Consider the following 229,926-nt stretch of genomic DNA (forward strand, 5'->3'; position numbering starts at 1 on the left):
CGTCCAGCTTCCTGGACAAGACCGTCTCAGAAGGGATCCCTATTCGGACACTTTTAGGTGCGGATTGTGGGGGTGGTGGAGGGGTGGTGGAGGGAGAGGACTTCGGTGAATCCGTCGGCCAGGCAACGGGTGAACAGGTCGGGCTGGGTGATGGAGGCTGCGTCGAGGTTGGCCCCGACGCAGCCGGTGTCTCCGTGGGTTACGAGCATGATCATCGCCGCGCAGCCGGGCAGTGGCGCGAAGGGGTATACGCGTTCGATGTGGGCGCCCGCCAGGTACAGATCGCCGCGCGGGCCGGGTACGAACGTGGCTTGAAGGTCGTTGCCTTTAGTTTGCGAGCCGGCGATGGCCGCGATCACCGGGCCCGGCAGCCGGGCCAGCGCGGGTGACATCAGGCCGATGGTGTCGATTGCCGGTTCGGATCTGGCGGACAGGATGAGTGCTCGAATCTGCTGGATGCGTGTTCGGGGGTCGGTGGTGGCGACCGGGCCGGAGAACCGGGCGCCGGCGATCCGGTTTCCTCCGCCGGGTTCGCCGGGGCGTCGGACCGGGATGGGGATGGCCATCGGGATGGCTTCTACCGGCGCGCCGAGGGCCTGGTGATAGCGCCGATATCCGCCCAGCAGTGCCGCGAGGTAGGCGTCGTTGATCGTGGCGCCGGCGGCTTTCGCAGTGGCGTCCACCAAGGTGGTGTGCGACCGGCCCGGTGACGGGCGTGTCGAGGTGTAGGGCGGCCACCGCGTGATCTTCTGGAGACCTCTCACAGCACTCCAGAAAGCGACTCACACGATGGCCGCACCCTCGATTATCGACCCTGCCCAGTTCCTGCACGAGCACCTGGCCTCCGCCTCGCCGGACTTGCTGCGCTCGCTGCTGACCACGTTCATCAACACCCTCATGTCCGCCGAGGCCGACGCGGTCTGCGGCGCCCCCTACGGCCAACCGTCGCCGGAGCGGACCAACGTGCGCAACGGCTATCGGCACCGCGACTTCGACACCCGCGCCGGCACCCTGGACGTCGCCATCCCCAAGCTGCGCGAGGGCTCCTACTTCCCGGACTGGCTGCTCGAGCGTCGCCGCCGCGCCGAGCGCGCACTCACCACGGTCGTGGCGACCTGCTACCTGCTCGGGGTCTCGACCCGACGGATGGAGAAGCTCGTCGAGACGTTGGGCATCACCCGGCTGTCGAAGTCGCAGGTCAGCGTGATGGCCGCCGAGCTCGACACTGTCGTCGAGCAGTTCCGGACGCGGCCCCTCGACGCCGGCCCGTACGTTCCTGGCCGCCGACGCTCTCGTGCTCAAGGTCCGCGAGGGCGGCCGGGTGGTGAACGTGCACGCCCTGCTCGCGGTCGGGGTGAACGCCGACGGGCACCGGGAGATCCTCGGGCTACAGGTGTCCTCCGCGGAGGACGGCGCCGGCTGGCTGGGGTTCTTTCGCGATCTCACCGCGCGCGGCCTGACCGGGGTCAAGCTCGTGACCAGCGATGCTCACAACGGGCTGGTGGCCGCGATCGGGGCGACCCTGCCCGGTGCCAGCTGGCAGCGGTGCCGCACGCACTACGCGGCGAACCTGATGTCCGCGACCCCGAAGTCGAGTTGGCCGTGGGTGCGGGCGTTGTTGCACTCGGTCTACGACCAGCCCGACGGCGTCTCGGTGCACGCCCAGTTCGACCGGGTCCTCGACGCCCTGACCGAGAAACTGCCCACGGTCGCCGCGCACCTCGACACCGCGCGCGCGGATGTGCTCGCGTTCACCGGATTCCCCAAGGAGATCTGGCGCCAGATCTGGTCGAACAACCCCCAGGAGCGGCTCAATCGCGAGATCCGCCGCCGCACCGACGTCGTCGGGATCTTCCCCGACCGCAACTCCCTGATCCGCCTCGTCGGCGCGGTGCTAGCCGAGCAGCACGACGAATGGACCGAAGGACGGCGCTACCTCGGCCTCGACGTCCTAGCCCGGGCCCGCATCACCACCGTCCCCGACCAGCCCGCCAACACCACCGAGGAGGTGCCCACCAGCGACATTCCAGCGCTCAGCGCCTGACAACAACCAGAAGATCACGCGTCAACCGCGAAACACCACGACCGGGGACTTGACCGCTTTCGCGGCTGCGCGCAGATCCCGTAGCGGTACATCCAACGCGGCGAAGCGCCACTGCGAGCCGCGATGGGCAAGCAGCGGCGACGCCGCGGCGTGCGGTGGTGTCAGGACGCGGCGCAGCGAGTTCCCGTAGCGCAGGGCGGTGCGGACCGACCCGACCGGGTCACTCAGGGCGGCGAGGGTGCGCGACCCCGCGCCGCCCAGTAGTCCTGGCACGGCGGCGGCGTCGTGGCATAGTTGATGTCTTAGCACTCCCAGCGGGCTGGTCTGCTCGCCCCCTCGTGGCGTGGGCTGGGGCTTGTCGGCTCTGGGGTTGCGCTGTCGGGAGTGCAGCTGAGCCAGTAGTTGGCCCAGACCGAGTCCGTCGGTGGCGGAGTGGTGCATCTTCAGCAGGTAGGCCGCTTTCCCCTCCGGGAGCCCGTGGAACAGCACCGCCTCCCAGGGGGGCCTGGCGCGGTCGAACGGGGCCATGGCCAGTTGAGCGGAAGCCTCCAGCAACGCCGGCCAACCGCCCCCATCGGGCAGCCAGGACAGCGACACGTGAGCTTCGAGGTCGAAATTCGGATCGTGGCTCCAATGGGGGGTGCCTAGTCCCCACGGTGCCTCGACCACCCGCTGGCGGCCACGCGGCACCATTCGCACGGCCCATTCGTGCGCGGCCATGAACCGCTCCCAGTCCGGGACGGTGTCGAGCACCTGCAGGGCAAGCACCGGCGAGTGCATGGTCGGCTCGGCTCGCCACATCGTGGCTTCGAACGCGTTCATCTCGGGGCTGGAGCCCCACTCCAGACCTGCGTTGAGCTCCGCGGTCACGCACATAGCGGGTCGATTCGTGAGGTCGGGTCGTGCCTGGTCGAGTGGCATAATGCTGTCCCCCGCCCAGTCGATCACTGTCGTCATGTGCCGGCAGGTAGGAACTCGGTGGTCGCCGGTCTGAGGCGGATCGCAATCCCGAACGTACCGCGCGCTGTTCCCCTGGTCACGCCTCGCCGGGCACCCTTCACCAGAAGGAAACAAGTCCCCTAAACAAGGCCCGCGGTGGGCCGGCAGTCCAGCACACGCCACATACGTCCCTGATGAGTCGAGATGACGATCGGCGGAGCCGCTATCGGGCAGCGCCGGCGCCATCGCAGCCAAGAACTCGCAGTTGATCATCGTGTGCGGAACCTAATCGTTCGGGTACTCCCGACCAACTACGAAGGCCGAGCGGCCGTGACGCCCGGCGGCGGCGCGCTTCCCCCTGCGATACAGCGAGAAGCAACGGGACGTAGATCAACTGTCCGTCGGTTTGCTCGTCTGGCTCTGTCGCGCAGTCTCTGGGAGCGTTGTTCGTTTCGGCCCCAACGGAGATCACCATGCTTGGACCTGGCCGCGCCGGCGTCGTGGGCCCACCGTGGTGGTACTGGCGCCACAAGTTGACTCAAGCGGCGGGGGCGAACGTGACAACCGCTAACGCCACGCAGATCAATGGCTAGATTAGCCATCGACTGAGGCAGGTCCGCCCGCGAGCCGCGGATTCCCACCGATGCTGAATGATCCGAACAGACAATCTAAAGTCGCAGAGTCACCGGAATCACAAAACCCGTCTCCCCTACCCGCCAGGGAGATTGAAAACGCCTGGTCAGACCAGTCGAACGGCACCGAGATCCGACTCGAGTGCCAGCGAATTCAGAACCCGGGCACCCTCTACTCGTCACCGGCGGGTGCTTCCATGAGCCATGCTTGTCTAGTGCCTGAGAAAGCACCACCCCATATGACCGTCGAGATCGGCTACCGGGACAACCACTACACCGATGCCTGCCTGACCTACGGCGGAGGACACCAGCTGCTGGACAAATGGCAGGCTCTCGGCGATCTGCTAGCCCACAGAGCAGGCTGGCATTTCGACATCGTCCGAGGTGAAGCCGTCTGGAGCCTCGGCGCCTTCGGCGAGTCGAGGCTCAATATCCGAGTATTACCCGCCGGCACCTACCGTTGCTTCGACGACGAGTCTTGCCTGGCCGCGACGATGATCATTGATCAAATAGAGGAGTGGCTACAGGAACGTGAGGAAGCCGCGCGACGGATCGCCCCGTCGCTTCGCGATCTGATCGCTGACTCGGACTGGCAGCGGCTCCGTACCTACACCTACGAGGTTCGAGTCAGCTGGTCAGACGGTTGGTACTGCGCGGTCGTGCGAGGACTTCCGCAGGAAGCCTGCTTCGAGCGGACTCTCGACGAGGTCCTCCGCGGCGCCCGCACGATGCTCATCGACAGTGCCGGGGCGCCGCACGAGTTGGCTGACGAACTGTCCGTGCGGGTGAAGCTCGACGTAGCAGCGACCAAGCAGTTCATCGACGGCTGACTCCCGGTGGGGCTACCGCCGGGCGGCCCTCGAACCTACATGATCTTCGGCTGAGAGCTTTCCGCAAGTCGAGCGGTCTCGCAAGCTAGTGCGAGACCCGTTGTCTCGATAGCTCGCCGGCGGCTTCAGCGGCGCAGCGATGCAAGCCATCGCCGCGCGGCATTCCAGGCGGGCCTCGCCCTCAACTCAGCGCACAGCGGGGGCGGCAACTGACCTGGCTGACCCGGTCAGCGTCATGCCAAAAATCCGAGAGCCCTAGCAGACCGGTGGCCCCTTCGAGTGATGGCAGGTTGCCGAGGCAAAGGGTAATGTGACCGCGATCACTACCGAGCTGTCTGGTGGCTACTCGCGGGATGCTGGCAATCCGCCGCTCGGCTAGTGAACGGGCGGGGGCGGGGACTACGCGATGATGATCATCTGCAGGGAGCAGTTAGATCATGCGTTGGCCGGCATGCCGTGGCCGGCGCGGCGTTGGCAGACCGCCGCCTGGGCCGACTTCAATTGCGCGAGCGGCCAGGTGCGGGAGGCTCTTCGGCACCTGCCCGACAAGATATACACCAACCTTGGCGACCTCATAGACACGATCGCGGCGATTGAGCAGCGCGCAGAGGCGTTTAACGTCCCATCCGTAGACAACTGATCTACCTCCGCACGTAGTGGGCCAACGACACGGGCGCCGGCGACCCACTTAACACTTAAGCACTTTCGACGGCCTCTCACAGTTCCTCCGCGCGATCCGCCGCGATCCCACGTTGGCGACCCTGCCGAGCCTCACGCCCTCGGTCGGGTGAGGAAGAGCACCTCGGTGCAGACTGGCCGGAAGCCACTGGACATGCCGATGCGTAAGAGCCGTGGATCGTGCAGCGGCGCAGACCCGAACAGCAGCCCGCGATCCGGCACGACCGTCTTTGCCGCGGTCAAGAGCTCGTGCGCGGCCCCACTCCCGGAGCCGTCGGATTCATCCGGAAATGGACATCCCAGCGCCCGCCTGGACCTCGCCCGATGGCGATCACTCCAGATGTTGCCGCGCCGCGGTAACGATGGCACTGGACCTCGGTGTGGTAGGCCGCCCATCTGGGATCGGCCTCCCCGCCTGGTTCCAGGGTGCCGTGCAGGTATTCCGCGCGGTACGGAGACACCGTGAGCAGGCTGGCGGAGATAGGCGGATCGCCCAATCGTTCGGCTAACGCGGCGAGGAAGACCGCGAATCCGGTGGACGAATCCTCCGGCGGCCGGCTCAACTGCTGGGAGGCGAAGTGCTCCAGGACCCAGCTCTCGATGACATCGGCCGCGACCACGACGTGGTCGGCAAAAAGGGCCACCGAGTCGCACGAGCCAGGTACTGGGCCGCCGACCACGACGGGGCGGTCCGGCTTCGGGAACCGTCCAGCAGCCTGCCTCCTGGCGGCACTGTGGCCGGACTCGGTGTCCGGGCTGGTGACGGTCGACGGCTACAACGTCCAGGACATCCCGCACGCGAGCACCCCGGCACCGCCGGAACGCGCGGCCTCCGGCCGGTCCCCGCGACTCCGGGCTGCCAGAGGCGAGCGCCCGCACGGCGGATTGATCCGCAAGGCGCGAGCGCTCGCCGAGCTGTGGCCTGATCCCGGCGAGGCCCGGACCCTTCTCGACGATGTCCAGTGGCTGGCTGCGCGCCGCAACTCGTTCGCGCATCGCCTCCTGGACGAGGGCGGCCCGTGAGACGACGACCCGGACGCAACTGCATACGACTTCGGCCGCGAGGAGGTCAAGGAAGCGTTTCACCGGTCCGGAGCGCTCGCTTGCATCCTCGACAAAGGGTACGAACAGTTCGCGCGACGACACGACGCGCGTTAGTCCAGCTCGCAGGTCGAGCCGGATTCGTTCTGCCGCCACGTCCGATCGGGGCGGCACGCGCGGTGCGTGGGCGTCCAGGAGGCAACTACGTTTTCCGCCCCGTCGATGCCCAAGTCGGCGTGTTCGGTTCTAGCGCGGTGGATTCGCTGTCCGGGAACATCTAGGTCCAGCTCCCCAAAGGGGCGGGCGCCTCCCCGGGCGTCCCCCAGAACGACGCGGAGCGGGAGCAAGACGGGCGACCCCCCGGCCCGGCCTGGTTCCCGCTTCGCGGCGTCACTGTTTTCCGGCGGTGTGACCCGCCGCCAGCCGCCGCCGGCGGCCCGATCAGGAAACCGAAGGTGGACCATGTGCCAGCACCAGCCGCCGTGTCCCTCGGCGAACACACCCGATCACCGAGCCGCGCGGATCGAGGCCGAGCACTGGGAGCAGGGCTGGTGTCGACTCTGCAACGGTGTGGTCATCTTCGATGATGGCGGCGAGTTCCTGCCGGACGGCCACGTCGTCCCGGCCCCACACCACTGTCGGGCGGCGGCCTAGCCCGCCCGACGAAGTGATCGCCGGGCCCGGTTGAGCACGCACACCCGCCCTCGGTGACCGCCTCCGCGACAGGCCTCGAGCCACTGTCATTTTCGTGGCGCGGACCCACTGTCGATCTACCATCGCATCACACGACCACAGCTGTGGAGCGCGACGAAAACTGATGTGGGACGGTCGCTTCGGCCCTGGACAGCGCGCCCAATTCCGGATGAGGTAGCGCGATGAATTCGGATGGGTCGATGCGGAACGTGGGATGGCCGAATTCGGTCTCCCCGGGCATCGGCGCATTCCGGATCGATGTGCCAGCCGAGTGGACGGCGATCGAGCCGGCGGCCGGCCTGATTGCCTTCCTGGCCCCACCGAGCGACAACTTCCGGGTCAACCTGGTGGTCTTCGGCGAGCGGCTGCCCCCGGACAAGGAGCTCGTGGCGCTGGCCGAGGAGGCGCTGCTCGGCGCCGGCGCCACCGACATCGAGGCGCTCGGTCCCGACGGCGGGCAGAGCGAAGAGCATCTGCCCAGTGCGATTCGCCGGGCGGATCTGCTGGTGGAGGGCCGGATGGTGCGCCACCTGATGGTCACCACCGAGGGGGCGGACCGGTCGGTCACCGGAGTGCACAGCGTGTACGCGCTGGTGGGCAGTTGTCTGACCGAGCGCGCCGAGATCGACGAGCCCGTCCTCACCGAGATGATCTCCTCGTTCACCGTCACCGCCGCGCCATCACCGCCGCGCTAGGCAGGAGGCGGCACCGCCATTCGCCGCTCGCGCTCCGCCGTCCACCGGCCCCAGCGCGGGGTGTCGCCCGATATGGGAAGACCGCCGCCGATCCCTGCCCGCCAACGAGGGGGTGTGGCGGAAGGTCTACCGCGGCGGTCTCGCTGGCGGTTTTGGGTCCGCCGGCGCCGAGATATCCAACACCCGAGGGGAACCCTGTGCTGGATACCGACCCACCGCCGAGCGTAGCCGGCCGAATCCGGGCGGGGGTAGCCGACCAGAAGGCCGGCCTAGTTGATCAGTCGGTGAGGCCCATCAGCTCACAGGCTGAACGCCGCTAGAGCGCTCCGGTTGGAGGAAATCACGATGATTCACGATCGTCGGCGAGGTCCGCGCGGATCTCGCGGGCCAGCGTCTCGTCAGTGAGTAGTCGCCTGACGAGCGCCCGGAGCACGTCCTGCGCGCCGCCTGATCCTCGGCTCGCACGCCCTGCTGTCGCTGCATGTGCGTGCCGTCAGCGCCGTTGCTGTGGGTGGTCATGCCTTCACCGCCTTCGAGAGATCTAGCAGCGGAATCAGAGCATCTCCGAGCGCGGTGCTGATCGCATGTCGAGCCATGTGCCCGGATCAACCCCGGAACACCAGATCGAGTGGCCTCCCCGTGGCCGCTCATGAGGTGGGTGGTTGACGGTTGGCGACCGCGACCGCTTCGAGCTGGGAGTTGACTTCAAGCTTGGCCAGGATCGCGCCGATTTGGGTGCGCACGGTGGCCAACGAGACCACGAAGCGTTCCGCGATCGCCGAGCCTCGGTAGCCCCCGGCGAGGAGGTCAAGTACTTCTCGTTCACGGGGGCTGAGCCGGCCCAGGCGTTGGGTGAGTTGGCGTTGCCAAGCGGTATGCGCGTGGTGGCGTTGCACCCAGTCACGGCGTACATCGTCGGTCATGACCTGCTCGCCGCCGACGGCGGCGAACACGGTGTCAAGCAGGGTTTGAAACGTCGAGGACTTGGCGAGGGTGCCGATGGCGCCGGCGGCGATGGATGCGGCGACGCGCGCCTCGTCGCGGCAGTGACTGACCACCAGTACCGCCCAGCCGCATGTGCACAGCGGGTTGACAAGCTCAACACCGTCGACGCATTGGCCGTGCTCGTCGTGTCCCAGGTGCAGATCGAGTAGGGCGAGCCCGGCCGGGAGATGGCGTATCTGGGCCAGGATCGCCGCGGTGCCGCCGGTGATGGCGAGTTGGCGGGCATCGAACTCGTAGGAGCGCAGCGCGAGGGTGAGCGCGGTACTGAACATCTCGTCACCGTCGATGACCAAGATCGGTGGGTTCACCGGCCGCCCTGGGACTGGTGCGCGAGCGCGCGCTGTGTGTCATCCGGCCTCTGTTGCATGGGCCAACCCCCCGCTGGCGATGGGCATGGGTGAGGTGATCCCGCTCGGCACGAGGCGCATCTCGAGCGGGTGTGCGAGTCCGAGGACCGCCTCTCAGCGCCGTCGGTGAGCGTCGGTCGTTGGGCCGGGGCCGCCGGCGTGACCCGCTCGGCGGCCCCGGCCGGATACCACTCACTGGCTCCCCAGCGACAAGTGGCAAGTCATCGGCCTCGGCGATGGGCGGCCCCTGGCGTGCAACCAGCGCCGTGGTCAGCGCCGTGGTGAGTGCGCTGCTCGCTGAGGTGGGCGCGCAGCCGCCCGATCGCCTCCCCAGCGACCCTCAGCTCGGCCTCGCTATGACAGGCCTGGCGCAGCTGCCGCAGGTAGACGGTCGCACCGCCTGTCCTTTGTCCGGGGCCGTTCTGCCAGCGCAGGAACCGTTCGACCTCACGGTGCAGCGCACGGCGCCGCCCCACCGGCAGCCGGCGACCGGCCAACCAGACAATGAACCCGGCCAACACCTCGTTGCTCGCGGCGGTGGCCGGCACGCCATTACCCGATCCGGGCGTCGCGGTGATCGACACTGGTGGTACCGACATGACCACGGTCCTCTCCGGTGGTGGGCGGTGTCACGGCGCGGGGCTCATGCGGCCCGGGTGAGTTGAGTCAGCAGGTACTCAGCGCGGCCGGTGCGGTAGCGAAACTGCAGGGGGTAGTCCGCTATTGCCAGCCCGGGAACGGCGGCGCTGGTGACGGCGGCGGTGATGAATTGGGCGGCGAGTGTCGGGGCGGGCACGAGGCACAGGTGCAGGTACCGGCGAGCGCTGCCCGGTTGATCGGGTTGGTCGCGGCGGGTGGACCAGCCGGTTTCCTCGTTCCAGCTGGCCACAACCAAAGCCGCGCGAGCTTTGCTGGGCGCGGGCGATGCGGTGAGGGTCGCGGCGAGGTGTTCATCGGGTAAGGCCAGGGTCGGGCCGCTCACCCAGTGCCCGGCGCGCCGCAGGCGTTCAGCCACAGCCCCGAGATAGCGGGCGAGCGCCTCACGGACCACCACATCGCTGGTGAAGGCGCGCGGTGACGACTTCAGTGCAGGCTCGCGGACTCTCCCGGCAGCGGTCATGATCCTCACCTTTTGGTTGTCGGTGTGTCACAGGTGCCGGTGGGGTCGGGAGTGTGGCCGCGCGCGAGGTAGCCGATGCCGAACCAGGACTGGGTGACATGCAGGTCGGGGGCATGCTCGCCCAGCAGTCGCCAGGGTTGGTCAAAGCCGGTGAATTCGGCCACGTAAGGGCCGGTCAGTGCGGTGACGGCGGCGCGCAATGGCCACAGCCAGGGGCCGGGCCATTTCCAGCCGCCGGCGGCAACCGCCGCACCGGGGCGTAGCTGAGCGCACAGGTTGACCAACGCTGTCGGGGATGCCAACACGTCCGGCGCGGCGGCAAACAGCGCGGCATCGGCGGTCACCGAGAGCGTCGCCGTCTCGGCGGGGGCGTTGATCAGCTCCACGTTGTCCCAGCCTTGTCGGGCGACCTGGCGGGCGGCGACGGTGAGTAGTTGGGGTGATTCGTCGATCGCGATGATCGTCCCGTCCGGGCCCACCGCGGCGTGCAGGGCGGCGAGGTTCAGCCCGGTGCCGCAGCCGACATCGATCACCGTGTCGCCGCGGCGCGGGCCCAGCCGGTCCACGAGCAGCTCGCGCCAGCCCGCGAACAGCTCGGTGCGCCGCCGGTAGTCCGCCGCCAACGCCAGCTCCGCCTCCGACAGCGGCTCCCACCGGGGCTCCCACCTCGGCTCCCACCGGGGCTCGGACGGTGAAACCGCGGCCGACGCAGCGACCGGCCCGGCGTCCGGCCTCGTCGATGTGCTCATCCTCAGCCTTACCCCTGTGCTGAATGCGGTGGTGACCGCGTCGGGCCCGAACCCCTTGAGGCGGGCCCGACGCGGCAAGGGGGTGGTGGCACCGGCATCCCGCACAGGCTGGGAGGCCACACGCGCGCGTCGGGGGTCCCGATGCCACCGTGCTAGCTAAGACTCCTGGCGTTGTCGGGCGGGGCACCACGGCCGGGATCCGGCGGTGTGATTCCCAGCCCTGCCCCCACGCACGTCGGTCCATCGGGCGGTGGGGTGGTGCTCGTTCGCGGCCTGGTGCACGTGTGGCCCGTCCTCCGCGCGGGCCGGCGTGTCTACAGTCAGCGGTATGGAATGGGTGGCCGCCGGGGTCTGGACGGAAACTCCCCGCGAAAGTACCGTGCGGTATGTGGGGTGTCACACAGGTTCACACCAATGCCCGCGGCGCGGACCTACCGCCCGATCGCGGAAACCAACCGCATGGCGGCGGCGACGCTCTCGCTCGGCAACGAGGACACGCTCTGGCCTAGTCTCGGTGACCCTGCGGAGCGGCCCATAGGTTGCCGGCGGCGGACAGATCCCTGGGCCACCCGACGGGATCTCAGGACACAGCGAAGCTTGACGACGAATCGGGACCAGAGATGGACGCCAGCGGCCGCGGCACCGCATCGGTCGACCTAGGGGCCACCATCCCCCCGGGTGACCACACCTCGATTAAACGGGCCTCGGTTGACCGGGCCTCCGTTGACCGGGCCTCGGGCGACCGGGCCTCGGGCGACCGGGCCTCGGGCGACCAGACGCTGGCCCGGGCCCGCGCGACGCGGCAAGCCCTGCTGATCGCCGCCGCCGAGCAGTTCTACACCGCCGGATACCACGCAGGGTCACTGCGCGAGATCGTCACCAACGCTGGCGTCACCAAAGGTGCGCTGTATTTCCACTTTCCGCACAAACGCGCCCTCGCCGACGCGGTCATCACCGAAATGAACGCCATCTGGACCGAAATGGTCGCCGACGTCACCGCACACGGCCTGGACCCGCTCGCCGCGTTGCTGGCCCTGTCCGACCAGGTCGTGGCACATCTGGTCGGTGACCCGATCGTGCGGGGCGGCACCCGGCTGCTGCACGACCCGCTGCTGCGCTCCGGGCACACCGCGGCCGCCGCCGCCCATCAGTACGAGTACGGCGAGGCCGCCGTCGCCATCCAACTCGCCGCCGCCGCGGCGGCCGGGCTGTTGGTCCCCTGCCTCGCCGACCCCCAACGCGCCCAGCTGGCCCAATCGGTCATCGCGACCATCACCGGGCACCACATGATCTGCGATCTCACCGGCGCCGATACCGAACTCTGGGACCGAGTCACCGCGATGTGGCAAGACCTGCTGCCCATGATCGCCACCGACCCGTGGCTCGAACACTGGCGCACAAGCAACTGGGCACACCGACCCCACCCACGCATGGTGCGTCCCTAAAGCTGTGCCAGCGCCGCCGCGGGCGGGGGAAACCGCGTCATGTCTCGCAAGTATCTCGGGGCTTCGCCGCAGTGGGTAGCAATCTCAGGATCGCTCCCCAGCGACCCGGCGCGACCGTCGCCCGGCCAGGCGCCGCTGGGTTAGGGGCCGGGGCCGCCGTCCCCCGAGGCACCGACCCCGGCCGGTAGCCACCTCGTCCGCTCCCCAGCGACGTGTGGCAGGTCGAGGAATACGGCGCGAAGTGTGGCCCCATCGGCTGCTGTCTCAAACGTCCCACGGGTGAAATCACTCGGATGCCCGCAGGTCGTCGCCCGTCCGTCGTAATTGGACCGAGGCCGGGCGCTGACCTGCGGCTATGGCGGTTCTGGCGGGCGCGGATCCGCGGTTGATATCGCACGGCGGCGGCGGGCGTGTCCGCGTTGGTCCTCGACAACCACGGGTTGTTTTCCGTGGGCACGCGCCGAGCGCCGGCGGGCCTCGACTCACTCGGCGGTCAGGCGTGGCGGTCGGTGCTGGTCGGGGTGTGCTGGTCCGGGGTGTGGCGGTCGCCGTGGTGTCGGGGAGTGGTCAGGAGGTGGTGGTATGGAGCCGAGGCTGGGTGCCTCGTCGGGCCAGATCAGCAGGACCGCGCACGGGGCGTGATCGACGACGAATCGGGTGTGGTGGCCGAGGCTGTGCGGGCCGAGGCGGGAGTGGTCGCCGTCGCGGGCGCAGACCAGCAGGGTGGCGCCCTCGCATGCGGCGACCACCTCGCGTTCCACTCGGTCGACCCGCACGGTGCGGGTGGCGGGTCGGCCCAGGCGGGTGGCGGCGGCGGCCAGCAGCCCGGCCGAGGCCTGCTCGGCCAGCGCGGCGGCGGCACCGGCCGGGTCGCGGATGCGGGCGCCCCGGCCGAGCAGACCGAAGTAGGCGCCGTGCAACGCCTCGGTGATCTCGGCGTCCACCACGTAGCTCGACCTCGACAACCTCGCTCGGGCCGGTCGCGGCGATCTGGGCGGCGGCGTCCACGGTCGCCTCCCAGGTGCCCTCGAGAAGCCACACGAGGATCCGGCGCGCGGTCATGGCAACAATGCTGGCCCTAGGGTCAAGCCCAGCCACAGCGCAAGCACCGCGACGGCCAGGCTGGCCGGCACCGTGAGCACGCCGAGCCGGCTGAACTCGCGCAATGTCGGGGCGGCCTCGCTACCGCCCAACAAGCGGCGCCACAGCAGGGTGGCCAGCGAGCCGACGTAGGTCAGGTTGGGGCCGATGTTCACCCCCAGCAGCACCGCCAGCACGAGGCCCGGGTGCGGCGCGGCGCCGAGCGCGGCGAGCATGACCAGGGTGGCCGGCAGGTTGTTGACCACGTTGGCGAGCGCGGCGGCCAGGCCGGCCACCGCGAGCAACCCGAGCAGGCTCGGGGTGGTGGGGCCCCCGACGGGGATCAACGCGGCCAGGGCGGCGCCGAGCCCGTGGGCGGTGACCGCGGTGACGACGATCCCGAGCGCGAGCACGAACAGACAAAACAGCGGGGACGCCTCGCGCAGCAGCCGACCGAGGCCGACCTCGCGGCGGGAAAGCGCCCATATCGCCAGCACCGCCGCGCCAAGCACCGCCACCCACACCGGTGCCACCCCGACAAACCCCGAGCAGCCGAACCCGAGCAGGGTCGCCCCGAGCACCGCGAACGCGAACCGGGGGGCCGGCGTGGCGGCCGGCTCGAGCCGCTGCGCCGCGACCGCTAGATCGGTCCGGAAGAACCGGCCGAACACCAGGTACTCCACCGCGATGGCGCCCAGCCAGGGCAAGCCCATCAACGCGGCGAAGGTGAGGAAGGACAGCCCGGAGGTGCTGAACGCGAGCAGGTTCGTCAGGTTGGACACCGGCAGCAGGGTGGACGCTGAGTTCACCAGGTGGGTGCAGGCGTAGACGTGCGGCTTGGGGCGCAGTCGTAGCCGCGCTGCGGTGCCGAACACCACCGGGGTCAACAAGACCACGGTGGCGTCCAGGCTCAGCACCGCGGTGGTCAGTGCGGCGGCGGCGAACACCAGACCGAGCAGCCGCTGTGTCCGCCCGCCCGAGGCCTGCGCCAGGCACTCGCCCAGCCAGCGAAACACACCCTCGGCGTCGGCCAGGTGCGCGAGCACCAGGATCGCGGCCAGGAAACCGACAGTGGGACCCAGGGCGCGGACCTCGCCCAGCGCCGCCACCGGGCTGACCAGCCCGAGCCCGACCGCCACCGCGGCGGCCGGTACGGCCACCGTCACCTCGGGCAGCCCGCGCGGCTGGGCCATCGCGAAGGCGAGCACCGTGGCGAGCAACGCCAGCGCGACGACGTCAGCCAGTACGCCGCTCATGTGCATGCCGACATGATCCGCGCGAGTCAAAATGCTGGACGAACCCGCAGGCGGTGGGCCTTACCGACCGGCAGCTCCCGCATCCCGAGGACCCTGAAGTCAGTGGCATCGCGTACCGATTCCGCTGGTCGGAGACGGTACGTCGTCGTCCTCCTGATCGGGCTGGTGGCTACCAGGACGGTAGGGGTCTTGCCGCAGGGTGAAGGTTCCTTCAAACCCGCGGGGCTCCCACCACGCGCAGCCCGAAGGAACCTCCACCTCGTCATGCTCACACGGTGGCGAGATGTAGACCTACATCGCTACTCCGGCGCGTCTGGCATCCCTGTCGGGTTCCAGAAGTCGGCCTGAGCTCGTGACCTGCGGTGATCGCAGTTCTCTAGCGGCAGGGCATGATCGTGAATGTGTCGTTTCGCCTCCTCTACCTGATCCTCGATCGGCTTCTCGGCTGGCTGGTGCTGCTCGGCCGCACACCGGCTTCCAAAGATGTCGAGCTGCTCGTGCTTGCGCCACGAGGTCGCTGTACTCCGCAGAGCCAGCCCGAAGCCCCGCCTGGACTGGGCCGACCGAGCCTTGTTCGCGGCGCTGATCCGACGGCTACCCAGGATGCTGCGCGGTCACCGCCTGGTCACTCCGGCCACCGTCTTGCGGTGGCACCACCGCCTGATCGCCAAGAAGTGGACCTACCCGAACCGAGCCGGCCGCCCACCCGTCGACGACACGATCGCCACGCTGATCGAACGGATGGCGGGCGAGAACCACACCTGGGGCTACAAGCGAAGCCCAGGGCGAACTGCTCAAACTCGGCCATCACGTCGCAGCATCCACGATCCGCAGGATCCTCAACCTGCGACGGATACCCCCGGCACCGTCCCGGCCACCGATACGACCTGGCGACAGCTCCCGCGGGCGCAGGCCTCGACCATGCTGGCCGTGGACTTCTTCCACATCGACTGCGCGGTAACCCTGAAACGGATCTACGTCTTCTTCGTCCTGCAAGTCGGCAGCCGCCATCCGCACATCCTTGCGGCCACGAGCCGTCCGACCAGAGCCTGGACCACGCAGCAGGCCCGGAACCTACTGATGGACCTCGACAACCAGGCCGCAACATTCAGGTTCCTCGTCCGTGACCGGGCCGGTCAGTTCACCACATCGTCCGACGCCGTCCTGGCCAAGGCGGGCATCGACACCGTGAAGATCCCGCCTCGATGTCCGAGAGCAAACCGCTTCGCCCAACGATTCGTACTGACAGCCAGAACCGAACTCACCGACCGCATCCTGATCTTCGGCGAGCGGCAACCTGGGGACCGTACTTGCCGAGTACGGCACCCATTACAACGGTCGGCGACCACACCGCGCGCAACGACTTCTCCCGCCACGCCCCGATCATCCCGCCCCGGACCTCAACCAGCAGCGGATCAAACGTCGACCGATCCTGGGAGGCCTGATCAACGAGTACGAACGTGCAGCCTAAACCCGCAGGTCAACCCCGGCAGCCGAGTTCTGGAACCCGACAAGGCCGACAACGCTGGTGTCCCTACTGTTCTACGGGCTTTCGTGCCTGGTCGCGGTGGCGGGACTAGAGAGCCGGCGCGAACCCAATTTTGGGGATATTTGGCCACGCCCATAGCGCCCGGGCCGCCACTCCTCCACGACGACACTTCGCATAGGCAACGATCTTCACTCGCTTGCTCGTGAGGGATCAGCCAGATGGCCCCTTTCGTGCCAAGGTCCCAAGCTGCACAGTTGCCCCGCCTCGGAACACAATAGGCGGGAAACAAGTCGGATGATCCTCAACCCATTTAGACACCAAGGTATCTGAAGAAATACGGTGCGATGATCCGAATGTGGCGCGGCGCGTGGAACGAATTCGTGCCGTTCCTGGACTACGACATGGAGATCAGGAAAGTGCTCTGTTCGACCAACGCGATCGAATCACTGAACGCACGATACCGCCGGGCCGTGCGAGCACGCGGACACTTTCCCAGCGAACAGGCCGCGCTCAAATGCCTGTACCTTGTGACCCGCAGCCTGGACCCCACCGGCACAGGCCGCGCACGATGGACGATGCGCTGGCAACCCGTGATCAACGCCTTCGCCATCACCTTCAGTGACCGCTGGCCGGCCGCTGAAACCTACTAACCAAATCGCCGGAAACACCGATCATGGGATAGACCCTCCTCACGCCGGCGACGGTCGTCGTCGTCACCGCGACGGCGCCAGTCATCGTCCCGGACCCAACCCCATCTGCTGCTTCCCATTCTTTCCTCCGTCTTTGTGCGTCTCTGTGAAGGACGCCATGCGGCGCTCCCACGAGGGGTATAGCGAGCCACTCCTCGCATCGGTTACGGCAAATCCCGCTGGACCACTCAAATAGACCAACATAAGTTCGATCACCGAAGCAAGCATTGATCTAGAATGTGAATTTACTATGATAATCCTGAGTAACCTGAGGTATCTCAGCAATCTAGTCCGAAATCCTCAAATGTGAGACAAATCAGTTTCTCATAATGTGAAAAAGATTTGAAAGAGTCGCGGGTATGGGGCGGACGAGTGCGTGTACGTGCTGGACGGGCGCCTCGAGGTCGAGTTCGACGGACCGGACCCTGATCGCCGAACCTGGCGCGTTCGTGCTGCTCCCGGCGAGGGTGCCGCACGCGCTGCGCGGCGCCTCACGGCCGCCGCCACGGGTCCTGCAGATCTCCACCCCCGGCGGGTGGGAGTGCTACTTGGAGGACCTGGTCGAGGCCGGCCTGTCCGTGCTGACCGACGGCGAGCTGGACCCGACCAAGATCAATCCCATCGCCTCCCGCCACGGCATCCACTACGACATACCCGCCGCCAGTGAAACGGGCACCGCGCACATTCCCCAGGAGCCGGCATGCACACCGCCCACCTCGTCGTGACCGTCGTCGCCGTCCTCGCTACGGGCTTCTCGGGCGTCGCGCCCCTCGCACGATTGCCGGCGATCGTGCCGGCCATGACCCGGGCCGGGGTGCCGCTGCCCTGGTTGACCTTCCCCATCGGCACTCTCAAGACCGCCGGGTCCGCCGGCATGCTCCTGGGCCTGCTCGGCGTGCCCGGGGTCGGGACCGCCGCGGCCGGCGGGCTCGTCCTCTTCTTCGCCTGCGCGGTCCACACCCACCTGCTAGCCGGTGACCGCTCGCCGCCAGTCCCCCGCAAGAACAGCCCTCCGTTTCGACGTTCGGGCTCGGCCGAGCTGGTGCGTCTCCAGACCGCGAAGTCCTACTGTGATCTCAAGTCGCGCCAAGCCGCGCCAGGGCCTCGATCACCCCACCGACGGTGACCCCCCGGAGTGCGCCGCCCCGTGGTCGCGAAGGCGCGTTCTGACGTAGAGATGCCGAGCTCGCGGAGGCGACCGCGAGAACATCGCACTTGGTTGATGGGTGAGCAGGCCGGCCAACCCCCGCGGGCGGTTTGAGTGGTCGTCCGCTTCAGCGGGAGCCAGTTCGGCGTTGAACGCGGCGCGCCGACCAGTCGAATCCCATTTGCTGCGAATCACGTGCGGTCGCTGTGATGCCGCGTGGGCAGGCGCGGACCGCGCGCACTGCGCGGTGTGCCACCGCACGTTCGACGACGCCACGGTGTGGGACGGCCACCGCCTCGATGGGACGTATGCGCACCCGCGCCAGCTCGGCCTGATCGCCACCAAGAACGGCATCTGGCTGGAACTACTGGCACGGACAACCGTTGAGATTGCCTCCGCACTTCAGGGCGTCGTCGTCGACCTAATCTAAGGTTATCGGTGGACTCTCAGTAATCCTGTCGGAGATTACCCCCTTTCCAATGACGTAAGTAACCATTTCGGAGATTCTCAGGCACACTGCGTCGGTGACTGCGCCGCCGCCCGAGGCCGCTCGTGACCGCGCCCGGCGACTGCAGGAGCGGGGGGACCTCAGGGGAGCCCTCGCGGCGTACCTGGAGGCCATCGAATCCGGCGACCCGCAGCACGCCCCGGCGGCGGCCCGGGACCTCGGCCAGCTGTTGCATAGCCGCAGGGATCTGGAGGGTGCCCGGGCCGCCTACCGCCTGCTCGGCCCCGCGAACTCGGCGTACGCCGAGGGTGGGATGCGCCTGCTGCGCGGCCGGCTGAATCCCGCCCTTGAGCAATCGGACGGGCTAATCGCGAACGGGCCAGACATTCCCGCTGTCTTCGACCTCGCCCCGGATCCCGAGCTTGATCACGCCCTTCCCGCGGAGGCGTTCTTCAACTCTCCGATCATCAGCCGGCGGGTCGCCGATGTGTCGGTCCTCATCGGCAGTGGTGAGCTCACGGCAGCGGAATCCGTATTGGTCGGGTGGTGCGCCGAGGAGGAGAGTTCGAGGTCGCGGCACTCCTGGGTGCAGTGGCCGTTCACCGCCCTGTTCCGAATCTACGAAGCCCGTGGTGATCTCTCTGCGGCCGCCGCCGTCCTGAGCCGGTACCGGGCCTGCGACCGTTTCGCAGCCGACGACGTCCTGGTGGGGTTACTGGAGGAAGGGCTGGCGCAGGCACACGCCCCGGCGGAGCGCCGCGGACCGATATTCCCCTGGTCTGGCGACCACGATGTGCTCTCCGATGCGCTCTGGAACGGCGACCAGTTCCATGACGCGGGCACATTCTTCCGACCTCTATCACGCCCGGCCGCCGGCGGCGCCAGGTTCGTCCTGGTCGGCGGACCGATGTGTTACATCGATCGCCGGGGCGAACATTCTTGCATCACCGGTGATCCAGTCGAGGGACCGGAGGCGGTGAGGTTGGCCGAGGACACCGGCCGAGTGTTCGCGCTCACGGAGAGTCCGACCTGGACGGCCGCGGTGGTGGGGTTGGGCCATCGGCTGCTGCCCCCTGGTCGCTGTTCGTTTCCGCGCCAGTCCCAGAGCCGGGAAGTCGCTCAGGTCCGTTGTCCTCGACGCGGACTGTCCGCGAACGGCTCGGCGCTCATCGCTACTCCGATCAGCGAGGTCTGGGCTTTTCGGAATCGTGAGCGTTCGCGCTGACGGTGAAGCGGGTACCCGCCAACCGTGGGCGAGTGCGCCCAGCGGTGCGGTGCCCGCAGTGAGCGGAATAGATTCCGTAACACCGCCCGATGATCGCCGCCGGGTCCTACCTTGACAGGATATTCAGAAGTCAGTATACGAGTCAGATGAATTCTGATAACCTTCAATCCCTTCGAGGTCCGTCCACCCCGAAAGGGCTGACCTCTGTGCCGTTGTCTCTCACACCGCGACATCCGTGCGTTGACCTCGCCAAAAGAGATGGTCGCGCCATCAACTCGCCCCATACGACCCTCTACATCGGTGCCCCTCCGGACACTGGAGGGCGGATCACCAGGAGTTTTCGTTGAGTTCAGAGGCAGATATCAGTGAACGACTCCGCCGTCTCGCCGATCAGATTAGCCACTCACCGCGCGAGGTAGCTGCTCACCCCGACGAGCTCATGGTCATTCACGACGAACTACTCGAGATCATCGGTGAGCTCAGCCGACAAATCGCGGAATATGAGTGCCCCTGAAACCCGCAAGCCTCACCAACCACACTGGTCACTGCGTCATTTCGGCGGTCACGCTCGTCGAGTCACCGTCGAACGCAATGAGTCGACCACCCGCCGCAGAGATCGATTTCCATGCCCGCGGGTTGCTCGATCCAGTGGGGTACACAACAAACCCACACGACAATCACATGTATCGAATTGTATGAGGGGTGGGCTCCGATGTGCTCTCAACGCCCACCGCCGGACCAGTCGGAGAGCCCCGATCAAATGCTCAGGACCGCGAGCAGGGCGCGGCTGAGTCGTGCGTTAGTCGATGACCTCCTCGACGGCGAAACCGACGCGGTGTCCCCGGAGGAACTCGTCCGTCGGGCGGCCGTGTTGGGCCACGACCCACACCGTTCGTACCGGGTCCTTGCCCTGCGGTGGAGCGGGCGTGCGTTCGACGACAGCATCTTGTCGATGGCCTGGTTGACCTTGTCGGGGTGCTTACCCAACAGCTGCAGTGCCTTGTCGTTGAGCGTCGTGAAGTCCGTAGGATCCTCCGTTGTTGTTGTGAGTGATGGCAGACAGCTGCACCGGCGGCGGCTGTGCCGCGTCGGCGCTGTGCCCGTTGCCGGGGTCCGTCTCCGAGATCTGAAGACCGTGCAGATGCGTCTTCGCGAACTCGTATTCAGTCCTGGCCTCGGCCATCCGCGAAGTTGCCCGCCCCACCGCTTCCTGGGCGTGACGCAGCTGCTTCGCCGGTGGGGGCGCTGGGCGCAGCATTTCCTCGACTGCCATGTCCAGGACCGCCGCCAGCGCCCTCGCCTCATTCAGCCCGATCGGGGATTGGCCGCTCTCCAGTAGCGCCAACTCACCGGGGGTCATCGCTGCGCCGGTGGTCGCCTGCACCGCGGCGGCCAGCGATTCCAGCGGGATCCCGATCTCCACGCGCAGCGCTCTGACCCGGGCACCGAACACCGCGTCAGGGGAACGATCGCTGTGTCGCATAGATCACACGCTACGACTCTAACCTCGGCACCACCAGGTGAACCACGGCAACCAACACGAGTGGTACGTGGTCAACCGAGGGGGTTGGAAGCGCTGGACACTCGGCTTGCGGTGATGGCTGTGCCCGACATGGTCCCTGCGACGTGGGCTATGTCCCCGACCCTGAATTGGTCCTTGGTGGCGGGATCAGTCTTGGTGCCGAACGCGGTCGCGTTGGTGATGATGACGGTGTAGGTCTGGCCGGTTGCCGTTAACACGGTCCAGGTTGATCCGTTCTCGGCTGTGATCGGGCCCGCTACGCGCGGGTGCCTGACAACCCCGGCGGCCGACGAGGTGGTAGGGGCGGGCGCGTTCGAGGAGGATGAACAGCCGGACAGTGCCAGTACAAGCGTCACCAGCGCGACCGCTGTCCTAGCGGTGAGTCGGGGATTCGCTCGGGGCAGCGCTGGGCGGTGGGAGGGGACCACTCGAGGCCTCCGTTGGTCGTGCAGCGACAAACTTGCTATCGGTACGGATAACGAGCACGGCTCGGTCCCGATGTGTACTGCCGCAGCCCGCAGGTCTCGTGGGCCGGCCGCCTTGCCCGTCCGTGCAGGTGGCGCGTCGAGGCGATCTTCCGGTGACCAAGTCTGGCCACTTCTATCCGCTCGGTCTGGTCCGTGACGCTGACCTGGATGTTTTCTGGGCTACGCAGCGACGAGATCGCCCTGCTGCGGGTCGGCTGTGTCCGCTGGCGACGCGATCGGCGGCGACTCCGGCCAGATCTTGGCGCGCGACGTGGTCTGCCTGCTCGACACACTACGAACAAGACCGGCACGGCGTTCGCCAAGCCGACAGATCCGATCCTCGGGCAGGCCCTCGACACTTGGCAGGCGACCCGGCCGACTCAGCAGCGGACGCTCGATGGGCGCACCTGGCGCGGGCCTGCTACTGCACCTACACGTTCTTTGAGCAGTGTCCGCACCGGATGGCTTGCGCTCGTTGCGTCTTCGTACACCCCTAAGGCGTCCAGCAAAGGCTAGCTACTCGAGGCCAAGGACAATCTTCAGCGCATACTGGCCCGCGATCCCTCTCAGCGATGAGGAGCGGGCAGCCGTCGAGGAGGACAGACGGCCCTCGACCAGCTTCTGGAGCGGCTGATCGACATTCCCATACCCGCCGGGCCACTCCACGCGAGCTCGGCGTCCCGGCGACCGCGACCCTGCTGCCGATCACCTCGGCCAACCAGGGCAAACAGAGCTGATCTTGACAAATCAGATTCCACGTAATGATCTTGATGACGGTGCCTTCGACTCGGCCGTTGGATGGTGATGCTCGCACGATCCGACACCGGGCGCCCACAACGCCTGCCAGGAACGGCAATCGGAGACTCACGTTCTGGCAATCCCGAACGTCTGGCGAACGAAACTGGGTGCTGCTGCCTTCGGCCGCCGGCGCCGGGTTCGCCAGGATCACTTCGTTAAGGCCGCGGGTTTGTTCGGCGAGTCCCACCGGCCACCTCGGCCAGCCGCCGACGGTTGTTGCGTACGTAGCTGCGTAGCTGGCCGAATGCATGGTACATAAGCACTCCGGAGTGTTGGGCGAGCACTCCTTGGCTTGCTCGATGATGACCCGGCTGCTCAGCGCGGCCTTCAACTGCGCGTTGAGGACCTCGCTACGGCGGATCGTGTCATTGACACTTGGACTCAGCCTCAGACCCGGATCACCGTTGTGAGCGGGGTCGGCTCACCAGTTCGGTCGAGGCCGCCGCTAGCGGTGTCCTCGGGCCGGGTGGCACGGGCACAGGTCGGCGGGCCGCGTCAGACACCCTGAGCATCTACCTCGCTCACGGCGGCGCGGTGATGGGCCCACCCGCCCAAGTCATCACCGCCGACACCCTCACCATGCTCTACGGCACCCCCATCGACGTGCTGCGCGACCGGGAAGGCCGCCTCGTCGTCGTCGGCCAACCCGACCACCCACCCGAGCACCCCCGATGAGCACCACACGGACTCGCACTGCCTCGGGTTGTTTGCCGCCCTGGGGGGAGCGCGATTCATGAGCGTGGGGTGGAGTTGGAATCTCATCGACGACGTCGCGCAGATGTTGAGTTTCCATTTCATGCTCAACGCACTACGCGCCGGCACCCTCGTCGCGGTGGTGGCCGGCGCGATCGGCTATCTGATGGTGCTGCGCCGGCAAAGCTTCGCCGGGCACACCCTGGCGGTGATCGGGTTCCCCGGTGCCGCCGGCGCCACCTTGGTGGGCATCAACGCCGGGTACGGCTACTTCGGGTTCTGCATCGCCGGGGCGCTGATGATCGCCGCGCTGCCCGGCGGCGGCCGCACTGGCGGCGGGGTGGGCGGGTTCGGCGAAGAATCAGCCGGTATCGGCACCGTGCAAGCGTTGGCGTTGGCGTGCGGGTTCCTGTTCGTCAGCCTCTACAAAGGGTTCCTGTCCGGGCTGAACAACCTGCTGTTCGGCAGCATCACCGGCATCTCCGATCCCCAGATCACCACCTTGGCCCTCGCCGGCGCCGGCTGTCTCTTCGCGCTGGTCGCGCTCGGGCGGCCGCTGCTGTTCGCGAGCATCGACCCGGCCGTCGCCGCCGCCCGCGGGGTGCCGGTGCGGTGGTTGGGCGCGGCGTTCCTGGTTCTGCTCGGCCTGGCCGCCGCCGGCACCAGCCAAGTCACCGGCAGCCTGCTGGTCTTCGCGCTGCTGGTCACCCCGGCCGCGACCGCCGCCCGGTTGACCGCGCGGCCCGCCACCGGGATCGCCCTGTCCGTCGGGATCGCCCTGGCGGTGACCTGGATCGGGGAAACGATCGCGTTCTTCTCCCCCTACCCGATCGGTTTCTGGGTCACCAGCCTGGCGTTCGCCGCGTTCTTGCTCGCCGTCGCCTACCGTGGCGCGACCGACCGGTACCGGCGCCGCACCCGCGGTGGACAACCCACCACACCCACCCGCGCTCTGGTCGGACGCATCTCATGATCACCGTCTTGCCTCAGGTCACGGCCCTGCCCGGTGTCACCGCGAACCCGCTGACCGGTGTGGTGAACATGTTGTCGCTGTCGTTCATCCAGTACGCCCTGATCGCCGGCACGGCGGTGGCGTTGTTGTCCGGGCTCGTCGGCTATTTCGTGGTGCTGCGGGGGCAGGTGTTTGCCGGGGACGCCCTGTCGCACGTCGCGTATGCCGGGGCGTTGGCCGCGCTGGCCGCTGGAATCGACCTACGTCTCGGGTTGTTCGCCGCGACCATCGCCATCGGTGTGGCGCTCGGGGTACTGGGCGGGCGCGGCGCCGCCGACGACGTGATCATCGGAACTACGTTCGCGTGGGTCCTCGGGCTGGGCGTGTTCTTTCTCGCGATCTACACCACCCGCGCCGCCACCTCCAACAGCGCCGCGAACGTGAACGTGCTGTTCGGGTCGATCTTCGGGATCAGCCCGGCGGCGGCGACGACCGCGGCCTGGGTCGCCCTCGGGCTGATCATGGTGTTGCTGGTGATCGCGCGCCCGCTGCTGTTCGCCAGCCTCGACCCGGCCGTCGCGGCCGCTCGGGGGGTTCCGGTCCGGTTGCTCGGACCGCTGTTCCTGGCCATCGTCGGGGCCACCGCCGCGGAAGCCAGCCAGATCGTGGGCGCGCTGCTGCTGTTCGGGCTGATGGCCGCCCCCGCCGCCGCCGCGCAACGCCTCACCGACCGGCCCTGGAGGGCGCTGGGGTTGTCCGCGGCGCTGACCGTGGCCGCTATGTGGGCCGGGATCGCCCTGTCCTATGCCGCACCCGCGCTGCCACCCAGCTTCACCATCCTGGCCATCGCCGCCGCCGAATACGCCCTCGCCGCCCTGGCCAGCCGCCGCGGCTCATCCAGAAACCACCCACACCTCAGTCCGGCAACCGCGGCACACACGATCTGACACTGGCGCGGCGTCACCAACGGACAGGTCGACAGCGGCCCCTGACCAGCCGAGCCCTTATCCGGCGCTGATCGCTTGTAGATCTCCTACAACTCGCTCCTGGAACTTTGTCTTACGCCGTCGCCCGGCCGGCCACACGAGCCGTGTACCGACCATCGACCTCGATGCCGCCGCTGGCACGCGCCAGCCCCGGCAGGGTGCCTCGCGTCGTCGGCCGCCCCTCCGCAACTTCGGATCAGGCGTGGTGCCTCACCCCCCGCAGGCCTTGCGCACAGTGTGATCGTGGTCCCGCGTCGCTGGCCGTGCTCGTGCTAGCAAGCGACTGGACCTCTAGGGGGCACCCGGCGCGAGCGTCGCGGATGAGCGCCCGAGGTGATGTTCCCCCGCCGCTGAAGTGGGCCCGCTCGACCTGACTCCCCGTCATCGTGGCCGCGACTACCAACCAACTATCGACCTGGGACCAGAGGCCGCCCCCAAGCCCGACACGATGAGTGGCCCTGGACAGACGTCAACTGGGTGCCGGAGGGAACTCCCGCGTATTACGCTGGGCGCCGCCTTCCGCAGGGGGAAACTACACATGACTCAGACGACCGAAACCCACTAATCAGCCACGATCTAGCGGTAGAGACTCTGCGTCATGCCGGCGTGGACGCTGAGACCATCAGTGAGGCACTCCGCGATTTTGCTTTCCCCGCCCCTCTCTCGAAAGTCCTGCAGCACCTGGCACACCACGGCATCACCCGCCAATCGCTGATCGAACGGATGGGCGACAGCCCGTAAATAACTTCAGGACGGCTGCGGTAGAGCGACGCTGCATGCTCGAACATCGCGAACATGGGCGTTCGCCCTTGCCCGAGGATCTCGCGCTGCGCGATTGGCTCTGTCCCCTCTCGGTGATCCAGTCTCAGCGAGCCTTGCTCAGCTCGCCGTGCACGTACGCCCCCGAGTCCGCAACACCGCCGAGCGGGAAGTGCGTGACCTTCTGGACGGTGAACTCGACATGCCGGTGCGTGGTGTCAAGGAATACCGACTCGCCGACACGTGGCATGACAGCCGGTAGAGATCCCCAATCTCCAGTTTCGCGTACAGCTAGAACATTAGTTCGAGTACGACAGTTTCTTCAGTGGGGATCGTTCAACGAGAGGTCGCGCATCAACGCCACCTGCAGGTACTCGTGGATGACCCGCCGAGGCGATCTCGCCGCGGATGCCGGTTGCGCTTCCAGGGCTTCTTCAGGCGCGTGCGACGCTCCTGACGAGTTGGTCTGTCAGTGCCTGCTGAAATTCGGGGTCTTGTGTGGCGCGGCCGTCTTCCCAGCGGGTGAGTGTGGCGATCAGTGCGGCTCCGAGGATGGCGTTGGCGGCGTCGCGGGAGTCGTTGATTGTGAAATGGTGGGTGGCGGCACCCTGGTCGAGGAGCTTTCGAAGTGGCTCGGTGAGGTTCGCGTCTTTCGCGGCCATCAGGGTTCCTAGTCGTCCGGTGGCTCCGGCGAAGGAGAGCATGCCGGCGCATACTCCGGGCTGCCCCCCGAGGAACCCTACGAGCGCGGTGATCGCTGAGCGTAGCTGCGCGGCTGGTGACTGGGTGGTTGTGACGGCGAGCGCGATTGTGTTGGCGGCGACGCGCAGGTGCTCTTCCAGGAGGAACGCGACCAGGTCGTCGCGGCCGGAGAAGTGGTAGTAGAGCGTCGCGCGAGCTGAGCCGATCAGTGCGGCGATGTCCTCCAACCGAAGTGCCTGGTCTGGGCGAAGTATCTCCTCGCTCGCACTGAGCAGTCGCTGGACCAGGTTGCGCGGTGGCCTCCTCATGCCGCGGATTATAGCCCCCGATCTCGACCAGAATTGAGACTCCAGTCTGGACTGCAATCCGAACTTGGATTACAGTCTGGACTGAAATCCAAGTCTCGATGGTCTCGGTATCCGCTGAGGCGAGGGTGATCGACCGATCTGGAGGTTGCGCGTGCGTGTTTTCGTCACTGGGGCGTCCGGCTGGCTCGGCTCCGCGGTTGTTCCTGAGCTCATCGGCGCGGGTCATGAGGTCACCGGCCTCGCCCGTTCGGCCGCCTCGGCCGCTGCCCTCGCCGAGGCCGGGGTCCGGGTACATCGCGGCGATCTTTACGATCTCGACGGTCTGCGTGCCGCGGCCGGGGCGTCGGATGGTGTGATCCACCTGGCGTTCGACGTCGAATCCGCTTTCTCGGGCAACTTTCAGGGCGCGGTCGAGGCGGACCGGCACGCTGTCGAGGCGTTGGGCGAGGCGCTCACCGGTTCTGATCGGCCGCTGGTCATCGCCTCGGTGACACTCGTGCTAGCGCCGGGGCGGCTGGGAACCGAACAGGACGCGCCTGGCCTTGACCCGGCCGCGGCCGGCGGACCGCGGGCCCGGTTGGCCACCGAGCTAGTCGCGCTCTCGTTCGCCTGGCAAGGCGTCCGCTCGTCGGTTGTGCGACTTCCGCCGACCTGTCACGGCGACGGGGACCACGGATTCCTCGCGGCCCTGGTCGGTATCGCCCGTGCCAAGGCAGTCTCCGGCTACATCGGCGACGGCTCCAACCGTTGGCCCGCCGTGCACCGCCGCGACGCCGCGCACCTGTTTCGGTTGGCCCTGGAGAAGGCCCCGGCGGGAGCCAAGCTGCACGTGGTCGCGGACGAGGGCGTACCGATCCGCACCATCGCCGAGGTGATCGGGCGACATCTCGACCTCCCCGTGGTCTCCGTCCCCGCCGAGCGGGCGAGCGAGCACTTCGGCCGGCTGGCGGGTTTCCTCGCCGCCGACAACCCAGCCTCGAGCACGCGCACCCGCGAGCTACTGGGCTGGGACCCGACACATCCCGGGCTCCTCGAGGACCTCGACAAGGGCCACTACTTCCACAGCTGATCCGCATGATCAGCCGAGCCGGTGCATCACCACGGAGGAACATCATGAAACTGGGCGTGACGCTGTCCACCTTCGCCGCCACGGAGACCACCAACGTCGTCGACCGCGCCGTCGAGCTCGGCACCGAGGCCGAGCGGCTCGGCCTGGACTCGATGTGGTTCGCGCAGATGGCCAGCTACGACGCGATCGCGCTGGCCTCCGCGGTGGGTCGAGCCGTTCCCCGGATCTTCGTCGGCACCGCGGTGGTGCCGATCTATCCTCGGCACCCGCAGATACTCGCGTCCGCGGCTAAGACCGCGCAGGCGGCCACCGGTGGCCGGTTCCAACTGGGCATCGGGCTCGGCGCCAAGAATCTGCTCGAACCCGCCTACGGCCTGCCCTACCCGCCCCCGATTACCCACCTGCGCGAGTATCTCGGCGCGCTACGGCCGCTGCTCGACGGGAAGGACACCGGCTACGACGGCGCCACCGTGACCTCGCACCCGGTCGCTGCCACTGCGGTGGCCGGCGCCGAACAGACCATCCCGGTGCTGGTCGCCGCGATGGGACCACAGGCGCTGCGGATCACCGGCCAATTCGCCGACGGCACGATTCCATTCCTGGCCGGGCCGAAGGCGCTGGAGCAACACATCGTCCCCGCGCTCACCAAAGCGGCAGCCAGCGCTGGCCGACCGGCGCCTCGGATCATCATCACCGTGCCCGCGGTGGTCACTGACAAAGCCGCCGAGGTGATCGCCTCGGCGACCGAGCAGTTGGCCTTCTACGAGCACATCCCCTCCCACCAGCGGGTGTTCGACTGGGACGGGGTGGACAGAGCCGGGGAGCTGATGCTGGCGGGCGACGAGGACACGGTGGCCGCCGGGCTACGCCGCTACCTCGACGCCGGTGCCACCGAGATCACGCTGACCTACACCGACGTGGCGGGGGACGCGGACCGGGCACGCACCTGGCGCCTCGCCGGTGAACTGGCCAGCTCCTGACCAGCCGCTCTCGGTCGACGCACCTGATGGCCAGTCGTAGGCGAGCGCGGTCGCGCACCGCGGATAAGCGCTTGTCCCGGAGGGTGCCGAACGCTTGGCGCGCCGGAGTTCAGCCCGGAACTTGATGATACGTAAGGAGCAGAATGAGTATGTCAGCGCAACTGCATGACGTTGCCGGCGCCTCGCTCGCGGGTCGGCGTGCGCTGGTCACCGGGGGATCTCGGGGGATCGGCGCCAGTATTGTCCGGCGGCTTGCGGCCGAGGGTGCCGCCGTGGCGTTCACCTACCGGGAGGCAAACGGGGCCGCGAGCAGCCTCGAGCGGGAGGTGATCAGTTCCGGTGGCCTGGCTTGGGCGGTCCAGGCCGACGGTGAGGATCCTGTGGCGCTCCGCACGGCGATCTCGGCGGCCGTCGAGCGGTTCGGCGGGCTCGATGTCCTGGTGAACAACGCGGGCATCTCTCATGTGGCCCCGATGGCGGAGTTCCCGTTGGCCGAATATGACCGGCTTCTGGCCGTCAACGTCCGGGCGATCTTCGTGGCGATCCAGGCTGCCTTGCCGCATCTCGGCGCGGATGGGCGGATCATCAGCATCGGCAGCGTCCTAGCAGAGCGGGCCCCAATCAGCGGTTTCAGCGTTTACTCGCTCACGAAGGCAGCGATCGCCGGACTGTCTCGCTCCCTTTTGCCCGTGAACTCGGACCTCGTGGCATCACGGTCAACACCGTCCAGCCGGGTCCGGTGGAGACCGACATGAATCCTGCCTCCGGGCAGTTCGCCGATGCCATGCGAGCGTTGTCCGCGGTTGGCCGCTACGCCCAACCCCACGACATCGCCGATGTCGTGGCGTTTCTCGCGCGAGCCGAGGCGCGGTTCGTGACCGGCGCGACCTGGAACGTCGACGGCGGCTACGCCCTCTGAGCCTCCTCTACGACGGCTCGCTACACGAGTGGACCAGCAACCCCGAGCTCCCCCTCGAAATAGGCTAACTGGCCGTGCGGCCGGCCCAGTTGATCGGCGGCAACGCTTACACCAGTTCTCAAGCGGCGTTGGGATCGCACACGCTGAACCTTGGCCGCGGAACTCGCGGGTACGGGACTCACGCTCAACGCATTCCGCCCGGGCATTGTCGATACGGCGATCCACGCATGGATCACGAGTCAGCAGCCGGAGCTGATCAGGGTGGGCGTCCACGATCGCTTCATCGGTTTCCGCGAACAGGGCGTGCTTATCACGCCAGGCGATCGGCAGGGTTGTCGGCCACTCGCGATCGGGTGGAGGCCGCGTGGTCGTCGGTCGGCTTCGTCGTCGTCGAGTGGCAGCTCGACCGCCGGCCTGTCAACAAGAGACCAGCGGTTTGTTATCTCAGGCAAGAAACCGTCGCAATGCCGGACTGATCCGAACCACGGAGGAGAGCCATGACAGAGAAGTGGACAGAGCGCGCCGTCCCCGAGCAGCAGGACCGGGTGGCGGTCATCACCGGCGCCAATTCCGGCTTGGGATTCGAGACCGCCCGGGTCCTCGCGGCCCGCGGTGCGTCGGTGGTGCTGGCCGTGCGGGATGTCGAGAAGGGCAAGCGGGCGGCCGCCCGTCTCGCCGAGACCGCGCCGGGCGCCGACCTCACCGTCCAACCGCTCGACCTGACCTCGCTGACGTCCGTCCGCGCGGCCGCGGCGGAGTTGCGGGACCGGCACCCGAAGATCGATCTTTTGGTCAACAACGCCGGGGTGATGAACCCACCCCGGCAGGTCACGCGCGACGGGTTCGAACTGCAGTTCGGTACCAACCACCTCGGGCACTTCGCGCTCACCGGGCTGCTGCTGGATCGGCTGCTGACCGTGCCGGGTTCGAGGGTCGTGACGGTCAGCAGCGTGGCCCACCGGATTCGGGCACACATCCACTTCGACGACCCGCAGTGGGAGCGGTCCTACGACCGGGTGGCGGCCTACGGGCAGTCCAAGCTGGCCAACCTGATGTTCACTTACGAGCTGCAGCGCCGGCTGACCGCACGCGGCGCCAGCACCATCGCCGTCGCCGCGCACCCCGGATTCGCCGACACCAAACTCCTGCGCAACTCACCCGCCGCCATCCGCCTGATCGAGCCCGTCATCGCGCCCCTGCTCACCCAGAACGCGGCCATGGGCGCACTGCCCACGCTACGGGCCGCCACCGACCCCGCAGTGCTCGGCGGCCAGTACTACGGCCCCGACGGCCTCGGCCAGCGAGCCGGACACCCCCGCCTGATCATCTCCAGCGCACAGTCCTACGACCTGGCCATCCAGCGGCACCTGTGGACCCTCTCCGAGGAGCTCACCCGGGTGACCTTCCAGCTCCGACAATGAGGACGGAGCCAGCGCCGCATTCTCGACACCCGGAAACGTGCTGAGTTCTAGGGACCTGCATCGGGGCGCCCACACCGCCGAACGAGAACCCGCCCGCCCGCACGCCGGGCTCCGGCCTGCCGGTCACTTGGCCCATGGTCCTCGCGCGCCTCGATGCTGTTGGTCAGCTCGGTGCAGACGCGGTCGGAGCGCGGGCGTCATTCCTCGGTGAGCAGGTAGTGCAGGAACCGGTCCGGACTCGCCCACACACTTGCGACGGCCGGTGTCGACCTCACAAGTGCAAACCGCTCGGCTCGTCCAGCATCCGACAGATCCACTTCATCCTGAGCGGCGCCTACAAGAAAGCGGTCCGCTGGCGCTGGGTAGCTATTAGCCCCATTGCGCAGGCAGAGCCACCGGCCGCGAGGAAACCAAATCCCTCACCCCCCAGCACTGCTGACGCGGCGCGCATCATCACGGAAGCCTGGAAGGACCCCGATTGGGGCACACTGGTTTGGCTGACGATGGTGACCGGCGCACGCCGAGGGGAACAGTGCGGCCTCCGCTGGAAGCACATCGACCTTGAGCAGGCCGTCCTGACCTACGAACGATCCATCGGGCAAGACGAAGATGGCACCTGGGAGAAGGACACCAAGCAGCATCAGCAAAGTGGGCCGCCCCGCGTTTTCCGGATAGATCCTATTCGTGTTGTTAAGCCGCTGACCGCTGATTCTGGTACTCGGTCCGAGCTTCCTGTGGTGTTCGGTAGCCCAGCGCCGAGTGGAGACGTTTCGTATTATAGTGGAACTCAATGTAGCGCGCGACATCCTTGCGGGCATGTTCACGCGTTGGGTACACAGTTCGATTGACCCGCTCAACCTTCAGAGTTGCGTTGAACGATTCCGCCTGGGCATTATCGAAACATGAGCCTACCCGTCCGACCGAATGGCGCAGGTCGAGCTGGTCAACCACCTCGGCGAACGCACGACTAAGATACTGGGAGCCGTGATCGGTGTGAAATATTGCCTCCGGTTCCAGGTGGTGGTTGCGCGCCGCCATACGCAATGCGTCGATAACCAACTCGGTGCGCATGTGCTCGGCGATTGCGTACCCGACGCATTCCTTGGTACAGCAGTCAATAACGGTCGCCAAGTAAGCGAATCCGTCCCAAGTCGGCAAATAGGTGATGTCTCCGACCATTTTCGTGCCCGGGGCGTCCGCGCTGAAGTCGCGGGCCACCAGGTCTGGCAGCGCCTCGGCACCCTCCCCGGCCTCAGTGGTGGTCGGCCGCCAGGGACGCGGCTGGCACGCGACCAGGTCCAGCTCACGCATGATGTCACGGACGAGCTCGGCGCAGCACTGGTCGCCCTGACGGACCAGGGCGGCATGGACCCGGCGGTACCCGTAGGTGCCGTCGGACTCGTCGAAGATCACCTGGATGAGCGCGGCTAAGTGCTTGCGACGCCGGGCAGTAGCCGACGGCGGACGGTCCACCCACTCGTAATAGCCCGAAGTGGACACGGCAAGCCAAACGCACGCTCTTACCACCGGATACTGTGCCTTCTCCGCATCGATGAACGCATACTTCTCGCTCACCGATACTCCTGCGCGAAGAAGGCCGCCGCTTTCCCCAAGAACTCGGTTTTCATCCGCAACTCGCGGACCTCGCGCTCAAGTTCGCGGAGCCGTGCGCGTTCCGATAGACTCAACGGAGGTTCGTCACCAGCATGCTCGGCCCTGTACTTGCTCACCCACGACCCGAGAGTCCCTTCGTGGACGCTTATCTCCCGAGCTACCTCAGCAATGGGGCGCATTGACTCGACGACCAACCGCGCCGCCTCGGCCTTGAACTCAGGACTGTATTTACGGCGTTTTTCTTGCACCTTCCGCCCTCCATTCCGGACGAGACCTTATTGGGTCCCCTATCCGGAATCGAGGAGGCTCGCCAAAGGCGGAACGCGCTCGACCCCGACACCGTCACGGTGCTAGCCGAACACCGGACCCGTTGTGAGGAACGAGCAGCCGCCCTTGGGGTCGTCCTCACGGGCGACGAGTGGGTGCTCAGGGCCTGCCGGAGCAGACCGGTCCAGGGTGCGTGAGCGGACAGGTGCAGCGCGGTGCTGCGCCAGGATCGGGCGAGTCGGCCGGCGATGGAGAACAGGCGTAGCCTTAGGCGCTTGGGTTCCCACCGTCTGGCGGGGTGGGTGGGCAGGGTGAGCATCTGCGTCCAGGCGGTGAGTTCGCCGGCCAGCTAGACGATGGCACACCAGATCCGGTTCTGGTTCATCTCGTGCAGGGGCAGATTCGTCAGGCCGGTGTCTTTCGCGGTCCGGTCCTCGGGGTCGCGCTCGGCGTCCGTGTCGGTCAGCCGACTAACTGCTCGGACACCTCCCAGAGTCGAGCAGCGTTAGCGGGGTCGAGTGCGTAGCGGGCCACGCCGGCGAGTGTGCCGCTGGGGCTGTCGAGGGTTTCGGTCTCGTTGCAGTCCACGAAGTAGTGCCCGCCGATTCCCTGTAGCCGCGGCGAGGTCGCCAGCAGCACCGACGTCGCCGCGCCCTGCTGGGTCGTCTTGAACTGCTCGGCCGGGAGAGCTGCACCGCTGTCCGTACCCCCGACGTGGCGCTGCAGGTTGGTGTAGATCATGCCGGGCATCAGCGCGTTGGCGGTGATCCCCTCCTCGGCCCAGCGCCGGGTCGCTTCAACCGCGAACAGTACGTTCGCGGTCTTGGACTGCCCGTAGGCCAGCCAGGGGTCATAGGGACGGAAGGCGAAATGCAGGTCGTCGAAGATGACCGGGGAGAGCTGGTGTCCGCTGGAGCTGACCGACACGATGCGTACCTCGCCGACCGAGGATGCCCCAGCGGCCAGTGCCCCACGCAAACCGGTGGCCAGCGCGAAGTGCCCGAGATGGTTGGTCGCGAACTGCAGCTCCCAGCCTTCAGGGGTGTAGGTCTGTGGGCAGGCCATCACGCCCGCGTTGTTCACCAGTAGATGCAGCGGACCGACCCAGTCAGCGGCGAAGGCGGCGACAGAAGATCGGTCGGCCAGGTCCAGCCCGACGACTCGCACAGTGGCGTTGTCCGTGGACTCGGTGATCTCGGCCGCCACCCGCGCGCCGGCCCGGGTATCGCGGACCGCGAGGGTGACCTCGGCTCCGGTGCCGGCCAGTGCGCGCGCCGTCTCTACGCCGATGCCCGATGCCCCGCCTGTCACGATAGCCCGCCGCCCGGTCAGATCGATGCCCTTGGCCACTTCGGCGGCGGTGGAGGAGAAGCCGAACCCAGTGGTGATGAGTGTCATTGCGGGCTCCAACAACGAGGCCAGACGTTCACGGCGTCTGTGCGGGCGTGGTGGTCTTCGTGTGGTCGGCCCGCCACGGCGGGACACGACAGTCGTGTGGTCATGGATCAGGCGTCCGTTCCGGTAGTCCCTTTTCCAACCGGCACTCCCGTGCCGAGTGCGTCGAGGACGGCCAGCGGGTCCATGTAGTCCCGCCAGTGCGTCACCTTGCGGTCTCGGATCGTGACCACAGAGATGAAGCGGTTGGTGTAGGGGTGTCCGGTACCGACGGCCCGGCCGTGGACCGTGTATTCGAGGACAACGACCGACGACTCGCGGTCTCGGTAGACGGCCAGATCGCTACAGCGGTCCAGCATTATCATGTCCCCCTCCCCCCGATACAACTCGGCGAGGTTGTCGCGACCCTCAACCCGCCGCGGGTAGCCGGGAACGGTGACCACGAATTCGGTGATCGCGTCCTCGGCGAACAGGTCGAAGAAGTGTCCGCCGTCGACCAACCCGGCGAGCCCCTTCTCGATGATCCGGAAGAACGGCTCCAAGGCCTTGAAGTCCTGAAGGTTCGTCACCGTCATCTCATTTCCTCATTTCGTCGTGGCCAGCCGTCGAGCAGCGTCAACCTGCCCGCCGCGTGGTGCGAGCGGTCGGATTGATGCGCGGGCGGGCCCGGGTGCTTGGTGCCCGCGGTCCCCACGCTACGACGAGACCAGGACAGCTTCTGTCCTGGTTACGACTTATGCTGCCCGATGTGATGAGCACGTCTGGGCGGCTGCTGCGGCTGCTCTCGCTGCTCTCGACGCGTCCGTCGTGGAGCAACGGCGAGCTGGCCGAGCGGATGGAGGTCACCGAGCGCACAGTGCGACGCGACGTCGCGAAGTTGCGCGACCTCGGCTACGGCATCCAGTCCGACGCCGGGCCAGGGGGCGGCTACCGGCTCAGCCGCGGTACCAAGGTGCCACCGTTGAGCCTCGACGACGAGGAGGCGTTCGCCGTCGCGGTGGCCCTGCGCGAAGCCGCGCTCAACGGAGTCCTGGGCAGCGATCAAGCCGCGCTGTCAGCGCTGTTGAAGCTGCGGAAATTGCTGCCCTCGCGCATCGCGGACCGGCTCGGCGAACTCGATGACGCATTCGTGCACACCCCCAGATCCGACGAACGCGACGTTTCCGCCGCCGTGCTGCTGGAACTGGCCACAGCCTGCCGCCGGGGCGAACGCACCCAGCTGTCCTACCGCGACCGGCTGGCCCGGGCCACTGTCCGCAACGTCGACCCCTACCGCCTGGTGCGCACCGGTCACCGGTGGTACCTGGTCGCCCTCGACACCACGCGGGGACAGTGGCGCACGTTTCGGGCCGACCGGGTGACGCAAGCACGCCCGACCGGTCACCTGGTGCACCTCGTCGACCCGCCCGACGCCGCACTGCTCGTCTCCCGCATGCTCACCAGCAACTATCCGCTCTACACAACAGTCCGCCTACCCCTGCCCCTGGATCAGGCAATGCGACTCGTCCCGCCGAACCTCGGCACCCACCATCCCGACGGTCCCGACGCCACCATCACCACGATCGGCGGCTCCGACCCGGACGGGCTCGCCGCCTACCTGCTCCGCCTCGGCACCCCGCTGCGCGTGCTGTCCCCCGATGACGTCCGCGACGCACTGCGCCGCCGCATCCGAGACCTACTCAACGACCAAGAAGGCTGAGCCCAGAGACACCCAACGCCGCGGACTAACCCGCTGCCCGACCGGTTGCGCGCCATGCCCGGCTCGCCGTGGCAGCCGAGGTAGCAGAACATCTACTGCTCCGCCTTGGTGACGGTGCGCCGCCAGGGCCCACGCCGCCGATATTGCAGCGTGATTCTGGACGACCCGCGCACGGACCGTCCACCGGGCGACTCACCGGGAGCATTGAGAGGGCCGCGTGTCCGCGGCTAGGCGCTCGCGGTGATCTCGCCGGAGGACTCGGACGCAATGGCAGAAACGGCCGAGGTGCTGCGCGCACCCCCGACGCGCTGCCAAGGCGATCGCCGAAGGGATGACTGAGCTGCATACCGGCAGCAGATCAATGGCCGGCGAGCACTCCACGCTCGTTAATCGGCATGTGTTTTTACTGACCGATTCAGGCAGCTACTGGATGTCCAGCCGGGATGCCGCGGTGATGGATTCCAGGCCGTCGGTTTCGTCGATGTCGACGTCCAGCACCGTGAGGAACCGGGCGAGCGACCAGTAGAACCCGGCAACCCGGATCAGCTCGACTATCTCGCGGCGGCTGAATACCTGGCGGACTTCGGCGAAGACGTCGTCATGAACTCGAGGTTTGTCCACGATCTCCCGGACGAATGTGATAATCAGGCGGTCCCGTGCGGTGAGCGTATCCGCCTCGAAATCCTTCGACCGGATAGACTGGCGCGCGGATGGGCTGATGCCCACGGATTCCGACAACTCGACGTGCTGAATCCATTCGTACTCGCACTCAGCCAGCGTCGAGACCGTCAGGATGACGATCTCCCGATCCCGATCCGGCAGCTCAAGCGCGGTGAACTGGTCCTTTACAGTCTGCATGAATGACACAGCAAGCGCCGGCGAGTAGGCGATCATGCAGGTCACCCCCACTTTTCGTGGCATCTGGTCCAGGACCGCGCGGACCTTACCCGACAACGACCCCACGTCGGGATAGGGAATTCGGGCCATGTTGGTCGTTCCTTCCTCCGGTTGTCACGTGTGCTGGCCGGCCTTCAGCTCGGCGAGGTAGCGGGGGGCGGTCTAGGTGACGCCCGGGACCACCGCGATGGTCGCCTCGGTGAGCCGGTGCGATGACATGACCGGGCCTCCGGGCGGTCAGGCGGTCTCGGCCCATGTTGGGGCCGGGGTCGTCACAGCGCCTGTCCGCGCGGCTTGTTCGGCGGCGCGTCGCCGCGCGCGGGCGTGCGCCATGCGCGATCGGCAGCAGCATGCAGGACCCATGGATAATGCGACCCGTCCACGATCGAGGTCATGATGAGGCAATTCTTGGTGATGTGCGTAGCCACGAGTTCGGCGCATTTAGCCCCGTCCCGATCGAGCGCGGCCCGCAGGATCGCATGATGTTCGATGGCTGCGAGTTGGGCGACTGCCTGCAGATTGGCGCTGCTCCCGATCATCAGCTGCCGATAGCGCTCACCGGACTGCCAGAGTTCCTCAGCCAGTCGCCGAACCCGGTCACCGGCACGACTAAGCAGCAACGAATGGAATTGCAGATGTGCGGTCCGGGCCGCTTCAAAGTCAGGGATATCCTGGAGCCGGGCCGTCGCGGCCTCGGCGTTAGCGATCTCCGCCAAGTCGGTATCGGTCAAGTACGGCACGGACAGCTGCACGGCCATCGGCTCGACGGCCAGCCGTAACGCGCACAGCTGCTCGAAATCGTCGAGTTCGAGCGGCGCGACACGCATTTGACGATTGTGTTCAGCCTGGACCAGACCTTCGTTCTGCAGCATCCGGAGTGCCTCACGAAGAGTCGGACGACCGACCCCTAGAGACGCCGCCAACTGAACCTGCGAGACCTTCGCGCCTGGCTCCAGCCTGCCATTGAGGATGTCCGCCCGGACCTGCCGGTAGATCCACATCGCGCTACCACGGACCTCCACGTCACCAGCGGGACGCTCCTCCGCTTGCTCTTCACCCACATCGTCCGACATGCGTCAAATGTAAGCAGCACAGGCCTCGACCGCAAGTCATGCCAGCTCACCATGCTGCAAGACAAGACTTGTGGGAGCAAACTGCTTACAGGTACGGTGCGAGGGCGGGGGCCGAACGCGTACAGCGAGACCTCGCCCGTCCGGGAACGTGGCGATCACCAGGTTGGCTACCCCAGACCAGCAGGAGGCCGGCAATGACGCAGGTACAGGAAGTGCCCGAAGTGCACCCGACGACGCGGCCGCCGATCCGGCTGCATCACAACGCGTTCCTGACCAGGGATCAGGAGAAGACCCGCGTCTTCTATGAAGAGATCATTGGCATGCCACTGGTTGCCACCTGGACCGAAGTCGCGGAAATGGACGACGTCGAGTACATATATTGTCACACGTTCTACGCGCTCGCGGACGGGAGCGCGCTCGCCTTCTTCCAGTTCGCGGACCAGGCGGATCAGGACCGGTTCGGCCCGGATCTGCCGCCATCGCCATTTCGACACATCGCACTGGCAACCGACGCGATGACTCAATCCGGCATCCGCGAGCGAATCGCCGCGGCGGGCATTGTCGAGCCACGGACTTTCGTGATGGATCACGGGTACTGCATCTCGCTCTATATCACTGATCCGAACGGGCTGATCCTGGAGTTCACGGTGGACTCCCCTGACGCCGACGCGATCAACAAGGTCCGCCAGGAATCGGCACGCGCCGACCTGGCACGCTGGCTGGGCGGCGACCACACGCCGAACAACGATTTCCGGCATTGATCTTCCAGGAACCGGCAGTAAAGCTCACAGCATAACTCCGAACCAACGTGAGCCGACGCGACCTCGAAGGCGCAGCCGTACACGAACTGCCCGCCCCACAGGAGCGAGACCGATTTCAATCAAATTCGAGAGTTCCACTCGGTCGGCGCGCCATTTGACATAAATGATGGACGCGGCGGTCGGTCGATCGACTGCAGTCCGCGAGGCCTGGCCTTAGTACTGTGATGACAGCTCATGACCAGGGTGAATGCGAGAAGTTCCGCCTGGACTCGTTGTCAGTGACACCCATTACTGCAGCGTCCCAGATGATATCGAGGACGGCCACAGTGACTATGGGGAGGATGTTATGCCGGTACCATGACTGATATGACTTGATGTTCATTGAGTCAGGGTTCGTCTTTAGCGGTCAGGACCAATTCCTCGTTCGCGCACCGACTGTCAGCCACGCGCATCAAATCGGCCGAGCGGTCTCGGCTGACCCAGAGCAGATTTCATAGGCAATTGTCCTCGCTGTCGGTGATCTAGGGCCGCGCCCAGCCAGTGTCCCCGTCCCGGTACCTGCCACGGTCGGACATTGACAACGAGCCAGTTGTGCAACCGCCAGCCTTGCGCCCCGTTCCCACAGCTCAGGCCGCGTCCACTCGCTTCTCGCTCAACTCGGCAATCACCGCGTGCGTGCGACGTTGCCGCAACTCCGTCGAGATCACGACCTGCGACTTCAGCACGGCTAACACGTAAGTCAGACCCAGGCCGGATGGCCACTCCGACACCATGTGCACACATATGATCGGGGTAGCCGTCGGACCTCGCTGCCCTGGGACCTGGCGAGCGGGCGGTCGACGTGGCTCTGGACTGGCCACTCTACAAGCTTGGCTGGGCTCTACTGGCTCTGATTCTCGGAGTGCTCAGCGCGACGGCGATGCTCCTGGCAGTACGCCGATCGGCCGCCGCGGCATGGAACGACCACGAGACCGACAGCTTGACGCCGCGCTGCTCTCTAGCCGGCACAAGGTCCCCAACGTGTGCAAAGGAGCACAGCGATGCAATTTAGGGAAGAATTCCTTGTTGCCATTCACTGTATGCGCGTAGGTCGACTCCGCACTGCTCTGACCATGCTCGGAATAGTGATCAGCGTGTCACTGGTGATAGTGATGGTCGGACTAGGTAACGGCCTGGAAGGCACCTACCGATTGGCCTTCAACTCAGTTGTACAAGGTATCGGGATATCGCCGACGGCCCCTAATGTCACAGGGGGTAACGCCCCTAGAAGTCTCCATGATTCCGATATCGCCGCATTGCGCCGAGAAACTAATCCGTCGGCCGTTGCTGAAGTAATGCCGATCGTGGGCGGTCAAACTATGATGCGCCGCGGCTCCGAACAATATGGCGCTGCAGTGGTGGGCTCAACGGCAAGCTATCTACGGATGGAGAGCATCGCGGTGGTGGCAGGTGTAACATTCACTGACGGTCAGTATCGTGGCGGTGCGCGAGTCGTTTTAATAGGAATGACACTTGTGAACGAGCTGTTCGACGGAAACATCAATGCGGCGATCGGATCAAAAGTTATCATGGGCCGCCAGAATTTCGAGGTCATTGGGGTACTCGGTCCTGATGACCCCGGAAATAATACGGCCCTGATGCCAGCGACCACAGCTCGGGAGCGTTTATTCGGCGGTATGCACACCGTACAGGGTATCGGCGTAATCGCGGCCGACATGCTCCAGGTATCTGCGGCGGTAAAGGATATAAAGAACGTGATGGATCGCCAGCACTACATTAAAGAACCTGGTCAACGCGACTTTGGTATCACCTACGCGGGGGACGAGAGATCGGCGGACATGGCTGATATCTTCAACATGCTGCGATGGTTCGCTAGCGGCGTAACCGGGATCGCACTCTTCATCGGCGCGCTTGGGCTCGCCAATATCATGCTCGTCACGGTTACCGAGCGAACAAACGAGATCGGGGTACGTCGCGCTCTCGGCGCGCGGAGGGGGACCATCCTGCGCCAATTCCTAACCGAATCGGTAATAATCGCGGGCCTCGGAGGGCTATTCGGAGTCGCATGTGGCATTGGTGCTATATTGGCCAGCCGCCAGATCCTGCCAAAGATCGCTCCACTCTTGGGCAAGTCCGACATATCGATAGACGCTGTCCTGCTCGCCTTTGGCATCAGTCTCGCCGTGGGATTTCTCGCTGGCGGCTATCCCGCCGTGCGCGCGGCTCGCTTGTGCCCATGGGATGCGATCCGCTACTAGATTTCAAGTGAAATGCAAGGGAATGCACACCATGATCCGGACACAACCGGCCACGAGCCGCTGCCCGCTGACGGTCTCGATCCCCGCGGCAACCGCCGTCCGGGCAGGGGACGTCCAGGCCAACTCTCGTACGCGCTGTGAACACCGGGACCTCCGCAAATGTAGGCAACACCGGCCACAGGCCCAGCCCGACCGGCACCCACGACAACCTGCGTGAGGTCCGAGCCCTCAGACGGCAACGACCCGCCTGACCGGCATATCGTCCAAGGGCCGCACAGGTCGAAGGGGTGCGGTGGATGAGCGAGGACACCGCGATCGCTGAGCACGGACATCCGCTCGAAGTTGTCGGTCTCGTCCACGAGCTCGGTCGATCGGGGTGTTCGCCCCGGGTAGGACGTTCCGAGCCGGTGAGCCGGTCAGTGGTGGGTCTCGGTGGCCCGCTCCAACCAGCCCCGGCGCAGGTGCTCCGGTTGCTCCAGGTAGGCGCCCATGCGCTCGCGGGCGGCGTCGGACTGCATCGTCTCCAGGAAGTACCCGCTCTCGATAGCCAGCCCGGAGGTCAGGTTCGTGTCCAGGCCCCGGTACATCGCGGCCTTGATACTGGCGACCGAGGTCCCCGGCAGGGCGGCGATTTCGGTGGCGATCCGCACGGCGCGGGCGACCGAGTCGTCGGCGACCTCGTGAACCAGTCCGAGGCTCAGCGCTTCGTCGGGAGTGACCATCCGGGCGCGCAGCACGAACTCCAGCGCCCGCGCGGGCCCGATCAGCCGGGGCAGCCGCTGGGTGCCGCCGCCGCCGGGCATGATGCCGAGCCGGGCCTCGGGCAGCCCATAGCGGTGGTCGCCGGACTGGCCGACCCGGATGTCGCAGGCCAGTGACAGCTCGAAACCGCCGCCCATCGTGTCGCCGTTCATCGCTACGACCACGGCCTGCGGCAGCTCAGTCAGCCGGTCGAGCAGCGCGTGGAAACCCCGGCTTGGCGCCGCACCGCTTCGCGTCGACTCCGGCGTCGACGCGCGCTCGGCCAGTGTCTCCACGCTGAAATGGGTGATGAACCCGGTCGACCGGCCGTCGCCGCGCAGCACGACCGCGCGAAGTGACGGGTCAGCGTGCCAGGCCTTGATCAGCTCGTCCAGCTCGCCGACTGCCTCGAGGGTGAAGTAGTTCATCGGGGGGTTCGAGTAGGACGCGACGACCACGGGCGCGTTCGAGACCGTGGACAGGGACCAGAGCGCCATGGTGGCTGTCTTCCTCTCCGGCACGATGAATGGACCACCTCGACTGAGGGGCCAGTGGTTCAGTACTCCGCACGACCGACGACGAGGCTGACCGCGGTGCTGCAGCTCCCGCCGATGTTGAGAGTGGCCGCCAGCTGTGCTCCGTCGACCTGATATCCGCCGGCGGAACCCGTCACCTGCTTGTGGACGTCGAGAAGCATCCGCACCCCTGTGGCCCCGACCGGGTGGCCCGCGCCCAGCAGACCCCCCGACGGGTTCACCGGGATCGCCCCATCCATCTCGATCCGTCCGTCCTCAACTGCCTTCCACGCCTCGCCCGGACCGGTTATGCCGAGATGCTCGAGCGCGACGTACTCGTTGATAGCGAAGCAGTCGTGTGTCTCAATCACGTCGAGGTCCTGCACGCTGACCTCTGCTCGCCGGTACGCGTCGGTGATTGTCGCCCGGACGTTGGGGAAGAGGTAGGGCTGGTCCTCGCTGAGCGCGAACTTCGCGGACAGAGACAGTGGCGCCGAGTGGTGCCCCCAGCCTCGGAGCACGCTCGCTCGGCCGCCTGAGGTGCGCCGGCGCCGGGACCAGCCCTCCACAAACTGATCACTGGCCAGTATCACGGCGGCGGCTCCGTCGGTGATCAGGCCGCATTCGATCCGGCGGGTATCGCCGATGACGACCGGGTTCGCGGCGTTGTCAGCGGCGATCATCTCTGGCGTCAGCTCCCAGGAGCGCGACTGAGCCAGGGGGTTGTTCTTCGCGTTGTTACGGTTGAGCTCGGCAATCCGCGTCAGGTGCCCGCGGTCGAGGCCATAACGCTGCTTCACCGTCGCCCCGATGCGATCGAAGAGATCTGGCCAGGGAAGCGCTTTGTCGAACGGCTCCCCAGCCGTCCAGGCTGCCGCACCCAGCAGCTGTGAGGCATCGACGTCACCGAGATCGCGCATCAGCTCGACGCCCACGACTAGCGCAACGTCGTAGCGACCTGCCTCGAGTTCCGCGGCTGCGGCTAGGACGGCGACGCTGCCGGACGCGCACGCGGCCTCGTGCCGGCTGGTTGGGAGTGCGGACCACGCAGGATCTAACATCGGCAGCATCGCTCCGAGGTGGGACTGGTGGACGGCGCTTTCGGCGATGAAGTTTGCTACATGGGCGGTCTGCACTTCGCTGGGGCGGACGTCGGCATTCTCTAGAGCACCGTGGGACGCCGCCCCTAGCAGAGCCAGCAGCGGATGTTCGGCGGCCCGCGCCCACTTCGTCGAGAAGTCGGTTTGGCTACCTCCGAGCACATAGACGGTCACGAGCTTCTCCCCTTGGCGTTGTTGTCGTGCGACGAATGTTGTTGTGGTCCGGCGAGAGCTCGACTCAGATGTCCTCACGACGACACGCCTGTCCTCACGACGACGCGCCGCGGGCATGGCTGTGGAGCGCGACACGCAGACTTGTAGCCCGCCTTTGTCGATCTTTCCCGTGGCAGATACCGGGAGCGCCTCGATGATGCAGATCTCCGCCGGCACCGTGGCCTTCGCAAGGTCCCTGTCCAGAGGAACGCGCGGGAGCACTGCGGCGACCGCGCGGGGAGCATGTGGACGTGCGCGAAGGAACCCGAGGACTCACCAGCGAAATGCTTGCCGGGGCTCAGCGAGATCGTTCCCGTTATATGAGACTGCCTCAAGAGCCTCTGATCGAGTCCATGTGCGTTGACTCCGAGATCGTCAGCGCGAGCAGCTCGCTGGCCATGCGGCTGTCAGCGTTGGTATCGTCCGGCAGGCCTGCCGCGCCTTCCCGACTCAGACGCCGGTGAGATGGAAGGCGTCCCCAGTCAGGCTCTGATCGAGTTGATCGATGTAGCTCTTCAGACCACCGAAATACAATAAGGTGCGCGGCGCTTCGCCCGCGTGCGCGGCATTTCCGCCCGTAATCCACGAACGCACCTTGGGAAATAGAGTCTGCTGAGCGACGTCCTCGCACCTCGCGGCCCACTCGGCCCCCGCCCGCTCAGTCGACTCGATGGTCTCGGCGCCTGAATCTCGCACGTGCTGGATGGCATCGCCGATCCAGTCGACCTGGACCTCGATGGTGGGCGGGATGTTGCTAAAGCCCGTGAGCGGGCCGCCGATCATGAACCAATTCGGGAAGTTGGACGTGGTCAGGCCCAGGAAGGACGCCGGCTTAGGTGACCACGACTCCTGCAACGTCACCCCGCCACGGCCCACGTGCTCGATCTTGAAGAAGTTGCCAGTCACCGCGTCGAACCCGGTCGCGAAGATGAGAACATCCAGCTCGTGCAGGCGAGTTTCGGTGCGTACGCCTTCCGGAACGATTTCGATAATAGGATCCCCGGACAGATCCACTAGCTCGACGTTCGAGCGGTTGTACGTTTCATAGTAACCGTCGCAGCAGATCGGACGCCGGGCGAAGATATCTCGTGGCGTCAGCTTCTTGGCAGTCGCTGGATCCTCCACCGCCTCGTTGATCTTATTCTTGATGAAAGCTGCGGCCGATGCGTTGACCGCCGGGTCGATCACGACATCATTGAAGATTCCCAGCTGGAAACGGATCGCGCCGCCGCGCTGCCAGCCGGCCTCGAAGCTGGCCTCGCGCTCCTCATCTGACACGCTCAGCCCCGAGATCTCTGGCTCGTCCCACCCGTTGCCCAGACTCGTCGAACGTACACTGGCCCAGAAGCCTTCGTAATCGTTCTCGATCCCCTTAATCAGGTCGGGATCGATCGGGCCGTGCTGGGCTGGCACGACGTACTGCGGTGTGCGTTGGAACACCGACAGGCTCGACACGACCGGTGCGATCTCGGTGATGACCTGGGACCCGCTGCACCCAGTGCCGACGATAGCGACGCGCTTGCCCTTCAGGTCGGGGTCGGTCTGGGGCCAGCGCGCGGTGAAGTACTTTTTTCCCCGCGAACGAGTCCAGCCCGGGAATCGCCGGATAGTTTACCGACGAAAGTAGACCGATGCCCTCGATGAGGAACTGTGCCGACCACAGTTCGCCGTCAGAAGTCCCGACGATCCAGCGATTTGTCTCCTCGTTGAAGTGCGCGCTGCGGACCGTGGTATCGAACTGGATACTGCGGCGCAGGTCGAACCGGTCAGCCACATGTTCTAGGTACGCCAACAGCTCCGGCTGGTGTGGGTAGCGCTCGGACCACTTCCAGTCCCGGTACAGGTCCTTGTCGAAAGAGAAGCAGTACGCGTGCACCTCGACATCCGATCGAGCGCCCGGATAACGGTTCCAGTACCACACCCCACCAACCCCGCCCGCGCTGTCAAAGGCCTGGACGTCGAGCCCCCGTTCGTTCCGCAAGTGGTGGATCGCGTACAGGCCCGCAAACCCGGCACCGATGACGATGACCTCGACGTCCTGCGTTAACTGTGCTGACTGGTTCACTGTTCCATCCACGTTCTTGACCATGCTTGCTCCAATGTGATGAAGGCCGTCGCCCGTCTCGCTCCTGTGGGGCGGGCAGTTCGTGTACGGCTGCGCCTTCGAGGTCGCGTCGGCTCACGTTGGTTCGGAGTTATGCTGTGAGCTTTACTGCCGGTTCCTGGAAGATCAATGCCGGAAATCGTTGTTCGGCGTGTGGTCGCCGCCCAGCCAGCGTGCCAGGTCGGCGCGTGCCGATTCCTGGCGGACCTTGTTGATCGCGTCGGCGTCAGGGGAGTCCACCGTGAACTCCAGGATCAGCCCGTTCGGATCAGTGATATAGAGCGAGATGCAGTACCCGTGATCCATCACGAAAGTCCGTGGCTCGACAATGCCCGCCGCGGCGATTCGCTCGCGGATGCCGGATTGAGTCATCGCGTCGGTTGCCAGTGCGATGTGTCGAAATGGCGATGGCGGCAGATCCGGGCCGAACCGGTCCTGATCCGCCTGGTCCGCGAACTGGAAGAAGGCGAGCGCGCTCCCGTCCGCGAGCGCGTAGAACGTGTGACAATATATGTACTCGACGTCGTCCATTTCCGCGACTTCGGTCCAGGTGGCAACCAGTGGCATGCCAATGATCTCTTCATAGAAGACGCGGGTCTTCTCCTGATCCCTGGTCAGGAACGCGTTGTGATGCAGCCGGATCGGCGGCCGCGTCGTCGGGTGCACTTCGGGCACTTCCTGTACCTGCGTCATTGCCGGCCTCCTGCTGGTCTGGGGTAGCCAACCTGGTGATCGCCACGTTCCCGGACGGGCGAGGTCTCGCTGTACGCGTTCGGCCCCCGCCCTCGCACCGTACCTGTAAGCAGTTTGCTCCCACAAGTCTTGTCTTGCAGCATGGTGAGCTGGCATGACTTGCGGTCGAGGCCTGTGCTGCTTACATTTGACGCATGTCGGACGATGTGGGTGAAGAGCAAGCGGAGGAGCGTCCCGCTGGTGACGTGGAGGTCCGTGGTAGCGCGCTGTGGATCTACCGGCAGGTCCGGGCGGACATCCTCAATGGCAGGCTGGAGCCAGGCGCGAAGGTCTCGCAGGTTCAGTTGGCGGCGTCTCTAGGGGTCGGTCGTCCGACTCTTCGTGAGGCACTCCGGATGCTGCAGAACGAAGGTCTGGTCCAGGCTGAACACAATCGTCAAATGCGTGTCGCGCCGCTCGAACTCGACGATTTCGAGCAGCTGTGCGCGTTACGGCTGACCGTCGAGCCGATGGCCGTGCAGCTGTCCGTGCCGTACTTGACCGATACCGAATCTGCAATTCCATTCGTTGCTGCTTAGTCGTGCCGGTGACCGGGTTCGGCGGCTGGTCCAGGAACTCTGGCAGTCCGGTGAACCGTCGGCAGATGGGCGCACAGGAGGCCGCGGAGCTCATTGTCGTAATGCCATCGGGGGTGCTGGATCCCGCGCACCGGGGAACGAATCACCTCGACGGTGGGGTGGGACGGTTCGGCGGTCGGGGTGGCTGAGGCGGCAGTAGCCCGGTATTCGATCGTCGGCTGAGGGCGCACCTGGGCGGGCAGCACCGACCACGAGCACCCCCCATTGTTCTGACAAGTCGAATCATCGGTGGACACGAGCGCGGGGATGGTCGAGTACTTCGCGGCACACACCCGCCGGATCGAGAGGAAGAGGTAATCATGCGTGTGGGCAACTTGGCAGGCCGTGCGACCCTGTTCACCGGCGATGGTGCGGTCGACATCGAGAAGGCCAGCGAAGGCCGGTTCTCGGCGGATCCACAGGAGGTGTGGTCGCGCTGGACAGAATTCAGGGCGTGGGCGAACACGGACGCGGTGGCTGGCGCCGGCGTCGAGCAGTTCGACCCGGATGAGCTCGGGGCGCCGGTGCCGCGCCCGCCGCAGGTGTTCGCTTTCGCGCTCAACTATGACGATCACGTCGCTGAGGCTGGCATCGAGCGTCCGGGCGCGCCCTCCGTGTTCACGAAATTCCCGTCATCGCTCACCGGGCCCTACGGTGAGATCGCCCTGGTCTCCGACAGTGTTGATTGGGAGGTCGAACTCGTTGTGGTGGTGGGCCACGGCGGCCACCGGATTCCCGTTGCCGAAGCCGCCGAGCACATCGCCGGGATCACTGCGGGCCAGGACATCACTGAGCGAGTCATGCAGGTCGCCGGGACTTTTCCGCAGTTCGGAATGGCGAAGTCCCATCCGGGGTTCAGCCCCGTGGGCCCATGGGTGGTCACTCTCGACGAATTCGATCACCCCTTCGACCTCGAGCTGGGTTGTGCCGTCGATGACGACGCCGTCCAAGAAGGACGCACTCGGGATCTGATCTTCGGAGTTCCGGAGCTGATCGCGCACCTGTCATCTGTGGTGACATTGTTTCCCGGGGATCTGATATTCACCGGTACGCCCGCGGGAGTCGGCGCGGCCCGCACACCCCCCAGGTTTCTCCGCCCTGGTCAAGTGCTGCGGACCTGGATCAGCGGTATCGGGGAGATGCGCCACCGGCTCGTGTGACATACCCAATGTAGGAGGAAACCATGAAAAGCGGTACCGGCATTGTGGACAGGATCTGCCCGGCCACCAGGGCGGGGGCAGGTTGGTGACTGTCACGCCCGCCCGACGGTTGACCTTGTCCCTCGACAACGGCCCGCATCCGGAATTGACGCCGCGAGTCCTCGATGTCCTGGCCGCGCACTCGGCCCGGGCTGTGTTCTTCATGATAGGTGCCGAACTGGCGACGTCCTCGCGTCGTGAAATCGCGCGACGTGTGGTCGACGCGGGCCACCGGATTGGGAACCACACGATGACCCACGGCGCGCCGTTGGGGGGACGCCCCGATGCGGACGCGGTCGCCGAGATTCGCCTTGCGGACGAGGTCCTCGCCGAATTCGCCGGCGATATTCCCCTCTTCCGGCCGAATGGAGACGGCTGTCTCGGGCCACACGTATTCTCGCCAGCCGCGGTAGATTACCTCCAGGCGCACAAGCACACCGTGGTCACCTGGAACTGCGTTCCCCGGGACTGGGAAGACCCGGCTGGATCGTGGGTGCCCCGCGCCGTGGAAGCAATCGAGAACCAGCAACACACCATGCTCGTCCTTCACGATGTGCTGGCCGCGACAGTGGACCGGCTCGGCTCCTTCCTCGATATCTTGGGGGACCGCGGCGTCGAATTGACCGACGAGTTCCCGGCGGACTGTGTGGTGATCTCCGGCGGGCGTCGCCTGCCAGCGCTCGACGGGCTAGTCGGCAGTGACAGTGAGGAAACGGGGGCCAGTCGTGAATAAGGCCGAGATCCGGGCCGCTGAGCAGGACTGCGCCCGGCTGATCACCGGCTACTGCCAGGCGGCTGACTGCGACGACGTCGAGGCGTTCGTCGCGCTATTCACCACGGACGCAAAGTGGAGCAGTCCAACCGGGAGCACCGTGCACGGACATGACGAGATGCGGGAGTATTTCGCGGCCCGCCCCGGGAATGTCGTGTCCGCGCACATCTGCAGCAACATCCTGGTCGAGGTGACCGGGGCAAACTCGGCGGCAGGACGCTCTCTGTCCACTGTGTACCGGAACGCCGCGGTGGACGGCGCCCCCGCCGTGCTGGCTCCCCCGCTCGCCATCGCGGAGAACTGGGACGAGTTCGCGCTCACCGAGCAAGGCTGGCGGATTCGCCACCGCCGATCCCGGATCCTCTTCGCAAGCCGGTGACCTTCGACGCTCCCGGGCGTGACCCACCCGCGTTGGCGATCTGACGACCGACGGTGACCTCCGGAGTGATCCGCCCGGCGGTCGCGAAGGCGCGTTCTGACGTAGATATGCCGAGCTCGCGGTGGCGGCGCGAGAACGTCGCGCTTGGTTGATGGGTGAGCAGGCCGGCTAGTACTGCAACGGCAGTTAGGTGAGTGCGTAGCCTCGTTTTCGGTAGTGGCTGACGCGGGCTTGGTATTGGCGTTGTCGACGCCAGCGGGACCAGTGCCAGATGTGGTCGACGGCGTGTGCGTGTTGGAGCGCGAGGTGGACGAGCAGGCGGCGGATTTCCGGTAGCGTGAAGCTGATCATGTGTTGTTCGCTGGTGTTGGTTCCCCCTTTGTGAGCTGGCTTTTCACCGCGACCAGCCAGGCCAGGGCGAGCATGGACAAGGTGATGTGGGCATACCACGCTCGCCAGCTGCGCACTTGGTAGTGATCAAGTCCGGCCTCGTTCTTGGCCTGTTGGAAGCATTCTTCGATCCGCCAGCGTGACCCGGCGGTCCAGGCCAGATCGACCAAGGTTGATCGGCGGGGCCCGAAACAGACGTAGTAGGCGATCTCACCGGGCGCCTGGCCGGGCTCAGTGATCTTGCGGCGGGCCAGCAGCCAGTGCCCGCGCCCGGGCGCCCAACTGATGCGGATCGGGACCCGTGCCCAATCATAGTCGCGGGGCCCGTGCGCGCCGGCGCCGACCGACAGTCGCCGCCACGCCCGCGCCGGCAGGGCGGCGATCAACTCGTCCGCGCGGCGCTGCGCAGCGTCGGTGGTGATCAGGGTGTCGTTGCACTTGGTGGCCAGCACGTAGGGCGCATCATGCTGTTCTAGCCACACCCGCAGGTACTTGACCTGGCCATAGGCTTCGTCGGCGGTGACCCATGAGAACGCCACGCCGGCGTCGATGGCACGCCCCAGCATCGCCATCGCGTGGCGGGGTTTGGTGGCGAACTCCACCTCGTCGGGTATGCCCGCGCCCTGGCAGCGTGCCCGATCGGCGGTCCACGACTCAGGCACATACAACTCGCGGTCAATCAACGCATGCCCTCGAGGCGAGGCATAGGCCAAGAAGGTGCCGATCTGACAGTTCTCCACCCGCCCCGCGGTCCCGGAATACTGCCGCTGGACCCCGGCCGACCGCGTGCCCTTCTTGAGGAACCCGGTGTCATCCAGGATCAACACCCCACCCGGATCCCCGAGGCACTCGACCACGTACTCACGCACATCATCACGGACCCCATCGATGTCCCAGTCGGCCCACCGCAGCAGCCGCTGCATCCCATCCGGAGACGCCTCACCAGCGCGTTCGGCCAGCGTCCACCCGTTTTTACGCTCCAAACCGGCAACGAGCCCGGCCACATACTCCCGCATCCGAGCCCTCGGCTCGGCCCGCGCGAACCGGCCCGCTACCCGCGCATGCAACCGATCCAACTCCACCGCCGCAACATCAACCACCACACCAGCAATGATCTACCATTAGTCAAGCAACTGCCGTTGCAGTACTAAGTCACGGCAACCCAGCGGGCGCCAGCGAACTCGCGCAACGTCTGTTCCAGATCAGCACAACGTCGAACACACCGAGGGCATCACTCGGCGTCGCCGAGACCTGCCCGGTTGTCCTGATCGGGGAGTCTAGATGTCGGCAAGACGGCCGTGGTGGAAGAGCTCGTGCCCAGCGTCGTCGCCAGGCGGTGCCCGGAATGCCGAAGGACAACCAGATCTACAGGCGGCGCGTTCTTCCTGAACAGCGCCCGTCCCCTCCACATCCACGCCCGATCCTGCCGAGCCCAGTTCCACCCGCGCCGGACCGTATCCGAGCACCGCGTCACAAAAGACTCAGTCGAGTGTCCCCTGTTCGAGTACCCCTCGCGTGGGTGGTCTGGAGTTCGCGGTGCGTGCTGGCACGATGAGCGCGCCCTCGTCCCGATCCGCGCTCACCCCCTGAGGTGCCCGATGGCTTCTCACCCGAACGCCCTAGACGCCGACACCGCCGATCTCGCCAAGGTCGATCTCACCGATCTTGATCTGTTCACCGATGGCCCGCCTCATGCGCTTTTCGCGCGCATGCGGGACGAGGCCCCCGTCCGGTGGAATCCCTCAGCGCATGGCGCGGAGTTCTGGTCGCTGACCCGGAGCGAGGACATCATTAATGTCAGCAAGGACCCGGCGACGTTTTCCAGCGCGAGAGGGGGAATTTTCTTACGCCCCGGGACGCTTCCCCATCTCGATTTCCTTCGCAATTTTGTGATCTTCAAAGATCCGCCTGACCACACGAAGTACCGTGATATTGTGGCCAAGGCTTTCCTGCCTCGCACACTGATCCTGATTGACGATCTGATTCGGGAAATCGTGACTGGAACGCTGGACCAGGTCGCCGAGCACGGCGAGTGCGATCTCGTCCGGGATGTTGCCGCGCCAATTCCTGTCAAAGTAATCACCCGTCTGTTGGGCGCACCTGATGAGGACCTGACCCAACTGCTTGCCTGGACCGAGGCCCTTGAGCAGGGGATAACGAACAGCGCCGACGTCGCGGAGACCCTCTCGCAGATGTCCGCCCATTTCCTTGAACTTGTGGACAGCCAAGTCGTGCGGGGTGTCGACTCGCTCGCCAAGGGCATCGCCGAAGCCGAAGTCGACGGTGAACGTCTCACCGACGAGGAGATCGCCGCCTACTTCTGCGTTTTATTGTTCGTCGGCAGCAACCCCACGCGCAGCGCGATCTCCAGTGGAATGCTGGCGCTCATGGAGCATCCGGACCAACTCGAGTTGCTGCGCAAGGAGCCGACCAGACTTCGATGCACACGGTCCGGTCTCGCCTCGGCGGCGATTGACGAGATTCTGCGCTGGTCAACCCCGTTGAACTGCTTGGCGCGTACCGCCACGAAGGACACCACCATCCAAGGCGTGGACATCAAAGCCGACTCCCGAATAATCCTGTGGTATGCCTCCGCCAGCCGTGACCCGATGGCCGTCGCGGGCGCCGACAAGTTCGATGTCACCCGGGAAGCCCGCGACCTTACCCACCATGCGTACGGGGGCGGCGGCCCCCATTTTTGCCAGGGAGCCAATCTGGCGAACAGGGTACTGTCCATCGCGCTCCAGGAAATCCTTCGGAGGCTGCCGAACATCGAGCGTTCCGGCCCGACCGGCCGAGTGCGGTCCACCTTCATGAACTCGCTAGCCACCCTCCCGGTCACATTCGAGCCGGCACACTGAGACCCTGGCGGGCAACACGACGCGGCCGACACAGTCGACCTCAGCCACCGTCCAACAGTTCGTGGACCGGCCTCAGCCCGCGGTGTGTGCGGCGACACCGACGCCCACGGGCTGGAAGTTCGCAACGGCTACCAGGAGCAGCGGGAGGCCATGACCGCAGCCGGAGCGGTGCCGGTACGGACACCGCGCGTCAGCGACAAGCGCGTCCATGCCGAGACCGGAGAACGCAAGCGGTTCTCCCCGGTCTCGATCGTGCCGGCCTGATCACGCAAGTCACCGAGGGTGGCCGAGGGGCTGCCGCTGTTGCACCTGCACGGGCTGTCGACAAGCGACTTGGGCCGGCGTTGGAGCAGCGGGCACCTCTCGCATCCAGCCGGGAGCTTCGGGGCCATACACCGCGCGCAGCAGCGTCATCGCATCGACGCCGTAGGAATCGGCCAACTGCTTGCGCTTGACCCGAAGGTGGGCAGCCGCCAGGAATCGACCCGAACGCCATAGCGCCGCGGCGGTATCTCACGGATGCCGCGCTGCCACTCCTTGTAGAGGGAGGATCCGGCGAACGGTCGTTCTGCGGGTTGTGGAGTTTTGTGTGGGTAAAGTGTGATCCCGATCTTGATCGGGACCACGCGCAACGGCCTGACCAGCGGTTATGTGGGGCGGGTGGGGCTCGAACCCACGACCTGACGGATTATGAGTCCACTCGAGGGCCTGCCGAGGACTGCCGTTCATCGTCACGGAGTGTTATCTAGGCTGGTCCGACTACCAATGCCGTGTCGCGTCGTGTCGCAAGCTGGTGGGACATCCCAGTCTTGCCGTTGTCACACTGTTAGCACACTGCCAACCATCCACATTAGACTGCACTGTAATGCTCCCATTGCCCAACGGACCGAACCCACGCCGAACCTCACACCGCCATGGCAAGGTCGGATAGATACGCGGCGGGTTCGACCTCGGCCAACCGGCGCGCGCGCCCGACCTACCGCTTTCAGCTGCACTGCCGGTCGTTCCGAACTGTTCCGTGGCTGTGCTCACGACAGAGAGACTCCTCAGTCACGGTGTGTGACCGTCGGTGGGCATGGACAGACCGTGCGCCAACCGCGCCAACGCCAGTCTCGAGGACGGCGACATCATGGCTATCTCCAGCGCATCCACGTCCGAGGCCAGGCCGAACCCTGTGTTGATCTGGTCGACCGGGCGGTCAACCCGCGGTATCGCCGCCGACAGCGACGAGCAGTACCGCACCCTTTACCAGCAGTGGAACGCCGCACTGTCAGCTCAGCTCGATTACGCGATCGAGTTCGCCGGTTCACAACCGATGCGCCAGGTCGTCGCTCACACATGGTCGCGGCTCGCGCGGGAGTATGCCGACATGCGCGCTGTAGCTGGGACCGGCTCGTCGAGCTGACGGTGATGTCATGATCTACTTCGCCCGCGCACCCCGCGAACGGGACTTACGTGTTCCGTGCGGTGTTCCCGGGCTACTGAGCCCGTCCGTGGCTCGCCGCCGGCGCCAGTCGGGGCGGTGCCCCTGAGGTCTAGCTCATTTACGCTTTTTGGCCGGGTTGATGTTGAGTCTGCGTTTCTGGTGCTCGTGGCGTCACTCGATGGTGTGTCATCGTGGCGTCGCGCTACCGCGTCGACCCCCCCGGGCGCGGATGCGTCGGTGACCGGCTCGGCCGCAACCCCCCGGCGGCCTGGCCGGCCACCAGCAAACCGCGCACGTCTTACGCACTGCACGTCTTACGCAGTGCGTAAGACGTGCGGAGTCGAACGGCGCTCGTGCCCAGCCGGTCACCCATCCATCCCTATCCGGTCGGGCATGGGAGCCCACTCGGAACTGGAGACGTCATGAAGTACGTAGTCCTGGCCATCGCCTCGGACGCCGAGGCACAGCGCCTCGTCGAAGACCTTATTGAGCACGCCGGTGAGCCGCTGCGCACCCCGCGCTGGGGCAACGCCGTGCACGCGGCGCTGATCACCAGCTCACCCGGCGCCGAGCACGCTCCCCTTTCCGCTCTCCAGGATGGGCTTGTCGCATGAAGGCGCACCCCGCAATGAACCACCACGAACGAATGCGCCTTCGGGCCGCCGCGCTGCGCGCCACGCAGCTCTACCCCGGGCCAGTCGGCGAGCTGTTGTCGCGCGAGCTGCTCTCCTGGGAGGAGTTCGGTTACCGACTCGGGTCCCGAAAAATGATCGCGGGGATCGTGGACGCGGTGCTCAACGCGCCGACACAGCGGGCCGAGGCGGCTTGATCTGGTCCCCAGGTCACTGCGCCGCGCCGGCCCTGCTTGTCCGTGGGTGACCGGCGATGATTGTCGGTGTCTGGCCAACAAGGCGATCAGTCGGGCATGATTTTTAATCCCGGAGTGTTTAGAACGCCCGCCAGTGGGTAGGAAAAGGAGTTGAGGCAATCGCCGGTGCACCGCCCGTGTGCCTCGCGCGGTGCCAGTGCGAGGGTCGCACGGGTACTGTCGAATAGCTGGACGGGTCTGAGAGTTGATGGGCAGGGAACTGCGATTACCTGATCCACCCACAGGGTGTGTGCCGAGTGGGCGGTTATGGACCCTGGTCCCCGCCACAGCCTCAGCAATCGCCGTGACCCGGCGCGGGTTGGCCGATTGGCTCGGTGAGCTGAACTGGCCCCATCCGCGCAGCGATGACATTGTGCTGGCGGTGTACGAGGCGTTGGCCAATGTTGTCGTTCACGCCTATACCCGCCAGCCCGGCGGTGCGAGGGTCGGCGAGGCCGAGTTGCTCGCTAGGGAGGTCACCGAGGACAACCGGCGGTGCCTCAGGGCCGTGGTCACTGACTATGGCTGCTGGAGGCCCGGCGCCGTCGAGCAGTGCTGCCGGGGCTGGGGGTTGGCGATGATGGCGGCGTGCATGGACAGTGTGCGGATCGACCCCAGCCCCCGGGGTACCACCGTGATCATGACCAGCGGGCCGGTCGGGATTCCGGCGCACCGTAGTGAACAGCACACATCACCGCCATCCTGGTTTACCTCGATCATCGTTAGCCGGTGAGTGTTGTGTGCGCTTGGTCCGTGTCTGATCTCCGCGTTGTTTGGTTGTCCTGTCTGGTCCTGCCCCTTGATCGTGGACACCCTGGTCGTTGGATCATGAAGATTGATCCATAGAACGGGAGTTCCTGTTGGGGACGTCGAAGTACTCGCCTGAGTTCCGGGCCGACGCTGTCGCGTTGTACCGCGCCACCGGATCGGAGCACCGGACGCCGTTCAGGTTGCCGATCGCTGGCACCTGCTACACAACCTCTCCGACGCCGTCGATCGAGTCGCTCGGACCCACCGCGGATGTCTGCACCGACAGCCCGAACACCCCAGCGCCCAACCAGCGGCAGCCACGCCCCGCCCGACATCGGCCGGCGCCAAGGCCCCGGTGCCGGCGCCGGTCTCGGGGCGCCGGTCTCGGGGCGCCGGTCGTAGGTCACCCGCCAACGCCATGGCGAAGTCCACGCTTTGCTTAATCGGGGCATGAGCCTGAACGCGGTCAGCAAGGAGCTGCAGCAACGCAACACCGTGCGCCGCTACGCACGAGCTACCTCCGCCGAGGAACTGCTGACTCAGACACCGAAGCGCGGCAGCCAGCTCGACCCCCACACCCGCTACCTGGCGATGCGCTGGCAACAAGACTGCACCAACGCCGTTGCGCTCACCGCCGAGATCCGTAGTCGCGGCTACACAGGCAGCGAACCCTCGGTGCGGGATCTGGTGAGCACCTGGCGCACAAGCCCGACCGCCCCCAGCCCGACTCCCATGCGGTCGCTGACGTCTTGGACTGTTCCCGATTTCATTGACACTGGTTTAGGCTGCCAGTTCGGTAAGTTTTCTGAACCCTAGCTCGTATTCGATGGGTGTCAAGTAGGCGAGTGTGGAGTGTCGCCTGCGGCGGTTGTAGTAGCTTTCGATCCAGAGGAATGTCTGTTGTTGTACTTCGGTCGCACCGCTCCATGGCCGGGTGTGGATGAGTTCTTTCTTGTAGGTTGCGAAGAATGATTCGGCGACCGCGTTGTCGAAACAAGTAGCGCGCCGACCCATTGAGCGCTGTACGCCGTTCTCGGTGCAGAAGTTAGCGAATTCTCGGGACGTATATTGACAGCCTCGGTCGCTGTGGAATATGACCCCGGCCAGGGGTTTACGGGTGACCAGTGCCGCGGCGAGGGCCTCGACGATGAGGCTGGTGCGCAGGTGATCGGCGACGGCGTAGCCCACCACTTTGCGGGAGTGCAGGTCGATCACAGTCGCGGTGTAGACCCAGCCGTCGACTGTCTGGACGTAGGTAATGTCGCCACACCAGCGGGTGTCGGGTGCGTCGGCAGTGAAGTCCTGGCCGATCAGGTCTGGGGCGTCGATAGGGCGTAGACCTGCGACGGTGGTCTTCTTCCAGGCTCGGGGGTGGCGTCCTTGCAGGCCGGCGGCACGCATCAGGCGCCAGACCCGCTTGGGAGCGGTCCGCACGCCGCGCACGACCAGCTCAGCCCAGACCCGGCGCACCCCGGGGTGGCCGTGCAGGTCTTGGTGGATCTCGCGGATGGTCTCGGTGAGCTCGGCGTCGGTGCGTTCGCGCTGGCACGGCCCTGAGGTCAGCCATCGGTAGTAGCCCTGCCGGATCACTCCGAGCTGGTCGCACATGAACGTAACCGAAAACTGCTCATCGGTTGCCCAGTCCGCGATCGCCGCGTATTTCACGGCTGTTCCTTCGCGAACCAGGTGGCAACTTTTTTTGCGAAGTCCCGCTCCATCTTCACAATGGCGATCTCTTTACGTAGCCGTATCAGTTCGGCACGTTCAGACTCGGACAAGTCCTTGTCAGGAGTGCGACCGGACTCTCTTGCTGACTTCACCCATTTACCCAACGTCATCTCGTGGACGCCGATACTTTTCGCTACCTCAGCGATAGTGCGGCCGGAATTGAGCACGAGGCTAACGGCCTGGTCCTTGTACTCCTGGGTGAAGTGTCGGCGTGTCGCCACGCGAGTACCTCCGCTGCGATCAGCGGCAGTCTACGACCGGCTGTCTACAAGATCGGGAACGGTCCATCTCGCCAGGTGACCACGTTGATGATGCACCGCAGACACAAGCTGACCACGGACGAACACGCACAGCTGCGAGACGTACTCGACCGATGCGAGGCCTTGCGCACGGTCAACGACCTGGTCAGCGACTTCGCCGGCATGGCTCGTGAGCGCCAAGGCCATCACCTCAATGCCTGGATCGCGGCAGCCCAAGCCAGCGGCATTCCACCGCTGCGCCGATTCGCCACCGGTCCTCGCCGACTACGACGCCGTCCGCGCCGGACTCACCCTGCGCTGGAGCAGCGGCGCAGTCGAAGGAAACGTCACCAGAATCAAAGCGATCAAGAGACAAATGTACGGACGAGCCAACTTCGACCTGCTCCGCCGCCGCGTCCTACTCGCACACTGACAAACCCGACCATCACGGAATGTGTGCCAGAGCCAGTATTGAGTTGCCGTCGACAATGGGGTCGGCGTTGCGCTACCCACAAGAACGGCAACTCTGATCGCCGAGTGCGGCGGGCGCGAGATCGCATCGTGAACGGCACTCAATCGCTGAAGAAACGCTCGCCCCGCCCGGAGTAGACGTCGAGTAACCCCGCCACGACGCAGAATAACCCGAGGATCACGCAACTCACCGCCACCACCCGGGCCGTGGAGCCTGGCTCCGGGAACAGGAAGAAGTAGCTCGTCGCCGCTGCCAGAAATATGACCCCGGCGCCCGCCACGACGGCAGCTGCGCCCCGAGCAGTGATCTCCGCGCAACCAGCAAAGGGCGGGATGCTACCCGAATACCAGTGGTCCTGATCGCCCATGACCGACCCCGGAGGCTCGCGGACGCGTCCGATCACGGCCGCCACGTGAGTGTGCACCCGACGGGTCGGTGTTCTCCACCTCATCCAGCCCGACATCCCCCACATAGCCCATCAATTCGTGATTGATCGCATGCGGATCGGAACGTCGCCGCGAAGGAGGCCGCATAGCCGTAGGCCTCGGCCACCGAGACCAGGTCGTGGTGCTGCGCCGGCAGGTCGACCGGCTCCGGCTCTCGTGGTCTGACCCAGCGATCCTGTCCGCGCTGGCCCGGGTCTGCCCCGCAGGATCCGCAGTCGCCGGCTGGTCACGCCGGCCACGCTGTTGGCCTGGCTATGCTATGCGATTGGATTTGACCCCGGACGACATGCGGTGAACCGTTCGGCCTCTACACGCGTGTGGAAGGCGTCAGCCTCGGGACGGCCAATGAGTTGTGCATCGGGAGGCAAGTAGTGACATGACAACGAAGGCTGAGGGGCCCGGCTCGCGTGATCCGGCCACGGCGGGCGCCGCTGGCCATGGCGGGCAGCGCACCCCGATTGTCTGGCAAGTGCTCAGCGCCCTCTTGCTCCTGGCGATGGGCGGCATCCATCTCGCCCTCATCTTCCAATGGGCAAGCGGCCTGCTCGGGGTTCTATTTGGACTGAACGCGATCGGCGGGCTCGTCCTGGCGATCGCGATGCTCGCTGCCCGGCGACGCCTACTACGCCTGGCAAGCTCGTTGAGCCTGTTATTTATGGCAGGCACGTTGCTCGCGCTGGTGCTCGCGCTAACCGCCGGACCCTTCGGGATCACCGAGCGGCTGAGCACCCCGCTGGTCGTGCCGACGCTTGTCGTGGAATCGATTGGCACGGTCGTGCTCGCGATCACCACCGCCCTGATGTTCCGGATGCGGCGCGAGGACTGAGGCAGGTCGCGGTACCGGATGCTCCGGCCCTCGATGGTGCTCAACCAAGATCGGGCCGTTCCCAGGCCGCGAGACAACGACGAGGCCCGTAGTGCGCCGAGACCCTCCAGCCGGTACGTGACCTGGGGTTTTGTGCGCCTTTCAGGCGACTCGTCGGTCCGCTCACCCCCGCACCAGCTGTGGCCAACCGGACCAGGCCTGCGAGCACCGACGCCTGAGCCGCAGAGAGTTAGGCGACGGCTCCGCGACGGCACCACGTCGAAGCTCAGCGGCTCATCCGGCTGTCACAGCGGCGACAGTGGGTCAGCGGGTGGAGCACAAGCAAGAGCACGTACCGGGCCGTCACGGCGCCGAAGCAGCGCGAGCAGCGTCGTGAGCGCGCGCGAGGACGCCGCCGGCGCCAGATACTGGGAGAATACCGGGAGACGATCTTGAAATCGAGCGATGGCAAGGCATACCCAGACCAACAGAAGCCAACGCCCTGACCTGCGCTCATTGTCTGCGCCGCAGGTAGGAGAGCGAACCGTACCTAATTCGCGCCGAAGTAGCGAAAGAAGGTGCTGCTCGACGAGCTGGCCGCGCGGGCGATGTCTTCCACGGTGGTGGCGTCGCAGCCCTGCTCACGGAACAGCCGCACCGCGGCCGTGGCCATGGCGACACGGGTGCGGGCCTTGTTGCGTTCCCAGCCGCTTGAACCCACTCGCGCAGGCTACCGCCGACATGGTTGGGACAATCCATCATATTGTTGATAGAGACTCTCAACTTCTGCCGACGGACACGCGAAGATCCGGATGGGCGGACAGCTGGCTCCGGATGGGCGGACGTGAGATCTCCGGGTCCGCGGACATGACTTCTCCGGGACACGCCTGAACAGCATGCGAGGCGGGGTCCCTCCTGCCGGGTTGGCTCTGGTTGTCGATCACAGCCAGCCCCGATCTGGAGGGACCCCTTGACCAAGTCTGGCAGGGAAGTCATGGAGATCTTGCAAGCGTTCGATTTGACGCGTTGTCCACATTCAGCCGCGGCGTTGGCCGGGGTGGATGAGAAGACCGTGGCCCGTTTTGTCGCGATCCGCGACTCCGGGCGCGACCCGTTTACCCCGGCGCGACGGCCGCGAGCGATTGACCCGTTCTTGGACAAGATCGAGGAGTTAGTCGAGGCATCGAAGGGGCGAGTTCGTGCCGATGTGGTGCACGCGCGGCTGGTCGCGATGGGGTTTACCGGCACCGATCGCAGCACGCGGCGCGCGGTGGCCGAGGTCAAGGCTGATTGGAATGCGGGGCACCGACGGAAGTACCGGCCATGGGTGGCTGAGCCGGGGATGTGGTTGCAGCACGACTGGGGCGAAGGTCCCCGTGTCGGTGGCAGGCGCACGCAGCTGTTCTGCGCGTGGCTGTCCTGGTCACGGTTTCGGGTGGTGCTCCCGGCCTGGGACCAGACGCTGGGCACCCTGGTGGGGTGTGTGGATGCCACGCTGCGGCGGATCGGTGGGGCGCCCACCTATTTACTGACTGATAACCCGAAGACGGTGACGATCGACCGGGTCGCCGGCGTGCCGGTGCGCCATCCTGACATCGTCGCCGCGGGCCGCCATTACGGCTGCAAGGTGGAAACGTGTGAGCCCTTCGATCCGGAGTCGAAAGGCGGCGCTGAGCACACGGTGAAGATCGCCAAAGCGGATCTGGTCCCGACCACGGCGAACCTGCTGCCCGCCTACGCCTCGTTCGCCGAGCTCGCCGACGCGTGCTTCGAGTGGTGCGAGCGGGTCAACGCCCGCCCGCACCGGGAGACCGGGGCCGCTCCTGTTGAGCGGTTGCGCATCGAGCGCCAGCACCTGCATGTTCTGCCGGGCGCGCCGCATGCGATCGCGCTGGGCGAGGAACGGCTGGTTGATGATGATCAGACGATCCGGTGGGGCTCAGTGCGTTATTCCACCCCGGACGGGCACCAGGGCCAGAAGGTGTGGTGCCGGGTGGTGGGCGAGGAATTGGCCATCACCGGGTCCACCGCGGTGGGGATCAGCGAGATCGCCCGTCACGAGCTATCCACCCCGGGGCATCCGCGCATCGTCGATGCGCACTACCCGCACCACCCAGGCGGGAATCTGCCGCGGGTTCCCAAGGTGCGTGCCCGCACCCCGGAAGAGGTCGCGTTCTTGGACCTGGGCGAGGGGGCACGCCGGTGGCTGATCGAGGCCGCCGCGACCGGGGTGGCGCGGATCCGGGCCAAGATGGCCCGGGCGGTCGCGCTGGGCGCGGTCCTGGGTGGCGACCGGGTCGATGAGGCCCTCGGGCTGGCCGCGATCGCGGGCCGGTTCGCCGAGGACGACCTGGTCTCGATCCTGGATCACCTCGGCGCCGCCGGGCCACCCGATGACGTCGTGCACGTCGACGAGGCGCACTCCGCGCAGCCCGGCACCGGGTCGTGGGACAGGTTCGGCGCATGAACACCCCCGACCCGACCCAGCCCGCGTCGTTGCCGGGCCTGCCGCCCTCGCCCTGGGTACTGATCGACCGCACCACCCTCGAGCAGACCACCACCGTTCTGGATCTGCTCGAGCAGTGGCTGGCCGGCGGCGACCCTGGGCCGACCGAGGCGTGCGCTCGGGCCTGCTCGGGTGGGCAGAGTGACGCGTTCGAGGTCGCGGCCTGGGTGGGCACCCTCGCCGCCCGGCTGCAGCAGCGCATCGAGGCGGTGGACTCATGGTCGTGAGCCACCCGCAAGCGCCGGCGCTGCCCGATGAGTTGGACAAGATCACGCGTCGGATGCGGCTGCCTTACCTGCGCAAAGCCGCGCCCGACATCCTGGCAACCGCACGGGCGCAACGTTGGGACCCCGCTGAGGTGCTGCGTGTCCTGCTGATCGAGGAAGTCACCGGCCGCGACTCGGCGACGCGTCGGTTACGGCGCAAGAACGCGAACTTCCCTACCGGGAAGACGTTCTCCTCCTGGCGGCCCGAGGAGTCCTCGATCCCCGAGCCCACCCAGAACGCGCTGGTCACCCTCGAGTGGATCGGTCGGCAGGAGAATCTTGCGGTCGCCGGCCCATCGGGCACCGGGAAGTCGCACTTCGTTGAGGCGTTGGCGCACGCCGCGATCGAGGCCGACCTGCGGGTCGCCTGGTTCACCTTGGAATCTCTGACCGCGGCGGTCGGCAAGGCCAAGGTCGACGGCACGGTCGCACGGACGGTGTCACGGATCTGCGGCTGCGATTTGATCGTGGTCGACGACATCGGGATGTTGCCCGCCGGCCAAGACGCCGCCGAGGCGTTCTACCGGATCATCGATGCCGCCTACGAGCGGCGCTCGATCGCGGTGACCAGCAATATCCACCCCAGCGGATTCGACTCGATCATGCCGAAAACCCTGGCCACCGCCACCGTCGACCGCCTGCTCCACCATGCACATCTGATCGCAACCACCGGCGACTCGCACCGTCTCGCCGAAGCCCTCGCAGGCAAGGGAGTGATCCCCTTGAACTAACCCACACCCGGAAAACTCACGTCCGCCTACCCGGAGATCCGCTGTCCGCCAGCCCGGAGATCAAATGTCCGCCCACCCGGAGTTCCCAATGACCGTTGACAACTTCGTTCAGGATGAGCTCCGAGCTGCTGACCAGCCCACCAAGGTCAGCCGTGATGCGCGCGCGCCGGGCTCGCCGGAGTCACCCCGAGCTGCCGACGCCAGCCTGGTCGATCAACCCAACCGGGCCACCCACGACACTCACCGTGTTTCGCTTTCCGGCCGGTTCATCATCAAGTCAGCGTGCTCTGACCTCGTACGATCCCTGCCCGGGTGTCAGGCTACGACGCGTCACCGAACCCGATACATGAACGGAGCGGTGACCCGAAGACCAACAACCTGGACAGCGTGGCAACCGCCCTACACCGTCCATACCAACCCCGGAGCCCACATGGAAGCATGGGATGCGGCCTTGCAGTTCTTACTGATCGACAATCGAGCCAGCTCGCTCGCCCACTCTCACCCCCTGACGGCGGGCGGGCGCTGTCGACGGTGCGGCACATCGAGCTGCGTGGCATCGAAGCTCGCGTCCGAGGCACTCAGAGTCCTCGCGGGCGAGAACGATCGATCGAACCCACGCTACCTGCCAACACATATGCCTGATCAGGCTGCGTAGGTCGCGAACGATAGACGGGCGCCCGCACGCGCACCTCGCGACAAGAAGCTTCGCGCCAGTGGCTGCTGCCCCAGTAGGCCCTGGGCGGCACCATGTCGACACCTTCCCCCGGGTCTGACGACGTCGCGAATGTGAGCGGAGCTAATGGTGCGCTGCGGCTTCGGGGGAATTTTCGGCTCTGACACCACGAACGGCTTCTGACCCACCACGGCCGCCGCCGCACATCCCACTTCAATCCCCCGCCGGCAGAAGCTGGACGACCTCATCCAGAGCATCCACACCACGACCGATGGCCGGGAGAAAGACATCCAACCCACGTTTCAGAGCGCGGGTCCCACGGTACAGACCGCCCTCGGCGAACCCGGCGACGCCGGGCGCTCGCTGTTCCCGGCATTACGGCACCATCGTGGTCCTGGTGCTCCTGGTCATCGGGTTCAGTCTGGCTAGCCCGGACGCCTTCCCGACCGCCCGCAACCTGGTCAACATCCTGAATCCACCATCCGGCGGACCGGCCGATCATCTACTCATCGAAGCCCCGAACCTCACGCCGAGCGCCTTCGCGGTCTTCGGGTCCCGCGTCGTGGTGCAGGTTGTTCGTGTCAAGGTTCTGGACGGCGCTCGCGGGCCGCACGTACTTGTAGCCGACGTTGCGCACGGTGCCGATCAGTTGCTCGTGTTCGGGGCCTAGCTTGGCGCGCAGCCGGCGCACATGTACGTCGACGGTGCGGGTGCCGCCGAAGAAGTCGTAGCCCCAGACTTCTTGCAGCAGCTGGGCCCGGGTGAACACTCGGCCGGTGTGCTGGGCGAGGTACTTGAGCAGCTCGAATTCCTTGTAAGTGAGCTCAAGTGACCGGCCTTTCAGGCGTGCGATGTAGGTGGCCTCGTCGATGACCAGCTCGCCGCGCACCAGCGCGCCGCTACTGGTCTGGGCGTCTGTGCCGCCCCGGGCATGCACCAGCCGCAGCCGGGCGTCGATCTCCGCCGGGCCGGCGCCGGAGACCAGGATGTCATCGATGACCCATTCCGAGGACACCGCGACCAGGCCGCCCTCGGTCAGCACGGCCACCACTGGCACCTGAATTCCGGTGGTTGCCAGTAGCCGGCACAGCCCACGTGCGGCAACCAGATCCGAACGTGCGTCGACCAGCACCGCGTCGTGCGGCCCGGCATCGAGCAGCGCCGCGACTTCCGGGGCGGCGCTACGCAACCGATGCGGTAGCAGCGAAAGCGCCGGTAGAACCCCCTCAGGGCTCAGATCAGCGGTGAGCAGCAGCAACTCCACACTCGACCTCCCGCCGGCCGCGCCCCCAGTTGCGAGAGGTCCCTGCGAATCCGCGAGCTCGCACCACGCGCAGCCCAAGGCAGAGCCAGCCAAGTCCGGCTGGCAACGGCGGTCGCGGTCTTCCGCGTTCGGCTGGTGGCGCCGTCCACACCGTCCGTGCGATCCAGAGACCGACGCCACGACCGATCACACCACCGATGACACCACGATCACTCATTGGCAATCCTCTGCCCACGGGATTAGCCGACCGCCGACCCGCGATCCGCTCGACGAGCAGTGACAAGTCAGTCGGTTGGGGCGGCGGGGCTGCCATGGCGGCGGATTGTCGGGGGATACCACCGTGAGGGGTGGTGCTGGGGCCGCCATCGGCAGACGGCGGCCCCGCCGGCAAGCACTTCTCTACCCCCAGCGACAAGTGGCAAGTCATAAGCCCCGGTCTGGGCGCCACGGCGGTGACCAGTCAACAGTCGGACCATCTGTCACATCGGTACCATCCACGACCCCTAGATGACGCGTCGTTGCGGCAGTTCCACCAGACCGGTCAAGAGTTCTGGGACCAGCCAGACGGTAGGCATCGTCACCTCAGGAACTCTCGGAAGCCACCCCCGTCACGTAAACACCGTGCTAACCAGATCGCTTCGCGTGACCACCGATACAACATGCGCCTGGTGTGACGGATGAGGTGAGGGGCGATGCCTCACCTGGCGACTGTCTCAGAAATCAGTGGCCCTTCGCTGGACCAGACTGGCGACGGCCTGCACAGCATCCAGGTCCGGTGTGGTCGACGCACGCGGGCATGGCGGCGAATAGCAGGTCCGGCCCGAACAAGCGCTCCTGTACCGACCGGGATCGTGCTGTCACGGGCGGCGGCGCCGAGAGCGACCTAGCGGAGTTCGTAGAACTCCCGATACGTCGGCAAATACGACTTCGACACAACCCGCAGGATGCGCCCGCGGTGGATCACCACGCCGGTCGACCACGGAACCGAGCATCGACGTTGGCACGGGCAAGTCTCGAACTGTGGGCGGGCTGGCGCGGGTGTGGGACCACCGGGTCGGTGGTCGGGTGATCGGGTTGGCGACCTCGCAGAGGGCGACCGATGTGCTCTCCCGCGAGTATGGGTTGGCCGCGATGAACACCAGCGTGTTCCTCGCCCGCTACGGCCCGGGGCAGCAGGGGCAGCTCCGGGAGCAGGTCCGCCCCGGTGATCTGTTCATCCTCGACGAGGCGGGCATGGCTGGGACCGCCGAGGTTGAGGCGATTCTGCGGATCGTGAACGAGGGCGGCGGGAAGCTGCTCAACACTGGTGACCCGAAGCAGCTGGCGGCGGTGGGTGCCGGGGGCATCTTGGACCTGCTGGTACGCGACAACGGCGGGTTCGAGCTCACTGAGATCCACCGGTTCAACAACGCCTGGGAACGCGACGCCTCCATGGGTCTTCGGGCCGGTGAGAACGGCGTTCTGGGGGCTTATCAGGAGCATGGGCGGCTGCGGGGCGGGACCGAGGAGGAGGTCAGCGAAGCCGCCGTGCGCGGGTACCTCGCGGACACGATCGCGGGGAAGGAGACGGTGCTGGTCACGCGGACCAATCAGCAGGCGACGGAGCTGTCTGAGCGGATCCGCGGCGAACTGGTACGGCTTGGGCGGGTGTCGCCGGAGGTGCTCGGCAGGTTGCGCGACGGGAACCTTGTCGGGGTCGGCGATGTGATCCAGGCGCGGCGCAACGACTCCGCGATCCGGGTCGACGGGGCGGGGATGGTCACCAACCGGGAGACCTACACCGTCCTGGGACGTGACCTGTCAGGTGCGCTGCGGGTGGCCGCTGCCCACGGTGTGGTTGCGCACCTGCCGGCCAGCTACCTGGTCGAACACGTGACGTTGGCCTACGCCGCGACGGTGCACGCGGTCCAAGGCATCAGTGTGGACACCTGCCACGCTCTGATCGACCCGCGTAGCGCCCTATCGGGCGTGTATGTGGCGCTGACCCGGGGTAGGGATTGCAACTCCGCGTATGTGGTGGCCCAACACCACCCTGATCACCACGAGGTGGAGCGCCTCGACGAGACCGCGCAGTCGGTCTTGTCGCAGATCCTGAACCGGGACAGGGCCGACATGCAGGTCGCGACCAGCGGCTTTACCGCCGAGCTGGCCCGCCGCGGCGGCGAGGAATCAGGCCGGTCGCTGGCCTCGGTCGGCACCCAGTGGGACCTGTTGACCGCGGAATACGGTGAGGCGCGCTACACCCAGACCCTGGTCGGGTTGCTCGGTGAGCAGCGGGCCGGGGCAGTCGTTGCCGAGCCCGGCTTCAAGCCGGTCGTTCGGGGAAAAGACGGCTGTCAGAACTAGCCCGGGGGACCGGGAAGTTTCCCGAGCTGCACGAGGTGACTGCACTCGCGCGGGCGTGCGATCCATCATCGGTAGCGAAGGCGCAGCGGTTTGCTACACAGCGCCAACGCCGAACGCTCCGCATTGTCCGCAGCAACGGCGCCACGGCTCGCCGACGTCGCCGTTACCGCGGTGGTGGGACAGTTCCACGATTGGGACGCACTGGGGGTGCATCGCCCGATCACCGAAGTCAGCTCCGGGATTGATCTCACAGCCCGGGCCGAGACGGGGGACTTGTGGGCGGCCACCCGCCTCGCGGAGCTGTCCGGCGCGACCGGCATCTCCAGCGCGTCCTGGACCACCCGCTACGCCCGCGCGCTCGGCGCAAAGATCGGCAAGGACGTCGACCTGCACTCGCCCCCTCCCGTGACGGGCCTGCTCAAGTTGGGGCGCGGCGCGGCGGTGGAGCCGGAGGTGGATCTCGCCGGCCACTGGGTCGACGGCGATGTCGTGCACATCGGCAAGATCCGGATCGGTGCCGGGGCAACCGTCGGCTCGCGCAGCACCCTGCTGCCGGGCACGCGGATCGGCAAGGGCGCCGAGATCGCCGCGGGGTCGACGGTGCGCGGCGCCGTCCCCGCCGGTCAGCGATGGGCCGGCTCGCCGGCGGGGCGGACCGGCAAGAGTGGCGTGCGCTGGCCGTCCTCTCGGCCTCCGCGTTCGCGCACCTGGACGCTCGCCTACGGCGTCACGTCGATACTGCTCGGGCTGCTGCCCGCGGTGGCCGCGCTGCCGGCGCTGGTGATCGTCGCCGCCGGGGTCACCGAGAGCAGCGTCAGCGGAACGAGCATCGGCGGCGCCACGACGTCGCCCTCGGCCGCGATGGGCCGGGCGCTGCTTATGGTCGCCCCCGCGACGGTGGCGTACCTGCTGGCGTACGCGGCGCTCGTCGTCGCCGGGGTGCGCCTGCTCGGCATCGGAATGGCCGAGGGCTTCCACCCGGTGCACAGCCGCGCCGGCTGGCAGGTCTGGACCACCGAGCGGCTGATGGGCATGGCTCGCACCAGCCTGTTCCCGCTGTACGCCAGCCAGTTCACGGCCGCGTGGCTGCGGTTGCTCGGCGCAAAGGTCGGCCGCGACGTGGAGGCGTCGACGGTGATCGCGCTGCCGAAGATGACCACGGTCGCGGACGGCGCGTTCCTCGCCGACGACACCATGGTCGGCACCTACGAGCTCTCCGGCGGCTGGCTGCACGTGGCGCCGTCGCGTGTCGGCAAGCAGGCGTTTCTCGGCAACTCCGGCATGACCGCGCCGGGCCGTTCGGTGCCCAACCGAGGGCTCGTCGGCGTGCTGTCCGCGACCCCGCGCAAGGCGAAGAAGGGCTCGTCGTGGCTCGGTCTGCCGCCGATGCCGCTGCGCAGGACGGTCGAGCGGGGCGACACGAGCCGCACGTTCAACCCGCCCCGCCGGCTCAAGATCGCCCGAGGGCTGATCGAGCTGTGCCGGGTGGTGCCGGTGATGTGCTCCGTCGCGCTCGCCGTGCTCGCCGTCGGGGTGCTGATGGCGGTCCAGGCCGCGGCCGGGTTCGTGGTGGCCGCGTTGCTCGCCGGCCCGCTGCTGCTCGCGGCGGGTGTCACGGCCGCCGGCGTGACGACAGCGATGAAGTGGCTGCTCGTGGGCCGGTTCCGACCGGTGGAGCACCCGCTGTGGAGCTCATTCGTCTGGCGCAACGAGCTGGCCGACACGTTCGTCGAGGTACTGGCGGTGCCGTGGCTGGTCGGGCCGGCGAGCGGCACGCCGGTGCTGACGGGGTGGCTGCGGTCGATGGGCGCGAGCATCGGGCGCGGCGTGTGGCTCGAGACGTACTGGCTGCCCGAGTCCGATCTCGTGCGGCTCGGCGACGGCGCGACCGTCAACCGGGGCTGCGTCGTGCAAACTCACCTGTTCCATGATCGGATCATGAGCATGGACGAGGTACACATCGACGAGGGCGCGACCCTCGGGCCCAACGGGATCATCCTCCCGGGCGCGGGCATCGGCGCGGCGACGACGGTCGGACCGGGATCGCTGGTCACCCGCGGCGACACCGTCCCGGCCGCGACCCGCTGGCTGGGCAACCCGATCACGACGTGGGGCTGAGCCGCAAACCGACGGTCGGCGCGGCGCGGTCGGGCGACCCGTACCTGCCAGCACACGGCAACGGTGGGTACCGGGTCGAGCACTACGAGCTGGACCTCGACTACAAGCTCGCGGCCAACCGGCTCAGCGGGCGGGCAGTGCTCACCGCCGTGGCCGACGCGCCGCTGAGCCGGTTCAGCCTCGACCTCGCCGCGTTCCGCGTGCCGAAGGTGCTCGTGGACGGCCGGCCGGCGCGGTTCACGCAGACCCGTTCGACGCGCAACGGCGACAAGCTGCACGTCACGCCGGCCCGAGCGGTCGAGGGCCCGTTCACCGTCGAGGTGCGCTACGTCGGCAACCCCGCACCGGTGTCCAGCCGCTGGGGCGACGTCGGCTGGGACGAGCTGACCGACGGCGCGCTCGTCGCCAGCCAGCCGGTCGGCGCGCCGTCCTGGTTCCCGTGCAACGACCACCCCTCGGACAAGGCGACCTACCGCATCACCGTGACCACCGCGGCGCCGTACACGGTCGCCGCCACCGGCGTACTCACCGCACGGCGCCGCTCGGCCGGCACCAGGACCTGGGTGTACGAGCGGACGGAACCCACCGCGTCGTACCTGGTCAGCGTGCAGATCGGGCGCTACGACCAGGTCGAGCTCGCCGCCGGCCCGGTGCCACAGGTCGCGCTGCTCCCGGCCCGGCTGCGCAAGAACGCCGCGCGCGACCTCGGCCGGCACCCCGCGATCATGACCACGCTGGAGGGTTTCTTCGGCCCGTACCCGTTCGCCAACTACCAGCTCGTCGTCACCGAGGACGAGCTGGAGGACCCGATCGAGGCCCAGGGCATGTCGATCTTCGGCGCGAACCACATCGACGGCCGGCGCACCCACGAGCGACTCGTCGTGCACGAGCTGGCGCACCAGTGGTTCGGCAACAGCCTCACCATCGCCGACTGGAGCCACATCTGGCTCAACGAAGGCTTCGCGACGTACGCGGAGTGGCTGTGGTCGGAGGCATCCGGCGGCCGCGCCGCCGCCGCGCATGCCCGCGACTGGCACGCGCGGATGGCGGTGAAGCCGGCCGACCTCGTCCTTGCCGACCCGGGGCCGGGGCGGATGTTCGACGAGCGGGTCTACAAGCGCGGTGCCCTGGTGCTGCACGCGTTGCGCGGTCGGATGGGCGACGAGCCGTTCTTCGCGCTGCTACAGGACTGGGCGGCGCGGCACCGGCACGCGACAGTGACCACCGCGCAGTTCGTCCAGCTGGCCGGGCAGCACGCCGCCACCGACCTCTCGGCGTTCTTCACCGCGTGGCTGCACCGGCCCGCGCTCCCCGGTATCGCCGCCCGCGACCGCTGACGTCCGACTCTCAGAACAGCCGGGAGCAGCAGAACACGCACGGCTCGGTGATCTTGTTCTCTCGGGCGCGCCACCTGGCGGCGGCCGGCGCCGCACTCCCGTGCCGCGGCGGACTCCTAGTCGACACCTTCAGACAGCTCTGTCTAAAATGTCCAGACAGACAGGTCTAATCGAACGGAGGAGTTGCGCATGACGGCCAGCTCGACCAACCGCCCCGCCGAGGCATCAGGCACCTTCGCACTCGGCGGTGATCTGGCTGTCTATCGGCTCGGTTACGGCTCGATGCAGCTCACCGGGCCCGGCTACTGGGGTCAACCCTCGGATCGGGACGGGGCCGTAGCCGTGCTTCGCCGCGCCGTTGACCTAGGGGTGAACCTCATCGACACGGCCGACGCCTACGGCCCAGCCGTGGTGGAACAGCTCATTCACGACGCGCTTCACCCGTACTCGGAAGGACTGGTGATAGCGACCAAGTGCGGGCTGACCCGGTCCGGTCCGCGCGATTGGCGCCCGGTTGGCCGACCTGAGTACCTGCGCCAACAGGTTGAAATGAGCCTACGTAATCTCGGTGTCGAGCGGATCGGATTGCAGCAGCTGCACCGCGTCGACCCGCAGATACCGATCGAGGACCAGGTCGGCGAGCTTGCGCTGCTGCGCGATGAGGGCAAGATCCAGCACATCGGCCTCAGCGAGGTCAGCATCGAACAGCTGCTCGCTGCCCAGCGCGTCACCACGATCGCCTCGGTGCAGAACCTGTTCAACCTGGCCGATCGGGCCGCTGAACCGCTGCTCGACCAAACGACCGAGCAACACATCGCGTTCATCCCCTGGTGGCCGCTGGCCACCGGCAACCTCGTCTCCGAGGGAAGCGTGCTGGATCAACTCTCGCGCGACCGCCACGCGAGCCCCTCGCAGCTCGCGCTTGCCTGGCTCTTGCGGCGCTCGCCGGTGATACTGCCGATCCCGGGTACTACCTCGGTCGCGCACCTGGAAGACAACGTGCGAGCCGCGCAGGTGCAGCTCACCGACGAGGAGTTCAACCAGCTGACCGGCGCGGTCTACCCGGCCGTGGCCCGGCCGACGGGCCGTTCGACCAGCTGACCGGCGCGGCTGTGACTCGACCAGCGACAGATATCTGGCTTTGCCGATCTCTTGCCCGTTCGGCCACCACTCCCCGCGAACATTCCTCCAGGTCTAGAACAGTTTGTCGAGTATCAGATCTTCTTCTAACGAGGGCCGTCGGCACGGGAGGAAGGTCGATGTTCAAGTATTGGACTCCTGGGCTCGAATAGTAAGATTCGGCTCGAGCGCTCATAATTACCACGGCGCCCCCTGTTTCCACTGCCGCCAGGCACTCGCGGACCGTCCTGGCGACAGGACCCCTCCGAATAGAGCGACCACTTGGAGTAAATCGTGGGAAATGGAATATCGTCCACGGCATAAGTTGCGGATCTTCCGGAACGGAGGGCAGTACCTCGTGGGCAAGTTCCTCGGGATCGACCAGAACGCGATCCCGCAACCGGTGGCCAACGGGGACGATCAGCTTGCGCGTGTCTACCAGCAAGTTGGCGCCAGCGACTACGTCATCGTGCCCAACGGGAAGGCGACAGAAGGCGACATCGACCCGGCCGTCAACAACCGCTTTAAATTGATCTACAATGGTGAGTTCGACCCATTCAAGCGTCACGCCGGGTAACAGCTCTTTCACCTTCGCCATTAACGGCAGCGTTAACTCGTACAGGCCGCCTCCCACGAATCCTACCCGGAGAGCTGTAACCTCTCCTCGTGCCTGACGCCGGCATTCCTCAAGCGTCTTCCGCAAAGCGACGGCCGCGGGCTCGGCGCCGAGACGGAAGCTCGCTCCGAGCGGAGTCAACGAAACTAGGCGGCTGGTACGGTCGAAGAGTAGGCCACCTACCTCACGCTCCAACGACCTTATTGACTCTGAGACTGACGACTGCGCAAGGAACAACTTCCGGGCGGCTCGGCCAAAGTGGAGCTCACGCGCCACCTCGAGGAAGCAGTCGATCTGTCGTAGATCCACGAGCTCACTCTTCTCTGAGTGTCCATCGTTCTCTGGATATCGATCGAGCGGCGGCGCACGGTCCAACCGGAGTCGCGCAACCCGTCAGGATGCCTGTCACCGCGCGACCTTGATGCGGTCGCACAGGTCGGCGCGGGCACTTTCGAGGATTTCGTCGGAGAGGGCCGGGTCGGCGTCGGCGACGGCGCGGGCGAGCAGCAACGCGCCTGCCATCTCGCTGAACAGGGCGATCGCGCGCGCCCGCCGCTCGCCCTCGCTGAGCTCGGGGATGTTCACAACCTGGGCGAGGCGGTCAAGGTTCTCCGCCAACCCCTTGGCGTAGTGGGCGCTGGCGGCCGGGTCCAGTCGGCGGGCGGCCTCGGCGAAACTCGCGTACGGGCAGCCCCGGGCGATGTCGGCGCGGTGTCCGGGCGAGAGGTACCAGTCGATGCGTTCGGCGAGCGGGTCGCCGCCTCGGGCCCGGACCACTCCGATGGCGTGGTCGAGGTTGCCGACCCCCGTCGCCATCGCCCAGGCAAGCACGGTGTCGACGAGAGCGTCCTTCGAGGTGAAATGGTTGTAGAAGCCGCCACGGGTCAAGCCGGCCGCGCCCATCAACTCTTTGAGCCCGACCGCTTGGGCTCCACGCTCGCGGAACAGACCGTCCGCGGCGGCAACGATCGCTTCGCGGTTCGCCACGGCCTGCTGCTTCGTGATACCCACTATCGTCTCCCAACCCCTGCCTCGAAACGGACAGTAGCGGGCCAGGTCGACCATTTCAATGTCGCTCGACATTGACTTGGGAGGGCCATGCGAGTAGAACAATGTCGTACAACATCGTGATGAGCACTGCCGATGGCCGCGGTGGCGGTCGGGGCGTTGACACCCGCGACATGCCGTTCGACGAGCACAGGAGACAACGTTGTCCGATCACCTCGCCGGTCTCTCGTTCGAGCCGTTGACCCCGACCGCGTACTTGGATCGGGCCGCGGCGGCTCACGGTGAACGGGTCGCCGTTGTCGATGGAGACCGGCGGTGGACCTACGCCGAACTGCACGAACGATGCATGCGGCTGGCCGGGGCGCTGACACGGCTCGCGCGGGGCCGCCCGGTCGCGGTGCTCGCGCCGAACACCCACGTGCTGCTCGAAGCGCACTACGGGGTGCCGTGGGCAGGAGCCCCGCTGGTCGCGGTGAACACCCGGCTTTCGGCAGCTGAGGTGGCCTATATCTTGGAGCACTCCGAGGCCAGTGTGCTGGTGCACGATCCGGCGTTCGACGAGTTGGTGGGGACCGTCGAGGCGCGGATGGTGAACCCGCCACGGCGCATCCGGGCCGGCATCGGCGATGGCGGAGAGTACGAGTTGATCCTGGCGGCTGCCGAGCCGGCGCACTCGACGCCCTCGGACGAACGATCGCTGCTGTCGATCAACTACACGTCGGGCACCACAGGCCGCTCGAAAGGCGTGATGTACCACCACCGGGGTGCGTACCTGCAAGCCCTGGCGATGGTCGGACACACCGGGCTGACACCGAGCGCGGCGCACCTGTGGACGCTGCCGATGTTCCACTGCAACGGCTGGTGCTTTCCGTGGGCGGTCACGGCCGCGGCGGCCACGCACGTGTGCATGCCGAGGATGGATCCCGCACAGGTGTGGCGACTCATCCGCACGGAGGGCGTCACGCACCTCAACGGAGCTCCGACGGTACTGTCCATGATCGCGTACGCGACGGAGGCGGGCGTCGGGATACCCGGCGACCGGGTCGTGCGGATCGCGACGGGCGGGGCCCCGCCGTCGCCCGCGATCCTGCGCCGGATTAGCGAGCTGGGCTTCGAGGTCACACACCTCTATGGGCTCACCGAGACCTACGGGCCCGCCATGTTGTGCGACTGGCGCCCGGAGTGGGGCGGGCTCGATACCGACGCGCAGGCCCGGCTGAAAGCCCGCCAGGGCGTGGGGAACATGATCGCGTTCACGCCGCGGGTGATCGCCGACGACGGCTCCGACGTCCCCGCCGACGGCACCACGACGGGGCAGATCGCACTGCGCGGCAACAACGTCATGCTCGGCTACCTGAAGGACCCGGAGGCCACCGCGGCCGCCGCTCCCGACGGCTGGTTTCGGACCGGCGACATCGGCGTCGTGCACCCCGACGGCTACGTCGAGCTCCGCGACCGCGCCAAGGACGTGATCATCTCGGGCGGCGAGAACATCGCGTCGATCGAGGTCGAACAGGCGATCATGGACCACCCCGCGGTGCTGGAGGCGGCGGTGATCGCCGTGCCGGACGAGCGATGGGGTGAGGTCCCGGCCGCCTACGTGACCGCGCGGGACGGGGCGTCGGTGACCGAGGCCGAGATCATCGAGCACGTGAGGGGGCAGCTGGCCCGGTTTAAGGCGCCCAAGACCGTGACCTTCGGGGACCTGCCGAAAACGTCAACCGGCAAGATCCAGAAATTTGTGCTGCGCGACAAGGCATGGGCCGGCGCGGAACGACGGATCCAGTAACCAGCGCGTCGAGACACCACCAGAACAGCGAGTCCGAGCCAGGACCGGGAGATGGGTATGACCTCCACAAACAAGACGATTGCCGAGAAGGTCGCTGCTTTTCACGCCGCGCAGGTAGCCGCGATCGAGCGCGCTCCCCATGAGAGCGCCGACCGCGCCCGCCCGGTCGATCTCCCTCCCGAGGTCACGGCCACCCTCGGCCAACGGGGAGCCGATACAGCCGCCAAGATACGGAGCGCCGAGGATCCCGTGGGTCTGCGCTCCGTCTTCGGCGCCGAGCTGGCCGCGCTCAATGCCGCGGGTGTGCCGGCGGACGTGGCGACCGCTGGTTTGACCATGCCTGATGGCGATCTGTTGGATGTCGATGGCCGCCGCACAAGTGTGACCGAGGCACGGGACGGGCAGGCGGCCGTCCTCGTGTTCTACCGCGGCGCTTGGTGCCCCTATTGCAACATCACCTTGCGCACCTACCAGAGCGAACTGGTCCCGGCGCTCGCCGATCAGGACGTGCGGCTGATCGCAATCAGCCCCCAGGCGCCAGATGGCTCGCTGACCATGCAAGAGGTCAATGAGTTGACCTTCACGGTTCTTTCCGATCCAGGAAACCACATCGCGGGAAAGCTCGGCATCCTGACCAGACCAACCGATGACACGCGCGATGCCCAGGCAAACATGGGTATCGACATCGCGGCCGGGAACGCCGATGGAACCGACAGCCTGCCGATGCCGACCGTCGTCATCGTCGACGCTGCCGGAGACATCCGCTGGATCGACGTACACCCAAACTACGCAACTCGTACCGAGACCGCGCAGATTCTCGGCGCCCTGGCCGCCATAGCGGAGTGAGGCTTCCCACCTGGCGCCCCCACACCTGGGTGACCCGATGATTCCACCATCGTGGCGTGGGGTGTCGGCCGAGGCTATCGCGGGAGACGAACCAGGGTGCGGTCGACGGCGCGAATGTCGGTGACGCTGCAGAACAGGCAGGCGAGGTACAGCTCCTCTTGAAGGACGTCGAGGACCTCCTTTACTCCGCCCTCGCCGCCGACAGCAAGACCCCAGTACATTCCCCGCCCGATGGCGACCGCCCGAGCGCCCAATCCGAGTGCCTTGAGCACATCCGTACCACGACGGATGCCCCCGTCCAGGTGGACCTCGGCCTCGCCGGCTACAGCGTCGACAATTTCCGGCAACGACAGGATGGTCGGATACGCGCCATTCAGGCTGTGTCCGCCGTGGTTGGACACCACGACCGCCTGCGCTCCGTGATCAACGGCTAGCCGCGCGTCCTCGGGTACCTGGATTCCCTTGATGATCAGGGGCAGGTCCGTAATGCCACGAATCCAGTCGATGACGGCCCAGTTGAGTCGAGCCTCCATCGCATCCAGCATGTCCTCTTCGCTGTTGATTCCGGTTCCGCGCAGGTTCCCGAACGGCGTAGTCGGCGTGTGCGACTTCAGCCCCTTCGGCTGTCGGGACTCGCGAAGCGCGTTCGACGCGCCGTCACGCTCGCCGCTCCGCGTTGCCGGCTCGTCGACAGTCACAATGATCGCGGCGTATCCAGCGTTTTCGGCCCGCTTCACCAGTTCCGAGGTGAGACCGCGGTCCTTCAAGACGTAAAGCTGAAAGAAAAGTGGACCGTCGGAAACCTCGCGGACCTCCTCCATGCTGTAGGTCGATGCCGAGCTCAGGGCGAAGATTGTGCCAGCCGATCTGGCTGCTCGCGCGGAGGCAAGCTCAGCTTCGGGGTTAAACCGGCCCTGCGCGCCCGCGGGGGCAAGATAAACCGGAGAGTCGACGTCGATGCCCAGCACAGCCGTGGAAAGACCAACAGCGGGCTCGGCGGCCAGCACCCGAGGGCGGAGAAACACCCGGTCGTACCCATCGACGTTGTTGGTGTTCGTCAACCACAGCGGGTCGTCCCTGGAGCCGAACCAGCGGTCGAACAATTCGCTGGGCAACAGGCCACGCGCGCGACGCTCGTACTCCCCCAGGCTCGTCGTCAGCTTCTCAACCACAACTTTTCCCTTCCCATAGTGGCGACCTCTCCATCATCCATGCCGAGATCTCACATTTGGAGATCACCTTTCCTGGCGACGATCTGCGGCTTGGATCACTCATTATTAATATCGCCGAAGGATCCCGTGTCAAGGGCCGTCATCTAGAAGCTGCGAACAATCGGGAGCGGCGATGGACCGATCGCCAGTCGGTCATTGATGACACAGACACAGATCGTTACGCTCATTAGGACGGGCACCCCCGGGCGGAGTAAACAACAGAGGCTGGACTTAACGGGTCAGGAGGTGGCTGCTGTGGAGCAGTCGAAGGTGGAATTTGTTGACAACGTCGCTACGATCACGATGAACAAACCGCCGGACAATCGGTTTGGCTTGCAGATGATGGACGAGTTCGACGCCGCACTCGACGAAATTATCGCGGCGAAGGCACGGGCGATGATCCTTGCCGCCGAGGGGCCGGACTTCTGTCACGGTGGCGACATCCTAGGCTGGCCGGATATGCCGCGGCATGAAATACTTGCAATGCTCCGCCGGTACAACGAGGTCGCTTATCGGATCGAGCGGCTTCCGATCCCGGTAATCGCGGCTGTGCAGGGTCTCTGCAACGGAGGCGGGTATGAACTTGCTCTTCGTACAGACCTCATTTTCGCGACGAAGTCCGCGCGTTTCAGTAATACGGAGCAGCAGATTGGGTACATCACTGGCATCGGTGGCGCGTACCGTTCGGCTCAGCGGGCGGGCCGCCAGCTCGCCTACGAGTGGCTTCTGACCTCGGAAGAGGTGCCGGCCGAGGTGATGCTTCACCACGGGGTGGTGAACCGGGTTGTTGACGAGGCCGAATTGCTTACTGAGGTAACCGAGTTTGCCAGGAAGGTAGCGAAGGGACCCGCACTGGTGCACGCCGCGCACAAGCAGCTTCTCAGGTATGCGGCGACCAACGGAATTCAGGCGGCCGACGATGCGATGGTCGATCTCTTCGATCCCCTCATTGCTAGCTACGACCTCGAGATCGGAATGAAGTCGGCGGTCGACGTCTACCTTGCTGGTGGCTCGTTTGCCGACCGTCCGCAGGTGCCGTTCGAAGGTAGGTAGGGAGCCAGAGCGGCCCCGGGAGCCGTTCCTTGAGAGCTGCCCCGGGGCTGTTGCTCCAGTCATGACCATTTGATCCAGGGCATGGGGAATAGCATGAGCCTGATCGACCAGCGGGGTCCTTTCGCGGTATCGCACGACCGCGATGTGATCATGTCCACCAGGGATGGCAAAAGGCTCCGGACTGACATCTATCGGCCCGAGGGAGTCGAATCTCGTCCCGTGCTGTTGCGACGCACCCCTTATGGAAGTCGGAACAACGATCTCGCCGACACATTCAATGAAGCTGACCTCTACGCCTCGCATGGATATCTCACCGTTGTGCAGAATACCCGGGGTAGATTCGGCTCGGAGGGAGTCTGGTACCCATTCGTGTACGAGGCGAACGATGGGCATGACGCAATTGAATGGTCCGCGCATCTGCCTGGCTCGAACGGCCGAGTTGGCACATTTGGGCAATCCTACGGAGCGTTAGCGCAATACTTGGCAGCATCTCAGCGGCCAGCGCACCTCGTCACATGTATCCCTGTTTCGGCCCCTCTCGCCGCGTTCGAAAACTACTGGTACCAGCGTGGCGCCCTCGAATTGAACTGGACTCTGAGTTACTTCCTCAACATGACACTAGGAGCCTTGCAGGGAGGTGGCTACACCGACCAGTTGGCTCGACTCGAGGCGCTTAAAGCCGATCCATCGGTGCGGTTCTCGCCGCTGAAGGATGAGGCACTCCGCCACTTGCCGCTGACCGATTGGATCGATACTTTCGGGGACAGTGCACCGTTCCTTGCCGATGTGCTGCACCACTCCGCGGACGGGGCCTACTGGTGGGCAGTCGATTTGCGCCGCCAGCTTCACAATATCGACGTCCCCATGCTTCATGTCGGCTCGTGGTACGACATCGCGAACTGGGATACTCCGCAGTACTTCAACAGGCTGCGCAAGCAAGCAATGACCAGACGTGCACGCGAGAACCAAGCAATGATCATGGGTCCGTGGGCGCATCTGCTGCCGTACAGCCAACCAACCTCCAGGGGCACGGGCGACATCGACTTCGGGCCGGCGGCGGCGACATCCTTGGTAACCGTACAACTCGCATGGTTCGACCATTACCTCAAAGACAACGGACAGGAGCTTCCGCGGGCACCAGTCCGTATCTTCGTCATGGGCGAGAACCGTTGGCGCGACGAGATGCAATGGCCGCTAGAACGCACTAACTTCACCGACTTCTACCTGCACAGCGAAGGATCGGCCAACACCGCCGACGGAGATGGGACGCTGACCACTGAGACTCCCGGACCGGAAGATCCTGACCGCTACCGATACGACCCTGACAATCCTGTCCCGACCGCCGGTGGGCGGTACGTAGGCGGCGGGGTGAGCAACCAGGATAAGAACCAGGCCCGGCAGGATGTCTTGGTTTACACCGCTAACATACGGAATGCCCCGATCGAACTCACCGGCCCCGTCGATGCATACCTGCATGTCTCTACCGACGGACCGGACACGGACTTTATTGCCGTTCTGTGCGACGTACATCCAGATGATTTTGTGCAGAATCTGGCGGAGGGGATCGTGCGCGGACGGTTCCGTGACTCCTTCGATGACCCGCGGCCGATGCAGCCAAACACCGTATACGAGTTGCACATCCCGCTGGGCAACATCAGCCACGTTGTCGCCGCCGGGCACCGGATTCGGCTGCTCATCACCTCGAGCAACTTCCCTCGATGGGACCGCAACACAAATACCGGGGAGCCGATCGACACTGCGACACGCCTCAGAGTCGCGGAGCAGACGGTGTTTCACGACGCGTCACTGCCCTCTCGGGTCGTTCTGCCCACGGTTCCGGCGTGATGCCGCCGACTGTCAGGGCGTGGTATTCACCGGTTCTAGGAGCAGGATCGGGATTTCCCGTCCTGCTTTAGCGCGGTACTCGTAGAGCGCGACCTGGTCTCGGGCGAGCTCGCTGGAGCTGGGGATGTAGTCCTCAGCGACTAGGTCATGGTCGGGCCGTGTCATCTTGCTGGCGCTCCTAGGTGATGGTTGATAGACGTACGCGACCATCTGGAATCTCTTCCTGAAATTGCAAAGCGCTCGCTCAAAAGAGGACGCCCCAGGAGGCGGGTTGGTTGCAAGGAAGGGCGGCGTCCTGGGTGGTCAACGGTCAACCGGCCGACGCTGGTGCGCCACCCCGCCAGAGTGGGGTCATGCGGCGCCAGTGGGGAAGCCCGGCAGTTAGACAGATCTGTCTGGTAGACTGCGGCGGTGTCTGTTGCGAAATCGACTGCTCGGCGGCCGGCGCGGGAGAGGCTGTTGGCCGCGGCGGAAAAGTTGTTCTACGAAGAGGGTGTGCACACCGTCGGCATTGATCGTGTCATCGAACGTGCGGGGGTGGCTAAGGGCTCGCTCTACTACACCTTTGGCAGCAAGGATGAACTCGTCCGCGCGTATCTGACTCGCCGCCACGAGACGCTGCGTGATCGGATTGAGGCGCGTGTAGCGGGCCGTGAAAGTCCGAGGGACCAGATTCTCGCGGTATTCGAGCTGCTGGACGAGTTGTTCGCCGAGCCGGGTTTCCGCGGCTGCGCCTTTGTCAATGCCAATGCTGAATCTCAAGCGGGTAGCGCGGCCGAGCAGGTGTGCGAGACATACCGGGCCTGGGTACAGGCGCTGTTCGTAGAGCTGGCGCAGCAGCTCAACGTGTCTGACGCCCGCGCGCTGGGCCGGCAGATGGTGATGCTGTATGACGGTGCAACCGTTGCCGCACAGCTGGATAAGGATCCGAGCGTGGCCGCCGACGCGCGCGCCGCGGCCGCCGCCCTGATCGAGATAATGACCGCGGCCGACAAGTCGTGAACCACAGCGGCCGGGTAGCTCAGGCCGCGCCGATGCTGCCGCCGCCGTCCACCCGCAGGGTCTGCCCGGTGATGAACCCGGCGTCTTCCGAGAGTAGGAAGCAGATGGCCGCGGCGAGCTCGTGCGGTTGGCCGAACCTGCCGACCGGGATGCCGGCGAGGTGGCGCGCCGCGCTGGCCGAGCCCTCCGGGTTGGTGTCCCGGAAGAGCTTGGTCTCGGTCGGGCCGGGGGCGACGGAGTTGACGGTGATCCCGGTGCTGGCCAGCTCGCCAGCCCAGGCCCGGGAGCAGAACTCCAGTGCCGCCTTCGCCGCACCGTCGGCAGTCCGGTCCGGCCTGCCGACGGTGACCATGCTGGTCACGTTGACGATCCGCCCCCAGCTCCGCTCGATCATGGCGGGCAGCACGGCCTGGGTGACCTGCACGGCGACCCGGACGTTGAGCCCGTAGACGTCAGCCAGGTCGTCCAGGTCGGCCGATCCGATCATCGCCGGCCGGACCAGCCCGACGTTGTTTACCACCGCGTCGACCGGGCCGCCGCGCAACACCTCCCGCGCGGCGGATCCGGTGGCCGTACGGTCACCGAGATCGACAGCGTGGAACTCTCCGGGAAACGTCGCGGGCGCGGCCCGGGCTAACCCCACGGCCGGTGGCCGGCCGCTGCGAGCCGCTCGGCGACGGAGTGCCCGATGCCCTTCGAGGCTCCGGTGATCAGCACCCTGCGGGAGTTCATCACTTGCGCCCAGTCTCTGGCGCGCTGAGGGTGTCAGTCAGCAGATCCCGGGACAGCCGCCATAGTCGGGCCGCGCGCTCAGGGTCGAGGGCGTAGGAGGCGACGCCCCGGCGCACGCCGGGTGTGTACGCCGCGGCCTCTTGGCAATCCTCGAAGTAGCGGCCGGTGACGCCATCGACCAGAGGTGATGCTGCGAGCAAAGTGGACGTGGCCGCCCCCTGCTCGATGTTCTTGATCGACACGCCGGTAGTTCCGCTGGGGTCGAACGAGCCGGGAGGGGTGGTCTGGAAGCACCCCAGTCGGGTGCTGGCGATCCGTCCGGGGTTGAGCGCGTTGACCGTGATTCGTTCTGCGGCCCAGCGGCGCGCGGCCTCGACAGCGAAGAGGATGTTGGCTGTCTTGGACTGGCTGTAGCCCTGCCATGGATCGTACGGGCGGCGTTCGAAGTTCACGTCGTCAAAGCACATCGCCGTTGACGTGACCGACCGAGCTGAGGACCACGATGCGCGCCCCGTCAGCCTCACGCAGCGCGTCGTACAGGCCGGCGGTGAGAGCGAAGTGGCCCAGGTGGTTGGTGGCGAACTGCATTTCCCAGCCCTCGGCCGTGCGGGTGAGCGGGCTGGCCATGATCCCCGCGTTGTTCACCAAGACATGCAGCGGGTCTCGCCATGCCTGGACGAATGTCCGCACCGAAGCCTGGTCGGACAAGTCCAGCGATGCCACGCTGACACGGTCGTTTCCGGTCGTTTCCGGTCGTTGCGGTAATTTCGGTCGCTACACGGTGACCGGCGTCGATGCTGCGCACGGCCAGGACGACATCGGCGCCGGCGTGTGCCAGAGCGGTCGCGGTTTCGACGCCTATGCCGGCCGACGCACCGGTCACGATCGCCCGCCGCCCCGAGAGGTCGACACCGTCGACGACCTCCATCGCGGTCGATGTGGCCCCGAACGGTGTGGATATGCGATGTGAATCCATGGTCTGTTCCTCCGCGCCGGTCCCACACGGCGGTTGTGCCCTGTTCATTCCCGACGGGTGAGCCCCAGTGAGCTCGCCAACGCCGCGAGCGGCGGGAGCGGGTCGTCGGAGAGGACGTGCGCCGCAACATGGTCCGCGCCGGCGGCCAGATGCTCGGTCAGCTGGTCCGCGACGCTCCGCGGGTCGCCCTGCGCGACGAGAGCATCGATCAACCTATCGCTTCCCCCGTTGCTGAGGTCGGCATCGGAGAAGCCGAGCCGGCGAAGGTTTGCCAGGTAGTTTCCCAGTCGTAGGTACGGGTTTTCCACCGAGGGCCGCGCGGACTCCCTGGTCTGTGCGCGGTCGCTACCCAGGGCCACCTTGTGCTCGGTGGCCAGCAGCGGCTCACTACCCAGCGTGTCGCGGGCGGCCTTGGTGAACTCGGGAGTCACCAGGTATGGATGGGCGCCGGCCGAGCGTTGGGCGGCCAGTCGTAGCATCCGGGGCCCGAGCGCGGCGACCACTCTGCGGTCGCGGGGCACTCCGCGCTCGTCCAGCACATCCAGGTAGTTCACCAGCGCTTGGTAGGGCTTGGTGTACTCCCGCGTCGCTTCCCGGTGGCCGGCGCCGATGCCCAGCAGGAATCGGCCGGGGTGGGCGGCCTCGATGCGACGGTAAGAGTCGGCCACAGTTCCGGCGTCCGCGCTCCAGATGTTCACGATCCCGGTCGCCACCGAGATCGAGGACGTTGCCCCGAGCACCGTGTCCACAATGGCCAGGTCGGCCGCCGGTGAGCCACCGATCCAGATGGCGCCGTAGCCGAGGCGCTCGATCTCGGCGGCACGCTCGGCGGTCAGCGCCTGGGTTATGCCAAACACTCCGAAGGTTCCCAGCGGTACTGGCGTTGCCATAGTTCCCATCCGTGCTCCTGTTCCCTCGCCTGCGCGGTCGGGTCGACGCCCCGGTCAACACGTCAACCGGATGATCAGGACCACGACCGGGCCTGCCCGTACCGCGCGATGAACTTGGTAGTGGCGGGTGCTCGCAACACGTCGGCGAAGACGTCGACACTGGTGTCGATGCTGTGCTGGAGATCGTGGCTGAGTCAGGTCTCGAACAGGCCCACTACCCGTCGGGCCCAGCTACCCCGACGCCGCACTCGCGGGAACGGGTCGCCCGCACCGGCCCCGCTCGCTTCGCGGCTCTGCGACTCCCCCGCCTCCTGACACCCGCTGTCACCTGCCCAGCCCCGGCCATGAACGGGACCGTAGTGGGCACGGTCGAGGCTGTCAATGTCGATCAACATTGACATGCGGGACCGAGAAGCGTAAAAACGATGACGAGCGACATTGTGGTGAGCTCAAGGTAGGCGCGACCGCAATCCACCGCAATCGGGAGTAAGAGCATGGGAAAATTGCTGGGGAAAGTAGCGGTCATCACTGGCGGCACCGCGGGCATTGGGCTCGCCGTGGCAAAGCTCTTCGTGGCCGAAGGTGCCTATGTCTTCATCACGGGCCGCCGACAGAGGGAGCTCGATGATGCCGTACGGGAGATCGGCGACAACGTCTGCGGTATTCAGGGAGACGTCGCCAACTTGGTCGACCTTGACCGCCTCTACAAGACGGTCGAGGCGCGGGGGCGGGTAGATATCATCGTCGCCAACGCGGGCTTGGGGGAATTCGTTCCGCTCGAAGCAGTCACCGAGGAGCATTTCGATAAAATATTCAACATCAACGTGAAGGGGGCGCTCTTCACGGTACAGAAGGCGCTTCCGCTGCTGAACGACGGCGGCTCCATCATCCTCATCGGGTCCGTGGCGAGCGCCAAGGGAACCCCGGCGTTCGCGGTCTACGGCGCGAGCAAGGCCGCCGTCCGGAATTTCGTGCGCGGATGGACGGTCGAACTGCAGGACCGCCATATCCGCTCCAACGTCCTGAGCCCCGGACCGATCGCAACACCACTATCGGCGGCGGCACCGCAGGACAAGATCGCGGAGATGACGTCCACCATTCCGATGGGCCGCTTGGGTGAGCCCGAGGAAGTGGCCAAGGCCGCACTGTTTCTGGCCTCGGACGACTCAAGTTTCATCACGGGTATCGAGCTGTTCGTCGACGGCGGCAGAGCACAGATCTGATACCGGCGGCCGCGGCAGGTGCCGAGGGCCCACTGCCCAGCCGCTCGTACCGGCGCCACGCCATTGGCCGTTGACCGTCGGCCAGACCGGAAGGACCAGATCCGATCATGTACTTCGACGACTACGTCCCCGGCACGGTGTCGACCCTGCGGTCGGACACGGTCTCCGAGGGATCGATTATCGAGTTCGCGCGGCAGTTCGATCCGCAGGAGTTCCACGTCAATGCGGCCGCCGCGGCGCGCGGTCCCTACGGAGCGGTGATCGCCAGCGGCTGGCACACCTGCGCGATGGCAGGCCACGCCATGGTCACGGGCTACCTCGCCGCGGAGTCCAGCCTGCCGGCCCCGGGCGTCGACGAGGTGCGCTTTCACGCGCCCGTGCGCGCCGGCGACACCCTCACCTGGCGCGCCACCGTGCTGGACGCGCGACCCTCCCGCTCGAACCCCACCCGGGGGATCGTCCGGACGCTCGTCGAAGCGGTCAACCAGAACGGGTCCTTGGCTCTGAGCTTGACCGCCGTCAACCTGATCCGCCGCGGACTGACCGCCAGCCCCTGACCGGACGCACCGCGCCGCGCCGCGCCGCCAGGAGAGATCGCCCGACACCTCCAATACCAGCAAGGGAATCCGAGTCATGAGTCTTTCCGTGATCGGCGTAAGCATCGACTGCCGAGACGCCGCCGTGCTCGCCCAGTTCTGGGCTCAGGCACTGAACCGCCCGGTCGCCGCCGACCCCACACCCGAGAGCGCCGTAGTCGAAGCAGGTGACCCGACAGCGGGCCCGAGGCTCGGATTCCGCCAAGTGCCCGAGCCGAAATCGATCAAGAACCGGCTGCATCTCGACTTGATCACCTCGGACTTCGAGGCCGAGACCGCGCGCCTGCTCGCGCTGGGCGCGACCACCGCTCGCCGGGTCGAGAAGAACGGCGCGCGGTGGACCACGTTGCTCGACCCCGAGGGCAACGAGTTCGACCTCGTCGCCGGCTGAGCCCGGTCGTGACAACGTCGGCGAAGTGGCTTGCCCCACTGCTGGTGCTGATGCTCGGCAGCTTCCTGCCGCCGATGGACAGCGCCATCGTCAACGTGCCCATCCCGCACATCCAAAAAGACCTCGGCGGCGGCACCGACGACATCGCCTGGATCAGCACCGCCTACTCGCTGGGGATGGCCGTCTTCGTACCGCTGACCAACTGGCTCAGCGACCGCTTCGGGCTGACCCGCGTCCACCGCGCCGCCCTGATCGGTTTCCTGGTGGGCTCCGGGCTGTGCGGGCTGGCGTGGGACCTGAACAGCCTGATCGCGTTCCGGGTGCTGACCGCCATCCCCGGCAGCCTGGTGCCGGTGGTCACCATCTCGATCATCTACCGGATCGTCCCGAGGGAGAGCATCGGCACCGCCATGGGCCTCTACGGGCTCGGCGTCATCGTCGCCCCGAGCCTGGCACCGACCATCGGCGGACTGATCGTGCAGGACCTGAGCTGGCGGTGGATCTTCCTGTTCAAGGAACCGATCGGCGTCATCGCGGTCATCGCGGGTCTGTTCCTGATCCCCAAGATGGAACCCAACTCGACGGTCCACAAGTTCGACTGGTGGGGCTACCTGACCTTCGCCTACGGCCTGTCCGCGATCATCGTGGTCTCGGCCAAGGGCCAGAAATGGCACTGGGACTCCTACCCCGTCCTGATCCTCATCGTCAGCGCCCTACTGTCGCTGGCACTGTTCGCCACCATCGAGAACGAGGTCGAGCACCCCCTGATCGACCTGCGCATCTTCCGGTACTGGCCGTTCGTCAACTCCCTGCTGCTGATCGGCGTCCTGCTGATCATGGTGTTCGGCGTGGCCTACTACATCCCCCAGTTCCTGCAGAACGTGCAGGGGCTCGACGCGCGCAACACCGGCCTGGTGCTGCTGCCGATGGGGCTGATGATGGTGGTGGTCGTGCCACTCGCGGGCAAGCTCTACGACTGGATCGGACCCCGTTGGCTCGCGCTGGTCGGCATGCTCGGCTCAATCGTCGGCCTCACCCTGATCTCCGGCGGCATCAGCGTGGACATGGGCCGGACCGAAGCATCGATCTGGATCATGATCGCGATGCTGGGCGCCGCCCTCGGCATGATGCCGATCATGACCAACGGGCTCAGCTGGCTGCCACCGCACCTGGTCGGCTACGGCGGCGCCATGAACAACGTCATGCAACGCGCCGCCTCCGCGCTCGGCGTCGCCATCATCGGAGTGATCGTCAAACGATCCAGCGCACAGCTCACCGCCGATACCGACGCACTGCAGACACCCACCACACTGCCCCAGTACCGCGACGCCGACCCACAGGCACTGACCGGCCTCTACCTACAAACCCAGGACCACATCCAGGCCACCGCCGACGCCAACGCCTTCCTCATGACCACCGGACTCGCCGTCCTCGGCACCCTGCTCGTGCTGATGCTCAAAAAACCGCCCCGATCGCCGGCCCCGCCAACCACCAGTCCCGGCAGACAGCGCACAGCTGCCAAAACCGTCCCGCGAACCACCGCGGCAGAACCCCGATAGGCCACGGTCGCCGCATCCCTCACCGTCCGAGGTCCGCCGCTCACTCCGCGACTTTGACCAAGGCCTTGCCGAGGTTCCGCCCGCTCAGCATGTGCAGAAATGCCTCGGGGGCTTGCTCCAGGCCCTCGGTGACATCCTCCCGGTACTTGATCCGCCCGCCGGAGATGCCATCGGACACGACGCGCAGAAACTCCGCGTAGTGCTCCGCCACGAACTCGGTGTTGAAGAACCCACGCACCGTCATGTTCTTGGTCAACATCACCCGCAGGGTGTCCGCCAGCCGATCACCCTCTGTCTGGCTGACCCCGTTGTACTGCGCGATCAACCCGCACAACGCCACCCTGGCGAACCTGTTGAACAACGGCAGCACCGTCTCCCACACGGCACCACCGACGTTCTCGAAGTACACGTCCACCCCGTCCGGGCAGGCGGCGGCCAGCTGCTTGGCGAAGTCCGGCGCACGGTGGTCCACCGCGGCGTCGAAGCCGAGCTCCTCCACCAGGTACCGGCACTTGTCCGGCCCACCGGCGATGCCCACCGCGCGACACCCGGCGATATTGGCCAACTGGCCGACCACCGAACCCACCGGTCCGCTCGCCGACGACACGACCACGGTCTCCCCCGGCTTCGGCCTACCGATCACCATCAGCCCGGCGTACGCGGTGAACCCGGGCATGCCGAGCACACCCAACCCGGTGGTCACCGGGGCCAGCGCCGGGTCCAGCTTGCGCAGGCCGGTGCCGTCGGACACCGCGTGGCTGACCCAGCCGGCCGGAGCCAGCACCGTGTCCCCCTCGGCGTAGTCCGGGTGCTCGGAGCGCAGCACCTCGGCGACCGCCTGACCATGCATCGTCTCCCCGACACCCACCGAGCCGGCATAAGCGCTGTGCTCGTCCATCCGCATGCGCATGTAGGGGTCCAGCGACAAGTAGCGCACCCGCAACAGCAGACCACCCGACAGGACCGGCGACGGGGTGAACTCCTCCAGCCGGAAGTCCTCCAGCGTCGGCCAGCCGGACGGCCGCCCAGCCAGCACCACCCGACGCGCGGTGATCCCGCCCATATGCGCACTCCTCGCATCTCGAGTCCGTCGTGTCGAACTCTTCACAATGTCGTTTGACATTGTTCTTACTCGCACGATACGACCATGTCAATGTCGAACGCCATTGAGATGGTCGCCCTGGTCAGAGCTGCATCTGGCGTGCGGCGAGATCGGTCATGATCTCTTCGGAGCCACCTCCGATGGCCTGCACCCGGACCTCGCGGTAGAGCCGCTCAATCAGTTCTCCGGTGACATAGCTCGCGCCGCCAAGGATCTGGGCGGCTTCCCGGGCACAGAACTCGAACGTCCGGCTGGCGAGCACCTTGGCCTGACAGATCTCCGCGACCGGGCTTTCCCCCTGACCCAGACGCCACGCCAGCGTTTCGGCCCAGGCCTGGCAGGCGTTGATCCGCCCGGCCATATCGACGATCTTGTGCCGCAGAACCTGGTGATCGGCGAGCCGACGACCGAAGGTGTGACGTTCACGGGCATAGGCGATCGCCCGGTCGAGACACAGCCGGGAGAACGCCACCGCCTGTGCGATGAGATCCATCCGCTCGTCGTTGAAGTTCGTTGCGATCGCAAGGAACCCCTGGTTCTCCTCACCCAGCAGGTTGCCCACGGGGACTCGGCAGTCGTCGAAGTACAAGGTCGCGGTGTCCGAGCAGTGCCATCCCATCTTGCTGATCGAGGTGCGGGTCAGCCCTGGCGTGTCGCCGTCCACGACCAGCATCGACAGCCCGCCCGCACCGGGGCCCCCGGTGCGGACGCCCACGGTGATGACATCGGCGCGCATTCCAGAGGTGATGAGCGTCTTCGATCCGTTGACTACGTAGTGGTCGCCGTCGCGGACCGCGGTGGTCGACAGCGCGGCCACGTCGGAGCCGCCACCGGGTTCGGTCACAGCCAGGGCCCCGATGAGCCGACCGGAGATGGTCTCCGGCAGGATCCGCGCCCGCAGCGCCACACTGCCGAGCCGGGCGATCGGCGGCTGGGAGATGTAGAAGCTGCCGACAAGCGCATTGACCAGTCCGCCGGATCCGGCGCGGGCAAGTTCCTGGCCGAGGGTGAAGCGGAGCATGGCGGTGTCCGGGCCCAAGCCGCCGTACTGCTCGGCCAACCCGATTCCGAGTAGGCCGATATCTCCGGCCTTGAGGTAAAGCTCGCGCGGGATTTCGCCCTCGGCCTCCCACACGTCGATGTTGGGGCTGATCTCCTTGGCGGTGAACTCGCGCACGAGTGCCCGGAAGTCCTCCCGATCCTCTTGGGTGAGGGGGCTACTCAGGAGGCCACCAGCGGACCGAGGGGTCGACTCGACAGCGCTCGGGTGATCAGTGCTGGGAATGTTCTCGACTGGGAGCATGAGGCTCTTCCTGACGAACCGGCGGCAGCGCCGGTGGCGGAGTGCGAGGTAGTTGGTGTCGACCTCATCACAATGTCGCTCGACAGCGTTTCTACGCGCACGACACCCCCGTGTCAATGTCGGTTAACATTGAAGTGCTCGATCCTGACCGCTACAGTCGTGTCGAGCGCAGGGCTGGGGAGACGACAGTGGGTATCACGAAGCAGCAGGCCGCGGCGAACCGCGAAGCGATCGTCAGCGCCGCGGACGGCCTGTTCCGCGAGCGCGGAGTCGAAGCAGTCGGCCTCAACGAGCTGATGGGCGCGGCCGGACTGACCCGCGGCGGCTTCTACAACCACTTCGCCTCGAAGGACGCGCTCGTCGACGCCGTCCTTGCCACGGCGATGGCAATCGGGTCGGGCAACCTCGACCGGGCCATCACGGCGTCCCGGGCCCGCGGCAGCGACCCGTTCACCGAGCGCATCGACTGGTACCTCTCGCCCGAACACCGCGCCGACATCGAGCACGGCTGCCCGAACGCAAGCTTCGCCGGCGACGCCCGCCGACTCGACCCGGCCGCGCGCACCCACTACGCCAAGGGCCTGGCGGAGAACCTCGACCGCCTCGCCCAGATCGTCGACACCCCCGAACTCAGTGAAGGCGAGCGGCGAGCGCGCGCGATCGCACTGTTCAGCGAGATGGTCGGCGCACTACTACTGTCCCGCGCCGTCGCAGACGCCGACCCGGCCCTCGCCGACGAAATCCTCGAGAGCGCCCGCACCGACCTGCACAACCGGCGTGGCACTCAACCTGGAGGGGCTTCGTAGAACAATCCGGAACCGAGGGAGTCGCCCAGCCGTCGACTCATCTCAGCCGAGAAAGCGAGGAGCCCGCCGAGCGGCCGATGGTGAACGGCCACGTTGTCGACCAGTCCGGCACTGTCGAAGCTGAGAACCGTGACTCCCTCGAACTGCCGATCCAGAGCCTCGAGCTTCCATTCGAGATAGCTGCGGTCGGGCGCCGTCGACTCGCGGGTGAAACTCAACGCATCAGTGATACCGCCAGCGGCACGCAGGCTCGTCCACACCTTCTCGCGCCCCTCGATCGGCGCGGCGAAGATGCTCCCCTCCAGCCTCACGTGTGGCGCCACCACTTCGCCGAAAGCCACCCCGGACCGGTCGCTCAGTGCCTCTTGCCAAATCGGGAGGAAAGGACCGACCACACGAGTGCGTTCTTCTTGCATCTTCTTGCCCCTCATCCGAGCGGAAGTCCCACCACAATGTCGTTCGACAGTGTTTTTACGCGCACCACAGCGCACTGTCAATGTCAATCAACATTGAAACTGGGCACCGCGGCGGCGACCAGCGCTGTGGAAACGGTGCGGGCCGCGGCCTCCGCGCTCGGGTCGCGGTCCATCCACGCGCTGATCGCGGCGCCGTCAAACAGCAGTACGAGCTGCTGGGCGAGAGCTTTGGGATCGCGTGCCCCGGCCTGTTGGGCCAGGTCGAAGAACAGCGCGTGTACCCAACGACGGAAGGTGTGTGACTCCTGTAGGGCTGTGCTGCCCGGGCGGGCTTCCGCGCTGGCGGAGATGAACGGGCACCCGTGGAAGTCCGGGTCGGTGAACGACTGCCCCTGGATTTCGAATGCGCCGACCAAGCGTTCTTTGGGTGTGGCGAAACGCCGCTCCAGTTCGTTCTCCATACGCTGTTGGTAAGCCTCGTGGCGTGCTTTCAGGTAGGCGCGGATCAACTCTTCTTTGCTGCCGAACGCGCTGTAGAGCGTCGCCTTGGCCACGCCGGCACGTTCGATAACGCGGTCAATACCGACAGTGTTGACGCCCTCGGCATAGAAGAGCTCGTCCGCCGCCTGGAGCAGGCGCCGGCGTGCGTCTTCCGCACGCTCTTTGGCGCTCATACCCATAACCCCAAGGGTATCCAACCAGTGCGCGCCTCATGAGGGACGCCGAGGCCGAGCTCCGGCGAATCAGGTCACAGGCCGTCGGCGAGCTCCACGATCCGCGCGATCTGATGCACCATGGCGGCCGGGTCGGCACGCAGTGGTGTCATGTTCAGCGTCGTGACACCACTCTCGGCCAGTGCGGCCAGCCGCTCCTTGATCAGGCCGTCCGGGCCCAGCAGGCCGACCCCGTCGATCAGCGCGTCCGGCAGCGCGGCGGCCGCCTCGTCCTTCTTGCCGTCCAGGTAGAGGTCCTGCACCGTCTTCGCGGCATCCTCGAACCCGTAACGGCGGGCCAGGTCGTTGTAGAAGTTCTTACCCCGCGCGCCCATACCACCCACGTAGAGCGCCAGCAGCGGCCGGATCGCATCACGCAGCGCCGGTAGGTCCTCGCCGATCGCGACCGGGATCTGCGGCACCACGTCCAGCTCACCCAACTCCGGGGCCCGCTTCGCCTTGCCGGCGGCCAACGCGTCACCCCACACGTCGGCGGCCCGCTCCGGCACGTAGAACAGCGGCTGCCAGCCGTTCCCGATCTCCGCGGTGAGCTCGACGTTCTTCGGCCCGATCGAGGCGATCACGATCGGAATGTCGGCCCGCACCGGGTGGTTGATCAGCTTGAGCGGCTTGCCCAACCCGGTGCCCTGCCCCTCCGGCAGCGGCACCTGGTAATAGCGCCCCTGGTACTGCACCCGCTCCCGCCGCCACACCTGCCGGCAGATCTCCACCAGCTCCCGGGTGTGCCCGAGCGGCGCCGTGTAAGGCACGCCGTGGAACCCCTCGATCACCTGCGGACCCGAGGCACCGATACCCAGGGTGAACCGGCCGCCGGAAACGTAGTCCAGCCCGGCCGCCGTCATCGCGGTCAGCGACGGCGTCCGGGTGTAAAGCTGCAAAATGCCCGACGCCAACTCCAACCGCTCGGTGCGCGCCGCAATGAAGCCGAGCAGGGACACCGCGTCGAAGCTGTACGCCTCGGGCACGAACAGGATCTGCAGACCGGCCCGCTCGTAGTCCGCGAAGGCCACCCTCTCCTCGAGCCCACCGCTGTGGTTCAGCGTCATCCCAATACGCACGAACAGCTCCTCAGCGTCGGGGCGATCAGTCGCGGGTCGGGCCCGAGCGTCCCAGGCCAGACGGTCGAGGCGTTGTCATCGTGGTCACTCAGCGGCCGGCGAACACGGCGTGCCCGGGGCCCTTGTCGGCGAAGGTGTCGAGAGCTCCGCGAAGATCTTTGGTGTCGAACAGCGCGCCCGCGGCCCCGGGGGCGATCCGATCGGCTTCCTCGACTCCGCCGCGAGCCCAGCCGCGCAGGACGGCCTTGGTAGCCGCGTGGGCCCGGGTCGGTCCGGCCGCGAGTGCCCCCGCGAGCCGCTCTGCCTCGGTGTCGAGAACGTCATCATCGACGACCTGGTCGATACCACCCCATTGCCACAGCTGCTCGGCCCCCAGGCGTGCCGCGGTCATCACCAGATTGCGGGCGCGACCTATCCCGACCCGTTCGGCCAGGCGTTGCGTGCCGCCCATCGACGGGGTCAGCCCCACGGTTGCCTCTATCAGTCCGAACGACGCCGACCGGGCGGCGACGATGAAGTCACATGCCAAAGCCAGCTCAAAAGCCCAGGTCAGGCACAGTCCATGCGCGACGAACACAGTCGGGCAGGGCAGCCGGTTGACTCGTGTGGCCAGCTCGATCATCTCGGTGAAGAGCCGCTGCCCCTCGACCGGATCGGCGATCTTGCGAAAGAGGCCGATGTCCACGCCGGCGCTGACCACCCGGCCTTCGGCTCTCACCAGCACCGCCCTGGGCGTGCGGGACTCGAGCTCCCCCAGCGCCGTCGCCAGCCCGATCTGGACGCCACGGTCCCAGAGGTTCAGCGGAGGGTTGGCCAGGGTGAGGGTGGCCAGGCCGTCGTCGCCGATTCGCACCGCCCAGGGTGAGTGCACTTGTCCTCCTCGTCCGGTCGTACGCGAACCGGGACCGGCCGACCGTGGAGGGGCGACCCCAACCAACCCCGTGGCAGTGCCGGACCGTGCTGACTGCTCTAAAAGAAGCTAGGGGTAATGCTCCGAGCGGTCAACCCTTACCCTTCGAGGCGTGCGGTGGCTGGAATGTGACACGTTCAATTGCTCGGTGCAGCGCGCCCTCGACGTCGTCGGTGACCGATGGTCGCTGCTGATCCTGCGCGAGGCCTTCCACGGTGTCCGCCGGTTCGACGACATGGCTACCCACCTCCGGATCTCCGAGTCGGTACTGACCCGCCGGCTGCGCGGACTGATGGAGGCCGACGTCCTGACCCGTGTCGCCTACCGCGGCCCAGGCGCACGCACCCGGTACGAGTACCGACTCACCGAACGGGGCATGGAGCTGTTTCCTGTGATCACCGCGCTGATGCAGTGGGGTGATCGACACCTCGTCGACGAACCCGCGAGCGCCTGGAGCGTTACCCACAAGACCTGTGGGGAACCCGTGGAAGTGGTCGTCCGCTGCGTGCACGACCACGAGGTTCTCGACCCCTACCAGACCCGCACCGAACCCGGCCCGGCCGCGCGCCGGCTGCCCACCTCGACCGAAGCGGGCTGAACAACTCCTTCCGACCTCCGGATCGCACCCAGGCACACTCGTTCGGCCCCCGTCAGCTCCCACACCGGCTACGGGCTCCACTTCCTTCTTGACGCGTTTAGACCTGTCTGTCTAAGTTGTCCCTCACGTTGCGGTGCCGGTTGAGTGGCGCCTCCCAGCGGAAAGGAGCGGTCGACGTGCATCCCCTCGTCGGCTTGATGCGGCGGTTCGCCCTCGACTGGTTGAGCCGCGCCGACGTGGACGCCTGCGCCGAGATCATGGATCCCGGGTACTCGATTCTGATCGGCGGGCACACGCTGTCCGGTCGCGACGACGCCTACATCCCCGGCACTCTCGCCCAGCTGCACCGATTTCCCGGCGTGCTGCTCACCGTGCAGGAGCTGTTCACCAATGGCGAGCAGGTGGCGATGCGCTTCACCGAGCACGGGCCGTCCCGGGCGGATGACATGGCGCCTGCCGCGTGGACGGGCATCGGTCTGTTCTGGTGGGACGGCGCACGGCTGGTCCGCAACATCACCGAGGAGGACTACCACTCCCGGCGCCGCCAACTCGCGCAGCGTGCCAGTGACCCTGTCGAGGGACCTGCTCCGGCACCGTGGGCGGCGGCGCCACTGGATCCGGATCCCGCGGCCGAGACCGCCGTCCGGATCTGGCTGGAGAAGGGTGAGCTCGGGGCCGTCGTGCTCGACGACGGATGGACGGGCCAGCCGACGCCGGCACTGCTCGAGGTCACCGAAGTCCACGTGGACGAGCTGTTCTCGGCGGGCGACAGCGTTGCGTTCCACGTGATCCACACAGGTCGCTACCTCGGGGGCTTACCCGACACCGACGACAGTGTCGGGCGCGAGGCACAGCTGTCCGCCGTGGGGATGGTGCACGTCGGCACCGGCGGGACGATCACCGGCCGGGTGGTGCGCGACCGCGTCGGGCTGCGACGGGCGGTGCGTCGATGAGCGGAATCAGCGGCGTCGGGGTGATCGGTGGCGGCACGATGGGCATCGGGATCGCCTATGTCTTCGCCACCGCCGGGATTCCCACCACGGTTGTCGAACCGGATGTGGGGCGCGCGAGCACCCTGCGTTCCGCCCTGCTCGGACGGGCTCGGCGCGGTGTGGAGCGCGGCAGGCTCGACGCGGCGCGGGCCGATGCGCTCGACGGCCTGCTCAGTGTGGTCAGTGCGGTCGAGGCGCTAGGTGCAGAGCTCGACCTGGTCGTGGAGTCGGTCCCGGAACGGCTGGCGCTCAAGGCCGAGGTCCTCGCCGCCGCCGAGCGCCGGGAACCAGGACTGCTCGCGACGAATACCACTGCCCTGTCGATCGACGAGCTCGCGGCGGGCCTCGCGCGACCCGAGGCGTTCCTCGGGATGCATTTCTTCAATCCGGTCTGGTCGCTCCCGCTCGTGGAGATCGTCCGGGGAAAGGCCACCGGTGATGGCGCAATCGCCGCCGCGCGTGCCGCGTCAACGGCGATCGGCAAGGAGTCGATCCTGGTGCGGAACGTGCCGGGGTTCGCGACGAGCAGGCTCGACAACATCGCGGCCTTCGAGGCCATGCGCATGCTCGAGGAGGGCGTGGCCAACGCGACCGACATCGATCGTGCCGCGGTGCTGGCGTATCAGCATCCAATCGGCCCGTTGCGCTTGTCGGACGTGGTCGGACTCGACGTCCGGCTCGACGTCGCCCGCAACCTCTCGCGGATCTACGGCGAGCGCTACGCCCCGCCCACGATCCTGACAACGCTGGTCGAGCGCGGGGATCTCGGGCGCAAGACCGGGCGCGGCTTCTTCGAATGGACCCCATGAGCCGCGACGCGTCCGGGAAGCCCCATGCACTCGGAGACAGCGGACCACGGACTCAGAGCATCGGGCTAGGCGAGGCTGCCCTGGGAGTTGCGGACGATCTCCTCCTCGACGACATGCAGATGCAGGCTCCACTCCGCGGCCAGGCGCTCTCCGTCCCCGGCGATGAACGCATCGTGCAGGCTACGGTGATCCCGCGAGGGCTGGTCGGTACGAAACGCGGCGGCGGTGAGCAGCACGTAGCGATCGGACACGCTCCAGAGCTGGCGGATCGTCCGAGCCGACACCGCGCCGAGGTCGACGTCCAGAAGCGACCAGTGGAACTCTCGATGCGCATCGAGCCATGTCGGAGCGTCGCTGTCGGCGGCATTCTCCAGCTCTTCGAACGCTCGAGTCACCCGATCCGACGCGGCGCGGGATTGCTTGGCGGCGGCCTGGCGAGACAGCGGGGGCTCGATCAACCGTCGCAGAGCGTAGACATCGCGCAACTCCGCAAGCGACACAGGACTGACACGCGTCCCGCGACGTGGGAGCGTCTCGACCCACCCCTCGGCCTCCAGGGTGCGAAGCGCTTCGCGCAGTGGGATGACCGAGACGTTGAACCGCTCTTGAAGATCACGGAGCACGAGCCGCTCGCCTGGCGCAATGGCGCCGGCCAGGATCATCTGCCGGATGACGCCGACGAGATCACGGCTCAGGCCAGGCGAGCACACCGTGGTGTTGGGGAACATGCGCCCCATCATCCACCTTCAGCCACTGATTGACAATTCATAAATTATGAACTAGCTTCGCAACATGAAGGTACTGCTCACGGATCAGGCTTTCCCGGACACCGACCTCGAAAGCGAGATCCTCGCCGAGTCGGGTCATGACCTCATTGTCGCGTCCTCTCCCGAAGACGTGCGGAAGCTCGCCCCCGAGGCTGACGCCATCCTCAACGCATTGGCCCCCATCGGGGCGGATCTGATCGCGATGATGACCAAGGCGCGCATCATTGCACGCTACGGAATCGGGGTGGACAACATCGACGTCGAAGCGGCGGCCAGCAGCGGGATCGTCGTCACCAACGTGCCGGACTACTGCGTGGAAGAAGTCGCCTCCCACGCGGTAGCCATGGCGCTGATGCTGTTACGGAACCTCCAGCGGGCCGACGAATCCGCGCGAGCGGGTCAATGGGGCGTAGGCTCTGTCCGCCCACTCCATCGCATATCGACACTCACGGTCGGACTCCTGGGGTTTGGACGCATCGGACGACTGGTCGCCACGAGCATGGCGAGCTTCGGATGCAACATCCTTGTCTACGATCCTTATGCGGCACAAATTCCAGGTCCGTTTCAGCGCGTGGACCAGGACGAGCTGTTCACCAGATCGAATATCTTGTTCCTGCACGCACCGCTCACGCCCGAAACTCGCGGGATCGTGAATGAGGCGATGCTCTCGAAGCTGCCCAGCGAGGCGATCGTCATCAATGCCGCGCGAGGTCCGCTTGTTGTCCTGGATGATCTGGTCGCCGCCCTTCGCTCCGGCCATCTCAAAGGCGCGGCGCTGGACACTTTTCCGGTCGAACCACTCGACCCGAACCTGATCGCGGATGTGCCGAATCTGCTACTGAGCCCGCACACCGCGTTCTACTCGGAGGAAGCAATCAAGGAGTCGCAATTGAAAGCAACGAGACAGATCGTCAAAGTCCTCGCGGGCGAACCGGCGGACTACCCGGTGAAGGCGGTGACCTCGCCGTGATGACCGCCCCAGCGGTTGATCACCACACAGCCCAGTTGAACGGGATCAAAATCCATTGGGTTACCGCGGGGTCAGGGCCGCCCGTGTACCTCCTACATGGTTTTCCAGAAACCTGGTTCGCCTGGCGCAAACAGATCGCCGCGCTCGCCGAGTCCTTCACCGTCGTCGCCCCTGACCTCCGCGGCTACGGGGCTACCGATAAGCCGGTGTCCGGTTATGACAAGCGCACGATGGCCAACGACGTCATCGCCCTCATGGACCACCTCGGCCACGACAGGATCGCCTTGGTGGGACACGACCGGGGCGCGCGAGTAGCGACACGCCTGGCGAAGGACCACGCCGCCCGCATCGACCGGCTTGTTGTCATGGAGAACATTCCGACCAGGATTATCGGTGAGAACGCCACCAACCCCAAGATGCAGGCGGCCGGATGGTTCCTTCAGTTCTTTAATGTGCCCGACCTTCCCGAGGCGCTTATCGCCGGCAAGGAACGCGAACTGTTGAGCTTCTTCTACCGGACGTGGTCATACAATCCGGACATGCTCACCCCCGAAGAGATCGACGTCTATGTGCGAGAGTATGAGCGACCGGGCAGCGTTCGGGGATTCTGCTCGGACTACCGCGCCCGAGGGGTAGACATCGCGCAGGACATCGAAGACAAGGACGTGCTCATCGGATGTCCTGTCCTATCAATATGGGGGGTCGACTCCGAAGCCGTCGGCCAGGCGTTCGACGTGAAAGCCGTATGGCAGACGATGGCTTCCGACCTGACCACGCTCGCCATCGACAGATGCGGTCATCTATGCCAGGAGGAACAGCCCGAGATCGTAAACGAATCCCTTACGGCCTTCCTGTCAACCTGGTCCCACGTCAGCTGAATCACTAATGGGAAAGAGTCAACCGTGCGCTTCCTCAGAATAGGAGAGCCTGGCCACGAACGGCCGGCCGCTCTCATCCCGGGCACCCAAACAGCTTACGACATTTCCACCGTGACCGATGACATCAATGGCGAGTTCTTGCGCACGTGGCAATCCAAGAGAGATATCATAAGTTCGGGAATCTTCCCGGTCCTCGATTTCAGCGAGATCCGCATCGGACCGCCTATCGCACGGCCGCACGCCGTGTACGGCGTCGGCCTCAACTATGCCGATCATGCTGCCGAAGCGAAGCTAGATCTTTCCGCTGAACCTGTGGTGTTCTCGAAGACACCGAACAGCCTGTGCGGCCCCCATGACGATGTGGTTTTCCCGCTCGGCTCGAAAAAAGGAGACTGGGAGGTTGAACTCGGCGTCGTCATCGGCACACCGGCATACCAGCTGTCATCAATCAGCGACGCCGCCGAGGTGATCGCCGGCTATGTGGCCGCTAACGACGTCTCCGAGCGAGCGTGGCAACTCGAACATGGCAACCAAATCATGAAAGGCAAGACGTTCCCGACAGCCAACCCGGTCGGCCCGTTCCTGGTCACCGCGGACGAGGTCCCCGACCCGGGTGCCATCTCCCTCGATCTGCGGGTGAACGGCATCGAGCGGCAGCACGGCACTACGGCGAATCTCATTTTTCCCGTTGAACACGTGGTCTGGTATATCAGTCAATTCGCTCGACTCGAACCGGGCGATCTCATCAACACCGGTACACCGGCTGGCGTCGGAATCGGACACACACCTCCGGTATTCCTCGAGGACGGGGACGTCATCGAACTCTCGGTCGGAGAACTGGGGACGCACAGAAGTCGCGTGGTGATACCCAAGGCGGCATAGCGCTGAGTGGGCAGGTTCAGAGCCCGGCGGACTGGCGCAGTAATGGATAGCGGTCCACGCGGCACCGCCGCGGGCGATGTCGCGTGGACCGCAGAGTTCGACGGTGCCTTGCAATCAGCTGCCTTCGGCGTCGTTAACGTACGGGATCGGGATCCACCGGTAGCCCGTGCCGTCTCGTCGCACGTGCCCTATCCCCGGAAAGTGTGCGTGTGGCATGGCGACCAGGTAGCCGTGTTCGGCGGCGTCGGCCAGGGACTTCAGGCGCTGAGCCGCTGCCTGTTTCTGATCCACGTCAAATGTGATGGTCACGGTAGGGACCTCAAACTGCACTTCCGGCACGTGGATCAGGTCTCCCCAGAAGACGATCTTCTCTCCCCTGTCCTCGAGGATGTATGACACCTGTCCCGGTGTGTGCCCATACGCGGCCGCGGTGCGCAGACCAGGGAACAGTTCCACGTCGACGTCGTAGGTCTGGACACTCCCATCGGCCAGGTACGGCCGTACCGTCTCCTCGAAGAGATTGAACCAGTCGAGTGTGTGACCGGTCGCGCGCGCCGCGTTCTCCTTGCTTGCCCAGTAGTCGAGCTCTGTCTTGTTCACGTGCAGCTTGGCGTTGGGGAAGACCTTGCGGCCGCCGACCATGAGACCTCCCGAGTGATCGGGATGGATATGCGTCAGCAAGATGTCGGTGACGTCCCCAGGGCCAAGACCAATGGCACTCAAGCTCCCCGAGAGCTTGTTCAGCTTCGGGCCGAGCACCTCGCCGGCTCCGACGTCGACCATGAGAAGACGGTCGCCGAGCTCGATCAAAAATGAGTTCATCGAGGCACGGTTCGGCGACTTCTCATAAGACTTGGCGAGGATCTGGTCTACTTCCTCGGGGGTTGTATTCCGCAACTGATCCCGCTGATACACCCGGACCGTCCCGTCCGACAGCGCGGTGATATTGATGCCCCCTACCTTCACGCGGTGAAAACCCGCCTGACTACGCGCGAGCTCGGAAGCCTCGGCGAAGGCAATCGGCGGATCGGGCGTCAGAGCCGTTGACATAATTCCTCCCAGGGACCTGCCATCAGGCAGGGACGGCAACTTCCGGATGAGACGCAGGCTAGCTTCGGGCCAACCAAGGGTCAATTATAATTCATAATTTATGCGGTATGCACCTGGTCGCACACGCCCGACCTGGAGTGGGGTTGCACCTTGTTCGCGGCCCCCGACCGACAGTTACCTAGAGTGACGACCAGTCGCCACCCGTCCGCTCCTGTGACCTCCTTGCTGTTTCGCCGACCCGTGCATAGTCTCTCGTTTAGACCTGTCTGTCTAATCGTGGGCCGGTGAGAGAAGGAGAGACCGTGTCGAGGTACCGGTGTGTGGAGGTTCTGAAGCCTGGTGGGTCACTGGGGTTGGCCGAGCGTGAGCTGGTGGAGCCGGGTTTTGGGCAGGTTCGGCTCGTGGTTGAGGCGTGCGGCGTGTGCCATACCGACTCGGAGTTCGTGGAAGGCCAGCTGCCTGGGTTGAGTTTTCCGGTGACGCCAGGTCATGAGGTGGCCGGGCGGATCGACGTCGTGGGTGCGGGTGTGCGGCGTTGGCGAGCTGGTGATCGGGTCACTGTGGGCTGGTCGGGTGGGCATTGCGGCTACTGCGACCCGTGTCGGCGTGGTGAGTTCGTGCACTGCGAGGAGGGCTACATCACCGGGGCGACGTATCCGGGTGGCTACGCGGAGTCGATGGTGGTTCCGGCCTCCGCGCTAGCGCGGATTCCCGAAGAGCTCTCCGCCGCCGATGCCGCGCCGATGGCCTGTGCAGGGGTGACGATGTTCAACTCGCTGCGCCGTAGCGGTGCCCGAGCTGGGGATCTGGTGGCGATCCTTGGCCTGGGTGGGCTGGGGCATCTGGGTGTTCAGTTCGCGGTCAAGATGGGTTTTCGCACGGCGGTGATCGCGCGTGGGCAGGAGAAGGCCGGGCTGGCAATGCAGCTCGGCGCGCACCACTACATCGACTCCACCGCGACCGACGTCGCCGCCGCGTTGCGGGAGCTGGGCGGGGCGCGGGTGGTGCAGGCGACCGCTGCCAACGCCGACGCGATCGCCGGCACGGTCGACGGGCTCTCCCCCTACGGCGAGCTGCTGACCCTCGCGGTACTCGCCGACCCGCTCGCGGTCAGCCCGCTACAACTGATCCTGGCGTCCAAATCCATCAAAGGACACCCGGGCGGGACCGCGATGGACGTCGAGGACACCCTCGACTTCGCCGCCCTGCACAACATCCGCCCCCTGGTCGAACAGCTTCCCCTTGACCGCGCGGACGCCGCCTACCAACACATGCTCGCCAACCAGGCCCGATTCCGCGTGGTCCTCACCACCCACCGCTGATCGTGGCGAGCAGGCGGCACGGCCTGGAAACCAACACCCTCAGATGCATGGAATGCCCATGGCGGAACGGACTCCGATGAAAGCAATTGGCCTGACCGAGTTCGGCGGCCCCGAGGTACTGCGGGTGGTTGAACTCCCCTCACCCGAGCCCGGCTCCGGTGAGGTGCGGATCCGGGTCCACGCCGTCGCGGTGAACCCGACCGATACCACGTTCCGTGCGGGCCGCCGTGCCGCGCAGCTCGCCGACCGGACGCCGCCCTATATCCCCGGTATGGACGTCGCCGGGGTCGTGGACGGGGTTGGCGAGCACTCCGATGGCCGCCTCGCTGTCGGAGATCCGGTCGTCGGCCTCGTCATCCCGATGGGCCCGCACGGCGGAACCTATGCCGAGCAGGTCGTGGTCGACCAGCGCTCGGTGATCCACGCACCGAAGGGCGTCAGCGCCGCCGCGGCATCCACGCTGCTACTCAACGCCGTCACCGCCCACCTCGCACTCGATGCGCTGGACCTCAATGCGCCACAAGCGGTCGCGATCACCGGCGCGGCCGGCGCGGTCGGCGGGTACGCCGTTCAGATCGCCAAGTCCCGCGGCTTGACCGTCATCGCCGACAGCTCGGCCGGGGACGAAGCACTGGTGTCCGCATTCGGTGCCGACCACGTTGTCGCCCGCGGCGACGATCTGACCAGGCAAATCCTGGATATCGCGCGGGCCGGGGTGCCCGGACTGACCGATGGCGCACTACTCGACGGCGCCGCCCTCGCCGCGGTGGCCGACGGCGGCGCGGTCGCGACCCTGCGGGGATGGAACGGCCCCACCGAACGCGACATCCGCATTCATCCCATCTCCGCGCCCGACGCCGCGACCGACACCGCCCTCCTCGAGGCGCTCCGCGACCTTGCCGAGGCCGGCACGATCAGCCTCCGCGTCGCCGACATACTCCCCGCCAGCGCGGCCGCCGAAGCACATCGCCGACTGGCCGCCGGCGGCAGCCGAGGCCGCTTGGTCCTGGACTTCCAGAGCGGACTCTCATGACCGAGATGAGACGCCCGGCGAGTACCTCGCGCCGCATGTCGTCGAAGGCGTAGGTGGCCCCCGAGTTCGCCCCGCCGAAGGTCGAATCGGACTGAGCCACTAGACAATGCGCTCCGAGGCGATGAGTGGAGTGCGATCCGGATCGGGCTAGCGGTGTGCGAGGCCGTCGATCATCAGGGCGAGGGTGAAGTCGAACCTGTCGTGGCCCTCGCCGGCGGTGAGCTCGGCGGCGTGGCGGGTGGTGTGCGGGAAGGTCTCGGCAGGCGGGGCGGTGAGCCGGCGTCGCAGTTCGTCCCGGTCGAGGACCCAGGCAGCGTCATCCTGTTCCGATCGCTGGCGCCTGATCGATGCCTCGAGGCAGTAGGCGGCCACGTACAGCAGGAGGGCGTCGATGGCCCAGGCGGCGGTCTGCGGGGCGACGCCGCCGGCGAGCAGGATCGCCAGCATTCCTTCGCTGACTCGGAGGATCTCGAGGTCGGTGGGGGCCATGGCGAGCGCGCCGCGGGAGATTCCGGGGTATTTCAGGTACTGGTCGCGGAACTGGGCGCACACGCCGCGGATCTGCTCCCGCCAGGACGCGGGGTCAGGCTTGGGGAGGACGAGCTCGGCGCACAGTCGGCCGATGAGCAGCTCGTCCAGGTCGGCCTTGTTGACCACGTGGGCGTAGAGCGAGGCGGGTCCGGTGTCGAGCGCGCCGGCCAGCCGGCGCATGGTCAGCGCCTCGTAGCCCTCTCCTGCGATGACGCTCAGCGCGGTGTCGACGATCTGCTCCACGCTGATCAGGGTCCTGCGGCGCCGCGGCCTGGGGGCGGCTTCGACCTCGGGGTTCGGCGGCTGGTGGCGTACCGCGCGCCGCACTCTCGGGTTGTTCACCCAGCCACCATAGCTTGACACGAACGTCGTTCGTATATAGAACGATGTTCGTCTGCTCGACCGCACTCCGGACGCCGCGTTCGCCCGCCTCGCCTCGGCCTGGGCTGGGCGGGTGAGTAGCGTGACCGACGACCATGCTGGTCATCCGCTGCCGACCGGGGTGTTGGTACGCCCGGACGGGGTGGTCGCCTGGGCCTCCGACACCAGCACCGACACCAGCACCGACATCGCCGGCCTCGAATCCGCCCTGCACCGATGGACCGGCGCGCCGTCGCCCTCACCCGAGCACGAGCCGGTGGGCTGAACCTCGCCACCGGGCCCTGGGCGTCAGCTCGCCTTCGGCGGTCTCGTCGGCCCGGCGCCGACGCCGAGATCGACGAGCGCAACCTCGATCTCGTCGAGGTCGTCGTCGGTCAGGGCGAAGTCGGCGGCGCCGATCCAGCCGTCCACCTGGTCGGGCGAGCGCGGGCCGACGATCGCGCCGGTCACGCCCGGCCAGCTGAGCACCCACGCGACGGCGACAGCCGCGACCGTCGCGTCGTGGCGCGCGGCGATGGGGCGCAGGCGATCGGTCGCGCAGTGCCAGGTTCGCCTGCAGCGCCGGCGGCGCGAAATGCGTGAAGTCGATGTGCCAGCGCCGCCAGTCCCGGCTGTCCATCAGCGCCAGTCGCTCGGCGGAGAAGGTGTCGGTCAGCAGGCCGGCCTGCAGCGGGCTGTAGCAGATGAGCCCGGTGCCGTTCTCGGCACACCAGGGCGCGAGCTCGGCCCCCGCGCGCCCGTCGATCAGCGAGAACGGCGGCTGCAGCGAGCCGACGTGGTGGATCTTCTCGCAGCGCTCGAGCAGGTCCACGTCGAAGTTGGACACGGCGCCGGCCCTGACCTTGCCCTGCTCGATCAGCCGGCCCATCTCCGCCCAGGAATCCTCGACCGGCACGCCGGTGCCGTCCGGCCAGTGGAACTGGTAGAGGTCGATCCGCTCGACGCCAAGGCGCCGGAGCGAGGCGTCGCACTCCTGGCGGATCGAGTCCGGGCGCAGGCAGCGCACCGGGTCACCGAACACGTCCGAGTCGGACCAGCGCAGGCCGCACTTGGTGAACAGGTACGGCCGTTCCTCTTCGGGCTTGCCCGCGATCGCGCGCCCGACTATGCCGCCGCGCGATTGACCGCGCTGCTCGCCAAGCGCGGTGATCTGACCGCACTCACCACCCGCGCCGACGCCGGCGACCGCCGAGCCGCTGCGGAGCTGGCTAGGCTGTTAGCGGCTCGCGGTGATCTGATAGCTCTCGCTAATCGCCCGACGCCGGGGATACCCGGGCTGCGTGGCGGTTGGCCGGGCTGCTCGCCGAGCGCGGTGATCTGGCCGCACTCACCACCCGCGCCGACGCCGGCGACAAGGAAGCCGCCGGGCGATTATCCTCGTTGCTCGCCAAGCGCAGTGACCTGGCCGCACTCACTGCCCACGCCGACGCCGGCGACCGTTATGCCGCCGAGGAGTTGGTCGAACGGTTGGCGGCCCGCGGCGATCTGCCCGCACTCACTGCTCGCGCCGACGCCGGCGACATCACCGCCGTCAAACGGTTGATCGTGCTGCTCGCAGAGCGCGGTGATCTGACCACGCTCACTACCCGCGCCGACGCCGGCGACCGTTATGCCGCCGTGGCGCTGACCGACCTGTTGGCGGCCCGCGGCGATCTGGCCGCACTCACTGCTCGCGCCGACGCCGGCGACACCACTGCCGCCCGCCGATTGAACGTGCTGCTCGCCAAGCGCGGTGATCTGACCACGCTCACTGCTCGTGCCGACGCCGGCGACAAAGATACCGCATGGATTTTGAGGCGCTGAGCCGCAGCGCCGGGTAACCACCGGCTGCGGCTGCCACCTGATGCGGGACTGGCCTAACCGGGTGATACAGCGACTGTTGCTTAAGCGCCGGGTGTACGTGGTGGTCAGAAACTCACTGGTCACCGTCCCGCAGCGCATCGCGCGCGGGCTCGGCCATCAGCGTCTTGGCCCATCCCCTGATGCGATCTGTGACGCTTCTATGTATGTCAAGTCCCCGAAGCAATCTCGAGGCGGTGTGGGTGTGACCTCGTCATGGTGGGGGTGGATCTGAGAGTGTGGGTCGGTGAGCTCGGCTGGTCGCGGGAACTGTTCGCGGAAGAAGCTTCGGCGGGTGCAGCGCGCGCGGCAGCCCGGCCCGCGGTTGCGCGGGCTCGATCAAGGCCTTGACTCGGCTGCGGTTGACGCTGATGGCGCGGAGAGCTACGTCGTGGGGGTTGCCCCGTCGGTGCTGGCTGACCCCGCTGCGAGGGGGGAGCTGCTGGCGCGTCGCCGGTTCACTGTCCCGACCATCGTGACCAGCATCGACGGTGGCGAGGCAGTCGAGCTTGACCCAGCCGATGAGGACCAGCGCGAACTGTTGATCCTCGCCGAGCATCGGGAGTATCGAGCGGTGCTCGCTGATCCGATGTCGGACGGGTTGGTCGAGGGCGTCAACCCTCGGCTGCACGTCGTGTTGCACCGGGTCATCGCCAACCAACTCTGGGACGACACCCCGGCAGAGGTGTGGCAAGCCGCCCGGCGGCTTCTCGCCCAGGGTCATGACCGGCACACGATCTTGCACGCGCTGGCCTACGAACTGAGCCAGGAGCTCTACCCCGCTCTGACCGGCCAGCACGCCCCCGACCCGGACATGACCGCTTACCGAGCTCGGTTACGGGCGCTGTGAGCAGCCCGGATGAGTCATAGGCTGTGCGCAGCGGTGGCGGGAGCCATCGCGGTGGCGAGGGTGCGGTAGAGCTGGCGGGTGATGTAGCGCTTGATGCAGCGTCGGATCTCCCTGGGGGTCTTGCCTTCGGTGGTGCGCCGGGCCACGTAGGCCTGGGTGGCGGGGTCGCTGCGGATCCTGGTGTTGGCGATGACGTGGATGGCCTTGTTGAGTGCGCGGTCGCCGCCGCGGTTGAGTCGATGGCGCACGGTGCGCCCGCTGGAGGCCTCGATCGGGCTGGTTCCGGCGAGGGAGGCGTACGCGGCGTCGTTGCGACACCGCCCGGGGTGGGAGAACGAGACGATGGCTTGCGCGCCGCTGACCGGCCCGATCCCACGCCGGTCAGTCAGCCCCGGAGCGAGGTCGTTGACGATCGCGGCTAGCTCGGCTTTGTTGGCCTTCAGCATCCGAGCCGCCTCACGCAGCGCCAGAGCCAGGCGGCGGACCTCCGCGTGACGCACGGCCTGGGCTCGGCTGGCTTCCCGAGGCTGCCGACGTCTGACCAGCTCAGACAGGTTGGTCGTGGTGAGTTTCCCCCGGGCGAGACGACGGTCGGCGTCGCTCCCGTCCCGCGGTAGCGCCTTGAGGCGGTTGGTCTGCGCGGTGCTGGTGGTGGTCAGTTCCTCCCGCGCGCACAGCAGGATGCGCAGGGCCTCTCGGTCGCCGTCCGCGCGTGGGGTGGGCAGCTTGTCCGCGTCCAGGCCCAGTGCGAACAGCACCGCCAGGTGCGCGTCGATCGGGTCGGTGTGTGTGATCACCTGAGTGGGCCCCGGCTGGGCCTGTTGTCGTCACGAATTTCGGCCCCGCCTGGGTAGTGATCGCGTCGGTGGTGGGTGCGGCGTGTCGTCACGAATGTTGGCCCCACCTGTCGTAGCGATCTTCGCGTCGTGTTTGTCGGCGTGGAGGTCGCGGTGGCGAGGTCGCGGGTGGAACTGTTCGAGCAGATCCGGCGGGATCGGCGGGTCGAGGGGTTGTCGATCCGGGAGCTGGCGGAGCGGCATCGGGTGCATCGGCGCACGGTCCGCCAGGCGTTGGCCTCGGCGCTGCCGCCGCTGCGCAAGACCTACCCGTCCCGGGGCCGGCCGGCGATCGATGCCTACGCCGAGATCGTGGACGGCTGGCTGATCGAAGACCAGAAGATGCCGCGCAAGCAGCGCCATACCGCACGGCGGGTCTGGCAGCGCCTGATCGCTGAACACGGCGCCACCTGCTCGGAGATCACTGTGTCCCGATACGTCACCCGCCGGCGCGTGGAACTGGGACTGAATCGGGTCGAGGTGTCGGTGCCCCAGACTTATCCGCCGGGCGCGGAGGCCGAGGTCGACTTCGGCGAGTTCTGGATCAAGATTGGCGTCGAGCTGGTGAAGTGCTGGATGTTCGTGATGCGCCTGTCGTGTTCCGGGCGGGCGTTCCACGTCGCGTTCACCACCCAGGGCCAGGAGGCGTTCCTGCACGGCCACGTACTGGCGTTCGCCCACTTCGGCGGCATTCCGGGCCGGATCCGGTATGACAACTTGAAGCCCGCGGTGAGCAAGGTCCTTACCGGGCGCAACCGCCTTGAGTCTGACCGGTTCATCGCGCTGCGCTCCCATTACGGGTTCGACTCGTTCTTCTGCCGGCCGGGCAAGGACGGCGCGCACGAGAATGGCGGCGTCGAGGGCGACATCGGTCGGTTCCGTCGCCGACACCTCGTCCCGGTTCCCAAGGTCGGCTCGTTGGCCGAGCTGAACCGGCACATCGCCGCCGGGGACGTCGTCGATGACGCCCGGGTCATCACCGGCCGGCGGACCACGGTGGCCGCGGCGTTCGCCGCCGAGCTGCCGACCCTGGCCCCGCCACCGGCCGAGGCGTTCGATCCCGCGCTGCTGCTGCGCCTGCGGGTCGATCCGCGGGCGCGGGTCGCGGTGCGGCAGTGCTACTACTCGGTTCCCGCCCACTTCGTCGGCCGCCGGCTGGCGGTTCGGCTCTCGGCCACCACCGTCGAGGTCCTCGACGCCGGGAAGGTCATCGCTCGGCACGAACGCGCTGCCGGCCGCTACGTCGAGACCCTCGTGCTGGATCACTACCTCGAGGTGTTGGCGCACAAGCCCGGGGCGTTGCCCGGCGCGACCGCACTGGTCCAGGCCAAAGCCGCCGGCGTGGTCACCACCATCCACCAGCGCTACTGGGACACCGCGCGGCGGGCTCGCGGTGATGCTGCCGGGACCCGGGCGCTGATCGAGCTGCTGCTGGCGCATCGCAACCTGCCCCGCCACGCCCTGCAGGCCGCCATGAGCACCGCTATCGAGACCGGGCTGATCGACCCCACCGTGGTGCTCATCGACGCCCGCCGACACACCGGTCATACCGGCTCCGGCGAGCCCGGTGTCGTCCCGATCGGCGGCTGGGCCCGCTACGACCGGCCCGTCCCGACCCTGGCCGCCTACGACCAACTACTCACTGGAAGCGAGGGCTGAAGTCGTGCCCACCCGCAGTGACGAGGCCGCGCAAGCCTCCATCGGAGCCGCCGCACGCGAGCTGCGCCTGCCCACCATCCGCGCCGAAGCGACCCGGCTGGCCGAGATCGCCGACCGCGAACGCCAGTCCTACCTCGTCTTCCTCGCCGAAGTCCTGGCCGCCGAGGTCGATGACCGCACCGAACGGCGCCGAGCCCGACGCATCCTCGAAGCCAAATTCCCCCGCATCAAACGGCTCTCCGAGTTCAATCTCGACGCCGTCCCGACCATCCAACCTGCCCAAATCGCCGCACTGGCCTCAGGCAGCTACCTCGACGCCGGCGAGCCCGTCGTGCTGCTCGGCGACAGCGGCACCGGCAAATCTCATCTGCTCATCGGGCTCGGGCGGGTCTATCCCATGATCGGTGTTTCCGGCGATTTGGTTAGTAGGTTTCAGCGGCCGGCCAGCGGTCACTGAAGGTGATGGCGAAGGCGTTGATCACGGGTTGCCAGCGCATCGTCCATCGTGCGCGGCCTGTACCGGTGGGGTCCAGGCTGCGGGTCACAAGGTACAGGCATTTGAGCGCGGCCTGTTCGCTGGGAAAGTGTCCGCGTGCTCGCACGGCCCGGCGGTATCGTGCGTTCAGTGATTCGATCGCGTTGGTCGAACAGAGCACTTTCCTGATCTCCATGTCGTAGTCCAGGAACGGCACGAATTCGTTCCACGCGCCGCGCCACAGTCGGATCATCGCACCGTATTTCTTCCCCCATTTCTCCTCGAGCTCGTCCAACGCGACGAGCGCGGCATCGGGATTGGGCGCCGTGTAAATTGGTTTGATGTCACGCTTGATCGCGTCGGCGTCTTTGCGTGAGGTCAACCGGAACGTATTCCGAATGAGATGGATAATGCACGTCTGTACGATGGTCAGTGGCCATACGTTCTCGACCACCTCGGGCAGGCCCTTCAGCCCGTCGCAGACCACGAAGAACACGTCACGCACACCCCGGTTCTTCAGATCGACCAGCACGCTCATCCAGAACTTCGCCCCCTCGCCGCCGGTGCCGGCCCACAACCCGAGCACGTCCTTGCGGCCGTCCACGGTGACGCCGATAGCGGCGTACATGGGCCGGTTAGCGACCTGCCCGTCCCGCACCTTGGTTCTGGCGCACGTTGCGTGATCGGCCCTGTACTCGGCGTGTCGTAGGAATTTGTGGATCGGTCTCGCGAAAGATCACGGCAATGTGATCTTGAGGTGTTGCTGCCGCATCTGGAGTCGGTGGTCATCGAGGCCGTGACCGCCGGCGGCGCCGGGATAATTTTGGACGTTCGTGTCCGCGCGGCCGGGGCGGAGTGCTCGCGGTGCGGGCATGGTTCGGCCCGCGTGCACAGCCGCTATCAGCGGCGATTGGATGATGTTCCGATAGCGGATCGGGCGGTGGTGCTGCGGGTGCGGGTCCGCAGGTTCTTCTGCGACAACCCGAGGTGCGCGGCGCGCACCTTCGTTGAGCAGCCCGCGGCGTTGACCGGTCCGCGGTTGCGGCACACGTCGTTGCTGCGCTCGGCGCTGACCGCCATCGCGGTCGCGCTCGCCGGACGAGCGGGAACTCGACTGGCCGCGCGGCTGGGAATGCCGACCAGCCGCGACACCTTGCTGCGGCTGTTGCGCGGCCTGCCGGACCCACACGTCGGAAAGTTACCGGTGCTCGGCGTTGATGACTTCGCTCTACGCCGCGGCCATGTCTACGGCACCGTCGTGATCGACATGATTGGCGGCCGCCCGGTCGACCTGTTGCCCGACCGCGAGACCGCGACCCTCGAGGCCTGGCTACTCGATCATCCCGGGGTGGAGGTGATCTGCCGTGACCGCGCAGGCGCCTATGCCGAAGCAGCCCGACTGGGCGCGCCAGACGCCGTGCAGGTCGCCGATCGGTGGCACCTATGGCGCAACCTGGGCCACGCCGTGGAGAAAACGGTCAACGCGCACCGCGCCCACCTCACCCCTGTCACCTGCGCGGGCATATCTTCGGCGACAGCCGCCGGACCAGGGGCGGCGCCACCGCTGATCCGGTCTGTTCCGGAGAAGAAGATCGTCACCCGGATGCGGGAACAGCGCTCGGCGGTGCACGAACTCTGGGAGCAGGGCCTGTCGAAAGTGGCGATCGGTCGCCAGCTGGGCCTACACCCGGCCACAGTCCGCAAGCTCATCCAAGCGCGCTCGGTCGAGGACCTCACCGCCAAGACCGAGCAACGCGCGCACCTCGTCGATGAGCACATCGAGTATCTGCACCAGAGGTGGAACGAGGGTCAACGCAACGCCACCGGCCTGTTCCGGGAGATCAAGAAACTCGGCTATCCGGGCGGGGAATTGGCCGTCCAGCGCTACCTACGCCAATTCCGCGACGGTCGAGGACACGCCGCGCTACCCGGCCCGAAACCCCCAACCGTCCGCGAGGTCACGAGCTGGATCATGACCCACCCAGACCGGCTCCGCCCCGAGCACGCTCAGCATCTGAGCCAGATCCGGGAGACAGACACCGAGCTCGACCGGCTCACCACTCACGTCCGAGGATTCGCCACCATGATGACCGAGCTGCGCGGCGAAGACCTCCGACAATGGATCGTCGCCGTCGAGCAGGACACCCTGACACCGATGGCGTCCTTCGCCCGCAACCTGCGCCGCGACGAGGCCGCCGTCCACGCCGGGTTGACCCTGCAGCACAGCTCCGGCCGGGTCGAAGGCACCGTCAATAAGATCAAAATGCTGAAGCGACAGATGTTCGGCCGCGCCAACTTTGACCTCCTGCGCACGCGAGTCCTCCACGCCTGCTGATACCAACCAGCACAAATCACGCAACGTGCGCCAGAACCCGCACCTTGACCACGATGGCATCAACGAAGATCGCCACGTACACCGCGTCCAACGGCCAACTGGCCCACTCCTGCATCTCGGCCACGACCTTGTCGGTGATCCGTGAGATCGTCTCTTTCGAAACCGACGCGCCATAGATTTCGGAGAAGTGCGCCGAGATCTCCCCGGTCGTCAACCCTTTCGCATAGAGCGACAACACGATCTCGTCCACATCGGTGAGTCGCCGTTGACGCTTCTTCACAATCTGCGGCTCGAACGCGCTTTCCCGATCGCGAGGAACCTCAATCCGCACCTCACCGACAGCGTCAGAAATGACCGTCTTCGATCGGGTGCCGTTGCGCACATTCGTCGACTCACGACCAGCATCGGCACGATGCCTCTCGTGCCCGAGATGCTCGGTCATCTCCTCATTAAGCGCCGTTTCCAGAACGTTCTTGGTGAACAGCTTCAACAGCCCGTTTGGACCAGTGAGCTCCAGCCCACGCTGCCGAGCCTCGGCCACCATCGCTGCTGCGGCGGCCTGCTCCGGCGACAGCCCCCGGTCCGACCCCTTGATCTTCTTCTCTGTGCTCACAACGTCAGATGTCATCACTCACAGTGCCCATCCCGCCGGACCACGGCCCGGCGTGTCGGGCCGGAAACACCGATCTTGCAACAGTCCCGCTCGGGCTGGCCGCCTGCGAACAAGGCCGCCGAGTCCGCTACGTCATCACCGCCCAGCTGGTCAACGAGCTCGTCGAAGCCGCGAACGAGCGCGTCCTGTCCCGGCTGGTGGCCCGCTACGGTCGGCTAGATCTGCTCTGCCTCGACCTATGCCGACGTGGTGACTATGCCGAGTGGGCTTCGCTACCGGACCGCTGAGCTGGGGATTTCCTGTTAGAGGCTCGGCATAGTCACAGGGTTTCCAAGAAGGCGAGGATTTTGTCCGGTGGGCGGTAGCGACCGGGTGGCACGGTTGCGGGTGTGGTGAGCGCGAGGGCCTTCTCTTTCGTGTTGATGTCGGCATGGACGTAGGCGTCGGTCGAGCGGATTCCGGAGTGGCCGAGCCAGAGCGCGATGACTGTGGTGTCGACCCCGGCCTGCAGCAATGACATTGCGCAGCTGTGGCGCAGGGTGTGCGGGTGGATTTTCTTGCTGGCCAACGAGGGGCAGTGTTGGGCGGCGGCGCGGGCGTGGGTGCTGATGCGCAGGGCGATCGCGTCGCGGCTGAGGCGCCGACCAGTACGGGTGTGAAACAGCGGGTCGTTCGGGTGGCCGGTTTGTTCGGCCATCCAGTCGTGGAGCAGGGCTCGCAGCGGCTGGCTGAGCGGGACGGCGCGTTGTTTGCGGCCCTTGCCTTCGCAGCGCACGTGCGCGCCGATGCCGAGGGTGATGTCGGCGCGGTCGAGCCCGGTCAGCTCGGAACCCGGAGTCCAGTCTGGACGGCCAGCATCATCATGACCCGGTCGCGTCGACCCTCCCATTTGGCTGTGTCCGGTGCGGTGAGCAGCGCATCCACTTCGTCTTCGGTGAGGAAAGCGATGACCCGCTTGTCGAACCGTTTCGGAGGGATGGCCAGGACGTGGGCGATGAGCTGGGCGTGCTCGGGGTGGCGCAGCGCGGCGTAGGAGAACAGCGAGCGGATCGCGGTCAATCGAGCGTTGCGGGTGCGGATGCTGTTGCCCCGGACGGTCTCGAGATGGTGCAGGAACCCGGAGATGACGGTGGCGTTCAGGTCGTCCCAGTCCAGCTGTGAGGGTGGCCTGGATGTGTGCTGGTGGAGGTAGGCCAGCAGCAGGCGGAGGGTGTCGCGGTAGGCGGCGATGGTGCGCGGGCTGGCCTGGCGCTGGCTGATCAGCCGGTCGGTGAAGAACGACTGCAGTGTGGGGGCGATGAGCGTCATCGCGGGACCTCCCGCCAGGGGGTGTCCCGTCGGGCGGCGGCCAGAGCCAGCAGTTCGGGGGCGGCCGAAAGGTAGGTGTAGGTATGGCTGGGCTCGCGGTGTCCGAGGTAGGTGGACAGCCACGGGATCTTGGCCTGCACGTTGTCCTCGGCGCGATACCAGCCCAGCAGGGTTGTCACGGCGAGGGTGTGGCGCAGGTCGTGAAGCCGTGGTGGTGAGGGCGCCCCGACGCCGACGCCGCTGGTGGTGACCAGTTGCCGGAAGGTGAGCCAGACGCACGCGTAGAGCAGCCGCGTGCCTTTGGTGGAGGTGAAGAAGCTGAGCTGATCCGAGCGCGGCTGGAGTCGATCGCGCAGCTGGGCGTAGTCCTGGAGTGCTTGTCCGGCGCTGGGGTGCAGCGGAACCAGCCGCGACTTGCCGAACTTGGACTCGCGGATCAGCAGCACACCTTGTGCCCAGTCAACGTCGGAGCGGTCGAGCTTGATGGCCTCGCCGATCCGCAGCCCGCTGGCGGCCAGCAGTCCGATCAGTGTGTAGTAGGTCGCCGCCCTCGATGGTGGCGACAACGTCCGCCATGCGCAGTTCATGATCGTGTCGATGTCGGTTGTCGTGTAGATGAATGGGCGGCGCGATGGTGGCCGGTGTGGCATCAGGCCCAGCGGTGGCACCTCGGTGTGTGGGTCGATCCCAGCCAGATACCGAGCGAAGCCCCGGGCGGCGGTCATCCGGCGCGGCCCGATCGTCGAGACCCTTCCGAAGTCGTTGGGGGTGCTGGCCTGTTGTGCCCAGGCCAGCGAGGCCTCGATGGTGACCGTGGTGATCTGGTGGGCATCGAGGTAGGCCACGAAGCCCGGTAGGTGCCAGGCGGCCTCGTTCATCTGGTGCCCGAGCGAGCGGCGAAGCCGCAGATAGTCCGCGAGGCTCTGTTCTAAGGTGCTCATCGTGTCGCTCCCGGCCAGGGCAGTGCGACGGTGCGGAGCGCGGCGAGATCAACCTTGGCATACAACGCTGTGGTGGCCAGGTCCTGGTGGCGCAGGACCTGGCTGATCGCCGTGAGGCCGGCGCCGCGGCGCAGTAGTTCGCCGGCCAGGGCGTGTCGCAACCGGTGTGGTCCCACTGGAGCGACGCCGGCCCGCAGGCAGGCTCGTTCGACCACGTCTCCGACCAGATCAGCTCGGATCGGTGTTCGCGGAGCCCGACAGGTTAGGAACAACCTGCGTGGGCGCTCAGCACGGTGTGCCCGAGACAGGTAGGCGACCAGGGCCTCGCCCACCTCGACGGGCAGCGGTAACCGGTCCTGCCGGCGCGCCTTGCCCCGCACGAGCAGTTCTCCCGACCGCCAGTCGATGTCGTCGAGCTCCAGGCGGGCGACCTCGATCGAGCGCAGTCCCAGCCGAGCAACCAGCGTGATGATCGCGAAGTCGCGGGCACCGAGTTCACTGCCTCGATCACAGTTATCCAGGAGCAGCCCGATGTCGACTCCGCTGAAGACCTTGGGCAACCCGGCCAGCCGCCATCCACCGACCGGCGGCACGGCGGCGCCCAGCCGCAGCGAAGTGAGGCCCTGCAGATACAGAAACCGCAGTACCGAACGCAGCTCCGCGACCCGTCCCTTGGCCGACCCGGCCGACACCCGAGTGCATTCCCGCAGTAAGAAAGCGTTGACGTCCGCACCGAGCAACCTCGACGGATCGAACGACCCGCCGGCCATCGCCTGTTCGCGCAGGAACCGGCGGGCGGTGTTCTCGTAACGCAGGACCGTCGCCGGCGCCAGGTTGCGCTGCTGAACCATCCACCGCCGATACCGCTCGAGCAGCTCGGACAAGGCGGTCCGCTCCGGCCCAGCCGGTTCGGCAACCACTCCAGCCTCGCGCAGATAACTCAGCAGCGGCCTCATCGAGCGTGGTCCACCAACCCGGCGCTGGCCGTGGGCGCGGCGTGCGTTTAGGAACGCGGCCATGCGCCGCTCGTCCAGCCGCCCGACGTCCAGGCCCTCTGCCACTAGCCATCGGCCAACGTGGCCGAGGTCCTTCAACATGTTCCGGACCGTCCCGGGCGTGTACCCCCGGCTCGTCAACCACGCCCGGTAACCCTCAACGTGAGCACCGAGCAGACCAGGCTTCCTCCGCGTCCCCGACATCCCACAGCCTCCTGTCCAGGAAGCACCCTGCTTCCCAGCCCCGGAGGGTTCTCTTCACACGCGACTATGCCGAGTCTCTAACTGGAAATCCCCAGCTCATCGGGCCAGCAGCCCAGCCGACTCGGCATAGTCACCACGTCGGCATAGGTCAATGACCAGTACCGCTGGACGGATGTAGGCGCGTAGTTTGCGATTGAGTCGACCGAGTTCGTCCGCGGCGCGTAGCTGGCGAACCATGTCGTCGAGGCTGGTAAAGTAAATCGAGTAGCCAGCACGACATGCCGATACCGCTAACGCAACAGCCAGATGCGTCTTACCAACCCCAGGCGGACCCAATAGCGCCACATTGGTGTTTGTTTCGATGAACGAGAGGTTGGCAAGGTCTCTGATCTTGCGCACATCGAGCTCGGGCTGGAACGAGAAATCAAATTCATCGAGGGTCTTGTGGTGCGGCAGTTTGGACAGGCGCAGGGCACCCCGGAAGCGGCGTCCTTCTCGGATCCCGAGTTCTTCTTCGATGATGAGGTCGAGGAACTCCAGATAACCGAGCTGTCCAGCATCCGCGCGTTTGCACAGTTGCTCGAGACTAGCGGCCAGATGCGGCAGGCCGAGTTTCGCGGCGTGGTTCTTGATCCGGGTAGCGGTCAGTTCACTCACCGGCTCGCCCCCGCCGCGCCATTGCCCGTACCGTTGCCCGTGCCGTTTCCGTTGGGATTGTTGGTCCTGGGACGAGACAACCCGGCGGCGGTGTCGTAGACGGTCAACGACCGGTGCCGCACAGCCACCGACGCGGCCGCTGAGCGGGTCAGCAGCGCTTGCAGCGGGTTCGGCTCCGGTTCGGGCTCTGGCCCGGGCAGTGGCTCGCTGACACCGCTGGTGGTGGCCCGTCCACGCCCGTCGGGTAGGCCGTCCCAGTGCCGTTCGTCGATCACCCAACTACCCCTGCGCTCGGCCCTGGGGTGCACCGCCAGCAGCGTCGCCCCTTGCTCGGTTGAGGTGAGGTGGTGGATCGCGATGACCTCCGGGGTGACTCGGACCTCGACGGTTTGGCCAGGCCGGATCCGGCGGGCCGGGGTGGAGTAGAGGCTGGCGGCGAAGGACACCAGGCAGTCCTTGCCGACCCGGCGCAGGTGCCGATCGGCCACCAAGTACGGCGTCTCCGGCAGAGGCCGCAGCGCCGCCTCATCCCGGCCGGCGCGCACCCCGATGACCTCGCCGTGGGTGCGGTGGATCTGGCGGCGCCGGATCGGCACCCAGGAGCTGAACGCGGCATCCAGCTCCTCGATCGAGTCGAACCCTCGCCCCGCCAGGACGTGATCCCGGACGATGTCAACCTGGCGCTCGACGCGTCCTTTCCCAGTGGGCCGGTACGCGGCTAGCACATCGATATCGAAATCGTAGTGGCCGGCGAACGCGATCGCTTCCGGGTGCAGCGGCACCGCTTTCCCCGGCGCCACATGCCGGCGCACCACGGTTTTCGTGCGGTCATACACAATTGTTGCCGGCACGCCACCGAAGTGGGCAAAACCGCGCCGGTGGCAGTCCCAGAACACTCCCAGATCCATCGACGTGGTATAACAACAGAACGGGTCACGTGAATACGACAACACCATGTGGAACGAGTACACCTTATCGATCCCGACATGGGCCAGCACATCACCTTCATCGCCCCAGTCCACCTGCGCCTGGGCGCCCGGAGTCACCTCGAACCGCCGGTGCAGATCCTTCAACGCGTCCGGGGTGATCCCCAACTCGGCGCGAACCCGCGGCCGGGCCTGCGCCAGATAAATCTTCACCCGCTGATAATGCCCTGTGAACCCATACTCGGCGACCAGCCGCTCGTGGATCACCGTTCCTTTCAACTCGATATCCTTGCGCAACAACGCATCGATCACCTCGGTGAATTCTTCGATGACCCGTGGCTGGGTGCCACGCCGCGATGGCGCGACCGGCGGGGCCGCCTTCTCCTCCGCCAGATACTTCTTCACAGTCCGCCAGTGATGCCCGGTCTCCCGAGCGATGGCCGAGATACTTACCCCCGCGTCACGCAGGGCTCGGAAACGGCGCAGATCCATCCATTCCTCCGGATCCAAGATCATGAAGTACTGACCACCCCTTCGGCTCCGCCAGCCTCCCAGGCCAGCCCAACCGAACAGTGATCAACACTCAGATCAACACGGTCTCGACACGCCGAGCCATCGGCACGTCAGCCCGTACACCGCTGAGCAGGTGAGGTCGTACGCGGACACCGATGCTCTATCCCCTTGGCGATGTCATCCACTACCAGGACGGCACAACCGCGACGACATCCCGGTGCGCTTCACGGTCACCATGCTCTGCGAACCGGGCAAGCCCATGGTCCAGCTCGTGGACGAGGAAGAGCACCGCAGTCAGCGAGGAGTCAGCAAACTGCGCGGCGCGGCAGATATCCCAACGACATCGGCTGGGACGTTCGCGCAGCTCAGCGTCACTAACCCGCACCGGACTGTCTCCGATCACGACACAGAACCGCGTTCACACCGGAGAGGGCACTAGCTCGATCCGAGTATCGCCCACCAGCGGAAACGTCCTCGTCCCTAGTGCGACTGAACGTCCACCTGGCACGCTGCCGATATGACGGGGAACCAGAGCGTCACCCTCGGAACGGTCGAGATCACTCCAGTTCTGGAGATGAACTTCGCCCTGCCAAGGGGTTTCGCGTTCCCGGAGGCTGATCGCCAGCTCTGGGAGGACCAGCGCGGGTGGCTCGAACCCCAATTCTGGGATTCCGCCGATGATCTCATCCCGGCCTGCGCCCGCAGTTGGGTGCTCCGCAGTGATGGGGCGACCATTGTGATCGATACTGGAATCGGTAACGACCGCGACCGTCCCGGGATGCCCCCCTTCGACCACCTCAGCAACGACTATCTGGAGAACCTGGGCGCCGCTGGCGTCCGGCCGGAGGATGTCGACTTGGTGGTGGCTACCCACATCCACCCTGATCACGTCGGCTGGAACACCCAGATCGTCAACGGCGAATGGGTGCCCACGTTCCCGAACGCCCGCTACCTCATCGCCCGGGCCGATTTCGACTGGTGGAACCCCGCGAACGCAAACCCGGTTCGAGTCGGCCCACCCATACTGGCGTGTTCGAAGACAGCGTGCTGCCAGTCCACCAGGCCGGGCAAGCCGAGTTGTGGGAGGACAGTTACGCCATCGACGCCAACCTGTCCGTGGAGTCCGTCCCCGGTCACACGCCCGGCTCGGCAGTGCTGTGGCTGCGCTCCGCAAGCGACCGGGCCGCCTTCGTTGGAGATCTCCTTCACACCCCGCTGCAGATCGTCGAGCCGGACCTGAGCCCGTGCCTGGACGAGGATGAAGACGCCGGCCGCGAGAGCAGGCATCGCATTCTTGGCACTATCGCCGATGACAAGGTGCTGATGTTCCCCGCTCACTTCCCCGGTGCCGGCGCGGCGGAAGTGCGCCGGGACGGTTCGAAGTACGCGATCGTTGAGTGGGCTTCCTTCGCTTAGCGCCACGCGTGCCGCCGTAGCCTTTGAAAAGAGTGGTCTGCGGGCACCGGTGGTCCATCGTGTGGCCATAGCCTTGATCAACTCCACGTCTTACCTTCGCAGAATGATGGCGAACGACCGGTCTCGCTGATGATCGACAAGCGGCCATTTGGACTGTTCACCCAGGTAGATCCTGATATCGGCAAACACGACCATGCGTCGTCAAGGGCTGCTCACTACCAGTCAGGTCATGAGGTTCGCAAAGGATCTTGAGTTGTCACGTAACAGGCGTGCGGTAAGAGTCAGGCAGCGCTCCAGCCCCACGAGGCCAGGAGAAGCCCGTGGTTCTGTCCCGCAGCGTTGATGTCGTAGACCTTCAGTTCCCACCAAGGGAACTGAGTAGTTAATTCCGCTAGTGAGTCAGGTTCGACGGTCTCGTAGACCTGTACGGCGAAGAGCAGCTTGTGGCTGCCAAGGACGCCAGTCGTGGTGTTGATGACCTCGGACACCGGTGGGTCGGTGTGGACTGTTCCCGATTTCATTGACACTGGTTTAGGCTGCCAGTTCGGTAAGTTTTCTGAACCCTAGCTCGTATTCGATGGGTGTCAAGTAGGCGAGTGTGGAGTGTCGCCTGCGGCGGTTGTAGTAGCTTTCGATCCAGAGGAATGTCTGTTGTTGTACTTCGGTCGCACCGCTCCATGGCCGGGTGTGGATGAGTTCTTTCTTGTAGGTTGCGAAGAATGATTCGGCGACCGCGTTGTCGAAACAAGTAGCGCGCCGACCCATTGAGCGCTGTACGCCGTTCTCGGTGCAGAAGTTAGCGAATTCTCGGGACGTATATTGACAGCCTCGGTCGCTGTGGAATATGACCCCGGCCAGGGGTTTACGGGTGACCAGTGCCGCGGCGAGGGCCTCGACGATGAGGCTGGTGCGCAGGTGATCGGCGACGGCGTAGCCCACCACTTTGCGGGAGTGCAGGTCGATCACAGTCGCGGTGTAGACCCAGCCGTCGACTGTCTGGACGTAGGTAATGTCGCCACACCAGCGGGTGTCGGGTGCGTCGGCAGTGAAGTCCTGGCCGATCAGGTCTGGGGCGTCGATAGGGCGTAGACCTGCGACGGTGGTCTTCTTCCAGGCTCGGGGGTGGCGTCCTTGCAGGCCGGCGGCACGCATCAGGCGCCAGACCCGCTTGGGAGCGGTCCGCACGCCGCGCACGACCAGCTCAGCCCAGACCCGGCGCACCCCGGGGTGGCCGTGCAGGTCTTGGTGGATCTCGCGGATGGTCTCGGTGAGCTCGGCGTCGGTGCGTTCGCGCTGGCACGGCCCTGAGGTCAGCCATCGGTAGTAGCCCTGCCGGATCACTCCGAGCTGGTCGCACATGAACGTAACCGAAAACTGCTCATCGGTTGCCCAGTCCGCGATCGCCGCGTATTTCACGGCTGTTCCTTCGCGAACCAGGTGGCAACTTTTTTTGCGAAGTCCCGCTCCATCTTCACAATGGCGATCTCTTTACGTAGCCGTATCAGTTCGGCACGTTCAGACTCGGACAAGTCCTTGTCAGGAGTGCGACCGGACTCTCTTGCTGACTTCACCCATTTACCCAACGTCATCTCGTGGACGCCGATACTTTTCGCTACCTCAGCGATAGTGCGGCCGGAATTGAGCACGAGGCTAACGGCCTGGTCCTTGTACTCCTGGGTGAAGTGTCGGCGTGTCGCCACGCGAGTACCTCCGCTGCGATCAGCGGCAGTCTACGACCGGCTGTCTACAAGATCGGGAACGGTCCAGTGCGGCGAAGGTCGAGCCCTGCTCGTTCGCTGAGGGCGCGGCCCCAAGGAGGGGCGACAAACACGATGAGTAGATCATCCTCACTCACGTTAGTGAGCATTGGGAGCCCACGTAGATAGCTGTCATGCCTGAGATCAATTCCGAGATCCATGATCGAGAGATTCGCATGAGCCAGGCTGAACACCGTGTCATCAAGCTCAAAGCCAATCGCCTGGTGCGCGCCGGTATGCGTCTTGATCCAGTGCAAGGTGTTGCCCGATCCGGCGAACAGATCGACAACCGTCGGCGAAGTAGCTGACGCAGCTCGTGCGGCCGCTGCGATGTCGCGTCCGATCAGGTTGGCGAGCTGGTCTCGTGTGCACTCAACCGCTGTCCGACCTGGGATTCGCACCCCACGCGCGTACCACTCATGTGGCTTGAGCCCATAGATCGACACGTAGTCGGGGTCGCCGAAGCTGTCCTGGCCGTACTGTTGGACCTCCCAGAGATCGAGGAGTTCGTTGCGTTTCTCGCCGAGCAGGAACCAGCGGTCATACACCTGCCCGCCGGACGCGCTCATAGTCGCCCACCATGTGTCATCGGGCTTCCTCCAGGGGTCTGTCCATGCGTCTCCTCGACCGAGGTCAAGCTGATGATGACTGTCGCCGCAAGCAGGTCGGGGCCGAGCCGCGCTCGCCGAACAGGTGTACAGCTCAGAAGTACAGCAACGCCAGCAACTTTGAGCAGCTGAACGAGAACTCCAGCAACCTTCTGACCTCGAACGATGCCTCATGATCACGTATCGCGAGCAGTTCACATCCCGAACGATCATCGAGCGCCCAGCTCACCTCGTGCCCAGGCTGGGCGTTGTTGACCGGGGTGACGGTCAATGCGTGCGGTCACTGTTGGTGTCGAAGACTGTCGGGCTAGGGTCGGGTTTTCGTCTCCCGGCAACGACGAACGTGGTCAGGAACTCGCTCACACTCCGAATATCCATCTCGTACTCGGCTATCTGTGACTCATCCCTTCCCGCCCGCCTCAGCGCTCCAACGAGCAAGTCATAGAGCTCATCCGCGCTGCGGGGATCGGCCTCAGCAGGTGGCCAGGGCCCTACTCGAGCTAGCCGGACCGATCACCCCTGGCCACGGACGGCCGGTCAACATCCCAGCCGACATACTCGACGACGCCTGCGAAGCTGCCGGCGACGGCAACCTCTGGACACTGGCCGACTAACTCACGGTGCGCGCAGTACCCCGACTCGACGCCGCCTCGCTGGCACACATGTGCACCAGCATCCGCCAGATCGGCCAACTCGGCGGCACGAGCCGGGCCAACGGGACCCGGCAACGCGCGCCCTGGGTCGTCGGATTCCACGGGGCGACACCGGCCACTTCCTGCAACTACGCCGAGCGACCAACCGGACCAGCGAAGCAACCGTCACCATCGGCCCCACCACCGCCGACCGCCTCATGTGCCAACTCAACGAACTACACGACCACGTTCGGAATGCAACTTAAGCCGTTTCGCAAGCCCTGTCCCGGCCAAAGAATTATGCCGGGCGTCACCACGTAGAACAGGCCTGACACCTAGCCCGCGAACCCAGACCTAGTCCGCGCCTTCCCATGGTTGGGTGCGCCGAGGCCCGCTGGGCCGCCAAATGGTGTGGGGAAGTTCTTCCTCCACTAAACGTGGCTCATTACGAAGCACCCACACCACCGGATCACCCATCAGACGCGTCTCCGTACTGCCGTGTGACAACCGGACTTCGCCGCCGCGGGAGCTGACCTGCAGGACGACTTGGGCAGCCTCGCCCGAATCACCCATCAGCCGATCGCCGAGCCTGATCTTTGACGCCTGCACCCGCACCTTGATCAACAGAATCGGTCCTTCGATCTCTCAAAACCCATCGCCAACACCCATGAACCAACAGTCAGCGCCCCACCGCCGAACCATCTTGTCGTGGCTGACGTACCAAAGGCCCACTAGACACGTGGGCCTGCTCGCGCGAGCGACGTCAGGCGATGACACAACGGTGGGATCGATCACCTCAACTTCCAAACAGAAGCCAGCCCAATCCGCCATAGCAGCGTCCGGTCAGCATGGGACAACAAATATTGGAGGAGATGCCGCAGCGAGACCAACAGGGCGATCTCCGGGAGCACCAATGTTCAGCCGACATATTCCGGACCTAGCGGGTGGCCTCTGGCACCAGGTTACGCCATGGCGGCCAACGCTGAACCTTACCCCAGCACCGGCATCGTCGAGCCGCACCGCAGCAGCTAACCGACCTCCACGGCATCGAACACCCGCCTCGGCGAGCAGCTCGACCAGCTCACCGGCGGTCGTCGCCTTACCCGCCCCGCGCGCCCCGTTCAGCCGCACAATCATCGGCCTACCGAACCCATCCCTATGTCGGCGTTGACACGAAGCTCAAAACATCGGCGGTAGGTCAGTTGACCCTGGCCAGAGGCGGGTCACTGCTCCTGGTGGTAGGCCTCGGTCACGTCCGACGGGATACGACCACGGTCAGACACCTTCATGCCACGCTTGCGCGCCCACTCCCGGATCGCCTGGTTCTGCTCACGGTCCACCGCCCCAGGACGAGCCACCGCGGCGGCGGCGTTGCTACGACCGCTCCGCCCAGCCTTACGCGCCGCACCCACATAGTTGGCCAGAGCATCCCGCAGCTTGCCCGCGTTACCGCTGGACAGGTCAATCTCGTAGGACTTCCCATCCAACCCGAACGACACAGTCTCATCCGCCTGCGAACCAGACAGATCATCAACCAGCGAAACTACGACCTTCTGTGCCATTTGGGTCCTCCACAAGAGTCCAGGGGGCGGGAACTCCACGCACACCGCAATTCGGCAAGTACGCGAATCCTGATCCGAACATTACCAGAACCCAAAGCTTTGTCGAACCTTCTCAGAACCGGACTACCCGATCAGGACGCCTGACTCAGCCCGTCCACCTGGCGAAGCCAAATGCCATTACGAGTCCGGGCCAGCCCCATCACCGCCCCACTCACACAAACCTCACCACGACGATGATCGGTGAACAGTTCCACATCGTCCCAGGTGGACCGTTCCCGATCTTGTAGACAGCCGGTCGTAGACTGCCGCTGATCGCAGCGGAGGTACTCGCGTGGCGACACGCCGACACTTCACCCAGGAGTACAAGGACCAGGCCGTTAGCCTCGTGCTCAATTCCGGCGGGTCTGTAACAAGATCGGTGTTTTCGGCTGTTCTGGTTAGTACTTCTCGGCGCTCGGCCAGCGGTCACCGAACGTGTTCGCAAACGCGTTCAGGGCAGGTTTCCACCGCATCGTCCACCGCGTCTGGCCCTTACCGGTCGGGTCCAGCGACCGGGTGACCAGGTAGAGACACTTGAGCGCGGCTTGCTCTGTGGGGAAGTGACCTCGTGCCCGCACAGCCTTACGATACCGCGCATTCAACGACTCGATGGCGTTAGTAGAGCACAACACGGTCCTAATTTCTGGATCGTAGTCCAGGAACGGCGTGAATTCCTCCCACGCGTTGCGCCACAGTCGGATCATCGCGGAATACTGGCCACCCCACGTCTCCTCCAACTCATCCAACGCGACCGCAGCGGCCGCTGCGGTCGCCGCCGTGTAAATCGGCTTCAGATCCTTCTTCAGCGCGTCCCAATCACGCTTCGACGCAATCCGGAACGAATTCCTAATCAAGTGGATCACGCATGTCTGCACTCGAGCCAGCGGCCACACATCGGCCACCACGTCCGGCAGCCCCTTCAACCCATCGCAAACCACGAAGAACACATCCTTCATGCCACGATTTTTCAGGTCCTGCAACACTTGCAGCCAAAACTTCGCCCCCTCACCGCCCGGACCAGCCCAGATACCGAGCACGTCCTTGCGACCCTCCAGCGTCACCCCGATCGCCGCGTAGAACACTCGGTTCGAGACCTGGCCGTCCCGCACCTTCACAACCACGGCATCAATAAACACGGCCGCGTAGCATTCATCGAGCGGACGCGACTGCCATTCCTGCATCTCCGCGACCACACTGTCAGTGATCCGAGAAACCGTCTCCCTCGACACCGAAGCACCATAAATCTCGGCGAAATGCGCGGAAATCTCGCCCGTCGTCAAACCTTTCGCGTACAACGACAACACGATCTCATCAACACTGCCGAGTCGCCGCTGCCGCTTTTTCACGATCACCGGCTCAAACGTGCCCTCACGATCCCGTGGCACCGCCACCTCGACCGGACCGACCGCATCCGAGATCACCGTTTTGGTGCGGCTGCCGTTGCGCACGTTCGTGCCCTCACGACCCGGCTGATCACCGTGTTTCGAGTGGCCGAGGTGCTCAGTGATCTCCGCGGTCAATGCGGTCTCCAGGACCGTCTTAGTCAGCTGCTTGAGCAGCCCGTCCGGGCCGGTCAACGCCAGCCCCTGTTCCTGCGCTTGCGCCACCATCGCCGCAACCAGCTGCTCCTGAGCACTCGCCGGCTTGCTGGCCTTCGTCTTCGACGTCCGCGTTGTCACAGCGTCAACTGTCATCACACTCCGTGCCCATCCCGCCGGACCTCAGCCCGGCGCGTCAGGCCGAAAACACCGAAGATCGAACAGTCCCATTCCGGCCGCACTATCGCTGAGGTAGCGAAAAGTATCGGCGTCCACGAGATGACGTTGGGTAAATGGGTGAAGTCAGCAAGAGAGTCCGGTCGCACTCCTGACAAGGACTTGTCCGAGTCTGAACGTGCCGAACTGATACGGCTACGTAAAGAGATCGCCATTGTGAAGATGGAGCGGGACTTCGCAAAAAAAGTTGCCACCTGGTTCGCGAAGGAACAGCCGTGAAATACGCGGCGATCGCGGACTGGGCAACCGATGAGCAGTTTTCGGTTACGTTCATGTGCGACCAGCTCGGAGTGATCCGGCAGGGCTACTACCGATGGCTGACCTCAGGGCCGTGCCAGCGCGAACGCACCGACGCCGAGCTCACCGAGACCATCCGCGAGATCCACCAAGACCTGCACGGCCACCCCGGGGTGCGCCGGGTCTGGGCTGAGCTGGTCGTGCGCGGCGTGCGGACCGCTCCCAAGCGGGTCTGGCGCCTGATGCGTGCCGCCGGCCTGCAAGGACGCCACCCCCGAGCCTGGAAGAAGACCACCGTCGCAGGTCTACGCCCTATCGACGCCCCAGACCTGATCGGCCAGGACTTCACTGCCGACGCACCCGACACCCGCTGGTGTGGCGACATTACCTACGTCCAGACAGTCGACGGCTGGGTCTACACCGCGACTGTGATCGACCTGCACTCCCGCAAAGTGGTGGGCTACGCCGTCGCCGATCACCTGCGCACCAGCCTCATCGTCGAGGCCCTCGCCGCGGCACTGGTCACCCGTAAACCCCTGGCCGGGGTCATATTCCACAGCGACCGAGGCTGTCAATATACGTCCCGAGAATTCGCTAACTTCTGCACCGAGAACGGCGTACAGCGCTCAATGGGTCGGCGCGCTACTTGTTTCGACAACGCGGTCGCCGAATCATTCTTCGCAACCTACAAGAAAGAACTCATCCACACCCGGCCATGGAGCGGTGCGACCGAAGTACAACAACAGACATTCCTCTGGATCGAAAGCTACTACAACCGCCGCAGGCGACACTCCACACTCGCCTACTTGACACCCATCGAATACGAGCTAGGGTTCAGAAAACTTACCGAACTGGCAGCCTAAACCAGTGTCAATGAAATCGGGAACAGTCCAAGGTCTCACAGCACCGGACGCAATGACACCGATCCTCACCCACCCAATTCGCACCACACCGCCCGCACGATCCCCGAACCAACCCCACGCCACACACCATCCCCACCCACAGACCCCACCAAGCACTACCCGGGGCCCAACTCGACCAACACAACCAAATCCGCAAGCGATCAACCAGCAACACCCAAGCAACACCGGCGAACACTCCAGGCAGAGCCACCACAGAGCCACCGAAAACAACGCGACACCGAGGACCCTCTTCAACACGGCCAGACATCGCCAGCCAGCAAGTGCCCTTCGCTTGTACTCCACCAGATACCCACCCGGCGAGTCCTCATCACGGGCACGCACAACTCCAGCGCGGACTCAACACCCACCCCAGGAGCCCGCCACCCCTGCCTCATACCGACCGCACCAGCACCCGCACCGCTCGGGACGAGCAATCAGCCAACACCACTTCTCTGCCGTGCATCCCGACCGGAGCACCGCGCACGTTCGGCACTGTTGCGGCCCGTTCAAAGCCGTTCAGTGTCATTACGACCCCTTGCACCCGGTTGAACCCCGTTGGACGCGGTTGAACCCCGTTGCGGACAGCTCAGCAAAGTTACGACCGATTGAGCCCCGTTCACCCCAGATGGAGTGTGTCGACACCACGAGCGCCCAGCGAGCCGCCACCGAGACCGCGAACGCGACCCCTTGACCAGATATTGACCGCACCTTTCGTGCCCCGCTCCATCTTCGCTCCATCTCGAGCACTTCGATCATGCTTTCCGAGGCGAACGAACATCAACACCGGCGGAGTCCACGCAAAGAAAAAGGCCCGCTGACCTGGATTAACTCCAAGTCAGCGGGCCTTTGGCAACCCTGTCGGGACGACAGGATTTGAACCTGCGACCCCTTGACCCCCAGTACGAGGGACTGGGCATTTCCGCAGCTCACGAACGTGATAGCGCCGTGCGAGCTGAGTGCCGACATGCGAGCCGTCCGGTTGCGCGCACGGCGTGTGGTCCCCAGATGGTCCCCAGCTCTCCGGGAAGAGCCCGCGACGGCGTGCGGTCAGGCGCCCCACTGCGGGGAGGGGTGGCGAGGTTCGTAGATGGGTACCTCGCTGCCGTCGGGCAGTCGGATGGCGCTCAGTAGGCCCCACCTCACGTCCCGAACGTCGCCGACTACCTCGACGCCCTTGCCACGCAACTCGGTGAGTGTCTGTTCGATGTCGTCGCACATCAGGTAGAGCGTGTGGTGGGGCTCGTCGTCGGAGGGGTGCACCGCCAGCTCAGCCGGTGGCTTGGCGAAGATCGGCCAGCCGTTCCCCGCGTCAACTGAGCCCAACCCGAGGGTGTCACGAAAGAACGCGCGAACCCTCTGGGCTGCCCCGCGTTTTTCGGATAGCTATTATTCGTGTTGTTATGCCGCTTGCCGCTGATTTTGGTACTCGTTGTAGGCCTCTCGTGGAGTTCGGTAGGCCAGCGCCGAGTGGAGACGCTTGAGATTATAGCGGAACTCGATGTATCGGGTTACATCCTTTCGGGCGTGTTCTCTTGTAGGGTAGGCGGTGCGGTTGACGCGCTCCACCTTCAGAGTGGCGTTGAACGATTCGGCGAGGGCATTGTCGAAACATGAGCCTACTCGGCCGACTGATTGTCGAATGTCGAGTTGAGCCGCCGCCTCGGCGAAGGCCTGGCTCAGATATTGGGATCCGTGATCGCTATGGAAAATCGCTTCGCTTTCTAGGTCGTAGTTTCGGGAGGCCATGCGGAGCGCGTCGATGACGAGTTCGGCGCGCATATGCTCGGCGATCGCGTAGCCGATGCATTCTTTGGTGCAGCAGTCGATCACGGTTGCCAGGTAACAGAACCCCTGCCATGTCGGCAGGTACGTGATATCACCGACGAGCTTCTTGCCCGGCGCGTCGGCGGTGAAGTCGCGACCCACCAAGTCGGGGATGCTCGCGGCGCCCTCGCCGGCTTGGGTCGTGGTCGGACGCCACGGTCGTGGCTGGCAGGTGACCAGATCCAGCTCAGACATGAGGTCGCGGACCATCTCCGGTCCGCATACCTCGCCCTGGCGGGCCAGGGCCGCGTGGACCCGCCGATAGCCATACGTCCCGTCCGACTCCTCGAAGATCGCCTGGACGAGCGCGCCCAGTCGTGCGCGACGGATCGCCGTGTGTGAGGCAGGCCGGTCTCGCCAGGAGTAGAAACCTGAGGTCGACACACGCAACCAGCCGCACATTGTCTGAATGGGGTAGTGCGCCTTCTCCGCCTCGATGAACGAGTACTTCTCGCTCACCGATACTCCTGGGCGAAAAAGGCCGCTGCCTTTCCCAGGAACTCGGTTTTCATGCGCAATTCCCGGTTCTCGCGCTCGAGTTCCCGCAGGCGTGCTCGCTCTGGCATAGTCAACGGTGGCTCGTCGCTGGCATGCTCGGCGCGATACTTGTTGACCCAGTTCCCGAGAGTGCCTTCGTGCACGCCTATCTCGCGGGCAACCTCAGCGACAGGACGCGAGGTGTCGACCACAAGTCGAACCGCCTCAGACTTGAACTCCGGGCTGAATCTCCGGCGCTTCTCCCGCATCGATCTTCCTCCAATTCGGACGGAACCTTATTGGGTCCGCTATCCGAAATGTGGGAGGCACGCCACTCACTGCTTCCGGGGTGAACACGATCGCGTGCAGGCCAGTGAGCATTGGTGAGACGCTAACTCACTCCCGCCGAGCCAGTCTGCTCGTCCGTCCGCAGCGTCTCGGGAGACTAGTCGGCCGCCGGATTGACATTGGACTGCCGGCCCAGTGGACCGCAATGGACCATGCACTGTCGGTCGGGCCGTCGGAACCGCACGTGATGGGACTACCACGCTACGGCCAGTGTCGGCGACGCCAGGTTCACGCCGTTGCCCTCTAGCTCGTTGAACCGACGCTCGATACCATAGCTCCCCACCGCCTGTCAACACACACCAAGTGGGTGGTCGTCATGCGTAGGTACCTCGTCGTGGCCAACCAGACTTTGCGGGCATCAGCACTGCGAGACGAAATCAGCAAGCGAATCGAGAAGGAGCCGAGCACGTTCTACCTGCTCGTCCCCAACACCGCTGCCGCGCACTACGCGAGCGTGCCCGCCGCCGGAGGCATCCTGCCAATGCCCAGCATCGTGACCGACTACGGCCGGCCGAGCTCGGACGCGGAGGCGAGCGAGCTGTCCCGCGAGCGGCTGGACCGGACCTTGGCCGAGCTGGCCGAGTTGGAGGTCCCGGTGGACGGTGGCCTCGGGAGCCCTCACCCGCTGGAGGCGATCAGCACGATCGTAGCGGAGCACGAGTTCGACGAGATCATCATCGCCACGTTGCCTCGTCGCCTCTCGCGCTGGCTCAAGGCCGACCTGCCCCATCAGGCCGAGCGTCGCTTCGGATTACCGGTGACGACGATCATCACTTAGGTCGGCCCGCTTGCGTGGCTCGGTGCGCAATGCCGCCGAGATCGTCGGGACTGAGCGCTGTCGTCGCCAGTAGTTCCACCGGGAGCGGGCGACGGGAGTCGGACCCGCGTGGCCAGTTTGGAAGGCCGTGCCGGGGTAGCGCTCACTGCTGTTGACCTCGGTGCCGGGCCGCCTCGATCACCCTCGTTTGACCGTGGTTGGCCGGACCTAATAGCACGTGAATAGCACGGCGTTCCTGGTCGTCGCCCTGACGCGCTGGGAGCTGGTGGTGATCTCCTCGCGGCGCGGGTTCATCCCTGCCGGCCCGAGGGGCCAGGTTGCAAGGTACTCATTCCCGCCTTGTGACCTGGCCCCTCGGGCTGGCTGCCCTCGGGCGCGCCGTGTGGAGGTCACCGCCCCGCCCGCCCCCTTGATCTCCGAAGCGGTGCCGGGTTCGGGCGGAGCCCGTCGTCATCGTGGCTCGTCGCCCGACAAATAGATCGAGCGGACGCGTGTTGCTATCGCGCTCTGCGCGGCGTTCAGAGCAACACTTGCCGTGGCCATCGCAGCTTCAGCAGCGTCCTCACTCCTCGCAGACTGAGGAGTGTTCAGCGCAGTTTGTGCATCCTGGACGAGCTGGCGAACCTCATCCACGAGCACCAGGCCTTTGAGCTCGTTGACACTCCGGTTCGCTTTCATCAGCGCGTCGGAAAGCTCGTCTCCGAGACGTGCCGAGCCGTACTTCCCCGTCTGCCTGCTCATCATGATGTCGGCGTGATGCGCAGCTCCAGCTGCCCGGGCGTGGTCGCTCAGCGCCGAGTTCAGCTTAAGCAAATGCTCCAACTCAAATGTGTCTCGTCGATCCTCTGCCGCCGCCCGTCGCATGCGATCGTGAGCCGCAAGCTCGCGGCGAAGCAGACGTGCGTCGCGTCGGGTTTCGGCGAACACAGTCGACCCAGCGCCCACCAGGAAGGTGATCAGCGGCAGCAGCTGCTGGAACAAGGACACTGGCTCCTCCGTGTCAGGGGGAGGCGAGCCTACAGAGCGGTGGGCCGGCCGAGGCCCCGCCGGCCGCGCCGGGCCGGAGGTAGAGGCGCGAGTCGGCGGGGCCGGCAATTGCCGGCCCGCGCCGCCGCAGGCGGCGCCTTGATCTCATATAGGCAGATTCGGCAGCATTAGGCGCGGTGCTGGCTGGCTGTGGCCTCGTGGGCTTTCCTCCATCGGGCACACCGTGCCAGGTATTCGGCGAGTTCGCGGCTGGTCAGGGAGTCTGACTGCCAGACAGTGCCGTTGGTGGCTTCGGTCCAGACGTAGGCAAGCGCCGTGCCGTTCGTGGGACGGAGGCGGACCGCAGTGAGCGCGTACGTCGGGTCTTCAAACGCGTCGAGCATTGCCCATTCGGCCCATGTCAGGTCGGTATATACGCGACCGGGCGCAACTTCGTTGAGCCGAGCGATAAGCCCGGGGTAAAGCAATCCGGGTAGACACGCCGATCGCCAGTGGTCTTCGGCCGTGCGCTGTTCGTGGCGATCGCGGACCGCGAGCAACGCGCCCGGCTGCTGGGTCAGATGGCCACCGACTGGCGCCGGCGCGAAGCCGGAGAGCCGGTGTGCGCCGTCATCGGGTGCGGCTGCACCGGCCCGGACGACTGCGAGGTGACGGCATGAAGGGCGTCACGGGAGTGCGCTCCCGGCGGGTCCGCGAGCTGCTCACCAACCTGGGGTTCATCGCGCCGGCAGTGCGGGGCTGGCGGGACCAGGCGGCTTGCTCCGGCACAAATCCAGAGGTGTTCTACCCGGTCGGTTCCGGCCCGGAAATCGCGCCTCGCGTGGCAGCGGCCAAGCAGATCTGCGCCGGGTGCCCGGTGCGACAGGTGTGCCTGGCCGACGCCATGTCCTGGGAAGACCCGGCCCTGCGCTGGGGCGTCGTCGGCGGCCTATGGGCGGCTGATCGGTCGGAGCTGTTCGAGAACCGTCGCGTCAACCAGATCGGGGAGGTGGCCTGAATGCACACGCAAGCTGTGGTCCTGCTGCTCGTCGGCCTGGCTGTGCTCGGCTGGGTGCTGCATTGGCTCGGTCACTACCTCAAGCAGGCGTTGGAGGTGCTGGCGACCATCGCGGTCGTGTTCGCCGCCCTGTGGCTGATCGGGAAGGCCTTGTGGTGGACGGGCAAGACGATCGTCAAGCACTGGCGCACCACCCTGACCACAATCGCCGTCGCCGCGTGGTGGCACTGGTGGGGCTGGCAGTCCCTCGCCATCACCCTCGGCACCGTTGCCGCTGGCCTGGTGGTGTGGCGGTTGGTGGAACTCAGCTCGTTCGATGTGTGGGCGGGGCGTCATCTGCGGTCGTGGTGGCAGCGCTGGGTGATCTACGCCCCGAAGATGCCGCGCTGGTTGCGGGCCTGTCGGCTGACGGTGCCCGATGCGGAGCAGCAGATCACGATCAACGTCAACCCGTTCAAGCGGACCGCGCTCGCTCCGAAGTCCAAGCCACGCCCGGATCAGGTCCCGAGGATCGTGGGCGTTCGGTCGGGTCCGTCGTGGGACGAGGTCCGGGTCAAGCTGGTGGCCGGGCAGAAGCCGGAGGACTTCGACCTGGTCGCCCGGGAGCTCGCGGTGGCCCGGGGCGTGATGCGGTGCCAGGTTCGGGAGCTCAAGCCGAACGTGGTCTCGATCGACTTCCAGCGCTGCAACCTGCTGCTCGACCCGGTCCCGGCCCGCGACCTCGCCAACCTGGTCGACGTGGATCCGGGGTCGGTGGATCTGCGGCGGGTGTGGTCGGGACGGACCGAGTACGGGGTGGACTGGTACCAGCCGTTGATCGGTGGACACACCCTGGTGGTCGGCTCGACCGGGGCCGGAAAGAACTCCTTCACCTGGTGCCCGCTGATCTCCATGGCCCCGGCCATCCGCGCTGGACTCGTGCGGGTCTCCGGGATCGACCCCAAGGGCATGGAGCTGGCCTACGGACGCGGGATCTTCCACCGCTACGCCGTCACCGCGAAAGAAGCCCTCACCATGTTGGACGACCTGGTTGAGGAGATGAATGCCCGCAAGGCCACCCACGCGGGCAAGGTCCGGACAGTGCCGATCACGCGGGAGACTCCGCTGGAGTTGGTGGAGTTCGACGAGATCGCCGCGCTGACCAAGTACGTCGGGGACCGCAAGATCCGTGAGGCGATCATCGAACGGGTCGCCCTGCTGACCACCCAAGGCCGAGCCCTCGGCTACACCGTGCGCGGGTACGTCCAGGAGCCGAATAAGGACACCGTCCCGGTCCGGGACCTGTTCCCCCGCCGCATCTGCCTCCGCGTGCCCACCAAGAGCCATGTAGGGATGGCGCTCGGGGACCACGCCTACGACCGGGGCGCCTGGGCCAACCGAATCGGCGAGTCCGAGGCCGGCGTGGGCTACCTGTTCGGCGAGGGCATCCGCGAACCGCTGCGGGTGCGGGGTGGCTGGGTGCCCGACGAGCAGATCAAACAGCTCGAAGCGTTCGTCACCGGCCCGTCCTTCGACACAACCCCGGGCACCGTGCTGGCCCTGCCCGCACCGGCCCCGTACCCGGCTGGTGTGGCATGAGCACCGAAGCACACCAGGAGACGGACGGGCAGGTCGTCGATCAGGACCAGCTCACTCGCGCGCAGAAAGCCCTCCTTGCCCTAGCCGGGGATGTGGCGCAGCAGTTGGCCGAGGACCACGGGGTCTGTGTTCGTCCGTTGGCTATGCGTCGGATCGACCTCACCACGGGACGGATCGACGTGGTCGCGGTGCCGTGCGGGTCGACGCGGGAAGACGTGTGTAACCCGTGCGCGCAGAAAGCTCGCCGGCTGCGGGTAGTGCAGTGCCGCCAGGGCTGGCACCTCGAGCAGGAACCCGACCCCGACCCGGTCGAACCGACCGCGCTTCAGAAGGAGCTGATGGCCTCCCGAGCTGATCTGCACGCGGCGTATCAGCTGGCGAAGGAGGCCGGCGAGGAGAACGAGTGCGCCGAGATCGCCGACATCGTCACTGAGCTGGACGAGGAGCTACGCCGGCTCGGGGTGCGGGGTCGGTTGGAGCCGCTGGACGCGCCGGAGAAGGCCACGGTCACCCGGTCGACGCAGCGACGCCAGGACGTCCCGGATCTGCCTCGGCGGCCGGTGGAGAAGCGCACCGTCGGGCAGGTGTTCGCGGGCAAGTACCGGCCCTCGACGTTCCTCACGCTGACGCTCGGCTCGTACGGGAGGGTCGACTCAGACGGGGCGGCGATCAACCCGGACACCTACGACTACCGGACGGCCGCTCGGGACGCGATCCACTTCCCGGCATTGGTGGACCGGTTCTGGCAGAACACCCGCCGTTGCGTGGGATGGGAGGTGCAGTACTTCGGCGCGGTCGAACCACAGAAGCGCGGTGCCCCGCACTTCCACGCCGCCATCCGCGGCTCCATCTCCCGTGCTGAGTTGCGGGCGATCACGGCGGCGACCTATCGGCAGATCTTCTGGCCCAACCACGACACCCAGCGCTACACCGGCAAGAACATGCCGTTCTTCGACGGCAAGGCCAAAGGCTTCGTCGACCCCGACACCCGCAAGCTCCTGCCCACCTTCGACGAGGCCACCCCCGGCAAGGGCGAGCCCCCGGCGCACGTGGTCCGCTTCGGCGCCCAGGTCCACGTCAAGGGCATCCTCGGCGGCACCGAAGAAGCCGGCCGCCACATCGGCTACCTGACCAAGTACCTGACCAAGTCCGTCACCCAAGCCGCCGGTTTAGCCGAGGACGCCACCAACCGGCAGCGCGAGCACGCCCGCCGCCTCGTCGCTGAACTCCAGGTCACCCCGTGCACGCCTCGCTGCCCGGTGTGGCTGCTCTACGGCATCCAGCCCCGGGGCGTGCGGATGAACACCATGCCCGGGGAGTGCAAGGGCAAGGCACACAAGGCCGAGTACCTCGGCATCGCCGGCCGCCGGGTGCTCGTCTCCCGCAAGTGGTCCAACAAGTCCCTGTCCGACCACCGGGCCGAGCGAACTGAATTCGTTCGGCAACTGCTCGACAAAGCCGGCGTCCAACCCTCCTACGCCGTCGACGACGGCCCATTCCTGTGGGAACGGACCAAATCCGGGGACACCGACGTCCCGACCCGCCCGGCGCTGCTCTTGCAGGCCATCAGCCAGCGACAACGCTGGAAAGCCGACTACCTCGCCGCACAGCTCAAAGCCGGCGAACCACCAAGCGCCAACTGTTCGGCAACTAGTGATCAAGGGCACGAGAGGGGGCACGCGGCATGAACGCAGATCTACTCGCCGGGCGCTGGTACTCCACGGAGGAGCTGGCGCAGCTGCTCGGCGTAGACCCGTCCTCAGTCCGGCGATGGCGAACATCGCTTCCACCGCAAGGGCCGCCGTTCGTACGGTTGTCGTCCAGACTCACGATCTACAACGCCAGTGACGTGGAGGAATGGCTTCGCAGCCGCCGAATCGTCCCGGAGAGGGCAGCGTGATGGGCGCCATCGCATCGCTTCCTGTCGGCATCCCGATCTCGCACGACATCGAGGTCCGGGCTGATCGCGCGAGCCAGTATCGGGCGCGCGTGCGCTGGGTCGAGCCGGCGACAAAGCAGCGTCGGTCCAAGTCGGAATCGTTCGGCACCGAGGAGGAGGCCCTCGCCTGGATTACGACCGTACGCAATGCGGCCAGTCGCGGCGTTGACCCCCTGGCCGCCACCATGCCGCTCGCCGAATATGGCGCCGCCGTGCTGGACCTGGCAATGCGCGGGCTGGAGGGCAAGACCCTTGATCCGTACCTGGCTGGCTGGCGGAAGCGGGTGATCCCGACGCTCGGTCACCTACCGGTGCGAATGATCACCAACGGTGCGGTGGACCGGGCGGTGCACGGCTGGATCGCCGACGAGTGCGGCCGCTCTACCGTGAAGAACAGCCTCGCCGTGTTGGTGCGAATCCTGGAGCAGGCCGTCCGGGACGGGATCATCGATCGGAATCCCGCCCGAGTGTCGGGATGGCAACGCGAGTACCAGCGCCTCGCCGATGAGCTGGATGATCCGCGATCGCTCGCCCTCCCCGACTGGTCGGCGCTGACGGAGCTGGCCCAGGCCCTGGTCGATCGTTCGGCGGACAAGTTCAGTGGATGGGGCGAGGTGGTGATCTTCGCAGCCTGTACGGCTGCCCGGATCGGTGAGGTGTCCGGCGTGCGGGTGGCGGACATCGACCTGCGCACCTGGACCTGGACCGTCCGGCGCCAGACCACAGCCGGTCCGGGCGGTCTGATCGACAAGGGGACAAAGGGCAAGCGCGCACGATCGGTGCCAGTCATCGCGGAGATTCGCGACCTGGTGCAGCGCCGTGCGACGGCGCACTCCGATCCGAACGCACGGATCTTCGCCGGTCCGCGCGGCGGGCGGATCTCCACGGCGGTCCTGCGGGATGCGACGCACTGGGACGAGGTGGTCACCAAGCTCGGCCACGAGCATCTTCGCCGCCACGACCTGCGGCACACCGGCCTGACGTGGATGGCTGACGCGGGCGTTCCGGTGCACGTGCTGCGCAAGATCGCCGGGCATGGATCGCTGATGACGACGCAGCGCTACCTGCACCCGGATTCGGCGACTGTCGCTGCCGCCGGCGACTCGCTGACCGCGTACCTGAGGGCGCCCCGGTCCCCAAGTGGTCCCCAGCTCCGCATCGTCGGGGACATCGCATGATCGACCAGCAACGAAGAAAAAGGCCCGCTGACCTGGATTAACTCCAAGTCAGCGGGCCTTTGGCAACCCTGTCGGGACGACAGGATTTGAACCTGCGACCCCTTGACCCCCAGTCAAGTGCGCTACCAAGCTGCGCCACGTCCCGGTTGCCCCCGTGGGGCAACGGTAGCCTACCGCAGGCTGCGGCGGGCCGAGACAACCGGTCGTGGCGACCCCTCGTTCACCTAATAGCGCTCGATCAGTGTGCTCGGGCACCCTCTACCGCACTACCGTCCTTGGTCTCCTCACGCGTGGATACTTTGGTATCCCTAAGCTCGGTTTCCACGGGACCCGACACGGTCGCCGCCGGCGGGGTCACAGAGGGCGACAGCGGCAACACCGAGGGCGTCATCGAGGACGACAGCACGCCACCCACGGCGGCACCCACAGCGCCGGCACCCACAGCGCCAGCGCCCATGGAACCGCCACCGGCCGGATCCGTGCCCACGTCGCCCAGTGCCGCCGGCAGCCCGGTGACCGACCAGTCCCGGTCGCGCTCACGGTCCAGCGGCGGCGTCGGCAGCCGACCCTGGACCGCGAAGCCACCCTTCGACGTCGGCCGCGCCCGCAACCGGCCGCCCATCATGCCGATCCGTTCCGCGAGGCCGGCCAGGCCGCCGCCGGGGTGCCCGCTCGGGAGTACCAGCTGCGACCGGGGCGGCCGTCCATTCGTCACTGTCACCCGGAGCTCGGTGGCCCACCGCTCCATCCGGACCTCGACCTCCGCCCCCTCGGCGTGCTTGGCCGCATTGGTCAGCGACTCCTGGATCAGCCGGTACACGGTGCGCTCGACACCGAGCGGGATGTCGTCGCCGAGGCGGTCCGCCCCGATCAGCTCCACCTGCATGCCGCTGTCCCGCGCCCTGGCCACCAGCTCGGACAGCGCCGCGATACCGGCCCTGAGCTCGGAGTCGGTGTCGAGCAGGCCGAGCGCGGCGCGCATCTCCGCCAGCGCCCGCTTCGCCAGCACCCGCAGGCGCTCGGCGGTCTCCCGGGTCCCCTGGTCCTTGCTGGTGGCGGCCAGCGCGGCGGCACTCACCGCGATCAGGGTGGCGTGGTGGCCAACGGCGTCGTGGATCTCCCGCCCGATCCGGTCCCGCTCGGCCGCCCTGGCCACCTCTTCGCGGGCCGCCACCGTGGCTTCCCGGGCGGCGGACAGGTCACGCAGGCTGGCCTGCAGCTGCTCGCGCGTCGTGATCAGCATGCCGAGGACCGCCGGCGCACCGCTGTACAGCGACGCGGCCAAAATCGTGAGCAGTACGTCCGGCCAGCGCAGATGCTGCATGAGGATGACCGGCACGACCGCCGAGCCGCAGCAGGCCGCGACCCACGGAACCGTGGGCAGCCGGCGACCGGTGAACCGGCCCAGGGTGTACAGCGCGACCATCGTGGCCGGCCAGCCCAGCCCCCCGACCACAGCGGGCAGGCAGGCGAACACGATCAGCCGGGGGCGCCGGTACCGCAATGGCAGCAGCGCACACGCGAGCAGCGCGGTCGCCAGGGACCACGGGAACGGCCCAGGAGCCCCGAGCAGGGCCACCGCGGCGGTGATCCCCACCCCGAGTGCCTGCATCCACCATGTTCCCGGCTGCGGCCCGCTGACCCGTCCCTCGTTCATCCCACCCCGAGCCCCTGAGCGAGCAGCGCGGCCTGCACCCTGTTCTGCGCACCGAGCTTGGCCAGCACCGCGGATACGTACTTCTTCACTGTCGCCTCCGCCAGCCCGAGACTGTCCCCGATCGCGGCGTTGGAGTGACCGGCGGCGATGAGCGCCAACACCTGGCGTTCCCGCAGCGTCAGCTCGTCGAGGCTGGGCGGCACCCGTTCCGGCCCGCCGGCGACCAGCCTGGGCAGCAGCCGGGCGGTGATCCGCGGATCCAGCACCGCTCCCCCGGCGGCCAGATCCAGCACCGCCCGGATCAGTGCGGCCGGCTCGGCGTCCTTGAGCAGGAAGCCCTGCACCCCGATGCGGAGTGCCTCGCTGATGTAGCCGTCGAGGTCGAACGTGGTCAGCACGGCCGCCGGCGGCGCGTCCGGCTCCTTGGCCAGCGCGCGCAGCGCCGCGAAACCGTCCACGCCCGGCATCTGGACGTCGACCAGCACCACCTGGGGGCGGTGTCGGCGCACCGCCTCCAGCAACTCGGCGCCGTCGGCGGCCTCGGCGACCACCTTGACGGTGCCCTCCGCCTCCAGTACCACCCGCAGACCGGCCCTGAGCAGAGCTTCGTCGTCGGCGAGCACTATCCGTACCGGCGCATCGTACGGCCGGACAGTCATGCTGACCTCCTGCCGGATGGGGGCGAGCCCTCGTCCTAACAGCCTACTGTCTACGCCGCCGCTCACGGACCCGTACAGAGATCCTTATCGGGCTACCGGTGAAATCGAAATCTTCGCGCAACCGGCGCTCAATGAAACGCCGGTACGCCGGCTCCAGGAAACCGGTGGTGAACAGCACAAATGTCGGCGGCCGGGCCTGCGCCTGGGTCGCGAACAGGACCTTGGGCTGCTTGCCACCGCGCACCGGCGGCGGCGTAGCACTGATCACGTCGGACAGCCAGCCGTTCAACAGGCCGGTCGGGATCCGCCGGTCCCAGGACTCGAGCGCGGTACGCAGCGCGGGCGCGAGCTTGGCGACCGCCCGGCCGGTCAGCGCGGACACGTTCACCCGCTCCGCCCAGGTCACCCGGACCAGGTCCCGCTCCAGCTCCCGGCGCATGGCCAGGCGGCGCTCCTCGTCCACCAGGTCCCACTTGTTGAACACCAGCACCAGCGCCCGGCCGGACTCCTCGACCATGGTGATCACCCGCTGGTCCTGCTCGGCGAGCGGCTCGGAGGCGTCCACGAGTACGACCGCCACCTCGGCCGCCTCGATCGCCGACTTGGTCCGCAGGCTGGCGTAGTACTCCATCCCGCTCGCCTGGCGCACCCGCTTGCGCAGGCCGGCGGTGTCGACGAACCGCCAGATCTGCCCGTCCAGCTCGACCAGCGAGTCGACCGGGTCGACGGTCGTGCCGGCGACCGAGTCCACCACCGAGCGCTCCTCACCGGTGACCCGGTTGAGCAGGCTGGACTTGCCGACATTGGGCTTGCCGACCAACGCGACCCGCCTCGGCCCGCCGGCCTGGACGCCGATCAGGTCCCTCGGGGTCTCCGGCAGCACCTGCAGGATCGCGTCCAGCAGGTCACCGGAACCACGCCCGTGCAGCCCACTGACGACTCGGGGCTCACCCAGGCCGAGCGACCACAGTGCGGCGGTGTCCGAGGTCAGCCGGTCGTCGTCGACCTTGGTCGCGACCAGCAGCACCGGGCGGTCCGAGCGCCGCAGCACCCGGGCCACTGCCTCCTCCGTCGCGGTCGCGCCGACCTGCGCGTCCACCACGAGCATGATGGCGTCAGCGGTGGCCATGGCCAGCTCGGCCTGCGCCGCGATCGAGGCACGAAGCCCCTCCGCGTCCGGCTCCCAGCCCCCGGTGTCGACCAGGGTGAACCGTCGCCCGTTCCACTGCGCGTCGTAGGCAACCCGGTCCCGGGTCACCCCGGAGATGTCCTGCACCACCGCCTCGCGACGGCCGAGCAGTCGGTTGACCAGCGTGGACTTACCGACGTTCGGTCGGCCTACCACAGCCAGCACTGGTGCCGGCGGCACCGCGTCGGCCGCCTCGTCCCCGGTCAGACCGCCTTCGTCCGCCGCGTCCAGAGCGAGCGCGGCGGCCAACTCGGCGTCGTCCGACCACGTCCCTTCGGTACTCATCGCGCCTCCCGCGCGTCGGGATCGGCTCTGTCGCCGATCTCGCCGCGCAACACATCAAGTTCTCGTACCAGGCCGGCGAGCGCCGACCTGATCTGCTCGGTCGCGACCGCTAGTCCGGCCCGACCACGTTCCTCGCTCACCGCGAACGGCTCCCCCATCAGGATGTCCACCCGGGGGCGGAACCGTCGGCCGGAGCCGGCCGGTCGGCGGGTGCCCCGGCACACCACCGGCACCACGAGGGCGCTGGTGGAGCGGGCCAGCCAGGCCGCACCGTTCTGCGCGGCCGCCGCGTCGCCGACCCCCCGGGTGCCCTCCGGGAACACCGCGACGAGGCCACCGCCGCGCAGCACCCGCTGCGCGGCCAGCAACGGGGCCCGGTCCGGTTCGCCCCGGCGCACCGCGAGCTGCCCGATCCGGGGTAGTGCCCAGCCCGCCGGCCCCCGGAACATCTCCTGCTTCACCAGGAACACCGTCCGCCGGCCGAACATGCCGAACAGCAGCGGCCCGTCCACGAACGCACTGTGATTGGCCACCAGGACCACCGGTCCCTGTGCCGGCACCTGCTGCGCACCATGCCAACGCAGCCGGTACACCGGCTTGAACAGCCAGGTGCCGACCCACCGGGCCAGGTCGTGCAGCGGCGGCCAGCTCCCCACCGGCAGGTCGGCCGCGCCGGTGCCCTCCGCCTGCCGGCTCATGGGGCGTGACCCCGCTGCCCGTGTTCCACCAGGCCGCGCTCGGCGGCCAGCGCACGCAGTGCGGTGAGCACACCGGACACGTCCAGCTCCGTGGTGTCCAGGATCACCGCGTCCTCGGCGGGGCGCAACGGTGAGGTGGCCCGCCCGGAGTCCAGTGCGTCCCGGCGCTGCACCGCCACCAGCGCGCTGGCCTGGTCGCCGCCGCGGCCCGCGCGACGGTCCTGGCTGCCCCGCCGGTTCGCCCGTACCTCGGCGGACGCGGTCAGATAGACCTTGAGGGTGGCATCCGGAGCGACCACGGTGCCGATGTCCCGGCCTTCCACCACGATCCCGTGCCGGTCACCGGCCAGCACCGAGCCGATGATCCGGCGCTGCTCGTCGACCAGCCGCTCCCGGACCGACGGGTGTGCGGAGACCGCGCTCACCGCCGAGGTCACCCGCTCTCCCCGGATCTCACTCGCCACGTCCTCACCGCCCAGTCGGACACTCGGTTCCGCCGGATCGGTGCCCACCTCGATCACCGCGCCGACCGCCACCGGGATCGCCGCCGCCGCCGAGGGATCGAGTCCCGCGCGCAGCACGGCCAAGGTGGCCGCCCGGTACATCGCGCCGGTATCCAGATATCCCGCCTTCAGCTGGCGCGCCAACCGGCGCGCCACCGTCGACTTCCCGGTGCCGGACGGTCCATCCAGCGCGACAACCCCGCGCAACCGCTCAGCACCCACGAGTGTCCATTGTGCCGTGCCGCGCGACGGAGCCGGCGCCGGCCACGGCACCGACCTCCGATCGAGGCCGACTATACCGCCCGCGGCGCCTCAGCGAGCCGTCCCGGAGCTGACCTCCGGGCCGCTCACCAGCAGCGCGACGGCCCTGTTCAGCGCGGCAGATCGGTGCGCAGCGCGGCCGCGCCACGCAGGTAGACGTGCCGGATGTCGGCCCTGGGCAGATCGGTCTCCACGTGCGCCATCAGCCGCAGCACCCTCGGCATCGCCCCGGGCACCGCGATCTCGGTGGCACACAGCAGCGGAACGTCGGTCAGCCCCATCTTCCGCGCGGCGTACGCGGGGAACTCGGAGGTGAGGTCCGGGGTGGCGGTGAAGAGCATCGAGATGACGTCGGCGGCGGCGAGCTTGTTGCGGTAGAGCACCTCGGCAACGAGCTCGGCGCTCGCCTCCAGGATCTCGTCCCGGTCGTCGTGGTCCACCTGCGTCGCCCCGCGCACCGCCCGAACTGACATAGTCAGAGAATACTGGCTCGGTCGCGGGGCAGCCCGTCGAGCGTTCACAGCGGCGGCCACAGGCGCGCTCCCCATCCCGAGAGAAGGACCCCCATGAAAGCCGGCGACCAGGTCAGCGACTTCGAGCTGCGGGACGAGACAGGCCAGCCGCGCACGCTGAGCGCCCTGCTCGCGAAGGGTCCGGCCGTGCTGTTCTTCTACCCGATCGCATCCAGCGGCGGCTGCACCCGGGAGGCATGCCACTTCCGGGACCTGGCCGAGGAGTTCGCCTCGGTCGGCGCTCAGCCGGTCGGTATCAGCCCGGACTCGGTGTCCAAGCAGCAGAAGTTCGCGAGCGCACACTCCCTGGGCTACCCGCTGCTGTCCGACGACGGCGGCGCGGTGGCCAGGGAGCTCGGGGTCTGGCGCAAGCTGATCCCGATCCACACCAAGCGGGTCACCTTCGTGATCGGCGCGGATCGCCGGATCATCGAGGTGATCAAAGGTGAGGTGCAGTTCGACCGGCACGCCGACGAGGCGCTGCGGGTGTTGCGGGAACGCCAGTCGGCGGCCTGAGCAGCGACGTCAGCAACGCCCGCCGCGGCCAAGCCGGGGGCCGGTCGCGCCGACCGGCCCCACTGCCGCTCTCAGAGGTCGACGGCCTCGTACAGCGAGCCCAGCTCCGGCTGGCTGAGCGCCCGGAGCGAGCCGGGCCGCTGCGGGCCCAGCTGGACGCCGGCGATCGCGGTGCGCACGAGCCGCCGCACCGGGTGACCGACCTCGTCCAGCAGCCGGCGGACCACGTGCTTGCGGCCCTCGTGCAGCACCAGCTCGACCATGGCCTTGCCGGCGAACGAGTCGACCACCTTGAACGAGTCCACCCGCACCGGGCCGTCGGCCAGCTGCACGCCCTCCCGCAGCCGCCGCCCCAGCTCACGCGGGATCGGCCCGGGCACCTCGGCCAGGTAGGTCTTCGGCACCTCGAACGAGGGGTGCATCAGCCGGTGGCCGAGCTCGCCGTCGTTGGTCAGCAGCAGCAGGCCCTCGGTGTCCGCGTCCAGCCTCCCGACGTGGAAGAGCCGGTCGTCCTTGCCGGCCACCAGGTCGCCGACGCAGGGCCGACCCCGGTCGTCGGACATCGCGGAGAGCATGCCGCGCGGCTTGTTCAGCGCCAGGTGCACCACGTCGTCGCGCAGCTGAACCCGGGCGCCGTCCACCCGGACCACCGCGGTCTCCGGGTCGATGCGGCGGCCCATCTGGCTGACCACCTCGCCGTCCACGCTCACCCGGCCCTCGGCGATCATCTCCTCGGCCGCCCGGCGGGATGCCACGCCGGCCTTGGACAGCACCTTCTGCAGTCGGGTTCCGCTCGGTTCAGCAGAAAAACGCTGTTCAGACATCGTCGATCGAGTCCACCTCGGGTAGCAATGGGGCCAATGGGGGCAGCTCGGCCAGTGATGACAGGCCCAACCGTTCCAGGAACATCTCCGATGTGCGGTAGAGAATGCCCTGGGTTTGCGGGTCGATTCCGAACTCTTCGACCAGCCCCCTGGTCAACAGGGTACGCATGACCCCATCGCAGTTCACGCCGCGCACCGCGGAAACCCGCGCCCGGGTCACCGGCTGGCGGTAGGCCACCACCGCCAGGGTCTCCAGCGCAGCCCTGGTCAGCCTGGCGCGTTGGCCGTCCTTGAGCATCCGCTCGACGTAGGGCGCGTAGCGGTCCCGGGTGTAGAACCGCCAGCCCTCGCCGACTTTGCGCAGGTCGATGCCCCGCTCCTGATCGCGGTAGCCCGCGGTCAGCCGGCCCAGCGCCGTCACCACCCGGTCCGTCGGCTGCCGCAGGGCGGCGGCCAAGGTCGCTTCGTCGACCGGTTCGTCGACCACCAGCAGCAGCGCCTCCAGCGCGCTGTCCAACATGTGGTCGTCGACCAGGTCGTCGTCGGGGGGATCGGTCTCGACCCGCTCACTACCGGCCGACTCGCCGGCCGGCTCACCGTCGGACAGCTCACCGTCGGACGCCGGCAGGTCGGTCGGTTCGCCGTCCGTCGGCCGCACGCCGTCGGTCGGTTCGGCGGCGAGCGGCTCGTCGCGCTCGGTCGCCAGGCCGTTCTCGCTCACGACCCGTCCCTCGGCCCGGTCCAGCTGACCATCAGCTCGCCGAACGACTCCTCCTGGTCCAGCAGCACGTTCGACTCCCGGTACAGCTCCAGCACCGCGAGGAACCGGGCCACCATCTGCATCGGCTCGTCGCAGTCCGCGGTGAGCTGGTGGAAGCTGGCGCGGCCGAGCTCGAGCAGTCGCTCACGCAGGACCGCCATGTGCTCGGGGACCGAGACCAGGCCGGCGTGCAGGTGGTCCAGCGACACCGTCGGCGGCGGTTTGGGCCGGAACACCGAGGCGGCCAGCTCCGCGAAGCGCTGGGCGTCCATCCCGAGCATCACCTCGGGCAGCAGCTCGGCGAACCGGGGCTCCAGCGCCACCGAGCGCGGGTAGCGGCGCATCGCCGAGGCTTCCAGCTCCACGAACAGCGCGGCGACCCGCTTGTACGCCCGGTACTGCAGCAGCCGGGCGAAGATCAGGTCCCGGGCCTCCAGCAGCGCCAGGTCCTCGATGTCCTCCACGTCCGCCCCGGGCAACAACCGGGCCGCCTTGAGGTCCAGCAGGGTGGCCGCGATGACCAGGAACTCGGTGATCTCGTCCAGGTCGGCGTCCGTGCCGGCGGCGGCGAGCGCCCTGGTGTGCGCGATGAAATCGTCGGTGACCTGGTGCAGCGCCACCTCGGTGACGTCCAGCTCGTGCTTGTTGATCAGCTGCAGGAGCAGGTCGAACGGGCCGTTGAAGTTGTCCAGGTTGACGGTGAACCGGGGTACCGGCGCCTCGCCGGACCGGTCCGGCGAGGTCCTCCGCGCCGCTTCGTCCGCCCGCTCGGGCGTGGCGACAAGACTCACCGGGCGGCCGCCTCGCGGGCGATCACTTCGCGGGCCAGCTGGCGGTAGGCCTCGGCTCCCGCCGAGTTCGGCGCCCACCGGGTGATCGGCTCACCGGCGACCGTGGTCTCCGGGAAGCGGACCGTGCGGTTGATCGTCGAGTCGAACACCAGCTCGCCGAACGCCTCGATCACCCTGGCGCGGACCTCGCGGGTGTGCACCGTGCGCGGGTCGTACATGGTGGCCAGGATGCCGCTGATCGCCAACCGGGGGTTCAGCCGGTCCCGTACCTTCTCGATCGTGTCCATCAGCAGCGCCACCCCGCGCAGGCTGAAGTACTCGCACTCCAGCGGGATCAGCACACTGTCCGCGCAGGTCAGCGCGTTGATGGTGAGTAGGCCGAGAGACGGCTGGCAGTCCACAAGCACCATGTCGTAGTCCCCCAGCACCGGCCGGAGGACCCGACCGAGGGCCTGCTCCCTGCCGACCTCGCTGACCAGCTGCACCTCGGCGGCGGACAGGTCGATGTTGCTGGGTAGCAGGTCCATCCCGGGCACCTTGGTGGGGATGATCACCTCGTCGACCTTCACCTCCCGCTCCATGAGCAGGTTGTGAATGGTCCGGTCCAGCTGGTGCGGCTGGACGCCGAGGCCGACCGACAGCGCCCCCTGGGGGTCGAAGTCGACCAACAGCACCCGGCGGCCGTACTCGGCCAGCGTCGCGCCCAGGTTGATGGTGGACGTGGTCTTGCCGACGCCACCCTTCTGGTTCGCGACCGCGATGATCCGGGCGGGCCCGTGGAAGTTCAGCGGTGCCGGTACCGGTGCCATGGCACGAGGGCGGTTGGCGGGAAAGTCCTCCACCAGGTCCGGCTCGTCGAGCGGCGCCGGCCCCGGATCCATCGGCCGGGGTGTCGACATGCTGGCTCCAGAATCTCGCTAGGGTCGCTCGCATCACGCGAGGTTCGGCTTCCATTCCGACGTTCTGGGTGTTCAACGCGTCAGCGTAAGCGTCCCGGAGATCTCAACCAAAACGCCTCGCCGCGTGTTGCCAATGAGTTTTGCGATGTTCGTGGTACTGGCGTGCTCAGTCGAGTGCCCGGGGATGCGCGAGCGTGTAAACCTCACGCAGCGAGTCCACGGTGACCAGGGTGTACACCTGAGTGGTTGTCACCGAAGCGTGTCCCAGCAGCTCCTGGACCACCCGCACGTCGGCGCCGCCCTCCATCAGGTGGGTGGCGAAGGAGTGCCGCAGCGTGTGTGGCGACACCGGCTCGGTGACCCCGGCCCGGTCCGCCGCGCTGCGCAGTACCTGCCACGCGCTCTGCCGGGACAGCCGCCCGCCCCTGGCGTTGAGGAACACCGCTGGGGTGCCTCGGCCCCGGATTGCCAGGCCCGGCCGGGACCGCACCCGGTATGCCTCGAGCGCGGCGACCGCCGGCCGCCCGATCGGCACCAGTCGCTGCTTGCCGCCCTTGCCGGACAGCAGCACCCCGCGCTCGGCCAGGTCGACGTCGTCCAGGTCGAGGCCGACCGCCTCGGAGATCCGCGCCCCGGTGGAGTAGAGCAGCTCGAGCAGCGCCCGGTCCCGCAGGCTGAGCGGTTCGTCAAGACCGCACGCCTCGAGCAGCCGTTCCACCCGGTCCAGCGGCAGCGCCTTGGGCAACCGCCGGGGTGGGGTCGGCGGGTGCACCTCGCGGGCCGCGTCGGCGGGCAGCAGCCCGTCGCGCACCGCGAACCGGTGCAGCCCGCGCACCGCGACCAGCGTCCGGGCCGCCGAGGAGGTGGCCAGCGGCGGGTGGTCGGCGTCGCCCTCCCGCAGTACCGCCAAGAACTCCGCCACCACCAGCTCGGTCACGTCAGCCAGCGCGGTGATACTCCGCCGATCCAGGTACTCGGCGTATCTGCGCAGGTCACGGCGGTAGGAGCGGAGCGTGTTTTCGGCGATGCCGCGCTCCACCACGAGGTGGTCGAGGTAGCCGCGCAACACTGCGCCGAGTTGGCCGGGCGCCCCGGGGAACGCCGCGCCGACCGACGTCGACGTGCGCGCGCCCGCCCCCCGCACCGTCATGAGGGCGCCATTCTAGTATTCGGCGGCCTCGGCCCTGATCAGCCGGTACCCGAGGCGAACGCGGTCGGCCGGTCCGGCCACGGTGCGTCCACCGGGCGGGGCCGTGCCAGTCCGGAGCGCACCGCCTGCACCGCCAGTATCCCGGCCGCCGATACCGCGTTCACGATCTCGCCGGCCAGCACCGCGCGCACCGCGTCGGCCAGCGGCAGCCAGCCCACCTGCAGCTCGGACTCCTCGTCGTCGCCGAGGTCGGGTCGCGCCACCGCGGCAAGACCGGTCGCCAGGAACACCCGCACGCTCTCGTCGCTGAACCCCGGCGAGGTGTCCAGGTCCACCAGCACCGACCACTCGGTGGCGGTCAGCCCGGCCTCCTCGGTGAGCTCCCGGGCCGCGGCGTCGACCGGGTTCTCCCCCGCGTGGTCGAGCAGGCCGGCGGGCAGCTCGCGCAGCCGGCGGCGCACCGCGTGCCGGTACTGGTCGATCACCGCGATCCGGCCCTGCTCGTCCACCGCCGCGATGGCCACGGCCCCGGGGTGCTCCACGATCTCCCGCGTGGCCACCCGGCCGCCGGGCATCTCCACCTCGTCGGCCCGCAACGCCATCACCCGGCCCCGGTAGATCCGGCGGGTGTCGCGCACCGGGAAGGTGTGCCGCGCCTCGGTGGGGGTCACCGGGGCACCCCGGCGCGCTCCGGCTCGTTCTCCGGCAGCTCCACCGGCAGCCGGTCCGCCGCCCGGTAGCGCAGCGCGGCCGACACGAACGCCCGGAACAGCGGGTGCGGGCGGGTCGGGCGGCTCTTCAGCTCGGGGTGTGCCTGGGTACCGACGAAGAACGGGTGCGTCGCCCGGTTCAACTCGATGAACTCCACCAGCCTCCCGTCCGGCGAGGTCCCGGAGAACACCAGGCCCGCGTCGGCCAGCTTGTCCCGGTACTGGTTGGCCACCTCGTAGCGGTGCCGGTGCCGCTCGGACACCCGGGTGCTGCCGTACGCGTCGGCGGTCAGGGTGCCCTCGGCCAGCGTGGCCGGGTAGGCACCCAGGCGCATCGTGCCGCCCATGTCCCGCTGCCCGGACACCACGTCCTCCTGGTCGGCCATGGTGGAGATCACCGCGTGCGGGGTGTCCGGGTCGAACTCGGCGGAGCTCGCCCCGTCCAGGCCGGCCAGCGAGCGGGCCACCTCGATCACCATGCACTGCAGCCCGAGACAGAGCCCGAGCACCGGGATGCCGCGTTCCCTGGCGTACCGGATCGCACCGATCTTGCCCTCGATGCCCCGGATGCCGAAGCCGCCGGGGATGAGCACGCCGTCCACCCCGGCCAGCGCGGTAGCAACCCCGGCACCCTCGCAGTCGTCCGAGGTCACCCAGGTGACCTCGACGTGCGCGCGGTGCGCGAAGCCGCCGGCACGCAGCGCCTCGGTGACCGAGAGGTAGGCGTCCGGCAGGTCCACGTACTTGCCGACCAGGGCGATCCGCACGGTCTCCTTCGGGTGGTGCACCCGGTCCAGCAGGTCGCCCCAGACCGTCCAGTCCACGTCCCGGAACGGCAGCCCGAGCCGGCGCACCACGTAGGCGTCCAGCCCCTCGGTGTGCAACACCTTCGGGATGTCGTAGATGGATGGCGCATCCGGCGCCGCCACCACGCCGTCGGTGTCCACGTCGCACATCAGGCTGATCTTGCGCTTCATCCCGTCCGGGATCTCCCGGTCGGCCCGCAGCACCAGGGCGTCCGGCTGGATACCGATATTGCGCAGGGCGGCCACCGAGTGCTGGGTCGGCTTCGTCTTCAGCTCGCCCGAGGGTGCCAGGTACGGCACCAGCGAGACGTGCAGGAAAAAGCAGTTGTCCCGGCCGACGTCGTGGCGGACCTGGCGGACCGCCTCGAGGAAGGGCAGCGACTCGATGTCGCCGACCGTGCCGCCGACCTCGGTGATCACAACGTCCGGGGTCAGCCCGGAAGGGTCCGGCGCGCCCATCGCCAGGATCCGGTCCTTGATCTCGTTCGTGATGTGCGGGATGACCTGGACGGTGTCGCCCAGGTACTCCCCGCGCCGCTCCTTGGCGATCACGGTCGAGTAGACCTGCCCGGTGGTGACGTTCGCCCGCCCGGACAGGTTGCGGTCAAGGAACCGCTCGTAGTGGCCGATGTCCAGGTCCGTCTCGGCGCCGTCTTCGGTGACGAACACCTCGCCGTGCTGGAACGGATTCATCGTGCCGGGGTCGACATTGAGGTAGGGGTCCAGCTTCTGCATGATCACCCGAAGTCCACGGGCGGTCAACAGCTGGCCGAGGCTGGAAGCGGTCAGTCCCTTACCGAGCGAGGAAGCAACACCGCCGGTGACGAATACATGCCGAGTCACGCGCGTCTGCACGGATACTCACGGTAACACCGCTTGGCGACAAACCAAGCGTCAACCCGCCGATGCACCCGGTATGGCCGCCTGCGCGTTGCTCGCGTCGCCGTATCGGCCGGCTCGGCCCTCGGCCTGTTCACGCAGCGCGAGCACGGTTGCCACCCGTCCCATCGCGCTCTGTACGTCGTCGACGGTGGACAGCGCGGCCGACGTCGTGGTGTCCGCCCGGACCACGCCCACCGCCCCGGTGGAGTCCGCCGTGCCGGAGCGCCCGGCGAGCACCGCCCCGCTGCTGGCGTGGTCCAACTCGGTGGCCAGCCGGGCCACCGTGGCGGCCCGCTCGGCGGCATCGGTGCCGGTCAGACCGCCGCCGGTGATGACCAGTGCGAGCTGCGCGGGTGCCGGCCTCGGCCCCGGCCGGACGAAACCGGCCTCGGTGAGTCCGGCCAGCGCGGCGGCCGCCTGGTCCGGGGCGACGTGTGGCTGCCCGGTCTGGCCGCGCAGTAGCAGCACGCTGCCGAGCAGCCCGCCGACCAACCCACCGGCGTCGGTGGCGCTGGGTAGCTGCGCACCGGCTGGCAGCAGCCGGGTGGTCAGGTCCCGGATCTGGTCCGCCCTGGCCGGGTCGACGATCGCGTCGGCGAGATCAAGCTCACCGGTGATGGTGCCGCCGGCCTGCCCGATCAGCCCGCGCACGGCGTCCCGGTCCGCCAGGTCGGCGTCCGGGGCCAGCACGAGCACCACCTTGCGCTGCGCCAACTGGTCCTTCACCACGGCCGGGGCCACCGATGCGGCGAAGGAGTTCGCGGCCCGCTGGCTGGCCTCCAGATCGCCGCGCTGGGCGCTGAGCTGGTCGATCTGCTTGGTGAGGCTGTCGCGGTCCCCAGCGACGACTGAGAGGAGCCGCTGGCTCACGCTGGTCGAACCGAGTGCAACGCCGAGGGCCAGCGCCAGGAAGACGGCGACCAGCGAGACGAGGTGGTATCGAAGGGTCAACACTGTTATAACCACCCCTTCACGAGCTGCATCGACCAGGACACGCCACGTTCGAGATAGCCGAGCAGGGCCGGGCCGGCGTCGGACACCAGCAGCGCGGTCAGGGTGGCCAGCAGCACCGCGCCGACCAGCACCAGGACCGCACCGGCCGACACCGGGCTGCGGTACAGCGCGGCCACCGCCTTGCCGTCGACCAGCAGGTTGCCCACCCGCAGCCGGGTCAGGAACGTCGAGGCGTTGCTGCTGGAGCGGCCGTGGTCGAGGAACTCCGCCAGGGACGCCTGGAACCCGACCGTGACGATCAGCGCGGCGCCGTGGTGGTGGGCCAGCAGCAGCGCCAGGTCCTCCGGGTTGCCCGAGGCGGGGAAGGTCACCGCGCCGGCACCGAGGTCCTGTACCCGCAGCAGCCCGGGCGCGTGGCCGTCCGCGAACGCCGGAACCACCACGTCCGCGCCGCAGGTCAGCACCCGGTCGGACACCTCGGCCGGGTCACCCACAATCAGGTCCGGGCGGTAGCCGGCGTCCCACAGCGCGTCGGCGCCGGCACCCACCCCGACCAGCACCGGGTGGTACTCCTTGAGGTAGCGCTTCAGCCCCGCCAGGTCGGCGGCGTGGTCGGTGCCACCGGCCACCACGACCACGTGGTGGCCCTCCAGCGGCACCCGCACGTCGGGCACCCCGACGCCGTCGAGCAGCAGCGCCCGGTCCTGGTGCATGAACTCGATGGTGTTGGCGGAGAACGCCTCCAGCTGGTTGGCCAGGCCCTTCTTGGCGGCCTCCATCGCGGTGGCCACCGACTCGGCGGTCTGCGGCACGCCGCGGGCAAGCAGCTGCTCGCCGACGAACACGCCGCCGTCGTGCAACCGGAGCCGGGCACCGTCGCGCAACTGGCGGAAGACGTCGTCGCCGACGCCGTCCACGATGGTCACGCCGGCGGCGACCAGTACGTCCGGGCCGAGGTTCGGGAACCGCCCGGAGATCGACGGCGCGGCGTTGACCACCGCGCTGACCCCGGCCGCGACCAGCGCGTCCGCGGTGACCCGGTCCAGGTCGATCTCGTCGAGCACGGCGATCTCGTGCAGGCCGACCCGGCGCAGCAGCGCATCGGTGTTGCGGTCCACCCGGGCGACACCGGTCAGTCCCGGCAGCTCGCGGCGGTCCCGTGGGCTGACGGCAGCGAGTAAGCCGGACATCTTCATGCCCACGATGGTGTCAAGCCCCTCACCATACCGCCGGCATTTCCGTCCGCGAGTCGCGGATCCACTTTCCCGGGCCGGGGCGGCCGCTGAGAGCACGCTAGGCCGGTCGGCGGTGCCCGGGGGACGTCCGGGCGGCGCCGCGCCGGCCCGGTTCAGCTGCCGGTCAGTGTGCCGCGACCGTGCGCTTCTTCGAGGCACCCGGCGCCCTGGCCTGCGACTTCTCCCGGGTCGCGGTGGTCAGCAGCTCCTCGGCGTGGGCCCGCCCGGTGCTCGTGTCGTCGAGCCCGGCGAGCATCCTGGCCAGCTCGACGATCCGGTCCGCCTCGCTGAGGGTGCGAACCCGCCCCTGCGCCACACCGTTCTTCGCGGCACCGCGCTTGTCCACCACCACGTGGCGATCCGCGTACGCGGCCACCTGCGGCAGGTGTGTCACCACGATCACCTGGTGGGTCGCCGCCAACCGGGCCAGCCGGCGTCCGATCTCCACCGCCGCCCTGCCGCCGACACCCGCGTCGACCTCGTCGAACACCATGGTCGGCACCGGGTCGGCGTCGGCCAGCACGACCTCGAGCGCGAGCATCACCCGGGACAGCTCACCACCGGAGGCCCCCTTGTGCAGCGGCACCGGCCCCGCGCCGGCGTGCGGCACCAGCCGGACCTCGACCTCGTCCACCCCGTCCGGCCCGGCCGCCACCCAGCGCCCGGACAGTTCCAGTCCGGCGCCGTCCCGGCCGGCGGCCGCGCCGTCGAGCTCGCGGCGGGACAGCTCGACCAGCAGCCGGGAGTCGGGCATGGCCAGCCCGGCCAGCTCCGCCGTGACCGCCGCCGCGAGCTCACCGGCGGCCTTGCGGCGGGCCGAGGACACCGACTCGGCGTGCCGGCCCAGCTCGCCGGCCAGCTCGTCACGGCGGGCCTGCAGCGCCGCGATCGCGTCGTCGCTGGTGTCGATGCCGGAGAGCCGCTCGGTGGCCTGGTCGGCCCAGGCCAGCACCCCGTCGATGTCGGCGGCGTACTTGCGGGTGAGCGCGCGGAGCTCAGCCTGCCGCACGAGCGCCACCTGCAACCGCTCCGGGTCCGCGTCCAGGGCGGTCAGATATCCGGTGAGCTCGCCGGTGAGCTCACCGAGCAGCATCGCCACCTCGGCGAGCCGGGGCTCCAGCCGTTCCAGCTCCGGGTCGCCGGTGCCGTTGAGCAGCCGCCGCGCCTCGCCGACCAGGCCGAGCGCGCCGGGCAGGTCGGGAGCACCGTCGGGCGTGCCGTCCGCGTCCGCGCCGTCGCCGCCGGCCACGGCGAGCCGGGCGCCCCCGGCGGCCGAGCGCAGGTCGTCGGCCGCCGCGAGCCGGCGCGCCTCCTCGACCAGCGCGACGTCCTCCCCCGGCTGTGGCCTGACGGACTCGATCTCGGCCAGCCCGTGGCGCAACAGGTCGGCCTCACGAGCCAGCTCGCGGGCCCCGTCCCGACGCTCGACCAGCTCGGTGCAGGCCGTGCGCCAGAGCGCCCGCACCGACCGGTAGCGCTCCAGCGGACCGGCCACCGCCTCGCCCGCGTAGCGGTCCAGCACAGCGCGCTGCTCGACCGGGCGCAGCAGCCGGAGCTGGTCGTTCTGCCCGTGCACCGCCAGCATCGACTCGGCCAACCGGGACAGCACACCGACCGGGACGGAACGGCCGCCGAGGTGTGCCCGGGACCGCCCGTCCGAGCTGACGGTGCGCACCGCGATCAGGGTGCCGTCCTCGTCGACCTCGGCACCGACCTCCTCGGCGAGACGCAGCGCGGGGCCTCCGGCGTCGAACCGCCCCTCCACCAGCGCCCGGCTGGCGCCCTCCGCGACCCGGGACGCCTCGGCGCGACCGCCCCCGAGCAGGGTCAACCCGGTGACAACCATGGTCTTACCGGCACCGGTCTCCCCGGTCAGCACGGTCAGACCAGGGTGCGGCTCGAGTGTGGCGTCGTCGATGACACCAAGGCCCTGGATCCGCATCTCGGCCAGCATGGCGGCAGTCTAGGTGGCGGGCCCGACGACACCGAGCAGGGCGGTCACGAGTGGTGTGGCGGTGTCGGGACGCCACGCCAGCCGCGCACCGGAAGACTGAACTTGCGGACCAGCCGATCGGTGAAGGGCTGGTCGCGCAGCCGCACCAGGCGGACCGGCGCCTCCCCCTGGGCGAGCTCGACCCGGGCGCCCGGGGGGATCGGGATGGTGCGCCGCCCGTCGGCCACCAGGACGGCCGGGTAGCCCTTGGCGTCCACCTCGATGGCCACCTCCGAGCTCGGCGAGATCACCAGCGGGCGGGCGAACAGGGCGTGCGCGGTCAGCGGCACCAGCAGCAGCGCCTCGACCTCGGGCCAGATCACCGGCCCCCCGGCGGAGAAGGCGTAGGCGGTCGAGCCGGTCGGGGTGGCGCACAGCACGCCGTCGCAGCCGAAGCCGGTCACCGGCCGGCCGTCCACCTCGAGCACCACCTCCAGGATGCGGCCCCGGTTGACCTTCTCCACGACCGCCTCGTTGAGCGCCCAGGTGCTCCGGACCGGGCCGCCGTTGAGCACCACCGAGGCCTGGACGGTCATCCGCTCCTCGACGTGGTAGTCCCCCTCGATCACCGCGCTGATCGCCTCGTCCAGCGATTCCGGGTCGGCCTCGGCGAGGAACCCGACCCGGCCCATGTTGACCCCGAGCAGCGGCACCCCGGCAGGCCGGGCCAGTTCGGCGGCCCGCAGCAGGGTGCCGTCGCCGCCGAGCACCAACGTCACCTCGGCGCCGTCGGCGGCCCCCGGATGGGCTTCGACGGCGATCGGCTCCATCCCGGGCGGCAGGTCCCCCGGCACCTCGGACCACTCGTCGGCGAAGATCCGCATCCGGATGCCGGCCGACGCAAGGCGCCGCACCACCCCGGCCGCCGTCGACTGGTTCACCTTCCGCCCCGAGTGCACCACCAACAGAGCCTCACGCGTCACTGAGGGCCCTCCTGTACCGCCCGCTCCAGCATGGCGTCCACATTCTGCTCGGGCTCCGGTTCCGCCGCCTGTTGGTCGGCGGGGCGCACGGTGCTCAGCCAGAGGAAGTACTCCACGTTGCCGGCCGGCCCGGGTGCCGGGCTGGCCACCGCGCCCCTCGGGAACCAGCCGAGAGCGGCGGCCGCCGCCGTGACCTCACGCAGTGCGGCCACCCGCAGTTCCGGTTCGCGCACCACGCCACCGGGCCCCAGCCGGCGCCGCCCTACCTCGAACTGCGGCTTGACCATCGGCACCAGGTCGCCGGTGGTCTCGGTGCAGGCGGTCAGCGCGGGGAACACGGTGCGCAGCGAGATGAAGGACAGGTCGGCCACGGTCAGCGATACCTGACCGCCGATGGCTTCCGGGGTCAGCGAGCGGACGTTGGTGCGGTCCAGCACCTCGACCCGCTCGTCGGTGCGCAACCGCCACACCAGCTGGCCGTACCCCACGTCGGCGGCGACCACCCGCGTGGCGCCCCGGTGCAGCAGCACGTCGGTGAAGCCACCGGTGGAGGCGCCGGCGTCCAGGCAGCGGCGACCGGTCACCGAGAGCCCGAGCGGCTCGAACGCAGCCAGCGCCCCGACCAGCTTCAACGCACCGCGCGAGGCCCACTCCGGGCCCTCGTCCTTGCGCACGATCACCGGCGCATCGATCTCCACCGAGGTGGCCGCCTTGCTGGCCGCCACCCCGCGCACCATGACCCGACCCTCCGCGATCAGCTCGGCGGCCTGCTGACGGGACCGGGCAAGCCCCCGCCGGACGAGTTCGGAGTCCAGCCGGGCCAGGCGAGGCACCGCCTCACACCCCGTCGATCGCCGACAACGCGTCGGTCAGCGCCACGTGCACCCGCTCGAAGGCGGCCACGTGCTCACCGGTGGGCCGCGCATCCAGGCCGTCCAGCCCGGCCAGCGCGGCGGCGACCCGCTCGGTCGGCGCCGCGGTCGACTGGGACTGTCCGGGCTGGCCGGTCGCGGTCACCTGACCAGCGGACGGACCGGGGCCGGCCACCCGGGGGGCCTGACCCGGATCCGGGCGCGCGGGCACGCCCGGCGGTTGCGGCACCGGGCGGGCTTCCTCAGAGGCGTGCCGAGGCGGCCCGGGGACAGGCCGGCCCGGCCACGGCTGGTTTGCGGTCATCGGTGACCACGCTAGCCGACGGAGCCGGTTGCCCGACGGTCAGCGCCGTCAGCGGGCGCCCAACCCGAGCGTCCCCAGTGCCCGAGCCGCCGCCGGATCCCCTCCGCGAACCCGCGCCTGGCCGCCGCCGGCACCCCAGTGCACCGCGCAGAGCGTGCGCAGCGCGGCGACCGGGTCGGGGTCCCCGGCGGCGTCCGCCCCGGCGTCCGGGTCGAGCTCCAGCAGCAGTTCGTCGCCGTCGCGGCTGGCGCGCCACGGTGCCTGGCCGACCGGCCGGAGCTGGTCCTGATCGGTCCGCAGGGCGGTCAGGTCGGCCCCGATGTAGGTGGGGCGCTGGGATTGGGGGGCGGCCAGCACCGCGGCGGGGTGCGAGACCCCGGTCAGCACCAGCAGACAGGGCATCCCGACCCCGTTGGCGCCGGCGATATCGGTCTCCAGCTTGTCGCCGACCATCAGCGGCCGCTCCGCCGAAGCCCGCCGCACCGCCTCGTGGAACAGCGCCGCCTCCGGCTTGCCGGCCACCACCGGCTGCACCCCGGTAGCGGTCACCAGGGCGGCCACCATTGAGCCGTTCCCGGGCAGTTCGCCGCGCTCGGCGGGCAGTGTGGCGTCGACGTTGGTGGCCACCCAGACCGCGCCGGCCCGGATGGCCAGGCAGGCCTCCGCCAGGTCCCGCCAGCCGGTGTCCGGGGAGTGTCCCTGAATGACTGCCCGCGCCTCCTCGGCCCGCTCGGCCACGGTCAGCCCGGCCGCGGTGACCTCACCCGCCAGTGCCTTGCTACCCACCACCACCACGGCGTCGCCCGGGTGGAGCCGGTCCGCCAGCAGCCGGCTCGCGGCCTGCCCGCTGGTGACCACCTCCGGCTCCTCGGCGGCGAACCCGAGCTCACGGAGGTGGTCCACGACCTGGCCGGCGTTGCGCGATCCGTTGTTGGTGAGGTACCCGATCCGGCAGCCCGCCCCGGCGGCGTCGGCCAGTGCCTCCGGTGCCCCCGGCAGCGCGGTGCCACCGAGGAACAGTGTGCCGTCCAGGTCGAACAGCAGTACGTCGTGCTGCTCACGCAGCGAGGTCACGGCGCGGATCCGCCGGCGGGTGCCGGGTCCGCGCCCAGCTCGGCCAAGCGCTCGGAGGCGTCGGTGAGCTCCTCGTCGTCCGCGTCGGCGGCGTGCAGGAACCAGCGCACCGCGTCGTCGCGGCGCCCGGCCGCGAGCAGCGAGTCGGCGTAGGCGTAGAAGAGCCGAGGGCTCCACGGGTCGCGGCGGGACTCGTCGAGGTCCTTGACCTGCAGGCTCAACACCGCCGCGTCGGCCTCGCCCAGATCTCGGCGCGCACCGGCCGCGACGATGAGCAGCTCGATCGCCTCGTCGCGCTCCAGCTCGGCCGCCTCCGGGCCGCGAGCCAGTTCCAGTGCACGCTCCGGGCGGCCGAGGGCCCGTTCGGCATCGGCCATCACCGCGAGGTGACCGGGTCCGCCACCCATGCGGCGGGCCGCCCGCAGCTCCGCGATCGCCTCGGTCCACTCGCCCGCGTGGTAGGCCGCCAGACCGACCGCCTCCCGCACCACGGCGAGCCGGGACGCCTTGCCCCGCGCAAAGCGCGCATGGGCGAGCGCCCGCTCCGGGTCGTCCTCGAGCAGGCTGCCGGCGGCAACCAGGTGCTGGCTGACCAGATCCGCGACATCCTTGCGCAGGCCGAGCAGGTCACGCCGCACCTCACCGGCGAGCTTGACGTCGGCCAGGCCCTCCGGCAGCGGCGGGGCGGGCACCGACGGCACCCGCTCGACGTCCTGATCGCGGTCCGGTCGTGAGCCACCCTGACCGTCACGCGGGTGCCGCCGCGGCCCGGACGAACGTCGCTCGGCCGAGGCCTGGTAACGCTCGCGCGCGCCGCCGCTGCCCGGAGCCCGGTCCCTGCGGTCACGATCAGCGCCGCCGCCGGTGGTCCGGCGGTCCGCACCGCTGTCCGAACGGCCGCTGTCCGAACGAGCGCTGTCCGAACGAGCGCTGTCCGAACGCTGGCCCCGGTCGCGGTCGCCGTGGTCCGGCCGGTCACCGCTGCCGGTGCGCGGACCGCGATCAGCACCGGACGGGCGGTCACGACGGTCTCCCGACTCGGCACGCGGGCCCCGGTCCCCATTGGTTACGCGATCGCGCCGGTCCCCGCTGTCAGTGCGGGACCCACGGTCGCGGTCGAAGCCACCGCTCCGGTCGGGCCTGGCCCCCCGGTCGTCAGGCCGGCCCTGGTAGCGGTCCCCACCGCGGCTGGGGCCACGCCCCTCGGGGCCCTCCAGCCGCCGGCCACGGTCAGCGGCGGCGCCGAGGGCGCGGTCACGGCGATTGGGACTGTCCGAGCGGGTGCCGGACGCACCTCGGTCGTCGCCGGTCGGACGCCGGTACGGGCGGTCACCGGTCGAGACGTTCGGACGGCTCGGTCCCTGCCCGCTCTTGCGGTACTCGCCGGCGCCGCCACGGCTCGCGGTTCCGCCCCGGCCGCCGTCGTCGCGCCGCCGGTCGGACTGATCGCGCCAACCGGCGGACTCGCGGCGGTCCGACCCGGATCCCCGATCGGGCTGCGACGGGCGACTGTCCCTGGAACCACGCCGATCGTCGCCCGAAGTCCGGTCGCGATCATCCCGGCCGCGCCGGTCGTCACCGCGGCCGGCCGAGCCGGTGCGGTCCGAGCCGCGACCGGCACCACCCCCGAAGCGGGAACCGGCACCCTTGCCCTGATCCGGGCGGCCTCGACGGTCGCCGTCAGTCCCCCGCGAGCCGCCGGACCAGCCACCGCCAGGACCACGGCCGCTGTCGCGCCCACCGGAGCCGGACGGCCGGGAGACCCGGTCGCCGCCGCCGGAGCGGTCCGCGGGTGGCCGCCGGTCGCCCGAGCGGTCGTTCTGCTCGGTTCGCCGACGCTGGTCGGGAACGTCCCCGGAGCTGGGACGGCCCCCTCGATCACGCCCGCCGTGGGAGCCACCGGCGCCGCGTGCGGCACCGGTCCCTCGCGGCGTCCGGCTACTTCCAGAATCGGAGTTCGAGCTCGAGCCGCGCGACTTCCAGCCCGTGCCGTCCCCTCGATTCCCCTCGGAACGACCCTTAGGCGAGTCTGCACGCCCGTCCACTGCCATAACCCCAGCCTACGAGATAGATGGCCGCCGCCCAGCGGCTCCACCTCATCGAGGCACCACGGGCGGTCAGCCGTACGAACATGAAAAAGGGGGTTGGCTTCGGATCAAAAGATCCGAGACCAACCCCCCTCTTGCAGGTTAAATGCCGGCGGTGTCCTACTCTCCCACACCCTACCGAGTGCAGTACCATCGGCGCTGAAGGGCTTAGCTTCCGGGTTCGGAATGGGACCGGGCGTTTCCCCAACGCTAAAACCACCGACAACACTATTCACAAATCAACAGCACTTACCCCGTACAGAACACCCAACACACCATGATGGTGGTTGTTTGCTCAGGGTCACATAGTGGATGCGCACAACAAAAGTGTTGCGGTGAAGCCCTCGGCCTATTAGTACCAGTCAACTACACACATTACTGTGCTTCCATCTCTGGCCTATCAACCCAGTGGTCTACTGGGGGCCTTAACCCCGCATGGGGGTGGGAGACCTCATCTTGGAACGAGCTTCCCGCTTAGATGCCTTCAGCGGTTATCCCTTCCGAACGTAGCCAACCAGCCATGCCCCTGGCGGGACAACTGGCACACCAGAGGTTCGTCCGTCCCGGTCCTCTCGTACTAGGGACAGCCTTCCTCAAGTCTCCTGCGCGCGCGGCGGATAGGGACCGAACTGTCTCACGACGTTCTAAACCCAGCTCGCGTGCCGCTTTAATGGGCGAACAGCCCAACCCTTGGGACCTACTCCAGCCCCAGGATGCGACGAGCCGACATCGAGGTGCCAAACCATGCCGTCGATATGGACTCTTGGGCAAGATCAGCCTGTTATCCCCGGGGTACCTTTTATCCGTTGAGCGACACCCCTTCCACAAGGTGGTGCCGGATCACTAGTCCCGACTTTCGTCCCTGCTCGACCTGTCGGTCTCACAGTCAAGCTCCCTTGTGCACTTACACTCAACACCTGATTGCCAACCAGGCTGAGGGAACCTTTGGGCGCCTCCGTTACATTTTGGGAGGCAACCGCCCCAGTTAAACTACCCACCAGGCACTGTCCCTGAACCAGATCATGGCCCGAGGTTAGACACCCAATTCGAACAGAGTGGTATTTCAACGATGACTCCACCATCACTAGCGTGACAGCTTCACAGTCTCCCACCTATCCTACACAATCCGAACCGAGCACCAATACCAAGCTATAGTAAAGGTCCCGGGGTCTTTCCGTCCTGCCGCGCGTAACGAGCATCTTTACTCGTAGTGCAATTTCGCCGAGTCTATGGTCGAGACAGCGCCCAAGTCGTTACGCCATTCGTGCAGGTCGGAACTTACCCGACAAGGAATTTCGCTACCTTAGGATGGTTATAGTTACCACCGCCGTTTACTGGCGCTTAAATTCTCCGCTTCGCCCCGCGAACGGGACTAACAGGTCCTCTTAACGTTCCAGCACCGGGCAGGCGTCAGTCCGTATACATCGTCTTGCGACTTCGCACGGACCTGTGTTTTTAGTAAACAGTCGCTTGGGCCTGGTCTCTGCGACCGGCCACCCCTAGCCCGCGAAGGGCTTCAAGGCAACCGGCCCTCCTTCTCCCGAAGTTACGGAGGTATTTTGCCGAGTTCCTTAACCATAGTTCGCTCGATCGCCTTGGTATTCTCTACCTGACCACCTGTGTCGGTTTAGGGTACGGGCCGCGCAAGAACTCGCTAGAGGCTTTTCTCGGCAGCATGGGATCACTCTACTTCGCCTCAATCGGCTACGCATCACGTCTCACCCTTCACGACACCCGGATTTGCCTGGATGTCGGGCTACACGCTTACACCAGTACAACCATTCACTGGCGGAGCTACCCTCCTGCGTCACCCCATCGCTTGACTACTACCGGATCGGTTCCCAGCCACACACCGCAAATCACCCGAAGGCAATAAACGACACACGGGTGGTTAGCATCACCGACCTCATCAGGGACGCGCTTGCACGGGCACGGGAATATCAACCCGTTGTCCATCGACTACGCCTGTCGGCCTCGCCTTAGGTCCCGGCTCACCCTGGGCGGATTAACCTGGCCCAGGAACCCTTGGTCATTCGGCGGCAGAGTTTCTCACTCTGCATTCGCTACTCATGCCTGCATTCTCACTCGTACACCCTCCACGGCTGGGTCACCCCGCCGCTTCACTAGATGTACGACGCTCCCCTACCCACACAGACAACTGCACCAGCAAGCTGGCGGATTAAAGTCTGCATGCCACGGCTTCGGCGGTGCGCTTGAGCCCCGCTACATTGTCGGCGCGGATCCACTTGACCAGTGAGCTATTACGCACTCTTTCAAGGGTGGCTGCTTCTAAGCCAACCTCCTGGTTGTCTGGGCGAACCCACATCCTTTCCCACTTAGCGCACGCTTAGGGGCCTTAGCCGGTGATCTGGGCTGTTTCCCTCTCGACTACGAACCTTATCGCCCGCAGTCTCACTGCCACGCTTCACTTCACTGGCATTCGGAGTTTGGTTGATTTCGGTAAGCTTGTCGGCCCCCTAGACCATCCAGTGCTCTACCTCCAGGAAGAAACACGCAACGCTGCACCTAAATGCATTTCGGGGAGAACCAGCTATCACGGAGTTTGATTGGCCTTTCACCCCTACCCACAGCTCATCCCCCAGGTTTTCAACCCTGGTGGGTTCGGGCCTCCACACCGTCTTACCGGCGCTTCACCCTGGCCATGGGTAGATCACTCCGCTTCGGGTCTGCAACACGCGACTAAAAACGCCCTATTCAGACTCGCTTTCGCTACGGCTTCCCCACACGGGTTAACCTCGCCACATGCCACAACTCGCAGGCTCATTCTTCAAAAGGCACGCCATCACCTTATTAAAGGGCTCTGACGGCTTGTAGGCACACGGTTTCAGGTACTATTTCACTCCCCTCCCGGGGTACTTTTCATCTTTCCCTCACGGTACTAGTCCGCTATCGGTCATCAGGTAGTATTTAGGCTTACCGGGTGGTCCCGGCAGATTCACAGCAAATTCCACGAGCTCGCTGCTACTCGGGAACATCATCCAACACAGCACAGCGCGTTTTCACGTACGGGGGTCTCACCCTCTACGCCGACCCTTTCCAGAGGCCTTCCGCTAACACACCACACCACGCTCGGACCCCCAGCGGGAGATCCACGACAACGTCCCACAACACCCCAACCGCAACGCCCGCCGGCTTGACACGACCAGGGTTTAGCCTCTTCCGCTTTCGCTCGCCACTACTCACGGAATCACAATTGTTTTCTCTTCCTGCGGGTACTGAGATGTTTCACTTCCCCGCGTTCCCTCCACACACCCTATTTTATTCAGATGCGGGTGACACCCCTTTATTATCCGGGTGCCGGGTTGCCCCATTCGGAAATCCTCGGATCACAGCTCTGTTGACAACTCCCCGAGGCATATCGCAGTCTCAGACGTCCTTCATCGGCTCCTGATGCCTAGACATCCACCATGTGCCCTTAAACACTTCACCACAACAAGATGCTCGCATCCACTATGCAACACTCAACAAACAACCACACCCCACCACACCAACCACCACCACCCACACCAAAACCCGCAACACACACGAGCCCACAGCGAGCGTTAGACGATCCATGATGAGCACGGCCAGAAAAAACAACCCACAACGGGATGTCCTCTCAGGACCCAACAGCGTGCCAAGCCAATCTGATCTGCCATATTCCACCCAGCCACCCCCAACACCAACCCACAAACGCGGACCAATGTCGTGTACAGGGGCGAACCTTTAGTGAAAGGAGATGAACTCCCCACCTATGTGGGAAACTCCTTAGAAAGGAGGTGATCCAGCCGCACCTTCCGGTACGGCTACCTTGTTACGACTTCGTCCTAATCGCCAGTCCCACCTTCGACAACTCCCTCCCTTACGGGTTAGGCCGTCGGCTTCGGGTGTTACCAACTTTCATGACGTGACGGGCGGTGTGTACAAGGCCCGGGAACGTATTCACCGCGGCGTTGCTGATCCGCGATTACTAGCGACTCCGACTTCATGGGGTCGAGTTGCAGACCCCAATCCGAACTGAGACTCACTTTAAGGGATTCGCTCCACCTCGCGGTCTCGCAGCCCTCTGTATGAGCCATTGTAGCATGTGTGAAGCCCTGGACATAAGGGGCATGATGACTTGACGTCATCCCCACCTTCCTCCGAGTTGACCCCGGCAGTCTCCCATGAGTCCCCGCCATTACGCGCTGGCAACATGGAACAGGGGTTGCGCTCGTTGCGGGACTTAACCCAACATCTCACGACACGAGCTGACGACAGCCATGCACCACCTGCACACCAGCCACAAGGGAACGCCTATCTCTAGACGCGTCTAGTGCATGTCAAACCCAGGTAAGGTTCTTCGCGTTGCATCGAATTAATCCACATGCTCCGCCGCTTGTGCGGGCCCCCGTCAATTCCTTTGAGTTTTAGCCTTGCGGCCGTACTCCCCAGGCGGGGCGCTTAATGCGTTAGCTGCGGCACAGAGACCGTGGAATGATCCCCACACCTAGCGCCCACCGTTTACGGCGTGGACTACCAGGGTATCTAATCCTGTTCGCTCCCCACGCTTTCGCTCCTCAGCGTCAGTATCGGCCCAGAGACCCGCCTTCGCCACCGGTGTTCCTCCTGATATCTGCGCATTTCACCGCTACACCAGGAATTCCAGTCTCCCCTGCCGAACTCCAGTGATGCCCGTATCGACCGCACGCGCACAGTTAAGCTGTACGTTTTCACGATCGACGTGACACACCGCCTACGAGCTCTTTACGCCCAATAATTCCGGACAACGCTCGCACCCTACGTATTACCGCGGCTGCTGGCACGTAGTTGGCCGGTGCTTCTTCTCCACCTACCGTCAACCCGAAGGCCTTCGTCGATGGCGAAAGAGGTTTACAACCCGAAGGCCGTCATCCCCCACGCGGCGTCGCTGCGTCAGGCTTTCGCCCATTGCGCAATATTCCCCACTGCTGCCTCCCGTAGGAGTCTGGGCCGTATCTCAGTCCCAGTGTGGCCGGTCGCCCTCTCAGGCCGGCTACCCGTCGTCGCCTTGGTAGGCCATCACCCCACCAACAAGCTGATAGGCCGCGGGCCCATCCCCAGCCGAAAAAACTTTCCACCACACACCATGCGACATGTGGTCATATCCGGTATTAGACCCAGTTTCCCAGGCTTATCCCGAAGCTGAGGGTAGGTCGCCCACGTGTTACTCACCCGTTCGCCGCTCGTGTACCCCCGAAAGGGCCTTACCGCTCGACTTGCATGTGTTAAGCACGCCGCCAGCGTTCGTCCTGAGCCAGGATCAAACTCTCCATAGAAACCTGAACTCAAAAATAAACAAACACAACTGGCATAAACAAACCAGAAAATAAAAGCTCAGCACACTGTTGAGTTCTCAAAAGACATCCACACACCATCACGAACCGCTGTCGAGCGGGGCGTTCCGGGGCAACTCTCTTACGATACACAGTCCGAGTCGCGGTTGCAACCGCTCGCCCTGTAGATCTTTCGAGGGTTTGTCAGCCTCGTGCGGTTCGCGGCTGGCGGGCCGATGTTCTGGCCCCTCCGTGCGCCCCGCTTGGCGACGAGGAGAAAGTTACAGACCGCGCCTCGGCAAAGTCAAATCGACTTGCCGGTCTCTCGCCGAACGGCGTTTTCGCAGGTCGGAGCTGCGATGAACGGTCATTTGATCAGCTCCCGACGATCTCGACGCCGGCGGTGTGACGTTTGCCGCGTCGCAGAACCAGCCAGCGCCCGTGCAGCAGGTCCGCCGTCGACGGGCTCCACTCGGCGTCGTCCACCTTCGCGTTGTTCACGTAGGCGCCACCCTCGCCGACGGTGCGTCTGGCCGCGCCCTTGCTGGCCACCAATCCGCTGTCCACCAAGAGGTCGACGATCGTCGGCGCGGCGGCGAGGGTGGTGGTCGCCGACGGGATCTCGGCCAGCGCGGCCCGCAGCGTGCCCTGATCCAGCTCACGCAGCTCGCCGCGCCCGAACAGCGCCTGGCTGGCCAGGATCACCCGCCGGGTCTCGTCGGCCCCGTGCACCAGCGTGGTCAGCTCCTCCGCCAGCCGGCGTTGCGCCGCCCTGGCCTGCGGTCGCTGCTCGGTCTGCCCGGCCAGGTCGTCGAGCTCCTCGCGGGACAGGAAGGTGAACATCCGCAGGAAACTGACCACGTCGGCGTCACCGACGTTCACGAAGTACTGGTACCAGGCGTACGGCGAGGTCATCTCCGGATCGAGCCAGAGGTTGCCGCCACCGGTGGACTTGCCGAACTTGCGGCCCTCGGCGTCGGTGACCAGCGGCGTAGTCAGCGCGTGCACCGCCACCGACTCCACCCGGCGGACCAGGTCCACCCCACCGATGATGTTGCCCCACTGGTCCGAGCCGCCGATCTGCAGCCGGCAGCCGTGCCGGCGGAACAGCTCCAGGTAGTCGTTGGACTGCAGCAGCAGGTAGCTGAACTCGGTGTAGGACATGCCGTCGCCGTCCAGGCGGCGTTTCACCGTCTCCCGGCCGAGCATGGTGTTGACCGAGAAGTGCTTACCGACGTCGCGCAGGAAGTCCAGCACGCTGAGCGGGCCGGTCCAGTCCAGGTTGTTGGCGACGATCGCGCCGGTCGGTGACTCCGCGTCGTTGTCGAAGTGGACGAAGCGCTCCAGCTGGCCCCGGATCCGCATCGCCCACTCGTTGACCGTGCTCAGCGGGTTGAGCGAGCGCTCGGCGGAGTCGCGGGGGTCGCCGATCATGCCGGTGGCGCCGCCGGCCAGCACGATCGGCCGGTGCCCGGCCTGCTGGAACCGGCGCAGCGTGAGCAGCGGTACCAGGTTGCCGGCGTGCAGGCTCGGCGCCGTCGGGTCGAAGCCGCAGTACAACGTCAGCGGACCGGCATCCAGGTCCTTGCGCAGTGCGTCCAGGTCGGTGCTCTGCGCGGTCAGCCCACGCCAGGCCAGCTCATCAAGAATGTGCTCACTCACGATCCACCTCGCTGCGCTCGGCCGGACCGTGAGCTTTTCACTGCTGTGACATTGGTTCGTTCGCTTCGCTCACTCACGCCCCCGATCATCCCGCACGGGCGCCACCTGGTTACGCCGCGGGCGCACCACCGCCTCCCGGTACGGGCTCACCGCGGGCGAGCCGTCCAGCCAGAACCGCCACGGCAGCGTCTTGGCGGTGGCCACGCCCACCCTGGGGCCCCTGCACACCGACGCCCGGGGCACCGGCTCCCCCGCGTAGAGCCGCACCGGCGAGCCCGGGTCGGTCAGGTCCAGCCCGTACTGCTCCCGACCGATCCCGAGCAGCGCGGCCATCCGGGCGGGCCCCTTGGCAAGGTCGGCGTCGCGGCGCGCGGTCGGCCGCCTGGCGTGCGCCAGCTGGAGGTCGCTGACCACCTCACCGGCGCGCAGCAGCACCGCGCCGGCCACCCCGTCGGTCATGCAGACGACGTTCGCGCAGTAGTGCATGCCGTAGACGAAGTACGTGTACAGGTACCCCGCCGGGCCCCACATCACCGCGTTGCGCGGCGTGCGGCCCCGGTAGCTGTGCGAGGCCGGGTCGTCGGCGCCCCGGTACGCCTCCACCTCCACCAGCCGCACCGCCACCGGGCCGTCCGCGGTGTCCGCCTCGAGCGTGCAGCCGAGCAGCCGGTAGCTGGCGTCCACCACGTCCACCGCGAGCTCGTCGCGCCGGAGCAGGTCGGTCAACGCGTGGCCAGTCCCGCCGACGCCAGCGCCAGCCGCAGACAGACCGCGACGCCGGCCATCGCCTGTTCGACCTCCGCGAGCACCGGGAACGTCGGCGCCAGCCGGATGACCGCGTCCCGGGGGTCCTTGCCGTAGGGGTACGTGGCACCGGCCGGGGTCAGCGCGATGCCGGCCGCCTTGGCCAGCCGGACGACCTCGGAGGCCAGCCCGTCCGGCACGGTCAGCGTGACGAAGTAACCGCCCGCCGGGTCCGTCCAGGTCACCCCCGGGGTGTCCGCGAAGTGCTCCGCCAACACCTGCCGCACCACCGCGAACTTCGGCGCGACGATCTCCCGGTGCCGGCGCATGTGCTCGGCCAGCCCGTCGGCATCGCGCAGGAACCGGGCGTGCCGCAGGTGGTTGAGCTTGTCCGGGCCGATGTTGCGGGCCACCAGCCGCGCCACCCACCAGTCCACGTTCGCCGCCGAACCGCCCAGGAACGCCACCCCGGACCCGGCCAGGGTGATCTTGGAGCTGGACCCGAACACGAACGGCCGATCGGGATGGCCGGCTTCGGTGGCCAGCGCGAGCACGTCGGCGATCTCCGCCGGGGTCTCCGTCAGGTGGTGCACCGCGTAGGCGTTGTCCCACATGATCCGGAAGTCCGGGGCGGCGGTGGGCATCGAGGCCAGCCGGCGCACCGTCTCGTCCGAGTACACCGTGCCCGTCGGGTTCGAGTACTTCGGCACGCACCAGATGCCCTTGATCGACGGGTCGCCCGCGACCAGCTGCTCGACCGTGTCCATGTCCGGGCCGTCGTCGGTCAGCGGCACCGGGACCAGCTCGATGCCCAGGTGCTCGCAGGCGGTGTAGTGCCGGTCGTAGCCCGGTACGGGGGCCAGGAACGCGACCCTGGGCTCGTCGGCCCAGCGCCGGCGCGCGCCCGGCAGCGCGGACAGCATGGCCTGCGCCAGCGTGTCGTACATCAGCTCCAGGCTGGAGTTGTTGAACGCCACCAGCTGCTCGACGGGCACGTCGAGCGCGCCGCTGAAGATCGCGCGCAGCTCGGGAAGGCCGCGCAGGTTGCCGTAGTTGCGGGCGTCGGAGCCGTCGGCGGCGCGGTAGTCCGGGCCGGGCATGGACAGCATCGGCGCCGCCAGATCGAGCTGCGCGGCCGAGGGCTTGCCCCTGGTCAGGTCGAGCGTGATGCCCCGCGCGACGAGCGCGTCGTAGTCGGCCTTGGCGGACTGCAGTGCGGTGGAGCTCATCGGGCCTCTCCTGTCTGGGTTACCGGCCGGCCGGCCCAGCTCCGGGCCTGCGCCACGGTCTCGCGCAGCTCGTCGAGCTGCTCGGCGACCCGGCCGGGCGCGGTACCGCCCCGGCCGTCCCGGGATGCGATCGAACCGGCCACCGTCAGCACCTCGCGCACCTTGGGGGTGAGCGCCGGCGACGCGGCGGCCAGCTCGGCGTCGGTCAGCTCGTCCAGCCCGACCCCGCGTGCCTCGGCGGCCCGGACACACGCCCCGGCCGCCTCGTGCGCCACCCGGAACGGCACCCCGGCCCGGACCAGCCACTCCGCCACGTCGGTGGCCAGGGTGAAGCCGGCCGGCGCCAGCGAGGCCAGCCGCTCGGTGTGGAAGACGAGCGTGTCGACCATGCCGGCCATCGCGGGCAGCACCAGCTCCAGCTGGTCGGCGGAGTCGAACAGCGGCTCCTTGTCCTCCTGCAGGTCCCGGTTGTAGGCCAGCGGCTGCGCCTTGAGCGTGGCCAGCAGGCCGGTCAGGTTGCCGATCAGCCGGCCGGCCTTGCCCCTGGTCAGCTCGGCGACGTCCGGGTTCTTCTTCTGCGGCATGATCGAGCTACCCGTCGAGTAGGCGTCGTCCAGGGTCACGTAGCCGAACTCCACGGTGGCCCAGATGATCACCTCCTCGGCGATCCGGGACAGGTCCACGCCGACCATGGCCAGCACGAACGCCGCCTCGGCCGCCACGTCCCGGGACGCGGTGCCGTCGATCGAGTTGGCCACCGAACCGGAGAAGCCCAGCTCGGCGGCGACCGCCTCCGGGTCCAGCCCGAGCGAGCTGCCGGCCAGCGCCCCGGAGCCGTACGGCGAGATCGAGGCCCGCCGGTCGGCGTCGCGGAGCCGGTCCACGTCCCGCAGCAGCGCGTGCGCGTGCGCCGCGAGCTGGTGGGCCAGCAGCACCGGCTGGGCGTGCTGCAGGTGCGTGCGGCCGGGCATCGGCACATCCGGGTGGCGGGTGGCCTGCGCCAGCAGCGCGTCGACCACGTCCAGCACCCCGGTGGCGACCTGCCGCGCGGTGTCCCGCCACCACAGCCGCAGCAGCGTGGCGATCTGGTCGTTGCGGGACCGCCCGGCGCGCAGCTTGCCGCCCACGTCCGGGCCGACCCGCTCGATCAGGCCGCGTTCCAGCGCCGAGTGCACGTCCTCGTCGTCCTCCGCCGCGACGAACGCGCCGGAGACGGTGTCCGCCTCCAGCGCGTCCAGCCCGCCGAGCATGGCGGCCAGCTCGTCCGGTGTGAGCAGCCCGGCGCGGTGCAGCACCCGGGCGTGCGCCCGCGAGCCGGCGATGTCGTAGCGCGCGAGCCGCCAGTCGAAGTGGGTGGACTTCGACAGTGCCGCGAGCGCGTCGGCGGGGCCGCCGGCGAACCGGCCGCCCCACAACGCGGAGCCCGTGCCCATACTCGTTCCGGCAGGCCTTCTCTCGGTGCCGATGCTCGTTCCGGCAGGCCTTCTCTCGGTGCCGATGCTCGTTCCGGCAGGCCTTCTCTCGGCCATCAGTCGGTACCCGATTCCAGTGCGGCGTCGTCGAGGAAACCGTGATCGTCAGCGCGGACCTCGCCGCCGGCACGGGCCGCCGCGATCCGGTCGAACCCGCCCGCGGGCAGCTCACCGAAGAGCGTGCCGTGCTCCACAAGCACCATCCCCTGATCCTGCGGTTGCCCGGCGTAGGACTCCAGCTTGGCGCGGGAGTCGGCGATGTCCAGGTTGCGCATGGTGAGCTGGCCGATCCGGTCCATGGGCCCGAAGGCGGGGTTCTCGACCCGCTCCATGGAGAGCCGGTCCGGGTGGTAGGAGAAGCCGAGTCCCTGGGTGTCGAGGATCGTGTAGTCGTCACCGCGGCGCAGGCGCAACGTCACGGTGCCGGTCACCAGCGAGGCGATCCACCGCTGGATCGACTCGCGCACCATCAACGCCTGCGGGTCCAGCCACCGCCCCTCGTAGAGCAGCCGGCCGAGCTTGCGCCCCTCGTTGTGGTAGTTGGCGACGGTGTCCTCGTTGTGAATGGCGTTGACCAGCCGCTCGTAGGCGGCGAAGAGGAGCGCCATCCCGGGCGCCTCGTAGATGCCGCGCGACTTGGCCTCGATGATCCGGTTCTCGATCTGGTCGGACATGCCAAGGCCGTGGCGCCCGCCGATCGCGTTGGCCTCCAGCACGAGGTCGACGGGGTCGGCGAACCGCTTGCCGTTGATCGCCACCGGGAGGCCGGCCTCGAAGGTGATGGCGACGTCTTCGGTCGCGATCTCGACTCCAGCGTCCCAGAACTTCACCCCCATGATCGGCTCGACGGTCTCCAGGGACACGTTCAGGTGCTCGAGCGTCTTGGCCTCGTGGGTCGCACCCCAGATGTTGGCGTCGGTCGAGTACGCCTTCTCCGCCGAATCCCGGTACGGCAGCCCGTGCGCGGTGAGCCACCTGCTCATCTCGTCGCGGCCACCCAGCTCGGTGACGAAGTCGGCGTCGAGCCACGGCTTGTAGATCCGCAGATCCGGGTTGGCCAGAAGGCCGTAGCGGTAGAACCGCTCGATGTCGTTGCCCTTGAACGTCGACCCGTCGCCCCAGATGTTCACGTCGTCGGCCTGCATCGCCCGCACCAGCACCGTCCCGGTGACGGCGCGGCCCAGGGGCGTGGTGTTGAAGTACACCCGGCCTCCGGACCGGATGTGGAAGGCACCGCAGGCCAGCGCGGCCAGGCCCTCCTCGACCAGCTGTGGCTTGATATCAACAGCCCGCGCAAGTTCGGCGCCGTACTGCATCGCCCGGGCGGACACACCGGGGATGTCCAGCTCGTCGTACTGCCCCAGGTCGGCGGTGTAGGTGCAGGGGAGCCCGCCCCTGTCGCGCATCCAGGCGACCGCCACGGAGGTGTCGAGGCCACCGGAGAAGGCGATGCCGATGCGCTCGCCCTTGGGAAGGGAGCTCAGGACCTTGCTCACGAGAGGGATGCTCCTTCGTCAGAGTGCGCGCCGGAGCGCGAGTCGCCGAGTGCGGCGATCCGCCGCGCCAGTTCGGGACCGGTGAGCGGCTCGCGGGCCACCACCAGGATCGTGTCATCGCCGGCAATGGTGCCGACGACATCGTGCAGGGCCGCCCGGTCGAGTGCGCTGGCCAGGAACTGCGCCGCCCCGGGCGGGGTGCGCAGCACGGCGAGGTTCCCGCTGGCATCGGCCGACACCAGCAGCTCACCAAGCAGGCGGGCCAGCCGCGAGGTACCTCCGGCGGACGCCCGCATCGGGTGCCCCTCCTCGGGCAGCGCGTAGACCGGCGCCCCGCCGTCCGGGCCGCGCAGCTTCACCGCGCCCAGCTCGTCGAGGTCGCGCGACAGCGTCGCCTGGGTGACCTCGACGCCCTCCGTGGCCAGCAGGGTGGCCAGCTCAGCCTGGCTCCGGATCGCCCGCTGACCGATCAGCTCCACGATCCGGGCCTGCCTGGCCACGCGGGTCGGCACGCTCATGACTACCCCGCTGTGCTTCGTTCAGTGCTCTGCTCGATCAGCCAGCAGAGCAGCGCCTTCTGCGCGTGCAGCCGGTTCTCCGCCTCGTCCCAGGCACCGCTGGCCGGGCCGTCCAGCACCTCGTCGGTGATCTCGTCACCGCGGTGCGCCGGCAGGCAGTGCAGCACGGTGGCGCCGGGGTTGGCGTGCGCCAGCAGGTCGGCGTTGACCTGGTACGGCAGGAACGGCGCGCGGCGGTTCAGCCCGTCCGCCTCCTGTCCCATGGACACCCAGGTGTCGGTGACCACAACGTCCGCGCCGGCCACCGCGGCCAGCGGGTCGGTGGTCACCAGGACGCTGCCGCCGGTCTCCTCGGCCCGCTTGGCGGCGTCTCGGAGCACGTCGGGGTCCGGTTCGAACCCGGCCGGCGCGGCCACCCGCACGTGCAGCCCGGCGGTCACCCCGCCCAGCAGCAGCGAGTGCGCCATGTTGTTCGCGCCGTCGCCGAGGAACACCAGGGTCAACCCGGCGAGGCGGCCGTGCCGCTCCCGGATGGTCTGCAGGTCGGCGAGCACCTGGCAGGGGTGGAACTGGTCGGTCAGCGCGTTGACCACCGGGACCGACGCGGCCGCCGCCATCTCCTCGACGCGGTCCTGGCCGGTGGTCCGCCAGACGATCGCGTCCACGAACCGGGACAGTATCCGCGCGGTGTCCGAGATGGTCTCGCCGCGGCCCATCTGGCTGCTGCCCGCGTCGATGATCAGTGGGTGGCCGCCGAGCTGTGCGATGCCGACCTCGAAGGACACCCTGGTGCGGGTGGAGCTCTTGTCGAAAACGACCGCGATCGGCCGGGGGCCGGCGAGCGGGCGGTGCGCGTAGCGGTCCCGCTTGAGCTGGTCGGCGAGGTCGAGGACCACGCGCTGCTCGTCGGGGCTCAGGTCGTCGTCACGCAGCAGGTGCCTAGGCATTGCCGGCCTCCGCATGTGCCGCCGCGGCCGCATCCAGGATGCCGGGCAGCGCGGTGAGGAACTCGGTGGCGTGCTCGTGGCTGAAGATGAGCGGCGGCACCAGCCGAACCCGGCCCGGCACTGCGTTGTTCACCAGGATCCCGGCGTCCCGCGCGGCGGTGGCCACCGCGGTCGAGGCCGGCGCGGTGAGCCCGATGCCGATCAGCAGGCCGGCCCCGGCCACGGAGCTGACCAGTGGGTGGCTCAGCGCGTCCACCCCGGCGGTGATCTCCTTGCCCACCCGGTCGACCTGGGCGAGCAGCCCGTCGGACTCGATCGTGCGCAGCACCGCGAGCGCCGCGGCCGCACACACCGGATTGCCGCCGAAGGTGGTGCCGTGGTGCCCGGGCTCGAGCAGCTCGGCGGCCGCCCCGATGCCGATGCAGGCGCCGATCGGCATCCCGCCGGCCAGCCCCTTGGCCAGCGTGACCACGTCCGGGGTGACGCCGACGGCCTGGTGGGCGAACCAGTAGCCGGTCCGCCCGATGCCGGTCTGCACCTCGTCCAGGATCAGCAGCGCGCCGTGCCGGGTGGTGATCTCCCTGGCTGCCTGCAGGTAGCCCTCCGGCGGGATGATCACGCCGGCCTCGCCGAGGATCGGCTCCAGTACAACGGCGGCGGTGTCGCCGTCCACCGCGGCGACCAGTGCCTCGACGTCGCCGAACGGCACGTGGCTGACCTCGGCCGGCAGCGGCGCGAACGGGGCCCGTTTCGGCTCCTGGCCGGTCAGCGCGAGCGCGCCCATGGTGCGGCCGTGGAATGCGTTCTGGGCGGCCACCAGCTTGGTGCGGCCGGTCCGCCGGGACATCTTGAACGCCGCCTCGAGGGCCTCCGCGCCGGAGTTGCAGAACAGCGCGCGGGCACCCTGGGGTGCCACCCCGAGCAGGTCGATCAGCCGCTCGGCCAGCTCGATGGGCTGCTCGACCAGGTAGAGGTTGGACACGTGGCCCAGGGTGGAGATCTGCCTGGTGACCGCCTCGACGATGGCCGGGTGGGCGTGGCCGAGCGAGTTCACCGCGATGCCGGCCACCAGGTCCAGGTAGCGGTTGCCGTCGGCGTCCCACACCTCGGCGCCACTGCCGCGCACCAGGGCCAGCGGCGGGGTGCCGTAGTTGTTCATCATCGCGCCCTGCCACCGGGCGGTCAGGCCACCCTGACCCGTTGCACCGGTCATGACGGCACCACCATCGTTCCCACTCCTTCGCTCGTGAAGACCTCCAGCAGCACCGAGTGCGCCAGCCGGCCATCGATCACGTGTGCCTGGGGGACGCCGCCGCGCACCGCACGCAGGCAGGCCTCCATCTTCGGTGCCATGCCGGACGCGAGGGACGGCAGCATCGGCGCCAGCTGGTCGGCGGCCAACACGCTGATCAGCGAGTCCGGGTCCGGATAGTTCGCGTACAGGCCCTCCACGTCGGTCAGCACGACCAGCTTGGCCGCGCCTAGCGCCTCCGCGAGAGCGGCGGCCGCGCTGTCCGCGTTGATGTTGTAGACGGTGCCCTCGAGGTCCGGCGCCACGCCGGCCACCACCGGGATCCGGCCGGCCGCCACGATGTCCAGCACGGCCGCCGGGTTGACCGCGACCACGTCGCCGACCAGCCCGATGTCCACCGCCTCGCCGTCGACCAGCGCGGTGCGCTTCTCGGCGGTGAACAGCCCGGCGTCCTCCCCGGACATGCCGACCGCGTACGGGCCGTGCGCGTTGATCAGCCCGACCAGCTCCCGGCCGACCTGCCCGACCAGCACCATCCGCACCACGTCGATGGTCTCCGGCGTGGTCACCCGCAGGCCGCCGCGGAACTCGGCCGGCAGGTTCAGCCGCTTCAGCATGGCGGTGATCTGCGGGCCGCCGCCGTGCACCACCACCGGGTGGATGCCGGCCAGCCGCAGGAACACCATGTCCTGCGCGAACGCCGCCTTCAGCTCGTCGTCGATCATGGCGTTGCCGCCGTACTTGATCACCACGATCTTGCCGTGGAAGGTCTGCAGCCAGGGCAGCGCCTCGGCCAGCACCCCGGCTTTCTCGCCGGCGTTCGCCAGCCGCTCCCTGGCGCTGCGCGCCGAGCCCGGAGCCGCCGAACTGATCCCGCTGCCCAGAGTCACTGTGCCCGGAGTCGCCGCGTTGATCCCGGTGCCGGTCATGACGGGTACGCGCTGTTCTCTTCGACGTAGCGGGGCGAGAGGTCGGTGGTGCGGATCTGCGCGGCGGCGGCCCCCACGTGCAGGTCGACCTCCACCAGGATGTCCCGACCGGACAGGTCGGCGGCATGCCGGTCGCCGGCCGCCGCGCCGTCCCGGCAGAGCGTCACCCCGTTCATCGCGATCTCCAATCGGTGCGGGTCGATGGTGGCGTTCGCGTTCCCGACGGCCATCGCGACGCGTCCCCAGTTCGGGTCGGAGCCGAAGAACGCCGTCTTCACCAGGCTGTCCCTGGCCACGCGCCGGGCCACCGCGAGCGCCTCCCGCTCCGTCGCCGCGCCGCGCACCGCAACGGTGACGTGCTTGGTGGCGCCCTCGGCGTCGGCCTGCAGCTGGTCGACGAGCGTGGTGCAGAACCCCGTGAGCGCGTCGGTCAGCTCCTCGGCACCCACCTTCACCCCGGAGGCGCCGTTCGCCATCAGCAGCACGGTGTCGTTGGTCGAGGTGCCGCCGTCGAAGTCCAACCGCTCGAAGGTCCGCGACGAGGCGGCCCGCAGCGCCCGGTCCAGCTCCGCCGGTTCGACCGAGGCGTCCGTGCTGAGTACCGCGAGCAGGGTGGCCATCGCCGGTGCGACCATGCCGGCGCCCTTGGCGAAGCCGCCGATCCGCCAACCGTCGTCGTCCCGGTACACCCCCTGCTTCGGGCGGGTGTCGGTGGTCAGCACGGCGGTGGCCGCCTCGGTGGCGGACTGGCCGGTGTCGGCCAGCTTCGCCGCGACGGCCGCGACCCCGGCCAGCACCACGTCCCGGGGCAGCTGGGAACCGATCAGTCCGGTCGAGCAGACGGCGATCTCCGCCGCTCCGCACTCCAGCACCTCGGCGGCCTTCTCGGCGGTGGCATGGGTGGTCTGGAACCCCGGTGAGCCCGTGCACGCGTTGGCCCCGCCGGAGTTGAGCACCACCGCGCGCAGCCGCCCGGTGGTCAGCACCTGGCGCGACCACAGCACCGGCGCGGCCTGGATCTTGTTGGTGGTGAACACCCCGGCGGCGTGCAGCTGCGGGCCGTCGTTCACCACCATCGCCATGTCCAATGCCCCGGTGGTCTTGATCCCGGCGGCGATACCGGCCGCGCGGAAGCCGGAGGGAGCCGTCACGGTCACGGAGCGACGCCGGTGAGCGGCAGGCCGGTGACCTCGGGCAGGCCGAGCGCGAGGTTCATGCACTGCACCGCGGCGCCGGCGGTGCCCTTGGTGAGGTTGTCGATCGCGGCGACCACGACGACCTTGCCGGCGTCGGGGTCCACGGTCAGCTGCAGCAGGGCGGTGTTCGCACCCAGCGTCATCGCGGTGCTCGGCCAGCTGCCCTCCGGCATCAGGTGGACGAACGGCTCGCTGTCGTAGGCCTTGCGGTAGACGTCGAGCAGCTCGGCCGTGCTGGCGGACGTGTTCGCAGTGCAGGTGGCCAGGATGCCCCTCGGCATCGGAGCCAGCACAGGGGTGAAGCTGACCGTCACCGGCCGGTCGGCGGCGGCGGACAGGTTCTGGATCAGCTCGGGGGTGTGCCGGTGCGCGCCGCCGACGCCGTAGGCGCTGACCGACCCCATCACCTCGGAGCCGATCAGGTGCGGCTTGGCGGACTTGCCGGCGCCGCTGGTGCCGGAGACCGCCGTGACGACGACATCGGGCTCGATCAGCCCGGCGGCCAGCGCGGGCGCCAGCGCCAGGCTGGCCACCGTCGGGTAGCAGCCGGGTACCGCGACCCGGCTGGCGCCGACCAGCTTCTCCCGCTGGCCGGGCAGCTCGGGCAACCCGTAGGGCCAGTGACCGGCGTGTTCGCCGCCGTACCAGCGGTCCCAGGCGCCGGCGTCGTGCAGCCGGTGGTCGGCGCCGCAGTCGATCACCACGGTGTCCGGCCCCAGCTGGGCGGCCAGCGCCGCCGAGTGCCCGTGCGGCAGCGCGAGGAACACCACGTCATGCCCCACCAGGGTGGCCGGGTCGGTGTCGACGAGCGTCCGGTCGACCAGTGGGAGAAGATGCGGTTGGTGCTCGCCGAGGCGGCTGCCGGCGTTGCCACCGGCGGTCAGCGCGCCGATCTCCACATCCGGGTGCGCGAGCAGCAGCCGCAGCAGCTCGCCCCCCGCATAACCACTAGCGCCGGCCACCGCAATCCGAACCATACGCATGACTATGCATCAATCTGCAGATCTATGCAACCGGGTTCGGTCAGCCGCGGACCACCGCGCCGTAGCGCTCCGCCGCCACCGCCACCGCCGCGTCCCGAGCCGCCGTGGCCTCTTCCCTGGTCAGGGTCCGGTCCGCCGCGCGCAGCCGCATGCTGAACGCCAGCGACCGCTTGCCCTCGCCGACCTGGTCGCCCTCGTAGACGTCGAACAGCGCCAGGTACTCCAGCAGCTCGCCGGCGCCCTCGCGCAGCGCGTCCGCCACCGGGGCGGCCGGCTGGTCCTCGTCCACCACGAGCGCAACGTCGAGCAGCACCGGCGGGAACGGGGAGATCGACGGTGCCGGTCGCCGCTCGGTCAGCGGCAGCAGGTCGAGCGCGAGCTCCAGCACGCAGGTCCTCGGCGGCAGCCCGAGCGCCTCGACGACCTTCGGGTGCAGCTCACCGGCGTAACCCACCGGCGAGTCGCCCAACCGCAGCTGGGCGCAGCGGCCCGGGTGCCACGGCGCCATGTCGGCGGCCACCACGGTCAGCTCGACACCGGCGGCCTCGGCCACCGTGTGCGCGGCCTGCACCGCATCGGCCCAGTTCGCCGGCCGTCCCGGACCCCACCAGCCCGGCCGCTCGCGGTGCCCGGCCAGCGCCACCGCGACGTGCACCGGCTGCGCCGGCAACGCGTCGACCAGCGCCCGGATCTGCTCGTCGGACGGGCGGTGGTCGACCGGCAGCTCCGGCATCGGCGCCGGCTCGTCGAGCGGCAACACCACCTGCCCGATGTGGAACAGCGCCACGTCGGTCATGCCCCTGGCCACGTTGCGCACCAGCGCGTCGAGCAGCCCGGGCAACAGCGTGGTGGCCAGCTCCGGGCGGTCGCTGTCGATGGGGTTGACGACCCGCAGGGTGCGCCGCCGCACGTCGTCGGCCGGACAGCCGAAACTGTCGAACACCGCGCCGGAGATGAACGGGAACGGCTCCACCTCGATGTAGCCGCTCTCGGCGAGAGACCGGGAGACCGCCCGGCGGCGGCGCTGGGCGGGGGTGAGACCACGCCCGGCCGGCGCCGAGGGCAGCACGGACGGGATCGTCTCCAACCCCTCCAGCCGCAGCACCTCCTCGACCAGGTCCGCGGGGGCCGCCAGGTCTGGGCGCCAGCTCGGCGGCGTGGCCACGATCTCCGTCCTGCCCCCCTCGGCCCGCAGCTCCACGGTGCAGCCGATCTGGACCAGCCGCCGCGCGGTCACGCCGCGCTCGTAGCGCACCCCGGCGACGCGGTCCGGCAGCTCCAGCGGCATCGCGACCGGCGCGAGCGTCGGCGGTTCCCCGACGTCGGTGCGCCCGTCGCCGATGGTGCCGCCGCCGTACTGGACCAGCAGCGCGGCGGCCCGCTCCGCCGCGGCGGCCGCCAGCGCGGGGTCGACAGCGCGCTCGAAGCGGCGGGAGGCCTCGCTGGGCAGCTTGTGCCGACGGGCCGCCCTGGCGATCACCGCCGGCTCGAAGTTGGCCGCCTCCAGCAGCACGTCATGGGTGCCGTCGGAGATCTCGGTGGCCGCGCCGCCCATCACCCCGGCCAGCCCGATCGGCCCGCTCCCGTCGGTGATCAGCAGGTCGTCCGGGTCCAGCTCGCGCGCGGAGCCGTCCAGCGTAGTGAGCTTCTCCCCCACGGTCGCCCTGCGCACCACGATCGGGCCGCTGAGGGTGGATGTGTCGTAGGCGTGCAGCGGCTGGCCGAGCTCCATCATCACGTAGTTCGTGACGTCGACGGCGAGGGAGATCGGCCGCAGACCGGCGGCCAGCAACCGGCGGCGCATCCACCACGGGCTGGGCGCGTGCGGGTCGACCCCGGTCACCCGGCGGGCCACGAAGCGGCGGCAGCCGGTCGCGTCCTCGATCCGGACCGGCCACGCCTCGGCGTCGGCGGGGGGCACCTCGACCCTGGCCGGGTCGGCGAAGTGCACGTCCAGCGAGCAGGCCAGCTCGCGGGCCAGACCGCGCACGGAGAAGCAGTAGCCCCGGTCCGGGGTGACCGCCAGCTCGATCACCGGGTCGCCGAGCCCGAGGACCGGGACCGCGTCGTCGCCGGGCGCGCCGGCGTCCGGCGGGAGCACCAGGATCCCGGCGTGCTCGGTGCCCAGCCCGAGCTCGCGCACCGAGCAGATCATCCCGTCGGACACGTGCCCGTAGGTCTTGCGCGCCGAGATGGCGAAATCGCCGGGCAGCACGGCGCCGGGCAGCGCCACCGCCACCAGGTCGCCCTCGGCGAAGTTGGTGGCGCCGCAGATGATGCCGCGCGGGGCGTCCTCGCCGACCTCGACCTGGCAGTACCGGATCGGCTTCTTCAGCCCGCTGAGCTCCTCGATCGAGCGCACCCGGCCGATCCGCAGTGGTCCGGTCACCTCGGGCGGCTGGTGGACCTCCTCGACCTCGAGGCCAACCCGTACGAACGCCTCGGCGATCTCCGCCGCGGTACTGCCGTCGGGCAGCTCGACCTGGTCGGCCAGCCACGACACCGAAACACGCACGTGCTCGCTCCTCGCAAGATTTTCAGGCTCGGGTTCCGCTGGGCACAGGTTCAGCCGTCGATGCCGAACGCGCTGGTGAAGCGGACGTCACCCTCGGTCAGGTCGCGCATGTCGGGCAGCCCGTTGCGGAACTGCAGGGTGCGTTCCAGGCCCATGCCGAACGCGAAACCGCTGTACCGCTCGGTGTCCACCCCGCAGGCGCGCAGCACGTTCGGGTTGACCATGCCGCAGCCACCCCACTCCACCCAGCCGGCGCCGCCCTTCTTCTCCGGGAACCAGACGTCCACCTCGGCGGACGGCTCGGTGAACGGGAAGTAGGACGGCCTCAGCCGGGTCCGTGAGGTGGGCCCGAACATCGACCTGGCGAACGCGTCCAGGGTGCCCTTGAGGTGCGCCATCGTGATGCCCTCGTCGACCGCGAGGCCCTCGACCTGGTGGAACACCGGGGTGTGGGTGGCGTCCAGCTCGTCGGTGCGGAAGGTGCGCCCCGGGCACACCACGTAGACCGGCAGCGGACGCTCCAGCAGCGCCCGGATCTGCACCGGCGAGGTGTGTGTCCGCAGCACCAGTGCCTCGTCGGCCGCGTGGTCGGTCCGCTCGCCAGGGCGCGCCACGTAGAAGGTGTCCTGCATGGCGCGTGCCGGGTGGTCCTTGCCGAAGTTGAGCGCGTCGAAGTTGAACCAGCCGGCCTCGACCTCGGGCCCCTCGGCGACCTCCCAGCCCATGCCGACGAACACGTCGGCGATCCGCTCGGAGATCTGGGTGATCGGGTGCCGGGCGCCGCTGGGCACCCGGTCCCAGGGCAGCGTGACGTCGACCCGCTCCTCGAGCAGCACCCTGGTGTCCCGCTCGGCGGTCAGCTCGGCGCGGCGGGTGTCGAACGCGGCCTGCACCGCGAGCCGGGCCTCGTTGACCCGCTTGCCCGCCTCCGCCTTGGCCTGCGGGGGCAGCGCGCCGATCTCCCGGCGGGCGGACAACACCGGAGACCGGTCCCCCAGGTGTGCGGACCGGGCAGTGGCCAGTGCGGCCAGGTCGGTGGCCCCGGAGAAGGCCCGCTCGGCATCCTGGACGGCACTGTGCAGCGCGTCTGGATCCAGCACGGCGACCTGCTTCGGGTCGTAGTTGTCGTTCACACCGGACATCGGAACGAGCCGCGCTCTCTTCGGTGAAGTGGATGGGACGAGCCGACGCCGCTGGTCAGTGCTCGATCAATCGTGCGCAATCAGTGCGCGGCGTCCGCCGAAATCGTAGCTGCCCGCTGTGCCCGGGCTGTCGCATATACACAGACCGACGCGGCGGTGGCCAGATTGAGGCTCTCCGCCCGGCCGTAGATCGGTACCCGGACCCTGGCGTCGGCCGCCCGGGCCACCTCCGCCGGCAACCCGTGCGCCTCGCTGCCGAACAGCCAGCCGCACGGTCCGGCCACGGTGTCGGCCGCGGCCGCCTCGAACAGGTCCCACTCGCCGTCAGCCGTCGCCGCGAGCAGCCGGACGCCGGCCTCGCGGCACCCGGTCAGCACCGCGGCCACGTCCCGCTCGGTGGCCACCGGCAGGTGGAACACGCTGCCCACCGAGCCGCGCACGCACTTGCCGTTGTGCGGGTCGACGGAGTCGCCGGCGAGCACCACCGCGTCCGCGCCGGCCGCGTCGGCCACCCGGATCACGGTGCCCGCGTTGCCCGGGTCGGACGCACCGACCAGGACCACGACCAGCCGCGGCGCCCCGGCCAGTGCGTCCGCCAGCGATACGTCGATCCGGCCGCATACCGCGAGCAGCCCCTGCGGGGTGACCGTCTCGGACAGCGTCTCGGCGGCCCGCTCGGTGATCACCGACACGGGCACCCCGATGGCCGCCGCGGCGGCGAGCAGCTCGGCGTTGCGCTCGGCGGCCACCTCCGTGGTGAACACCTCGTACACCCGGGCCGGGCGGTGCGCCCCAATCGACTCTCGGGTCGGCTCACCGGTCGAGTCGCGGGTCCGCTCACCGGCCGCGGAAGCAACCGCGGCCCCGACCGCCTGGGCTCCCTCGGCGAGGAACCGGCCGGCCCGCTCCCGCCCCGCCCGGCGGAGCAGCTTGCGGGCCGCCGCCACCCGGGGCGTGCGCTCGGTGCAGACCTGACTGCCATCCGACATCGGTACGGCGATCGGTCAGGCCGCTGAGTCGTCCTTGGCCGCCGCCTGCGCCGGCACGTTCGCCTTGGCGATCTCGACCAGCGCGGTGAACGCGGCCGGGTCGCTGACCGCGAGCTCGGCCAGGATCTTGCGGTCGACCTCCACCTCGGCAAGGCGCAGGCCCTGGATGAAGCGGTTGTAGGTCATCCCGTTCGCGCGGGCGGCGGCGTTGATCCGGGTGATCCACAGCTGCCGGAAGTCACCCTTGCGGGCGCGGCGGTCCCGGTAGGCGTAGGTCAGCGAGTGGAGCATCTGCTCCTTGGCCTTGCGGTACAGCCGCGACCGCTGGCCCCGGTAGCCACTGGCCAACTCCAGGGTCGTGCGGCGCTTCTTCTGGGCGTTGACCGCCCGCTTTACGCGTGCCACTTCTTCATCCTCATTCGGTCATGGGGCGGATCGTGCCGCCGGCCTCGGTCAGGTCAGTGTGGTGAGCGCCACGAGGGCGAGCTCAGATGCCGAGCATCTTGCGGACACGCTTCGCGTCGGACGGTGCCACGCTGGTGGTGCCGGCAAGACGACGGGTGTGCTCGCTGGACTTGACCTCGAGCCGGTGCCGCATACCGGCCTTCTGCCGCAGCAGCTTGCCGGTGCTGGTGACCTTGATCCGCTTCTTGGTGCCGCTGTGGGTCTTGTTCTTGGGCATGGGAAATCCTTCGTCGCTCAGTAGAGGTGACCGAATGCGGCGGGTCGCCGGCCGGCTAGCTCAGGACTCGCTGGCCGCAGTCGCCGGCTTGACCTTCGCCTTGTTCTTGTGCGGCGCAATCACCATCGTCATGTTGCGGCCGTCCTGCTTCGGTGCGGCCTCTACGATGCCAAGGTCGCTGATGTCCTCGGCGAGTCGCTGCAGCAGGCGGAATCCCAGCTCCGGTCGGGACTGCTCCCGGCCCCGGAACATGATCGTCACCTTGACCTTGTTGCCGTGTTCGAGGAAGCGCCGCACGTGGCCCTTCTTCGTCTCGTAGTCATGGGTGTCGATCTTCGGGCGGAGCTTCTGCTCCTTGATGACGGTGAGCTGCTGGTTGCGGCGGGACTCGCGGGCCTTCTGCGCACTCTCGTACTTGAACTTGCCGTAGTCCATGAGCTTGCAGACCGGTGGCCGCGCCTGGGCGGCGACCTCAACCAGGTCAAGGTCTGCTTCCCGCGCGAGCCGCAGGGCATCTTCGATGCGCACGATGCCGACCTGCTCACCGTTGGGTCCGACCAAGCGAACCTCGGGGACGCGGATGCGGTCGTTAATGCGCGTCTCTGTGCTGATGGGGTCTCCTCTGTCTCGGGGTCATGCGTCACGCTCAACGTCCTGAATCAAACGCCGACGACCTCGAGTGGATTCCCTGAACCACGACGAAAGGCCTCGTCGCCAAGTGGCGTCGAGGCCCGCCGACCGATCGGCGTACGCCGGGAGGCATACGCACCACCGCCACTGTTGCCAGTGGCAGGACCGGACCCGGGCATCTGATTCGACAGCCGGGTGGGAGCGGGGCTCCGCTTGCTGCACATCACGCCAACGCAACGAGTACGCGGGCGCGACGAGCTGGTCGCCCCGACAGCATAACAGGTGGACCAGGTCACGAGGTCGGCCGGCATCAGTTGCCGTACCGGCCGGGCCAGGCCGGGCGGGCAAGAGACCGGCTGAGCGGGGGACCTGGACGGGCACACATCAGCACCGCGGCGCCGAATTGAGGATAGGTCGGCGATGACGACGCACAGCGGTCAGCTGGCGGCGGCCGACGCCCTCGTCGACTTGGTCGCCTTGCCGCGCCTGGCGGCCACCGGCTTGGCCGCGGCCGGGGTCACCAGCCTGGACAGGAACTGGCCGGTGTAGCTCGACGGGTGCGCGGCGACCTGCTCCGGCGTGCCGGCGACCACCACGGTGCCACCGCCCGAGCCACCCTCCGGACCCATGTCGATGACCCAGTCCGCCGTCTTGATCACGTCCAGGTTGTGCTCGATGACAACGACCGTGTTGCCCTTCTCGACCAACCCGTTGATCACGACGAGCAGCTTGCTGATGTCCTCGAAGTGCAGCCCGGTGGTCGGCTCGTCCAGGATGTAGACGGTCCGCCCGTTGGAGCGTTTCTGCAGCTCACTGGCCAGCTTGACGCGCTGCGCCTCACCGCCGGAGAGCGTCGGCGCCGGCTGGCCGAGCCGCACGTAGCCCAGCCCGACCTCCACCAGGGTGCGCAGGTACCGGGCGATCGAGTTGATCGGGGCGAAGAACTCGGCCGCCTCCTCGATCGGCATGTTCAGCACGTCGGCGACCGTCTTGCCCTTGTAGTGCACCTCCAGGGTCTCCCGGTTGTACCGGGCCCCCTTGCACACCTCGCAGGGCACGTACACGTCCGGCAGGAAGTTCATCTCGATCTTGATGGTGCCGTCGCCGGAGCACGCCTCGCAGCGGCCGCCCTTGACGTTGAAGGAGAACCGGCCGGGCTGGTAGCCGCGCACCTTGGCCTCGGTGGTGGCCGCGAACAGCTTGCGCACGTGGTCCCACACCCCGGTGTAGGTGGCCGGGTTGGACCTCGGGGTGCGGCCGATCGGCGACTGGTCGACCTGGACCAGCTTGTCCAGCCCCTCCAGCCCGGTGATCCGGGTGTGCCGGCCGGGCACCTGGCGGGCCTTGTTCAGCTTGTTCGCCAGCACCGTCGCGAGGATGTCGTTGATCAGCGTCGACTTGCCGGAGCCGGACACCCCGGTGACCGCGACCAGGCCGCCGAGCGGGATGTCCACGTCGATGTCGCGCAGGTTGTGCTCGCGCGCCCCGACGATGGTCAGCTTGCGCTTCGGATCCAGCTCGCGGCGGATCTCCGGGGTGGCGATGGCGCGCCGCCCGGACAGGTACGCCCCGGTCAGCGAGGTGTCGTGGGACTCGAGGTCGGCGACCGAGCCGCTGTGCACGATGTACCCGCCGTGCTCGCCCGCGCCGGGGCCGATGTCCACCGCCCAGTCGGCGGACCGGATGGTGTCCTCGTCGTGCTCGACGACAATCAGCGTGTTGCCCAGGTCGCGGAGCCGGGTCAACGTCTCGATGAGGCGCCGGTTGTCGCGCTGGTGCAGCCCGATGGACGGCTCGTCGAGCACGTACAGCACGCCGACGAGGCCGGACCCGATCTGGGTCGCCAGCCGGATGCGCTGTGCCTCGCCACCGGACAGGGTGCCGGCCGCGCGGTCCAGCGACAGGTAGTCCAGCCCGACGTCGAGCAGGAAGCCCAGCCGCGCCTGAACCTCCTTGAGCACCCGCCCGGCGATCATCGACTGCCGGTGGTCCAGCTCCATGTCGCTCAGGAAGTGCGAGCAGTCCGCCACCGACATCGCGCAGACCTCGGCGATCGACCGGTCGCCCTGCTCGTGGTGCCGCAGCGTGACCGCAAGCACCTCAGGGCGCAGCCGCGCCCCCTTGCAGGCCGGGCAGGGCACCTCGCGCATGTAGCCCTCGTAGCGCTCCCGCATCGACTCCGACTCGGTCTGCTCCATCCGCCGCTCGAGGAACGGCACCACACCCTCGAACGCGGCGTAGTAGGAGCGTTCCCGGCCGTACCGGTTGTGGTAGCGCACGTGGACCTGGTCGTTGGACCCGTGCAGCACCGCCTTCTGCGCCTTGGCCGGAAGGCTCCGCCACGGGGCATCCATCCGGAAGCCGATGGACTCGGACAGTGCCCGCAGCAGTCGCCCGAAGTACTCCGCCGACTGCCCGCCGGCCCACGGCGCGATGGCGCCGTCGGCCAGGCTCAGCTCGTCGTCCGGGACCACCAGCTCGGGGTCGACCTCTTTCCGCACGCCGAGCCCGGAACAGGTCTGGCAGGCGCCGTACGGGGAGTTGAACGAGAACGTCCTCGGCTCCAGGTCGTCGAGCGAGACCGGGTGCCCGTTCGGGCAGGCCATCCGCTCGGAGAACCGCCGCTCCCGGGCCGGGTCGTCCTCGGGCAGGTCGACGAAGTCGAGCACGACCAGGCCGTCGGCCAGCCGCAGCGCGGTCTCCACCGAGTCGGTGAGCCGCTGCTTGGCGCTGTCCTTGACGGACAGCCGGTCGACGACGACCGCGATGTCGTGCTTCTCCTGCTTCTTCAGCTTGGGCGGGTCGCTCAGCTGGTGCACGGTGCCGTCCACCAGCACGCGGGCGTAGCCCTGGGTCTGTAGCTGGGAGAACAGGTCGGCGAACTCGCCCTTACGGGTGCGCACCACCGGCGCCAGCACCTGGAACCGGCTGCCGGCGGCCATCTCCAGCACCTGGTCGACGATCTGCTGCGGGGTCTGCCGCTCGATCACGTTCCCGCACACCGGGCAGTGCGGCACCCCGGCCCGCGCGTAGAGCAGCCGCAGGTAGTCGTACACCTCGGTGATGGTGCCGACGGTGGAGCGGGGGTTGCGGTTGGTCGACTTCTGATCGATCGACACCGCCGGGGACAGGCCTTCGATGAAGTCGACGTCCGGCTTGTCCATCTGCCCGAGGAACTGCCGGGCATACGCCGACAGCGACTCGACGTAGCGGCGCTGCCCCTCGGCGAAGATCGTGTCGAACGCCAGGCTCGACTTACCTGACCCGGACAGCCCCGTGAATACGATGAGACTGTCCCTGGGCAGGTCGAGATCGACGCCGCGCAGGTTGTGCTCGCGCGCGCCACGTACTACGAGTCGGTCGGCCACAGACGTCCTTTCCGACGGCCGGGAGATACCCGTTCCATGGTAGGCGTGCCCCCCGACAGAACCGTCGCGCGGTACAGCCGCCCGGCCCACCGCCGGCCTCGCACACCCCGCGTACCGCACGTTCGGGGGTGAGCCGTTTCACCGGCCGTCCATTCTCTGCACTCTGTATGCTGTAAGCAGTCCACCAAAACCATCGGCTGGGCCTCAGTGTCGGTGGGCAACCAAGGCTGGGAGCTTCTGATGCCGGTGACCGGGACTCGAGCACCGGCCAGCACACGGATCGTTCGACCGGTTCCGCTGCGCGAGAGTGTCCAGGCGGCCATTCTGGACATGATCGTCAGCAGGGAGCTGCGCCCGGGCCAACATCTGGTGGAGAACGAGCTCGCGACGCTGCTCGGGGTGTCCCGCCAGCCGGTCAGAGAAGCTCTGCAGTGGCTGCGGAACGACGGTTGGGTGGAGCTCCGGCCAGGGCACGGGGCATTCGTGCACGCACCGACCACCGAGGAAGCCGACCAGTTGCTGACGGTCCGGCGACTGCTCGAAGCCGAGTCCGCCGCGCTCGCCGCGCACAACGCGGACGCGGCGGGCATCCGCCGGCTGCGGCAGATCTACCAGCGCGGCATCGAGGCGCTCGCGGCCGATGATGTCGAGGCCGTGATCAAGTGCAACGCGGAGCTGCACGCCGAGGTGACCCGGCTGTCCAAGAACACCGTGTTGATCGAGCTGACCTCGACGGTCGCGCAGCGGGTGCGCTGGTTGCACGCGCCGGTCGCGCGCAGTCGGGGCCAGGCATCGTGGGACGAGCACCAGGAGCTGATCGAGGCCATCGAGGCCGGGGACGGGGTTCGAGCCGGTCAGATCATGGCCGAGCACACCGAGCACACCCGCCGCTCGTACCTGCGCAGTGCCGCCGAGGCGGCGGAGATCGCCACCGCCTAGTCTAGCACAGCCCCGCCCCGGTTCCGCCGGCCCGCTGGCGACCGACCAGAACGGGACATGAGCCGCACGGATGCGGCTCATGTCCCGTCAGCTCCCGAAAGTCCGATCAGGTCAGGACGTACCCCTGCTGGTCGGATTCAGGTGTGTTGTCACCGCTCTTGGCCTTCGGCCGCCCCGGTGCGCTGAGGAAGAGCGCTATGAACGCGGCGAACAGCGAGATGGAGCCGGCCAGGGTGAACGCCCCGGAGTGGCCCCAGTTGGCCACCACGACCGCGCCCATGCCGGACCCGAGCAGCCCGGACACCAGCTTGGAGCTGTAGACCAGGCCGTAGTTGGAGGCGTTGTTGTTCTCCCCGAAGTAGTCGGCGGTCATCGCCGCGAACATCGGGAAGATCGCGCCGCCGCCGAACCCGGAGATGCTGGAGAAGAGCAGGAACAGCGGCAGGCTCTTGATCTCGGCGGACCACAGGATGCCGTACTGCGAAAGGCCGAGCACGATGCAGACGAAGATCAGGCACCGCTTGCGCCCGTAGAGGTCGGACAGCCAGCCGATCACGCCGCGCCCGGTGCCGTTGACGATGGCCTTGAGCGACATCGCGGTGGCCACGATTCCGCCGGCGAAACCGGCCTCGTTGCCGATGTCCACCTGGAATGCGATGCCGAAGATGTTCACGCCCGAGGTGCACAGCAGGCAGAACCACATCAGCGCGACCCGCCCGGTCTGCCAGGCCTCCCTGGGGGTGTACTGCCGCACGGCGGGCGGGTTCATCTTCATCGCGCGCCGGGCGCGCGGGTCGTCCGGCTCCCGCAGCGGGTCGACCTCGGCGGGCCACCAGTTCTTCGGCGGGTCCTTGAAGAAGTAACCGGCCACGGCCACCGTCGCGGCCAGGAAGAGGCCGACCGAGACCAGGACCCAGCGGAAGTTCGTCAGGTCCATGAACGTGGCGAAGATGAACACGAACGGAACGGAGCCGTAGGCGAACCCACCGTTGACGAAGCCGGTCTTGCCGCCCTTACGTTCCGGGTACCACTTGCCGACCATGTTCACGCAGGTCGCGTAGACCATGCCGGCGCCCATGCCGCTGAACATGCCGAAGCCGAGATACGCGACGACGACATGTGGCGCAAAGGCGAGGGACAGATAACCGAGCAGGGTGCCGAGCGCGCCGAGCATCATTGCCCAGCGGGCGGGCAGTTTGCCGCTCTCCCTGAGTTTTCCGGCGGGGAAAGCCACCGCCGCCTGGAAGAACACCCACACACCGAGCATCCAGAAGATGTGCAGGCTGCCCCACCCGTGTGCGGTGTGCAGGGTCTCCTCGGCCGAAGCGAACGCGTACTCGGCCGAGCTGATGCCCATCATGCCGACCCACGGCAGGATGACCATCCACTTGCGTTTGCGGCCCATGATGTCGATATCGGACTCGCCGATCCGGTACATCCGGCCGTTGGTGTCGACAATCTCGCGGTACGGCTGTGCTGTGACAGTCACGCTGGACGTCTCCTTTGACGGAAAAGAGTGCGGGGGTAGTTCCCTTCGACGATCAGTTGGCCGCCCGAGATTCGCTCGAGATTGCGGACCGTAGGGCCGTTCCGGAGGCACACCCGGGAGATGTCTGCTTCATGCGACCGTCAGCTCCTCGTCGTCTCGCCAGAACGGGCGATCAGGAGTTCCATACTGCATACCGTATGTGGAATTCGTATTCTTCTCAGCTAGCGATGTCCAGACCCAGAGCAGCTCAGAGTGAGGATTGACCCAGAAGTCGCACTCGAATCCTGAGAACATGAGATCTCTCTCAGCTTGCGCAGTCGCTACCTGAGGGTCCTTAATGTCTTTTGGAGCAGTCTGCGACGACTGAGCGCGAGGGTGGTGCGGCCCGCTACGGCCGGCACGGCTCAGGCGACGCCGAGCAGCCGGCGGGGGTGAACCCCGTCAGGCACCTGAGGAGTTCGGGGCCGACGTAGTCTCCCTGGCCATGGACGAGCACCTTGTCGCCGAGGTCGAGCAACAACACCAGCTCCTGGCCACCCTGGATCGGGTCGTCGGCCCAGCCCGCCGTGCTGGACGCGCTGCGTGCGGCGCACACCGCCGACTTCTCCATGGTCACCGTGGACGGGCACGTGCTGGGCCGACAGGCGGCGCTGGACGGGTTGGCCGGCGCGGCGAACAGTCGGCCCGGCCTGCGCATCCTGATCAGCGACGTCACCGTGGCCGCCGAGCTCGTTGATGCCGTGCTGGTCGGGTTCCTGGAGACGCACGTGCAGCACGGGCACACCTCCTCGCGCCGGGTGACCGCGCTGCTGCGGTCCGAGCGGAACGCGCCGCACGGGCTGCGCTGGCGGCACGTGCACGAGACGCCGACCCCCAGTAGTTCAGCGCTGCCCCGGCGACCGCGAGCGGCTAGGGTCTCCAGTGTGGACGTGCTGGACGAATACACAGGTCACACCGACCCCGGCGGTGCCGCGACCCGCCGCACCCTTGACGCGCTGACGATCACCAAGGTGTCCGTCGGCGAGTACGACAACAACGCCTACCTGCTGGTCTGTCGAGCCACCGGCGACGCCCTGCTGGTCGACGCGGCCGCCGAACCGGACCGGCTGATGGACGTCATCGGGCACGGTGACAACCGCCCTCAGCTGCGCACCATCGTGACCACCCACCGCCACCCGGACCATTGGCAGGCTCTGGGCGCGGTCGCCGGCATGTGCGAGCCGGTCACCGTTGCGCACCCCGCCGACGCACCCGAGCTGCCGATCCCGGCCGATCTGCTGGTCGACCACGGCGACACGGTGCGCGTCGGCGAGCTCGACCTCGAGGTGATCCACCTGCGCGGGCACACCCCCGGCTCGATCGCGCTGTTGTACCGGGGCGAGGACCGGCCGCACCTGTTCACCGGTGACTCGCTGTTCCCCGGCGGCGTCGGGAAGACCTGGACGCCGGAGGACTTCGTCTCCCTCGTCGACGACGTGCAGCACCGGATCTTCGACGAGCTGCCGGACGACACCTGGTTCTACCCCGGGCACGGCGACGACTCGACGATCGGCGCCCAACGGCCGTCCGTCCCGGAGTGGCGCAGCCGAGGCTGGTGAGCACCTGATCGGTATGTTCTCCGGCGTGGCGGACGACGAATCCGGGCGGACGGTGGACATCTACACCGACGGCGCGTGCAGCGGGAACCCGGGACCGGGTGGCTGGGGCGCCGTGCTGCGGTACGGCCGCCACGAGAAGGAGCTGTACGGCGGCGAGCCGGGCACCACGACCAACAACAGGATGGAGCTGATGGCGCCCATCCAGGCGCTGGAGAGCTTGACCCGGCCCTCGACGGTGTGCATCTACACCGACAGCACGTACGTGCGCAACGGCATCACGTCCTGGCTGCCCCGCTGGAAGAACAATGGCTGGCAGACCAGGGACAAGGCCCCGGTGAAGAACGCCGACCTCTGGCAACGCCTCGACACGGCCGCCCGCCCGCACCGGGTGGAGTGGAAATGGGTCAAGGGCCACGCCGGACACCCCGAGAACGAACGCGCCGACCGGCTGGCGGTCCGGGGTGTCGAGGAGGTGCGGGGTACGGCGAATCGCCCGCCGGGGTCAGCCGGCTGATCGGGAGCCGAGCGCACCGCGCGCCGCGGCCAGCTCAGCCTGGCCGCGGCGGAGCAGCACGCGGTCGCCGGTCACGGTGAGGAAGCGCAGGCCCCTGGCGGCGTAGTCGCTGCCCGCGGCCAGCCCGGGAACCACGCCGGCCGAACCGCAGGCCGCGACCACCTGGTCGACGGCCTTCTCCACCTCGGGTGCGAACGGCGGCGGCCCGGGCGGCAGACCGAGTGTGATGGCCAGGTCCGCCGGCCCGATGAAGATCCCGTCGATGCCCGGGGTGGCGGCGATCTCGGCGACGTTGGCCAGGCCGGTGGCGGTCTCCACCATCGCCAGACAGGCCACCTCCCGGTTCACCTGCTCCGGATCGGCGCCCAGCACCTGGGTGGACCTGGTGCCGGCGTAGCTGCGGGTCCCGGCCGGGAAGAACCGGCTCGCCGCTGCCGCCCGCTCGGCGTCCTCCCGGGTCTCCACCATCGGCACCACGATGACCTCGGCGCCGGCGTCGAGCGCGTGCCCGATCGCGTAGTAGTCGTTCGTGGGCACCCGCACCACGGGCGTGACCTCGGTGTTCGTGGTGACCCGCAGCAGTGGCTCCAGGTCGGAGATCCCGTACTCACCGTGCTGGCAGTCGAAGAGGATGAAATCGAAGCCGCACCACACCAGCTGTTCGACCACGGCGGGGGCCGGGATCCAGCACCACGCCCCGAGCGCCGCCCGGGTGTCCCACACGCGTCGCAACCTGTTGCCGGTCATGTCACCCCGTTCGCTCGCTGTCCCCGCAGCCTAGGGCGCGAGCCGGGGAGCTATCGGACGACGTTGCCGGTACAGGTGGCGACTCCGTGGGTGCCGTCGCTGGTCACGTCGGAGACCACCGCGCCGTTCACGCTGATCCGGCAGCTGATCGCACCGTCGCCGGCGTTCTGCGCGGTGATCGTCGGGATGAAGCCCTGGGACGCGTCGAACTCGGTGCGCCACGGCAGCTGGATCGGCGTCTCCGGCACGGCCAGACCATGGCGGGCGGTGGTGAACGTGACGAAGCCGGCCCACGCCGGCCCGTCGATCTCGTAGCGCACATGCGCGTTGGCGATCGGCACCGGGACGGGGCTGGCCAGGTGTCCCTTGGCGAGCGGCCGGGCCGGGGCGGTCTCGGCGACGGAGGCACGGTCGGTGACCGGGGTACTCCCGTCGGCCGCGCCGGGGAACACCTCGGTCGGGGTGCCGATCACCGCCGCGCCGGCCACGCCAGCGCAGCACAGCGCGAGCACGGCGACGCCCGCCACCAGCCACGGATAACGCAACCGGGGGAAGAACGACCGCTCGGAGAGCCGGGCCTGGCCTGATCGGGGCCGGAGCGCCCGGCGACCGCGCACTCCGGAACGCCGCGCATGGCGCGGGCCGGTGGTCGGCGGTGGACCCATGCTCAGTCGGCCTTCCGCTGGCTGGAACGCGCGGACACTCTCCTGGGAGCATCGGAACAGCCCGCCCGTGTGTTACCACTGCCACACCGAGGCAACCTGAGGCGATCTCGCCGCCAGCCGTACAGCGGATCACCCGGTCGTGTCTACGCCGTACACATACGGTGATCCAGGGCTGCTCTACGGTGGACTAATGGCCGTCGGCACCGCGGATCGCATCGCGGCGGCGGCCAGGACGATCGTGCTCGACGAGGGCGCCGACAGGGTCAGCATGCGGCGGGTGGCCGCGGCCGTCGGGATCACCCCGATGGCGATCTACCGGCACTTCTCGGATCGGGACGCGCTGCTGCGCGCGGTGGCCGAACAGGGCTGGGTCGAGCTCACCGACCGCTGGGGACGAGGCGAGCCGAGGGACAACCCCCGCGCCGAGCTCCGCCGGACCCTCAACGGGCTGCTGGACTTCGCGCTGGAGCAGCCGAAGCTGTACACACTGCTGCACGACCACCGGGGCGGCCGGAGCGGCGGTGACTTCCGCTCCGACGAGTCCCCGGTGCTCAACGCGGTGGCGGCCGCCGTGGACGAGGGCATGCACCGGGGTCTGTTCGCCCCCGACGAGGTCGCCGAGGTGGCGCTGAGCATCGCCGCGCTGATGCACGGGCTGATCTCGATGCAGCACGCCGGCCGGCTCGGCCTGTCCGACGCCGAGTTCCGGGTGCTGTGCGGGACCGCGATGACCCGGCTGCTGCACGGCGTCGGAGCCTGACCCCCGGACACCCCGCCCTGGCCAGCCCACGCACGACGCCGGCCAGCCACGAACACCGGGAGCCGCGCGAGAACACTTCGGCATCCACCGAAGTCTTGGCGACGGACACTCGGAGCCGTGGGCAATCGGACTCGAACCTCGGAACCGGACACCACGGCACCGGACACCACGGAACCGGACACCACGGAACCGGCCAGGCCCTCGGTGGCCCTGGTGGCGCTGTGCCTCGGCTACTTCATGGTGATCCTGGACGTCACCGTCGTCTCGGTGGCGGTGCCCTCGCTCGGGCGTGACCTGTCGGTGGGCGTCACCGGCCTGCAGTGGGTGGTCGACGGCTACACGCTGGTCTTCGCCATGCTGCTGCTGCCCTCGGGCGGCGCTGGTGACCGGCTCGGCGGCCGCCGGGTGCTGCTCACCGGGCTGTGTGTGTTCACCGTCGCCTCGCTGGGCTGCGCGGCCGCCCCGAGCGCGGGGCTGCTGGTCGCCGCCAGGTTGGCGCAGGGCGTCGGGGCGGCGCTGCAGGTGCCGGCCTCGCTGTCGCTGCTGCGGGCCGCCTACCCGGACCGGGCGGCGCGGGCACCTGCGTTCGGTGCCTGGGGCGCGGTCGCCGGCGTCGCCGCCGGCGCCGGCCCGGTATTGGGCGGCCTGCTGGTCAGCGGGTGGGGCTGGCGCTCGGTGTTCGCGCTCAACGTGCCGGTCGGGCTGCTCGCGCTCGCGCTGACGGTCCGGTACGTGCCGGCGCCGGCCGCCACCGGGTGGGGCGGTCGGCGCGGGTTGGACCTGCCGGCCCAGTCCCTCGGTGCGCTGGCGGTGGCAGCGCTGACCAGTGGCCTCATCGAGGTCGGCGGACGCGGCTGGAGCGCTCCCCCGGTGCTCGCCTCGGCCGCGGTGGCCGTGCTCGCCGGGGGCGGGTTCGTGCTGCTCGAGCGGCGGGCGAGGCACCCGCTGCTGCCGCCGATACTGTTCGCCTCGCACACCTTCCGGGTGGCCGCCGCGGTCGGGCTACTGCTCAACCTCGGTTTCTACGGAATGATCTTCGTGGCCACCGTGTACTTCCAGCAGCTCCGCGGTTACGACGCCCGTACGGCCGGTCTCGCCCTGCTGCCCGCACTCGGTATGGCGATGGTGTCCTCGGCGCTGGCCGGCCGGGTCACCGCGCGCACCGGGCCCCGGCTGCCGATGGTGCTCGGGTTGGTGGTCGGCGCGGCCGGGTTGTTCGGTTGGCTGCTCGCCGGGCCGGCTACCGGGTACCCGGTGCTGGCCGTGGCGATGCTGGCCGCCGGCTTCGGCACCGCGTTCACCATGCCGGCGGCCACGGCGGCGATCATGTCCGCCGCGCCGGAGGCCACCGGCGGTGTGGCGGCCGCGGTGTTCAACGCGGGCCGGCAGGTCGGCTCGGCGGTCGGGGTCGCGCTGCTGGGCAGCCTGCTCGCCGGTCCCGGCCGGTTCGTGCCCGGGCTGCACGCCGGCGCGCTGGTGGCCGGTTGCGGGTTCCTGCTCGCCGCGGCGCTGGCCGCCACGGTGCGGCCCGGTACGCCTGGCCTGTGAGTGGTATTGAGCGACCAATACCACTCACAGGGGTGCCGGCGTGCGGGGCGCTGTCGGCGTGCCGCACGATGGGCCAGGTGCGGTTGCTGCTGATCTCCGACACCCATCTGCCCGGCCGGGGCCGGCGGATACCCGAGCCACTGTGGCGCGCGGTCGAGGCGGCGGACGTGGTGGTGCATGCCGGCGACTGGGTCGGCACGGCCCTGCTGGACGAGCTCGAGGCGCGGGCACGGCGGCTGATCGGCGTGGTGGGCAACAACGACGGCGCCGAGCTGCGCGCCCGGCTACCCGAGGTGGCCACGGCCGAGCTGGACGGCGTGCGGCTGGCTGTGGTGCACGAGACCGGCCAATCCAGTGGCCGGGAGCGGCGCTGCGCGAGCCGGTTCCCGGACACCGACGTGCTCGTGTTCGGGCACAGCCACATCCCCTGGGACACGGTCGCCGACACCGGCCTGCGGCTGCTCAACCCCGGCTCCCCCACAGACCGCAGGCGCCAGCCGACACACACCTGGATGACCGCCCGCATCGAGGCCGGCCGCCTGCTCGACGTCGAGCTGCACCACCTCGAGCGGCCGACCTGACCGCCGCGCGAGGGACACCGGCCGGAGCTAGCGCCCGGCCGGCTCGGTCAGGTCGACGGTGCGGGTCTCCGTGGCCGTGAGGTAGACGATCAGGCTGATCAGGCAGGTGGCCGCCAGGTACCACGGGAACACCGCACCCCGGCCAGTCTGGCTCAGCGAGGTCACCAGGTACGGCGCGGTGCCGCCGAAGATGGCCACCGTCAGCGCGTAGGGCAGGCCGATACCGGCGGTCCGCACCGAGGTCGGGAACAGCTCCGCCATCGCCACCGGGGCGACCGCGCCGTAGCCGGCGAACAGCACCAACCCGATCGTCATCACCAGGAACAGCGACCAGCCGGACGCCGACATCAGCGCGAACAGCGGCACCGACAACAGCACGAAGCCGAGCCCGAAGTAGATCAGCAGCGGGCGCCGGCCGATCCGGTCGGACAGCGCGCCTAGCGGCGGAAGGATCAGCACCAGTACGAGCTGCGCGGCGATCGAGGCCCACAGTGCGGACGACGTGGGCACCCCCTTGACCTGCAGCGCATAGCTGGGCAGGTAGACCGCGAAGGTGTAGTAGGCCACCGTGCCGCCGACGGTGAAGCCGACCACCCTGGCCACCGCGGCAGGGTGCTCGCGGAACGCGCGCAGGGTGGGCCGCTCCGGCCGGCTCCGCTGCGCGGTGAACGCGGCGCTCTCCACCAGCCGGGCCCGCAGGTACAGCGCGACCAGTGCCAGCAACGCGCCGACGACGAACGGCAGCCGCCAACCCCAGTCCCGCATCTGGGCGGCGCCGAGGGTGCCCACCAGCACCGCTCCCAGCACCGTCGCGAGCAGCGTGCCGATCACGTTGGACACATAGAAGAAACTGGTCACGAACCCCCGCCGCCGAGGTGGCGCGATCTCGGCCAGGTAGCTGGCGGACGCGGCGAACTCCCCGCCGGTGGACAGCCCCTGCAGGATCCGGGCGAGCAGCAGCAGGATCGGCGCCAGCGCACCGACCTGCGCGTACGTCGGGCTGACCGCGATCAGCAGGCTGCCGGCCGCCATCAGCAGCACCGAGAGCACCAGCCCGCCGCGCCGCCCGGCCCGGTCGGTGAACCCGGCGATCAGCAGCCCGCCGAGCGGCCGGAAGAAGAACCCGACCGCGAAGATCGCGAGCGTGCCGAGCAGCGCGGACACGCTGGAGCTCTTCGGGAAGAACTGCGCGGAGAAGAACACCGAGAAGATCGCGTACGCCTGCCAGTCGAACCACTCGAGGGTGTTGCCGAGCAGCGTCGCCAGCAGCGAACGCCGCATCCCGGGCTGGCCGGGCCGGGGCTCACTCACCGAGTGCCTCGTGGATTGGCTCGGGCCGCACCCGCCGATCACCGCCGCGGACCAGCTCGAGAACCGCGATCGCCAACGCGACCAGCACGAAACCCACGGCGAACAACAACGCGGTGAAGATCGCCGTGCCCGGACGTTGGCCCGCGACACCCAGCACCGTGTAGTACACCCCGGCCAGCAGCGCGGTGCCGATCGACGAACCGACCCGCTGGCCGGTCTGCAGCGCCCCGCCGGCCGCCCCGGCCATCCGCACCGGCACCTCGCCGAGGGTCAGCGTGATGTTCGGCGTGATCACCATGCCGCTGCCGATGCCGGCCACCAGCAGCGGTGCGGCCGAGACCAGCGCGGCCGACGACCCGGTGTGGGTGCGCAGCACGAACGCCGCGACCATCAGCCCGCCCACCACGAGGCACAGCCCGTAGACGGTGAGCCACCGGCCCCAGCGCGCCACGAGCGCGCCGCCGGCCCACGCCGAGACCGCCGAGCCGACCGCGAACGAGGTCACCGCCAGCCCGGAGTGCAGCGGCGAGTAGCCGAGGCCGAGCTGGAAGAACAGCGCGAGCACGATGAAGATCCCACTGAACCCGACGAAGTAGGTGAGCCCGAGCGCGGAGCCGGACGCGTAGCCGGGGGTGCTGGTGAGCAGCCGGGGGTCGAGCAGCGGCGGCCGGTGCCCGATCCGGGCCACCCGCGACTCCCACCTGGCGAAGCCGACCAGCAGCACCGCACCCACCACGATCAGCCACCACAGGTCGCGGAACCGGTCGTACTCCAACAACGGCAGCATCATCGCCAGCACCGCGGCGCCGAGCAACACCGTGCCGACCGGGTCCAGCCGGCGGCGCACCGGCGTCGTGTCGGCGGCCTGTTCCTCGTTCCGCCCGGGCAGCAGCCGGGGCGCCAGCGCGAGAGCCACCAGGCCGATCGGGACGTTCACGTAGAAGATCCAGCGCCAGCCCTCCGGCTCGCCGAACACCGCGAGGATGACCCCACCCACGATCGGCCCGACCGCGGTGGACAGCCCCACCGACGCGCCGTACAGGCCGAATGCCCGGCCGCGCTCGACACCCCGGAACAGGTCCTGGATCACCCCGGAGTTCTGCGGCCCCAGCATGCCGGCGGTGAACCCCTGCACCAGCCGCGCAATGATCAGCAGCAACAGCGACGGCGCCGCGCCGCAGAGCGCGCTGGTCAGCACGAACCCGCCGAGCGAGATGATGAACATCTTCCGCCGACCCAGCGCGTCGCCGAGTCGCCCGGCCGGCACCAGGGCCAGGCCGAAGGCCAGCGTGTAGCCGGACACCACCCACTGCACCCCGGACGCGGAGACGCCCAGCGACTTCTCGATCGAGGGCAGCGCGACCGCCACGATGCTCACGTCGAGCAGGCCCATGAAGCCGGCCGCCAAGGTCACCCCGAGCGCCCGCCAACGGCGCGGATCGACCTGGTACCCAGAGACGGTTGAGCCGGGCTCAGCCGGCCGCTGGGTGGTACTCACCCGACAAGTGTGCGCCGGGCGCGGGTCGCCGACCTTACGCGGTGGTGCTAGTCACCGAGTTCGCGTCGCGCCGAGTCTTGATCAAGCTGGCCACTGTGGTGATCGCCAGAACGCCCACGATGACCCCGAGGGACACCGCGATCCCGACCTGCGGCACCGGCACCGCGTCGCCGCCGTTGATGAACGGCAGCTCGTTCTCGTGCAGCGCCTCCAGCACCAGCTTGACGCCGATGAAGGCCAGGATGACCGACAGGCCGTAGGACAGGTACACCAGGCGCTTGAGCAGGCTGCCGAGCAGGAAGTACAGCTGGCGCAGGCCCATCAGCGCGAACGCGTTGGCGGTGAAGACCAGGTAGGGCTCCTTGGTCAGCCCGAAGATCGCCGGGATGGAGTCGAGCGCGAACAGCAGGTCGGTGGTGCCGATCGCGATCATCACCACCAGCATCGGGGTGACCCAGCGCTTGCCGTCGATCCGGACCACCGTGCGGGTGCCGTGGTATTCGTCGGTCACCGGCAGCACCCGGCGCAGTAGCCGCAGCGCGCTGTTCTCCTTGTACTCCTTGTCCGACTCCCCGTGGCTGCGGACCAACCGGTAGGCGGTCACCAGCAGCACCACCGCGAACAGGTAGAACACCCAGCTGAACTCGGCGATCGCCGCGGCCCCCACGGCGATGAACGCGCCGCGCATGACCAGCGCTATCACCACACCGACCAGCAGTACCCGGTGCTGGTGCTCCTCCGGCACCCGGAACGCGGTCATGATGATCACGAAGATGAACAGGTTGTCGACCGAGAGCGAGTACTCAGTGAGGTAGCCGGCGAAGAACTCGCCGGCCGAGGTGCCGCCGGCGAAGTACCAGACACCGAGCCCGAACAGGACCGCCAGCGCCAGGTAGAACAGAACCCAGCGGGTCGCCTCGGCGAACTTCACCCGGTGTGGGTGGCTGTCGACCACAAACAGGTCGACCAGGATCACCGCGAGCAACGCGGCGACGGTAACGAACCACAGCCAAACTGGGACATTCACTGGTGACGCCTCCGGACAAGATCATCGGTCATGGACCGAAGTCTCTCCCGCCAACTTTCGCTGGCCGATGACACCGGGCGCTCTGCCGCCGTGCTGACGATGTCGCCGATTGCGGGATACTCCCCTAGGCAATGCTGAGTCTGGCCTAAGTTTCAGCCGGGCGCCAGCCGGCGCCACCCGGACGTGAGGAATCGCACCGGGCCCGCGCCCCACCCCCGCGAGTCGGGGCTCCCAGCACACCGAGTCGCGGCTCCCGGCACACCGAGTCGGGGCTCCCAGCACACCGAGTCGCGGCTCCCGGCACACCCGCCCATGATGAGCGCATGGTCCTGGAGATTGCAGAGTTCGCCATTCAACCCGGCCACGAGGACGACTTCGCCGCCGCGTACCGGGAGGCGCTGCCACTGGCCGCCGCCACCCCGGGGTTCCGCAACGCCCGGATGGTCCGCGGCATCGAGTCGCCGTCGACGTTCGTACTGCTCGTCGAGTGGGACACCCTCGAAGCGCACACCAAGGGTTTCCGCGAGTCCGACCGCTTCCCCCGCTGGCGGGAACTGATCGGGCCGTTCTTCGCCGGCGACCCGAGGGTCCAGCACGCCACGGAGATTTGACCAGCAATCTGACCCCCGGGTCGACCCGCGATCTGACCGAAATCTGACCCGCGATCTGACCTGACGGACCCTGGCGCCGTCGTCAGATACCTTCGAGGAGTGCCCTCAGTGACGGCCCGGCTCCGGGTCACCCGCCGCCGGGTCGTCGCCGTGCTCGTCGTGCTCGCGCTGGTGCTGCTCGCCGGGGCGGCCGCCGCGATCGGTGCCGCCCGGAGCGGACCCGCCCAGCCGCGCATCCAGGAGTTCCGGCTCAGCGTGCCCGGTGGCCCCGGTCAGCCTGGTCCGGTCTCGCTGGACGCCACGATCTACCTGCCGGCAACCACCCCGGCGCCGGCCGTGCTGGTGGCGCACGGGTTCGGCGGCAGCAAGACGTCGGTGGACGCGGACGCCAGGGACCTGGCCAACCTCGGTTTCGTCGCGCTGGCCTGGTCCGCGCGGGGCTTCGGCCGCAGCACCGGGCAGATCGCACTGGACTCCCCCGACTACGAGGTGGCCGACGCGTCCCGCCTGATCGACTACCTGGCCACCCGCCCCGAGGTGCGCCTCGATCGGCCCGGCGACCCTCGGGTCGGTGTCACCGGCGGCTCCTACGGCGGCGCGCTGGCGCTGCTGCTCGCCGGCTATGACCATCGGGTGGACGCGATCGCACCGGCGATCACCTGGAACGACCTCGGCCAGGCGCTGTTCCCGAACACGGCGACCACCGGCCCGCTCCCCTCGGACACCCCGGCGCACGGCGTGTTCGGCCCGGACGGGGTGTTCAAGCGCGGCTGGGCCGGCATCTTCTTCTCGGCCGGACTGAACACCAACCCAGGCCGCTCCGGCGCCGCACCGGCCACGGCCGCCCCACCGGTGGACGACACGCCGGCCTCGTCGGACGTCGAGGTACCGTCCTCCACCTCGGCCACCGGCTCCACCGCGGCCGGCTCCACCGCTCCCGGCCCCGCCGCCGGGTCCCCGCCGGCGGCCGCCTCGGCGCCACTGGCCCCGCCGAACACCGCCCCACCCACCAGCTGCGGGCGGTTCGTGCCGGCGGTCTGTCAGGCCTACGCGGAGTCGGCCACCACGGGCCGGGCCAGCCCGGCCACCATCGAGCTGCTGCGGCGCTCCTCGCCGGCGAGCGTGGCCGGCCGGATCACCGCGCCCACCCTGCTCATCCAGGGCGAGACGGACACCCTGTTCGGGTTGGACCAGGCCGACGCGACCGCCCGCGAGATCGCCGCCGGCGGTGGCCCGGTCTCGGTGATCTGGTACTCGGGCGGCCACGACGGCGGAGCCCCTGGGCCGACGGTGCGGGCCCGGATCGGCGCCTGGTTCGACAAGTACCTCGGCAACCCGGCCGCCCCGGACACCGCGGCACCGCTGGTCGGCGGCCTCGACTACGCGGTGCAGGGTGGTGTCCGAGGCGGGCGGGGCACCCCGACGGTCCGTACGGTCACCGCCGAGCACTACCCGGGGCTGGCCGGTGCGCCGCCGGTACAGCTCGACACGATCGCGCTGCACGGCGCCGCCCAGGACGTGCTCAACCCGCCCGGCGGCACCCCTGCCGCGCTCACCGCGGTGCCCGGGATCGGCGGCGCGCTGGGCAGTCTGGCCGGCCGGCTGGCCGCGATCGGGTCCGCGCTGCCCGGCCAGTCCGCCACGTTCGGCAGCGACCCGCTGCCCAGCCAGGTGCTGATCGCCGGCTCGCCCCGGATCCGGCTCACCGTCGGCGCGGTACCGGGCCAGCCGACCGCGGCCGAGGCTGTGCTGTTCGGCAGCGTGCTCGACCTCGGGCCGGACGGCCGGCGCACCCTGCTCGGCGGCGCGGTCGCACCCATGCGCATCCCGCTGCCGGCCGGGGGTGGTCCCGCCGAGGTGACCGTCACGCTGCCCGCCGTCGTGGCGCCGATCGCCGCCGGACATCGGCTGGTGGTCGCCGTCGCCACCACCGACCAGGCCTACCAGGGTTCCACCGGTACCGCGGTGTGGCGCATCGGGCTCGCCGGCGCAGGCGCGGCCGACGGTGGGACCGCCTCGGTCGACACCGGTGGGCTCGCCGTTCCGGTGGTCCCGGGCAGGTCGGCCACCGCGAACACCGTGCCCACCGGGCCGGCCGTCGGGATCGCGGTGATCGTGGCACTGGCACTGCTCGCCGGACTGGTCGGTTGGTTGCTGCGCCGGCGCCGGGAGGCAGCGCCGGCGGTCGGCACCGCCGCACCGAGCGGAACCGACGGGACCGGCAGGGCTCACGGGGAGACCGGTGCCGACGAGCTGCCGCCGCTGGTCATCGAGGGCCTGCGGAAGTCCTACCCGGGTGGGATCACCGCGGTGGACGGGGTGTCGTTCACCGCGCGACACAACCAGGTACTCGGTCTGCTCGGGCCGAACGGCGCCGGCAAGACCACGGTGCTGCGGATGCTGATGGGCCTGATCCACCCCACCGAGGGCACCCTGCGAGTGTTCGGCCACCAGGTCACCCCGGGCGCCGCGGTGCTGTCCCGGGTCGGCTCGTTCGTGGAGGGCCCTGGCCTGCTGCCGCACCTGTCCGGGGCGGCCAACCTGCGGCTCTACTGGGCCAGCACCGGGCGCCCGGCGGCGGACGCGCACCTGGACGAGGCCCTCGAGATCGCCGGGCTCGGCAGCGCGCTGGAGCGGGCGGTGCGCACCTACAGCCAGGGCATGCGGCAGCGGCTGGCGATCGCCCAGGCCATGCTCGGGCTGCCCGACCTGCTCGTGTTGGACGAGCCGACCAACGGACTGGACCCGCCGCAGATCCACGCCATGCGCGAGGTGCTGCGCAACTATGCGCGCGACGGGCGCTCGGTGCTCGTCTCCAGCCACCTGCTCGCCGAGGTCGAGCAGACCTGCGACCACGTAGTGGTGATGCACCGGGGCAAGGTGGTCGCCGACGGCTCGGTCGCGGATCTGGTGGCCGGCGGTGGACAGGCCAGTTTCCGGGTGGACGACCCGGAACGCGCCGCCGCGCTGCTCCGCGAGCTCGCCGGGGTGGGCTCGGTCCAGGTTGACGGCGACTCGGTGCACGCCGACCTGAACGGCACGCCGAGGGCGGACGTGGTCGGCCGGCTGGTCCGGAGCGGTGTCGCGGTCGAGGCGGCCGGGCCGAGGCGCCGGCTGGAAGATGCGTTCCTGCAGTTGGTCGGAGAGGAGCGGACACCGTGAGCACGGAGTCAGCGGCGGTCGAGCCGACGGTCGCACCCGGCGAGCTCGTGACAGCGCGCCAGCCGAGGGGGCACACCACCACCGCGGCGCCCGGCTACCGGGCCGGTCGGACACTGCGGCTGCGGGTGGAGCTCGCGCGCCAGCTCGCCCGGCGCCGCACCCAGGTCTCGGTGGGCCTGGTCGTGCTGCTGCCCGTGCTGCTCTGGCTCGCCTTCCAACTGTCCAAGCCCGGCCCGGCCAACGGCTCACTGACCCTGGTCGACCTGGCCAAGGGCAGCGGCCCCAACTTCACCGTCTTCGCCCTGTTCGCCTCGTCCAGCTTCCTGCTGGTCGTCGTGGTTGCGCTGTTCTTCGGCGACACCGTGGCCAGCGAGGCATCCTGGTCCAGCCTGCGCTACCTGCTGGCCGCGCCGGTGCCCCGCACCCGGCTGCTGCGGCAGAAGGCGATCGTCGCGGCCGGCCTCTCGCTCTTCGCGGTCGTGCTGCTGCCGGCGGTGGCGCTGCTGGTCGGGTCGCTGGCGTACGGCGCCACGGACCTGGTCAGCCCGACCGGGGAGTCGCTGAGCTACGGCCAGGCCGCCGGTCGCATCCTGCTCGCGGCGGTGTACGTGGCGCTGCACCTGAGCTGGGTGGCCGGGCTGGCGCTGCTGCTGTCGGTGAGCACCGACGCACCGCTCGGCGCGGTCGGCGGCGCCGTGATGACGTCCATCCTCTCGCAGATCCTGGACACCATCACCGCGTTGGAAGGGCTGCGCAACTACCTGCCGACGCACTACGGCCCGGCCTGGTCCGACCTGCTCTCGGCGCAGATCGACTGGGGCGACATGACCCGGGGGGTGTTCTCCGCGCTGGCCTACTGCGCGGTGTTCTGCGCGCTCGCCGCCTGGCGCTTCACCCGCAAGGACATCACCTCGTAGCCCCTTCCGCGGCTCACACAGACCCACCGCCGCGCGCCGCCGCTCGCACAGACCCGCCGCCGCTCGCACAGACGCTGCAAGGTCTGTGCGAGCCGCGGCTGGTCTGTGTCGCCGAGCTGCAGCGCCGTGTCGCGACGAACGTAACGCCAGTGCGGTTTTGCCTCGGATGAACCGGCCTCACGTTACGTTGACCTTGAAATTGCACCGAGTTCTCCATCGCTCCACCGAGTTGGCCATCACCTCATGGCCCCGTCCGCCACTCGCACAGACCTGCCGCGGTTCGCACAGAACCTGCGTCGTGTCCGCTGGCTGTCACCGCGAGCCGCGGCCGGGCTGTACGGCCCAGCTGCGCGGCCAGCTGTGTCGGTGCCGCGGATCTGGGTGGACGGCAGGTGCCCGGCGAGTGGCGAGTTGGGCTATAGCCCAACTCGCCACTCACAGGGGGTCAGCTGACGGTGGCCTGGATGTGCCGGAGCACGTCGTTGGCGGCCTCCATGTGCAGCATGTGCCCGGCGTCCACCCGCTGCAGGTCAACCCCGTCCGGCACCGGCAGGATCCGATCCGCGCCGCCCCAGACGACGGTGACCGGGACGCTGACCTTCTCCAGCAGCGCCGGCAGGTCGATGGCCTGCTGATCGCCGACCAACAGGGTGCCGAGCATCGTCGTCAGCGCCTCGGACACCCCGTCCAGCCGCTTGTACCTCAGCAGGTCGTCCACCAGCTGCCTGGTCACCTGCGACTCGTCCGCGAACAGCCGCCCGAGCAGCGGCTTGAGCTCGCGGCGCGACGATGCGGCGGCAAAGCCACGCAGGTACTCCGCATCCACCGCCGAGCCGTACCCGGCCGGAGCGAGCAGCCCCAGCGAGGCCACCCGCTCCGGTGACCTGGCCGCCACCCGGGCAACCACCGCGCCACCGAGGGAGTGCCCGACCAGGTGCGCCCGATCCGCCCCGACCGCGTCCAGGAAGCCGAGCACAGTGTCGGCGAGGGTGTCCAGCGAGCCGTCGCCGACGTCCTTGCCGGACTGGCCGTGCCCCGGTAGGTCCAGCGCGTGCACGGTGTGCGTCTCGGACAGCGGCTGCTGCACGAACAGCCAGGAGTTCTTGTCCCCACCGAACCCGTGCACCAGCACCACCGGGTCGCCGCCGCTGCCGTCATCACCGGCGCCGAGCGTGATGTAGGAGATCGACCGGCCGTCCACCTCGACGGTGCTCGGCGCCACCTCGTCGCCCTCGTCCAGCGCACCGGACTCGAGCTGGGCCATCGCCTCGGCGACCACCGCCTCGATCTCGTCGTCGGGTACCTCGGCCGGCGCCACCACCGCGAGCGTGGCCCCGACCGGCAGGTCCTTGCCGGTCTCCCCGACGATCCGGCGCAGCAGCCCCTCGCGAGGGGACTCCAGAGTGCCGGCGATCTTCTCGGTCTCGATGTCTGCCAGGTCGTCGCCCTTGGCGATGGTGTCGCCCTCGGCCACGAACCACTCAATGATCTTGCCGGTCTTCATCGAGAGGCCCCATTTGGGCATGGTCACCCGCTGGATGCGCTCGTCAGCCATGATGTTCGCTCCGCAAGCTCCGCTCAGCCATGATGTTCGCTCCGCAAGCTCCGCTCAGCCATGTTCGCTCCGCAAGCTCGGCTCGCGCCGCTGGGAAGCCACGGTCACCTCTCCCAGTCGACGGCGGTCTTCACGGCGCCGATGACCTTCTGCGCGTCCGGGATGAACAGGTCCTCCAGCGAGGAGGCGAACGGCACCGGCGTGTGCGGCCCGGTGACCAGCTGGATCGGCGCCCGCAGCGCGCCGAATGCCTCGTGCGCGACCGAGGCGCCGATGTCGGAGGCCAGCGAGCAGCGCGGGTTCGACTCGTCCACCACGACCAGCCGGCCGGTGTTCTCCACGCTCTCGAGGATGGTGTCCAGATCCAGCGGGCTGGTCGTGCGCGGGTCGATGACCTCGGCCTCGATGCCGGCGCCGGCCAGCTCGGCCGCGGCCTCCTCCGCCATGCCGACCATCCGCCCGATCGCCACGATGGTGACGTCCGAACCCTCCCGCACGATGTTCGCCTCCCCGAACGGGATCACGTAGCTCTCCTCCGGCACCTCGCCGGTCATGTCGTAGAGCATCTTGTGCTCGGCGAAGATGACCGGGTCGTCGTCCCGGATGGACGCGATGAGGAGGCCTTTCGCGTCGTACGGGTTGGACGGCGCGGCCACCTTCAGGCCGGGCACGTGGGTGAACACCGACAGCAGCGACTGGGAGTGCTGCGCCGCGGCGCGCAGCCCGGCGCCCCACATGGTCCGGATGACCACCGGGGTGACCGCCTTGCCGCCGAACATGTACCGGAACTTGGCGGCCTGGTTGAAGATCTGGTCGAAACAGACGCCCATGAAGTCGATGAACATCAGCTCGGCGACCGGGCGCAGGCCGCCGGTGGCCGCGCCGACCGCGGCGCCGATGAACGCCGACTCCGAGATCGGGGTGTCCAGCACCCGGCCCGGGTACTTGCCGTAGAGGCCCTTGGTCACCCCGAGCACACCGCCCCAGGCGTCCATCTCCCCCGGCGCCCCGGTGCCGCCGACGTTGTCCTCGCCGAACACCACCACCCGGTGGTCGCGGGCCATCTCCTGGTCGATCGCCTCGTTGATCGCTTCGCGGTAGCTGATGCTGCGTGCCATCGTGTTCGCTCCTCCCCGGACTCAGTACGAGACGTAGACGTCGGTCAGCAGATCTTCCGGCCCGGGTCTGGGGGCCGCCTTGGCTTCGTCCACGGAGCGGTCGATCAGTGTCGCCACCTCGGCGTCCACCGCGTCCAACTGCTCGGCGGTCAGCTCACCGGACTCGGTCACCCTGGCCCGGAACCGCTTCAGGCAGTCCAGCTTCTCCCGCGCCTGGGCCACCTCGTCGCCCCGGTAGAGCTGCTGGTCGCCCTCGAAGTGGCCGAAGTAGCGGGTGAACTTCACCTCGATCAGCGTGGGGCCGCCGCCCTCCCGGGCCCGCGCGATCGCCTCGCCGGCGGCCTCGTACACCGCGAAGAAGTCGAACCCGTCCACGATCACGCCCGGCATGCCGAACGCCGCTGCCCGGTCGGCGATGTCGTCGGTGGCCACCGACCAGCTCGACGAGGTCGCCTCGGCGTAGCCGTTGTTCTCCGCCACGAAGATCGCCGGCAGGTTCCACACGGTCGCCAGGTTCAGCGACTCCAGCGTGGTGCCCTGGTTGGAGGCGCCGTCGCCGAAGAACGCCACCGCGACCCCGCCGGTAGCCAGCTGCTTGGACGCCAGAGCCCGCCCGCAGATCAGCGGCGGCCCACCGCCCACGATGCCGTTCGCGCCGAGCATGCCCTTGGACAGGTCGGCGATGTGCATTGAGCCGCCCTTGCCCTTGCACGAGCCGCTGACCCGGCCGTAGATCTCGGCCATCATGCCGATCACGTCGACGCCCTTGGCGATGCAGTGGCCGTGTCCGCGGTGGGTGGAGGCGATCGCGTCCCGGTCGTCGAGGTGGCTGCAGACGCCGGTCGCGGACGCCTCCTCCCCCGCGTAGAGGTGCACGAAACCGGGGATGTCCCCGCTGGAGAACTCCTCGTGCACCCGCTCCTCGAACTCGCGGATGGTGCGCATCGTGCGGTAGGCCTGGAGCAGTGCGTCCGGTCCGAGCTCCTGGGTCGCCTGGGTTGGCAGCGTGCCGGTCATGACATCACGATCCCTCCGTCGATCATGACCGACTGCCCGGTCATGTAATCCGAATCCGGTCCGGCCAGGTAGGAGACGAACCCGGCCACGTCGTCGGGGGTCTGCACCCGCCCCAGTGCGATGAGCTCGGAGTAGTTGGCGAGCGCCTCGCCCTTCTTGGTGCCCAGGTAGGACCCGAGCTTCTCGTCGATCAGGTCCCACATGTCGGTGCCGACGATCCCCGGGCAGTAGGCGTTCACCGTGATCCGGTGTTTGGCCAGCTCCTTGGCGGCGGCCTGGGTGATCGCGCGGACGCCGAACTTGGTGGCCGAGTAATGCCCGAGGTAGTCGAACCCGGCGTGCGCGGCGATGGAGGCGGCGTTGATGATCTTCCCGCCGCTGCCCTGTGCGATGAACCGCTCGGCGGCGGCCTGCAGGCAGTAGACCACCCCGAACACGTTCACCGAGAACATCGTCTCGAGGTCCTTCGGGGTCACCTCCAACAGCGTCTTGACCTGGGCGATCCCCGCGTTGGCGACCATCACGTCGAGCCGGTCCAGCTCGTCACAGGCGCGGGCGACCATGTCGAAGACGGCGTCCCGGTCGGTCACGTCCGCCGGTACCGCCACCGACCGGCCACCGGCGGCGGTGATCTCCTTACTGACCGCCGAGGCGGTGGTGGGGTCGATGTCGTTGACCGCGACGGCGAGCCCGTCCCCGGCCAGCCGCAGTGCGATCCCTCGGCCGATGCCCCGGCCACCGCCGGTCACCAGCGCGACGCGTTGCGCTGTCATGTTTGCCTCCTCTGCCGGGTTGACCTACGGGTGGACGAGGATCTTGACGTGCTCGTCCTTGTGCTCGATCAACTGCCGGAAACCGCCGTCCACCAGCTCGTCCAGCCCGATCCGCGCGGTGATGAACTGGCCGGCGTCGACGATGCCGTCGGTGAGCAGCCGGATGGTGTCCGGGTGGTCGCCGCAGTACGCCAACGAGCCGAGCACGGCCACCTCGGAGATCACCAGCGAGTTCATGTCGACGGTCGCGGCGTGGCCCCAGATCGCCACGTTCACCACGGTTCCGCCGGGGCGCACCGAGCCGATCGCGCTGGCCAGCACCGCGTCGATGCCGGCGCACTCGAACGCCACGTCCGCGCCGGCCCCCTCGGTGAGATCGCGGACCGCCGTCGGCACGTCCACCTCGGTCGGGTCCAGGACCACGTCGGCGCCCGCGCCGGGTGCCTTGCCCTTGCGCGCGGCGGCCGGCTCCACCGAGATGATCTGCCCGGCGCCGGTGGCCTTCAGCGAGGCCATGGTGACCAGCCCGATCGGGCCGGCGCCGAATACCACCGCGGTACCGCCCTTCGGCAGCGCGGACAGCCGCACCGCGTGGTAGCCCACCGCCAGCGGCTCGACCAGTGCACCGAGGTCGGTGCTCAGCTCGCCCAGGGGGTGGATCCAGCGCTGGTCGACCACGCAGCGCTCGGAGAAGCCGCCCTGCGCACCGGCCAGCCCGACGAACCCGAGCGACCGGCAGATGTTGTAGCGCCCGGCCTGGCACGCGGAACAGGTTCCGCACACGTAGTACGGCTCCACGGCGACCCGGTCACCCACGCTGACCCCGGTGACGCCGTCGCCCAGCTCGGCGACCGTGCCGGCGAACTCGTGGCCCATCACCACCGGCAGGGTCTCCCCGGTGAGCGGGTGCGGGGAGCCGGGCGGCGGGATGAACAGCGGGCCCTCCAGGAACTCGTGCAGGTCGCTGCCGCAGATGCCGCACCAGTCCACGGCCACCTTCACCTGACCGGGCCCCGCCTCGGGCTCGGGTACCTCGTCGATCCGGATGTCGCCGCGTCCGTGGTACCGAGCTGCTCTCACTGCTCGGCTCCGCGCTCGTTCCGCTCCTCGCTCGCTGTCGCTCGCTGCGATGCTCGCTCGCTGTCGCCTTCGTACTTCATCTGACCTCCTGAAAAGTCGTCACAGGTTCCTGGATGCCGGACACCAAAAGCCCGCGCTCGGCGGCGCGGGCCAGCGCGGCCCGTACGTCGAGCACGGTCGGGCCGTGCGGGGTGAGCGTGACGGTGACCGGGGTGTTCGGGCCGAACTCGAGCTCCCGCTCCCCGTCCACCGCGACGGTGCCCCTCGGGACCGCGCTGGTCATCGGCTCACCCGCGCGCAGCGGCGCCACGTCCAGCACCCCGACCGAGGCGAGCACGCCGGGGGCGACCGGGGCCAGCACCCGGCGCGGAGCGGCGGCGTCGCCGGCCAGCCGAAGCGCCACCCCGTCCCGGTCGCCGCGCCCGGTCGGCGCCACCAGGCCGGCGATGCTGGACAGTCCGATGGCGTGCGGCTCGGCGAACGCGCAGTACAGCTCGCGCAGCGTGCCGACCTCCCACAGCGCCCGGGCACCCACATGCGCCACGGTGCAGACGCACACGTCCACCAGCGCGATCTCGGTGGCAGACCCGCAGTGCACCCGCAGGGCCTTCGCCCGGTAGGTGGCCTCGTCCGGCGTCACCTGCCCGGTGGCCAGCAACGCGGCGGCGGAGCCGGCGACAGTGGCCTCCCACATCTCAGGGAACGCGTTGTTCGTACCGGTGGACAGCGCCAGCAGCGGCACGTCGGCACTCTCGGCGGCCGCGGCCCGCACGGTGCCGTCCCCGCCGAGCAGCACCACGGCGGCGACCCCGCGCCCGCGCATCGCCCGGACCAGCTCCCGGGTGTCCTCCGCGTCCCCGCTCGGGCGGTCCAGCGCGCAGAAGTCCAGCTCAGGCCACCGGCCGTCCCGGGCGCGGCGTTTCCCAGCGGCCCGCAGCACCCCGCCTGCGACGCCCATCTCGTCGGTGGACATGTAGACCCGCTCGACGCCGAGCGCACCGGCCGCCGCGATCAGCCGCAGGGCCATGTTCGTCTTCTCCGCGTTCGGGAACACCGACGCCCGTGCGACCAGCCGGCGGATGTCCCGCCCGGACATCGGGTTGGCGACGATGCCGATCGCCGACCCGGGCACCACCGGGGGCACAGCGGGCACGACCGAGGCTCCACCGGGCACGACCGAGGCTCCACCAGGCACGGCCGAGGCTCGACCGGGCACCGGCGGCGGCGCCCCGTCGCCCGTCGGGTACCCCGGCATCCTCACGCTCCCTTGCGTCCTCGCTCGCGGTGACCCAGCTCACCCCGACCGGGCGGGGTGGGGCAACGGTTGCAGCGGGGTTGCAGCGCGGGCGCGGCACCAGCGGCACCTCGGTCAGCCCCTCGGTCAGCCCCTCGGTCAGCCCCTCGGTCAGCCCCTCACCGTCAGCGCCCGCCCGTTGCGAGAGCCCGTACCCCGGGCGCCGTCGAGTTCCGGACGAACGCGCTCCCGGTCAGGTCGGGCAGCCGTACGTCGACACCCGGCGCGATCCGGTACGGCCGGGCGAGCAGCAGCCCGCCCAGGGTGCGGCGCAGCCGGGACAGCTCGGCGCGCACCGTGACCAGGTGCGCGCCGTCGCCGTACAGCGCCCGGCTCAGCTCCGCCGCGTTCGTCCCGGTGTCCCCCGCCATGGCCAGCAGCAACAGCAGCTCGGCCGGGCGGGCGGAGAGCGGGTGCAGCCACCGGTTGGTGCCCTCAACAACCGCCCGCACCGGCCGCGAGTCCAGCTCGAGGCTCAGCCGGAGCCGGTCGCGCGGCACCGCGCCCGGGGTCGCGTCGGCGGCCCGCAGCAGCCAGCCACCCGGCACCGCCTCCGGCTCGCACAGGCCGACGCCGTGCACCGCGAGCTGCTGGTCCGGCCGGGGCACCGCCACCCGGTCCACCGGCGCCATCCCGGTGACGGCGGCCACCCAGCCGTGGTCGTCGACCACCAGTGCCGGCCCCGGCACGCCGGCCAGCAGCGGGACGCCGACCGTGCGCAGCGCCTCCAGCCGGCCCTCGTGCTGGTGCCAGAGGCTGGACTCGGCCAGTTTCACCGCGGTGCACACCAGGGCCACCGTGGTCGGGTGGACCGTCTCGGCGAGCCCGGTGACGTCGACGACGCCGAGCAGCTCGCCGGTGCGCGGGTCGTGGACCGGGCACGCGGTGCAGGTCCACGGGTGCTGGCGGCGGACGAAGTGCTCGGCGGAGAAGAGCTGGACCGGGGCGGCCTCGGCCAGCGCGGTGCCGATCGCGTTGGTGCCGACCGCCCCTTCGGACCAGGTGGCGCCCTCGGCGAAGCCGAGCCCGTCCGCCCGGTGCCGGACCCGCGAGGCGCCCTCCCGCCACAGCACCACACCGTGGGCGTCGGTGATCACCATGATGTGCCGGGCGTCCTCGGCCACCGAGGTGAGGCTGGCCCGCAGCAGCGGCAGCACCCGGCTCAGCGGCGAGGCCTGCCGGCGCTGTTCGACCTGGTCGGGCGTCATCGGGGCCGGCGGGTCGCCGAGGTCCGGGTTCACGCCGTACTGCCGGACCCGCTTCCAGGACCGTTCGACCAGGTCACGGGGGCGGGTCGGCGGTCGGTCGCCGGAGAGCAGCGCATCGTGCACGCGGGCGAGCATGCGGGCATGCCGACCGAGGTCGACACCGGGCCGGACCGCGCAGACGCCTTCGTCCACCGAGTTACCTCCGAGGGCGGCCGTCACCGCCCGAGACCCAGCCTAGGTAGCCGGTGTGGCGGGCGCCATAGCCCGCGCGGGGGCGTCTGGCACCGCCTTCGACGCCCTCGGGGTGCCCAGCAGCACGCCGGCCACGATCACCACGCCGGCGACCAGCTCCACCCAGCTGGGCCGCTCGGCCAGCAGCGCGAAGGACAGCGCGATGCCCAGCACCGGGACCAACAGCGAGTACGGCGCGACCATCCCGGCGGGGTAGCGGGACAGCAGAAACGTCCAGATTCCCTGGCCGAGGACGGTGGCGCACAGCACCAGGTAACCGAGCGCGGCCAGCCCCGGCAGTCCGGCCGGGGTCACCGCGAGGGCCAACGCCGCGCCGATCTCGTGCGGCCCCTCCACGAACCAGGACAGCGCGAACAGCGGGACCGGCGGCACCACCGACATCCACAGCATCATCCGCAGCGGGTCGTCACACTCGGCCTTGCGGCTGCACAGGTTGCCCAGCGCCCAACCCAGTGCGCCGAGCAGGCAGAGGCCGAGCGGCAGCAGCGGCGCCACCTGCGAGCGGGCCGTGGCGATGACGACCAGGCCGGCGACGGCGGCACCGATCCCGATCGCCTGCCGGCGGCTCAATCGCTCGCGCAGCAGCACGGCGCCGAGCAACACGGTGAACGGGGCGGACGCCTGCAGCACCAGGGAGGCGAGCCCGGTCGGCAGTCCGTTGGCCATCGACAGGAACAGGAAGGCGAACTGCACGGTGCCGAATCCGACGCCGTAACCGATCAGCCAGCGCCAGCGCATCCTCGGCGGCCGCACGAACAGCACCGTCGGGATCGCCAGCACCAGGAACCGCGCCGAGGCCAGCAGCAGCGGCGGGAAGTGGTCGAGTCCGTAGTGGATGGCCAGGAAGTTCGCGCCCCACAGGGCAGCGACCACGACCGCGAGCATCCGATCTCTGAACGTCACCGGTCCAACGTCCGTCTTGAGCACTCAAAAGACAATCAATATTATCTCTGGATACTGTTTAGTGTTGCTTCATGGATGTCCGCCGGCTGCGCGTGCTGCGTGAGTTCGCCGATCGGGGCTCGGTGGCGGCGGTTGCCGAGGCGCTGTCGTTCACCCCGTCCGCCATCTCCCAGCAGCTCCGGGCGCTGCAGGACGAGGTCGGGCTCGCGTTGACCGAGCCGGTCGGCCGCGGCCTGCGGCTCACCGAGGCAGGTCGGGAGCTGGCCGGGCACGCGGACACCGTGCTGGCCGCGCTCGCGAGCGCGGACGCCGCCGTCGAGAGCTACCGCTCCGGGCCGAGGGGGGTGGTCCGGGTGGCGATGTTCCAGTCGGCCGCCCGGTTACTGCTCCCGGGTCTGCTGCGCAGGGTGGCCGAGTTGCCCGAGGTCGAGCCGCGGTTCACCGACATCGACATGACCCCGCCCGAGGTCCCCGGGCTGGCGGCCGACTTCTGCTTGGTGGTCGCGCACCGCGACGAACACGCCCCGGCGTTCGCCACCGACCGCTGGGAGGTCACCCACCTGCTGCGGGAGCCGCTGGACGTGGTGCTGCCGCCGGGGCACCGGCTGGCCCGTCGCCGCCGGCTGCGGCTGGTCGACCTGGCCGAGGAGTCGTGGATCAGCGTCCAGGAGGGGTTCCCGGTGGACGACGTACTCCGCTCCATCGCCCTGCGCACCGGCACCGAGCCCCGGATCGTGCAGCGGATCAACGACTTCGGCGTCACCGAGGAGCTGGTAGCCGCCGGGCACGGCATAGCCCTGCTGCCGAGGTACTCCACCGACGACCGGGGCGGGCGACGGCTCGTGCGGCGGCCACTCGCCGGGGTCCGCGCGGCCCGGCTGGTCGAGGTGATCGCCCGGCGCAGCGTGCTGGTGCGGCCCGCGGTGCGCGCGGTGTTGGACGCGCTGCGCGCCGAGGCGGACCGGGTGCGGGAGGAGCACCGATGAGACACCCTCTGTCAACCACGCGGTCAGGCTGCGTGCCCGAGGGCTCGGTTGCGGTTGGCGACGTGCACGGCTTCGTTGTAGGGGACGCCTTTGGTCAGGCAGTGCCAGAGGATTTCCAGCCATCGGTTGCTCAGGGCTCGCAGAGCCGCGTGGTGGCTTTTTTTGGCAGCGATTTTGCTGTCGTAGAACTCCCGCGCCCAGCCGCTTCTGGTGAGGCTGCAGAACGCCCATTGATGGACCGCTGCGCCGAGGTAGTGGTTGTGCGCCAGCCGGCGGGCAACGACAAAATCGCTTTTCCCCGACCGGCGGGTGACCGGGGCGGAGCCGGCGTAGCACTGCAAGCCCGCGGGGCTGTCGAATTGAGTGATGTGTTCGCCGATCTCGCCGGCGACCCGAGCTGCGAGACGGTCACCCAGGCCGGGGAAGCTCAGGTAGATCTCCCCGCCCGGGAAGGCCTTCCCCGGGTCGGGGTCCTTCACGGTGTGATCGCGTCCGGTGCGGGGCCCGCCCAGCAGCAGCTCGGCCATGCGTGCTTCCCAGCCGCGGCGGGCCTCGTGCAGGGCCAGCAGCTGGACCGCCGCCAGGCGGATGCCGGCGGCCTTGGCGCGCACGAGGTAGTCCCGGGTCGGCAACGACGGCGCGGCGAGCGCGGCGGTGACGCGGTCGGCGAACGTTTCGGGCCAGCCATGCCGGCCGCCCCGGGCGAACGCGACGAGCTCGTCTCGGGAGGCTTGGGCCAGCTCAGGCTGGGTGGGCCATTGCTGCAGCAGCCGCAACACCGTCGGTGCACCCAGGTCCTTACCCGCCAGGGCCAGCGCGGCGGGGTAGGTGGTCTGCAGGTCCGCGCGCAGCCGGTTGAGCAGCCGACGCTGATCGCGGGCGGCGCGCTCGTCATCGCGGCCGATCGCGCGCAACTCCCCACCGACCTGCCCGTGTGGGATCAACGTCTTGAGCGCGGCGTGCCGATCCAACGCGAGCAGGCAACAGATTCGGGCGTCCTCGGCATCGTCCTTCTTCCGGGCCGGACCTCGCCGGCGCGCGACCAGATCGGGGTTCACCGGAACCACGGTGAACCCGGCGTCGACCAGCGCTTCGACCAGCAACCCGTGGCGAGTCTCCAGCACCACCCGCACCTCGGCCGGGTCAGGTTCCAGCCGCAGCGCACGCTCGATCAGCGCGGCGACTCCAGTCGGTCCGTGATCGATGCGGAACTGCTCGACCACCCCTTTCTCCAGTGTTCCCAAGGCGATGTCATGAAACTCTTCCGCCCAGTCGATACCAATTCCCAGCACTGGTCCCCCTTCCGCCGTGAACATGATGCTCGGCGGACCGGGAAAGCGCTGCGTCGTGCTGATGAACCAGTCCTCGCGGGACTACACCCTCCTGGACGTCAGGCCTTCACCGGAGCCCGGCAGGGGCGCCGTCTCATGACAGTCCTCAAAGGACAAGCGAACCAAGCGCTCCCCGCCGGGATCCACCGTGCGAAAGGAAGGTAGTGCCATCAGCGAACCGATCTCACCAGGCGATCCGGACCCGTTCCTCTACCTGCCGCTGGCGGAGGCCAGGTCGGTTCTCGCGCCGGACGGCTCGGTGGTGCGCGAGTTGCCCCGGGTGACCGGTCGCCCCGGCGGCGGGATGGCGCACTGCAGCTTCCCGCCGGGTGCGGTGTCCCGGCCGATCCGGCACCGCACGGTGGACGAGGTGTGGTTCGTGCTGGCCGGCGGCGCGGAGTTCTGGCGCGCCTCGGGCGGGCGGGAGGATGTGCGGCTGCTGCGGCCGGAGGACAGCCTGCGGATCACCGCCGGGTCCCGGTTCCAGTTCCGCACTGTCGGGTCGGAGACGTTCCGGGCATTGCTGCTCACCGTTCCGGAGTGGCCGGGCGACGACGAAGCGGTATTCGTCGAGCAGGGTCGCTGGCCGTCCTAGCTCGCCGTCCCAGCTGGCCGCCGCGGCTGGGATGTCTAGCTGCCGCCGGACCTGGCCGTCGCGCCAGGCCGCCGCGGCTGGGATGTCTAGCTGCCGCCGGACCGGTAGCGCGCCGCGTACCGCGCGGCCGCCGCCGCGCGCTCGTCGGCGTGCAACGCGTTCCGCGCGGCCTGTGCCGCGCCCACCGGGTAGCCGGCCTTCAGTACCCGACGCTCGACCGACTCGTCCAGGAAGTACAACGCGTACTGCAGCCCCACCAATCAGCCCAGCAGGATCGCGGCCAGCCGGATCCACAGTGGACCGGGCACCAGCAGCAGAACCGGCACCGCCACCGGGAGCGTGACGCGCTGACAGATGCCACCGCACACATCTCCGTACCGCGGCACACAAGACCGGCAATATGTGCGGCGGCACCGCCGTATGTGCGGTGGCATCGGGACGCTGACCAGGGTGTGTGCGGCAGCGCCGCCATGTGTGCGGCGGCGCCGGCTATCGGTGGTCAGCGCGGCGCGGATGGCCGGTCGACACCGGTATGCACTCCCGACAGGCACCTGACCACCACCGGTTAGAGTGCGCGGCATGTCAGACACCGGCGCGGCAACCGAGGGACCCGAGTCGCGGAGCGCCGACCGAGACACCCCCGGGGATACTGACCGCGCTACGGCCCCAGCCGCCGGGCGGCCCGTCGATCGCGCCCGGCGCGGCGAGCTGAGCAAGAATCCCCACCCGTCCGTCAGCCGCGCCGCGCTGGCCGCCCAGTACCCGTCCTGGGGTCTTGCGACGATGGGGCTGCTGGCCGTCGGTGTCCTGGTCGGTTACCTCTCGCTCGGTACCCTCGCCTCGTCCATCGACCACTGCGCACAGTCACCGGGCCTGTTGGTCTGCCGACACCGGATGCATGCGATCGCCGTCGCCCTCCCGGTGTTCGCGCTGATCATCGGCCTAGCCGTCAGTCTCATCGGCGGGCGGGTGGTGCTGCGCCGAGGCGGAGCCCCGCTGTTGGCCCCGGCGATCGGCTGGGCGGTGTTCCTGGTCGGCACGGTCGTCGCCTACGTGCTGGCCGGCATTCTCTAGTGTCCGCGCCCGCCGCATGAGTGGTGTGTTGCCCGATCTACTGCCCGGGCCCGGCGACCCTCCGCTGCGGGTGCTGTTCTGCGGGATCAACCCGGGCTTGCTGTCCGCGGCCACCGGGCACCACTTCGCCCGCCCCGGCAACCGGTTCTGGCCGGCACTGCACGGCTCCGGCTTCACCCCGACGCTGCTGCGGCCGGATCAGCAGACGGTGCTGCCCTCGCTGGGTCTCGGCATCACGAACCTGGTCCCCCGAGCCACCGCCCGCGCCGCCGAGCTCACCGCCGCCGAGCTGACCGCTGGTGGGCAGCGGCTGCGCGAGCTCACCGAACAGGTGCGTCCCCGCTGGCTGGCCGTCGTCGGGGTCACCGCGTACCGCACAGCGTTCGGTGAACCCAAGGCGGCAATAGGCCGCGCCGACCGACTGCTCGGCGCGACCCGGATCTGGGTGTTGCCCAACCCCAGCGGGCTCAACGCGCACTGGACACTGCCGGCGATGACCGAGGAATTCGGCCGGTTGCGCGCCGAGTCGCCCCTGACCTGAGCCCTTCGACCGACGCAGCCCTTCGACGAGCTGCTCAGCCCGTTGACGACTCCCGCGAACCTGCCGTGCCGGTGTCGGCCACAGCCGTCGGCACGCCGGAAGGCACCGCCGGCCGATCCCGCCAGGTCAGCCAGAGCAACACGTACACCGCCACGGTGACGATCACGTAGCTGGCCCCGATCACCTGCTGCAGGACCGACCAGGTCAGCTCGCGGCCATTGTCATGCGGCAGATGCTGGAACGGTGCGACCACGAAGGTCACGGCCAGCACAACGGTGACCACCGCCCACAGCGACGAGCGGGCCCGCCAGGCCGAGACACCGGCGACCAGCAGGGCCGGCGCGATCCACACCCAGTGGTGCGACCAGGACGTCGGCGACACGAGCAGCGCGAAACCGGCGGTCACCATCAGCGCGAGCGGTTGCGGCGCGCGCCGGATCACCGGGGCGGCCAGGAACAGCAGGGCGACGGAGAGCACCACCCAACCGATCGTCTTCTCGGCGCCGACGATCCCAGCGCGGGCGAACACTGCCTGGAAGGTCTGGTTCGTGAAGAACGGGGAGCCACTCACCCCGCTCGGCCCGGACAGCCCGCCACCCCAGTACCGCTCGGAGGACGCCGGCGCCACCAGCGCGCCGATCCCGGTGGCCACCGCCCCGGTGACCGCCGCGACCACCGCCGAGCGGTAGTCCCGGCGCAGCAGGAAGTACAGCACGAACGCCGCCGGCGTCAGCTTGATCGCGGCGGCCAGGCCGATCAGCACGCCCCTCGGCCACCTCGTCCGCACCATCAGGCAGTCCAGCGCGACCATCGCCATCAGGACCAGGTTGATCTGGCCGAAGCCGAACGTCTGGGCCACCGGCTCGAGCAGCAGGCAGACCGGGACGAGCGCGGAGGTCGCGGCCAGCGCGCCGACCTGCCCCCCGGTGGGCCACAGCCGCCGCAGGACCACGTACAGGGTGATGCCGAGCGAGACCAGCGACGCCAGGAACACCGCGGCGGAGGCAAATCCCCACCCGGTGACCGTCAGCGGCACCATCATCATCGCGGCGAACGGCGGGTAGATGAACGGCAGCGCAATGCCGGCGCTGGTCGCCGGCAGCGCGCCGTACAGATCGCCGCCGGACAGCCAGGCCCGCACGCCCAGCCGGTACACCTCGAGATCCAGGTAGTGACCGCCCAGGCTCATCGCCAGCGCGAGGATCGACCCCGCGAGCACCGGCAGGGACAGCGCGTAGATCCGGCTCGGGTGCTCCCGGAGCGTTTTCCCGAGGCTGCCGGCCCTGCCGCGTAACGTGCCAACAGCGGTCACAGCTCGACTTCCCCACTCCATCAGTCCGGACGAAACTCGGCCACTACCGTATCGCCGCCGCCGAATCCGGCTCGGGATGGCCTACCCCACGCCGGCCGCGTCCATGCCCCGGAGCTCCTTCTTCAGGTCGTGGATCTCGTCCCGCAGCCGAGCGGCCAACTCGAACTGCAGGTCACGGGCGGCGCCCAGCATCTGGTCGGAGAGCTGCTGGATCAGGTCGGCCAGCTCGGCCCTCGGCATGTTCGCGGTGTCGCGGCCGGTGACCACGCCGGAGCTGGCCCGACCGCGTTCGCCGGCGGCCCGCTTGCCGCGCGAGGCGTTGCGGCCGGAGCCACCGATCGGCACGGCGTCCTCGGAGTCGGCCGCCTCCCGGTACACCTGGTCCAGGATGTCCGCGATCTTCTTGCGCAGCGGCTGCGGGTCCAGCCCCTTCTCGGTGTTGTAGGCGACCTGCTTGGCGCGGCGTCGATCGGTCTCGTCGATCGCGAACTGCATCGAGTCGGTGACCTTGTCGGCGTACATGTGCACCTCGCCGGACACGTTCCGCGCCGCCCGGCCGATGGTCTGGATCAGCGACGTACCCGAGCGCAGGAAGCCTTCCTTGTCCGCGTCCAGGATCGCCACCAAAGACACCTCGGGCAGGTCGAGGCCCTCCCGCAGCAGGTTGATGCCCACCAGGACGTCGAAGTCGCCGAGCCGGAGTTGCCGCAGCAGCTCCACCCGGCGCAGCGTGTCGACCTCGGAGTGCAGGTAGCGCACCCGGATACCGAGCTCCAGGAGATAGTCGGTGAGGTCTTCGGACATCTTCTTGGTGAGCGTGGTGACCAGCACCCGCTCGTCCTTCTCGGCGCGCTCGCGGATCTCGTGCACCAGGTCGTCGATCTGGCCCTTGGTCGGCTTGACCACGATCTTCGGGTCGACCAGGCCGGTCGGCCGGATCACCTGCTCGACGAACTCGCCACCGCTGCGCTGCAGCTCGTACGGGCCGGGAGTGGCCGACAGGTACACCACCTGGCCGATCCGGTCCGCGAACTCCTCCCAGGTCAACGGCCGGTTGTCGACCGCGGAGGGCAGCCGGAAGCCGTACTCCACCAGGTTCCGCTTGCGGGACATGTCGCCCTCGTACATGCCGCCGATCTGCGGCACCGTCTGGTGCGACTCGTCGATGACCATCAGGAAATCGTCCGGGAAGTAGTCGAGCAGGGTGGCCGGCGCCGTGCCGGCACCGCGGCCGTCGATGTGCCGGGAGTAGTTCTCGATACCGGAGCAGAACCCGACCTGGCGCATCATCTCCAGGTCGTACTGGGTACGCATCCGCAGCCGCTGTGCCTCCAGCAGCTTGCCCTGGCGCTCCAGCTCGGCGAGCCGGTGCTCCAGCTCGGCCTCGATGTCCCGGATCGCCCGCTCCATCCGCTCCGGACCGGCCACGTAGTGAGTGGCCGGGAAGATCCGCACCGACTCGACCTGCTTGACCACGTCCCCGGTGAGCGGGTGCAGGTAGTACAGCGCCTCGATCTCGTCACCGAAGAACTCGATGCGGACCGCCAGCTCCTCGTAAGCCGGGATGATCTCCACGGTGTCGCCGCGCACCCGGAAGGTGCCCCGGGCGAACGCCACGTCGTTGCGGGTGTACTGGACGTCGACCAGCGCACGGAGCAGCGCATCCCGGTCGATCTGGTCGCCCAGGTCGAGCTGCACCGAACGGTCCAGGTAGGACTGCGGGGTGCCGAGGCCGTAGATGCAGGACACCGAGGCGACCACCACAACGTCGCGACGGGACAGCAGGTTCATCGTCGCGGAGTGCCGCAGCCGCTCGACGTCGTCGTTGACCGACGAGTCCTTCTCGATGTAGGTGTCGGTCTGCGCGATGTAGGCCTCGGGTTGGTAGTAGTCGTAGTACGAGACGAAGTACTCGACCGCGTTGTTCGGCAACATCTCGCGCAGCTCGTTGGCCAGCTGCGCGGCCAGCGTCTTGTTCGGCGCCATCACCAGGGTGGGCCGCTGCAGGCGCTCGATCAGCCACGCCGTGGTGGCCGACTTCCCGGTGCCGGTGGCCCCGAGCAGGACCACGTCCTCCTCGCCGGCCCGGATGCGACGCTCCAGCTCCTCGATCGCGGCCGGCTGGTCGCCAGCCGGTTTGAACTCGCTGACCACCTCGAAGCGGCCGTTCTCGCGAGGGATCGACTCCACGGGGCGGGCGTCCGAGTGAGCGAGGACAGGGTATTCAGTCGCGAATGCCACGGTATCGAGAGTAAGCCTTCCGTCTGACAGGATCGGTGCCGATGCACCCGCCGAAGCTCGAGACGTTCGACGTGCACGCCTGCACCAACACCGATCCCAAGGGTTTTGTTCGCCCGGTCGACCGATATCACACCGAATCCTTCGGGCTCTACCTGGATCGGGCGGTCCAGGATCACCCCCGGATCGCCCGCGTCGAGTCCTGGCTGCTGCCCGCGCTCGGGATCCGCGTCACCGACTGGTGGTGGCACCCCGGCCAGGAGCGCGACCAGGACTTCTACATCGACATCGTGGACATCGAGCGGGACGGCCCGGACGGCTCGATCTGGCGCACGGTGGATCACTACCTGGACATCGTGGTCTTCACCGGGCGAGTCAGCACCGTCCTCGACCTGGACGAGTACGTGGACGCCGTGGCCAACGGGCTCCTGGACACCGCCGCCGCCGAGCGCGCGTTGACCAACAGCTACCGGGTGCTCGCCGGGCTCAGCGCGCACCAGCACGACCTGGCCTCCTGGCTGTCCACCCTCGGCATCCGGTTGACCTGGCGCAGACACTGAAAACGGACTGGGCAGCAGCGGAGTTCGCTGCCGCCCAGTACCTGGTGCGTCATGTGTCGGAACCGCTCAGTGATCGGCCTTGGCCGGCGGAACCGCTCCGGGCTGGCCACCCTGACCCGATCGACGGGCGATCACTGGCTCGGCCGCCGCCGGCGCGGGCTGTCCCACGGTCTGATGGCTCCTGGCGCCACCACCGCCACCGCCACCGTCGCCGTCGCCGCGCGAGCCGCCGCCGCCGCGTGACTCCCCGCCACCACGCGACTCGGAGCCGCCGCCGCCCGAGCCCGACCCGCCGCCGGTACGACCCGACGGGGACTCGTGCGTCCTGGGCGTCGATGCCGACTCCTTGGCGCCGCCCCCACTACCGGAACCGCTGCCCCCGCCCGCACCGCTACCTGAGCCGCTCGGCCTCGCGGGCCTGGGCTGCGCTGCCGGGGGGTCCGGCTTCGCGGCCGGCGCCGGGTTGTTGTGCCTGACCGGAGCCGGGCTCTCGTGCTTAGGCGGAGCCGACTCCTGCTTGGGCGGAGCCGAGTCCTGCTTGACCGGAGCCGGATCCTGCTTCACCGGAGCCGGATCCTGCTTCACCGGAGCCGGATCCTGCTTAGGCGGAGTCGAGTCCTGCTTGGGCGGAACCGGAGCCGGCAGGATGACAGGTGTCTGGCCGTTCGGCGGTGCCTGGTCCTTGCCGCCGCCCGGATCCGTGCCCGGAGGCTTGGGGTGCGGGTGTTGATTGCCCGGACCGCCCGGCCAGGGCCAACCGTTCCCGGGGCCACCCGGCCAGTGGTTACCAGGATCGCCCGGCTTACCCGGGTGGTCACCATCGCCCGGCTTACCCGGGTGGTCACCATCGCCCGGCTTACCCGGGTGGTCACCATCGCCGGGCCTGCCGGGGTGGTCGCCGTCGCCGTTGTGACCGCCGTGGCCGTCGCCGTGGTGCCCACCGTTCCAGCCACCGTCGCCGTGGTGCCCACCGTTCCAGCCACCGTCGTGGTCGTCCGAGTTGTCGTTGTCGTTGTCGTCGTCGGTCAGGTCGACCGGGTCGGCCTCCTCGGTGCGGTACCGGGTGCCCGGGGCCAGCACGGTCACACCACTGGCCAGCGAGCGCGAGCCGGCCGGAGCCGCGACGCCCGGCTTGAGGTGCACGAGCTGCTCGCCGGCGCTGAGCACCTGCGCGATCGCGGGCACCGGTCCGCCTGGCGCCGTGGTCAGCGCGGGCGGCGGAGCGGCCGAGAGCGCCACCGGAGCCGGCAGCGGCACCGCGCCGGACACCACCGACTGGGCGACCACGGTGACCGCGCCGAGCGCGCCGACGGTCAGCACAGCCGCCGTGGCGGCCGTCGTGGTGCGGTTCATCGAGCTGGCCCGCCGGATGACGGCGTCGACCGGGGGCAGCATGACGGATTGGGTCAGGTCCTCGTCCAGCCGACGCAGCGCGGCGGCCCCGAGGTTGACGTTCCCGGTCACATGTCCTCCCAGTTCGCGGCGGGTGGCTGGGTCTGCGGGCGCAACGCCATGAACTCGTTCAGCTCACGGCGGGCGTGCGCCAGGCGTCCCTCGACCACCCCGGTGTCAATACTTTCGATCTCGGCGACCTCGGTCAGCGGCAGGTGCGCGACGTCGGCCAGCACCAGGACCCGGCGCCGATAGGGCGGGATCTGGCGCAGCGCGTCGAGCACGCCCGCATGCTGAGGGTCGTCCGAAGGTGAGTCAGCGGACCGGCTCCGGTCGAAACCGAGGCGGGCCAGCAGCCGGCGCCACCGCCGGGTGCTACCGCGTACCGCCATCTGCCGGACCCAACCGGTGGGGTCGGGCAGCTCACGGATGTCGGCCCAGCGCTGCCAGGCTCGCGCGTAGGCGTCCTGGACCAGATCCTGCGCCTCGCCCGGATTCAGTGTGATCATGCACAGCTGTGCGACCAGCCGGGGGTAGTTCGCCTCCAGGTGCGCGCCGAACTCCCCGCGCAAGCTGGGCTCTGGTGCAATCGCCACAGTCGCGCCCTGGTACCCGGGCTCGGGTTCCGGCTGCCTGCCGTACTCCACGTGACTCCCCCTAGCCGCCAATAGGCCGCCCCCTGATTGCAGGTACCGGAGAGAAGGGCGGCTCTGGGGGCATGACCGCCCCTTCTCCACATGGCCTGGGCGCCGTTCCGGCGTCCGCCTTGCATCGAGTGTGTCGGAGAACGTCCTGCGTGTGTTACAGCTTCGGCGAATCCATACCGACGTGTTGGGGGGTCTCATCGGATTCCGGTATCCGCCATCCGGTGCGTGTCGCCCAACGCTCAGCGGTGCTGAGGGCGGCGTCGAACCACGGCTCCTTTGCCTCTGCGTAGCCAGAAGTGTCCGAATCGGCACTGTGCGTAGCTGCCGCCTGTCTCTTGGTCGCCAGGTACTCCTCCCGCGCAGCCGGCTCGGCCCGCAGCCAGTCTCGGAACAGCAGCGCGTAGCGGTATCCGGACGAGTCCACCGCGCGCACATGCAGGTTCACCGGCCGCCCTGGGTCGGCGGAGCCGTAGAGCCGCTTGGCCCAGTGCGCCGGGTCCGGGTCGGCCGGTTTGGGGTTGTCCGCCACGATCGCGGGGCACAGGGTGAACCCGGCGCCGCGCAGCGCGTCCCGCTCGTCCGCCCCGTCCAGGGTGTGGACGCCGAGCTGGATGTCGAGTACGTCCTTCGCCGGGAAGCCCGCGACGGCGGTCGATCCGATGTGGTCCACCCGTACCGCCCGGTCGCCGACGGCGGTCCGGATCCGCGCCGCCAGCCGGTCGTACCGCGCCGGCCAGTCCGGGTCCGGCTCGACCAGCCGGGGTGGCATCGGCGGGCGCGGGCGGTCCAGCCGCAGGTTCGCCTCGAACGGCACCAGCCGGTCCCGCCACAACCGGTCGACCTCGGCGCGCACCGCGCCCGGCGTTCCGGTGTTGTCCAGCCACACGTCCGCGGCCGCCCGGCGCGCCGCGTCGTCGGCCTGCGCGGCGATCCTCGCGCGGGCGTCCTCGGCCGTCATCCCCCGGTCCTCGACCAGTCGCCGGATCCGCTCCTCCATCGTCGCGTGCACCACGATGACCAGGGGGAACGCCGAGCTCATGGTCCCTTCCACCAGCAACGGGATGTCCTGCACGACGATCGCATCCGGCGGCGCGGCGGCCACCAGCTCGGCGGTCCGCCTGCCGATCAGCGGGTGCAGGATGCCGTTGAGCCGCTGCCGGGCGGCCGGGTCACCGAACACAACCGCGCCGAGCTTGGGCCGGTCCAGCCCGCCGTCCGCGTCGAGCACCCCGTCGCCGAACGCCGCCGCCACCTCGGCCAGCCCCGGGCTGCCCGGCTCGACCACCTCGCGGGCAATCAGGTCCGCGTCGACCAGGGTCGCACCCAGCTCCACCAACCGCCGGGCAACTGTCGACTTGCCGGCCCCGATGCCTCCGGTCAGCCCGATCCGCAACATGGCCGGGACGCTATCGCGACTCTCCGGTCGGCTCGGGGGCGAGGTTCGGCAGAACCCGCTGGGCGAGGTCGACCATGACCGACCGGGTGAGGTTCGGCGCGATCACACCGCGCTGCAGGGTCATGCTCACCGAGGAACGGCCGCTGGAGACCAGGAGGACGTTCTTCCCCCGCTCGGCGAACAGCACCGCCCGCGCGCTGCCGATCGCCAGGTTCTCCGCCGACTGGGCCGCGTGCCGCTCGGCGGCCACGTTGGTGGTCAGCTGACTGTCCGCGGCCGAGCGGGTCGTGTAGGCCGCAAGGATCAGCTCGACGTCCGGGACCGCGCCACGGTTACCGGCCCGCTTGTACTGGCAGGTGACCCGCTCCAGCCGACCGACCGCGGGGGCGGCCTGCCCGAGCACGGTGTGCACCCCGACGCTGTCCACCGGCTGACCGAGCAGCGCCGACATCTTCGTGCCCGGGATCACGTCGGTGCAGTCCAGAGGCAGCAACGTCTCCCGGGCCGGCGCCGCCGAGCGCGCCCCCGCGCCCGGGGAGGCATCGAAGGTCGGGATGGTCTCTTCGTAGTCGCCGTGGCCGGCGTCGCTCGAGCAGCCGGCGAGCGCGCCGAAAACGACCGCGGTCGTGGCTACGGCCACGACCCCGGCAGCTACGGTTCGCCAGCGCACGGCCAGACGGTAGCCCCGCGCGGGCCCGCCGACCGGTGTCCCGCGCTCTAAACCACCCGAGCCGGGTACCCCCGATAGTTTCTCGGGAGCACCCGGCTCGGATGAGTCAGGCTGTCCCGGCGTCAGCGCGCCGGGGTGTTGCTAGTCAGGAAGCGCCACCGGAGAGCTTCTCGCGCAGTGCCGCGAGCTGCTCGTCGCTGGCGAGCGTGCCGCCATCGGTGCTGGTGCTGTCGGAGGAGTAGTTCGACGGGGCTGCCCCGCCGCCACCGACGGCACCTTCCTCGGTGCCGGCCGCGGCCTCTGCCTCGGCCGCCTTCTTGAGCTGCGTGATGTGCTGCTCGTAGCGGACGTGCGCCTCGGCGTACTGGCGCTCCCACTCCTCGCGCTGGCTCTCGAAGCCCTCCTGCCAGTCGCCGCTGTCGACGTCGAAGCCCTCGGGGTAGATGTAGTTGCCCTCGTTGTCGTACTCGGCCGCCATGCCGTACCGGGTCGGGTCGAACTCCGTCTCGGTGGTCATGCCCTCGTTGGCCTGCTTGAGCGACAGCGAGATGCGGCGCCGGTCCAGGTCGATGTCGATGACCTTGACCATGCAGTCGTCGCCGACCTGGACGACCTGCTCCGGGATCTCCACGTGGCGCTCGGCCAGCTCGGAGATGTGCACCAGGCCCTCGATGCCCTCTTCGACACGGACGAACGCGCCGAACGGCACCAGCTTGGTGACCTTTCCGGGCACGATCTGGCCGATCGCGTGAGTGCGGGCGTAGAGCCGCCACGGGTCTTCCTGGGTGGCCTTGAGCGACAGCGACACGCGCTCACGGTCCAGGTCGACGTCGAGCACCTCGACGGTGACCTCCTGGCCGACCTCGACAACCTCGCTCGGGTGGTCGATGTGCTTCCAGGACAGCTCGGACACGTGCACCAGGCCGTCGACCCCGCCGAGATCGACGAAGGCGCCGAAGTTGACCACCGAGGACACAACGCCCTTGCGCACCTGGCCCTTGGCCAGCTGGTTGAGGAACTCGCTGCGCACCTCGGACTGGGTCTGCTCCAGCCACGCACGGCGGGACAGGACCACGTTGTTGCGGTTCTTGTCCAGCTCGATGATCTTCGCCTCGATCTTGCGGCCGACGTACGGCTGCAGATCGCGGACCCGGCGCATCTCCACCAGCGAGGCAGGCAGGAAGCCACGCAGCCCGATGTCCAGGATGAGGCCGCCCTTGACGACCTCGATGACGGTGCCCTCGACCGGCTCGTCGGCCTCCTTGAGGGCCTCGATCGTGCCCCAGGCGCGCTCGTACTGCGCGCGCTTCTTGGACAGGATCAGACGCCCTTCCTTGTCCTCCTTCTGGAGGACGAGCGCCTCGACGAACTCTCCGACCTTGACCACATCGGCCGGGTCGACGTCGTGCTTGATAGACAGCTCGCGGGAGGGGATGACCCCTTCGGTCTTGTAGCCGATATCGAGAAGAACCTCGTCCCGATCGACCTTGACAATGGTGCCTTCAACGATGTCGCCGTCGTTGAAGTACTTGATCGTCTTGTCGATGGCGGCGAGGAAGTCCTCCTCCGTCCCGACGTCGTTAACTGCGACCTGCGGGGTGGTCGAGACGGTGGTGGTGTCGGTGGACATGCGGTGGGTTGCTCCGGTATGGATTGATGGAGAGTGGACAGGTGGACTGAGGCTTGCGCGGGCGAAACTGCCGACCCGGAACCCGTCCCGGTCCAACGCGAACCGGCGACGAGATTTTTCGGGCTACAGATAAACCCATGCGCGTCCATGCTACGCGTCACCCGATCGGGGGGGCAACGGTGGGCCCGAACCTTCCTCAGCCCAGCACCCCGGTGAAGATGCGCCCGTGGACCCAGTGGAGTCGACCGAGAAACGCCTCGGCATCGCGGCGGTAGCCAGAGGACCGATGGGCCCCGAGGCGTCGGCCGCCGCCAGCCGGCGCTGGTGGGATGCCGACGCCGACGACTACCAGGCCGAACACGGGCCCTTCCTGGGCGACGCGGACTTCGTCTGGTGCCCCGAGCGGCTCCGCGAGGCGGACGCCCGACTGCTCGGGGAACCGGAGGCCCTGATCGGCGCCTCGGTGCTCGAGGTCGGCTGCGGCGCGGCCTCCTGCGCACGGTGGCTGGCCCGGCAGGGCGCCCGGGTGGTCGCGCTGGACCTGTCCGCCGGAATGTTGCGCCAGGCCGCACGGGCCGCCGAGCGCACCGGCATCACGGTGCCGCTGGTCCAGGCCGGCGCCGAGCAGCTGCCGTTCGCCGACGGCAGCTTCGACCTGGCATGCTCCGCGTTCGGCGCGGTGCCGTTCGTGGCCGAGCCGGCGCGGGTCATGCGCGAGGTGGCCCGGGTACTGCGGCCCGGTGGCCGCTGGGTGTTCTCGGTGAACCACCCGATGCGTTGGATGTTCTCCGACGACCCCGGGCCCGACGGGCTGACCGTCGCGCAGTCCTACTTCGACCGCTCCCCGTACGTCGAGGTGGACGAGCACGGCGCGCCCAGCTACGTGGAGCACCACCGCACCCTCGGCGACCAGGTCCGGGACGTCGTGGCCGCCGGCCTCCAACTGGAGGACCTGGTGGAGCCGGAGTGGCCGGAGGAGCTCACCGACACCTGGGGCCAGTGGTCGCCGCTGCGTGGGGCGCTCTTCCCCGGCACCGCCATCTTCCGCTGCCGAAAACCCGGCTGAGCAGCGCAATTCCGGTCCGCATCACCCGAACGTGCGGCGTGTTGTTACCCATTGATTTGACCTTGATCTCGAATCACCCGTCAGAGTGTGTTGATCACCTGGTTCGGTGATGATGCAGGCACCCTCCGAGATCGTCCAATGGGCTCATGCGCGATCGACGGGTGACCAGCGGGGGCCGGCCATCCAGCCCGGGTCCACGCGCGTTCCTCCTGTCCTGCGCCAGCCTGCTCGTGGCCGCGCTGGTCTGCGCGGGGCCGCTGGTCGACGGACACCACCGGGCGCCCGCTCCCGCGCAGCCGACCGAGCGGGTTGCCCTGACAGCCTCGACGCAACCGGCCGGCCTCGCTGACGCGATCGCCCGGATCGATGCGATGGGCAGGTCGTCGCGCGCCGAGTACGGCGTCGCGGTGTTCGACCGGACCACCGGCCAGCTCACCCTCGGTGAGGAGGGCGCGGTCGCGTTCTTCTCCGCCTCGGTAGTCAAGTTGTTCACCGTGGTCGACATCCTGCACCGCACCGAGACAGGCGCGGCCAAGCTCACCCCGGCTCAGCACACGCAGATCCAGCGCGCGCTCAGCCTCAGCGACGACAAGGCCATGGACGCGCTCTGGCACCAGTTCGGCGGCCCGCGCACGGTGAGCGAGATGATCACGCTCGCCGGGCTGCGCGACACCCGCCCGCCGGACCGACCCGGCGAATGGGGCGAGACCCGGCTCTCCCCGCAGGACGTTCTCGCCGTCTACCAGTACGCGATGACCTCGCTCAACCCGCAGAACCGCGACACCGTGCTGCAGAGCCTGTCCACCGCCGGCCCCGCCGGCGCGGACGGGTTCAACCAGTCCTTCGGGCTGCTGCGCAACCCTCGGCTCGGCGGTGTCGCGGCCAAGCAGGGCTGGATGATCGACCGCAGCCACATGTACCTGCATAGCACCGGGATGGTCGGCCCGAACCACCGGTACCTGGTCGCCGTGTTGAGCAAGCAGCCGGCCTCGGTCGGCTGGGCCGCCGGGCGCCAGCGGCTGGACACCGCGATCGGCACGCTGACCGGCTCGCCCGGCCTGCTCGGCGCCGGCGGCATACCTGGGTCTGCAATGT

The 229,926-nt window shown here is 68.1% G+C and carries 216 protein-coding genes, 1 tRNA gene, 3 rRNA genes and 12 pseudogenes (1 of these 232 only partly in view); 97 read left to right on the top strand and 135 right to left on the bottom strand.

What is annotated here, in order from left to right:
* Nucleotides 1-53: 53 nt before the first annotated feature.
* Nucleotides 54-683, bottom strand: coding sequence for a WS/DGAT domain-containing protein (locus ACTXG6_RS34515; RefSeq protein ID WP_445183539.1), 630 nt, complete (start codon nt 681-683; stop codon nt 54-56).
* Between the two features lie 106 nt (nt 684-789).
* Between ACTXG6_RS34515 and ACTXG6_RS34520 the strand changes: the two are divergent.
* Nucleotides 790-2,044: pseudogene (locus ACTXG6_RS34520) on the top strand (IS256 family transposase).
* A 21-nt stretch (nt 2,045-2,065) separates the two neighbouring features.
* Here ACTXG6_RS34520 and ACTXG6_RS34525 read toward each other — a convergent pair.
* On the bottom strand, nt 2,066-2,920 hold the full coding sequence (locus ACTXG6_RS34525; RefSeq protein WP_445183540.1) for a wax ester/triacylglycerol synthase domain-containing protein: 855 nt from the start codon (nt 2,918-2,920) through the stop codon (nt 2,066-2,068).
* 934 nt (nt 2,921-3,854) lie between these two features.
* Between ACTXG6_RS34525 and ACTXG6_RS34530 the strand changes: the two genes are divergently transcribed.
* Nucleotides 3,855-4,445, top strand: coding sequence for a hypothetical protein (locus ACTXG6_RS34530; protein ID WP_445183541.1), 591 nt, complete (start codon nt 3,855-3,857; stop codon nt 4,443-4,445).
* A 406-nt stretch (nt 4,446-4,851) separates the two neighbouring features.
* Nucleotides 4,852-5,085: a DUF2795 domain-containing protein gene (locus ACTXG6_RS34535; RefSeq protein WP_445183542.1), complete on the top strand. Its 234-nt coding sequence runs from the start codon at nt 4,852-4,854 to the stop codon at nt 5,083-5,085.
* A 277-nt stretch (nt 5,086-5,362) separates the two neighbouring features.
* Here the strand turns inward: ACTXG6_RS34535 and ACTXG6_RS34540 are convergent, their stop codons facing one another.
* Nucleotides 5,363-5,767: a hypothetical protein gene (locus tag ACTXG6_RS34540; RefSeq protein ID WP_445183543.1), complete on the bottom strand. Its 405-nt coding sequence runs from the start codon at nt 5,765-5,767 to the stop codon at nt 5,363-5,365.
* A 103-nt stretch (nt 5,768-5,870) separates the two neighbouring features.
* On the opposite strand from ACTXG6_RS34540, the gene ACTXG6_RS34545 reads away from it, so the two are divergent.
* The 3 genes from ACTXG6_RS34545 to ACTXG6_RS34555 all read left to right on the top strand — a co-directional run bounded on the left by ACTXG6_RS34545 (nt 5,871) and on the right by ACTXG6_RS34555 (nt 7,552).
* Complete coding sequence (locus ACTXG6_RS34545; protein ID WP_445183544.1) at nt 5,871-6,146, top strand: hypothetical protein; 276 nt, start codon at nt 5,871-5,873, stop codon at nt 6,144-6,146.
* 480 nt (nt 6,147-6,626) lie between these two features.
* Nucleotides 6,627-6,818, top strand: coding sequence for a DUF5999 family protein (locus ACTXG6_RS34550; RefSeq protein WP_445183545.1), 192 nt, complete (start codon nt 6,627-6,629; stop codon nt 6,816-6,818).
* Between the two features lie 239 nt (nt 6,819-7,057).
* Entirely contained in the window at nt 7,058-7,552 is a 495-nt protein-coding gene (locus tag ACTXG6_RS34555; protein ID WP_445183546.1) for a hypothetical protein, read from the top strand.
* A gap of 647 nt (nt 7,553-8,199) precedes the next feature.
* Here the strand turns inward: ACTXG6_RS34555 and ACTXG6_RS34560 are convergent.
* The 4 genes from ACTXG6_RS34560 to ACTXG6_RS34575 form a co-directional block, all read right to left on the bottom strand.
* Nucleotides 8,200-8,865 carry a LuxR C-terminal-related transcriptional regulator gene (locus tag ACTXG6_RS34560; RefSeq protein WP_445183547.1) on the bottom strand — a complete coding sequence of 222 codons (666 nt, stop codon included), beginning with the start codon at nt 8,863-8,865 and terminating at the stop codon, nt 8,200-8,202.
* A 260-nt stretch (nt 8,866-9,125) separates the two neighbouring features.
* The gene (locus ACTXG6_RS34565) at nt 9,126-9,503 is read right to left on the bottom strand and encodes a hypothetical protein (protein WP_445183548.1); all 378 of its coding nucleotides are present in this window, start codon (nt 9,501-9,503) and stop codon (nt 9,126-9,128) included.
* A 44-nt stretch (nt 9,504-9,547) separates the two neighbouring features.
* Entirely contained in the window at nt 9,548-10,024 is a 477-nt protein-coding gene (locus ACTXG6_RS34570) for a DUF6292 family protein (RefSeq protein ID WP_445183549.1), read from the bottom strand.
* A gap of 5 nt (nt 10,025-10,029) precedes the next feature.
* Nucleotides 10,030-10,773 carry a methyltransferase domain-containing protein gene (locus tag ACTXG6_RS34575; protein ID WP_445183550.1) on the bottom strand — a complete coding sequence of 248 codons (744 nt, stop codon included), beginning with the start codon at nt 10,771-10,773 and terminating at the stop codon, nt 10,030-10,032.
* Between the two features lie 620 nt (nt 10,774-11,393).
* On the opposite strand from ACTXG6_RS34575, the gene ACTXG6_RS34580 reads away from it, so the two are divergent.
* Nucleotides 11,394-12,218, top strand: coding sequence for a TetR family transcriptional regulator (locus ACTXG6_RS34580; RefSeq protein WP_445183551.1), 825 nt, complete (start codon nt 11,394-11,396; stop codon nt 12,216-12,218).
* Nucleotides 12,219-12,700: 482 nt separating this feature from the next.
* Here the strand turns inward: ACTXG6_RS34580 and ACTXG6_RS34585 are convergent, their stop codons facing one another.
* The 3 genes from ACTXG6_RS34585 to ACTXG6_RS34595 form a co-directional block, all read right to left on the bottom strand.
* Nucleotides 12,701-13,183 carry a universal stress protein gene (locus ACTXG6_RS34585; RefSeq protein ID WP_445183552.1) on the bottom strand — a complete coding sequence of 161 codons (483 nt, stop codon included), beginning with the start codon at nt 13,181-13,183 and terminating at the stop codon, nt 12,701-12,703.
* A 93-nt stretch (nt 13,184-13,276) separates the two neighbouring features.
* Entirely contained in the window at nt 13,277-14,554 is a 1,278-nt protein-coding gene (locus tag ACTXG6_RS34590; protein WP_445183553.1) for an SLC13 family permease, read from the bottom strand.
* 807 nt (nt 14,555-15,361) lie between these two features.
* On the bottom strand, nt 15,362-15,565 hold the full coding sequence (locus ACTXG6_RS34595) for a hypothetical protein (protein WP_445183554.1): 204 nt from the start codon (nt 15,563-15,565) through the stop codon (nt 15,362-15,364).
* Between the two features lie 807 nt (nt 15,566-16,372).
* Here ACTXG6_RS34595 and ACTXG6_RS34600 point away from each other — a divergent pair.
* The 5 genes and pseudogenes from ACTXG6_RS34600 to ACTXG6_RS34620 all read left to right on the top strand — a co-directional run.
* Nucleotides 16,373-16,693: pseudogene (locus ACTXG6_RS34600) on the top strand (transposase); the annotation flags it as partial.
* Nucleotides 16,694-17,181: 488 nt separating this feature from the next.
* Nucleotides 17,182-17,457 (top strand): hypothetical protein, encoded by a 276-nt coding sequence (locus tag ACTXG6_RS34605; RefSeq protein ID WP_445183315.1) that lies wholly within the window; start codon nt 17,182-17,184, stop codon nt 17,455-17,457.
* Complete coding sequence (locus tag ACTXG6_RS34610) at nt 17,433-17,858, top strand: DoxX family protein (RefSeq protein ID WP_445183555.1); 426 nt, start codon at nt 17,433-17,435, stop codon at nt 17,856-17,858. Before ACTXG6_RS34605 ends, ACTXG6_RS34610 begins: the two co-directional genes overlap by 25 nt.
* Nucleotides 17,859-17,958: 100 nt before the next feature.
* On the top strand, nt 17,959-18,309 hold the full coding sequence (locus ACTXG6_RS34615) for an FDXHR family putative zinc-binding protein (RefSeq protein WP_445183556.1): 351 nt from the start codon (nt 17,959-17,961) through the stop codon (nt 18,307-18,309).
* 94 nt (nt 18,310-18,403) lie between these two features.
* Complete coding sequence (locus tag ACTXG6_RS34620; protein ID WP_445183557.1) at nt 18,404-19,552, top strand: tetratricopeptide repeat protein; 1,149 nt, start codon at nt 18,404-18,406, stop codon at nt 19,550-19,552.
* A 979-nt stretch (nt 19,553-20,531) separates the two neighbouring features.
* Here the strand turns inward: ACTXG6_RS34620 and ACTXG6_RS34625 are convergent.
* Nucleotides 20,532-20,975 (bottom strand): hypothetical protein, encoded by a 444-nt coding sequence (locus ACTXG6_RS34625; RefSeq protein WP_445183558.1) that lies wholly within the window; start codon nt 20,973-20,975, stop codon nt 20,532-20,534.
* Nucleotides 20,976-22,873: 1,898 nt separating this feature from the next.
* Here ACTXG6_RS34625 and ACTXG6_RS34630 point away from each other — a divergent pair.
* From ACTXG6_RS34630 to ACTXG6_RS34640, 3 genes are read left to right on the top strand one after another with little or no spacing between them, the layout of a single operon-like run.
* The gene (locus ACTXG6_RS34630) at nt 22,874-23,014 is read left to right on the top strand and encodes a hypothetical protein (protein WP_445183559.1); all 141 of its coding nucleotides are present in this window, start codon (nt 22,874-22,876) and stop codon (nt 23,012-23,014) included.
* 58 nt (nt 23,015-23,072) lie between these two features.
* Nucleotides 23,073-24,005, top strand: a complete 933-nt coding sequence (locus tag ACTXG6_RS34635; RefSeq protein ID WP_445183560.1) for a metal ABC transporter permease — start codon at nt 23,073-23,075, stop codon at nt 24,003-24,005.
* Nucleotides 24,002-24,931 carry a metal ABC transporter permease gene (locus tag ACTXG6_RS34640; protein WP_445183561.1) on the top strand — a complete coding sequence of 310 codons (930 nt, stop codon included), beginning with the start codon at nt 24,002-24,004 and terminating at the stop codon, nt 24,929-24,931. The genes ACTXG6_RS34635 and ACTXG6_RS34640 overlap by 4 nt, the downstream gene beginning before the upstream one ends.
* Nucleotides 24,932-25,835: 904 nt before the next feature.
* Here ACTXG6_RS34640 and ACTXG6_RS34645 read toward each other — a convergent pair.
* Nucleotides 25,836-25,979, bottom strand: a complete 144-nt coding sequence (locus ACTXG6_RS34645) for a hypothetical protein (RefSeq protein ID WP_445183562.1) — start codon at nt 25,977-25,979, stop codon at nt 25,836-25,838.
* Nucleotides 25,980-26,163: 184 nt separating this feature from the next.
* The gene (locus tag ACTXG6_RS34650) at nt 26,164-26,658 is read right to left on the bottom strand and encodes a TetR/AcrR family transcriptional regulator (RefSeq protein WP_445183563.1); all 495 of its coding nucleotides are present in this window, start codon (nt 26,656-26,658) and stop codon (nt 26,164-26,166) included.
* A 232-nt stretch (nt 26,659-26,890) separates the two neighbouring features.
* Here ACTXG6_RS34650 and ACTXG6_RS34655 point away from each other — a divergent pair, with 232 nt between their 5' ends.
* From ACTXG6_RS34655 to ACTXG6_RS34675, 5 genes are all read left to right on the top strand, one after another.
* The gene (locus ACTXG6_RS34655) at nt 26,891-27,808 is read left to right on the top strand and encodes an SDR family oxidoreductase (protein ID WP_445183564.1); all 918 of its coding nucleotides are present in this window, start codon (nt 26,891-26,893) and stop codon (nt 27,806-27,808) included.
* Nucleotides 27,809-27,852: 44 nt separating this feature from the next.
* Entirely contained in the window at nt 27,853-28,788 is a 936-nt protein-coding gene (locus ACTXG6_RS34660) for a TIGR03564 family F420-dependent LLM class oxidoreductase (RefSeq protein WP_445183565.1), read from the top strand.
* Between the two features lie 149 nt (nt 28,789-28,937).
* Complete coding sequence (locus ACTXG6_RS34665; RefSeq protein ID WP_445183566.1) at nt 28,938-29,543, top strand: SDR family NAD(P)-dependent oxidoreductase; 606 nt, start codon at nt 28,938-28,940, stop codon at nt 29,541-29,543.
* A complete protein-coding gene (locus ACTXG6_RS34670) occupies nt 29,528-29,707 on the top strand; it encodes an SDR family oxidoreductase (protein WP_445183567.1) in 180 nt (59 codons plus the stop codon). The genes ACTXG6_RS34665 and ACTXG6_RS34670 overlap by 16 nt, the downstream gene beginning before the upstream one ends.
* 497 nt (nt 29,708-30,204) lie before the next feature.
* On the top strand, nt 30,205-31,128 hold the full coding sequence (locus tag ACTXG6_RS34675) for an SDR family NAD(P)-dependent oxidoreductase (RefSeq protein WP_445183568.1): 924 nt from the start codon (nt 30,205-30,207) through the stop codon (nt 31,126-31,128).
* A 690-nt stretch (nt 31,129-31,818) separates the two neighbouring features.
* On the opposite strand, the gene ACTXG6_RS34680 is transcribed toward ACTXG6_RS34675, so the two are convergent.
* The 4 genes and pseudogenes from ACTXG6_RS34680 to ACTXG6_RS34695 form a co-directional block, all read right to left on the bottom strand.
* A protein-coding gene (locus ACTXG6_RS34680; protein WP_445183569.1) for an IS3 family transposase occupies nt 31,819-32,990 on the bottom strand; the annotation gives its coding sequence in 2 pieces (ribosomal slippage) (nt 31,819-32,738 and nt 32,738-32,990; 1,173 coding nt in all).
* A 173-nt stretch (nt 32,991-33,163) separates the two neighbouring features.
* A pseudogene (locus ACTXG6_RS34685) lies at nt 33,164-33,470 on the bottom strand (transposase); the annotation flags it as partial.
* A gap of 1 nt (nt 33,471) precedes the next feature.
* On the bottom strand, nt 33,472-34,407 hold the full coding sequence (locus tag ACTXG6_RS34690; RefSeq protein ID WP_445183570.1) for an SDR family NAD(P)-dependent oxidoreductase: 936 nt from the start codon (nt 34,405-34,407) through the stop codon (nt 33,472-33,474).
* A gap of 107 nt (nt 34,408-34,514) precedes the next feature.
* Nucleotides 34,515-34,979 carry a nuclear transport factor 2 family protein gene (locus tag ACTXG6_RS34695; protein WP_445183571.1) on the bottom strand — a complete coding sequence of 155 codons (465 nt, stop codon included), beginning with the start codon at nt 34,977-34,979 and terminating at the stop codon, nt 34,515-34,517.
* Nucleotides 34,980-35,155: 176 nt separating this feature from the next.
* On the opposite strand from ACTXG6_RS34695, the gene ACTXG6_RS34700 reads away from it, so the two are divergent.
* Nucleotides 35,156-36,103 (top strand): helix-turn-helix transcriptional regulator, encoded by a 948-nt coding sequence (locus ACTXG6_RS34700; protein ID WP_445183572.1) that lies wholly within the window; start codon nt 35,156-35,158, stop codon nt 36,101-36,103.
* A 423-nt stretch (nt 36,104-36,526) separates the two neighbouring features.
* Here ACTXG6_RS34700 and ACTXG6_RS34705 read toward each other — a convergent pair whose 3' ends face one another.
* Together ACTXG6_RS34705 and ACTXG6_RS34710 are read right to left on the bottom strand one after the other, a co-directional pair.
* Complete coding sequence (locus ACTXG6_RS34705; RefSeq protein WP_445183573.1) at nt 36,527-36,997, bottom strand: carboxymuconolactone decarboxylase family protein; 471 nt, start codon at nt 36,995-36,997, stop codon at nt 36,527-36,529.
* A 275-nt stretch (nt 36,998-37,272) separates the two neighbouring features.
* A complete protein-coding gene (locus ACTXG6_RS34710; RefSeq protein WP_445183574.1) occupies nt 37,273-38,073 on the bottom strand; it encodes a GntR family transcriptional regulator in 801 nt (266 codons plus the stop codon).
* Between the two features lie 194 nt (nt 38,074-38,267).
* Between ACTXG6_RS34710 and ACTXG6_RS34715 the strand changes: the two genes are divergently transcribed.
* Together ACTXG6_RS34715 and ACTXG6_RS34720 are read left to right on the top strand one after the other, a co-directional pair.
* On the top strand, nt 38,268-38,834 hold the full coding sequence (locus ACTXG6_RS34715) for a VOC family protein (protein ID WP_445183575.1): 567 nt from the start codon (nt 38,268-38,270) through the stop codon (nt 38,832-38,834).
* Between the two features lie 1,040 nt (nt 38,835-39,874).
* Entirely contained in the window at nt 39,875-41,092 is a 1,218-nt protein-coding gene (locus tag ACTXG6_RS34720) for an ABC transporter permease (protein WP_445183576.1), read from the top strand.
* 416 nt (nt 41,093-41,508) lie between these two features.
* Here ACTXG6_RS34720 and ACTXG6_RS34725 read toward each other — a convergent pair whose 3' ends face one another.
* From ACTXG6_RS34725 to ACTXG6_RS34745, 5 genes are all read right to left on the bottom strand, one after another.
* Nucleotides 41,509-42,330 (bottom strand): enoyl-CoA hydratase/isomerase family protein, encoded by an 822-nt coding sequence (locus ACTXG6_RS34725; RefSeq protein ID WP_445183577.1) that lies wholly within the window; start codon nt 42,328-42,330, stop codon nt 41,509-41,511.
* A 59-nt stretch (nt 42,331-42,389) separates the two neighbouring features.
* Complete coding sequence (locus ACTXG6_RS34730; RefSeq protein WP_445183578.1) at nt 42,390-43,622, bottom strand: acetyl-CoA acetyltransferase; 1,233 nt, start codon at nt 43,620-43,622, stop codon at nt 42,390-42,392.
* Nucleotides 43,623-44,111: 489 nt separating this feature from the next.
* Entirely contained in the window at nt 44,112-45,116 is a 1,005-nt protein-coding gene (locus ACTXG6_RS34735; protein WP_445183579.1) for a hypothetical protein, read from the bottom strand.
* The gene (locus ACTXG6_RS34740; protein WP_445183580.1) at nt 45,034-45,750 is read right to left on the bottom strand and encodes a flavin-containing monooxygenase; all 717 of its coding nucleotides are present in this window, start codon (nt 45,748-45,750) and stop codon (nt 45,034-45,036) included. Before ACTXG6_RS34740 ends, ACTXG6_RS34735 begins: the two co-directional genes overlap by 83 nt.
* A 141-nt stretch (nt 45,751-45,891) precedes the next feature.
* Nucleotides 45,892-46,458, bottom strand: coding sequence for a VOC family protein (locus ACTXG6_RS34745; RefSeq protein WP_445183575.1), 567 nt, complete (start codon nt 46,456-46,458; stop codon nt 45,892-45,894).
* 194 nt (nt 46,459-46,652) lie between these two features.
* On the opposite strand from ACTXG6_RS34745, the gene ACTXG6_RS34750 reads away from it, so the two are divergent.
* The 4 genes from ACTXG6_RS34750 (at nt 46,653) to ACTXG6_RS34765 (ending at nt 49,425) form a co-directional block, all read left to right on the top strand.
* The gene (locus ACTXG6_RS34750; protein ID WP_445183581.1) at nt 46,653-47,036 is read left to right on the top strand and encodes a GntR family transcriptional regulator; all 384 of its coding nucleotides are present in this window, start codon (nt 46,653-46,655) and stop codon (nt 47,034-47,036) included.
* Nucleotides 47,037-47,395: 359 nt separating this feature from the next.
* Nucleotides 47,396-48,235: a fumarylacetoacetate hydrolase family protein gene (locus ACTXG6_RS34755; protein ID WP_445183582.1), complete on the top strand. Its 840-nt coding sequence runs from the start codon at nt 47,396-47,398 to the stop codon at nt 48,233-48,235.
* An 85-nt stretch (nt 48,236-48,320) separates the two neighbouring features.
* On the top strand, nt 48,321-49,007 hold the full coding sequence (locus ACTXG6_RS34760) for a polysaccharide deacetylase family protein (protein WP_445183583.1): 687 nt from the start codon (nt 48,321-48,323) through the stop codon (nt 49,005-49,007).
* Nucleotides 49,000-49,425, top strand: coding sequence for a nuclear transport factor 2 family protein (locus ACTXG6_RS34765; protein ID WP_445183584.1), 426 nt, complete (start codon nt 49,000-49,002; stop codon nt 49,423-49,425). Before ACTXG6_RS34760 ends, ACTXG6_RS34765 begins: the two co-directional genes overlap by 8 nt.
* Nucleotides 49,426-49,772: 347 nt before the next feature.
* Here ACTXG6_RS34765 and ACTXG6_RS34770 read toward each other — a convergent pair whose 3' ends face one another.
* Nucleotides 49,773-50,918 carry an IS701 family transposase gene (locus ACTXG6_RS34770; RefSeq protein ID WP_445183585.1) on the bottom strand — a complete coding sequence of 382 codons (1,146 nt, stop codon included), beginning with the start codon at nt 50,916-50,918 and terminating at the stop codon, nt 49,773-49,775.
* A 495-nt stretch (nt 50,919-51,413) separates the two neighbouring features.
* Here ACTXG6_RS34770 and ACTXG6_RS34775 point away from each other — a divergent pair, with 495 nt between their 5' ends.
* From ACTXG6_RS34775 to ACTXG6_RS34805, 7 genes and pseudogenes are all read left to right on the top strand, one after another.
* Complete coding sequence (locus tag ACTXG6_RS34775; protein ID WP_445183586.1) at nt 51,414-52,676, top strand: cytochrome P450; 1,263 nt, start codon at nt 51,414-51,416, stop codon at nt 52,674-52,676.
* 111 nt (nt 52,677-52,787) lie between these two features.
* Nucleotides 52,788-53,029, top strand: a pseudogene (locus ACTXG6_RS34780) (IS256 family transposase); the annotation flags it as partial.
* Nucleotides 53,030-53,745: 716 nt separating this feature from the next.
* A complete protein-coding gene (locus ACTXG6_RS34785) occupies nt 53,746-54,081 on the top strand; it encodes a hypothetical protein (protein ID WP_445183587.1) in 336 nt (111 codons plus the stop codon).
* A gap of 443 nt (nt 54,082-54,524) precedes the next feature.
* Nucleotides 54,525-54,716 carry a hypothetical protein gene (locus ACTXG6_RS34790; protein WP_445183588.1) on the top strand — a complete coding sequence of 64 codons (192 nt, stop codon included), beginning with the start codon at nt 54,525-54,527 and terminating at the stop codon, nt 54,714-54,716.
* Complete coding sequence (locus ACTXG6_RS34795) at nt 54,713-54,931, top strand: hypothetical protein (protein ID WP_445183589.1); 219 nt, start codon at nt 54,713-54,715, stop codon at nt 54,929-54,931. The genes ACTXG6_RS34790 and ACTXG6_RS34795 overlap by 4 nt, the downstream gene beginning before the upstream one ends.
* 247 nt (nt 54,932-55,178) lie before the next feature.
* Nucleotides 55,179-55,703: an ATP-binding protein gene (locus ACTXG6_RS34800; RefSeq protein WP_445183590.1), complete on the top strand. Its 525-nt coding sequence runs from the start codon at nt 55,179-55,181 to the stop codon at nt 55,701-55,703.
* Between the two features lie 467 nt (nt 55,704-56,170).
* Complete coding sequence (locus ACTXG6_RS34805; RefSeq protein ID WP_445183591.1) at nt 56,171-56,536, top strand: hypothetical protein; 366 nt, start codon at nt 56,171-56,173, stop codon at nt 56,534-56,536.
* Here the strand turns inward: ACTXG6_RS34805 and ACTXG6_RS34810 are convergent.
* Together ACTXG6_RS34810 and ACTXG6_RS34815 are read right to left on the bottom strand one after the other, a co-directional pair.
* Nucleotides 56,501-57,385: an IS3 family transposase gene (locus ACTXG6_RS34810; RefSeq protein ID WP_445183283.1), complete on the bottom strand. Its 885-nt coding sequence runs from the start codon at nt 57,383-57,385 to the stop codon at nt 56,501-56,503. The two genes, ACTXG6_RS34805 and ACTXG6_RS34810, sit on opposite strands and share 36 nt — an antisense overlap.
* Nucleotides 57,382-57,669 carry a transposase gene (locus ACTXG6_RS34815; protein WP_445183284.1) on the bottom strand — a complete coding sequence of 96 codons (288 nt, stop codon included), beginning with the start codon at nt 57,667-57,669 and terminating at the stop codon, nt 57,382-57,384. The genes ACTXG6_RS34810 and ACTXG6_RS34815 overlap by 4 nt, the downstream gene beginning before the upstream one ends.
* A 90-nt stretch (nt 57,670-57,759) precedes the next feature.
* On the opposite strand from ACTXG6_RS34815, the pseudogene ACTXG6_RS34820 reads away from it, so the two are divergent.
* Together ACTXG6_RS34820 and ACTXG6_RS34825 are read left to right on the top strand one after the other, a co-directional pair.
* Nucleotides 57,760-57,900, top strand: a pseudogene (locus ACTXG6_RS34820) (hypothetical protein); the annotation flags it as partial.
* A gap of 70 nt (nt 57,901-57,970) precedes the next feature.
* A pseudogene (locus tag ACTXG6_RS34825) lies at nt 57,971-58,120 on the top strand (transposase); the annotation flags it as partial.
* A gap of 139 nt (nt 58,121-58,259) precedes the next feature.
* Here the strand turns inward: ACTXG6_RS34825 and ACTXG6_RS34830 are convergent.
* On the bottom strand, nt 58,260-58,526 hold the full coding sequence (locus ACTXG6_RS34830) for a hypothetical protein (protein ID WP_445183592.1): 267 nt from the start codon (nt 58,524-58,526) through the stop codon (nt 58,260-58,262).
* Between the two features lie 455 nt (nt 58,527-58,981).
* On the opposite strand from ACTXG6_RS34830, the gene ACTXG6_RS34835 reads away from it, so the two are divergent.
* Nucleotides 58,982-59,431: a hypothetical protein gene (locus ACTXG6_RS34835; protein WP_445183593.1), complete on the top strand. Its 450-nt coding sequence runs from the start codon at nt 58,982-58,984 to the stop codon at nt 59,429-59,431.
* Between the two features lie 529 nt (nt 59,432-59,960).
* Here ACTXG6_RS34835 and ACTXG6_RS34840 read toward each other — a convergent pair.
* Nucleotides 59,961-60,131: a TetR family transcriptional regulator gene (locus ACTXG6_RS34840; protein WP_445183594.1), complete on the bottom strand. Its 171-nt coding sequence runs from the start codon at nt 60,129-60,131 to the stop codon at nt 59,961-59,963.
* A 273-nt stretch (nt 60,132-60,404) separates the two neighbouring features.
* On the opposite strand from ACTXG6_RS34840, the gene istA (ACTXG6_RS34845) reads away from it, so the two are divergent.
* Genes istA (ACTXG6_RS34845) through istB form a run of 3 tightly spaced genes read left to right on the top strand, consistent with a single transcriptional unit; the run spans nt 60,405 to nt 62,913 of the window.
* A complete protein-coding gene (istA, locus tag ACTXG6_RS34845) occupies nt 60,405-61,877 on the top strand; it encodes an IS21 family transposase (protein ID WP_445183358.1) in 1,473 nt (490 codons plus the stop codon).
* Nucleotides 61,874-62,143, top strand: coding sequence for a hypothetical protein (locus ACTXG6_RS34850; RefSeq protein ID WP_331511675.1), 270 nt, complete (start codon nt 61,874-61,876; stop codon nt 62,141-62,143). The genes istA (ACTXG6_RS34845) and ACTXG6_RS34850 overlap by 4 nt, the downstream gene beginning before the upstream one ends.
* Nucleotides 62,140-62,913 carry an IS21-like element helper ATPase IstB gene (istB, locus tag ACTXG6_RS34855; protein WP_445183359.1) on the top strand — a complete coding sequence of 258 codons (774 nt, stop codon included), beginning with the start codon at nt 62,140-62,142 and terminating at the stop codon, nt 62,911-62,913. The genes ACTXG6_RS34850 and istB overlap by 4 nt, the downstream gene beginning before the upstream one ends.
* A gap of 1,175 nt (nt 62,914-64,088) precedes the next feature.
* Here istB and ACTXG6_RS34860 read toward each other — a convergent pair.
* Complete coding sequence (locus tag ACTXG6_RS34860; RefSeq protein ID WP_445183595.1) at nt 64,089-64,850, bottom strand: winged helix-turn-helix transcriptional regulator; 762 nt, start codon at nt 64,848-64,850, stop codon at nt 64,089-64,091.
* 990 nt (nt 64,851-65,840) lie between these two features.
* On the opposite strand from ACTXG6_RS34860, the gene ACTXG6_RS34865 reads away from it, so the two are divergent.
* The 4 genes and pseudogenes from ACTXG6_RS34865 to ACTXG6_RS34880 all read left to right on the top strand — a co-directional run bounded on the left by ACTXG6_RS34865 (nt 65,841) and on the right by ACTXG6_RS34880 (nt 71,752).
* Entirely contained in the window at nt 65,841-67,196 is a 1,356-nt protein-coding gene (locus ACTXG6_RS34865) for an ATP-dependent DNA helicase (protein ID WP_445190177.1), read from the top strand.
* Nucleotides 67,197-67,469: 273 nt separating this feature from the next.
* A pseudogene (locus ACTXG6_RS34870) lies at nt 67,470-69,314 on the top strand (Pls/PosA family non-ribosomal peptide synthetase); the annotation flags it as partial.
* Nucleotides 69,305-70,651, top strand: a complete 1,347-nt coding sequence (locus tag ACTXG6_RS34875; RefSeq protein ID WP_445183596.1) for a M1 family metallopeptidase — start codon at nt 69,305-69,307, stop codon at nt 70,649-70,651. The pseudogene ACTXG6_RS34870 and the gene ACTXG6_RS34875, both read left to right, overlap by 10 nt.
* A 189-nt stretch (nt 70,652-70,840) precedes the next feature.
* Nucleotides 70,841-71,752 (top strand): aldo/keto reductase, encoded by a 912-nt coding sequence (locus tag ACTXG6_RS34880; protein ID WP_445190178.1) that lies wholly within the window; start codon nt 70,841-70,843, stop codon nt 71,750-71,752.
* Here the strand turns inward: ACTXG6_RS34880 and ACTXG6_RS34885 are convergent.
* Together ACTXG6_RS34885 and ACTXG6_RS34890 are read right to left on the bottom strand one after the other, a co-directional pair.
* Nucleotides 71,688-72,695 carry a LysR family transcriptional regulator gene (locus tag ACTXG6_RS34885; protein ID WP_445183597.1) on the bottom strand — a complete coding sequence of 336 codons (1,008 nt, stop codon included), beginning with the start codon at nt 72,693-72,695 and terminating at the stop codon, nt 71,688-71,690. The genes ACTXG6_RS34880 and ACTXG6_RS34885 overlap by 65 nt on opposite strands.
* Before the next feature lie 96 nt (nt 72,696-72,791).
* Nucleotides 72,792-73,451 (bottom strand): TetR/AcrR family transcriptional regulator, encoded by a 660-nt coding sequence (locus tag ACTXG6_RS34890; protein WP_445183598.1) that lies wholly within the window; start codon nt 73,449-73,451, stop codon nt 72,792-72,794.
* A 145-nt stretch (nt 73,452-73,596) separates the two neighbouring features.
* Between ACTXG6_RS34890 and ACTXG6_RS34895 the strand changes: the two genes are divergently transcribed.
* The gene (locus ACTXG6_RS34895; RefSeq protein ID WP_445183599.1) at nt 73,597-75,183 is read left to right on the top strand and encodes an AMP-binding protein; all 1,587 of its coding nucleotides are present in this window, start codon (nt 73,597-73,599) and stop codon (nt 75,181-75,183) included.
* Nucleotides 75,184-75,240: 57 nt separating this feature from the next.
* Entirely contained in the window at nt 75,241-76,029 is a 789-nt protein-coding gene (locus ACTXG6_RS34900) for a peroxiredoxin-like family protein (RefSeq protein ID WP_445183600.1), read from the top strand.
* Nucleotides 76,030-76,103: 74 nt separating this feature from the next.
* Here ACTXG6_RS34900 and ACTXG6_RS34905 read toward each other — a convergent pair whose 3' ends face one another.
* Entirely contained in the window at nt 76,104-77,201 is a 1,098-nt protein-coding gene (locus ACTXG6_RS34905) for an alpha-hydroxy acid oxidase (RefSeq protein ID WP_445183601.1), read from the bottom strand.
* Between the two features lie 294 nt (nt 77,202-77,495).
* Here ACTXG6_RS34905 and ACTXG6_RS34910 point away from each other — a divergent pair, with 294 nt between their 5' ends.
* The 3 genes from ACTXG6_RS34910 (at nt 77,496) to ACTXG6_RS34920 (ending at nt 81,140) form a co-directional block, all read left to right on the top strand.
* The gene (locus tag ACTXG6_RS34910) at nt 77,496-78,293 is read left to right on the top strand and encodes an enoyl-CoA hydratase/isomerase family protein (protein WP_445183602.1); all 798 of its coding nucleotides are present in this window, start codon (nt 77,496-77,498) and stop codon (nt 78,291-78,293) included.
* Between the two features lie 93 nt (nt 78,294-78,386).
* Entirely contained in the window at nt 78,387-80,138 is a 1,752-nt protein-coding gene (locus ACTXG6_RS34915; RefSeq protein WP_445183603.1) for a CocE/NonD family hydrolase, read from the top strand.
* Nucleotides 80,139-80,597: 459 nt separating this feature from the next.
* Nucleotides 80,598-81,140 (top strand): TetR/AcrR family transcriptional regulator, encoded by a 543-nt coding sequence (locus ACTXG6_RS34920; RefSeq protein WP_445183604.1) that lies wholly within the window; start codon nt 80,598-80,600, stop codon nt 81,138-81,140.
* Nucleotides 81,141-81,159: 19 nt separating this feature from the next.
* On the opposite strand, the gene ACTXG6_RS34925 is transcribed toward ACTXG6_RS34920, so the two are convergent.
* The 5 genes and pseudogenes from ACTXG6_RS34925 to ACTXG6_RS34945 form a co-directional block, all read right to left on the bottom strand.
* Nucleotides 81,160-81,783, bottom strand: coding sequence for an SDR family oxidoreductase (locus ACTXG6_RS34925; protein ID WP_445183605.1), 624 nt, complete (start codon nt 81,781-81,783; stop codon nt 81,160-81,162).
* An 88-nt stretch (nt 81,784-81,871) separates the two neighbouring features.
* Entirely contained in the window at nt 81,872-82,339 is a 468-nt protein-coding gene (locus tag ACTXG6_RS34930) for a hypothetical protein (RefSeq protein ID WP_445183606.1), read from the bottom strand.
* Entirely contained in the window at nt 82,329-82,595 is a 267-nt protein-coding gene (locus tag ACTXG6_RS34935; RefSeq protein ID WP_445183607.1) for an SDR family NAD(P)-dependent oxidoreductase, read from the bottom strand. The genes ACTXG6_RS34930 and ACTXG6_RS34935 overlap by 11 nt, the downstream gene beginning before the upstream one ends.
* Nucleotides 82,596-82,686: 91 nt before the next feature.
* Nucleotides 82,687-82,896, bottom strand: a pseudogene (locus tag ACTXG6_RS34940) (hypothetical protein); the annotation flags it as partial.
* Complete coding sequence (locus ACTXG6_RS34945; protein ID WP_445183608.1) at nt 82,893-83,738, bottom strand: LLM class F420-dependent oxidoreductase; 846 nt, start codon at nt 83,736-83,738, stop codon at nt 82,893-82,895. The pseudogene ACTXG6_RS34940 and the gene ACTXG6_RS34945, both read right to left, overlap by 4 nt.
* A 494-nt stretch (nt 83,739-84,232) precedes the next feature.
* On the opposite strand from ACTXG6_RS34945, the gene ACTXG6_RS34950 reads away from it, so the two are divergent.
* From ACTXG6_RS34950 to ACTXG6_RS34965, 4 genes are all read left to right on the top strand, one after another.
* Nucleotides 84,233-84,961, top strand: a complete 729-nt coding sequence (locus tag ACTXG6_RS34950; RefSeq protein ID WP_445183609.1) for an SDR family NAD(P)-dependent oxidoreductase — start codon at nt 84,233-84,235, stop codon at nt 84,959-84,961.
* Between the two features lie 107 nt (nt 84,962-85,068).
* Nucleotides 85,069-85,518 (top strand): MaoC family dehydratase, encoded by a 450-nt coding sequence (locus ACTXG6_RS34955; RefSeq protein ID WP_445183610.1) that lies wholly within the window; start codon nt 85,069-85,071, stop codon nt 85,516-85,518.
* Nucleotides 85,519-85,594: 76 nt separating this feature from the next.
* Nucleotides 85,595-85,948: a VOC family protein gene (locus ACTXG6_RS34960; RefSeq protein WP_445183611.1), complete on the top strand. Its 354-nt coding sequence runs from the start codon at nt 85,595-85,597 to the stop codon at nt 85,946-85,948.
* Between the two features lie 8 nt (nt 85,949-85,956).
* A complete protein-coding gene (locus tag ACTXG6_RS34965) occupies nt 85,957-87,507 on the top strand; it encodes a DHA2 family efflux MFS transporter permease subunit (protein WP_445183612.1) in 1,551 nt (516 codons plus the stop codon).
* A gap of 40 nt (nt 87,508-87,547) precedes the next feature.
* Here ACTXG6_RS34965 and ACTXG6_RS34970 read toward each other — a convergent pair whose 3' ends face one another.
* Nucleotides 87,548-88,570, bottom strand: a complete 1,023-nt coding sequence (locus tag ACTXG6_RS34970) for an NADP-dependent oxidoreductase (RefSeq protein WP_445183613.1) — start codon at nt 88,568-88,570, stop codon at nt 87,548-87,550.
* 121 nt (nt 88,571-88,691) lie between these two features.
* Nucleotides 88,692-89,834: an acyl-CoA dehydrogenase family protein gene (locus tag ACTXG6_RS34975; RefSeq protein ID WP_445190179.1), complete on the bottom strand. Its 1,143-nt coding sequence runs from the start codon at nt 89,832-89,834 to the stop codon at nt 88,692-88,694.
* Nucleotides 89,835-90,100: 266 nt separating this feature from the next.
* Between ACTXG6_RS34975 and ACTXG6_RS34980 the strand changes: the two genes are divergently transcribed.
* A complete protein-coding gene (locus tag ACTXG6_RS34980) occupies nt 90,101-90,718 on the top strand; it encodes a TetR/AcrR family transcriptional regulator (RefSeq protein WP_445183614.1) in 618 nt (205 codons plus the stop codon).
* Here ACTXG6_RS34980 and ACTXG6_RS34985 read toward each other — a convergent pair.
* The 4 genes from ACTXG6_RS34985 to ACTXG6_RS35000 all read right to left on the bottom strand — a co-directional run bounded on the left by ACTXG6_RS34985 (nt 90,697) and on the right by ACTXG6_RS35000 (nt 93,797).
* Nucleotides 90,697-91,149: a hypothetical protein gene (locus tag ACTXG6_RS34985; protein WP_445183615.1), complete on the bottom strand. Its 453-nt coding sequence runs from the start codon at nt 91,147-91,149 to the stop codon at nt 90,697-90,699. The two genes, ACTXG6_RS34980 and ACTXG6_RS34985, sit on opposite strands and share 22 nt — an antisense overlap.
* A 68-nt stretch (nt 91,150-91,217) precedes the next feature.
* Nucleotides 91,218-91,808, bottom strand: a complete 591-nt coding sequence (locus ACTXG6_RS34990) for a TetR/AcrR family transcriptional regulator (protein ID WP_445183616.1) — start codon at nt 91,806-91,808, stop codon at nt 91,218-91,220.
* A gap of 74 nt (nt 91,809-91,882) precedes the next feature.
* A complete protein-coding gene (locus ACTXG6_RS34995) occupies nt 91,883-92,926 on the bottom strand; it encodes an LLM class F420-dependent oxidoreductase (RefSeq protein WP_445183617.1) in 1,044 nt (347 codons plus the stop codon).
* 88 nt (nt 92,927-93,014) lie between these two features.
* Nucleotides 93,015-93,797 carry an enoyl-CoA hydratase/isomerase family protein gene (locus ACTXG6_RS35000; RefSeq protein ID WP_445183618.1) on the bottom strand — a complete coding sequence of 261 codons (783 nt, stop codon included), beginning with the start codon at nt 93,795-93,797 and terminating at the stop codon, nt 93,015-93,017.
* 151 nt (nt 93,798-93,948) lie between these two features.
* Here ACTXG6_RS35000 and ACTXG6_RS35005 point away from each other — a divergent pair, with 151 nt between their 5' ends.
* From ACTXG6_RS35005 to ACTXG6_RS35015, 3 genes are all read left to right on the top strand, one after another.
* The gene (locus ACTXG6_RS35005; RefSeq protein ID WP_445183619.1) at nt 93,949-94,434 is read left to right on the top strand and encodes a winged helix-turn-helix transcriptional regulator; all 486 of its coding nucleotides are present in this window, start codon (nt 93,949-93,951) and stop codon (nt 94,432-94,434) included.
* Nucleotides 94,435-94,610: 176 nt separating this feature from the next.
* Nucleotides 94,611-95,387 (top strand): nuclear transport factor 2 family protein, encoded by a 777-nt coding sequence (locus tag ACTXG6_RS35010; protein WP_445183620.1) that lies wholly within the window; start codon nt 94,611-94,613, stop codon nt 95,385-95,387.
* Nucleotides 95,384-96,235 (top strand): 3-hydroxyacyl-CoA dehydrogenase family protein, encoded by an 852-nt coding sequence (locus ACTXG6_RS35015; RefSeq protein WP_445183621.1) that lies wholly within the window; start codon nt 95,384-95,386, stop codon nt 96,233-96,235. The genes ACTXG6_RS35010 and ACTXG6_RS35015 overlap by 4 nt, the downstream gene beginning before the upstream one ends.
* Nucleotides 96,236-96,300: 65 nt before the next feature.
* Here the strand turns inward: ACTXG6_RS35015 and ACTXG6_RS35020 are convergent, their stop codons facing one another.
* Nucleotides 96,301-96,963: a GntR family transcriptional regulator gene (locus ACTXG6_RS35020; RefSeq protein ID WP_445183622.1), complete on the bottom strand. Its 663-nt coding sequence runs from the start codon at nt 96,961-96,963 to the stop codon at nt 96,301-96,303.
* A gap of 64 nt (nt 96,964-97,027) precedes the next feature.
* On the opposite strand from ACTXG6_RS35020, the gene ACTXG6_RS35025 reads away from it, so the two are divergent.
* The 3 genes from ACTXG6_RS35025 (at nt 97,028) to ACTXG6_RS35035 (ending at nt 99,732) form a co-directional block, all read left to right on the top strand.
* Nucleotides 97,028-97,972 (top strand): C-terminal binding protein, encoded by a 945-nt coding sequence (locus tag ACTXG6_RS35025; RefSeq protein WP_445183623.1) that lies wholly within the window; start codon nt 97,028-97,030, stop codon nt 97,970-97,972.
* Complete coding sequence (locus ACTXG6_RS35030) at nt 97,972-98,850, top strand: alpha/beta fold hydrolase (RefSeq protein ID WP_445183624.1); 879 nt, start codon at nt 97,972-97,974, stop codon at nt 98,848-98,850. The genes ACTXG6_RS35025 and ACTXG6_RS35030 overlap by 1 nt, the downstream gene beginning before the upstream one ends.
* Nucleotides 98,851-98,961: 111 nt before the next feature.
* Nucleotides 98,962-99,732, top strand: coding sequence for a fumarylacetoacetate hydrolase family protein (locus tag ACTXG6_RS35035; RefSeq protein ID WP_445183625.1), 771 nt, complete (start codon nt 98,962-98,964; stop codon nt 99,730-99,732).
* Between the two features lie 114 nt (nt 99,733-99,846).
* On the opposite strand, the gene ACTXG6_RS35040 is transcribed toward ACTXG6_RS35035, so the two are convergent.
* Nucleotides 99,847-100,782, bottom strand: a complete 936-nt coding sequence (locus ACTXG6_RS35040; protein ID WP_445183626.1) for an MBL fold metallo-hydrolase — start codon at nt 100,780-100,782, stop codon at nt 99,847-99,849.
* 371 nt (nt 100,783-101,153) lie between these two features.
* Between ACTXG6_RS35040 and ACTXG6_RS35045 the strand changes: the two genes are divergently transcribed.
* A complete protein-coding gene (locus ACTXG6_RS35045; RefSeq protein WP_445190180.1) occupies nt 101,154-102,104 on the top strand; it encodes an alcohol dehydrogenase catalytic domain-containing protein in 951 nt (316 codons plus the stop codon).
* A gap of 76 nt (nt 102,105-102,180) precedes the next feature.
* Nucleotides 102,181-103,137: an NADP-dependent oxidoreductase gene (locus tag ACTXG6_RS35050; RefSeq protein WP_445183627.1), complete on the top strand. Its 957-nt coding sequence runs from the start codon at nt 102,181-102,183 to the stop codon at nt 103,135-103,137.
* A 147-nt stretch (nt 103,138-103,284) separates the two neighbouring features.
* Here the strand turns inward: ACTXG6_RS35050 and ACTXG6_RS35055 are convergent, their stop codons facing one another.
* The gene (locus ACTXG6_RS35055) at nt 103,285-104,010 is read right to left on the bottom strand and encodes a TetR/AcrR family transcriptional regulator (protein ID WP_445183628.1); all 726 of its coding nucleotides are present in this window, start codon (nt 104,008-104,010) and stop codon (nt 103,285-103,287) included.
* A gap of 52 nt (nt 104,011-104,062) precedes the next feature.
* Between ACTXG6_RS35055 and ACTXG6_RS35060 the strand changes: the two genes are divergently transcribed.
* Complete coding sequence (locus ACTXG6_RS35060; RefSeq protein ID WP_445190181.1) at nt 104,063-104,314, top strand: aromatic-ring hydroxylase C-terminal domain-containing protein; 252 nt, start codon at nt 104,063-104,065, stop codon at nt 104,312-104,314.
* Here ACTXG6_RS35060 and ACTXG6_RS35065 read toward each other — a convergent pair.
* Nucleotides 104,288-105,199 carry an aldo/keto reductase gene (locus ACTXG6_RS35065; RefSeq protein WP_445190182.1) on the bottom strand — a complete coding sequence of 304 codons (912 nt, stop codon included), beginning with the start codon at nt 105,197-105,199 and terminating at the stop codon, nt 104,288-104,290. The genes ACTXG6_RS35060 and ACTXG6_RS35065 overlap by 27 nt on opposite strands.
* Nucleotides 105,200-105,336: 137 nt before the next feature.
* Here ACTXG6_RS35065 and ACTXG6_RS35070 point away from each other — a divergent pair, with 137 nt between their 5' ends.
* Nucleotides 105,337-105,852, top strand: a complete 516-nt coding sequence (locus ACTXG6_RS35070) for a hypothetical protein (protein WP_445183629.1) — start codon at nt 105,337-105,339, stop codon at nt 105,850-105,852.
* Between the two features lie 427 nt (nt 105,853-106,279).
* Entirely contained in the window at nt 106,280-106,738 is a 459-nt protein-coding gene (locus tag ACTXG6_RS35075; protein ID WP_445183630.1) for a DUF1841 family protein, read from the top strand.
* Nucleotides 106,739-106,752: 14 nt separating this feature from the next.
* Here ACTXG6_RS35075 and ACTXG6_RS35080 read toward each other — a convergent pair whose 3' ends face one another.
* Entirely contained in the window at nt 106,753-107,535 is a 783-nt protein-coding gene (locus ACTXG6_RS35080) for a transposase (RefSeq protein ID WP_445183631.1), read from the bottom strand.
* 153 nt (nt 107,536-107,688) lie between these two features.
* On the opposite strand from ACTXG6_RS35080, the gene istA (ACTXG6_RS35085) reads away from it, so the two are divergent.
* The gene (gene istA, locus ACTXG6_RS35085; RefSeq protein WP_445183632.1) at nt 107,689-109,233 is read left to right on the top strand and encodes an IS21 family transposase; all 1,545 of its coding nucleotides are present in this window, start codon (nt 107,689-107,691) and stop codon (nt 109,231-109,233) included.
* Nucleotides 109,234-109,237: 4 nt separating this feature from the next.
* Nucleotides 109,238-109,690 carry an ATP-binding protein gene (locus tag ACTXG6_RS35090; protein ID WP_445183633.1) on the top strand — a complete coding sequence of 151 codons (453 nt, stop codon included), beginning with the start codon at nt 109,238-109,240 and terminating at the stop codon, nt 109,688-109,690.
* On the opposite strand, the pseudogene ACTXG6_RS35095 reads toward ACTXG6_RS35090, so the two are convergent.
* Nucleotides 109,656-110,369: pseudogene (locus tag ACTXG6_RS35095) on the bottom strand (IS256 family transposase); the annotation flags it as partial. The gene ACTXG6_RS35090 and the pseudogene ACTXG6_RS35095 sit on opposite strands and share 35 nt — an antisense overlap.
* A gap of 96 nt (nt 110,370-110,465) precedes the next feature.
* Between ACTXG6_RS35095 and ACTXG6_RS35100 the strand changes: the two are divergent.
* Nucleotides 110,466-112,043 (top strand): ISL3 family transposase, encoded by a 1,578-nt coding sequence (locus tag ACTXG6_RS35100; protein WP_445183634.1) that lies wholly within the window; start codon nt 110,466-110,468, stop codon nt 112,041-112,043.
* Nucleotides 112,044-112,080: 37 nt separating this feature from the next.
* Here the strand turns inward: ACTXG6_RS35100 and ACTXG6_RS35105 are convergent.
* Nucleotides 112,081-112,656, bottom strand: a pseudogene (locus tag ACTXG6_RS35105) (transposase); the annotation flags it as partial.
* 8 nt (nt 112,657-112,664) lie between these two features.
* On the opposite strand from ACTXG6_RS35105, the gene ACTXG6_RS35110 reads away from it, so the two are divergent.
* Complete coding sequence (locus ACTXG6_RS35110; protein WP_445183635.1) at nt 112,665-112,943, top strand: ATP-binding protein; 279 nt, start codon at nt 112,665-112,667, stop codon at nt 112,941-112,943.
* Between the two features lie 32 nt (nt 112,944-112,975).
* Here ACTXG6_RS35110 and ACTXG6_RS35115 read toward each other — a convergent pair whose 3' ends face one another.
* From ACTXG6_RS35115 to istA (ACTXG6_RS35140), 6 genes are all read right to left on the bottom strand, one after another.
* Complete coding sequence (locus tag ACTXG6_RS35115; protein ID WP_445183636.1) at nt 112,976-113,545, bottom strand: tyrosine-type recombinase/integrase; 570 nt, start codon at nt 113,543-113,545, stop codon at nt 112,976-112,978.
* A complete protein-coding gene (locus tag ACTXG6_RS35120; RefSeq protein WP_445183637.1) occupies nt 113,476-113,964 on the bottom strand; it encodes a tyrosine-type recombinase/integrase in 489 nt (162 codons plus the stop codon). Before ACTXG6_RS35120 ends, ACTXG6_RS35115 begins: the two co-directional genes overlap by 70 nt.
* Nucleotides 113,961-114,905 carry a tyrosine-type recombinase/integrase gene (locus ACTXG6_RS35125; RefSeq protein ID WP_445183638.1) on the bottom strand — a complete coding sequence of 315 codons (945 nt, stop codon included), beginning with the start codon at nt 114,903-114,905 and terminating at the stop codon, nt 113,961-113,963. The genes ACTXG6_RS35120 and ACTXG6_RS35125 overlap by 4 nt, the downstream gene beginning before the upstream one ends.
* The gene (locus ACTXG6_RS35130; RefSeq protein WP_445183639.1) at nt 114,902-115,966 is read right to left on the bottom strand and encodes a tyrosine-type recombinase/integrase; all 1,065 of its coding nucleotides are present in this window, start codon (nt 115,964-115,966) and stop codon (nt 114,902-114,904) included. Before ACTXG6_RS35130 ends, ACTXG6_RS35125 begins: the two co-directional genes overlap by 4 nt.
* A gap of 234 nt (nt 115,967-116,200) precedes the next feature.
* Nucleotides 116,201-116,761, bottom strand: coding sequence for an ATP-binding protein (locus ACTXG6_RS35135; protein ID WP_445183640.1), 561 nt, complete (start codon nt 116,759-116,761; stop codon nt 116,201-116,203).
* Nucleotides 116,758-118,203 carry an IS21 family transposase gene (istA, locus tag ACTXG6_RS35140; protein WP_445183641.1) on the bottom strand — a complete coding sequence of 482 codons (1,446 nt, stop codon included), beginning with the start codon at nt 118,201-118,203 and terminating at the stop codon, nt 116,758-116,760. Before istA (ACTXG6_RS35140) ends, ACTXG6_RS35135 begins: the two co-directional genes overlap by 4 nt.
* 571 nt (nt 118,204-118,774) lie before the next feature.
* Here istA (ACTXG6_RS35140) and ACTXG6_RS35145 point away from each other — a divergent pair.
* Nucleotides 118,775-119,143, top strand: a pseudogene (locus ACTXG6_RS35145) (MBL fold metallo-hydrolase); the annotation flags it as partial.
* Nucleotides 119,144-119,229: 86 nt separating this feature from the next.
* Nucleotides 119,230-119,616, top strand: a complete 387-nt coding sequence (locus tag ACTXG6_RS35150) for a hypothetical protein (protein WP_445183642.1) — start codon at nt 119,230-119,232, stop codon at nt 119,614-119,616.
* 281 nt (nt 119,617-119,897) lie between these two features.
* Here the strand turns inward: ACTXG6_RS35150 and ACTXG6_RS35155 are convergent, their stop codons facing one another.
* The 8 genes from ACTXG6_RS35155 to ACTXG6_RS35190 form a co-directional block, all read right to left on the bottom strand.
* The gene (locus ACTXG6_RS35155; protein ID WP_445183643.1) at nt 119,898-120,104 is read right to left on the bottom strand and encodes a hypothetical protein; all 207 of its coding nucleotides are present in this window, start codon (nt 120,102-120,104) and stop codon (nt 119,898-119,900) included.
* Nucleotides 120,105-120,147: 43 nt separating this feature from the next.
* A complete protein-coding gene (locus ACTXG6_RS35160; protein ID WP_445183283.1) occupies nt 120,148-121,032 on the bottom strand; it encodes an IS3 family transposase in 885 nt (294 codons plus the stop codon).
* Nucleotides 121,029-121,316, bottom strand: a complete 288-nt coding sequence (locus ACTXG6_RS35165; RefSeq protein ID WP_445183284.1) for a transposase — start codon at nt 121,314-121,316, stop codon at nt 121,029-121,031. The genes ACTXG6_RS35160 and ACTXG6_RS35165 overlap by 4 nt, the downstream gene beginning before the upstream one ends.
* 44 nt (nt 121,317-121,360) lie before the next feature.
* Nucleotides 121,361-121,942, bottom strand: coding sequence for a hypothetical protein (locus tag ACTXG6_RS35170; RefSeq protein ID WP_445183644.1), 582 nt, complete (start codon nt 121,940-121,942; stop codon nt 121,361-121,363).
* Between the two features lie 133 nt (nt 121,943-122,075).
* The gene (locus tag ACTXG6_RS35175; RefSeq protein ID WP_445183645.1) at nt 122,076-122,252 is read right to left on the bottom strand and encodes a hypothetical protein; all 177 of its coding nucleotides are present in this window, start codon (nt 122,250-122,252) and stop codon (nt 122,076-122,078) included.
* 715 nt (nt 122,253-122,967) lie between these two features.
* Nucleotides 122,968-123,237: a hypothetical protein gene (locus ACTXG6_RS35180; protein WP_445183646.1), complete on the bottom strand. Its 270-nt coding sequence runs from the start codon at nt 123,235-123,237 to the stop codon at nt 122,968-122,970.
* 599 nt (nt 123,238-123,836) lie between these two features.
* Entirely contained in the window at nt 123,837-124,175 is a 339-nt protein-coding gene (locus tag ACTXG6_RS35185) for a histone-like nucleoid-structuring protein Lsr2 (RefSeq protein ID WP_445183647.1), read from the bottom strand.
* Nucleotides 124,176-124,612: 437 nt separating this feature from the next.
* Nucleotides 124,613-125,908 carry an IS256 family transposase gene (locus tag ACTXG6_RS35190; RefSeq protein WP_445183648.1) on the bottom strand — a complete coding sequence of 432 codons (1,296 nt, stop codon included), beginning with the start codon at nt 125,906-125,908 and terminating at the stop codon, nt 124,613-124,615.
* Between ACTXG6_RS35190 and ACTXG6_RS35195 the strand changes: the two genes are divergently transcribed.
* Together ACTXG6_RS35195 and ACTXG6_RS35200 are read left to right on the top strand one after the other, a co-directional pair.
* A complete protein-coding gene (locus ACTXG6_RS35195) occupies nt 125,813-126,208 on the top strand; it encodes a transposase (protein WP_445183649.1) in 396 nt (131 codons plus the stop codon). The genes ACTXG6_RS35190 and ACTXG6_RS35195 overlap by 96 nt on opposite strands.
* A pseudogene (locus ACTXG6_RS35200) lies at nt 126,181-127,089 on the top strand (IS3 family transposase); the annotation flags it as partial. The gene ACTXG6_RS35195 and the pseudogene ACTXG6_RS35200, both read left to right, overlap by 28 nt.
* A 1,086-nt stretch (nt 127,090-128,175) precedes the next feature.
* On the opposite strand, the gene ACTXG6_RS35205 reads toward ACTXG6_RS35200, so the two are convergent.
* Both ACTXG6_RS35205 and ACTXG6_RS35210 read right to left on the bottom strand, forming a co-directional pair.
* Nucleotides 128,176-128,451, bottom strand: a complete 276-nt coding sequence (locus ACTXG6_RS35205; RefSeq protein WP_445183650.1) for a VOC family protein — start codon at nt 128,449-128,451, stop codon at nt 128,176-128,178.
* A 75-nt stretch (nt 128,452-128,526) separates the two neighbouring features.
* Nucleotides 128,527-129,698 (bottom strand): IS3 family transposase gene (locus ACTXG6_RS35210; protein ID WP_445183371.1). Its coding sequence is split into 2 segments (ribosomal slippage): nt 128,527-129,434 and nt 129,434-129,698, totalling 1,173 coding nucleotides; the frame shifts between segments, so codons are not numbered across the junction.
* A gap of 395 nt (nt 129,699-130,093) precedes the next feature.
* Between ACTXG6_RS35210 and ACTXG6_RS35215 the strand changes: the two genes are divergently transcribed.
* The gene (locus ACTXG6_RS35215) at nt 130,094-130,555 is read left to right on the top strand and encodes a hypothetical protein (RefSeq protein ID WP_445183651.1); all 462 of its coding nucleotides are present in this window, start codon (nt 130,094-130,096) and stop codon (nt 130,553-130,555) included.
* A gap of 450 nt (nt 130,556-131,005) precedes the next feature.
* On the opposite strand, the gene ACTXG6_RS35220 is transcribed toward ACTXG6_RS35215, so the two are convergent.
* On the bottom strand, nt 131,006-131,536 hold the full coding sequence (locus tag ACTXG6_RS35220; protein WP_445183652.1) for a hypothetical protein: 531 nt from the start codon (nt 131,534-131,536) through the stop codon (nt 131,006-131,008).
* 173 nt (nt 131,537-131,709) lie between these two features.
* Nucleotides 131,710-132,081: a gamma-glutamylcyclotransferase family protein gene (locus ACTXG6_RS35225; protein ID WP_445183653.1), complete on the bottom strand. Its 372-nt coding sequence runs from the start codon at nt 132,079-132,081 to the stop codon at nt 131,710-131,712.
* Between ACTXG6_RS35225 and ACTXG6_RS35230 the strand changes: the two genes are divergently transcribed.
* From ACTXG6_RS35230 to ACTXG6_RS35255, 6 genes are read left to right on the top strand one after another with little or no spacing between them, the layout of a single operon-like run.
* Complete coding sequence (locus ACTXG6_RS35230; RefSeq protein ID WP_445190343.1) at nt 132,034-132,201, top strand: hypothetical protein; 168 nt, start codon at nt 132,034-132,036, stop codon at nt 132,199-132,201. The genes ACTXG6_RS35225 and ACTXG6_RS35230 overlap by 48 nt on opposite strands.
* The gene (locus tag ACTXG6_RS35235; RefSeq protein WP_445183654.1) at nt 132,198-132,539 is read left to right on the top strand and encodes a WhiB family transcriptional regulator; all 342 of its coding nucleotides are present in this window, start codon (nt 132,198-132,200) and stop codon (nt 132,537-132,539) included. Before ACTXG6_RS35230 ends, ACTXG6_RS35235 begins: the two co-directional genes overlap by 4 nt.
* Complete coding sequence (locus ACTXG6_RS35240; protein WP_445183655.1) at nt 132,540-134,117, top strand: FtsK/SpoIIIE domain-containing protein; 1,578 nt, start codon at nt 132,540-132,542, stop codon at nt 134,115-134,117.
* A complete protein-coding gene (locus tag ACTXG6_RS35245) occupies nt 134,114-135,805 on the top strand; it encodes a replication initiator (protein WP_445183656.1) in 1,692 nt (563 codons plus the stop codon). Before ACTXG6_RS35240 ends, ACTXG6_RS35245 begins: the two co-directional genes overlap by 4 nt.
* Entirely contained in the window at nt 135,802-136,017 is a 216-nt protein-coding gene (locus ACTXG6_RS35250; RefSeq protein WP_445183657.1) for a helix-turn-helix transcriptional regulator, read from the top strand. The genes ACTXG6_RS35245 and ACTXG6_RS35250 overlap by 4 nt, the downstream gene beginning before the upstream one ends.
* Nucleotides 135,975-137,234 (top strand): site-specific integrase, encoded by a 1,260-nt coding sequence (locus tag ACTXG6_RS35255; protein ID WP_445183658.1) that lies wholly within the window; start codon nt 135,975-135,977, stop codon nt 137,232-137,234. Before ACTXG6_RS35250 ends, ACTXG6_RS35255 begins: the two co-directional genes overlap by 43 nt.
* A gap of 71 nt (nt 137,235-137,305) precedes the next feature.
* Here ACTXG6_RS35255 and ACTXG6_RS35260 read toward each other — a convergent pair.
* The 7 genes from ACTXG6_RS35260 to aroH form a co-directional block, all read right to left on the bottom strand.
* Nucleotides 137,306-137,379: transfer RNA gene (locus ACTXG6_RS35260), tRNA-Pro, on the bottom strand.
* A gap of 93 nt (nt 137,380-137,472) precedes the next feature.
* The gene (locus ACTXG6_RS35265) at nt 137,473-138,846 is read right to left on the bottom strand and encodes a sensor histidine kinase (RefSeq protein ID WP_445183659.1); all 1,374 of its coding nucleotides are present in this window, start codon (nt 138,844-138,846) and stop codon (nt 137,473-137,475) included.
* A 41-nt stretch (nt 138,847-138,887) separates the two neighbouring features.
* Nucleotides 138,888-139,550, bottom strand: coding sequence for a response regulator (locus ACTXG6_RS35270; protein WP_445183660.1), 663 nt, complete (start codon nt 139,548-139,550; stop codon nt 138,888-138,890).
* 43 nt (nt 139,551-139,593) lie between these two features.
* Nucleotides 139,594-141,024 carry a ribosome biogenesis GTPase Der gene (gene der / locus ACTXG6_RS35275; RefSeq protein ID WP_445183661.1) on the bottom strand — a complete coding sequence of 477 codons (1,431 nt, stop codon included), beginning with the start codon at nt 141,022-141,024 and terminating at the stop codon, nt 139,594-139,596.
* Complete coding sequence (locus ACTXG6_RS35280) at nt 141,021-141,722, bottom strand: lysophospholipid acyltransferase family protein (RefSeq protein WP_445183662.1); 702 nt, start codon at nt 141,720-141,722, stop codon at nt 141,021-141,023. The genes der and ACTXG6_RS35280 overlap by 4 nt, the downstream gene beginning before the upstream one ends.
* Nucleotides 141,719-142,447 carry a (d)CMP kinase gene (cmk, locus tag ACTXG6_RS35285; RefSeq protein WP_445183663.1) on the bottom strand — a complete coding sequence of 243 codons (729 nt, stop codon included), beginning with the start codon at nt 142,445-142,447 and terminating at the stop codon, nt 141,719-141,721. The genes ACTXG6_RS35280 and cmk overlap by 4 nt, the downstream gene beginning before the upstream one ends.
* Before the next feature lie 149 nt (nt 142,448-142,596).
* A complete protein-coding gene (gene aroH / locus ACTXG6_RS35290; protein WP_445183664.1) occupies nt 142,597-142,959 on the bottom strand; it encodes a chorismate mutase in 363 nt (120 codons plus the stop codon).
* A gap of 93 nt (nt 142,960-143,052) precedes the next feature.
* Here aroH and ACTXG6_RS35295 point away from each other — a divergent pair, with 93 nt between their 5' ends.
* Nucleotides 143,053-143,514, top strand: coding sequence for a peroxiredoxin (locus ACTXG6_RS35295; protein WP_445183665.1), 462 nt, complete (start codon nt 143,053-143,055; stop codon nt 143,512-143,514).
* A gap of 71 nt (nt 143,515-143,585) precedes the next feature.
* Here the strand turns inward: ACTXG6_RS35295 and ACTXG6_RS35300 are convergent, their stop codons facing one another.
* The 36 genes from ACTXG6_RS35300 to uvrA form a co-directional block, all read right to left on the bottom strand.
* Nucleotides 143,586-144,338, bottom strand: coding sequence for a pseudouridine synthase (locus ACTXG6_RS35300; RefSeq protein ID WP_445183666.1), 753 nt, complete (start codon nt 144,336-144,338; stop codon nt 143,586-143,588).
* Nucleotides 144,331-145,059, bottom strand: coding sequence for an SMC-Scp complex subunit ScpB (gene scpB / locus ACTXG6_RS35305; protein ID WP_445183667.1), 729 nt, complete (start codon nt 145,057-145,059; stop codon nt 144,331-144,333). Before scpB ends, ACTXG6_RS35300 begins: the two co-directional genes overlap by 8 nt.
* The gene (locus ACTXG6_RS35310) at nt 145,056-145,889 is read right to left on the bottom strand and encodes a segregation and condensation protein A (protein ID WP_445183668.1); all 834 of its coding nucleotides are present in this window, start codon (nt 145,887-145,889) and stop codon (nt 145,056-145,058) included. Before ACTXG6_RS35310 ends, scpB begins: the two co-directional genes overlap by 4 nt.
* On the bottom strand, nt 145,886-146,788 hold the full coding sequence (locus ACTXG6_RS35315; protein ID WP_445183669.1) for a ParA family protein: 903 nt from the start codon (nt 146,786-146,788) through the stop codon (nt 145,886-145,888). The genes ACTXG6_RS35310 and ACTXG6_RS35315 overlap by 4 nt, the downstream gene beginning before the upstream one ends.
* Nucleotides 146,789-146,954: 166 nt before the next feature.
* Entirely contained in the window at nt 146,955-147,857 is a 903-nt protein-coding gene (gene xerD / locus ACTXG6_RS35320; protein WP_445190183.1) for a site-specific tyrosine recombinase XerD, read from the bottom strand.
* Between the two features lie 119 nt (nt 147,858-147,976).
* Nucleotides 147,977-148,540: an NUDIX domain-containing protein gene (locus ACTXG6_RS35325; RefSeq protein WP_445190184.1), complete on the bottom strand. Its 564-nt coding sequence runs from the start codon at nt 148,538-148,540 to the stop codon at nt 147,977-147,979.
* 65 nt (nt 148,541-148,605) lie between these two features.
* Nucleotides 148,606-150,309, bottom strand: a complete 1,704-nt coding sequence (locus tag ACTXG6_RS35330; RefSeq protein WP_445183670.1) for a CTP synthase — start codon at nt 150,307-150,309, stop codon at nt 148,606-148,608.
* Between the two features lie 39 nt (nt 150,310-150,348).
* Nucleotides 150,349-151,290, bottom strand: a complete 942-nt coding sequence (locus ACTXG6_RS35335) for a copper transporter (protein ID WP_445183671.1) — start codon at nt 151,288-151,290, stop codon at nt 150,349-150,351.
* A gap of 2 nt (nt 151,291-151,292) precedes the next feature.
* The gene (gene steA, locus ACTXG6_RS35340) at nt 151,293-152,486 is read right to left on the bottom strand and encodes a putative cytokinetic ring protein SteA (protein ID WP_445183672.1); all 1,194 of its coding nucleotides are present in this window, start codon (nt 152,484-152,486) and stop codon (nt 151,293-151,295) included.
* A 163-nt stretch (nt 152,487-152,649) separates the two neighbouring features.
* Nucleotides 152,650-154,479: a DNA repair protein RecN gene (recN, locus tag ACTXG6_RS35345; RefSeq protein ID WP_445183673.1), complete on the bottom strand. Its 1,830-nt coding sequence runs from the start codon at nt 154,477-154,479 to the stop codon at nt 152,650-152,652.
* Between the two features lie 44 nt (nt 154,480-154,523).
* Nucleotides 154,524-155,441 carry an NAD kinase gene (locus tag ACTXG6_RS35350; protein ID WP_445183674.1) on the bottom strand — a complete coding sequence of 306 codons (918 nt, stop codon included), beginning with the start codon at nt 155,439-155,441 and terminating at the stop codon, nt 154,524-154,526.
* Nucleotides 155,438-156,274, bottom strand: coding sequence for a TlyA family RNA methyltransferase (locus ACTXG6_RS35355; protein WP_445183675.1), 837 nt, complete (start codon nt 156,272-156,274; stop codon nt 155,438-155,440). The genes ACTXG6_RS35350 and ACTXG6_RS35355 overlap by 4 nt, the downstream gene beginning before the upstream one ends.
* A 4-nt stretch (nt 156,275-156,278) precedes the next feature.
* Nucleotides 156,279-156,542, bottom strand: coding sequence for a hypothetical protein (locus tag ACTXG6_RS35360; RefSeq protein WP_445183676.1), 264 nt, complete (start codon nt 156,540-156,542; stop codon nt 156,279-156,281).
* 123 nt (nt 156,543-156,665) lie between these two features.
* Nucleotides 156,666-157,691 carry an HAD-IIA family hydrolase gene (locus ACTXG6_RS35365; RefSeq protein WP_445183677.1) on the bottom strand — a complete coding sequence of 342 codons (1,026 nt, stop codon included), beginning with the start codon at nt 157,689-157,691 and terminating at the stop codon, nt 156,666-156,668.
* Entirely contained in the window at nt 157,688-158,383 is a 696-nt protein-coding gene (locus ACTXG6_RS35370) for a hypothetical protein (protein WP_445183678.1), read from the bottom strand. The genes ACTXG6_RS35365 and ACTXG6_RS35370 overlap by 4 nt, the downstream gene beginning before the upstream one ends.
* 1,502 nt (nt 158,384-159,885) lie before the next feature.
* Nucleotides 159,886-160,002: ribosomal RNA gene (gene rrf / locus ACTXG6_RS35375) — 5S ribosomal RNA — on the bottom strand.
* Between the two features lie 108 nt (nt 160,003-160,110).
* A 23S ribosomal RNA gene (locus ACTXG6_RS35380) occupies nt 160,111-163,228 on the bottom strand.
* Nucleotides 163,229-163,550: 322 nt separating this feature from the next.
* Nucleotides 163,551-165,075: ribosomal RNA gene (locus ACTXG6_RS35385) — 16S ribosomal RNA — on the bottom strand.
* Together the 16S, 23S and 5S rRNA genes form the textbook arrangement of a ribosomal RNA operon.
* Nucleotides 165,076-165,447: 372 nt before the next feature.
* Nucleotides 165,448-166,734: a tyrosine--tRNA ligase gene (gene tyrS, locus ACTXG6_RS35390; RefSeq protein WP_445183679.1), complete on the bottom strand. Its 1,287-nt coding sequence runs from the start codon at nt 166,732-166,734 to the stop codon at nt 165,448-165,450.
* A gap of 69 nt (nt 166,735-166,803) precedes the next feature.
* A complete protein-coding gene (locus ACTXG6_RS35395; protein WP_445190185.1) occupies nt 166,804-167,451 on the bottom strand; it encodes a DNA-3-methyladenine glycosylase in 648 nt (215 codons plus the stop codon).
* Between the two features lie 5 nt (nt 167,452-167,456).
* Nucleotides 167,457-168,707 (bottom strand): aminotransferase class I/II-fold pyridoxal phosphate-dependent enzyme, encoded by a 1,251-nt coding sequence (locus ACTXG6_RS35400; protein WP_445183680.1) that lies wholly within the window; start codon nt 168,705-168,707, stop codon nt 167,457-167,459.
* Complete coding sequence (gene argH, locus ACTXG6_RS35405) at nt 168,704-170,140, bottom strand: argininosuccinate lyase (RefSeq protein WP_445183681.1); 1,437 nt, start codon at nt 170,138-170,140, stop codon at nt 168,704-168,706. Before argH ends, ACTXG6_RS35400 begins: the two co-directional genes overlap by 4 nt.
* A gap of 95 nt (nt 170,141-170,235) precedes the next feature.
* Nucleotides 170,236-171,675 (bottom strand): argininosuccinate synthase, encoded by a 1,440-nt coding sequence (gene argG, locus ACTXG6_RS35410; RefSeq protein WP_445183682.1) that lies wholly within the window; start codon nt 171,673-171,675, stop codon nt 170,236-170,238.
* Nucleotides 171,672-172,193, bottom strand: coding sequence for an arginine repressor (locus ACTXG6_RS35415; RefSeq protein ID WP_445183683.1), 522 nt, complete (start codon nt 172,191-172,193; stop codon nt 171,672-171,674). Before ACTXG6_RS35415 ends, argG begins: the two co-directional genes overlap by 4 nt.
* 2 nt (nt 172,194-172,195) lie before the next feature.
* Complete coding sequence (gene argF / locus ACTXG6_RS35420) at nt 172,196-173,140, bottom strand: ornithine carbamoyltransferase (protein WP_445183684.1); 945 nt, start codon at nt 173,138-173,140, stop codon at nt 172,196-172,198.
* Nucleotides 173,133-174,353, bottom strand: a complete 1,221-nt coding sequence (locus tag ACTXG6_RS35425) for an acetylornithine transaminase (RefSeq protein WP_445183685.1) — start codon at nt 174,351-174,353, stop codon at nt 173,133-173,135. The genes argF and ACTXG6_RS35425 overlap by 8 nt, the downstream gene beginning before the upstream one ends.
* Entirely contained in the window at nt 174,350-175,321 is a 972-nt protein-coding gene (argB, locus tag ACTXG6_RS35430) for an acetylglutamate kinase (protein WP_445183686.1), read from the bottom strand. Before argB ends, ACTXG6_RS35425 begins: the two co-directional genes overlap by 4 nt.
* Nucleotides 175,318-176,478, bottom strand: a complete 1,161-nt coding sequence (gene argJ, locus ACTXG6_RS35435) for a bifunctional glutamate N-acetyltransferase/amino-acid acetyltransferase ArgJ (RefSeq protein ID WP_445183687.1) — start codon at nt 176,476-176,478, stop codon at nt 175,318-175,320. Before argJ ends, argB begins: the two co-directional genes overlap by 4 nt.
* Nucleotides 176,475-177,500 (bottom strand): N-acetyl-gamma-glutamyl-phosphate reductase, encoded by a 1,026-nt coding sequence (gene argC / locus ACTXG6_RS35440; protein ID WP_445183688.1) that lies wholly within the window; start codon nt 177,498-177,500, stop codon nt 176,475-176,477. The genes argJ and argC overlap by 4 nt, the downstream gene beginning before the upstream one ends.
* 40 nt (nt 177,501-177,540) lie before the next feature.
* Nucleotides 177,541-180,015, bottom strand: a complete 2,475-nt coding sequence (gene pheT, locus ACTXG6_RS35445) for a phenylalanine--tRNA ligase subunit beta (RefSeq protein WP_445183689.1) — start codon at nt 180,013-180,015, stop codon at nt 177,541-177,543.
* Between the two features lie 50 nt (nt 180,016-180,065).
* Complete coding sequence (gene pheS / locus ACTXG6_RS35450) at nt 180,066-181,157, bottom strand: phenylalanine--tRNA ligase subunit alpha (RefSeq protein ID WP_445183690.1); 1,092 nt, start codon at nt 181,155-181,157, stop codon at nt 180,066-180,068.
* 80 nt (nt 181,158-181,237) lie between these two features.
* Complete coding sequence (locus tag ACTXG6_RS35455; protein WP_445183691.1) at nt 181,238-182,146, bottom strand: TrmH family RNA methyltransferase; 909 nt, start codon at nt 182,144-182,146, stop codon at nt 181,238-181,240.
* A 15-nt stretch (nt 182,147-182,161) separates the two neighbouring features.
* Complete coding sequence (rplT, locus tag ACTXG6_RS35460; protein ID WP_445183692.1) at nt 182,162-182,551, bottom strand: 50S ribosomal protein L20; 390 nt, start codon at nt 182,549-182,551, stop codon at nt 182,162-182,164.
* A gap of 82 nt (nt 182,552-182,633) precedes the next feature.
* Nucleotides 182,634-182,828 (bottom strand): 50S ribosomal protein L35, encoded by a 195-nt coding sequence (gene rpmI / locus ACTXG6_RS35465; protein WP_445183693.1) that lies wholly within the window; start codon nt 182,826-182,828, stop codon nt 182,634-182,636.
* Nucleotides 182,829-182,888: 60 nt separating this feature from the next.
* Nucleotides 182,889-183,440: a translation initiation factor IF-3 gene (gene infC, locus ACTXG6_RS35470; protein ID WP_445190186.1), complete on the bottom strand. Its 552-nt coding sequence runs from the start codon at nt 183,438-183,440 to the stop codon at nt 182,889-182,891.
* Nucleotides 183,441-183,895: 455 nt separating this feature from the next.
* Nucleotides 183,896-186,826 (bottom strand): excinuclease ABC subunit UvrA, encoded by a 2,931-nt coding sequence (gene uvrA, locus ACTXG6_RS35475; RefSeq protein ID WP_445183694.1) that lies wholly within the window; start codon nt 186,824-186,826, stop codon nt 183,896-183,898.
* Between the two features lie 240 nt (nt 186,827-187,066).
* Here uvrA and ACTXG6_RS35480 point away from each other — a divergent pair, with 240 nt between their 5' ends.
* Entirely contained in the window at nt 187,067-187,765 is a 699-nt protein-coding gene (locus ACTXG6_RS35480) for a GntR family transcriptional regulator (protein WP_445183695.1), read from the top strand.
* A 106-nt stretch (nt 187,766-187,871) separates the two neighbouring features.
* Here ACTXG6_RS35480 and ACTXG6_RS35485 read toward each other — a convergent pair whose 3' ends face one another.
* Entirely contained in the window at nt 187,872-189,254 is a 1,383-nt protein-coding gene (locus tag ACTXG6_RS35485) for an OFA family MFS transporter (protein ID WP_445183696.1), read from the bottom strand.
* 923 nt (nt 189,255-190,177) lie between these two features.
* On the opposite strand from ACTXG6_RS35485, the gene ACTXG6_RS35490 reads away from it, so the two are divergent.
* Both ACTXG6_RS35490 and rnhA read left to right on the top strand, forming a co-directional pair.
* Nucleotides 190,178-190,852 carry an MBL fold metallo-hydrolase gene (locus ACTXG6_RS35490; protein ID WP_445190187.1) on the top strand — a complete coding sequence of 225 codons (675 nt, stop codon included), beginning with the start codon at nt 190,178-190,180 and terminating at the stop codon, nt 190,850-190,852.
* A gap of 25 nt (nt 190,853-190,877) precedes the next feature.
* Nucleotides 190,878-191,366 carry a ribonuclease HI gene (gene rnhA, locus ACTXG6_RS35495; protein ID WP_445183697.1) on the top strand — a complete coding sequence of 163 codons (489 nt, stop codon included), beginning with the start codon at nt 190,878-190,880 and terminating at the stop codon, nt 191,364-191,366.
* Here rnhA and ACTXG6_RS35500 read toward each other — a convergent pair.
* Both ACTXG6_RS35500 and ACTXG6_RS35505 read right to left on the bottom strand, forming a co-directional pair.
* Nucleotides 191,355-192,113 (bottom strand): HpcH/HpaI aldolase family protein, encoded by a 759-nt coding sequence (locus ACTXG6_RS35500; protein WP_445183698.1) that lies wholly within the window; start codon nt 192,111-192,113, stop codon nt 191,355-191,357. The two genes, rnhA and ACTXG6_RS35500, sit on opposite strands and share 12 nt — an antisense overlap.
* Before the next feature lie 50 nt (nt 192,114-192,163).
* The gene (locus tag ACTXG6_RS35505) at nt 192,164-192,778 is read right to left on the bottom strand and encodes an MmpS family transport accessory protein (protein ID WP_445183699.1); all 615 of its coding nucleotides are present in this window, start codon (nt 192,776-192,778) and stop codon (nt 192,164-192,166) included.
* A gap of 190 nt (nt 192,779-192,968) precedes the next feature.
* Between ACTXG6_RS35505 and ACTXG6_RS35510 the strand changes: the two genes are divergently transcribed.
* The 3 genes from ACTXG6_RS35510 to ACTXG6_RS35520 all read left to right on the top strand — a co-directional run bounded on the left by ACTXG6_RS35510 (nt 192,969) and on the right by ACTXG6_RS35520 (nt 195,667).
* Entirely contained in the window at nt 192,969-193,538 is a 570-nt protein-coding gene (locus ACTXG6_RS35510; RefSeq protein WP_445183700.1) for a TetR/AcrR family transcriptional regulator, read from the top strand.
* Nucleotides 193,539-193,655: 117 nt separating this feature from the next.
* Nucleotides 193,656-195,086 carry an MFS transporter gene (locus ACTXG6_RS35515; protein ID WP_445183701.1) on the top strand — a complete coding sequence of 477 codons (1,431 nt, stop codon included), beginning with the start codon at nt 193,656-193,658 and terminating at the stop codon, nt 195,084-195,086.
* 77 nt (nt 195,087-195,163) lie between these two features.
* On the top strand, nt 195,164-195,667 hold the full coding sequence (locus ACTXG6_RS35520; RefSeq protein ID WP_445183702.1) for a metallophosphoesterase family protein: 504 nt from the start codon (nt 195,164-195,166) through the stop codon (nt 195,665-195,667).
* 27 nt (nt 195,668-195,694) lie between these two features.
* On the opposite strand, the gene ACTXG6_RS35525 is transcribed toward ACTXG6_RS35520, so the two are convergent.
* The 3 genes from ACTXG6_RS35525 to ACTXG6_RS35535 are packed head-to-tail and all read right to left on the bottom strand — an operon-like array spanning nt 195,695 to nt 199,503.
* Nucleotides 195,695-196,978, bottom strand: coding sequence for an MFS transporter (locus tag ACTXG6_RS35525; RefSeq protein WP_445183703.1), 1,284 nt, complete (start codon nt 196,976-196,978; stop codon nt 195,695-195,697).
* Nucleotides 196,971-198,476, bottom strand: coding sequence for an MFS transporter (locus tag ACTXG6_RS35530; protein ID WP_445183704.1), 1,506 nt, complete (start codon nt 198,474-198,476; stop codon nt 196,971-196,973). The genes ACTXG6_RS35525 and ACTXG6_RS35530 overlap by 8 nt, the downstream gene beginning before the upstream one ends.
* Before the next feature lie 34 nt (nt 198,477-198,510).
* On the bottom strand, nt 198,511-199,503 hold the full coding sequence (locus ACTXG6_RS35535; RefSeq protein WP_445183705.1) for a TerC family protein: 993 nt from the start codon (nt 199,501-199,503) through the stop codon (nt 198,511-198,513).
* A gap of 323 nt (nt 199,504-199,826) precedes the next feature.
* Here ACTXG6_RS35535 and ACTXG6_RS35540 point away from each other — a divergent pair, with 323 nt between their 5' ends.
* From ACTXG6_RS35540 to ACTXG6_RS35550, 3 genes are all read left to right on the top strand, one after another.
* Nucleotides 199,827-200,114, top strand: a complete 288-nt coding sequence (locus ACTXG6_RS35540; RefSeq protein ID WP_445183706.1) for an antibiotic biosynthesis monooxygenase family protein — start codon at nt 199,827-199,829, stop codon at nt 200,112-200,114.
* Between the two features lie 108 nt (nt 200,115-200,222).
* A complete protein-coding gene (locus ACTXG6_RS35545; RefSeq protein ID WP_445183707.1) occupies nt 200,223-203,276 on the top strand; it encodes an alpha/beta fold hydrolase in 3,054 nt (1,017 codons plus the stop codon).
* Nucleotides 203,273-204,193, top strand: a complete 921-nt coding sequence (locus ACTXG6_RS35550; RefSeq protein ID WP_445183708.1) for an ABC transporter permease — start codon at nt 203,273-203,275, stop codon at nt 204,191-204,193. The genes ACTXG6_RS35545 and ACTXG6_RS35550 overlap by 4 nt, the downstream gene beginning before the upstream one ends.
* Nucleotides 204,194-204,638: 445 nt before the next feature.
* Here the strand turns inward: ACTXG6_RS35550 and ACTXG6_RS35555 are convergent, their stop codons facing one another.
* From ACTXG6_RS35555 to ACTXG6_RS35590, 8 genes are all read right to left on the bottom strand, one after another.
* Complete coding sequence (locus tag ACTXG6_RS35555) at nt 204,639-205,748, bottom strand: acetoin dehydrogenase dihydrolipoyllysine-residue acetyltransferase subunit (RefSeq protein ID WP_445183709.1); 1,110 nt, start codon at nt 205,746-205,748, stop codon at nt 204,639-204,641.
* Nucleotides 205,749-205,852: 104 nt separating this feature from the next.
* Complete coding sequence (locus tag ACTXG6_RS35560) at nt 205,853-206,866, bottom strand: alpha-ketoacid dehydrogenase subunit beta (protein ID WP_445183710.1); 1,014 nt, start codon at nt 206,864-206,866, stop codon at nt 205,853-205,855.
* A 21-nt stretch (nt 206,867-206,887) separates the two neighbouring features.
* Nucleotides 206,888-207,883 (bottom strand): thiamine pyrophosphate-dependent dehydrogenase E1 component subunit alpha, encoded by a 996-nt coding sequence (locus ACTXG6_RS35565; protein WP_445183711.1) that lies wholly within the window; start codon nt 207,881-207,883, stop codon nt 206,888-206,890.
* A complete protein-coding gene (locus ACTXG6_RS35570; protein ID WP_445183712.1) occupies nt 207,880-208,656 on the bottom strand; it encodes an acetoin reductase in 777 nt (258 codons plus the stop codon). Before ACTXG6_RS35570 ends, ACTXG6_RS35565 begins: the two co-directional genes overlap by 4 nt.
* 24 nt (nt 208,657-208,680) lie before the next feature.
* On the bottom strand, nt 208,681-209,736 hold the full coding sequence (locus ACTXG6_RS35575) for a 2,3-butanediol dehydrogenase (RefSeq protein ID WP_445183713.1): 1,056 nt from the start codon (nt 209,734-209,736) through the stop codon (nt 208,681-208,683).
* A gap of 76 nt (nt 209,737-209,812) precedes the next feature.
* A complete protein-coding gene (locus ACTXG6_RS35580; RefSeq protein WP_445183714.1) occupies nt 209,813-210,889 on the bottom strand; it encodes an ATP-NAD kinase family protein in 1,077 nt (358 codons plus the stop codon).
* Between the two features lie 266 nt (nt 210,890-211,155).
* A complete protein-coding gene (locus ACTXG6_RS35585) occupies nt 211,156-212,373 on the bottom strand; it encodes a GAF domain-containing protein (protein WP_445190188.1) in 1,218 nt (405 codons plus the stop codon).
* Nucleotides 212,374-212,472: 99 nt separating this feature from the next.
* Nucleotides 212,473-213,393: an EamA family transporter gene (locus tag ACTXG6_RS35590; RefSeq protein WP_445183715.1), complete on the bottom strand. Its 921-nt coding sequence runs from the start codon at nt 213,391-213,393 to the stop codon at nt 212,473-212,475.
* A 71-nt stretch (nt 213,394-213,464) separates the two neighbouring features.
* On the opposite strand from ACTXG6_RS35590, the gene ACTXG6_RS35595 reads away from it, so the two are divergent.
* Entirely contained in the window at nt 213,465-214,379 is a 915-nt protein-coding gene (locus ACTXG6_RS35595; RefSeq protein WP_445183716.1) for a LysR family transcriptional regulator, read from the top strand.
* A 23-nt stretch (nt 214,380-214,402) separates the two neighbouring features.
* On the opposite strand, the gene ACTXG6_RS35600 is transcribed toward ACTXG6_RS35595, so the two are convergent.
* The gene (locus ACTXG6_RS35600; RefSeq protein WP_445183717.1) at nt 214,403-215,671 is read right to left on the bottom strand and encodes an IS110 family transposase; all 1,269 of its coding nucleotides are present in this window, start codon (nt 215,669-215,671) and stop codon (nt 214,403-214,405) included.
* Between the two features lie 187 nt (nt 215,672-215,858).
* Between ACTXG6_RS35600 and ACTXG6_RS35605 the strand changes: the two genes are divergently transcribed.
* Nucleotides 215,859-216,305 (top strand): cupin domain-containing protein, encoded by a 447-nt coding sequence (locus tag ACTXG6_RS35605; RefSeq protein WP_445183718.1) that lies wholly within the window; start codon nt 215,859-215,861, stop codon nt 216,303-216,305.
* Between the two features lie 86 nt (nt 216,306-216,391).
* On the opposite strand, the gene ACTXG6_RS35610 is transcribed toward ACTXG6_RS35605, so the two are convergent.
* Entirely contained in the window at nt 216,392-216,562 is a 171-nt protein-coding gene (locus tag ACTXG6_RS35610) for a DUF5313 family protein (protein WP_445183719.1), read from the bottom strand.
* Between the two features lie 322 nt (nt 216,563-216,884).
* On the opposite strand from ACTXG6_RS35610, the gene ACTXG6_RS35615 reads away from it, so the two are divergent.
* Nucleotides 216,885-217,379 (top strand): hypothetical protein, encoded by a 495-nt coding sequence (locus ACTXG6_RS35615; protein WP_445183720.1) that lies wholly within the window; start codon nt 216,885-216,887, stop codon nt 217,377-217,379.
* 16 nt (nt 217,380-217,395) lie between these two features.
* Nucleotides 217,396-217,920: a G/U mismatch-specific DNA glycosylase gene (gene mug / locus ACTXG6_RS35620; protein WP_445183721.1), complete on the top strand. Its 525-nt coding sequence runs from the start codon at nt 217,396-217,398 to the stop codon at nt 217,918-217,920.
* 34 nt (nt 217,921-217,954) lie between these two features.
* Here mug and ACTXG6_RS35625 read toward each other — a convergent pair whose 3' ends face one another.
* Together ACTXG6_RS35625 and uvrB are read right to left on the bottom strand one after the other, a co-directional pair.
* Nucleotides 217,955-219,232: a glycosyltransferase 87 family protein gene (locus tag ACTXG6_RS35625; protein ID WP_445183722.1), complete on the bottom strand. Its 1,278-nt coding sequence runs from the start codon at nt 219,230-219,232 to the stop codon at nt 217,955-217,957.
* A gap of 81 nt (nt 219,233-219,313) precedes the next feature.
* A complete protein-coding gene (uvrB, locus tag ACTXG6_RS35630) occupies nt 219,314-221,473 on the bottom strand; it encodes an excinuclease ABC subunit UvrB (protein WP_445183723.1) in 2,160 nt (719 codons plus the stop codon).
* A 41-nt stretch (nt 221,474-221,514) separates the two neighbouring features.
* Here uvrB and ACTXG6_RS35635 point away from each other — a divergent pair, with 41 nt between their 5' ends.
* Nucleotides 221,515-222,030: a DUF402 domain-containing protein gene (locus ACTXG6_RS35635; protein WP_445183724.1), complete on the top strand. Its 516-nt coding sequence runs from the start codon at nt 221,515-221,517 to the stop codon at nt 222,028-222,030.
* A 66-nt stretch (nt 222,031-222,096) separates the two neighbouring features.
* Here ACTXG6_RS35635 and ACTXG6_RS35640 read toward each other — a convergent pair whose 3' ends face one another.
* The 5 genes from ACTXG6_RS35640 to rpsA form a co-directional block, all read right to left on the bottom strand.
* Nucleotides 222,097-223,494, bottom strand: coding sequence for a hypothetical protein (locus ACTXG6_RS35640; protein ID WP_445183725.1), 1,398 nt, complete (start codon nt 223,492-223,494; stop codon nt 222,097-222,099).
* Complete coding sequence (locus ACTXG6_RS35645; protein WP_445183726.1) at nt 223,491-224,018, bottom strand: sigma factor; 528 nt, start codon at nt 224,016-224,018, stop codon at nt 223,491-223,493. Before ACTXG6_RS35645 ends, ACTXG6_RS35640 begins: the two co-directional genes overlap by 4 nt.
* A 205-nt stretch (nt 224,019-224,223) precedes the next feature.
* Nucleotides 224,224-225,465 (bottom strand): dephospho-CoA kinase, encoded by a 1,242-nt coding sequence (gene coaE, locus ACTXG6_RS35650; protein ID WP_445183727.1) that lies wholly within the window; start codon nt 225,463-225,465, stop codon nt 224,224-224,226.
* Between the two features lie 10 nt (nt 225,466-225,475).
* Nucleotides 225,476-226,105 carry a hypothetical protein gene (locus tag ACTXG6_RS35655; RefSeq protein ID WP_445183728.1) on the bottom strand — a complete coding sequence of 210 codons (630 nt, stop codon included), beginning with the start codon at nt 226,103-226,105 and terminating at the stop codon, nt 225,476-225,478.
* 175 nt (nt 226,106-226,280) lie between these two features.
* Nucleotides 226,281-227,765 (bottom strand): 30S ribosomal protein S1, encoded by a 1,485-nt coding sequence (gene rpsA, locus ACTXG6_RS35660; RefSeq protein ID WP_445183729.1) that lies wholly within the window; start codon nt 227,763-227,765, stop codon nt 226,281-226,283.
* Between the two features lie 286 nt (nt 227,766-228,051).
* Here rpsA and ACTXG6_RS35665 point away from each other — a divergent pair, with 286 nt between their 5' ends.
* Together ACTXG6_RS35665 and ACTXG6_RS35670 are read left to right on the top strand one after the other, a co-directional pair.
* Nucleotides 228,052-228,831 carry a class I SAM-dependent methyltransferase gene (locus ACTXG6_RS35665; protein WP_445190189.1) on the top strand — a complete coding sequence of 260 codons (780 nt, stop codon included), beginning with the start codon at nt 228,052-228,054 and terminating at the stop codon, nt 228,829-228,831.
* A 161-nt stretch (nt 228,832-228,992) separates the two neighbouring features.
* On the top strand, nt 228,993-229,926 hold the 5' portion of the coding sequence (locus ACTXG6_RS35670) for a serine hydrolase (protein ID WP_445183730.1). It continues 2 nt past the right edge of the window; only the first 934 of its 936 coding nucleotides appear in the window; its start codon is at nt 228,993-228,995; its stop codon straddles the right edge of the window (only 1 of its three bases is visible, at nt 229,926).

Source organism: Pseudonocardia sp. Cha107L01, from assembly GCF_052566575.1.

Bases quoted from the DNA above. Each gene is read 5' to 3' on its own strand.
- ACTXG6_RS34665 (WP_445183566.1), top strand. From the start codon at position 28,938: ATGTCAGCGCAACTGCATGACGTTGCCGGCGCCTCGCTCGCGGGTCGG.
- ACTXG6_RS34950 (WP_445183609.1), top strand. From the start codon at position 84,233: ATGGGAAAATTGCTGGGGAAAGTAGCGGTCATCACTGGCGGCACCGCG.
- ACTXG6_RS35265 (WP_445183659.1), bottom strand. From the start codon at position 138,846: ATGCAGGCACTCGGGGTGGGGATCACCGCCGCGGTGGCCCTGCTCGGG.
- ACTXG6_RS35235 (WP_445183654.1), top strand. From the start codon at position 132,198: ATGAAGGGCGTCACGGGAGTGCGCTCCCGGCGGGTCCGCGAGCTGCTC.
- ACTXG6_RS35245 (WP_445183656.1), top strand. From the start codon at position 134,114: ATGAGCACCGAAGCACACCAGGAGACGGACGGGCAGGTCGTCGATCAG.
- ACTXG6_RS34790 (WP_445183588.1), top strand. From the start codon at position 54,525: ATGAAGTACGTAGTCCTGGCCATCGCCTCGGACGCCGAGGCACAGCGC.
- ACTXG6_RS34880 (WP_445190178.1), top strand. From the start codon at position 70,841: ATGACGGCCAGCTCGACCAACCGCCCCGCCGAGGCATCAGGCACCTTC.
- ACTXG6_RS35110 (WP_445183635.1), top strand. From the start codon at position 112,665: ATGTCATCACTCACAGTGCCCATCCCGCCGGACCACGGCCCGGCGTGT.
- rpmI (WP_445183693.1), bottom strand. From the start codon at position 182,828: ATGCCCAAGAACAAGACCCACAGCGGCACCAAGAAGCGGATCAAGGTC.
- ACTXG6_RS35555 (WP_445183709.1), bottom strand. From the start codon at position 205,748: ATGGCTGACGAGCGCATCCAGCGGGTGACCATGCCCAAATGGGGCCTC.
- ACTXG6_RS34695 (WP_445183571.1), bottom strand. From the start codon at position 34,979: ATGACGGTGACGAACCTTCAGGACTTCAAGGCCTTGGAGCCGTTCTTC.
- ACTXG6_RS35015 (WP_445183621.1), top strand. From the start codon at position 95,384: ATGAGCGGAATCAGCGGCGTCGGGGTGATCGGTGGCGGCACGATGGGC.
- ACTXG6_RS34570 (WP_445183549.1), bottom strand. From the start codon at position 10,024: ATGACCGCTGCCGGGAGAGTCCGCGAGCCTGCACTGAAGTCGTCACCG.
- ACTXG6_RS34945 (WP_445183608.1), bottom strand. From the start codon at position 83,738: ATGGCAACGCCAGTACCGCTGGGAACCTTCGGAGTGTTTGGCATAACC.
- ACTXG6_RS35325 (WP_445190184.1), bottom strand. From the start codon at position 148,540: ATGGCGTTGCGGGCCGACGAGGTGGAGATGCCCGGCGGCCGGGTGGCC.
- ACTXG6_RS35510 (WP_445183700.1), top strand. From the start codon at position 192,969: ATGGCCGTCGGCACCGCGGATCGCATCGCGGCGGCGGCCAGGACGATC.
- ACTXG6_RS34555 (WP_445183546.1), top strand. From the start codon at position 7,058: ATGCGGAACGTGGGATGGCCGAATTCGGTCTCCCCGGGCATCGGCGCA.
- ACTXG6_RS34530 (WP_445183541.1), top strand. From the start codon at position 3,855: ATGACCGTCGAGATCGGCTACCGGGACAACCACTACACCGATGCCTGC.
- ACTXG6_RS34660 (WP_445183565.1), top strand. From the start codon at position 27,853: ATGAAACTGGGCGTGACGCTGTCCACCTTCGCCGCCACGGAGACCACC.
- ACTXG6_RS35250 (WP_445183657.1), top strand. From the start codon at position 135,802: ATGAACGCAGATCTACTCGCCGGGCGCTGGTACTCCACGGAGGAGCTG.
- ACTXG6_RS34690 (WP_445183570.1), bottom strand. From the start codon at position 34,407: ATGACACTCATCACCACTGGGTTCGGCTTCTCCTCCACCGCCGCCGAA.
- ACTXG6_RS35020 (WP_445183622.1), bottom strand. From the start codon at position 96,963: ATGTTCCCCAACACCACGGTGTGCTCGCCTGGCCTGAGCCGTGATCTC.
- ACTXG6_RS34955 (WP_445183610.1), top strand. From the start codon at position 85,069: ATGTACTTCGACGACTACGTCCCCGGCACGGTGTCGACCCTGCGGTCG.
- ACTXG6_RS34645 (WP_445183562.1), bottom strand. From the start codon at position 25,979: ATGCCACGTGTCGGCGAGTCGGTATTCCTTGACACCACGCACCGGCAT.
- ACTXG6_RS34830 (WP_445183592.1), bottom strand. From the start codon at position 58,526: ATGGGCGATCAGGACCACTGGTATTCGGGTAGCATCCCGCCCTTTGCT.
- rpsA (WP_445183729.1), bottom strand. From the start codon at position 227,765: ATGTCCACCGACACCACCACCGTCTCGACCACCCCGCAGGTCGCAGTT.
- ACTXG6_RS34525 (WP_445183540.1), bottom strand. From the start codon at position 2,920: ATGTGCGTGACCGCGGAGCTCAACGCAGGTCTGGAGTGGGGCTCCAGC.
- ACTXG6_RS35240 (WP_445183655.1), top strand. From the start codon at position 132,540: ATGCACACGCAAGCTGTGGTCCTGCTGCTCGTCGGCCTGGCTGTGCTC.
- ACTXG6_RS35120 (WP_445183637.1), bottom strand. From the start codon at position 113,964: ATGACGCTCATCGCCCCCACACTGCAGTCGTTCTTCACCGACCGGCTG.
- ACTXG6_RS35295 (WP_445183665.1), top strand. From the start codon at position 143,053: ATGAAAGCCGGCGACCAGGTCAGCGACTTCGAGCTGCGGGACGAGACA.
- ACTXG6_RS34970 (WP_445183613.1), bottom strand. From the start codon at position 88,570: ATGGGCGGGATCACCGCGCGTCGGGTGGTGCTGGCTGGGCGGCCGTCC.
- ACTXG6_RS34640 (WP_445183561.1), top strand. From the start codon at position 24,002: ATGATCACCGTCTTGCCTCAGGTCACGGCCCTGCCCGGTGTCACCGCG.
- ACTXG6_RS35185 (WP_445183647.1), bottom strand. From the start codon at position 124,175: ATGGCACAGAAGGTCGTAGTTTCGCTGGTTGATGATCTGTCTGGTTCG.
- ACTXG6_RS34575 (WP_445183550.1), bottom strand. From the start codon at position 10,773: ATGAGCACATCGACGAGGCCGGACGCCGGGCCGGTCGCTGCGTCGGCC.
- ACTXG6_RS35665 (WP_445190189.1), top strand. From the start codon at position 228,052: ATGGGCCCCGAGGCGTCGGCCGCCGCCAGCCGGCGCTGGTGGGATGCC.
- ACTXG6_RS34805 (WP_445183591.1), top strand. From the start codon at position 56,171: ATGAGCCTGAACGCGGTCAGCAAGGAGCTGCAGCAACGCAACACCGTG.
- ACTXG6_RS35255 (WP_445183658.1), top strand. From the start codon at position 135,975: ATGGCTTCGCAGCCGCCGAATCGTCCCGGAGAGGGCAGCGTGATGGGC.
- steA (WP_445183672.1), bottom strand. From the start codon at position 152,486: ATGAAGATGTCCGGCTTACTCGCTGCCGTCAGCCCACGGGACCGCCGC.
- ACTXG6_RS35030 (WP_445183624.1), top strand. From the start codon at position 97,972: ATGACCGCCCCAGCGGTTGATCACCACACAGCCCAGTTGAACGGGATC.
- ACTXG6_RS34535 (WP_445183542.1), top strand. From the start codon at position 4,852: ATGATGATCATCTGCAGGGAGCAGTTAGATCATGCGTTGGCCGGCATG.
- ACTXG6_RS34590 (WP_445183553.1), bottom strand. From the start codon at position 14,554: ATGAGCGGCGTACTGGCTGACGTCGTCGCGCTGGCGTTGCTCGCCACG.
- ACTXG6_RS35540 (WP_445183706.1), top strand. From the start codon at position 199,827: ATGGTCCTGGAGATTGCAGAGTTCGCCATTCAACCCGGCCACGAGGAC.
- ACTXG6_RS34900 (WP_445183600.1), top strand. From the start codon at position 75,241: ATGACCTCCACAAACAAGACGATTGCCGAGAAGGTCGCTGCTTTTCAC.
- ACTXG6_RS35635 (WP_445183724.1), top strand. From the start codon at position 221,515: ATGCACCCGCCGAAGCTCGAGACGTTCGACGTGCACGCCTGCACCAAC.
- istA (WP_445183358.1), top strand. From the start codon at position 60,405: ATGGAGATCTTGCAAGCGTTCGATTTGACGCGTTGTCCACATTCAGCC.
- ACTXG6_RS34985 (WP_445183615.1), bottom strand. From the start codon at position 91,149: ATGAGGGGCAAGAAGATGCAAGAAGAACGCACTCGTGTGGTCGGTCCT.
- ACTXG6_RS35585 (WP_445190188.1), bottom strand. From the start codon at position 212,373: ATGCTCGCCCGCGTGCACGATGCGCTGCTCTCCGGCGACCGACCGCCG.
- ACTXG6_RS35500 (WP_445183698.1), bottom strand. From the start codon at position 192,113: ATGACCGGCAACAGGTTGCGACGCGTGTGGGACACCCGGGCGGCGCTC.
- ACTXG6_RS34710 (WP_445183574.1), bottom strand. From the start codon at position 38,073: ATGTCGGACGATGTGGGTGAAGAGCAAGCGGAGGAGCGTCCCGCTGGT.
- ACTXG6_RS35315 (WP_445183669.1), bottom strand. From the start codon at position 146,788: ATGTCGACACCCCGGCCGATGGATCCGGGGCCGGCGCCGCTCGACGAG.
- argH (WP_445183681.1), bottom strand. From the start codon at position 170,140: ATGGGCACGGGCTCCGCGTTGTGGGGCGGCCGGTTCGCCGGCGGCCCC.
- ACTXG6_RS34715 (WP_445183575.1), top strand. From the start codon at position 38,268: ATGACGCAGGTACAGGAAGTGCCCGAAGTGCACCCGACGACGCGGCCG.
- istA (WP_445183641.1), bottom strand. From the start codon at position 118,203: ATGATCTTGGATCCGGAGGAATGGATGGATCTGCGCCGTTTCCGAGCC.
- ACTXG6_RS34835 (WP_445183593.1), top strand. From the start codon at position 58,982: ATGACAACGAAGGCTGAGGGGCCCGGCTCGCGTGATCCGGCCACGGCG.
- ACTXG6_RS34750 (WP_445183581.1), top strand. From the start codon at position 46,653: ATGTCGGACGATGTGGGTGAAGAGCAAGCGGAGGAGCGTCCCGCTGGT.
- ACTXG6_RS34850 (WP_331511675.1), top strand. From the start codon at position 61,874: ATGAACACCCCCGACCCGACCCAGCCCGCGTCGTTGCCGGGCCTGCCG.
- recN (WP_445183673.1), bottom strand. From the start codon at position 154,479: ATGCTGGCCGAGATGCGGATCCAGGGCCTTGGTGTCATCGACGACGCC.
- ACTXG6_RS34675 (WP_445183568.1), top strand. From the start codon at position 30,205: ATGACAGAGAAGTGGACAGAGCGCGCCGTCCCCGAGCAGCAGGACCGG.
- ACTXG6_RS34990 (WP_445183616.1), bottom strand. From the start codon at position 91,808: ATGAGCGCCAAAGAGCGTGCGGAAGACGCACGCCGGCGCCTGCTCCAG.
- ACTXG6_RS34755 (WP_445183582.1), top strand. From the start codon at position 47,396: ATGCGTGTGGGCAACTTGGCAGGCCGTGCGACCCTGTTCACCGGCGAT.
- ACTXG6_RS34580 (WP_445183551.1), top strand. From the start codon at position 11,394: ATGGACGCCAGCGGCCGCGGCACCGCATCGGTCGACCTAGGGGCCACC.
- ACTXG6_RS35170 (WP_445183644.1), bottom strand. From the start codon at position 121,942: ATGAGCGCGTCCGGCGGGCAGGTGTATGACCGCTGGTTCCTGCTCGGC.
- ACTXG6_RS34705 (WP_445183573.1), bottom strand. From the start codon at position 36,997: ATGATCGCCTACTCGCCGGCGCTTGCTGTGTCATTCATGCAGACTGTA.
- ACTXG6_RS35300 (WP_445183666.1), bottom strand. From the start codon at position 144,338: ATGTCTGAACAGCGTTTTTCTGCTGAACCGAGCGGAACCCGACTGCAG.
- ACTXG6_RS35400 (WP_445183680.1), bottom strand. From the start codon at position 168,707: ATGAGCTCCACCGCACTGCAGTCCGCCAAGGCCGACTACGACGCGCTC.
- ACTXG6_RS34915 (WP_445183603.1), top strand. From the start codon at position 78,387: ATGAGCCTGATCGACCAGCGGGGTCCTTTCGCGGTATCGCACGACCGC.
- argB (WP_445183686.1), bottom strand. From the start codon at position 175,321: ATGACCGGCACCGGGATCAACGCGGCGACTCCGGGCACAGTGACTCTG.
- ACTXG6_RS35270 (WP_445183660.1), bottom strand. From the start codon at position 139,550: ATGACTGTCCGGCCGTACGATGCGCCGGTACGGATAGTGCTCGCCGAC.
- ACTXG6_RS35115 (WP_445183636.1), bottom strand. From the start codon at position 113,545: ATGGGAGGGTCGACGCGACCGGGTCATGATGATGCTGGCCGTCCAGAC.
- ACTXG6_RS34795 (WP_445183589.1), top strand. From the start codon at position 54,713: ATGAAGGCGCACCCCGCAATGAACCACCACGAACGAATGCGCCTTCGG.
- ACTXG6_RS35025 (WP_445183623.1), top strand. From the start codon at position 97,028: ATGAAGGTACTGCTCACGGATCAGGCTTTCCCGGACACCGACCTCGAA.
- ACTXG6_RS35595 (WP_445183716.1), top strand. From the start codon at position 213,465: ATGGATGTCCGCCGGCTGCGCGTGCTGCGTGAGTTCGCCGATCGGGGC.
- ACTXG6_RS35480 (WP_445183695.1), top strand. From the start codon at position 187,067: ATGCCGGTGACCGGGACTCGAGCACCGGCCAGCACACGGATCGTTCGA.
- ACTXG6_RS34700 (WP_445183572.1), top strand. From the start codon at position 35,156: ATGAGCACGTCTGGGCGGCTGCTGCGGCTGCTCTCGCTGCTCTCGACG.
- pheS (WP_445183690.1), bottom strand. From the start codon at position 181,157: ATGTCCGGTGTGAACGACAACTACGACCCGAAGCAGGTCGCCGTGCTG.
- ACTXG6_RS35415 (WP_445183683.1), bottom strand. From the start codon at position 172,193: ATGAGCGTGCCGACCCGCGTGGCCAGGCAGGCCCGGATCGTGGAGCTG.
- ACTXG6_RS35050 (WP_445183627.1), top strand. From the start codon at position 102,181: ATGAAAGCAATTGGCCTGACCGAGTTCGGCGGCCCCGAGGTACTGCGG.
- ACTXG6_RS35615 (WP_445183720.1), top strand. From the start codon at position 216,885: ATGTCAGACACCGGCGCGGCAACCGAGGGACCCGAGTCGCGGAGCGCC.
- ACTXG6_RS34890 (WP_445183598.1), bottom strand. From the start codon at position 73,451: ATGGTCGACCTGGCCCGCTACTGTCCGTTTCGAGGCAGGGGTTGGGAG.
- der (WP_445183661.1), bottom strand. From the start codon at position 141,024: ATGAGTACCGAAGGGACGTGGTCGGACGACGCCGAGTTGGCCGCCGCG.
- ACTXG6_RS34725 (WP_445183577.1), bottom strand. From the start codon at position 42,330: ATGGCGCTCTGGTCCCTGTCCACGGTCTCGAACGCGCCCGTGGTCGTC.
- coaE (WP_445183727.1), bottom strand. From the start codon at position 225,465: ATGTTGCGGATCGGGCTGACCGGAGGCATCGGGGCCGGCAAGTCGACA.
- ACTXG6_RS34960 (WP_445183611.1), top strand. From the start codon at position 85,595: ATGAGTCTTTCCGTGATCGGCGTAAGCATCGACTGCCGAGACGCCGCC.
- ACTXG6_RS35505 (WP_445183699.1), bottom strand. From the start codon at position 192,778: ATGGGTCCACCGCCGACCACCGGCCCGCGCCATGCGCGGCGTTCCGGA.
- ACTXG6_RS35455 (WP_445183691.1), bottom strand. From the start codon at position 182,146: ATGTCGGATGGCAGTCAGGTCTGCACCGAGCGCACGCCCCGGGTGGCG.
- ACTXG6_RS34720 (WP_445183576.1), top strand. From the start codon at position 39,875: ATGCAATTTAGGGAAGAATTCCTTGTTGCCATTCACTGTATGCGCGTA.
- ACTXG6_RS35040 (WP_445183626.1), bottom strand. From the start codon at position 100,782: ATGTCAACGGCTCTGACGCCCGATCCGCCGATTGCCTTCGCCGAGGCT.
- ACTXG6_RS34930 (WP_445183606.1), bottom strand. From the start codon at position 82,339: ATGTGCTTTGACGACGTGAACTTCGAACGCCGCCCGTACGATCCATGG.
- aroH (WP_445183664.1), bottom strand. From the start codon at position 142,959: ATGTCAGTTCGGGCGGTGCGCGGGGCGACGCAGGTGGACCACGACGAC.
- ACTXG6_RS35125 (WP_445183638.1), bottom strand. From the start codon at position 114,905: ATGAGCACCTTAGAACAGAGCCTCGCGGACTATCTGCGGCTTCGCCGC.
- mug (WP_445183721.1), top strand. From the start codon at position 217,396: ATGAGTGGTGTGTTGCCCGATCTACTGCCCGGGCCCGGCGACCCTCCG.
- ACTXG6_RS34565 (WP_445183548.1), bottom strand. From the start codon at position 9,503: ATGTCGGTACCACCAGTGTCGATCACCGCGACGCCCGGATCGGGTAAT.
- ACTXG6_RS35280 (WP_445183662.1), bottom strand. From the start codon at position 141,722: ATGAGCCGGCAGGCGGAGGGCACCGGCGCGGCCGACCTGCCGGTGGGG.
- argC (WP_445183688.1), bottom strand. From the start codon at position 177,500: ATGCGTATGGTTCGGATTGCGGTGGCCGGCGCTAGTGGTTATGCGGGG.
- ACTXG6_RS34635 (WP_445183560.1), top strand. From the start codon at position 23,073: ATGAGCGTGGGGTGGAGTTGGAATCTCATCGACGACGTCGCGCAGATG.
- ACTXG6_RS35565 (WP_445183711.1), bottom strand. From the start codon at position 207,883: ATGACCGGCACGCTGCCAACCCAGGCGACCCAGGAGCTCGGACCGGAC.
- ACTXG6_RS35570 (WP_445183712.1), bottom strand. From the start codon at position 208,656: ATGACAGCGCAACGCGTCGCGCTGGTGACCGGCGGTGGCCGGGGCATC.
- ACTXG6_RS35190 (WP_445183648.1), bottom strand. From the start codon at position 125,908: ATGACAGTTGACGCTGTGACAACGCGGACGTCGAAGACGAAGGCCAGC.
- ACTXG6_RS35215 (WP_445183651.1), top strand. From the start codon at position 130,094: ATGCGTAGGTACCTCGTCGTGGCCAACCAGACTTTGCGGGCATCAGCA.
- ACTXG6_RS34740 (WP_445183580.1), bottom strand. From the start codon at position 45,750: ATGGTCAAGAACGTGGATGGAACAGTGAACCAGTCAGCACAGTTAACG.
- ACTXG6_RS34550 (WP_445183545.1), top strand. From the start codon at position 6,627: ATGTGCCAGCACCAGCCGCCGTGTCCCTCGGCGAACACACCCGATCAC.
- ACTXG6_RS34595 (WP_445183554.1), bottom strand. From the start codon at position 15,565: ATGGCGGCTGCCGACTTGCAGGACGAAGAAGACGTAGATCCGTTTCAG.
- ACTXG6_RS35560 (WP_445183710.1), bottom strand. From the start codon at position 206,866: ATGGCACGCAGCATCAGCTACCGCGAAGCGATCAACGAGGCGATCGAC.
- ACTXG6_RS34800 (WP_445183590.1), top strand. From the start codon at position 55,179: ATGGGCAGGGAACTGCGATTACCTGATCCACCCACAGGGTGTGTGCCG.
- ACTXG6_RS34610 (WP_445183555.1), top strand. From the start codon at position 17,433: ATGCACACCGCCCACCTCGTCGTGACCGTCGTCGCCGTCCTCGCTACG.
- argF (WP_445183684.1), bottom strand. From the start codon at position 173,140: ATGCCTAGGCACCTGCTGCGTGACGACGACCTGAGCCCCGACGAGCAG.
- ACTXG6_RS34745 (WP_445183575.1), bottom strand. From the start codon at position 46,458: ATGACGCAGGTACAGGAAGTGCCCGAAGTGCACCCGACGACGCGGCCG.
- ACTXG6_RS35425 (WP_445183685.1), bottom strand. From the start codon at position 174,353: ATGACCGGTGCAACGGGTCAGGGTGGCCTGACCGCCCGGTGGCAGGGC.
- ACTXG6_RS34775 (WP_445183586.1), top strand. From the start codon at position 51,414: ATGGCTTCTCACCCGAACGCCCTAGACGCCGACACCGCCGATCTCGCC.